General features: G+C 36.4%; 202 protein-coding genes, 2 tRNA genes and 2 riboswitches (1 of these 206 running past the window's edge). Of the genes, 106 read left to right on the forward strand and 98 right to left on the reverse strand.

The genetic code is table 11. The annotated features are described in order from the left end of the window. Positions 1 to 284: 284 nt before the first annotated feature. Together ACNFU2_RS12725 and ACNFU2_RS12730 are read left to right on the forward strand one after the other, a co-directional pair. Positions 285 to 2552: an aconitate hydratase gene (locus ACNFU2_RS12725; RefSeq protein WP_418121947.1), complete on the forward strand. Its 2268-nt coding sequence runs from the start codon at positions 285 to 287 to the stop codon at positions 2550 to 2552. A 150-nt stretch (positions 2553 to 2702) separates the two neighbouring features. Next, the gene (locus ACNFU2_RS12730) at positions 2703 to 3536 is read left to right on the forward strand and encodes a DUF5694 domain-containing protein (protein ID WP_273649988.1); all 834 of its coding nucleotides are present in this window, start codon (positions 2703 to 2705) and stop codon (positions 3534 to 3536) included. 75 nt (positions 3537 to 3611) lie between these two features. Here ACNFU2_RS12730 and ACNFU2_RS12735 read toward each other — a convergent pair whose 3' ends face one another. Continuing rightward, entirely contained in the window at positions 3612 to 6368 is a 2757-nt protein-coding gene (locus ACNFU2_RS12735) for a TonB-dependent receptor plug domain-containing protein (protein ID WP_273649990.1), read from the reverse strand. Between the two features lie 305 nt (positions 6369 to 6673). After that, positions 6674 to 6772: riboswitch (SAM-I-IV-variant riboswitch) on the reverse strand. A gap of 199 nt (positions 6773 to 6971) precedes the next feature. Here ACNFU2_RS12735 and ACNFU2_RS12740 point away from each other — a divergent pair. Then, positions 6972 to 9194 carry an outer membrane beta-barrel family protein gene (locus ACNFU2_RS12740; RefSeq protein WP_273649992.1) on the forward strand — a complete coding sequence of 741 codons (2223 nt, stop codon included), beginning with the start codon at positions 6972 to 6974 and terminating at the stop codon, positions 9192 to 9194. Between the two features lie 99 nt (positions 9195 to 9293). On the opposite strand, the gene ACNFU2_RS12745 is transcribed toward ACNFU2_RS12740, so the two are convergent. The 11 genes from ACNFU2_RS12745 to ACNFU2_RS12795 form a co-directional block, all read right to left on the reverse strand. Then, positions 9294 to 10004 (reverse strand): HesA/MoeB/ThiF family protein, encoded by a 711-nt coding sequence (locus ACNFU2_RS12745; RefSeq protein WP_273649994.1) that lies wholly within the window; start codon positions 10002 to 10004, stop codon positions 9294 to 9296. A gap of 10 nt (positions 10005 to 10014) precedes the next feature. After that, positions 10015 to 11133 carry a 2-iminoacetate synthase ThiH gene (gene thiH / locus ACNFU2_RS12750; RefSeq protein ID WP_172281225.1) on the reverse strand — a complete coding sequence of 373 codons (1119 nt, stop codon included), beginning with the start codon at positions 11131 to 11133 and terminating at the stop codon, positions 10015 to 10017. Between the two features lie 11 nt (positions 11134 to 11144). After that, positions 11145 to 11918, reverse strand: coding sequence for a thiazole synthase (locus tag ACNFU2_RS12755; RefSeq protein ID WP_273649997.1), 774 nt, complete (start codon positions 11916 to 11918; stop codon positions 11145 to 11147). Then, the gene (locus ACNFU2_RS12760; protein WP_273649999.1) at positions 11915 to 12535 is read right to left on the reverse strand and encodes a thiamine phosphate synthase; all 621 of its coding nucleotides are present in this window, start codon (positions 12533 to 12535) and stop codon (positions 11915 to 11917) included. The genes ACNFU2_RS12755 and ACNFU2_RS12760 overlap by 4 nt, the downstream gene beginning before the upstream one ends. 3 nt (positions 12536 to 12538) lie before the next feature. Continuing rightward, positions 12539 to 13144 carry a thiamine phosphate synthase gene (locus ACNFU2_RS12765; protein ID WP_273650001.1) on the reverse strand — a complete coding sequence of 202 codons (606 nt, stop codon included), beginning with the start codon at positions 13142 to 13144 and terminating at the stop codon, positions 12539 to 12541. Continuing rightward, on the reverse strand, positions 13141 to 14952 hold the full coding sequence (gene thiC, locus ACNFU2_RS12770) for a phosphomethylpyrimidine synthase ThiC (protein WP_273650003.1): 1812 nt from the start codon (positions 14950 to 14952) through the stop codon (positions 13141 to 13143). Before thiC ends, ACNFU2_RS12765 begins: the two co-directional genes overlap by 4 nt. A gap of 24 nt (positions 14953 to 14976) precedes the next feature. After that, on the reverse strand, positions 14977 to 15183 hold the full coding sequence (thiS, locus tag ACNFU2_RS12775) for a sulfur carrier protein ThiS (protein ID WP_172281231.1): 207 nt from the start codon (positions 15181 to 15183) through the stop codon (positions 14977 to 14979). A 64-nt stretch (positions 15184 to 15247) separates the two neighbouring features. After that, a riboswitch (TPP riboswitch) is annotated at positions 15248 to 15345 on the reverse strand. A gap of 125 nt (positions 15346 to 15470) precedes the next feature. Beyond that, positions 15471 to 16148 carry an RluA family pseudouridine synthase gene (locus tag ACNFU2_RS12780; protein ID WP_273650005.1) on the reverse strand — a complete coding sequence of 226 codons (678 nt, stop codon included), beginning with the start codon at positions 16146 to 16148 and terminating at the stop codon, positions 15471 to 15473. A 7-nt stretch (positions 16149 to 16155) separates the two neighbouring features. Further along, positions 16156 to 16479 carry a hypothetical protein gene (locus ACNFU2_RS12785; RefSeq protein WP_273650008.1) on the reverse strand — a complete coding sequence of 108 codons (324 nt, stop codon included), beginning with the start codon at positions 16477 to 16479 and terminating at the stop codon, positions 16156 to 16158. Next, positions 16479 to 17294, reverse strand: a complete 816-nt coding sequence (gene panB, locus ACNFU2_RS12790) for a 3-methyl-2-oxobutanoate hydroxymethyltransferase (RefSeq protein WP_172281236.1) — start codon at positions 17292 to 17294, stop codon at positions 16479 to 16481. The genes ACNFU2_RS12785 and panB overlap by 1 nt, the downstream gene beginning before the upstream one ends. Before the next feature lie 62 nt (positions 17295 to 17356). Continuing rightward, entirely contained in the window at positions 17357 to 18070 is a 714-nt protein-coding gene (locus ACNFU2_RS12795) for a Crp/Fnr family transcriptional regulator (RefSeq protein ID WP_172281238.1), read from the reverse strand. Between the two features lie 90 nt (positions 18071 to 18160). Between ACNFU2_RS12795 and ACNFU2_RS12800 the strand changes: the two genes are divergently transcribed. From ACNFU2_RS12800 to ACNFU2_RS12840, 9 genes are all read left to right on the forward strand, one after another. Then, positions 18161 to 20536, forward strand: coding sequence for a heavy metal translocating P-type ATPase (locus tag ACNFU2_RS12800; protein WP_273650011.1), 2376 nt, complete (start codon positions 18161 to 18163; stop codon positions 20534 to 20536). Positions 20537 to 20645: 109 nt separating this feature from the next. Further along, entirely contained in the window at positions 20646 to 20870 is a 225-nt protein-coding gene (gene ccoS / locus ACNFU2_RS12805) for a cbb3-type cytochrome oxidase assembly protein CcoS (protein ID WP_172281242.1), read from the forward strand. 5 nt (positions 20871 to 20875) lie between these two features. Continuing rightward, positions 20876 to 23137 carry a cytochrome-c oxidase, cbb3-type subunit I gene (gene ccoN, locus ACNFU2_RS12810; RefSeq protein ID WP_172281244.1) on the forward strand — a complete coding sequence of 754 codons (2262 nt, stop codon included), beginning with the start codon at positions 20876 to 20878 and terminating at the stop codon, positions 23135 to 23137. A gap of 16 nt (positions 23138 to 23153) precedes the next feature. Next, positions 23154 to 23351, forward strand: a complete 198-nt coding sequence (locus ACNFU2_RS12815) for a cbb3-type cytochrome oxidase subunit 3 (protein WP_089028120.1) — start codon at positions 23154 to 23156, stop codon at positions 23349 to 23351. 9 nt (positions 23352 to 23360) lie between these two features. Beyond that, positions 23361 to 24242, forward strand: a complete 882-nt coding sequence (locus tag ACNFU2_RS12820; RefSeq protein WP_172281246.1) for a cbb3-type cytochrome c oxidase N-terminal domain-containing protein — start codon at positions 23361 to 23363, stop codon at positions 24240 to 24242. Positions 24243 to 24336: 94 nt separating this feature from the next. Next, complete coding sequence (gene ccoG / locus ACNFU2_RS12825) at positions 24337 to 25791, forward strand: cytochrome c oxidase accessory protein CcoG (protein ID WP_172281248.1); 1455 nt, start codon at positions 24337 to 24339, stop codon at positions 25789 to 25791. Positions 25792 to 25892: 101 nt separating this feature from the next. Next, complete coding sequence (locus tag ACNFU2_RS12830) at positions 25893 to 26345, forward strand: FixH family protein (RefSeq protein ID WP_172281250.1); 453 nt, start codon at positions 25893 to 25895, stop codon at positions 26343 to 26345. Continuing rightward, positions 26336 to 27061: a sulfite exporter TauE/SafE family protein gene (locus tag ACNFU2_RS12835; protein WP_172281252.1), complete on the forward strand. Its 726-nt coding sequence runs from the start codon at positions 26336 to 26338 to the stop codon at positions 27059 to 27061. Before ACNFU2_RS12830 ends, ACNFU2_RS12835 begins: the two co-directional genes overlap by 10 nt. Before the next feature lie 17 nt (positions 27062 to 27078). Continuing rightward, positions 27079 to 27816 (forward strand): hypothetical protein, encoded by a 738-nt coding sequence (locus ACNFU2_RS12840; protein ID WP_273650030.1) that lies wholly within the window; start codon positions 27079 to 27081, stop codon positions 27814 to 27816. Between the two features lie 51 nt (positions 27817 to 27867). Here the strand turns inward: ACNFU2_RS12840 and serS are convergent, their stop codons facing one another. The 10 genes from serS to ACNFU2_RS12890 form a co-directional block, all read right to left on the reverse strand. After that, on the reverse strand, positions 27868 to 29136 hold the full coding sequence (gene serS / locus ACNFU2_RS12845) for a serine--tRNA ligase (protein WP_418121957.1): 1269 nt from the start codon (positions 29134 to 29136) through the stop codon (positions 27868 to 27870). Positions 29137 to 29208: 72 nt separating this feature from the next. Beyond that, positions 29209 to 29712 carry a hypothetical protein gene (locus ACNFU2_RS12850; RefSeq protein WP_273650033.1) on the reverse strand — a complete coding sequence of 168 codons (504 nt, stop codon included), beginning with the start codon at positions 29710 to 29712 and terminating at the stop codon, positions 29209 to 29211. Between the two features lie 23 nt (positions 29713 to 29735). Continuing rightward, positions 29736 to 30977, reverse strand: coding sequence for a polysaccharide biosynthesis C-terminal domain-containing protein (locus tag ACNFU2_RS12855; protein WP_273650035.1), 1242 nt, complete (start codon positions 30975 to 30977; stop codon positions 29736 to 29738). Positions 30978 to 30999: 22 nt separating this feature from the next. Further along, positions 31000 to 32133 (reverse strand): glycosyltransferase, encoded by a 1134-nt coding sequence (locus tag ACNFU2_RS12860; RefSeq protein ID WP_273650036.1) that lies wholly within the window; start codon positions 32131 to 32133, stop codon positions 31000 to 31002. A 122-nt stretch (positions 32134 to 32255) separates the two neighbouring features. Next, complete coding sequence (locus tag ACNFU2_RS12865; RefSeq protein ID WP_172281264.1) at positions 32256 to 32744, reverse strand: hypothetical protein; 489 nt, start codon at positions 32742 to 32744, stop codon at positions 32256 to 32258. A 23-nt stretch (positions 32745 to 32767) separates the two neighbouring features. Beyond that, positions 32768 to 33904 carry a hypothetical protein gene (locus tag ACNFU2_RS12870; protein ID WP_273650038.1) on the reverse strand — a complete coding sequence of 379 codons (1137 nt, stop codon included), beginning with the start codon at positions 33902 to 33904 and terminating at the stop codon, positions 32768 to 32770. A 31-nt stretch (positions 33905 to 33935) separates the two neighbouring features. Then, positions 33936 to 34721 (reverse strand): (Fe-S)-binding protein, encoded by a 786-nt coding sequence (locus tag ACNFU2_RS12875; RefSeq protein WP_418121960.1) that lies wholly within the window; start codon positions 34719 to 34721, stop codon positions 33936 to 33938. Between the two features lie 92 nt (positions 34722 to 34813). After that, entirely contained in the window at positions 34814 to 36145 is a 1332-nt protein-coding gene (locus ACNFU2_RS12880) for a (Fe-S)-binding protein (RefSeq protein WP_172281270.1), read from the reverse strand. 12 nt (positions 36146 to 36157) lie between these two features. Beyond that, positions 36158 to 37108 (reverse strand): MlaD family protein, encoded by a 951-nt coding sequence (locus ACNFU2_RS12885; protein WP_172281272.1) that lies wholly within the window; start codon positions 37106 to 37108, stop codon positions 36158 to 36160. Positions 37109 to 37238: 130 nt separating this feature from the next. Further along, positions 37239 to 39389 carry a SurA N-terminal domain-containing protein gene (locus ACNFU2_RS12890; RefSeq protein ID WP_273650042.1) on the reverse strand — a complete coding sequence of 717 codons (2151 nt, stop codon included), beginning with the start codon at positions 39387 to 39389 and terminating at the stop codon, positions 37239 to 37241. 258 nt (positions 39390 to 39647) lie between these two features. Between ACNFU2_RS12890 and lon the strand changes: the two genes are divergently transcribed. The 4 genes from lon to ACNFU2_RS12910 all read left to right on the forward strand — a co-directional run bounded on the left by lon (position 39648) and on the right by ACNFU2_RS12910 (position 44232). After that, positions 39648 to 42053: an endopeptidase La gene (lon, locus tag ACNFU2_RS12895; protein WP_172281276.1), complete on the forward strand. Its 2406-nt coding sequence runs from the start codon at positions 39648 to 39650 to the stop codon at positions 42051 to 42053. Between the two features lie 241 nt (positions 42054 to 42294). Beyond that, positions 42295 to 43407: an AI-2E family transporter gene (locus ACNFU2_RS12900; protein WP_172281278.1), complete on the forward strand. Its 1113-nt coding sequence runs from the start codon at positions 42295 to 42297 to the stop codon at positions 43405 to 43407. Between the two features lie 103 nt (positions 43408 to 43510). Beyond that, a complete protein-coding gene (locus ACNFU2_RS12905) occupies positions 43511 to 43681 on the forward strand; it encodes a hypothetical protein (RefSeq protein WP_273650045.1) in 171 nt (56 codons plus the stop codon). A gap of 173 nt (positions 43682 to 43854) precedes the next feature. Beyond that, positions 43855 to 44232, forward strand: coding sequence for a DoxX family protein (locus ACNFU2_RS12910; protein ID WP_172281280.1), 378 nt, complete (start codon positions 43855 to 43857; stop codon positions 44230 to 44232). A 25-nt stretch (positions 44233 to 44257) separates the two neighbouring features. On the opposite strand, the gene ACNFU2_RS12915 is transcribed toward ACNFU2_RS12910, so the two are convergent. Continuing rightward, on the reverse strand, positions 44258 to 45616 hold the full coding sequence (locus ACNFU2_RS12915; protein ID WP_418121965.1) for an acyl-CoA dehydrogenase family protein: 1359 nt from the start codon (positions 45614 to 45616) through the stop codon (positions 44258 to 44260). 197 nt (positions 45617 to 45813) lie between these two features. Between ACNFU2_RS12915 and ACNFU2_RS12920 the strand changes: the two genes are divergently transcribed. After that, positions 45814 to 46722, forward strand: coding sequence for a DUF4349 domain-containing protein (locus tag ACNFU2_RS12920; RefSeq protein ID WP_273650049.1), 909 nt, complete (start codon positions 45814 to 45816; stop codon positions 46720 to 46722). Between the two features lie 94 nt (positions 46723 to 46816). Here the strand turns inward: ACNFU2_RS12920 and ACNFU2_RS12925 are convergent, their stop codons facing one another. After that, positions 46817 to 48556, reverse strand: coding sequence for a T9SS type A sorting domain-containing protein (locus ACNFU2_RS12925; RefSeq protein WP_273650051.1), 1740 nt, complete (start codon positions 48554 to 48556; stop codon positions 46817 to 46819). 350 nt (positions 48557 to 48906) lie between these two features. Between ACNFU2_RS12925 and pgi the strand changes: the two genes are divergently transcribed. From pgi to ACNFU2_RS12960, 7 genes are read left to right on the forward strand one after another with little or no spacing between them, the layout of a single operon-like run. Beyond that, complete coding sequence (gene pgi / locus ACNFU2_RS12930) at positions 48907 to 50547, forward strand: glucose-6-phosphate isomerase (RefSeq protein WP_172281288.1); 1641 nt, start codon at positions 48907 to 48909, stop codon at positions 50545 to 50547. A gap of 29 nt (positions 50548 to 50576) precedes the next feature. Continuing rightward, positions 50577 to 51461, forward strand: a complete 885-nt coding sequence (locus tag ACNFU2_RS12935) for a bifunctional 5,10-methylenetetrahydrofolate dehydrogenase/5,10-methenyltetrahydrofolate cyclohydrolase (protein ID WP_172281290.1) — start codon at positions 50577 to 50579, stop codon at positions 51459 to 51461. 7 nt (positions 51462 to 51468) lie between these two features. Beyond that, positions 51469 to 52098 (forward strand): 7-carboxy-7-deazaguanine synthase QueE, encoded by a 630-nt coding sequence (locus tag ACNFU2_RS12940; RefSeq protein ID WP_172281292.1) that lies wholly within the window; start codon positions 51469 to 51471, stop codon positions 52096 to 52098. Between the two features lie 43 nt (positions 52099 to 52141). Continuing rightward, positions 52142 to 53512 carry an exopolysaccharide biosynthesis polyprenyl glycosylphosphotransferase gene (locus ACNFU2_RS12945; protein ID WP_273650055.1) on the forward strand — a complete coding sequence of 457 codons (1371 nt, stop codon included), beginning with the start codon at positions 52142 to 52144 and terminating at the stop codon, positions 53510 to 53512. A 34-nt stretch (positions 53513 to 53546) separates the two neighbouring features. Further along, complete coding sequence (locus ACNFU2_RS12950; RefSeq protein ID WP_172281304.1) at positions 53547 to 54299, forward strand: MlaE family ABC transporter permease; 753 nt, start codon at positions 53547 to 53549, stop codon at positions 54297 to 54299. After that, positions 54299 to 55114 (forward strand): ABC transporter ATP-binding protein, encoded by an 816-nt coding sequence (locus ACNFU2_RS12955; RefSeq protein ID WP_172281305.1) that lies wholly within the window; start codon positions 54299 to 54301, stop codon positions 55112 to 55114. The genes ACNFU2_RS12950 and ACNFU2_RS12955 overlap by 1 nt, the downstream gene beginning before the upstream one ends. Further along, positions 55098 to 55715, forward strand: a complete 618-nt coding sequence (locus tag ACNFU2_RS12960; protein WP_172281307.1) for an outer membrane beta-barrel protein — start codon at positions 55098 to 55100, stop codon at positions 55713 to 55715. Before ACNFU2_RS12955 ends, ACNFU2_RS12960 begins: the two co-directional genes overlap by 17 nt. A 38-nt stretch (positions 55716 to 55753) precedes the next feature. Here ACNFU2_RS12960 and ACNFU2_RS12965 read toward each other — a convergent pair whose 3' ends face one another. Together ACNFU2_RS12965 and ACNFU2_RS12970 are read right to left on the reverse strand one after the other, a co-directional pair. Then, the gene (locus tag ACNFU2_RS12965) at positions 55754 to 56065 is read right to left on the reverse strand and encodes a hypothetical protein (RefSeq protein ID WP_172281309.1); all 312 of its coding nucleotides are present in this window, start codon (positions 56063 to 56065) and stop codon (positions 55754 to 55756) included. Positions 56066 to 56130: 65 nt separating this feature from the next. After that, positions 56131 to 56937 carry a M48 family metallopeptidase gene (locus ACNFU2_RS12970; protein ID WP_172281311.1) on the reverse strand — a complete coding sequence of 269 codons (807 nt, stop codon included), beginning with the start codon at positions 56935 to 56937 and terminating at the stop codon, positions 56131 to 56133. Positions 56938 to 57043: 106 nt separating this feature from the next. On the opposite strand from ACNFU2_RS12970, the gene ACNFU2_RS12975 reads away from it, so the two are divergent. After that, entirely contained in the window at positions 57044 to 57583 is a 540-nt protein-coding gene (locus tag ACNFU2_RS12975) for a DUF4251 domain-containing protein (protein ID WP_273650059.1), read from the forward strand. Here ACNFU2_RS12975 and meaB read toward each other — a convergent pair. Next, positions 57580 to 58575: a methylmalonyl Co-A mutase-associated GTPase MeaB gene (meaB, locus tag ACNFU2_RS12980; protein WP_273650061.1), complete on the reverse strand. Its 996-nt coding sequence runs from the start codon at positions 58573 to 58575 to the stop codon at positions 57580 to 57582. The genes ACNFU2_RS12975 and meaB overlap by 4 nt on opposite strands. A 141-nt stretch (positions 58576 to 58716) precedes the next feature. Between meaB and ACNFU2_RS12985 the strand changes: the two genes are divergently transcribed. Together ACNFU2_RS12985 and ACNFU2_RS12990 are read left to right on the forward strand one after the other, a co-directional pair. Continuing rightward, positions 58717 to 59010, forward strand: coding sequence for a c-type cytochrome (locus ACNFU2_RS12985; RefSeq protein ID WP_273650063.1), 294 nt, complete (start codon positions 58717 to 58719; stop codon positions 59008 to 59010). A gap of 20 nt (positions 59011 to 59030) precedes the next feature. Further along, a complete protein-coding gene (locus tag ACNFU2_RS12990) occupies positions 59031 to 59318 on the forward strand; it encodes a cytochrome C (RefSeq protein ID WP_273650065.1) in 288 nt (95 codons plus the stop codon). A 16-nt stretch (positions 59319 to 59334) separates the two neighbouring features. On the opposite strand, the gene ACNFU2_RS12995 is transcribed toward ACNFU2_RS12990, so the two are convergent. From ACNFU2_RS12995 to ACNFU2_RS13050, 12 genes are all read right to left on the reverse strand, one after another. Next, positions 59335 to 60246: an enolase C-terminal domain-like protein gene (locus tag ACNFU2_RS12995; protein ID WP_418121972.1), complete on the reverse strand. Its 912-nt coding sequence runs from the start codon at positions 60244 to 60246 to the stop codon at positions 59335 to 59337. 221 nt (positions 60247 to 60467) lie between these two features. Further along, positions 60468 to 63068, reverse strand: coding sequence for a T9SS-dependent M36 family metallopeptidase (locus tag ACNFU2_RS13000; RefSeq protein ID WP_273650069.1), 2601 nt, complete (start codon positions 63066 to 63068; stop codon positions 60468 to 60470). A gap of 98 nt (positions 63069 to 63166) precedes the next feature. Further along, positions 63167 to 63652 carry a hypothetical protein gene (locus tag ACNFU2_RS13005; protein ID WP_273650071.1) on the reverse strand — a complete coding sequence of 162 codons (486 nt, stop codon included), beginning with the start codon at positions 63650 to 63652 and terminating at the stop codon, positions 63167 to 63169. Next, a complete protein-coding gene (gene prfH, locus ACNFU2_RS13010; RefSeq protein WP_306613029.1) occupies positions 63639 to 64337 on the reverse strand; it encodes a peptide chain release factor H in 699 nt (232 codons plus the stop codon). Before prfH ends, ACNFU2_RS13005 begins: the two co-directional genes overlap by 14 nt. Before the next feature lies 1 nt (position 64338). Beyond that, positions 64339 to 64884, reverse strand: coding sequence for a hypothetical protein (locus tag ACNFU2_RS13015; protein WP_273650075.1), 546 nt, complete (start codon positions 64882 to 64884; stop codon positions 64339 to 64341). An 80-nt stretch (positions 64885 to 64964) separates the two neighbouring features. After that, positions 64965 to 66356 carry an RtcB family protein gene (locus ACNFU2_RS13020; RefSeq protein ID WP_273650077.1) on the reverse strand — a complete coding sequence of 464 codons (1392 nt, stop codon included), beginning with the start codon at positions 66354 to 66356 and terminating at the stop codon, positions 64965 to 64967. A 556-nt stretch (positions 66357 to 66912) separates the two neighbouring features. Next, the gene (locus ACNFU2_RS13025) at positions 66913 to 67419 is read right to left on the reverse strand and encodes a hypothetical protein (RefSeq protein ID WP_273650079.1); all 507 of its coding nucleotides are present in this window, start codon (positions 67417 to 67419) and stop codon (positions 66913 to 66915) included. A 59-nt stretch (positions 67420 to 67478) separates the two neighbouring features. After that, positions 67479 to 69602 carry a methylmalonyl-CoA mutase gene (scpA, locus tag ACNFU2_RS13030; protein WP_273650081.1) on the reverse strand — a complete coding sequence of 708 codons (2124 nt, stop codon included), beginning with the start codon at positions 69600 to 69602 and terminating at the stop codon, positions 67479 to 67481. Positions 69603 to 69736: 134 nt separating this feature from the next. Beyond that, positions 69737 to 72787, reverse strand: a complete 3051-nt coding sequence (locus ACNFU2_RS13035) for a reprolysin-like metallopeptidase (protein ID WP_273650083.1) — start codon at positions 72785 to 72787, stop codon at positions 69737 to 69739. A gap of 253 nt (positions 72788 to 73040) precedes the next feature. Next, entirely contained in the window at positions 73041 to 75143 is a 2103-nt protein-coding gene (locus tag ACNFU2_RS13040) for a prolyl oligopeptidase family serine peptidase (RefSeq protein ID WP_273650085.1), read from the reverse strand. Positions 75144 to 75462: 319 nt separating this feature from the next. Continuing rightward, positions 75463 to 76548, reverse strand: coding sequence for a peptide chain release factor 1 (gene prfA / locus ACNFU2_RS13045; protein WP_172281336.1), 1086 nt, complete (start codon positions 76546 to 76548; stop codon positions 75463 to 75465). Between the two features lie 187 nt (positions 76549 to 76735). Continuing rightward, a complete protein-coding gene (locus ACNFU2_RS13050) occupies positions 76736 to 79573 on the reverse strand; it encodes an alpha-amylase family glycosyl hydrolase (protein WP_306613034.1) in 2838 nt (945 codons plus the stop codon). 228 nt (positions 79574 to 79801) lie between these two features. On the opposite strand from ACNFU2_RS13050, the gene ACNFU2_RS13055 reads away from it, so the two are divergent. After that, positions 79802 to 80827, forward strand: coding sequence for an alpha/beta fold hydrolase (locus ACNFU2_RS13055; protein WP_228457007.1), 1026 nt, complete (start codon positions 79802 to 79804; stop codon positions 80825 to 80827). Between the two features lie 173 nt (positions 80828 to 81000). On the opposite strand, the gene ACNFU2_RS13060 is transcribed toward ACNFU2_RS13055, so the two are convergent. Next, positions 81001 to 83061: a T9SS type A sorting domain-containing protein gene (locus ACNFU2_RS13060; protein WP_306613037.1), complete on the reverse strand. Its 2061-nt coding sequence runs from the start codon at positions 83059 to 83061 to the stop codon at positions 81001 to 81003. Positions 83062 to 83211: 150 nt separating this feature from the next. Here ACNFU2_RS13060 and ACNFU2_RS13065 point away from each other — a divergent pair, with 150 nt between their 5' ends. Further along, positions 83212 to 84078, forward strand: a complete 867-nt coding sequence (locus tag ACNFU2_RS13065; RefSeq protein WP_306613039.1) for an AraC family transcriptional regulator — start codon at positions 83212 to 83214, stop codon at positions 84076 to 84078. A 98-nt stretch (positions 84079 to 84176) separates the two neighbouring features. Here ACNFU2_RS13065 and ACNFU2_RS13070 read toward each other — a convergent pair whose 3' ends face one another. Both ACNFU2_RS13070 and ACNFU2_RS13075 read right to left on the reverse strand, forming a co-directional pair. Beyond that, the gene (locus ACNFU2_RS13070) at positions 84177 to 84455 is read right to left on the reverse strand and encodes a hypothetical protein (RefSeq protein WP_172281344.1); all 279 of its coding nucleotides are present in this window, start codon (positions 84453 to 84455) and stop codon (positions 84177 to 84179) included. Positions 84456 to 84549: 94 nt separating this feature from the next. After that, positions 84550 to 86157, reverse strand: a complete 1608-nt coding sequence (locus ACNFU2_RS13075) for a fumarate hydratase (RefSeq protein ID WP_273650094.1) — start codon at positions 86155 to 86157, stop codon at positions 84550 to 84552. 137 nt (positions 86158 to 86294) lie between these two features. Between ACNFU2_RS13075 and fumC the strand changes: the two genes are divergently transcribed. Together fumC and ACNFU2_RS13085 are read left to right on the forward strand one after the other, a co-directional pair. Beyond that, entirely contained in the window at positions 86295 to 87689 is a 1395-nt protein-coding gene (gene fumC / locus ACNFU2_RS13080; protein WP_273650095.1) for a class II fumarate hydratase, read from the forward strand. Between the two features lie 114 nt (positions 87690 to 87803). Continuing rightward, positions 87804 to 87998, forward strand: a complete 195-nt coding sequence (locus tag ACNFU2_RS13085) for a hypothetical protein (RefSeq protein WP_172281350.1) — start codon at positions 87804 to 87806, stop codon at positions 87996 to 87998. Positions 87999 to 88069: 71 nt separating this feature from the next. Here ACNFU2_RS13085 and ACNFU2_RS13090 read toward each other — a convergent pair whose 3' ends face one another. The 12 genes from ACNFU2_RS13090 to ACNFU2_RS13145 all read right to left on the reverse strand — a co-directional run bounded on the left by ACNFU2_RS13090 (position 88070) and on the right by ACNFU2_RS13145 (position 99672). Then, complete coding sequence (locus ACNFU2_RS13090; RefSeq protein WP_172281352.1) at positions 88070 to 89107, reverse strand: outer membrane beta-barrel protein; 1038 nt, start codon at positions 89105 to 89107, stop codon at positions 88070 to 88072. 30 nt (positions 89108 to 89137) lie between these two features. Continuing rightward, positions 89138 to 89752 (reverse strand): hypothetical protein, encoded by a 615-nt coding sequence (locus ACNFU2_RS13095; protein ID WP_273650098.1) that lies wholly within the window; start codon positions 89750 to 89752, stop codon positions 89138 to 89140. Then, a complete protein-coding gene (locus ACNFU2_RS13100) occupies positions 89739 to 90299 on the reverse strand; it encodes an RNA polymerase sigma factor (protein WP_306613044.1) in 561 nt (186 codons plus the stop codon). Before ACNFU2_RS13100 ends, ACNFU2_RS13095 begins: the two co-directional genes overlap by 14 nt. 104 nt (positions 90300 to 90403) lie before the next feature. After that, the gene (locus ACNFU2_RS13105; RefSeq protein ID WP_306613046.1) at positions 90404 to 91339 is read right to left on the reverse strand and encodes a Dyp-type peroxidase; all 936 of its coding nucleotides are present in this window, start codon (positions 91337 to 91339) and stop codon (positions 90404 to 90406) included. 24 nt (positions 91340 to 91363) lie between these two features. Further along, on the reverse strand, positions 91364 to 92071 hold the full coding sequence (locus ACNFU2_RS13110) for an ABC transporter ATP-binding protein (protein WP_273650103.1): 708 nt from the start codon (positions 92069 to 92071) through the stop codon (positions 91364 to 91366). A gap of 4 nt (positions 92072 to 92075) precedes the next feature. Beyond that, the gene (locus ACNFU2_RS13115; protein ID WP_418121980.1) at positions 92076 to 93542 is read right to left on the reverse strand and encodes a DUF5687 family protein; all 1467 of its coding nucleotides are present in this window, start codon (positions 93540 to 93542) and stop codon (positions 92076 to 92078) included. A gap of 48 nt (positions 93543 to 93590) precedes the next feature. Next, positions 93591 to 95240 (reverse strand): DNA repair protein RecN, encoded by a 1650-nt coding sequence (locus tag ACNFU2_RS13120; protein ID WP_306613049.1) that lies wholly within the window; start codon positions 95238 to 95240, stop codon positions 93591 to 93593. A gap of 73 nt (positions 95241 to 95313) precedes the next feature. After that, entirely contained in the window at positions 95314 to 96219 is a 906-nt protein-coding gene (locus tag ACNFU2_RS13125; RefSeq protein ID WP_172281366.1) for a DUF4835 family protein, read from the reverse strand. Positions 96220 to 96255: 36 nt separating this feature from the next. Beyond that, positions 96256 to 97461, reverse strand: coding sequence for a bifunctional phosphopantothenoylcysteine decarboxylase/phosphopantothenate--cysteine ligase CoaBC (gene coaBC / locus ACNFU2_RS13130; protein ID WP_273650106.1), 1206 nt, complete (start codon positions 97459 to 97461; stop codon positions 96256 to 96258). A gap of 122 nt (positions 97462 to 97583) precedes the next feature. Next, positions 97584 to 97907 (reverse strand): DNA-directed RNA polymerase subunit omega, encoded by a 324-nt coding sequence (locus ACNFU2_RS13135; RefSeq protein WP_034681463.1) that lies wholly within the window; start codon positions 97905 to 97907, stop codon positions 97584 to 97586. 41 nt (positions 97908 to 97948) lie between these two features. Next, entirely contained in the window at positions 97949 to 98944 is a 996-nt protein-coding gene (locus ACNFU2_RS13140; RefSeq protein ID WP_172281372.1) for an outer membrane protein assembly factor BamD, read from the reverse strand. A 98-nt stretch (positions 98945 to 99042) separates the two neighbouring features. Next, the gene (locus tag ACNFU2_RS13145; RefSeq protein ID WP_172281374.1) at positions 99043 to 99672 is read right to left on the reverse strand and encodes a TetR/AcrR family transcriptional regulator; all 630 of its coding nucleotides are present in this window, start codon (positions 99670 to 99672) and stop codon (positions 99043 to 99045) included. 95 nt (positions 99673 to 99767) lie between these two features. Here ACNFU2_RS13145 and ACNFU2_RS13150 point away from each other — a divergent pair, with 95 nt between their 5' ends. From ACNFU2_RS13150 to ACNFU2_RS13165, 4 genes are all read left to right on the forward strand, one after another. Continuing rightward, positions 99768 to 100397 carry a TatD family hydrolase gene (locus ACNFU2_RS13150; protein WP_273650112.1) on the forward strand — a complete coding sequence of 210 codons (630 nt, stop codon included), beginning with the start codon at positions 99768 to 99770 and terminating at the stop codon, positions 100395 to 100397. After that, the gene (locus ACNFU2_RS13155) at positions 100390 to 101115 is read left to right on the forward strand and encodes a tRNA threonylcarbamoyladenosine dehydratase (protein WP_273650114.1); all 726 of its coding nucleotides are present in this window, start codon (positions 100390 to 100392) and stop codon (positions 101113 to 101115) included. The genes ACNFU2_RS13150 and ACNFU2_RS13155 overlap by 8 nt, the downstream gene beginning before the upstream one ends. Next, positions 101115 to 101489: a ribonuclease P protein component gene (gene rnpA / locus ACNFU2_RS13160; RefSeq protein ID WP_273650116.1), complete on the forward strand. Its 375-nt coding sequence runs from the start codon at positions 101115 to 101117 to the stop codon at positions 101487 to 101489. Before ACNFU2_RS13155 ends, rnpA begins: the two co-directional genes overlap by 1 nt. A gap of 83 nt (positions 101490 to 101572) precedes the next feature. Then, positions 101573 to 102181 carry a DUF4126 domain-containing protein gene (locus tag ACNFU2_RS13165; RefSeq protein ID WP_273650117.1) on the forward strand — a complete coding sequence of 203 codons (609 nt, stop codon included), beginning with the start codon at positions 101573 to 101575 and terminating at the stop codon, positions 102179 to 102181. Between the two features lie 24 nt (positions 102182 to 102205). Here ACNFU2_RS13165 and ACNFU2_RS13170 read toward each other — a convergent pair whose 3' ends face one another. From ACNFU2_RS13170 to ACNFU2_RS13230, 13 genes are all read right to left on the reverse strand, one after another. Further along, positions 102206 to 102388, reverse strand: coding sequence for a hypothetical protein (locus ACNFU2_RS13170; protein WP_273650119.1), 183 nt, complete (start codon positions 102386 to 102388; stop codon positions 102206 to 102208). Between the two features lie 9 nt (positions 102389 to 102397). Continuing rightward, the gene (locus tag ACNFU2_RS13175) at positions 102398 to 104344 is read right to left on the reverse strand and encodes a hypothetical protein (protein ID WP_273650121.1); all 1947 of its coding nucleotides are present in this window, start codon (positions 104342 to 104344) and stop codon (positions 102398 to 102400) included. 1 nt (position 104345) lies between these two features. Beyond that, on the reverse strand, positions 104346 to 104897 hold the full coding sequence (locus ACNFU2_RS13180) for an LptE family protein (protein WP_273650123.1): 552 nt from the start codon (positions 104895 to 104897) through the stop codon (positions 104346 to 104348). Further along, entirely contained in the window at positions 104887 to 105585 is a 699-nt protein-coding gene (locus ACNFU2_RS13185) for a hypothetical protein (protein WP_273650125.1), read from the reverse strand. The genes ACNFU2_RS13180 and ACNFU2_RS13185 overlap by 11 nt, the downstream gene beginning before the upstream one ends. A 2-nt stretch (positions 105586 to 105587) precedes the next feature. Then, complete coding sequence (locus ACNFU2_RS13190; RefSeq protein WP_172281392.1) at positions 105588 to 106871, reverse strand: sigma-54 interaction domain-containing protein; 1284 nt, start codon at positions 106869 to 106871, stop codon at positions 105588 to 105590. Between the two features lie 99 nt (positions 106872 to 106970). Next, on the reverse strand, positions 106971 to 107384 hold the full coding sequence (locus ACNFU2_RS13195) for a hypothetical protein (protein WP_273650128.1): 414 nt from the start codon (positions 107382 to 107384) through the stop codon (positions 106971 to 106973). A 62-nt stretch (positions 107385 to 107446) separates the two neighbouring features. After that, positions 107447 to 108886, reverse strand: a complete 1440-nt coding sequence (gene miaB / locus ACNFU2_RS13200) for a tRNA (N6-isopentenyl adenosine(37)-C2)-methylthiotransferase MiaB (protein ID WP_273650130.1) — start codon at positions 108884 to 108886, stop codon at positions 107447 to 107449. A 767-nt stretch (positions 108887 to 109653) separates the two neighbouring features. After that, the gene (locus ACNFU2_RS13205; protein WP_273650131.1) at positions 109654 to 110895 is read right to left on the reverse strand and encodes an MFS transporter; all 1242 of its coding nucleotides are present in this window, start codon (positions 110893 to 110895) and stop codon (positions 109654 to 109656) included. Beyond that, positions 110895 to 112628 carry a thiamine pyrophosphate-dependent enzyme gene (locus tag ACNFU2_RS13210; protein WP_273650133.1) on the reverse strand — a complete coding sequence of 578 codons (1734 nt, stop codon included), beginning with the start codon at positions 112626 to 112628 and terminating at the stop codon, positions 110895 to 110897. The genes ACNFU2_RS13205 and ACNFU2_RS13210 overlap by 1 nt, the downstream gene beginning before the upstream one ends. Before the next feature lie 205 nt (positions 112629 to 112833). Further along, a complete protein-coding gene (lysA, locus tag ACNFU2_RS13215) occupies positions 112834 to 114033 on the reverse strand; it encodes a diaminopimelate decarboxylase (RefSeq protein WP_172281404.1) in 1200 nt (399 codons plus the stop codon). A 237-nt stretch (positions 114034 to 114270) separates the two neighbouring features. After that, positions 114271 to 115494, reverse strand: coding sequence for a PolC-type DNA polymerase III (locus ACNFU2_RS13220; protein WP_273650136.1), 1224 nt, complete (start codon positions 115492 to 115494; stop codon positions 114271 to 114273). Continuing rightward, entirely contained in the window at positions 115495 to 115854 is a 360-nt protein-coding gene (locus ACNFU2_RS13225) for a hypothetical protein (protein WP_273650137.1), read from the reverse strand. Between the two features lie 33 nt (positions 115855 to 115887). Then, positions 115888 to 117414 carry a helicase HerA-like domain-containing protein gene (locus tag ACNFU2_RS13230; protein ID WP_273650139.1) on the reverse strand — a complete coding sequence of 509 codons (1527 nt, stop codon included), beginning with the start codon at positions 117412 to 117414 and terminating at the stop codon, positions 115888 to 115890. Positions 117415 to 117754: 340 nt separating this feature from the next. On the opposite strand from ACNFU2_RS13230, the gene ACNFU2_RS13235 reads away from it, so the two are divergent. From ACNFU2_RS13235 to ACNFU2_RS13245, 3 genes are read left to right on the forward strand one after another with little or no spacing between them, the layout of a single operon-like run. Continuing rightward, positions 117755 to 119164 (forward strand): MBL fold metallo-hydrolase, encoded by a 1410-nt coding sequence (locus ACNFU2_RS13235; protein ID WP_273650141.1) that lies wholly within the window; start codon positions 117755 to 117757, stop codon positions 119162 to 119164. Positions 119165 to 119172: 8 nt separating this feature from the next. After that, positions 119173 to 119550 (forward strand): rhodanese-like domain-containing protein, encoded by a 378-nt coding sequence (locus tag ACNFU2_RS13240; protein ID WP_273650142.1) that lies wholly within the window; start codon positions 119173 to 119175, stop codon positions 119548 to 119550. A 17-nt stretch (positions 119551 to 119567) separates the two neighbouring features. Beyond that, positions 119568 to 119867 (forward strand): thioredoxin family protein, encoded by a 300-nt coding sequence (locus ACNFU2_RS13245; protein WP_172281416.1) that lies wholly within the window; start codon positions 119568 to 119570, stop codon positions 119865 to 119867. A 35-nt stretch (positions 119868 to 119902) separates the two neighbouring features. Here ACNFU2_RS13245 and ACNFU2_RS13250 read toward each other — a convergent pair whose 3' ends face one another. Further along, the gene (locus ACNFU2_RS13250; RefSeq protein WP_273650143.1) at positions 119903 to 120655 is read right to left on the reverse strand and encodes a nitrilase-related carbon-nitrogen hydrolase; all 753 of its coding nucleotides are present in this window, start codon (positions 120653 to 120655) and stop codon (positions 119903 to 119905) included. 103 nt (positions 120656 to 120758) lie between these two features. Between ACNFU2_RS13250 and ACNFU2_RS13255 the strand changes: the two genes are divergently transcribed. The 7 genes from ACNFU2_RS13255 (at position 120759) to ACNFU2_RS13285 (ending at position 129898) form a co-directional block, all read left to right on the forward strand. Beyond that, positions 120759 to 121199 (forward strand): DUF6646 family protein, encoded by a 441-nt coding sequence (locus ACNFU2_RS13255; RefSeq protein ID WP_172281420.1) that lies wholly within the window; start codon positions 120759 to 120761, stop codon positions 121197 to 121199. A 104-nt stretch (positions 121200 to 121303) separates the two neighbouring features. Then, a complete protein-coding gene (gene rseP, locus ACNFU2_RS13260) occupies positions 121304 to 122653 on the forward strand; it encodes an RIP metalloprotease RseP (protein ID WP_273650145.1) in 1350 nt (449 codons plus the stop codon). Between the two features lie 82 nt (positions 122654 to 122735). Continuing rightward, positions 122736 to 122809: transfer RNA gene (locus tag ACNFU2_RS13265), tRNA-Asn, on the forward strand. Between the two features lie 172 nt (positions 122810 to 122981). Continuing rightward, the gene (locus ACNFU2_RS13270; protein WP_418121992.1) at positions 122982 to 126143 is read left to right on the forward strand and encodes a S41 family peptidase; all 3162 of its coding nucleotides are present in this window, start codon (positions 122982 to 122984) and stop codon (positions 126141 to 126143) included. Between the two features lie 74 nt (positions 126144 to 126217). After that, positions 126218 to 126943 (forward strand): AAA family ATPase, encoded by a 726-nt coding sequence (locus tag ACNFU2_RS13275; RefSeq protein ID WP_418121994.1) that lies wholly within the window; start codon positions 126218 to 126220, stop codon positions 126941 to 126943. Between the two features lie 130 nt (positions 126944 to 127073). Next, positions 127074 to 127147: transfer RNA gene (locus ACNFU2_RS13280), tRNA-Asn, on the forward strand. Between the two features lie 225 nt (positions 127148 to 127372). Next, complete coding sequence (locus tag ACNFU2_RS13285; RefSeq protein WP_418121996.1) at positions 127373 to 129898, forward strand: DUF5686 family protein; 2526 nt, start codon at positions 127373 to 127375, stop codon at positions 129896 to 129898. A gap of 313 nt (positions 129899 to 130211) precedes the next feature. Here ACNFU2_RS13285 and rpmA read toward each other — a convergent pair whose 3' ends face one another. Together rpmA and rplU are read right to left on the reverse strand one after the other, a co-directional pair. Beyond that, on the reverse strand, positions 130212 to 130469 hold the full coding sequence (rpmA, locus tag ACNFU2_RS13290) for a 50S ribosomal protein L27 (RefSeq protein ID WP_007842221.1): 258 nt from the start codon (positions 130467 to 130469) through the stop codon (positions 130212 to 130214). 18 nt (positions 130470 to 130487) lie between these two features. Continuing rightward, positions 130488 to 131063, reverse strand: a complete 576-nt coding sequence (rplU, locus tag ACNFU2_RS13295) for a 50S ribosomal protein L21 (RefSeq protein ID WP_273650157.1) — start codon at positions 131061 to 131063, stop codon at positions 130488 to 130490. Positions 131064 to 131246: 183 nt separating this feature from the next. Between rplU and ACNFU2_RS13300 the strand changes: the two genes are divergently transcribed. From ACNFU2_RS13300 to ACNFU2_RS13325, 6 genes are all read left to right on the forward strand, one after another. Continuing rightward, entirely contained in the window at positions 131247 to 132131 is an 885-nt protein-coding gene (locus tag ACNFU2_RS13300) for a metalloprotease (RefSeq protein WP_172281430.1), read from the forward strand. Between the two features lie 111 nt (positions 132132 to 132242). After that, the gene (locus ACNFU2_RS13305) at positions 132243 to 133331 is read left to right on the forward strand and encodes an acyltransferase family protein (RefSeq protein ID WP_418121999.1); all 1089 of its coding nucleotides are present in this window, start codon (positions 132243 to 132245) and stop codon (positions 133329 to 133331) included. Positions 133332 to 133394: 63 nt separating this feature from the next. Then, positions 133395 to 133973: a tRNA-(ms[2]io[6]A)-hydroxylase gene (locus ACNFU2_RS13310; RefSeq protein WP_273650162.1), complete on the forward strand. Its 579-nt coding sequence runs from the start codon at positions 133395 to 133397 to the stop codon at positions 133971 to 133973. A gap of 22 nt (positions 133974 to 133995) precedes the next feature. Beyond that, positions 133996 to 134613 (forward strand): DUF502 domain-containing protein, encoded by a 618-nt coding sequence (locus ACNFU2_RS13315; protein WP_172281435.1) that lies wholly within the window; start codon positions 133996 to 133998, stop codon positions 134611 to 134613. A gap of 87 nt (positions 134614 to 134700) precedes the next feature. After that, complete coding sequence (locus tag ACNFU2_RS13320) at positions 134701 to 136077, forward strand: tryptophanase (RefSeq protein WP_273650164.1); 1377 nt, start codon at positions 134701 to 134703, stop codon at positions 136075 to 136077. Positions 136078 to 136352: 275 nt separating this feature from the next. After that, positions 136353 to 138788, forward strand: a complete 2436-nt coding sequence (locus ACNFU2_RS13325) for a TonB-dependent receptor plug domain-containing protein (protein ID WP_418122002.1) — start codon at positions 136353 to 136355, stop codon at positions 138786 to 138788. 35 nt (positions 138789 to 138823) lie between these two features. On the opposite strand, the gene ACNFU2_RS13330 is transcribed toward ACNFU2_RS13325, so the two are convergent. Further along, positions 138824 to 140041: a PQQ-dependent sugar dehydrogenase gene (locus ACNFU2_RS13330; protein WP_273650168.1), complete on the reverse strand. Its 1218-nt coding sequence runs from the start codon at positions 140039 to 140041 to the stop codon at positions 138824 to 138826. Between the two features lie 107 nt (positions 140042 to 140148). On the opposite strand from ACNFU2_RS13330, the gene ACNFU2_RS13335 reads away from it, so the two are divergent. Genes ACNFU2_RS13335 through ACNFU2_RS13350 form a run of 4 tightly spaced genes read left to right on the forward strand, consistent with a single transcriptional unit; the run spans position 140149 to position 144395 of the window. Continuing rightward, on the forward strand, positions 140149 to 140520 hold the full coding sequence (locus tag ACNFU2_RS13335) for a BlaI/MecI/CopY family transcriptional regulator (protein ID WP_172281443.1): 372 nt from the start codon (positions 140149 to 140151) through the stop codon (positions 140518 to 140520). Positions 140521 to 140522: 2 nt separating this feature from the next. Continuing rightward, positions 140523 to 141965, forward strand: a complete 1443-nt coding sequence (locus tag ACNFU2_RS13340; RefSeq protein WP_306613079.1) for a M56 family metallopeptidase — start codon at positions 140523 to 140525, stop codon at positions 141963 to 141965. 52 nt (positions 141966 to 142017) lie between these two features. Next, positions 142018 to 144009 carry an excinuclease ABC subunit UvrB gene (gene uvrB, locus ACNFU2_RS13345; RefSeq protein ID WP_172281446.1) on the forward strand — a complete coding sequence of 664 codons (1992 nt, stop codon included), beginning with the start codon at positions 142018 to 142020 and terminating at the stop codon, positions 144007 to 144009. Between the two features lie 5 nt (positions 144010 to 144014). After that, entirely contained in the window at positions 144015 to 144395 is a 381-nt protein-coding gene (locus ACNFU2_RS13350; RefSeq protein ID WP_273650170.1) for a hypothetical protein, read from the forward strand. Between the two features lie 30 nt (positions 144396 to 144425). On the opposite strand, the gene ACNFU2_RS13355 is transcribed toward ACNFU2_RS13350, so the two are convergent. The 5 genes from ACNFU2_RS13355 to ACNFU2_RS13375 form a co-directional block, all read right to left on the reverse strand. Then, positions 144426 to 144905 carry a cupin domain-containing protein gene (locus ACNFU2_RS13355; RefSeq protein WP_273650171.1) on the reverse strand — a complete coding sequence of 160 codons (480 nt, stop codon included), beginning with the start codon at positions 144903 to 144905 and terminating at the stop codon, positions 144426 to 144428. A gap of 9 nt (positions 144906 to 144914) precedes the next feature. Continuing rightward, complete coding sequence (locus ACNFU2_RS13360; RefSeq protein ID WP_172282414.1) at positions 144915 to 145160, reverse strand: DUF3820 family protein; 246 nt, start codon at positions 145158 to 145160, stop codon at positions 144915 to 144917. A gap of 19 nt (positions 145161 to 145179) precedes the next feature. After that, on the reverse strand, positions 145180 to 146265 hold the full coding sequence (locus ACNFU2_RS13365) for an AI-2E family transporter (protein WP_172281451.1): 1086 nt from the start codon (positions 146263 to 146265) through the stop codon (positions 145180 to 145182). A gap of 3 nt (positions 146266 to 146268) precedes the next feature. Further along, positions 146269 to 147003: a beta-carotene 15,15'-monooxygenase gene (locus ACNFU2_RS13370; RefSeq protein WP_172281452.1), complete on the reverse strand. Its 735-nt coding sequence runs from the start codon at positions 147001 to 147003 to the stop codon at positions 146269 to 146271. Positions 147004 to 147074: 71 nt separating this feature from the next. Then, a complete protein-coding gene (locus tag ACNFU2_RS13375) occupies positions 147075 to 147797 on the reverse strand; it encodes a hypothetical protein (RefSeq protein WP_273650172.1) in 723 nt (240 codons plus the stop codon). A 48-nt stretch (positions 147798 to 147845) separates the two neighbouring features. Here ACNFU2_RS13375 and ACNFU2_RS13380 point away from each other — a divergent pair, with 48 nt between their 5' ends. Together ACNFU2_RS13380 and ACNFU2_RS13385 are read left to right on the forward strand one after the other, a co-directional pair. Next, the gene (locus tag ACNFU2_RS13380; protein ID WP_273650173.1) at positions 147846 to 148823 is read left to right on the forward strand and encodes an aminodeoxychorismate synthase component I; all 978 of its coding nucleotides are present in this window, start codon (positions 147846 to 147848) and stop codon (positions 148821 to 148823) included. Then, positions 148807 to 149433, forward strand: coding sequence for an aminotransferase class IV (locus tag ACNFU2_RS13385; protein WP_273650174.1), 627 nt, complete (start codon positions 148807 to 148809; stop codon positions 149431 to 149433). Before ACNFU2_RS13380 ends, ACNFU2_RS13385 begins: the two co-directional genes overlap by 17 nt. On the opposite strand, the gene menD is transcribed toward ACNFU2_RS13385, so the two are convergent. Further along, on the reverse strand, positions 149430 to 151106 hold the full coding sequence (gene menD, locus ACNFU2_RS13390; protein ID WP_273651068.1) for a 2-succinyl-5-enolpyruvyl-6-hydroxy-3-cyclohexene-1-carboxylic-acid synthase: 1677 nt from the start codon (positions 151104 to 151106) through the stop codon (positions 149430 to 149432). The two genes, ACNFU2_RS13385 and menD, sit on opposite strands and share 4 nt — an antisense overlap. Positions 151107 to 151192: 86 nt before the next feature. On the opposite strand from menD, the gene ACNFU2_RS13395 reads away from it, so the two are divergent. Both ACNFU2_RS13395 and ACNFU2_RS13400 read left to right on the forward strand, forming a co-directional pair. Then, positions 151193 to 152143, forward strand: a complete 951-nt coding sequence (locus ACNFU2_RS13395) for an isopenicillin N synthase family dioxygenase (protein WP_273650175.1) — start codon at positions 151193 to 151195, stop codon at positions 152141 to 152143. 75 nt (positions 152144 to 152218) lie between these two features. Next, entirely contained in the window at positions 152219 to 152374 is a 156-nt protein-coding gene (locus ACNFU2_RS13400; protein WP_172281461.1) for a hypothetical protein, read from the forward strand. 53 nt (positions 152375 to 152427) lie between these two features. Here the strand turns inward: ACNFU2_RS13400 and ACNFU2_RS13405 are convergent, their stop codons facing one another. Both ACNFU2_RS13405 and ACNFU2_RS13410 read right to left on the reverse strand, forming a co-directional pair. After that, positions 152428 to 153474 carry a PA0069 family radical SAM protein gene (locus tag ACNFU2_RS13405; RefSeq protein ID WP_273650176.1) on the reverse strand — a complete coding sequence of 349 codons (1047 nt, stop codon included), beginning with the start codon at positions 153472 to 153474 and terminating at the stop codon, positions 152428 to 152430. Positions 153475 to 153594: 120 nt separating this feature from the next. Continuing rightward, on the reverse strand, positions 153595 to 153789 hold the full coding sequence (locus ACNFU2_RS13410; protein WP_172281465.1) for a hypothetical protein: 195 nt from the start codon (positions 153787 to 153789) through the stop codon (positions 153595 to 153597). Positions 153790 to 153962: 173 nt separating this feature from the next. On the opposite strand from ACNFU2_RS13410, the gene ACNFU2_RS13415 reads away from it, so the two are divergent. Then, positions 153963 to 154313: a hypothetical protein gene (locus ACNFU2_RS13415; protein ID WP_273650177.1), complete on the forward strand. Its 351-nt coding sequence runs from the start codon at positions 153963 to 153965 to the stop codon at positions 154311 to 154313. A gap of 22 nt (positions 154314 to 154335) precedes the next feature. On the opposite strand, the gene ACNFU2_RS13420 is transcribed toward ACNFU2_RS13415, so the two are convergent. Both ACNFU2_RS13420 and ACNFU2_RS13425 read right to left on the reverse strand, forming a co-directional pair. Beyond that, positions 154336 to 156996: a hypothetical protein gene (locus tag ACNFU2_RS13420; protein WP_273650178.1), complete on the reverse strand. Its 2661-nt coding sequence runs from the start codon at positions 156994 to 156996 to the stop codon at positions 154336 to 154338. A gap of 36 nt (positions 156997 to 157032) precedes the next feature. Further along, positions 157033 to 157830, reverse strand: coding sequence for a DUF2797 domain-containing protein (locus ACNFU2_RS13425; RefSeq protein ID WP_273650179.1), 798 nt, complete (start codon positions 157828 to 157830; stop codon positions 157033 to 157035). Between the two features lie 89 nt (positions 157831 to 157919). On the opposite strand from ACNFU2_RS13425, the gene ACNFU2_RS13430 reads away from it, so the two are divergent. The 10 genes from ACNFU2_RS13430 to msrA all read left to right on the forward strand — a co-directional run bounded on the left by ACNFU2_RS13430 (position 157920) and on the right by msrA (position 173949). After that, the gene (locus ACNFU2_RS13430; protein ID WP_273650180.1) at positions 157920 to 158942 is read left to right on the forward strand and encodes a GDP-mannose 4,6-dehydratase; all 1023 of its coding nucleotides are present in this window, start codon (positions 157920 to 157922) and stop codon (positions 158940 to 158942) included. A gap of 143 nt (positions 158943 to 159085) precedes the next feature. Beyond that, a complete protein-coding gene (locus ACNFU2_RS13435; protein ID WP_027382805.1) occupies positions 159086 to 159307 on the forward strand; it encodes a DUF2795 domain-containing protein in 222 nt (73 codons plus the stop codon). A 117-nt stretch (positions 159308 to 159424) separates the two neighbouring features. Next, positions 159425 to 162496: a preprotein translocase subunit SecA gene (gene secA / locus ACNFU2_RS13440; protein ID WP_172281475.1), complete on the forward strand. Its 3072-nt coding sequence runs from the start codon at positions 159425 to 159427 to the stop codon at positions 162494 to 162496. 238 nt (positions 162497 to 162734) lie between these two features. Continuing rightward, positions 162735 to 164930 (forward strand): TonB-dependent siderophore receptor, encoded by a 2196-nt coding sequence (locus tag ACNFU2_RS13445; protein ID WP_273650181.1) that lies wholly within the window; start codon positions 162735 to 162737, stop codon positions 164928 to 164930. A gap of 335 nt (positions 164931 to 165265) precedes the next feature. After that, positions 165266 to 167476 carry a TonB-dependent siderophore receptor gene (locus tag ACNFU2_RS13450; protein WP_306613111.1) on the forward strand — a complete coding sequence of 737 codons (2211 nt, stop codon included), beginning with the start codon at positions 165266 to 165268 and terminating at the stop codon, positions 167474 to 167476. Between the two features lie 44 nt (positions 167477 to 167520). Beyond that, positions 167521 to 168723, forward strand: coding sequence for a PepSY-associated TM helix domain-containing protein (locus ACNFU2_RS13455; protein ID WP_418122012.1), 1203 nt, complete (start codon positions 167521 to 167523; stop codon positions 168721 to 168723). Next, positions 168723 to 170840, forward strand: a complete 2118-nt coding sequence (locus ACNFU2_RS13460; RefSeq protein WP_306613115.1) for a TonB-dependent receptor — start codon at positions 168723 to 168725, stop codon at positions 170838 to 170840. The genes ACNFU2_RS13455 and ACNFU2_RS13460 overlap by 1 nt, the downstream gene beginning before the upstream one ends. 51 nt (positions 170841 to 170891) lie before the next feature. After that, positions 170892 to 172103: a PepSY-associated TM helix domain-containing protein gene (locus tag ACNFU2_RS13465; RefSeq protein WP_306613117.1), complete on the forward strand. Its 1212-nt coding sequence runs from the start codon at positions 170892 to 170894 to the stop codon at positions 172101 to 172103. An 87-nt stretch (positions 172104 to 172190) separates the two neighbouring features. Continuing rightward, positions 172191 to 173159, forward strand: a complete 969-nt coding sequence (locus ACNFU2_RS13470) for an ROK family protein (RefSeq protein ID WP_172281487.1) — start codon at positions 172191 to 172193, stop codon at positions 173157 to 173159. A 235-nt stretch (positions 173160 to 173394) separates the two neighbouring features. Beyond that, complete coding sequence (gene msrA, locus ACNFU2_RS13475) at positions 173395 to 173949, forward strand: peptide-methionine (S)-S-oxide reductase MsrA (protein ID WP_172281489.1); 555 nt, start codon at positions 173395 to 173397, stop codon at positions 173947 to 173949. Between the two features lie 68 nt (positions 173950 to 174017). Here msrA and ACNFU2_RS13480 read toward each other — a convergent pair whose 3' ends face one another. Next, the gene (locus ACNFU2_RS13480; RefSeq protein WP_418122016.1) at positions 174018 to 175784 is read right to left on the reverse strand and encodes a RagB/SusD family nutrient uptake outer membrane protein; all 1767 of its coding nucleotides are present in this window, start codon (positions 175782 to 175784) and stop codon (positions 174018 to 174020) included. Between the two features lie 17 nt (positions 175785 to 175801). Continuing rightward, positions 175802 to 178846 carry a SusC/RagA family TonB-linked outer membrane protein gene (locus ACNFU2_RS13485; protein WP_418122018.1) on the reverse strand — a complete coding sequence of 1015 codons (3045 nt, stop codon included), beginning with the start codon at positions 178844 to 178846 and terminating at the stop codon, positions 175802 to 175804. Positions 178847 to 179172: 326 nt separating this feature from the next. Here ACNFU2_RS13485 and ACNFU2_RS13490 point away from each other — a divergent pair, with 326 nt between their 5' ends. Beyond that, on the forward strand, positions 179173 to 180240 hold the full coding sequence (locus ACNFU2_RS13490) for a phosphatidylinositol-specific phospholipase C1-like protein (RefSeq protein ID WP_418122020.1): 1068 nt from the start codon (positions 179173 to 179175) through the stop codon (positions 180238 to 180240). Between the two features lie 127 nt (positions 180241 to 180367). Here ACNFU2_RS13490 and ACNFU2_RS13495 read toward each other — a convergent pair whose 3' ends face one another. After that, entirely contained in the window at positions 180368 to 182161 is a 1794-nt protein-coding gene (locus ACNFU2_RS13495) for a metallophosphoesterase (protein WP_418122022.1), read from the reverse strand. A gap of 76 nt (positions 182162 to 182237) precedes the next feature. Next, positions 182238 to 183047 (reverse strand): hypothetical protein, encoded by an 810-nt coding sequence (locus tag ACNFU2_RS13500; protein ID WP_273650191.1) that lies wholly within the window; start codon positions 183045 to 183047, stop codon positions 182238 to 182240. Positions 183048 to 183416: 369 nt separating this feature from the next. On the opposite strand from ACNFU2_RS13500, the gene ACNFU2_RS13505 reads away from it, so the two are divergent. The 12 genes from ACNFU2_RS13505 to ACNFU2_RS13560 all read left to right on the forward strand — a co-directional run bounded on the left by ACNFU2_RS13505 (position 183417) and on the right by ACNFU2_RS13560 (position 192031). Continuing rightward, positions 183417 to 183617, forward strand: coding sequence for a hypothetical protein (locus ACNFU2_RS13505; RefSeq protein ID WP_418122025.1), 201 nt, complete (start codon positions 183417 to 183419; stop codon positions 183615 to 183617). Positions 183618 to 183688: 71 nt separating this feature from the next. Continuing rightward, entirely contained in the window at positions 183689 to 185359 is a 1671-nt protein-coding gene (locus ACNFU2_RS13510) for a tetratricopeptide repeat-containing sensor histidine kinase (protein ID WP_418122027.1), read from the forward strand. Positions 185360 to 185371: 12 nt separating this feature from the next. Then, positions 185372 to 186037 carry a response regulator gene (locus ACNFU2_RS13515; protein WP_418122029.1) on the forward strand — a complete coding sequence of 222 codons (666 nt, stop codon included), beginning with the start codon at positions 185372 to 185374 and terminating at the stop codon, positions 186035 to 186037. Positions 186038 to 186176: 139 nt separating this feature from the next. After that, positions 186177 to 186515: a YegP family protein gene (locus ACNFU2_RS13520; protein WP_172281507.1), complete on the forward strand. Its 339-nt coding sequence runs from the start codon at positions 186177 to 186179 to the stop codon at positions 186513 to 186515. 5 nt (positions 186516 to 186520) lie between these two features. Next, on the forward strand, positions 186521 to 187591 hold the full coding sequence (locus tag ACNFU2_RS13525; RefSeq protein ID WP_418122031.1) for a type I restriction endonuclease: 1071 nt from the start codon (positions 186521 to 186523) through the stop codon (positions 187589 to 187591). Continuing rightward, entirely contained in the window at positions 187591 to 188100 is a 510-nt protein-coding gene (locus tag ACNFU2_RS13530; RefSeq protein ID WP_273650196.1) for an SH3 domain-containing protein, read from the forward strand. The genes ACNFU2_RS13525 and ACNFU2_RS13530 overlap by 1 nt, the downstream gene beginning before the upstream one ends. Before the next feature lie 16 nt (positions 188101 to 188116). Next, positions 188117 to 188749 (forward strand): PH domain-containing protein, encoded by a 633-nt coding sequence (locus ACNFU2_RS13535; protein WP_418122033.1) that lies wholly within the window; start codon positions 188117 to 188119, stop codon positions 188747 to 188749. Between the two features lie 5 nt (positions 188750 to 188754). Then, positions 188755 to 188970, forward strand: a complete 216-nt coding sequence (locus ACNFU2_RS13540; RefSeq protein ID WP_172281515.1) for a TM2 domain-containing protein — start codon at positions 188755 to 188757, stop codon at positions 188968 to 188970. A gap of 11 nt (positions 188971 to 188981) precedes the next feature. Continuing rightward, positions 188982 to 189404 (forward strand): DUF6804 family protein, encoded by a 423-nt coding sequence (locus ACNFU2_RS13545; RefSeq protein ID WP_172281517.1) that lies wholly within the window; start codon positions 188982 to 188984, stop codon positions 189402 to 189404. After that, entirely contained in the window at positions 189382 to 189789 is a 408-nt protein-coding gene (locus tag ACNFU2_RS13550) for a hypothetical protein (RefSeq protein WP_172281519.1), read from the forward strand. The genes ACNFU2_RS13545 and ACNFU2_RS13550 overlap by 23 nt, the downstream gene beginning before the upstream one ends. Before the next feature lie 6 nt (positions 189790 to 189795). Next, on the forward strand, positions 189796 to 191139 hold the full coding sequence (locus ACNFU2_RS13555) for a beta-carotene 15,15'-monooxygenase (RefSeq protein ID WP_418122036.1): 1344 nt from the start codon (positions 189796 to 189798) through the stop codon (positions 191137 to 191139). 10 nt (positions 191140 to 191149) lie between these two features. Then, entirely contained in the window at positions 191150 to 192031 is an 882-nt protein-coding gene (locus ACNFU2_RS13560) for a hypothetical protein (RefSeq protein ID WP_418122037.1), read from the forward strand. Between the two features lie 56 nt (positions 192032 to 192087). On the opposite strand, the gene ACNFU2_RS13565 is transcribed toward ACNFU2_RS13560, so the two are convergent. From ACNFU2_RS13565 to ACNFU2_RS13575, 3 genes are read right to left on the reverse strand one after another with little or no spacing between them, the layout of a single operon-like run. Next, positions 192088 to 192537, reverse strand: a complete 450-nt coding sequence (locus tag ACNFU2_RS13565; protein ID WP_418122039.1) for a GNAT family N-acetyltransferase — start codon at positions 192535 to 192537, stop codon at positions 192088 to 192090. Continuing rightward, a complete protein-coding gene (gene yihA, locus ACNFU2_RS13570; RefSeq protein WP_172281527.1) occupies positions 192530 to 193153 on the reverse strand; it encodes a ribosome biogenesis GTP-binding protein YihA/YsxC in 624 nt (207 codons plus the stop codon). Before yihA ends, ACNFU2_RS13565 begins: the two co-directional genes overlap by 8 nt. A 58-nt stretch (positions 193154 to 193211) precedes the next feature. After that, positions 193212 to 193973 carry an alpha/beta fold hydrolase gene (locus tag ACNFU2_RS13575; RefSeq protein WP_172281529.1) on the reverse strand — a complete coding sequence of 254 codons (762 nt, stop codon included), beginning with the start codon at positions 193971 to 193973 and terminating at the stop codon, positions 193212 to 193214. A gap of 272 nt (positions 193974 to 194245) precedes the next feature. Between ACNFU2_RS13575 and mraZ the strand changes: the two genes are divergently transcribed. From mraZ to ACNFU2_RS13660, 17 genes are all read left to right on the forward strand, one after another. After that, a complete protein-coding gene (gene mraZ, locus ACNFU2_RS13580) occupies positions 194246 to 194704 on the forward strand; it encodes a division/cell wall cluster transcriptional repressor MraZ (RefSeq protein WP_418122042.1) in 459 nt (152 codons plus the stop codon). Positions 194705 to 194741: 37 nt separating this feature from the next. Further along, a complete protein-coding gene (gene rsmH / locus ACNFU2_RS13585) occupies positions 194742 to 195635 on the forward strand; it encodes a 16S rRNA (cytosine(1402)-N(4))-methyltransferase RsmH (protein WP_273650203.1) in 894 nt (297 codons plus the stop codon). Between the two features lie 64 nt (positions 195636 to 195699). After that, entirely contained in the window at positions 195700 to 196065 is a 366-nt protein-coding gene (locus ACNFU2_RS13590) for an FtsL-like putative cell division protein (RefSeq protein ID WP_002981890.1), read from the forward strand. Continuing rightward, a complete protein-coding gene (locus tag ACNFU2_RS13595; RefSeq protein ID WP_172281535.1) occupies positions 196049 to 198040 on the forward strand; it encodes a penicillin-binding transpeptidase domain-containing protein in 1992 nt (663 codons plus the stop codon). The genes ACNFU2_RS13590 and ACNFU2_RS13595 overlap by 17 nt, the downstream gene beginning before the upstream one ends. Positions 198041 to 198057: 17 nt before the next feature. Then, complete coding sequence (locus tag ACNFU2_RS13600) at positions 198058 to 199518, forward strand: UDP-N-acetylmuramoyl-L-alanyl-D-glutamate--2,6-diaminopimelate ligase (RefSeq protein ID WP_306613154.1); 1461 nt, start codon at positions 198058 to 198060, stop codon at positions 199516 to 199518. 81 nt (positions 199519 to 199599) lie between these two features. Continuing rightward, positions 199600 to 200841, forward strand: coding sequence for a phospho-N-acetylmuramoyl-pentapeptide-transferase (mraY, locus tag ACNFU2_RS13605; RefSeq protein ID WP_172281538.1), 1242 nt, complete (start codon positions 199600 to 199602; stop codon positions 200839 to 200841). An 87-nt stretch (positions 200842 to 200928) separates the two neighbouring features. Next, positions 200929 to 202254 carry a UDP-N-acetylmuramoyl-L-alanine--D-glutamate ligase gene (murD, locus tag ACNFU2_RS13610; RefSeq protein ID WP_306613156.1) on the forward strand — a complete coding sequence of 442 codons (1326 nt, stop codon included), beginning with the start codon at positions 200929 to 200931 and terminating at the stop codon, positions 202252 to 202254. Between the two features lie 103 nt (positions 202255 to 202357). After that, entirely contained in the window at positions 202358 to 203596 is a 1239-nt protein-coding gene (locus ACNFU2_RS13615) for an FtsW/RodA/SpoVE family cell cycle protein (protein ID WP_172281542.1), read from the forward strand. Positions 203597 to 203633: 37 nt separating this feature from the next. Next, positions 203634 to 204734 carry an undecaprenyldiphospho-muramoylpentapeptide beta-N-acetylglucosaminyltransferase gene (gene murG / locus ACNFU2_RS13620; RefSeq protein ID WP_172281543.1) on the forward strand — a complete coding sequence of 367 codons (1101 nt, stop codon included), beginning with the start codon at positions 203634 to 203636 and terminating at the stop codon, positions 204732 to 204734. A 15-nt stretch (positions 204735 to 204749) separates the two neighbouring features. Next, positions 204750 to 205226, forward strand: a complete 477-nt coding sequence (locus tag ACNFU2_RS13625; protein WP_172281545.1) for a hypothetical protein — start codon at positions 204750 to 204752, stop codon at positions 205224 to 205226. A gap of 13 nt (positions 205227 to 205239) precedes the next feature. After that, a complete protein-coding gene (gene murC / locus ACNFU2_RS13630; protein WP_418122047.1) occupies positions 205240 to 206604 on the forward strand; it encodes a UDP-N-acetylmuramate--L-alanine ligase in 1365 nt (454 codons plus the stop codon). 75 nt (positions 206605 to 206679) lie between these two features. Further along, entirely contained in the window at positions 206680 to 207636 is a 957-nt protein-coding gene (locus tag ACNFU2_RS13635) for a cell division protein FtsQ/DivIB (protein WP_273650207.1), read from the forward strand. A gap of 22 nt (positions 207637 to 207658) precedes the next feature. Continuing rightward, positions 207659 to 209041, forward strand: a complete 1383-nt coding sequence (gene ftsA, locus ACNFU2_RS13640; RefSeq protein ID WP_418122049.1) for a cell division protein FtsA — start codon at positions 207659 to 207661, stop codon at positions 209039 to 209041. Positions 209042 to 209119: 78 nt separating this feature from the next. Then, complete coding sequence (gene ftsZ / locus ACNFU2_RS13645; RefSeq protein ID WP_418122051.1) at positions 209120 to 211036, forward strand: cell division protein FtsZ; 1917 nt, start codon at positions 209120 to 209122, stop codon at positions 211034 to 211036. Between the two features lie 118 nt (positions 211037 to 211154). After that, complete coding sequence (locus ACNFU2_RS13650; RefSeq protein ID WP_172281554.1) at positions 211155 to 211601, forward strand: GatB/YqeY domain-containing protein; 447 nt, start codon at positions 211155 to 211157, stop codon at positions 211599 to 211601. A 424-nt stretch (positions 211602 to 212025) separates the two neighbouring features. After that, on the forward strand, positions 212026 to 212436 hold the full coding sequence (locus ACNFU2_RS13655) for a BrxA/BrxB family bacilliredoxin (protein WP_172281556.1): 411 nt from the start codon (positions 212026 to 212028) through the stop codon (positions 212434 to 212436). Positions 212437 to 212541: 105 nt separating this feature from the next. Next, positions 212542 to 214059, forward strand: a complete 1518-nt coding sequence (locus tag ACNFU2_RS13660; protein WP_172281558.1) for a GH3 auxin-responsive promoter family protein — start codon at positions 212542 to 212544, stop codon at positions 214057 to 214059. A gap of 33 nt (positions 214060 to 214092) precedes the next feature. Here the strand turns inward: ACNFU2_RS13660 and ACNFU2_RS13665 are convergent, their stop codons facing one another. The 10 genes from ACNFU2_RS13665 to ACNFU2_RS13710 form a co-directional block, all read right to left on the reverse strand. Further along, complete coding sequence (locus tag ACNFU2_RS13665) at positions 214093 to 214476, reverse strand: hypothetical protein (protein WP_172281559.1); 384 nt, start codon at positions 214474 to 214476, stop codon at positions 214093 to 214095. 59 nt (positions 214477 to 214535) lie between these two features. Then, complete coding sequence (locus ACNFU2_RS13670) at positions 214536 to 214883, reverse strand: hypothetical protein (protein ID WP_418122054.1); 348 nt, start codon at positions 214881 to 214883, stop codon at positions 214536 to 214538. Positions 214884 to 214887: 4 nt separating this feature from the next. Continuing rightward, positions 214888 to 215862, reverse strand: coding sequence for an endonuclease/exonuclease/phosphatase family protein (locus tag ACNFU2_RS13675; protein ID WP_172281562.1), 975 nt, complete (start codon positions 215860 to 215862; stop codon positions 214888 to 214890). Between the two features lie 73 nt (positions 215863 to 215935). Continuing rightward, positions 215936 to 216925, reverse strand: coding sequence for an endonuclease/exonuclease/phosphatase family protein (locus ACNFU2_RS13680; protein WP_418122056.1), 990 nt, complete (start codon positions 216923 to 216925; stop codon positions 215936 to 215938). Between the two features lie 9 nt (positions 216926 to 216934). Further along, entirely contained in the window at positions 216935 to 217669 is a 735-nt protein-coding gene (locus tag ACNFU2_RS13685) for a rhomboid family intramembrane serine protease (RefSeq protein WP_273650211.1), read from the reverse strand. A gap of 2 nt (positions 217670 to 217671) precedes the next feature. Beyond that, the gene (gene mutL / locus ACNFU2_RS13690) at positions 217672 to 219453 is read right to left on the reverse strand and encodes a DNA mismatch repair endonuclease MutL (RefSeq protein ID WP_172281568.1); all 1782 of its coding nucleotides are present in this window, start codon (positions 219451 to 219453) and stop codon (positions 217672 to 217674) included. Positions 219454 to 219698: 245 nt separating this feature from the next. After that, a complete protein-coding gene (locus ACNFU2_RS13695) occupies positions 219699 to 220526 on the reverse strand; it encodes a YoaK family protein (RefSeq protein ID WP_172281570.1) in 828 nt (275 codons plus the stop codon). Between the two features lie 36 nt (positions 220527 to 220562). Then, positions 220563 to 221057 carry a hypothetical protein gene (locus tag ACNFU2_RS13700; protein ID WP_273650212.1) on the reverse strand — a complete coding sequence of 165 codons (495 nt, stop codon included), beginning with the start codon at positions 221055 to 221057 and terminating at the stop codon, positions 220563 to 220565. 253 nt (positions 221058 to 221310) lie between these two features. After that, positions 221311 to 222732 (reverse strand): sensor histidine kinase, encoded by a 1422-nt coding sequence (locus ACNFU2_RS13705; RefSeq protein ID WP_172281573.1) that lies wholly within the window; start codon positions 222730 to 222732, stop codon positions 221311 to 221313. A gap of 1 nt (position 222733) precedes the next feature. After that, on the reverse strand, positions 222734 to 223444 hold the full coding sequence (locus ACNFU2_RS13710) for a response regulator transcription factor (protein ID WP_172281575.1): 711 nt from the start codon (positions 223442 to 223444) through the stop codon (positions 222734 to 222736). Between the two features lie 168 nt (positions 223445 to 223612). Between ACNFU2_RS13710 and ACNFU2_RS13715 the strand changes: the two genes are divergently transcribed. From ACNFU2_RS13715 to ACNFU2_RS13740, 6 genes are all read left to right on the forward strand, one after another. After that, positions 223613 to 224185, forward strand: a complete 573-nt coding sequence (locus tag ACNFU2_RS13715) for a helix-turn-helix domain-containing protein (RefSeq protein WP_172281576.1) — start codon at positions 223613 to 223615, stop codon at positions 224183 to 224185. A 346-nt stretch (positions 224186 to 224531) separates the two neighbouring features. Further along, entirely contained in the window at positions 224532 to 227357 is a 2826-nt protein-coding gene (locus tag ACNFU2_RS13720; RefSeq protein ID WP_273650213.1) for a TonB-dependent receptor, read from the forward strand. A 37-nt stretch (positions 227358 to 227394) separates the two neighbouring features. After that, a complete protein-coding gene (locus ACNFU2_RS13725; protein WP_273650214.1) occupies positions 227395 to 228666 on the forward strand; it encodes a DUF5690 family protein in 1272 nt (423 codons plus the stop codon). A gap of 12 nt (positions 228667 to 228678) precedes the next feature. Continuing rightward, entirely contained in the window at positions 228679 to 229833 is a 1155-nt protein-coding gene (locus ACNFU2_RS13730; protein ID WP_273650215.1) for a TIGR03364 family FAD-dependent oxidoreductase, read from the forward strand. A 4-nt stretch (positions 229834 to 229837) separates the two neighbouring features. Beyond that, the gene (locus tag ACNFU2_RS13735; RefSeq protein ID WP_273650216.1) at positions 229838 to 230506 is read left to right on the forward strand and encodes an HAD hydrolase-like protein; all 669 of its coding nucleotides are present in this window, start codon (positions 229838 to 229840) and stop codon (positions 230504 to 230506) included. A 170-nt stretch (positions 230507 to 230676) separates the two neighbouring features. Continuing rightward, on the forward strand, positions 230677 to 230686 hold the beginning of the coding sequence (locus tag ACNFU2_RS13740; protein WP_418122063.1) for an alkaline phosphatase family protein. Its footprint extends 1844 nt past the window's final position; 10 of the gene's 1854 nt are visible here — the first part of the coding sequence; it begins with the start codon at positions 230677 to 230679; its stop codon lies beyond the right edge, outside the window.

The raw sequence follows: 230686 nt of genomic DNA on the forward strand, positions 1-230686 counted from the left end.
TATAATAATTTAAGAAAGGTTTCAATCTATTGGATTGAAACCTTTCTTTTTTATTTAGAATCTTTCCATTTAAGAGTGAATAGAATTATTTTAACCTAGGTCAACAGCTCAAAATTTATTTTTTCCTTAACTTGATAGGTATTAAAAATAGTAATGATTCATCTTATTTATGCCATTTTTGGAAGGTAGGAATAGTATTTGATGATTTGCAATCGAAGAATTTCCGCTTCTTATTTTTAAATTAAATCCGGAAAAAAAATTGAAAAAGAAAAATTAAAATAGATATGACTTTCGACATTGATATGATCAAAAAGGTGTACGAGCGTTACCCTGAAAGAATTGCTGCGGCAAGACAAATCGTTGGAAAACCTCTTACACTTTCTGAAAAAATCTTATACACCCACCTTTGGGAAGGAAATGCAACTACAGCACATGAAAGAGGAAGCTCTTACGTAGATTTTGCTCCAGATAGAGTAGCTATGCAGGATGCAACAGCACAAATGGCACTTTTACAGTTCATGCAAGCCGGCAAAGCCAAAGTTGCCGTTCCCTCTACTGCCCATGCGGATCACCTGATCCAGGCCAGAGTAGGTGCAGAAGCAGATTTACAGGAAGGTATTAATAAAAACTCTGAAGTTTTCAACTTTTTGAGTTCTGTTTGTGATAAATATGGAATCGGTTTCTGGAAACCTGGAGCCGGTATTATCCACCAGGTAGTACTGGAAAATTACGCCTTCCCTGGCGGTATGATGATTGGTACTGATTCGCATACGGTAAATGCAGGAGGACTTGGGATGGTAGCCATCGGAGTAGGTGGTGCTGATGCTGTAGACGTAATGGCAGGAATGGCATGGGAGCTTAAAATGCCTAAGTTAATCGGTGTAAAATTAACCGGTAAAATGAGTGGCTGGACTTCTGCAAAAGATGTGATCTTAAAAGTAGCAGGAATTCTTACTGTAAAAGGAGGAACCGGATGCATCGTGGAATATTTCGGAGAAGGAGCAGAATCTCTTTCTGCAACAGGTAAAGGAACCATCTGTAATATGGGAGCTGAAATTGGAGCTACCACTTCTACTTTCGGGTATGATGACTCCATGAGAAGATATCTGGCTGCTACAGGAAGACAGGATGTTGTGGATGCTGCTGATAAAATTGCTGAACACCTTACTGGTGACGCCGAAGTATATGCAAATCCTGAACAATATTTTGATCAGGTAATTGAAATCAATCTTTCTGAGCTGGCTCCGCACTTAAACGGACCATTTACTCCAGATTTAGCAACTCCTGTTTCTGAGTTCAGAGCAAAGGCAGAAGCTAACGGATGGCCTTTAGAGGTTGAATGGGCACTGATCGGTTCTTGTACCAATTCGTCTTATGAGGATTTGTCAAGAGCTGCTTCTATTGTTGAAGATGCTGTAGCAAAAGGAGTAAAACCTAAAGCTATTTTGGGTATCAATCCGGGATCTGAGCAGGTGAAATTCACTGCAGAAAGAGACGGTTTCTTAAATTCATTCAGAAAATTTGAAAACGCAAGAATCTTTACAAATGCCTGTGGACCTTGTATAGGGCAATGGGACAGAGAGGGAGCTGATAAAGGAGAGAAAAACTCTATTATTCACTCTTTCAACAGGAACTTTGCAAAAAGAGCGGACGGTAACCCGAATACGCATGCTTTCGTAGCTTCACCGGAAATGGTAGCTGCTGTAGCAATTTCAGGAAGACTGGACTTTAATCCTATTACCGATACGCTTACTGCAGAAAATGGAGATCAGGTTAAACTAGACGAACCGAAAGGATCTGAGCTACCGGCAAAAGGGTTTGCTGTAGATGACAATGGGTATCAGGCTCCATCTGAAGATGGTTCTTCAGTGGTAGTAAAAGTAAGCCCTACATCAGACAGACTTCAGTTATTAGAAGAATTCCCTGCATGGGATGGTAAAAATATTACAGGAGCTAAAGTTTTAATCAAGGCTTTTGGAAAATGTACAACCGACCACATTTCTATGGCTGGACCATGGTTAAAATATAGAGGACACCTTGATAATATTTCCAATAACATGTTAATCGGAGCAGTAAATGCTTATAATATGGAAACAAACCATGTTAAAAACGAATTAACGGGTGAATACGGGGAAGTTCCGGCTGTTCAAAGAGCTTATAAAGCGGCAGGTATTCCTACCATCGTTGTGGGTGACCAGAATTATGGTGAAGGATCATCAAGAGAACACGCAGCAATGGAGCCGAGACATCTTGGTGTAAAAGCAGTATTGGTAAAATCATTTGCAAGAATCCACGAAACCAACCTTAAAAAACAAGGGATGCTGGGATTAACTTTCGCTAATGAGGCAGATTATGATAAAATCCAGGAAGACGACAATGTTAACTTCTTAGATTTAGATCAGTTTGCTCCCGGAAAACAATTAACACTGGAATTTGTACATGCTGACGGAACCAAGGATATTATTATGGCTAACCACACCTATAATGATCAACAAATCGACTGGTTCAAAGCTGGTTCAGCATTGAATCTTATTAAACAGCAAGAGGCATAAATTTATTTATGCCCCGATAATAAAAAAACATCCCGGTCGGGATGTTTTTTTATTATCTATATGTATACTTTATATGATAACCTTCAATTTTTATAGGAATATGTAATAAATCTATATAATAAGTTGTTTTAATAATAGTAATAAAATATCATGAAAACACTTCTTTACACTCTTCTATTATTTTCCTGCTTTGTTCAGGCCCAAAAAAAACCATCAGATTTCTTCCCTTCCCCCAAAACAAAAGTATTAGTAGTTGGTTCATTCCATTTTGATTATCCTAATCTGGATGCCCACAAAATCAAAAAACAGGACCAGATCGATGTACTATCTCCTAAAACATCCAAAGAGGTTATCGATCTGGTAAATTATATTAAGAAGTTCAGGCCAACAAAGATTGCTATTGAAGCTTCACCCGAATGGAACGCCAATCAAAAACTCAAAGAGTATAATGAAGGAAAACACCATGATAAAAGAGACGAACGATACCAGCTTGCCATGAGAATTGCCAATGAACTGAAGATCAATGAACTATTCAGTGTAGACGCCTCTTCCGTATTAGAAGACCTTATGGAAAAGTTTGGAAAGACTGACTCACTGTATTTTAAGAAACTTACAGAGGGATATGATTATAAAAGTGACGACCCTATTTCTCAAAACTTTACTGATTTCTATAATCATTCAGAAGCAAAAAACTTTAGCTCACTTATGAACACCTTCCAATATCTTAACAGCAAAGAATATCACGAATATGGATATGGCGCTTATCTGAGTGGAGATTTTAAATTAAGGGATTATGACGGAGCTGATGTACTTGCCATGAACTGGTATAGCAGGAATCTGAGAATATTCCGTAATATACAGAATATTCCGCATCAGAGTGACGACAGAATTCTAGTAATCATAGGAAACGGACATGCAGCAGTCCTCAGACAACTTTTAACCTGCTCTGCAGAATATGAATTCACAGAATTTTCTTCTTTATAAATATAAAGGCAGAGATTTAAGTTGAAATCTCTGCCTTTATTTATATGGCTTTATGCTTCAAAGCTTCCAGAGCATTTAAAACTTAAATTCTACCCTTGCAAACAGAAATCGCCCTCCAATACCGTATTGGGAAACCTGTCTGGAGTATACAAACTGATTATCTGCTGTCAGGGAATTGATTAGTGGATTTTTAGAAGGCATCACATTGAATATATTGTTACTTCCAATGGTTGCAGATATATTTTTACTGAAGTCATAGCCTACTGAAAGATCTGTTACAAAACGATTATTCAATACAAAGTGTTCCTGTTTTCCTACTACACCATCAAAATTAGCATCCAATACATCAGCGTCGGTTACTTTTCCAAAGAAAGAATTCCTCAATAAAATATTAAATCCGGAAACTCTAAGATTATTGGATAGAGTTGCTTTTACACGGGGTACAGCTTCTTCAAAGTAAATCCTGTTAGGCTCAGAAAAGTAACTGTCTATCTGGCTAACTAATTTTGGGGAGGCATGAATATTTCCTATTCTTCTGGTCTGATTCAGATTGAGCCCAAAGTTATTTTCCAGGTTAATTCCTGAACCTAAATTGGATGTCTGGGAAATGGTAAGATCAAGCCCTTTGGTTTGGGAATCCACAGCATTCGCAAAAAAGTTGGCGGCACTAGCTCTTGCAAGGTCAAAAGCATTCTGCAGAATCGCCTGATCCGATCCTTCAGGAAAATCTACACCTCTAGTACCTTTAGGCCTGAAAAACAAATCAGTGAGCACTACTCTATCTTTAATTTTAATATAATAAACATCTGCTGTAACCACAAGATTCAAATTTGGAGCTTTCCAAGTAAGTCCTGTACTGTACGACTGGGAGGTTTCCTGTTTCAGTTTTGGAATCCCAAGCGCCTGTGCAGCCTCGGAATTATTCCTAAAAGTTCCTACCTGGGTAGTATTGCCCTGTTGAATTAAGGTTGATGTTGAGCTATAATAGATCTGGGCTAATGAAGGGGCTCTAAAACCTGTAGAAACAGCACCTCTCCAATTAAAATTATCAGCCAACTTCACATTAGTCGCTAGTTTATAATTAAAGGTAGATCCAAAGTCTGAATAGTTTTCATAGCGCAAAGCACCTTCTACCAGCCACCAATCCGTTGGTTCCAGCTCCACATCTACATATCCGGCCACACTATTTCTATTTCCGGAAACAGCATTATCCGGACTAAATCCCGGAAATACCTGGGAACCGGCAGGTCTTGTTACGCCAAAAAAATCAGTCACAAGCTCATTTTTTGGAGTATTTACGGTCACTACATTTCCATAAATATCATAAGAGGCATAAGAATTCTCGTTACCGGCATTCACCTTATAATTTTCATAACGGTATTCCCCTCCAAATGCAATGTTCAGCCCATGCAATACATCATACTTTTTGGAAAAGTCAAGGTTTAGGGTGTTTTGCAAAAACTCAAGTCCACCTGCATCAAATCTTCTTGGAGAGTTGTTGACCAATGAAGAATTAAAAGTATTAACAACTCCAAACTTGAAAGTATTCTTTCCAAAAGTGTTACTGAGATCTATATTCCAGTCATTCCATTTTCCTTTGATCCCAGCTGCATATGAATAATCATTAATGGTAGACTCAATCTGTGGCAGATATCCGTTGGGTGTTATAAAATTGATATTTCTCTCGGTATTAGGCAAACGGAAAAAACCTCCGGCATTCCCCAGCCTGTAGCTATATCCTCCAAAAGAATACACCTTCCAGTCATCATTAATCGGAATTTCCGAATTATAATATACCTGGGCTGATTGTAGTTTCGACTGTCCTGCCCTGATACTGAAGTCTTTCCGTTGAAGTCCTCTATATGCAAGTTCATCATTGGTAACATCCCCTCCTAATAAACCCTGTAAAGTTGAAATGTTATTGGCGTTTGCAATTTTATTCTGTAAATCAGATGAAAAATAATTTACTTTTGTTGCATATTGTTTAATCGTATTGATAATTTGCTGGCTATTGGAAGTATTATTTATATTCTTATAAAGCCCGTCTATATCTATCCCATCTTGAGCAGCCCTGTAGTTAATAGCATTATAGGCATTGTATATATCGCCATTCCTCACACCAGCTCGGGAATAAGGATCCCGGTATTGTGTTGATGTGGTAATATTGAAGAAACCCTGTTTTCCAAGTTTGAATCCATAATTCAGGTCTAAAGAGATGGTTTCTCCATCCAGTCCACCGGAAAAATTGTTGGTAACCGGTGAAGCATATCCTCCCAAAAATAACTGACCGGATAACCCCAATCTTTTTTTAAGACCTAAATTGACAACTCCTGCAATAGCATCAGATCCGTATTGTGCAGAAGCACCATCCCGAAGCACTTCAATTTTATCCAAAGCAAAAGCAGGAATCGCATTAAGATCTGTTCCCACCGAACCCCTACCTGGTGTAAGGGTTACATTGATGAGTGAAGACTGATGCCTTCTTTTCCCATTAAGTAAAACTAAAACCTGATCGGGACCTAAACCCCTCAATTGTGCAGGATCCACAAAATCCGTCCCGTCATTTACAGTATGCGATGTGGAGGAAAAAGAAGGGACAATATAGTTTAGAGCCTGGCTTATATTATTAACCGGGCTTTGTTTCAATATTTTTGAAATGTTAATAACGTCTACTGGAACCGGAGTATCTGTTAATGATCTACCTGATCCTCTTGAACCGAGAAGAACAACCTCATCGATTTTTTTTGATTTTAGAGTATCAGACTGGGCGAAGTAAAACGTCGAAATTAAAGTGGCCGAAGCAATGATACTTCTATTTTTAAAATGGCGCATGTGTTTTATTTTTAAATTTTTGTTATAATTTTTTTGTTTGCTTAAAATTTTAAGCAAAAAGTATCCTGTAACCTTGAAAACACAAGGCTAAAAGAAAAATGATAAACGGTTTTATTAGTTAATAGAAACCAGAGGCTAAGAACAACAACACATACACATCACGAAATGCCATGAGTGATCACCAGCATACAGAAGCTTTGCTTCGATATCTGCCGGGCAAAAAGTCAAATTCATTGTGCTGTAATTTTCCCTGTTCTTAAACATTGATTTTAAATTTTAAACAAAAATTGTAAGATGGGAATGAATAGAAAAACATTTTTTCCGGAGCTTGCCGGCTTATCTATTTCAGCACCTTGCTTGTTTTGCAGGTTGCTATCCCATCTATGAGATTCTTGATAATTGTGAGGCAAAGATATAACTATTTTACAAATAAAAAAATAATTTGTAAAATTTTTAAATTAATCGCAAAACCAAGCCGTATGATGATGCAATATGATTATATTCTATTGTGAGGTATTTCATGGAATAAAACAACCCTCTAAAAACTTTCCTTGTAACATTTTTTTATTTTAAACGTCTAACTGAGTAGTAGTAAAAACCATTATGAAAAAAATTGTACTCGTTTTATTTTCCTTAAGCATTATTGTCACAAAGGCTCAGGAAAAAACCAACAACCAGGTCAAGGAAAAGCAGATCGAAGGGGTTGTAATTACCAAAACTAAAAAAGCCGTTGAACAAAAAGCAGACCGGACTATTTTTGATTTTTCAGAACAACCCCAGCTGAACAACGGAAATGTTTTAGAGGGTATCAAAAAACTTCCGGGTCTGGTGTCTACTGATATTGCCGGTATGATGTATCAGGGAAAGATCCTTGATGTTTATCTTAACGGACGCCCTTTAAACATTACTTCCAATGAGCTCAATTCATTTTTGGAAGGGATGCCTGCCAATTCTGTAGACCGAATTGAAGTGATCACTCAACCTGGCGCTGAATTCCCGGCAACTTCCGGGGGTGCAATTATGAATATCATTACGAACAAAAATGCCAATAAATATCTTACGGCAACTTATTCAGGAAATTATTCATTTACCAACTACGGTAAGTTGAGAAGCAGAACCAGCAACTCTTTAAATTTAAACGCCCGTAATAAATATTTCGGATGGCAGCTGAACATCGGACAGAACTATCGGGAAAGTATGCTGAATTCGAATCAAAATGATTTATTATTAAGCAATACGGATAGAATCGGCCGTGGTTATTTCGCGAAATCGGGCTTAACATTTGATCTGGGACAGGACAGATTATTATTAAATTACGATATCTATCATAATAAAAACAGCAATTACACAGATAGTAACGGTTTTGCTGACCTACCGTACATTCCTGTTAAAGACAGTATCAGGGAAGGATATTTTCATGCATTTGATGCCGCTTACACGAATAATTTGAGACAGGAAGCGGTAATAACCTATCAGAAACGCTTTAGTGATAAATCTCAAAAACTGGATTTCCAGTTCGGATATACCAAATCAACGAGTAAATTTGATCAGAATAATATTTTCAGAGATATCAGTTACATCAATCCTAACGAAAACTTTCCAAGGTTTTCGGATGGCCTTTTACTGAACAATGAATCTGACATGAGAATTGCTAATTTTAAAGTGGATTATTCGCAACCAATCAAGATCCTTGATGGAGGAAAGGTAAGTTTCGGTGGATTATATGAAAAACAAAACTTCGATACCCAAAGCAGAGGTTTGACCAATCTGGACTATCAACGACAGACCGCTTCCACCTATCTTGAGTTCCAGGCTAAATTGAAAAAATTCGATTTCACATTAGGATCAAGGGCTGAAAATTATGACATCTCTGGAATTACAAGGGTGATTGACAGTACCGGTGCAATAGTTCAGAAAAATCTGATCCCTTTTAATAAGTTTAAATTATTTCCAAATGCAAGCGTTCAGTACAGCTTTATGAATCAGGTTTCTGTTTCAGCAAACTATAACAAGAAGATCAGTCTGCCAAGTATTTCTGCACTTAATCCCAATAACACTACATTTCAGGGACCGAATACCCAGGTTACCGGAAATCCGAATCTGCAGCCTACGATCTTTGACAATTATGAAGTAAAACTTTCTGCCTTTGATTATGCATTCATCGGATATAGTGTAAGCTCAGCTAAAAATCAGGTTGCACAGATCATCAGAAAAAATGGAAAAAACCTGTTTAATGAGCAGATAAACATTTCCAGCATGAGGATCCACAATTTCAATGTAGGGCTTCCTGTCCCTTTCATGATTTTTAGTAAGCCCATGAGCGAAATCATGAAGTTTGATTTTAATCCAGACAAAATCAATTTTATGTATCTGTATGCCGGATATCAGAAACATGATATTGATAATTTAAACAACAAAGGATTCTGGATTTTCAATGTGATGACCCAACTTATTCTGCCTAAACAGATTAAGCTAACAGCAAACTACAGCTACCTGACGCCAAAAGCAGGTTATTTCTACTTCACAGCAGAAAAACCATTCAGCAATTCACTGGATATTACACTGACTAAAAAGTTTTTGGATAACCGTCTTACTGTTTCTGTTTTTGCTAATGATATTTTTAACGGACAGGTAATGCAGGTCCGTTCTAATCCGCCATCCGGAGAAGCGGTTACTTTGAGAACAAAATATGACACAAGAAATTTCGGACTTTCCATTAATTACAAGATCCCAACCAAAAACAAACTGGCTAAAGAGGATCCGAATATCTTAAACAGCAGCAAGAAAGAGGATAACGGAGGGGTAATGCAGCAGGATAGTAAATAATCAGGTTATAGTCTTTTAATACTACATCAACATATCAATTATCATAAAATCGGGCAGTAAGAATATTCTTATTGCCCGATTTATTTAAAAACAATATAATTAAAAATCGATGGTGCGAAATCTCCAGTCCAGAGTATCGACCAAAGTCAGCTGATTGGTATTCACAGGAAGATCTGTAATTATTTTCAGGCTCAGATGTGCCATCATACTTCCTATTATTCCGGGTAATGATCCCAGAACACCTAAACTATCACAATCCGGGGTATCTTCATCCACCGGTGGTTCAGGAAAAAGATCCCTCAGGTTTTTACTCTCTCTGTAATTAAATACTGCCACCTGACCGGAAAAGCCCAGAATACTTCCATAAACCACCGGCTTTTTTAGTCTCACACAAGCATCATTAATTAAATACCGTGTAGAAAAGTTATCTGATCCGTCTACAATCAGGTCATATCTGGAAATTATCCTTTCAACATTTGAAAGATCTATCTTTTCATCAATGGGAATAATAGTAATATGCCTGTTAAGTGCTTCAACAAATTGTACTGCGCTGGACACTTTGGATATCCCTACACTTTTTTCATTATGAATAATCTGCCTGTTCAGATTATGAAGCTCTACTTTATCAAAGTCTGCGATCCCTAAAATGCCAACTCCTGCCGCTGCCAAATATTGAATAACAGGACTCCCCAATCCACCAGCCCCCACAACAAGCACTTTCGCATTAAGTATTTTTCGTTGCCCTGAAGTACCAATCTCATCAATAAAAATTTGACGGCTGTATCTGGAAAACATTTCTTCGCTATTCATGATCATTCTATTAAAAACCACTGTACACAGAATCCCAATCTTTCATAACAGGATCATATCCCGCATTCCTGATCACATTTTTTATATCCTGCATGCTTCTTTCATCACTGGTTTCAAATTGTTCCAACGATTGAGGATCTACAGCATAGCCTCCCGGATTAGTCTTAGATCCGGCACTCATGGAAGTGGCTCCAAGAGATACAATATGATTTCTGAAATTTTCATTCTCCCTGGTAGAAATGGAAATTTCAAGATCTTCATTCCATATCCGGTAAGCACAAATGAGTTGCAAAAGCTCTTTATCTTCCATAATGAAGTTGGGTTCTATGATTCCCTCAGCGGGCCGTAATCTCGGAAATGATACGGAAAATTTACTTTTCCAATATTGCTTTTGCAGGTAATCAATGTGGGCTGCATTGAAGAAGCTATCGACTCTCCAATCTTCCAATCCTAATAAAACACCTAACCCCATTTTATGGATCCCTGCTCTTCCTATTCGGTCAGGTGTTTCCAGACGAAAATTAAAATTTGATTTTTTACCTTTCGGATGATACTGCTTATACACTTCCTGATGATAAGTCTCCTGATACACAAGGATTGAATGAACTCCTTCCTGATGGAGTAATCGGTATTCATCTTCTGACAATGGCTGTACTTCGATAGAAATGTTGGCAAAATGGGATTTTAATAACCGAACAGCATTCAGAAAGTAGGCAATTCCTACGGTCTTATTCGCTTCACCGCTTACCAGCAATATATGATTTACTCCCATCGCCTTCAGAACCGTTGCTTCTATCATAATCTCAGTATCGGAAAGTGTTTTTCTTTTCAGTTTATTGTCTAAGCTAAAACCACAATAGGTACAAATGTTCTGACATTCGTTACTAAGGTATAAAGGTGCATACAGCTGGATTACTTTGCCAAAACGTTTTTGGGTAATCGCTCTCGCCATGCCAGCCATCACTTCTAATTTCGGTGCCGCAGCCATTGAAATAAGATTAAGGAAATCATCTAATGTTTTCTGCTTCTTCTGAAGGCTGTATTCTACATCGGATAAAGTGACATTTTCCAGTTTTTGTTTAATATCATTCCACTCATAGGATGTGAAAACCTCCTCAAAATTTTTCATTCTAATACGATTTATTCAAATAAAAATGAAGTCAAGGGGCTTGATGCCTCAGCATGGGAACTAATCGAGCCCAGTCCGGCTTCATAAGCTCTTCTTCCTGCAATAACCCCTTCCTTAAATGCAATTGCCATACTGATCGGATCCTTTGCCACGGCTATAGCAGTATTCACCAATACGGCATCAGCACCAATTTCCATGGCCTTTGCCGCATCAGATGGGGCTCCTATTCCTGCATCAACTACCACAGGAACTTTGCTCTGGCTAATGATAATTTCCAGGAAATCCAACGTCCGAAGACCTTTGTTCGTTCCGATAGGAGCTCCCAATGGCATAACCACTGCTGTCCCTGCGTCTTCTAACCGTTTGCATAAAACGGGATCAGCATGAATGTAGGGCATTACAATAAACCCAAGCTTCGCAAGTTCTTCCGTTGCATATAATGTTTCTATAGGATCCGGCAGTAAATATTTAGGGTCCGGATGTATTTCCAGTTTCACCCAGTTTGTTTCTAACGCTTCTCTGGCCAATTGCGCAGCTAGTACCGCTTCTTTGGCAGTACGGGCTCCGGAGGTGTTAGGCAGAAGATGGGTATTGGTGGGCTGCAGTGCCGTGAGAATACCATCATCCTCAGATTGAGCATCAATTCTTTTCAGTGCCATTGTCACCATATTGCTTTCTGATGCAATAATGGATTGCGTCATTTCTGCCAGATTTCCGAATTTACCCGTTCCCAGAAATAGCCTTGATTCGAAACTTCTTCCTGCAATTGTTAGTATATGATTCATTTGAAAGATTTTATAAATTCATTAACGACAGACGGCCTGCCTGTAATTTGTCCGGAGACAGCAACTCCATGGATTCCAATTTCCTGTAATAATTCTACATCTTCAAGACGTACACCTCCAATTGCATAGATTGCAGGAATTTTAACCGATCTTTTTTCTAAATCCCGGATCAGTTGCTGATACCCTTTAAAGCCCAGTACCGGACTTAATTTCTCCTTTGTCGGTGTATACCGCAATGGCCCCAAACCGATATAATCACAAGATTCATCAATTCTTTGCAGGACGTCCTCTAATGTATTAGCTGTTCCCCCGACTATTTTTTCAGGACCCAGAATTTGTCTTGCCTGAGTGATTGTATCATCATCTAATCCTAAATGGACACCATCAGCATCTACGAGTTCTGCCAAATGTATGTGATCGTTAATAATACATATTGCCCCGTATTCGGTACATTGTAATTTTGATTTTTCACACAATTCAAAAAGCTCTTTCCCAGGCGCGTTTTTCCAACGAACCTGCACCCACTTTACACCGGCGTCCAGAGCCCTGTAAATATTCAATTCCTGTTCTTCTTTTGTATTTCCCTGGGAAATATATTGTAATTTTTCTTTGACCAATTTCTACCTGTTTTGATAATTATATTCCAACATTCTATTCCTGCACTGATTAAATGCCTTTACAGGTTGCTCATTCATCCAGATCCCTCCCAGCAAGGCAAGACCTTCTGCTCCCGATCTCAGTGCTATCTCCATGTTTTCCTCATAGATTCCTCCTAAAGCAATAAGTTTCACATCATGATTATTCCGAAGTCCTATCCTCTCCAAAACCTTAGAATGTTCTCCATATCCCGGTTTTGAAATGCTTGAGAAAAATGGACTGAAAAAAGCATATTCCCAATTGGGCTCAAGAGCATTAAAACAAATGATATCATGTACCGATGTAGAGATTACCGAACCTTTTGCACGCCATGAATGCAATCCATTAATACGGTCCTCTTCTCTGAAGTGTATTCTTGAAATGCCATATTCTGCTGCCAGGTCAAAATAACCGTGCATTACCAATCGATGACGGAATGATGCATCGATCTGATCCAAGAAAACGATCATTTCTACCTCAGTGATAAAAGGTTTCCTGATATGAAATAATTCCAGCCCATCCTGAAACATCTTATTGACACATTCTGCTTCATTGATTAAAATGTTTTCAGGACTTATGACAATGATCATAAATAAATTTCCTTTCCGTTCTCGATAAACTCCTGTGATTTTATCATCATCCCCATTTCAGCGGATTCCCGTATTTCCTGAGTAATTTTCATGGAACAGAATTTAGGACCACACATGGAACAAAAATGCGCAATCTTTGCTCCCTCTGCCGGTAATGTTTCATCATGATATGCTTTTGCCGTTTCAGGGTCCAGGGAAAGATTAAACTGATCTTCCCATCTGAATTCAAACCTTGCTTTACTCAGAGCATTATCTCTGTACTGAGCACCTGGATGTCCTTTTGCCAAATCCGCAGCATGTGCTGCCAGCTTGTAGGTAATAACCCCGTCTTTCACATCTTTTTTATTGGGTAGTCCTAGATGTTCTTTAGGGGTAACGTAACAAAGCATTGCACATCCAAACCATCCGATCATGGCAGCTCCGATTCCTGAAGTTATATGATCATAGCCCGGTGCAATATCTGTTGTTAACGGCCCTAACGTATAGAAAGGTGCTTCGTGGCACTCTTCCAGCTGCTTATCCATATTTTCTTTGATCATATGCATCGGAACATGACCGGGACCTTCAATCATTACCTGTACATTGTGTTTCCAAGCAATCTTCGTAAGCTCTCCTAAAGTCTCCAGCTCTGCAAATTGTGCAGCGTCATTAGCATCTGCAATAGATCCCGGACGAAGTCCGTCACCTAAAGAAAAAGCTACATCATATTTTTTCATGATTTCACAAATCTCTTCAAAATGCGTGTACAAGAAGTTTTCTTTGTGATGATAAAGACACCATTTAGCCATAATAGAACCTCCGCGCGAAACAATTCCCGTTACTCTATTAACGGTAAGGTGAATATATCTGAGCAGCACTCCTGCATGAATGGTAAAATACGAAACGCCTTGCTCAGCCTGCTCGATCAGGGTATCTCTAAATACTTCCCAGGTAAGATCTTCAGGAACTCCTTTCACTTTTTCAAGTGCCTGATAAATAGGAACAGTTCCGATAGGTACAGGACTATTTCTGATGATCCATTCCCGTGTTTCGTGAATATTTTTTCCTGTGGAAAGATCCATAATAGTATCCGCACCCCATCTGCATGCCCACACTGCTTTTTCGACCTCTTCATCGATACTGGAAGAAACAGCACTGTTACCAATATTGGCATTTATCTTTACTAAAAAATTCCGCCCTATAATCATCGGTTCACTTTCTGGGTGGTTGATGTTATTAGGAATGATTGCCCTTCCGGCAGCAATCTCTTCTCTTACAAATTCAGGAGTAATCTTATTTTTAGGAGTTCTTGCCCCGAAATTGTTCCCGGCATGCTGGGAAGACATTTCTTTGGAAACAAAATCAAGCTGTTCTATTCTTTGGTTTTCACGGATGGCAATGTACTCCATTTCAGGAGTAATGATCCCCTGTTTTGCATAGTATAACTGGGTTACTTCTTTTCCTTCCAGAGCGACTTTTGGCTTATGGTTATAAGAAAAACGTAATTCATCCAGTTTCGGATCTGCCAAACGGGCTTTCCCATATTCGGACGATATTCCGTCGAGAATTTTTACATCTCCCCTTTCCAGTATCCATTGCTCTCTTATTCTTGGAAGTCCTTTCTGGATATCGATCTGCGAATTTTCATCCGTATAAGGTCCTGACGTATCATAAACCGTGACAGGAGGATTATTCTCCAATGTTCCATTGCTGAGCTTTGTAGGGCTCAATAGGATTTCGCGCATAGCAACCTTAATAGGATGAATGCTTCCTTCAACATAAATTTTCTTTGAGTTCGGAAATGGCGAACGCGTAATTGAATGTGCCATAAAATTATTGGGGTTTTACGAAGATTAGCCGCCCTGTGTTGCGGTAATAATTAAAATTGAATCCTGGTCCTGAAGTACAGTATTCTGCCAGGAGGAAATGGGAATAATACGATTGTTTAAGGCAACAGCGATTCCTTTTTTGCGGCCGGGTGCCTCCAGAGCCATCAAAGCCTCCAGGTTTTCCGGTGGAATATCGAAAGTTTTCCGTGTGTGATTGATTATAAGTTCCATTCCAAGATTTTTGTTATAAATCACTTTAGGAATGGCTATAATTGTACAATAGAAATGTACAGCAAAAAGTCATCTCACTTTTCCCTACGCTGGTATGATCCAGATCAGGTTCAAAGGGTAAAGTCTCAGTCTGCTTGTGAACAGACACCCCTAAAGTATGGGACGAAGTTAGTTATTTTTTCAAAACAGGCAAAATGATTTCATTAAAAACAAAAAGACCATCTGCTTTTAGAGGGTCTTTTGTATGTTTAATAGTATAATGTTAAGATTAACTTTTATATTCAGACTTATTCTTCGCATGCTCTCCATATGGCATCATTTTGCGGAACAGGAGCTACAATTCTGATCTCTTCTTTGGTCACGGGATGGATGAATGTAAGCATCCGTGCATGAAGATTGATTCCTCCATCCGGATTGGACCGGGGTGCTCCATATTTCAAATCACCTTTTATTGGAACTCCAATCTTGGAAAGTTGAGCCCGGATCTGATGATGTCTTCCTGTTTCCAGATCAATTTCAAGAAGCATATAATTGTCCAGGGTTTTAATAACATTATAAGTTAAAATTGCCTCTTTCGCTCCATCTGTTGCCTTTGGAAAAACAATGGCTTTATTATTTTTCTCATTTTTCTTTAAATAATGAACCAGCCTCTGGTGATGCGGAATCATTTCTTTAGCAACAACAGCCCAGTATGTTTTTTTAATTTCCCTGTTTTTAACCATCTGGGTAAGACGGGAAAGGGCTTTTGAGGTTTTGGCATAAATAACCAAACCTGATGTCGGACGATCTATACGATGAACCAAACCGAGAAAAACATTTCCCGGTTTAGCATCTCTTTTCTTTATAAAGTTCTTTATTGATTCTAATAACGATTCATCACCGGTCTTGTCACCCTGTACAAGCTGACCGACTTTTTTATTTACAACCAGGAGATGGTTGTCTTCATAAGCAATCTGCTCCTCCATTTTACATTTAATTAATCTGTCGTCTGTTCGACAAAGAAAGAATAATCCCTGCAAGAAGCCCAAGTGTTTTCATTGCAGCCAGCCTTGATTCCAATGGAAGAAAAGCGCCAACAATACAAAGACCTGCGGCAGCATACATTGGATATACAAAATTTCTGTTAGACAGAAAAGGAGCTTGAATGGCAAAACTTATTCCTATGACGATGTAAAATACCCTTTTCGAGAGAATATCATTAGTTTCCGGTGAAAAGAAATTGAACCATCCTACGGCAAGGCAGATCAATGCGATAACGGAAATAACTCCTTGTATAGTCTGTTGATTATCTCTCATTAATAGCTTTCTTTTTCATTAGGAAAGGTAACCTCTTTTACATCTTTTACATATTGTGCAACCGCCCCTGTGATTTCACTGTAAAGATCAAGATATCTTCTCAAAAATTTTGGACTGAACCCCTGGTTCATTCCTACCATATCATGATAAACCAAAACCTGTCCGTCACAGTCAGGGCCTGCTCCGATTCCGATTGTCGGAATCGAGATACTTTCAGATACTTTTTTAGCCAAATCTGCCGGAATTTTTTCTAAAACAACAGAAAAGCACCCTAATTCTTCTAAAAGCTGCGCATCACTGATCAGTTTCTCAGCTTCTGCTTCGTCCTTCGCTCTTACTTTGTAAGTTCCGAATTTATAAATAGACTGAGGGGTTAATCCTAAATGCCCCATCACAGGAATTCCTGCATTAACAATTTTCTTGATTGATTTTGAAATCTCTTTACCGCCTTCAATTTTCACAGCATGGGCACCGCCCTCTTTCATCATTCTCACGGCAGACTCTAATGCTTTTTCAGGATTACTCTGATAAGTTCCAAAAGGAAGGTCAGCAATAACGAGAGCTCTGTCTACTCCACGTACAACGCTTTGAGCATGATAGATCATCTGATCAAGAGTAATAGGCAGCGTAGTTTCAAAACCTGCCATTACATTGGCTGCAGAATCTCCTATCAAAACAGCATCTACTCCTCCTGCATCTACCATCTTTGCTGTAGTGAAATCATAGGCTGTAAGCATTGTTATTTTTTCCTTGTCGAACTTCATTTTACGCAAGGTTTCAGTCGTAACTTTTTTTATTTCAGAATGAACAGACATAATGTATCTATATTTTAAAAGTTAAAAAGTCGGCTTCCGCCGACTTAAATTTTTTTTATGATTTATAAAACTACGTGACCTAGTTTCATTAGTTTGTCGTGGTTGAGGATCTTGATGTTTCTTCCGTCCACTTCTATCAGATCATCCTGTTTGAATTCGGAAATCAGACGGATAGCACTCTCGGTAGCTGTACCGATGATATTGGCAATTTCTTCTCTTGTTAAAGAAATTTTGATAAACCCTTCCGGATCTACTCCTAATTTCTGTTCCAGAAGCAATAAAATTTCAGCCAATCGCTCTCTTACGGTTTTTTGAGCAAGGAAAGTAATCGTGTTTGAAGATTCTCCTAATTCATAAGCTATTTTCTGAAGCATTACGAAAGACAATTGAGAATCCACCTCTAAAAGATACATAAATACATCTGCAGGTAGAAAAGTACACTCAATATCAGTCATTGCTTCAGCTTTAGCCTGAAAATTTTCTCCGCAAAGTAAAGAACGGTAGCCAATAATATCACCTTCTTTGATAAACCTTAAGATCTGATCTTTTCCAAAGGCTCCGGATTTAGAAAGTTTAGCAGCACCATTTTCTAAAAAATATACTCCCTTTGGAGTTTCTCCATCTTCGAAAATAGTATCGTGTTTCTGAAATTTTAATTTCTTTTTTGTGCTAATGTATTTTTCAAAATCTGCGCTTGAAAGTCTTTCCTTAAAAGATTTATCATTAAAAACTCTGGCGAACCTCTCTTCAATTGCAATCTGTTGTTCCTGCGACATTTTAATATGACATTTATCACAAAAATAGAACATTTTAACTCGATAAACAAAAAAATTTGTTATAATTTTGTACCTCAATAATTTATGAAGGTGAGCGAGAACTGTTTCCATTGTGGTCAAGGCATAGAAAAAGAACGAATTCTTTTTGATGAAAAAATTTTTTGTTGCAACGGTTGCAAGTCAGTTTACGAAATTCTGAATACCAACAATCTAAGTAATTTTTATGAACTGAATAAAAGAGCAGGAATTCGTCCGGACGAAAATTCCTCTCAGTTCGATTATTTGGACACCCCGGAAATTTTTGAAAAAGTCACCGATTTTTCAGAAGGCAATACAAGCCTTGTGACTTTTAAAATCCCTGTAATCCACTGCTCATCTTGCATCTGGCTTTTGGAAAGCCTTCATACCCTGAACGACGGCATTAAATATTCACAGGTCAATTTTACCAGAAAGACCCTACAGGTTTCTTTCAACCATAACGATCTAAAACTAAGCGAACTCGCTAAATTTTTAACCAACCTCGGATACAAACCGGTCATTAGCCTGGAAACGGCAGAGAAAAACGTGGATCATCTTGATAAGTCCCTTCTTGTTAAACTTGCCATTGCCGGTTTTGCGTTTGGGAATGGAATGTTCCTTGCTTTTCCTGAGTATATTGGAGGTGAAGATTATTGGATGCAGCACTACAAAGGACTTTTTAGAACATTAATGTTTCTGCTTGCCATTCCTGTAGTTTTCTATTCAGCTTCAGATTATTACAAATCGGCCTGGTATGGTTTAAAGAACAAGATCGTTAATATTGACGTTCCTATTGTTTTGGGTATTTTCGTTCTTTTCGGAAGAAGTATTTATGAGGTAGCAACAGACTACGGACCTGGCTATTTCGATACACTTTGCGGGCTATTATTCTTCATGCTGTTAGGAAAAACCTTCCAGAAAAGAACTTATAGCGCTCTTTCATATGACCGTGATTACAAATCTTTTTATCCAATTGCAGTTACCAAAGTCGATTTTGATGGAAAGCAGGACAATATCTTACTTTCAGAAGTTAAAGTAGGAGACCGGATTCTGGTTAGAAACCAGGAAATCATCCCCGTAGATGCTATTCTTATTAACGGGGAAGGAAATATCGATAACAGTTTCATCACTGGTGAAAGTGAAAGCATAAGTAAACAACCGGGAGATAAAATTTTTGCCGGTGGAAAACAGATAGGTTCTTCTCTTGAACTTGAAGTGATCAAAAATGTGGACCAAAGTTATCTTACTCAACTTTGGAATAAGGAAGCATTTAAGAAATACGAAACAGGACTTGACACTCTCACCAATAACATCAGCAAGTATTTCACATTTATCATCTTAGGCATAGCTTTGATTTCAGGAATTTACTGGTCATTCATTGATCTGGAAAAAATGTTCCAGGTGGTATCTGCCATATTGATCATTGCCTGTCCTTGCGCGCTGGCGCTTTCCGCTCCTTTTACTTTCGGGCACATTATGAGGATTTTAGGACGAAATAAATTCTATGTAAAGGATACCCTGACCATTGAGAAAATTGCAAAAATCGACACACTTGTATTTGATAAAACCGGAACCATTACCCACCGCAAAAAAACAAATATCAAGTATGAAGGTTCCACCATTTCAGAATTCGACTCACTGAATATCAAAACCTTATTAAAAAATTCAAATCACCCGCTTTCAAAATCTTTATACGAATTTATTGATATTAATGATGACTACTTCCCTGTTGATAATTTCGTTGAGACCTCCGGGAAAGGATATGAGGCTACTGTAAGAGGAGCTCATTATAAGATAGGATCTGCAAAATATAATAATCAGGAATCTAAAAATCTTGAAACGGCAGTCTACATCAGTAAAAACAATGAATTTCTAGGTAAATTCATATTCAAAAATGAATATAGAAGTCGCCTTAAAAACTTATTCAAAACGCTCAACCATTATAAAATCTTCATTTTAAGCGGAGATAATTCTTCTGAAGAAAATCAGTTAAAGGAAATTATCCCCAACTATCAGGCGATGGCATTTAATCAAAGCCCGGAGGATAAATTAAATTACATCAAGCAACTCCAGGATAAAAATTACAAAGTTGCCATGTTGGGAGATGGATTAAATGATGCAGGAGCATTGAAACAAAGCAATGTAGGAATAGCCATTGCAGATGACACCAATACCTTTACTCCTTCATCTGATGTCATCATGAATGGTGACAAAGTGGTTACCCTTGACAGGTACCTGAACGTTTGCAAAGGCTCAATTACTATTGTTAAAATGACATTCATAATAAGCTTTTTATACAATATAGTAGGCTTAAGTTACGCTGTCACAGGCCATATGCATCCGCTATTCGCAGCGATAATCATGCCAATAAGCTCAATCACTGTAGTTGCATTCACTACAATTTCAACCTGGATCTTAGGACGGAAATACTTTACCAAAGAGGCGTAGAAGCCCTTATTTAGACTGATTTTAAATTAGCAAGAATCGGTATTTCGTGATGAATGTCATTATTTTTCACTAAATTTGAACCCCGAAAATAGGTTAATTTTGTTGTCTGATGGATATTCTATATTTAATGATCCTATGCAGTGTTTCTTTAGCTGCAATTTTCTTGGTCGTTTTTATAGTTAACGCCCGAAAAGGACAGTTTGAGGATGATGAATCTCCTGCTGTACGAATTCTTTTTGACTCCGGTGAAATAAAGGAGAAAGAGAAAGATGGCAACAAAACAGACGAGAAAGAAAAAGGAGAAAATAATAAAATTGAAGAAAAAAGTGAATAGTTGATATGGAGACACAAAAGTTTAGTTATGACAACAGTATTGTTCGGGCATTTCTTTATGCGACCATAGTTTTTGGGCTTATAGGGTTTTTGTTCGGGCTTACAGCAGCCTTAATGCTTTTCTACCCTGAACTTCCTGAATTTTTATTTGGTACAGATGATACTACCATTCAGAGTTTGAAGAGTGGTAATATCCAAGGGCTAATTAATACTCATGGTGCATTTGGTTTTGGTAGAATCAGAATGTTGCACACCAACACGGTAATCTTTGCATTCGTTTGTAATATCGTTTATACCGGTATTTATTACTCATTACAGAGATTATTAAAAACAAGAATGTATAGCGATACATTATCTTGGTTACATTTCTGGACTTGGCAGTTTATGATTGTTGCTACGTTCATTACATTCTTTATGGGGATCAACACCTCTAAAGAATATGCTGAGCACGAATGGCCAATCGATATATTAATTGCTTTCTCATGGATCATTTTCGGTATCAACATGTTCTTAACTATTGCTAAGAGAAGGGTAAGACACCTTTATGTAGCTATCTGGTTCTACATTGGTACCTGGATCGCAGTAGCAATGCTTCACATCTTTAATAACTTAGAAGTTCCGTTATCTTTCACAGGATGGAAATCATATTCAGCATATGCAGGGGTAAAAGATGCTATCGTACAATGGTGGTATGGTCACAATGCAGTAGCATTCGTATTAACAACTCCGGTTTTAGGTTTGATGTATTACTTCTTGCCAAAAGCGGCAGACAGACCGGTTTTCTCATATAAACTGTCTATTATCCACTTCTGGTCATTAATTTTCGTATATATCTGGGCTGGTCCTCACCACCTTCAGTATACTGCACTTCCTGCATGGGCACAGGCAGTAGGAACAGGGTTCTCTATTATGCTTATCGCTCCATCATGGGGAGGAATGCTTAATGGTCTTCTTACCTTAAGAGGAGCATGGGATAAAGTAAGAGAAAATCCTATCCTTAAATTCTTCGTGGTGGCTGTTACATGTTATGGTATGGCAACTTTTGAAGGACCGCTTTTAGCAACTAAAAATATCAACAAGATCGGTCACTTTACTGACTGGGTAATCGGACACGTACATTTAGGTGCACTGGGATGGAATGGTTTCATGGCATTCGGTGTAATCTATTATCTTGTACCTATCTTGTGGAGAACAAAATTATGGTCTGTAAAACTAGCTAACTGGCATTTCTGGTTAGGGACTTTAGGAATTATTTTCTATGCAGTACCAATGTATATTTCAGGATTTACTCAAGGTTTGATGTGGAAACAGTTCAATCCAGACGGAACCCTATTGTGGAAAAACTGGTTGGATACTGTAACAGCTATTATCCCTTATTTTAAAATGAGATTCTTAGGAGGATTCTTCTACATTTCAGGAGCTATTTTAATGATCGTAAACGTTGTTGCAACGGTAAGAAAAGGATCATTCCAGAAAGAAGTTCCTGCAGAAGCTCCTGCTTTAGCAAACATCAGCAAAAACAGAAAAGAAGGAGAAGGAACTCACCTATGGTTAGAAAGAACTCCTGTATTATTAGGTATTTTATCTTTCATCACTATTTCTATCGGTAGTTCAGTTGAAATTATACCTACTTTATCACTTAAGAAAAGTGTACCTACCATTTCAGCAGTGAAGCCTTATTCTCCGTTGGAACTTGAAGGTAGAGATATTTATATCCGTGAAGGTTGTAACGCTTGTCACTCTCAGATGGTAAGACCATTCCGAGATGAGATCGTAAGATTTAACGGTAAAAACGGACAATATTCAAAAGCGGGTGAGTTTGTTTATGACAGACCATTCTTGTGGGGTTCAAAAAGAACGGGACCGGATTTACATAGAGAAGGAGGGAAAAACCCTAGTTCTTGGCACTATAAGCACATGTATAACCCAAGATCGACATCAGCGGGTTCTATCATGCCTCGTTACCCTTGGTTAATCGCTACGAACTTAGACAGATCTAAAATGGTTGATAAAATGTTACTGATGAAAAATACTTTTGACGTACCATATACAAAGCCTCAGATAGATTCTGCAAACAAGTGGGCAGATAACCAGGCAGCGAAGATTGTAAAAGATATTTTCTCTGAAGCAAATGACCTGAAAGAGGCTTATGCGAAGAGACCTAAAGGTGAACTAGAGAAAAAAGAGGTTGTAGCCCTTATCTCTTATCTTCAAAGATTAGGTACTGATATCAAAACAACAGAAATAAAAACAGCAAGTAATAACTAAAAAATATTAAAGCTCAATGATTCCTCAGAACTTTAAAGATATATTATCCAATACAGAAAACGCTGGTTTTTACCAGACGCTGGCTCTGATTTTCTTTATGCTGTTCTTCGTAGCTTTGGTAATATATGTTTTTAGCAGACCTAAAAAATATTACAAGGAAGAAGAAGAGGCTCCTCTGCAGGATGACGAAGACGACTTTAATTTAAAAAATTAAAAATTTATTATGAAACAAAGAACACCGGTTGTTGTAAACATTTTAATAATAATTGGACTTTTAATAGTTTTTTATTATTTATTTGTACAAAGCTACTCGTTTCTAGCTTCACCATACTTCTGGGGAACTGTTGTGATAAGTGCTATCTTAGCTTATATTCATAGCGCCATTGGAGACCTGATTGAAAATAATAGATTCAAAAAATTGTCTCCTGAAGAAAAAGCGGCTTACCTTGCTGAGAAAAAGATTCCTTTCTTAAGAAGAATGTATGACAGTGCATTCAAAAAGCAATCTGTTACAGAGGAAAAAGACATCCTTATCGACCATGGCTTCGATGGAATTATGGAGCTCGATAATCAATTACCAAAATGGTGGGTAGGTTTATTTTATTTTGGGACTGCTTTTTGTATTGTATATATATGTGCATACTCTTTTACAGACTTCGCTCATCCATTAAGCGAATATGAAAAAGAATATAAAGAGCAAATCGCAAGTATTGCAGAGTACGAAAAATCTCAGCCTCCTGTAACCATTGAAACAGCGAAATATTCGGCTGATAATATTGCAGATGGTAAAGAGCTTTTCAAAACAAACTGTGCATCTTGCCACGGAGAAGACGGAAGAGGAGGTATTGGTCCGAACTTAACGGATAATTACTGGATCAACCAACCAGAGAAGACTTTATTTAAAAATGTTTTCCATATGGACTGGAATGGTTCTCCTACGAACCCTGCCATGAGACCGTTTGGTAAAAATGGTGAGGTTTCAGGTGCCGAAATTGAGAAAATTGCAGCTTTTGTATATCACATCAATCAGGAACAACCACCAATTACACCGGCTCAAGGTGGAGCAGCTCCTCAGGGAACAGAAGCTCATTGGGAAAAAGAATAATTTAAAGAAAATTAAAACATATGAAAAGCATAATTTGTTATTAGAAAAAAAATAGTAACCAATTATGCTTTTCTTTTTTTAAATACACTACAAAATGTCAGACATAGAAGAAATAGAAGTACGCGGCGGACAGGGACAGGTTCTGGACCCTGAGACTTACAGGGATTCTATAGGGACTATGGAGCAATCCGGAAAAAGAAAATGGGTGTTCCCAAGAAAACCTAAAGGTAAATACACCAACTATAGGAACATTGTAAGTTATACTTTATTGGTTATATACTTTGCTGTTCCATTCTTAAAAATTAATGGTAACCCTTTCCTTTTATTCAATGTTATCGATAGGGAGTTCTTTATTTTCGGACAGCCTTTCTATCCTCAGGACTTTTTTATCCTTACTTTGGGTGCTATAGCATCTTTGATATTCATTATTATTTTTACGATTGCATTCGGAAGAATTTTCTGCGGGTGGATATGCCCTCAGACAATTTTTATGGAATCGATATTTCGTAAAATAGAATTCCTTATCGAAGGTGACAGAAACAAGCAGATGAAGCTGGACAGACAGCCATGGGATAGCGAAAAGATCTGGAAAAGAAGTTTAAAGTGGTTTGTATACATTGTAATATCATTGATCATTACCCACTTTATGTTTATGTATATCGTGGGATATAAAGAAGTCTTCAGAATTGTTTCTGAAGGTCCTTTTGCCAATCCAACCAATTTCATCGTAATGATTCTTCTAACAGCAGCATTTTACTTTGTGTTTGCTTGGTTCAGGGAGCAGGTATGTACATTGGTTTGCCCATACGGGAGACTACAAGGTGTATTAATTGATAAAGATACCATCAATGTATTCTACGATTTCAAACGTGGAGAAAACAGGTCAAAATGGAGAAAGGGCGAGGATAGAAAAGCTGCGGGAAAAGGAGATTGTATAGATTGCCATCAATGTGTCGTAGTTTGTCCTACAGGAATTGATATCAGAGATGGGCAACAGTTGGAATGTGTGAACTGTACCGCTTGTATTGATGCCTGTGATGAAGTGATGGAGAAAGTAGGTCTTCCGAAAGGATTGATCCGCTACGCATCTGAAAATGAGATTGAAAATCAAACGCCATTCAAATTTACGGGAAGGATGAAAGGATTTGCCGTTGTTCTCGTACTGCTTGTTGGATTCCTCGGCTACCTTCTGTACAACCGCGGAGAAATGGAGGCTAAATTCATTAAACCTGCAGGAAGTACATTTTTTGTAAGGGATGGTAAGATCACCAATACATATAATTACACTTTCTTAAATAAGACAAACGACAAGAAAATTGTAACCATCAAAGTAATAGAGCCTGCTAAAGGTGAAATTATCTACAGTGCATCGAGTAAAATTACTGTAGAAAGAGATAAGATATCGAAAGGGACAATCAACATAAGTTTCCCTGAAGATGCCATGAAGTTATCTAAGCAAAACATTACAATTGGTGTTTATGATATGAAAGGAAAACTGGTTGATTCTTATAAAACTTATTTCGAAGGACCATTTAAATTAGATTTTTAATTCTCAGAAACCTCCATATTTTCGCATTCATGTAGTCAAATGAAAATGACAGAGGTTTTTTAATGATATACTATAAGACAAATAAAAAAAATCCGGAAGCAATGAAAAACTTTAGTTGGGGACACGGTGTTGTATTGGCATTAGCTGCATTTATTATCTTTATTTTATCTATGTTATTTCTTTTCCCGAACGGGCAGAAAAATTCAGAAATGGTAACTGATAATTATTATGAAGAAGAATTACAATACCAGGATGTGATAGATGCTAAAAGGAGAGCAGATGAACTTAAGGAAAAACCTGCTTACACTCAAGATACAAATGGAATTAAAATAGTATTCCCAAAAGATTATAATAATTCCAATACTACTGTAAAGTTTGTTTTAAACAGAACAGATGACCAGAATTTAGATATCAAAAGATCTGAACAATTGGATGCAAATCAATCGTTTGTTATTCCTTCAAAGGTATTAAAAACCGGAGGTTATACCCTACGATTAATGTGGACAAGAGACAAGGTCAACTACAGAATGGATTATGATGTGATATGGAAATAGCACTTATTTTATCGGCAATTGGATTAGGCTTTGCTTCCGGCTTTCACTGTATCGGAATGTGTGGCCCTATTGCATTATCGATGGGATTAACAAAGAAACAGGCTACTAATTTTTATCTTCAGAATCTCACCTATCAGTTTGGAAGAATATTTACGTATTCTCTTTTGGGTGGTATTCTTGGGATCATTGGGCAAGGATTTGAAATGGCAGGATTTCAGCGGTACTTAACAATTGGTGTTGGAATCCTGTTGATTATTATGGCCATTTTTTCTTTTGGAGGAAAAGATTTTGCGTCCAAAATTCCTTTTTTCTCCAAATTCCTTTTTTCAGTAAAATCAAATTTAGGAAGGCTCCTTCAAAAAGCAGACTATCGTTCAAGATTTACAACGGGTATTTTAAATGGATTTTTACCTTGTGGAATGGTTTATATGGCTCTTACGGCAAGTCTAGCAAGCGGAGGAATATGGCAGGGAGCTTTATATATGGCTTTATTTGGATTAGGAACACTTCCGTTCATGTTTGCGATAGTTCTTGTCGGAAATCTCATGAATCAGGCTTTCAGGATGAAGGTTTTAAAAGCGATCCCTATTATCATGATTATTTTAGGCGGGCTCTTTATCGTTAGAGGACTTGAATTGGGAATTCCTTACATTTCTCCCAAAGCTGAAGCCATGACAATCCAGAAAGGCCATAATCATGATGTAAACTGTCATTAAAATATCTTACTATACCCATGAAAAAAACATTCCTGTTATTCACGATGTGCCTTTTGGCATTGCAATCCTGTACCATCAATTCTGAAATAGTTTATTATAAAGATGCTGCGTCCTCTACGGTTATGGATATCGATGTGCGTGAGTTTATGGCCGAAATGAAAGCCATGACAACGGATTCTTTACAGAAAAAGGAGCTTGGCGAAATGGATAAACTTCCCACAACCTGGACAAGCATGTATGAGTTGGATAAAGAAAAAAACAAAGGTAAAATCAAGGATCAGGATTCCATAAAAATATTAAAGAAGGTTTTTATGAAATCCAATAAAGAAAATAATGAATATGCAGGATTTTCTTTAAAACTAGACCATTTCTCAAAACCTGATTATGATGCACTCCATCGTCTTTCCGTAGGCTATCAGCTCCCTGTTGATCAAAATGTATATAATGACTGGAATGGTAAAACCTTAACGATCAATACAGAAAATCTTAATCTTAAAAATATTGAGGAAGCGCTCAAATCAAAAACACCACAAGAAGAAATCGAGAGTGCTGAAGGTTTGTTACCTATGCTTTTTAAGAAGATCGGAACTACTCTGAAATTTGAAAACAAAATAAAATCCATTACCGGAAAGCATGACTGGGTACAGCAGGTTGATGATCATTCGATTAGGATAGAATACGATATTAAAGCGCTTTATGATAAAGGATTTAAGTTCAAACATGATGATAAAATGATCATTATTACAACAGAATAAAAACAAAAAACCACCGGTATGCCGGTGGTTTTCATATTATATATTTCTGAATTAATTAATCAATTCAAATTTTGCATATTCAGCCACTTTTTTCGGAAGTCTGATTCCTTCTTCGGTCTGATTATTTTCAAGCAATGCAGCCATAATTCGTGGTAAGGCCATAGCAGAACCATTTAGGGTATGAACCAGCTGAGACTTGCCATCTGTTTTATAACGGCATTTTAAACGATTCGCCTGGAATGTTTCAAAATTAGAAACAGAACTTACTTCCAACCATTTTTCCTGAGCAGCACTCCATACTTCGAAATCATATGTCATTGCAGACGCAAAACCTGTATCCCCCCCACATAGTCTTAATACCCTGTAAGGAAGTTCAAGATCCGTAAGAATCTCTTTGATATGTTCAACCATTTCTTCCAAAACGGCATAAGAATTTTCAGGCTTTTCAATTCTTACAATTTCTACTTTTTCAAATTGATGAAGACGGTTCAATCCTCTTACATGAGCTCCATAACTACCGGCCTCCCTTCTGTAACATTGTGAAAATGCCGTATTCTTAATAGGAAGATCTTTTTCTTCCAGTAAAACATCACGATATAAATTTGTTACCGGAACTTCAGCTGTAGGAATCAAATAGAGATCATCCGCACCGATATGATACATTTGCCCCTCTTTGTCCGGTAATTGTCCGGTACCATATCCAGATGCCTCATTAACTACGTGAGGAGGATTTACCTCCATATATCCGGCATCTACATTTTTATCAAGAAAATACTGTACCAATGCTCTTTGCATTCTTGCCCCTTTTCCTAAATAAACAGGAAAACCTGCTCCTGCAATCTTCACCCCTAATTCGAAATCAATAAGGTTATATTTTTTTGCCAGCTCCCAGTGTGGAATTGCTCCTTCTCCAAGACTTTCAACTTCATGAGACTGATAAATGATTTCATTATCATCTGCTGATGCTCCGTTCTTTACAAGCTCATTTGGAATATTCGGAAGTTGATACAGGATATTTAATAAGTCTTTTTCTTTTACATCCAGTTGTGATTGTAATTCTTTACTCGACTCTTTAAATTGTGCTGTTTTAGATTTTGCTGATTCTGCTTCATCTTTTTTACCCTCTTTCATTAAAAGCCCAATTTCTTTGGAGATTTTATTGATTTCGGAAAGTTGAGAATCTAATTCAAACTGGATTTTTTTTCTTTCGTCATCGGTAGCAATAGCTTCGTCTACCAACTCAAGATTTTTGAATTGTCTTTTTTTCAGACCTTCTAAAACGCGCTCTTTGTTATCGCGTAAAAAATTAACTTGTAACATTTTATTTGGATGTTAGTTGATTAGAATGTTAAACCATAGATCATCCAGGCTAACAGTTTTGCAAATTTAAAATTATTTTATAATGGTAACAACATTTGGAGCACCTGGTTGTTTTGTAAACTTCAGCTCATCATTATAAAATACTTTGGAGACTTCGAATACGTAAGGTGTCCAATGATATTGGATTCTGAGAACATCATTTGTCACATCATTGGTGGTTTCTGTAAGCTTTTTTGTAAGTGCTAATGTAATACGGGATTCGTAAGTTCGATCTGCAGGGCTTATTGAATCTACAGTTACTCTTCTGGCTCCCGCAATATACTCAATATAAAGTGTAGAATCTGCCGTAGCCTTTAATGCAAAACTTACCGGAGCATTATCGCTGATCCCATTGATATCATTCATTGAAATTGCGGTAAATGAGCCGCTCTTTTTGGCATTCAATAAATCCTGTCCGGCACTGTTCTTCATATACAGATTAACAATCTGATCTATCCTTTGTATACTATCCTCGTCGCTTCTACAGCTCAGAAGCGCAAAAAAAACTACCAGAATTCCGAATATAACATTTCTCATTTCGAACAAAGATAAAACATATTTTAATTATTTTTTCTTAATACTTTATTCAGCAACAAATTAATTTCAGATTTTGAAATCATAAAATCACGGATATGGAACTCTGTCAGTTCATAAAATTTCCAGAACAATAATCCGGATGAAATACAATAGGAAACAGAGGTTATGATACAGGCTCCTGTAATTCCCCACCTTGGAATGATAAAAAAGGATGAAACGATCGTAAAAATAAGCCCTATTACAGATTTAATATTTAATATTCTCAGCTTATTCACCCCGGCAAAATAATATCCTATTATATTACTTACGGCTATAGCCAGAATGCCGGGAGATAAAAACAGGGTGATCCGTTTGGTTTCGCTAAAATCTTTACCAAAAATCATCACATAGAACTGGGCTGGTAAAAGCAAAATGATGATAATAAAAAGTAAGGTAACCAGAAAACTGATCTTCAAAGATATCTTTGTTTTTTCAATAGCGATGTTATGATTGCTGGTATTAACCACATCTGAATATAAAACCACAGAAAGGCTTTTACTTACAGTCCAGATCGCCTCAGAAAAAGCAATTCCGATAGAAAAAACACCAACACTCGTAATCCCCTTAAAAAATTCTAAAAAGTAAAATGATAACCTGTTATTTAAAAACTGGAGAAAAGCACTTAATTGTGTCTTCCAACCATAATCAAACAGCTTATTACGAATTTTTTTAGAAAATGAAATACGGCCAATTTCACAATAACGTAAGATTTGAAAGCTACTAGTTATGAATAAAACGGCAAAGCAACTTAGCTGGGCTATAAAGTAAGAAACAACTGACGTAATGTTAATAAGGTATACAATAATTATAATAAAAACAATATGAACTACCTGCTGCAAAATAGTATATAGATTGAACATTCTGATATTCTGCTGCCCGACAAACAAGTTAATATTAGCGGCAAGAAGTGAAGACAAAACAGACAGTCCAATGAGATAGGATAAATATTCTACCGGACGAATAATACTAAAAATAAGCGGAACAGCTATCCCTATTAAAACAGACCATAGATAAGCATACAAAAGAATTTGTTCCGTTTTATATTTTGAGGCAAAATATGTGACGCTGCTTCCCACAAAAATGTTACAGAAAAAGCCTACAATGGTAAGGTCGGCAATCACAATGGAAATTGTCCCTTTCCCTTCACTGCCCCACATATTGGTTGTATAAATGACCAGCCCGAAATTTAATATCAATATTAAAAAGCGGGAAATAAACGTTTTCACAATTGTATTTTGCTTCATCATATCAATTATGAAGTGATTGTTTGACGAAGTCTGTAAAACGCTTTTTTATGAGATTCCAGTTGTATTTCTTCTCATACTCTTGTCTGGCATTCAGTGCATGTCTGTTATATACCTCAGGATGATCTATGTAATTGATAATGGCATCTGAAATAGCATCGTCATCTTCAGGATCAACCAAAACCCCAAACTCAGAAACATCTACGTGCTGCCGGGTAGCTTTTAAATCGGTATAAATAACAGGTTTTCCAGATGCAGCGTAATAGAATATTTTAATTGGTAAACAATGATGGTTTTCATAGCTCATTTCCCTAAGGTCAAAACATAAATCAGCTTCAGCATATGCTTCTGTAAAAGTCTCAAAAGAAGCAGGCTTTTTAATGGTTATATTTTCCCACTTGTACTTTGAAAGTAAGTAAGAAAAATATTTTTCATCCTTTTCCTTTCTTGATGACCCTATAATCAGAATTGCAATCTCCAGTTCCGGTCTTTTTTTTCTTAATGTATCAATAGCTTTAAAAAAATTTTCAATCCCTTTCTCTTTGGAAATCTGCCCCGTATAACACAATGTTATTTTATTCGGATCTAATTTCTTAATATTCGGATGAATATAAGCATCATTGGGAAAATAAGGCAAAGTAATATTCCTTTTAAACGGAAAGACATATGCCAGAGGAAATTTTTTGGTGTTCTCCCCAAAAATAAAATGAGTACTTATCCATCCTGCATACAATTGAATCATCAAAAATTTAAAAGCATGAATCCCTTTTAGAAAAAATGAGAAGTTTTCAACCATTCTTTTGGAGGGATACCATTCCGTAATATCATAGATAACACTTATTCCCCGTTCCTTCTTTATCTTTTTTGAAGCTATAACCGCCAGTGGTTCTGAACTTATGATACTGTCCGGCTGGAAACTATCACAAACCCTTTTAAAAATCTTAATCTTACTGCTCGTGCTTTGGTCTAAAACCGGATAAGATTCAATTTCTATCCCGTCAATAATTCCCTTGTATCCGGAGCTCAAACTACAGATTTTCACGTCAAACCCCCTCCCTTTAAGCTCTTTAGCCTGATGATAGAAGATCCTGTCATCATCATATCTATGTGCGGTGGTTAGAAAAAGTATTTTAGGCATGGTTCTGGAAAATGATAGCCGGATAAATAAAATGAGTTAAAAATCCGGTTGGATACAAATATACTTTAAAAAGAAAAAAAGCGGAACAATCCGCTTTTCTTTTCTTTTGACTTTCGATAAATTTATTTAATATCAGCAGCCCAGCTCTTATCAAGAGGTAATAGGAAATGACTCAAAAAATCAAGGTATGTGTTTTTAGAAAAATCAAATACCTGAATATCCCTTGATAATTCTCCGTTTCTAAGCTTTGTCTTAAAATCGATCAATTTTAATGTTTTGATTTCTCCTTCTTCAACGTAACTCGCCTTCATTCTGTCAAATAACCCCAATTCATACTCCGCATCGATTTCTCTCATTACCTTTCCCAAAGCATCGATGCTGCATCCTGAAGCCATTTCTTTTTCTTCATCTACACAGATCACGATAAACTGATTCTTTTCAATTTTAAAAGATGATGAAAGAGGTTTCCCGTGGGCTGCCCACCCTGCCAGAAAGTCGTACAGTTTCTCTGTAATAACTTTAGCTTCTTTTGTGGTGAAAGGCCTTGTCGCAGGATATATGATAACTCTGTAATCGCTTGTTTCTACTATATTGGATTCTTCAATCTTCATTGCTGTAAATTTAAAGTATAAAATTACACAATTTTATTCAGTTTAAAACCATTGTATTTTTTACTTAAGGCATACAACAATATTATAAAAAGGAGTATAATGAATCCAAAAAAGAACCTAAGACCCGAAGAATGTGGAAAAAAAATAAATTTAATATAAATATTGGCGAAAATAAGACATGCAGATAATTTTACCCACTGATCCTTAGAAAGATAAAAAACAGCACCAAGCATACTTAAAGAGATCAGACTTACTTTCTTAAAATAAATAATCTTATTTAAAAGGATATGAAGATACTCCTCAATAGTAAACACCGCAGGTTGAGCTGATATTGTTGGTCTTCTGTAGATAAAAGAGTCATAAAAAAGATTTTTCCATCCGGGATAATTATAAAACTTGATAATAAACATATACAGACACAAAAGTGCCGCTCCCTGGATCAGGATATAGAAATCAATCTTTTTATCCTTATAATATTCAAATACAATAACACTCATCAGATAGCTCAAAGTAAAAGGAATATAATCAGGTCGTGTAAATGTAATGCCTAAAAGAATCAAAAACATGATCCATTTATTCCAGCGTTTTATCCAACCTATTGCAAAAACAAGTAAAAATTGAAATATAAACATATCCGGTGTGGAAACCCTGGACATATAAGTCATCGGAGGTAATAGAGCTATTACAATAGTAAGCCCGGCTGCAATGAGATATTTCTGAGGAAATATAATTGTAACGATATAAAATAACAGTAGTCCGGATATAAAATAAGAAATAAGGCTCGCTACTAAAACTGCCATAGGAGGAGAAAATCCTATTTCGTAAAAAAAGGAAATCGCCAGGTTATATCCGGCCTTTATCTGGAAGTACGGAATTTGTTCGGTAAAAGATTGTGTATCGTTTTTAAAAACCTGTCTTGCCCTGTCTACAGGTTTCAATCCGATGATGTCGTTATACTGATCTGCGGGTGCTTCTTTTTCAATAAAACCGAAAGTAAGATTCCTTACTTTTTCAGGAGAATCCGGAAACCGGGAGGTATATAAACACCCCAGATATCCTGGCATATCCCAATCGTATATTCTGTTTTTATAATTCCAAAACGTAAGGTAAGATAAAATCAGAATTACTAAAAGGAAGGAAACTTTCCATTTTGTCTTCATTAAGAATCAATACATCAGCAATAGATCAATATTATAAATCTTCTGCCTCGGCAAGAAGCTCTACAATATCTTTTACGGCCACTTCATCATTTTTATTGAAATGTTTCACCCCATCCGTCATCATCGTATTACAGAAAGGACAACCAGTAGCAATTACTTTAGGCTCAAAAGACAATGCCTCTTCAGTTCTTTCTATATTAATATCCTTATTTCCTTTTTCAGGTTCTTTAAACATTTGTGCTCCTCCTGCACCACAACATAGTCCGTTGGTTTTGCAACGTTTCATTTCTACCAACTCAGCATTAAGTTTTTCCAAAAGTATTCTTGGCGCTTCGTATTCGTTATTCGCTCTTCCTAAATAACATGGATCATGGAAGGTAATCTTCTTTCCTTTGAAGGCACCACCTTCAATTTTCAATCTGCCTTCCTCCATTAAACTTTTAAGAAATTGAGTATGATGTACTACCTCAAAATGTCCACCTAAGCTTGGATATTCATTTTTAAGCGTATTGAAGCAATGAGGACATGCCGTTACAATTTTCTTCACTTCATAGGCATTGAGGACTTCAATATTCGTTAATGCCATCATTTGGAAAACAAACTCGTTTCCTGCACGTTTTGCAGGATCTCCTGTACAGCTTTCTTCCTGGCCCAAAACCCCAAATTCAACGCCTATTTTATTTAATATTTTGCAAAAAGCTTTCGTAATTTTCTTTGCACGGTCGTCAAAGCTACCAGCGCAACCCACCCAGAATAAAACTTCCGGTGCTTTTCCTTCGGCAGCATATTCTGCCATTGTTTTTATATTGAAATCCATCTTTTCTTACGATTTGAAAAATATGAGGATTTGGAAATTTGAAAATAGGTTGAGTGAAATCAATTTTTCAAATTTTCAAATTGATTAATTATCTAGTTTTCGTTTGCCCAGTTTAAACGGTCTGCCTGATTATACTGCCAAGGAGCAGCATTATTTTCCACATTAGTCATCATCAAATTCAGTTCCTGTGGTGCTGCCGATTGCTCCATTACCAGAAATCTTCTCATTTCAAAAATAATGGAAAGCGGATCCAGTAATATAGGACAAGCTTCTGTACAAGCATTACAAGTAGTACATGCCCAAAGCTCTTCTTTCGTTATATAATCATTCAGTAACTTTTTGCCATCATCTACAAACTTTCCGTTTTTGTCAATATTTCTTCCAACCTCTTCCATACGGTCCCTGGTCTTCATTAGAATTAACCTTGGAGAAAGCTTTTTACCGGTAATATTTGCAGGACATACAGAAGTACATCGTCCGCATTCCGTACATGAATAGGCATTCAGTAATTGAACCTGATTCAGATCAAATATATCTTCAGCACCGAATTTGGAAGGAACATCTGCTTCAGCGCCTTCTGCCGGCGCAGCGTATGGATCAGCATTAGGATCCATCATCAGTTTAATCTCCTTCGTTACAGATTCCAAATTGTTGAATTTCCCCTTTTTCTCCAAATTAGCATACCATGTACTTGGGAATGCCAGGATAATATGAAGGTGCTTAGAATAATAAAGGTAATTCATGAAGAACAAAATTCCCACAAAATGAAACCACCAGGCTGCTTTTTCTGTGAAAAACAAAAAGCCATCACTAAAATTGCTGAAGATAGGTCCCAATAATGTTGAACTAACTGGAAAACTTCCATGCTCGGGAAGAAGCCCTCTTTGCTGAAGTACCCAATCTGCTGTATTCATTTTAAGGAAAGCAATCATAAGTGCAAACTCAATAATAAGAATCCAGTTGGCATCGTGTTTTGGCCATCCAAACAATTCTTTCATTGTTAATCTCTTTACTCCATAAAAATTTCTACGGATAAAAAAGACAACAACTCCAATGATGACCAATAATGCCAATACTTCCAGGGTTGCCGTAAAGAAGCTATAGAAGCTATGCCCAAAAACCGAAGCAAGGAACCTGTGAGTACCGAATATCCCATCGACAATAATCTCGATAAGTTCTATGTTGATAATAATAAAACCAACATAAACAAAAAGGTGTAAAATACCCGCTACAGGTCTCTTTACCATTTTACTCTGCCCCATTGCAACACGTGCCATGGTTTCCCAGCGCTCGGACTTTTTATCACTTCGGTTGATTTCTTTGCCTAACTGAATATTTCTGTAAATTTTCATCAGGCTTTTAGCAAACAACCCAAACCCAGCAATTAATAAAATCAGAAAAATAACGTTATCGATGTACTGCATAAGGTGTAAATATTAGTCTTTATTATTCTTACCAAAAACGGAGAAATTGATATATCTCTTAGGATTGGCTTTCATGTCTTCAATTAACGAATTAAGATTCGTAGATGCAGAGTTCAAATTATTATACAGCTGTTCATCTTTCATCAACTTCCCTAAACTCCCTTGTCCGTTGTCTATTCCTCCGATTACCTGGTTAAGTTTACCAACGGTAGCATCCAGATTAGCAATGGTTGCATTCAGCCTTTTAGTATCGATGCTCTCTGCCAGGTTGCCATATTTATCTAAAGTCACTTTCCCACTTTGCATGGTTAAGCTCGCATCATCTAAAACTTTCTGAAGTTTAGGATCATTGTGTCCAACTAAATTGTTAACGCTTCCTGCAGTTGTTTGTAATGCGCCTACAGTTTTATTAAGATTGGATAGTAAAGCTTTGATCTCTGCCCTGTTTTGTCCATCAACAATCATATTGGCATTGGCCATCAAAGAATCAACACGGTGCAAAACAGATTGCAATTGATCCTTAACCGGTCCTACCTGTGAAGAAAGACTTCCCAAAGTTCCCAATTTGAAAGCTCCTTTTAAAGTGTCCCCATCTTTTGCCGTTGCCCCTCCATATACAAGGTTGACACGCATTTCTTTACCAGACATTAATCCCGGCTCAAAAATTTCAAGAGTAGAGTTCTTTGAAAACTCAAATTTATTATCTACCGTAATTTTTACAACAAAATTGATTTTCCCATCTTTACTTGTCTGAGGAATGATCTTATCAACCTGCCCTACTTTCAAGCCATTGATGGATACCGCTGAGGATTGTGCCAACCCTTCAACATTATCATATTTCGCGTAAAATATATTATCGGTAGTAAAAAGGCTACGACCTTTCATAAATTGAAATAATAACACAAAGCCTACGATAGCTAAAAGTGCAATTACACCAGCTTTTAATTCTTTACTGAACTTCACTTGCTAATTTTTTTCTAATGAGCAAATATAGCACATTTTAAATTAATCTTTCTGTTTATTCCTCTGCGTTAAATACAAAAAAAGCGGCATTTTTTATGCCGCTTTTTGTATCTATAAAATTACTTTTTTATTAATGCTGATTTCCCAGCTTATTCCAGATTTCAATTCTGTAATCATCGATATCAGCATTGTCCTGCAAGCTCTTTAACCAAGCCTGTCCGAACATTCCTGCACTTCTTTGAGTAACAGACTCTGTAAATTGCTTAAGATCTCCAGGTTGTTTATTTACAGTTTCATTCTTTTTGATCAGAACATAAACTCCCGTTCCTCCTTCTACAGGTTTAGAAAGTTGAGATTTCTTAACTCCAAAAGCAGCACCGGCAACTTTAGGCTCCATAGATCCGGCTACTGAAGGATTTAAGAGATTCACCTGAGCACTTTGTTTTGTAGTGGCAAACATTTTTGCAATCTGATCAAGATTTGAAGCTTTAGCTGCCGTAATCTTATCAGCTATCTGTTTTGCAGCCAGCTTATTTTTCACAACCACCTCGATCTGATCTCTTACAGACTCAGGATCTGCCAATCCTTTTTCCTGTTTCCCGTTAAGGTATACTACAATTTTATCACCCGTTCCGTCTACTGTAAAGAATTCTGTATCCCCTTTAGATCTCTTCTTATCAAAAGCCCACGCAAGAATATCACCGTCTTTTTCAGTTCCTAAGCCTTGTAACTGACCATCGAATCTTTTGGCGGCCTTAGGATTTGAGAATTGATAATTTCCTTTCTTAGCAATATTCACGAAATCGTTGAAAGATTTACCCTGAACCTGCTGAATGAATCTTCTTGCTTTTTTATCAACATCTGCTTCCGTAGCATCAGAAGCTTTGATTGCTTTTACAACATTCGCTACTTTATATCCTAATGCACCAGGCTTTTTATCTTCAATGTTGATGATATGATATCCAAACTGCGTTTCTACAACACCTGTTGCTCCTTTTGGATTATTAGCCAAATAAGTAAGGAACTCAGGAACGAAAGGAGTTTCCGGAGTAGTCCATCCTAAACTTCCTCCTTGAGCGGCAGAATTAGGATCGCTGGAAAGCTTTAAGAATTCTGTGAATTTAGCAGGATTTGCTTTTACAATAGCTCCGATAGAGTCCGCTAATTTTTTAGCTTCTTCTTTGGATCTTGTAACACCTTCTCCTGCAGGACTTCCTTTGAATGCTATAAGGATATGTCTTGATAGTGTAGAATCTGAAGTCTTTTTACCTAAAAGCTTAGAAACCACATAGAAATTTTGCTCTTTATAAGGACCAAAAGTCTGTCCGACAGCTGCAGTTGTAATCTGTGACTGTATTGTCTGTGGCAATTGATTAGGCTTCAAATATTGGCTATTGAAAGGCATATCAGAGTTGGCCATTACAAACATAGAGTCATTGGTTGTATTTTGGAAATTTTCTTTCCCACCGCTTGCATCAGTTCCTCCTGAGAATATTTTATTGATTTCTTTTAAGGCTGCTGCATCATCAGCTGCACTCGGTTGAGAAGGAAAGAAAGCAATACCAATATTTCTGCTTGCTTCAGTCTTAAACATCACCGGATGTTGCTTAATATAATCAGCAAGGTCCTCTGTCTTAACTTTAATATTATTTTTCTGAAGGTAAGATGTGTAATCCACTTTCACAAAGTCGATATCAGCCATCTGATCTCTTTGTCTCATCAACTCTTCAGCTTCTTTTTTACCTGTAGTGATCCCTGTAGAAATATTAGCAAAAACCTGTCTTGCCATAATTCTGTATTCAATAGATTTTCTGGTTTTCAACCACTGATTGTATCCTTCAGCACTTGTTGTTTTTAATTCCTCAACTTGTTTCTTAAGCTCTTGAGTCTTAAAATTACCTTTCTCATCAAAGAATTGTTTGTTTTGAGCAAACATCTGATCATACTGAATCTGACTCCAGAAGTAATCATCTGTCATTTCAAACCCCATCTTATCAAACTGCTGCTTGATAAGCTTTGATTGAACCAACAACTGCCAAGCTTGTTCTTCAAGACCATTTTTGGGCTGACCTTGTTGCTCTGCCTGCTGTTGCAATACGAAAAGTTGATCGTTAAACTCTTCACGGGTAATCTTTTCACCATTTACTTTTCCTAAAACATCAGGATTTTTTCCAAAAACCTTATCAATGCTATCAGGATTAACTAAAAACGCTAAAAGCGCCAGTGCAATTACTCCCATCAAAAGCCAAGGTCTATTCCTAATCTGTCCTAAAATTGCCATTTTATAAATTATAGTTTTTTATCAGGTTGCGAAAATACACATTTTTAAGAAATTACAGAAATCCAAGTGCTTTTTTTAATTTTTAAAATTCAAATTTCATAAAAAAGGAAATTTTGACCATATTTTTTAATGAAAAACAAATGGCATAGGTATTGTGCATCTTACATTAACATAATATACTAGGTATTTTCTTAGCATATTATGCTTAATCACTTTAACGATTTAAAACGAGAATGACAATTTGTCATTTGATTTACTATGACAGAATTTGAAGATATTAGTTTGGAGGAAATGATTAGCGATGGATTTGATATTGTGGCGGAAGAGATAAATCTTTCCGACTTTTCGGAAACTGATAAAAATTCCGAACAAAAAATATTTCCTATTCTTCCTGTGAGGAACATGGTTATGTTTCCAAATGTAGTAATACCTATTACCGCGGGAAGAAAGGCATCTATACAGCTTCTTGAAGAGGCTCAGAAAAATGGAGATTTCATTGGGATTGTAAGTCAGAAAAACTCAGAACTAGAACAGCCTACTGAAAAAGACTTATATCAAACAGGAACTCTGGCGAAGATCATAAAGATCATCAAACTTCCTGAAGGAAATATTACTGCTATTACTAAAGGTTTTCACCGCTTTAAGGTCAAAAAATTTATTGAAACCCAACCTTATTTTAAGGCTGAAATTTCTAAATTAAAAGATACCAAAGCCAAAAACCAGGATGAATATGATGCTTTACTGGAAAATATTAAGGATTTAGCTTTAAAAATAATTGAGCTTGATCCAAATATTCCAAACGCAGCTAATTTTGCAATAAAAAACATCAACAATAACGATGATTTATTGAATTTTATTTGCACCAATGCCAGTTTCCCTTCTGTAGAAAAGCAAAAGCTTCTTGAAGAAAAAAGCCTGATGGCAAGAGCCAACAGCTGTTATGAAAAGATGCACGAGGACTACCGAAAACTGGAATTAAGAAACCAGATCCATCAGAAAACATCAAAAGATCTTGACAAGCAGCAGAGAGAATACTTCCTTAACCAACAGATCAGAACGATCCAGGAAGAACTTGGAGGTGGAGCAGAAGGAGATGTAGAAGATCTTATCAACAAGGCAAAGACTAAAAAATGGAGCAAGGAGGTTGAAGAACATTTTCAAAAAGAAATCAACAGACTACAAAGACAAAACCCTAATTCTCCGGACTATAATGTTCAGAGAAATTATCTTGATTTTTTCACGGACCTTCCATGGGAAACTTATACAAAAGATGTTTTCGACATTGTAAAAGCTGAAAAAGTTCTTGAAAAAGCACATTTCGGGCTGGAAGACATAAAGAAAAGAATCCTCGAACACATGGCTGTTTTAAAATTAAAAAACAACATGAAATCTCCGATTTTACTTCTTGTAGGTCCTCCCGGAGTAGGTAAAACTTCTTTAGGAAAATCTGTTGCCGACGCCCTGGGAAGAAAATATGTACGGTTATCTTTAGGTGGTCTTCATGATGAAAGTGAGATTCGCGGACACAGAAAAACCTACATAGGAGCAATGGCAGGAAGAATTCTTCAGTCCATAAAAAAATCAGGAACGTCTAATCCGGTTATTGTATTGGATGAAATTGATAAAGTAGGACAGGGAATCCATGGAGACCCAAGTTCTGCACTTTTAGAGGTTCTGGATCCTGAACAAAACAATGCATTCTATGATAATTTCCTGGAAATGGGTTATGATTTGTCTAAAGTAATGTTCATTGCTACTGCAAATTCTCTCTCTACCATACAAACCCCGCTCCTTGACAGAATGGAAATCATTCAGATCGCAGGGTATACCATGGAGGAAAAAACAGAAATCGCAAAAAGGCATCTTATCAAAAAACAACAGGAAGAAAACGGCTTAACTTCAAAATCTTTCAAGCTTGGAAATCCTGAACTTAAACATATTATAGAGGCTCACACTTCAGAAAGCGGAGTAAGGACATTAGAAAAAAGGATAGCTTCTATTGCAAGATGGGTGGCATTACAAACCGCATTGCTTAAAGATTATGATCCTAAGATAACTGTTGAAAAAATAGATGAAATCCTTGGTGTCCCAAGACCTAAAAGTTTATCCGAGATCACAGGAGTTCCAGGAGTAGTTACAGGATTGGCCTGGACAAGTGTGGGAGGAGATATTTTATTTATCGAAAGTATTCTCAGCAATGGAAAGGGCACACTGACAATGACAGGAAACCTGGGAACGGTAATGAAAGAGTCTGCGACAATAGCATTGGAGTATATCAAAGCAAAACATAAAGAATTAGGAATCGATCAGGAAGATATCGAAAAGAAAAACATTCACGTTCACGTTCCTGAAGGCGCCACTCCAAAAGACGGGCCTTCCGCGGGAATTGCCATGCTAACCTCAATGGTTTCTTCTTTTAAAAACAAGAAAGTTAAACCTCACCTGGCCATGACGGGAGAAATTACCCTCAGAGGAAAAGTGCTTCCTGTAGGAGGTATCAAAGAAAAACTTCTCGCAGCTACAAGGGCAGGTATTAAAGATGTTATTCTTTGCGAAGCTAACAGAAAAGATGTGGAAGAAATCAAAAAAGATTATCTGAAAGACCTTAACGTTCATTACGTTAACAAAATGGAAGATGTTATTGATATTGCCATAGAAAAGTAATATTATCATTTATCATATAGTCAATAAACAAAAAAACACGTCTCAGTTTTGAGATGTGTTTTTTGTTTAAAAGTATGGCATTCAGTTATAAGTCTTCCTAAAAGAATTACTCAGGATTCAGAAGTTAGATACCACATCTTTAATCAAATTAATTTATATTCTGAAAAGAATTCAAGTTAATTGAATAAAAAGCCTTTCAATTCAATGGGTTTTACTAATTTTATAAAACAGATTATGAGTTATGAATTTTTTTAAGCTTCCCTTCCTTCTAAAATTAACCCTTGTTATTATTTCAATTATAGGTATCGGATACCTTATAGAGTTAGGACAAAGCATCCTGGCTCCTTTCTTTCTTGCTTTTTTAATGGCAATGTTATTTTTGCCTTTTTCTACATTCTTAGAAAGAAAATTAAGATTTCCACGCTCTGTTTCCACAATGATATCTGTTCTTTGTATGTTAGTGATCTTAGCAGGATTAATATTTTTCTTTGGATCTCAACTTTCAAGTTTCACCAAGGACCTCCCACACCTAAGAATGCAATTCGACACCGTTTTCAACGGTCTTCAAAAATGGGTATATCATACATTCAATGTTAAGATTCATGAACAACTCGACTACATTGATCAGGCTTTAAATAAACTGTTATCATCCTCAGGAGTTATTCTGGGATTTACTTTTGGAATCTTTTCTACAGGCCTAGGCTTCCTTGTGTTTTTTATATTGTTTTTCATCTTCATTTTAAATTACAGAAGAATCCTTAACAACTTTATTGTTAATGTCTTTAGTGAAAAACATAAAGCAAGTGTACAGGAAGTAGTATCTGAGGTTCGCGTCATGACGAAAAAATACATTATTGGCCTTTGCATACAGATTATTATTGTATCCAGCCTTACGTCAATTATCCTTGCAATTTTAGGCGTTAAATATGCTATTTTATTAGGTGTGTTAACAGGATTGCTCAACGTTATTCCTTATCTGGGAATTTGTATTTCCTTAGTCATTTCTTGTTTTATCGCTTTTGCAACGACTACTCCTTCTACCTGTATATATGTGATTATCGGTTACATAGGAGTACATGTGGTGGATGGGAATATTGTACTTCCTTTTGTGGTAGGTTCGAAAGTAAAGATCAACGCATTATTTTCTTTTATAGGCATTATTGTTGGGGAGCATCTGTGGGGAATATCAGGAATGTTCCTTTGTATTCCTGCAATTGCTATTATTAAAATCATCTTTGAGAGAGTGGATGGATTACAGCCATGGGGAAAATTACTGGGTGAAGATGAAAAGCCTAATAAAAAGAAAAAGAGTTATAAAATTTCGAAGAATATTACGTTAAAAGAAATGGATTAAAATTATAAAATTAGGCCTCCGAAATCGGAGGCTTTTAATTTTATCCTATTGCACATAGAGGACTCATTCCATTTGGGCATGACTGATTACATGGAATATAAGTATGACTATCAGGACAATATCCCATGTCTGTTCCAGAGCCTGGATCACCAGGATTCCCACCACCAAGACATGGATCACCAGGAGGAATCTTACATGGACAACCAACAGGACCTATATCACATGGACCTGTACCTATTCCACCTATAATTTCTTTAAGATCTTTACGATCTAGCTTTTGAAGATTTTTTAACATAAGCTTGTTATTTAATTTGTTCAACAAATATATAAATTCAAATAACAATAAACGAGCAATCCAATCCTTTAAGGTTCATTATATTCATTTTTTAAAACAAATACATAAATTAATAATATTTTTGTTTTACATTTGATGAAAATTCATCAATCATGAAAGTCATAAAATTCATTCTTTGCCTACTATTCGGACTTATGTTTCTGAATGCAGGGCTCGACAAATTTCTGCACTACAATCCGGCACCCAAACTTACCGAAGCACAAATAAAGTTATATACTGCATTTGGTGAAATCGGCTGGCTGCTGCCTTTAGTGGGGGTAGTAGAAATTATTGGGGGATTACTTTTTATCTTTCCAAAAACAAGAGCTTTAGGAGCAATTGTAATTTTACCCGTCATGGTGGGTATTGTATTGCATAATACATACAGAGACCCATCTTCAACAGGGATTGCGATTTCCCTGGTCCTTTTCCTAATTAACATCTGGATAATCGCAGATAACAGCAAAAAATACAAAGCTTTAGTAAGCTAAAAAAGACTGCAATTGCAGTCTTTTTTTATACAAATGCACTAAAGCCTGTTATAGACCTACCGACAATTAGTGAATTGATTTCTTTAGTTCCTTCATAAGAATATATTGCCTCGGCATCTGCCACAAATCTTGCAACATCATATTCTAACAGGATCCCATTCCCACCCATTACCTCACGGGCTCTGGATACAATATCCCTTGTACGTAAAGTACAAAAAACCTTTGCCAGTGAAGCATGTTCATCCTTTAAAATCCCTTCGTCCTGCATTTCAGAAAGCCTGAAAACCAACGTCTGCATCGCAGTAAGATTAGACAGCATTTCTACCAAATGCCCCTGAATCATCTGAAAAGAAGCAATGGGTCTTCCAAACTGTTCTCTTTTCGTGGTATAGTCTAATGCACTTTCATAAGCACCTCTTGCGCAACCTGTCGCCATCCAGGCCACTCCGGCCCTTGTCATTCTCAATACTTTACCTGTATCTTTAAAAGAATTAGCATTTTGAAGTCTGTTTTCTTCAGTTACAAGACAATCTTTTAAAGTGATTAATCCGTTTTGTACGATACGAAGAGCCATTTTTCCCTTAATTTTTTCAACAGAGAACCCCGGATTATCTTTTTCTACAATAAATCCTTTCACCTCTCCGCTATCGACATCTCTTGCCCAGATAATCACCAAGTCAGCGAACGTAGCATTTCCAATCCATTTTTTCTCTCCGTTAAGAATCCATCCTTCAGGCGTTTTCTTGCATGTAGAAGTTAATCCTCCTGCTGCGCCGGATCCTACTTCAGGTTCCGTTAATCCGAAAGCTCCTATTTTTTCAAACTTTTGCATCTGAGGAAGCCATTTTTGCTTTTGCTCTTCAGAACCACATATATAAATGGATCCCATTGCCAATCCTGACTGCACCCCAAAAAAAGTAGCTATTGAAGCATCAATTCTCGCCATCTCCATTGCAATAACCCCCTCCATTAGGAAAGGCATTCCGGGGCAACCATATCCTTCATAGGTGACCCCACAAATATTCAGTTTCTGGAATTTAGGTATCAATTCAAAAGGAAATTCATCTCTTAACCAATAATGATTAACCAAAGGCTTAACTTCCTTTTCCATAAATGCCCTGACCTTTAGCTGTATTTCTCTTTGTTCAGGCGTAAGCGTATGATAAATATCGTAAAAGTCACCGTCAATGGGCGGTAGCTCTTTCTTCTTTTTATCGGAATCCAGCATTTTCATTAAACCTCCTAATTGTTTGTCATCTAATTTTGAGAAATTATGCATCAGCTTCGGAAGATCTACTTTTCTGGATATTGCACTTAACTGATCAAAATCTATTGATCTGAATAATTCTATAGCATTTCTGATTTTGGAAAAAGTATTCGACATATTTACAGTTGTGATTTAATTTGTAAAAGATATACAAAAATCACTCCGAAATTTAATTCTTACAACCATCTTTATTTTACAAATACATGACTTACAATGAATTAAATATCATTTTCTATTTACAAAGTTTTTACTTGTGATTTTCAAACTTTACAAACCATTCCATCTGAACTTTGGTATCAACAAAAATAAATATTATGAAAACTACTTACATTAAATTATCTATGGCTGCTGTTCTTTTATTAGGTATTTACTCGTGTAAAAAAGGAGAAGCGGTAGCAGCAGATTACGAAACGGCAAATGCTACAGACTCTGCTTCGTTCATGGTATCCGATAGTGTATCTTCTGCTGCAACAATGAAGATAAAAGACAAACAGTTCATTAAAACTGCAGATGTCAATATGGAGGTAAAAGACGTTTATGATGCAACCGTTTCAATTGAAAAATCAGTGCAGGATCTGGGAGGATTTGTTACACATAGTAACTTACGAAGCAATATAATTTCAGAGGACACTTATAATACTTCCAATGAAGACGCCATACTTGTAAAAAAATACCAGACTGAAAATGCTATGCAGGTACGTGTTCCTACGCCAAAATTAGGAGAATTCTTAACCTTGATTAACAACAAAAAGCTATTCCTAAACTTTCGATCAATCAATGCAGAAGATGTAACATCGAGCATAAAATACGCAGAACTAGAAGGAAGAAGGATCAAAAAAACAGGTGAAAATATCACTCAGCTGAAGAATAACAAGGACAAGGTAAAACTGGACGACGACAATATGTCCGAAGGCAATCTTCAGCAACTCGCTAATCTTGAAGTTACTGACAATCTGAAATATAGTACAATTGACATTTACATTAAAGAACCTAAGTACCGGATTGCGGAAATTGCCATAACGAATACTAAAAATATTGATAATAAATACAAATTCAATTTTATCTATGATGCTAAGAATGCCTTTGTAGAAGGGTTTTATCTTATTCAAAAAATTGCAGTAGGACTGATCACCATTTGGCCGGTTTTATTAATCGCAGCAGTGATCATCTATTGTATCAGAAGACGAAAACCTATTCAAAAGACGAACCCACCCATTTCATAATAACACAATGCTATCCTAACCTTTGGGTTATCACTATAATTTTAGATTTTAAAAACCTCCGAATAAAATCGGAGGTTTTCTTCTATTTATATGGTTATTTTTTTATTATAATTTTTTTAGAAGACACTCCATTCTTATTTTGCATTTTAACAAAGTAAGTCCCCTCCGTAAGCCCCGATAAGTCTATGGAAAACCGGTTCGTTAAAAAGTTATATTTTTTTAATTCTTGTCCACCCATATTATATACAGTTATAAAATACGGCTTTTTATCTGCATCTAATTCAAAATTAAAAATACCACTTGATGGGTTAGGGGAAATCGTTCCAAAATTTAAAATTTCATTGGTTGTAGTACCTAATGTAGCACTGTACTCACTTGCCCCTATATCGATAATTGTATTTGAAATTCTCCCAGCTCCATAAAAATCCAATTCGCCTGAAGTAATAGCAGTAGTTGGTTTTCCCTTATTTATACAAACACTTGCTGCATTTAATTTTACAATAGGTGTTGTACTTGAAATGGATACCAAACTTGGATTAGCATAAAGAGAATTGGCGTCCTGGCCAGTTGCAGATCTATACGCTGCAAATGTATCATAGGTTGTTCCTCTCCAATCTACTGCGATATCATTTTGATCATTATTTGGAGTATACCAACAATTATAATTAAAAGTATTGTTCGATTGTGGACTCTTGTTATCTATAAACATCAATAAATTTTCCGGGCCAGTGTAAAAAATATTGTTCTCAAAAGTACAATTAGAAGCTTTGCTCATCGAAATTTCTCCAGATCCTTTATTCGCAGTGTCGTTTTGTAAAAATGTATTGTTTCGGATAACACTATTAATAACCTGACCTGTGGTATTATCATCAAACCCTCCTATCGAAAGCCCTGCTTCTTTATTTTTATATATTAAATTGTTTTTTACAGTAATTTGCTGAACAATCCCATCTCGCTCAGCTCCGACCTCAATTCCATATCCATTTTGATAACTTTTATTTCTTTCTATAGTAATATTCCTCGCGCCATCAACATAAATCCCTGCGGAAGTTGCATACTTTGCAACATTATTATAACACTCATTATTAATCACTACTCCATTTCTGGCTTCATCTAATGACGTATTTGATGCTGTACCCTCATGTCCTAGGATATCAATTCCGATATTTGTATTATCGTATACCTTGCAATTTTTGACTATAAATCCATCTATATTTCCATTTACAGCCAATGCTTCACTATAACCCAAAATATTATTAAACACCTTGCATTCGTCTATCGTAAGATTGGTAATTCCGCCATTACGACCATACACAATAAAGCCCTGCGCATTATTATTAGGATTAACCGGTATATCTTTATTTGCATTCCAATTAATTTTTGTAACCTTTATGTTTTTGAACGTGAGATCTGTAGATGAACCGATTCCCGTTGTTTGAACAAGCACTCCCTGCGCATCATTTACTGTTTTGTTTTGGATGGTCAGGTTTTCAAATTTCAAAAAACTTTTATTCGTCACCGTCAACAGAGTACTTCCCGGGGTATTTGTTCCGTCAATGATTACATTATCATTGGCATAATTTTTAAAAGTAATATAGTTTCCACTAGTTCCACTTACGTTGATAACAACATTTTCGTAATAAGTACCTGCCTTAATATTCACAATACTGTTTGGAGTAGCCTTAGTGGCTGCTTTTTGTATTGTTTTCCATGGAGCGGTGCTGCTTCCGTTATTGTTATCGCTTCCGTTTGCTTTATCTACATAATAATTGGTCTGGCCGAATCCCAGGTTATACACCAGTAATAATACTGTGATTTTAATAATTTTTTTCATTTAACGATATATTTAAGTGATATGTATTCACGGTTTCACCTCTTTTAAAAGGCTTTGTGGTTAATGCGAGAGATGCATTATTCAGAATTACGTAACGGCGTATAAATATACAAAGGTTCCCGTAAAAAACTAATTATCAATTTATAATATATTGAAAATTAACAAATATTAATCTCACTTCCTGGCACAACAATCATGAAAAGGATACAACATCCGGATGATCACCATAATTTTACATTTTACCATGGCCAATTTTTCCCGGAGGTTTTATTTTTCCTTAAATTTGCATTTTAATCTCAAGATTCCAATAAAATTATTGATTCTCAACCTAGAATTTTAACTTTGAACATATGCTATCAAAAATAAATCCCATACACACCAACAGCTGGAAAGCCCTTGATGAACACTTTGCAGGAAATGATTTCGACTTAAGAACCCTTTTCGCATACAATGAAAATCGTTTTGAAGAGTTCTCAATAAAAAAAGAAAATTTTCTTTTTGATTACTCTAAAAACCTGATGGATTCAAGGACTAAAGAATTGTTGTTGAATTTAGCTGAAGAATGCCAGCTAAAAGACGCCATTTCTAAAATGTTTAGTGGTGACAAAATCAATGAAACAGAAGGGAGAGCAGTTCTTCATACAGCTTTAAGGGATTTTTCGGATAAGGAAATTTTGGTAGATGGAGAAAATGTAAAGCCTCACATCAGAAGAGTCCTTGACCATATGAAATCTTTTTCCGAGAAAATAATTTCCGGAGAGCACAAAGGATTCAGCGGAAAAGAAATCACGGATGTAGTTAATATCGGAATCGGAGGCTCTGACCTTGGTCCTGTGATGGTATGCTCTGCGCTAAAACACTTCAAAACAAGGCTGGACGTTCATTTCGTATCTAATGTGGACGGAAACCATATTGCAGAAGTCGTTAAAAATTTAAATCCTGAAACAACTCTGTTTATCGTTGCTTCCAAAACTTTTACAACCCAGGAAACAATGACTAATGCCAACTCTGCAAAAGATTGGTTTTTACAAGCTGGAAAGCAGGATGACGTTGCCAAACATTTCGTAGCTTTATCCACTAATATCGAAGCAGTTAAAAGCTTCGGAATCGCAGAAGATAACATATTTGAATTCTGGGACTGGGTTGGCGGAAGATATTCTCTTTGGAGTGCTATCGGATTAAGTATTGTTCTGGCAGTAGGTTATGAAAACTTCGAAGAATTGTTAAAAGGAGCTTTTGATACCGATCAACACTTCCAGAACACGGACTTTTCAGAAAATATTCCGGTTTTAATGGGTCTCATTGGCATCTGGTACCGTAATTTTTATGCTGCAACTACTTATGCTATTTTGCCTTACTCCCAGTATCTTGACAGATTTGCTGCGTACTTACAACAGGGAGATATGGAAAGCAACGGAAAATGCGTAGACAGAAATGGTGAATTTGTGGAATATGAAACAGGTCCTATTATCTGGGGAGAGCCAGGAACAAATGGACAGCATGCATTCTATCAGCTGATCCACCAGGGTACGGAATTAATTCCTGCTGATTTTATAGCCTATGCAAAAAGTAGTAATAAGGTTTCTGATCACCAGGACAAACTACTGGCTAACTTTTTCGCTCAGACGGAAGCGCTTGCTTTTGGAAAAAATGAAGAAGAAGTAGAGGAAGAATTAAGAAATTCAGGAAAATCGGATGAGGAAATAGAAAGGCTGTTAAACTTCAAGGTCTTCCACGGAAACACACCAACTAACTCCATATTATTCAAAGAATTAACTCCTTTTTCATTAGGCCAGTTAATAGCAATGTATGAGCATAAAATCTTTGTTCAGGGAGTGATCTGGAATATCTTCAGTTTTGATCAATTCGGAGTAGAGCTTGGAAAGGTATTAGCCAACAAAATTCTACCTGAACTGGAGAATGATGCAACTATTGGGTCACACGATAGTTCGACTAACGGGCTGATCAATTATTATAAGGACAATAAATAAAGAAAGTAAATATCTAATAAAAAAGTAAAATGGCAGAAATTCTTGACGGACTAAAAGTATCCAAAGAAATAAAAGCAGAAATCAAGACAGAAGTTGAAAAGATTCTTGAAAGCAAAAGAAGAGCACCTCATTTGGTGGCCATCCTTGTTGGAAACAACGGAGCAAGCAAGGCTTATGTAAATGCTAAAGTAAAGGATTGCGAGGAAGTAGGTTTTCAATCCAGCCTTATTAAATTCCCGAGTACGGTTTCCGAATCTGAATTACTGGAAAAAATAGATGAGCTGAATAAATCTAAAGCTGTGGATGGATTCATCGTTCAGTTACCTTTACCGGATCAGATTGATCAGGAGAAAATCATTAATGCTATTGATCCAAGAAAAGATGTTGATGGATTCCATCCTGAAAATTTCGGGAAAATGGCATTGGAAATGGATACCTTCTTACCTGCTACCCCTTTTGGAATTTTAACATTGTTAGAAAGATATAATATTGAAACTAAAGGTAAAGACTGTGTAATTATCGGAAGAAGTAAAATCGTAGGGAGACCCATGAGTATTTTGATGGGAAGAAAAGACTTCCCTGGAAATTCTACTGTTACCCTTACACACTCTTATACCAAGGACATTGAAGAATATACTAAAAAAGCAGACATTGTCATTACGGCTTTGGGAGATCCTCATTTCTTAAAGGGAGAAATGATTAAAGACGGTGCTGTAATCGTAGATGTAGGAATTACCAGAGTGGATGATGACTCTCCCAAAGGATATTATCTGGCAGGTGATGTAGATTTTGACAGCTGTGCTGCAAAAGCGAGCTGGATTACACCTGTTCCCGGAGGAGTTGGTCCCATGACAAGAGCTATGTTGATGAAAAACACCATCATTGCTTATAAAACTTCAGTCTATAACGACTAATTTAAAAATGAATAAAGAAGAAGATATTTTATTAAATGAAGGTAAAATGCTCCCTGTGATGGAGCATTTTTACACTTTACAAGGTGAAGGAGCACACACAGGAAAAGCCGCTTATTTTATAAGATTGGGTGGCTGCGATGTGGGTTGCCATTGGTGTGACGTAAAGGAAAGTTGGAATCCTGATCTTCACCCATTGATGAATGCTGAAGAAATTGCAGAAACAGCAGCAAAACATTGTAAAACCATCGTTTTAACCGGTGGCGAACCTTTGATGTGGAATCTGGATATTTTAACCTCCAAGCTAAAGGGCTTGGGATGTACCATACACATTGAAACTTCGGGGGCTTATCCTGTAAGTGGACAACTGGACTGGATCACCCTTTCTCCAAAGAAAACAGGTCTTCCAAAAGAAGATGTATATGAGAAAGCCAGTGAACTGAAGGTAATTATTTTCAATAATCACGATTTTGCATTTGCACAGGAGCAAGCTGCTAAGGTTTCAAAAGATTGTAAGCTGTATCTTCAAAGTGAATGGAGTAAACGTGATGAAATGTATCCGAAAATTACTGATTTCATTTTAGCAAATCCGGAATGGCAGGCCTCAGTTCAGACGCATAAATATCTTAATATCCCGTAAAAATTACATATCTTAGCTCCTGACATCCCTTATATAGCGATAGATGCAGAGAATTCGATACTCTAGATATTTAAAATCGATTATCCTTTTGCTTGACCTTTTGGTTATTGCATCTGTTTTTATTTTCTTTTTTTTAAGCAGAAACCGGGATCTTATACACGACAAGGATATTTGGTACGAAAATTCGTTCCCATTGCTTTTGTTGATCTCTTTTTGGATTCTGCTGAGTGGAAGAACCAAAATTTACAATATAAGAAGAAACCTTACCTACACTACTTTTATAGAACGTATTGTTACTCATTTTATATTGTTTGTAATTGGTCTTGTATTAATAAGAAAGGTAAGTAATAATAAATTTTTCAGTTCAGAGCTTTCTTGGTTGTCGCTGTACCTGTTTTCTTTTATATTGATTACAAAATCCATTATTTATTTTGGAATAAAATATCTGAGATCTATAGGAATTAACAATAGGAATGTGATGTTTCTAAGTGAGAACAGCTCTACGAATGTTTTGAAAAACATATTGAATGAAAGGAAAGACTTCGGATACAGAATTTTTGAATACCCTACTGAAATAATTCAGACCCAAGAGCTTCAGTCCTTCTGGAAGAGCAATGGAATACATACATTATTTCTGCCACTGGAAAATACATTTACCTCTCAGATGGAGGATGAAATTTTCAGATTAGCTGAAGCAAGCAAGGTGCATATTTCGCTGATCCCTAATATATCTCAGACTGATCTTTTTGCTTACGACCTGGGATATGTAGAGACTCAGCCGGTTCTCAATCAGGCAAAGTATCCTTTGGATTATTATTCCAATTACCTTTTAAAAAGATTGTTTGATATCGTTTTTTCACTTGTGGTTATGATAGGTATCTGCTTGTGGCTATTTCCGATAATTGCAATTTTTATCAAGCTGACGTCAAAAGGGCCTGTTTTTTTCATACAGAAAAGATATGGTTTTCATGAAGAAGTATTTAGCTGTATAAAATTCAGAACAATGGTGGTGAATGATGAGTCAACAACGAGAACAACATCGGAAAATGACGCAAGGATCACAGGGATTGGTAAGTTTCTCAGAAAAACAAGCTTGGATGAGATGCCACAGTTTATTAATGTATTAAGGGGAGAGATGTCAATTGTAGGACCTCGTCCTCATATGCTGGCAGTAGATAATTATTATAAACCCAAAATAGGAAGATATAGTCTTAGAAGTACTGTAAATCCAGGGATTACAGGTCTTGCACAGGTAAACGGGCTCAGGGGTGATTCCGGGGATGTGGAGGTTGAAATGAAAAAGCGGATACTGGCTGATGCCTTCTATGTAAGAAACTGGAGCTTCATCCTGGATCTTATCATCATTTTGAAAACTATTTTACTGGTTTTAGGTGGAGATAAAAACGCAAAATAAAGAATGCTTAATAAAAAAAGTCTAATTTAGCAGAATGTTAAAAAAGTTTTTCACAGCCGTAGGGGAATACATTATTCTTCTTGGTAAATCTATGCAAAAACCTCAGAAAATGAGGGTTTTCTGGAAGCTGTTCATGAGAGAAATCAATGATTTAGGAGTCAACTCATTCGGGTTGGTTATCTTTACATCTATATTCGTGGGAGCGGTAGTTGCCATCCAAATGTTCAACAACTTTGATGCTTCTTCATTTCCCATTCCTACTTCGTTCGTGGGATACGCTACAAAAGCAGTACTTGTACTGGAATTTTCACCCACCATTATCAGTTTGATTCTGGCGGGAAAAGTAGGCTCATATATTGCATCCAGTATAGGTACAATGAGGGTTTCAGAACAAATCGATGCATTGGATATCATGGGAGTTAACTCACCCAATTTTCTGATACTCCCTAAAATAATTGCGTGTATCATTTTTAACCCGCTTCTTATTGCAATCAGTATTGTGTTTGGTATAGGCGGTGGATATATTGCCGGAATTTTAACAGGAAACTGGACGGAATCCGATTATATTACGGGGATACAGATGTATATGCCTAATTTATTCGTTTACTATGCATTTATAAAAACGATCGTTTTCGCTTTTGTTATTGCAACAGTTCCTTCATACTTCGGTTACTTCGTAAAAGGTGGTTCACTGGAAGTAGGTAGAGCGAGTACACAAGCCGTGGTTTGGACAATGGTATTTATTATCATTTCCGAATTAATATTAACCCAATTAATATTAAGCTAATGATTGAGGTAAAAAATCTTAAAAAAAGTTTTGATGATGTTGAAGTACTTAAAGGAATTTCAACTTCTTTTGATAAAGGGAAAGTAAATCTGATTATCGGGCAAAGTGGATCGGGAAAAACAGTATTTCTTAAGAGTTTATTAAATGTATATCAGCCTTCCTCAGGTGAAATTCTTTTTGATGGTAAAGACATCAATACAATGACCCGTGAAGAAAAGCAGCACCTGCGATCGGAAATCGGAACGGTATTCCAGGGAAGCGCTTTGTTTGACTCTCTTACAGTGGAGGAAAACATTATGTTTCCTCTTGATATGTTTACCAATTTAAGTTTCAGGGAAAAGAAAAAAAGAGTTTTTGAAGTTATTGGAAGAGTACATCTCGATAAAGCCAACAAAAAATTTCCATCCGAAATTTCCGGAGGAATGCAAAAACGGGTGGCCATTGCAAGAGCCATTGTGAACAATCCTAAATACTTGTTTTGTGATGAGCCAAATTCAGGACTGGATCCCTATACATCCAATGTAATAGATGATCTATTGCTCGAAATAACAAAAGAATATAACACTACAACGATCATTAATACACACGATATGAACTCCGTAATGACGATAGGTGAAAAGATTGTCTATCTGAGATTAGGAATTAAAGAGTGGGAAGGAAATAAAGACATTCTGATTACAGCAGGCAATAAAAATCTTATTGACTTCGTTTATTCTTCAGAGCTATTTAAAGAATTGAGGGTGTATTTACTTGAAAATAATAAAACTATTGATAATACGATCACAAAACTAGACGAAAATGAAACAAATATTTAGTATAGCGCTATTAAGCCTTTCGATGTTTGCTTCTGCACAGATTTCTCTTGCAGGTAAGGCAAACTTAATTTTTCCAACGGGATCTCCATCGTGGAAAAATATCTCCAATACGGCAAGTGCGGCAATAGACAATAAGGGAAAGAATAATGTAGGATTTAATATTGGACTTTCATTAAAAGCTAACCTTCCGATGGCATTTTTCCTGATGCCGGAATTGTATTACACCACCTTTAAAAATGAATTCACAGATCCTGTTTCTAATACTACATTCGATGTTAAAAACAACCGTATCGATTTACCGGTACTTGTAGGTCATAAAGTATTAGGAGATATGCTGGGTGTATTCATTGGGCCTGTTGCCAGCTATAACCTGGCTAAGGAGGATACATTTAATGATTTTAAAGAAAATGCGAGAGATAATTTTACTGTAGGATACCAGTTCGGAGCTCAGCTTGAAATTAAAAAACTTCTTATCAACGCAAGATATGAAGGTGCATTTAGTAAAGATCAAAGAAATTTTGTAAACAGAGTATCTGGTGAAGAAATCAGATATGATAATCGCCCTAATCTCTTTATGGTAGGTTTGGGTTATAAATTTTAACCGAAAGAAAATAACAACTATTAAAAAATCCTCAGGTATTATACCTGAGGATTTTTATTTTGGTTTTCTAATTCTGTTTGTCGTTTTGCAATTTCCACAGCGTGTTTTTCCAACTCTTCTTTCTCTTTCTGTAGCTGCTTAAATTCCCTTCTTCTTTGCTCTTCTTTAATAGCAGATCCTTTACTCAGATAGCCTACCATTCCACCTATGATAAGCCCAATCCCGATTCCTCCCATAATTCCCATAATATGAGAAAGCTTGATCTGTTCAACAGCAAAGTCTGTTGTTAAATAAAAAAGTAAAGCTGATACTGCTAAAAGTATAAGGCCTGTAATTGATATACTTTTCATAATGTTGTGTTTTTGGTGATTTAGTCTTTACTAATGTAGTGAAATTTTAGCAAAGCTGAATTTGATTAAATTTTCCCACCTGCATTTTTGTAATATTCCAATGCTTTTGGTAAATCTTTTTGAATATCTGATATTCTGGTTCCCGGGCTTGGGTGAGTAGAAAGAAACTCCGGCTGTCTGCTTCCAGAAGATGCAGCTTCCATTCTGTTCCAGAAAGGAATTGCCTCCCTTGGATCATATCCGGCCATAGACATCAGATACAATCCCATCTGATCAGCTTCCGACTCTTGATTTCTTCCATATTTTAACAAAGCTACCTGCGAACCAATCGGATATACTTTCTGAAAAATATTAGCCCATTGGGAATTAGAAATAGTTCCGCCTAATATAGTCCCGCCGTATTGCGCTACCATTGCCTGGGAAATTCTTTCATTTCCATGTCCTGCCAAAGCATGAGAAACCTCATGGCCTAAAACTACTGCCAGTCCGTTATCATTTTTAGTTACCGGTAATATTCCTGTATATACAGCTACCTTTCCACCAGGCATACACCAGGCGTTTAATTCATTACTCTGAAGAAGGTTAAACTCCCAGCTATAATTTGCCAGATCTGCAGATCTTCCAATACTTTGATAGTATCTTTCAGCAGCTCCTTTTATTCTTGTTCCTACATTTACCACTCTTTTAGCATCTGCCGTCCCTGATATAATCTTTGATTTGGACAATGTTGTTCTATACTCCTGAGATGACATCGTTAATATTTCAGAATTATTTGCCAACTGCAACGAAGATCTACCCGTAATAGGGTTCGTGGTACAAGCTACAACTGATAAAGCAATTGCTCCTATTCCTAATAGATAAGTTAATTTCATAGTTTAAGTGTTAATAATTCAACTTTAACAATTATTATTCCAAAAAGTTTTACAACCTATATATTTGCATACATTTTGCTATTTAAATTTAATAATTATTAAGGTCATGAAAAAATATATTTCACTTATATATATTTTGGGATTTATCTTCTTTTTTCAAAGTTGTTCTTCACAAAATACCGGCGATTCTAAAACTACGGATTTGCTGATTAATTCGCAGGAATTTACGTTCCACGCAGAACGCGCAAACCCTACCAACTATGATGTCATCAACATTATGAATTCTATGCCCAACTCAACATCGACAAGAATTCTTCAGCTTAACGGCAACTACACGGTAGAACTGAGAAAAAACAAGTTAGAAGTTACCCTTCCTTATTTCGGAAGACTATTTAATCCTACTTATGGTAATACCAGCGGCAACAGCTACAGGTTCACTTCGAAAGATTATACGGTCAATAAATCACAGAATAAAAAAGGAAACTGGATTGTAAGAGTTAAGCCTAATGATGTAAACAATGTAGACGAGATCATTATTGAGGTTTATAAAAACGGAAAAGCATTTACTGCTGTACGAAGTAATGACAGGCAGCCTATATCATATGATGGATTTGTTTCTAAGAACGACCCTGAATCTGCTCCTTAATTTTCACGAGTCCCGTTAGATAAAAATCTTTCTACAAACAATTTAGCTTCAGTACTTGGGTTGGAAACCATTGCTGAAGCATTTTTTTTATGATACAAATAAGCTTCTTCTACGGAATCACTCTTCTTCATCATGGATAAAATATATTCCTGAACCCAATATTCAAACCGCTTTTCTGCCTGTTGAATTCTGATTTCATCAAATGTTCCGGACTTCTTTTTAAGATCAATAAATTCAGCTATTGTACCGTAGATTTCATCCAGGCCTGCATTATGAAGTGCAGAACCCAATAAAATAGGAACTTTCCAGCCTTTTTCTTTTGGGGGAATAAAATCAAGCGCCCTTTTTAATTCAAGTTTGGTAGTTTTTGCTTTTTGTAAATTACTTTCGTCAACTTTGTTAATAAAAATAATATCTACCATCTCCATGATCCCTCTTTTGATCCCCTGAAGCTCATCTCCTCCTCCAATAATCTTAAGAAACAGGAATACGTCTGTAATATCGGCAACCAGAACTTCAGATTGTCCTACCCCTACAGTTTCAATAAGGATATAATCATATCCTGCAGCTTCACAGATCATCATGGTTTCAAAGGTTGTATTGGCAACACCTCCTAAAAATCCGGAACTCGGGGAAGGCCTGATAAAAGCGTTTTCTTCTTTTGCCAGCTCTTCCATCCTTGTTTTATCTCCAAGAATGCTTCCTTTGTTAATTGCCGAGCTCGGGTCAATAGCAAGAACTGCCACTTTTTTATCATGAGCAATAGCCAGTCGTCCAAAATTTTCAATGAAAGTAGATTTTCCTGCCCCCGGAACTCCAGTAATTCCGATCCGTATGGAATTTCCCGTAAATGGCATGATTGCCTTCAGTAATTCGTCTGCCTGGAGGCGATGTTCGGCTTTTTTGCTTTCAACTAAAGTAATAGCTTTTGCGATCAGACGTTTATTTCCTGATCGTATTCCTTCCACCAAGTCTTCTGTTGAAAATTTCATTAGGTCAAAAATATAAAAATAAGCATCAAACTACCTCATAAAGCTCTTTTAATTTTATTTCTTCTAAATTAAAACTACACCTGATTTTATCAATAGCATAAGGAATTTGCTACATTTGTTATCAATCAAATATAAGAAACAATGAAAAAAATAATCGCTATAGCATTTTTTACTGCTGTTCTGGTATCATCATGCACCTCAAAATCATCAACAGCAACTTCAGCTATAGGCCCTGCAGTATCTACTGCTGAACAAATCGCTCAGGGAAAGACCATTTTTGAAAGCTCTTGTACGAGATGTCATAAACTACCGGATCCCACATCACATAATCCGGTTCAATGGGTAGGAATTATGAACTCTATGGCTCCAAAAGCAAAACTCACTGACGAGCAGCATCAATGGGTATATGATTATATTGTTTCTGTAAAAAAATAATCACATCTAAAAATATTACAATGAAAAAGTTAGTTTTAAGTATTATTTTAGGATCTGCATTTATGATTTCGTGCGGACCGAAAAGTGTAGCGGTAACAGGACCGAAATATACAGCTTCTGAACAACTGACTCAGGGAAAAACCATTTTTGAAAATTCCTGCAACAAATGCCATCAATTACCGGATCCTGCAAAACACGACGACCAGGGATGGATCAAAACGTTAAGCAGAATGGCTCCAAAAGCTAAACTGACTGATGATCAGCATCAAATGGTGTATGATTATCTGATTTCTGTAAATAAAAAATAAGCTTTCAAATGAAAGCTTATTTTTTTAACTCTATTCCCAATCCAGGTTTCTCCGATAAAATTATGATACCCTTTTCTACAAAGTTCCCAGTAGCATAATCATTGGAGATCAGATTTGCCCCGTCGAGATCAACGTAATCGACAAGTCCGGTTAAAACACACCCTGCAGAAATCCCAACTGTAGATTCTGTCATGCATCCTATCATTACTTTGTAACCTGAACTTCTGGCTTTTCTTATCATTTCTAAAGCAGGGGTCAAACCTCCGCATTTCATTAATTTGATATTGACACTTCTATAATAAGGTATTAAATTTTCTAAAGAACCCATCTCCTGACAGTCCTCGTCTGCCATCCAGTTAGCATAAGCATTTTTTTCTAAAACCTGATAATGACCGATAGGTCTTGGCTGCTCAAGGTATGTGAATTTTCGCACATCGGAATTTCCCTGAAGCCATAAACAATCATCATCCGTAAAGCTGGCATTTGAATCCAGAGCGATATTCCTGTCCAATTGTAAAAGTCTGGTTACACCATCCTTTTGTAAACCACTGCATTTCACCTTAAACTTATTCCAGCTGCTTTTTTCGATTTTTTCGATTTGCTCACCGATAGTTCCTATAGATATAGTAATGGAACTATCCACTAAATTTGTTGAAGAAAGATCATTGAGCTCCATAAAACTTTTATTTTCAAGTTTTCCGAAAAGGTCCCAATAGGCGCAATCTAAGGCAGATTTTAAAAAGGGGTGTAAATCTGAAAAAGAAAGAAACTGATAAAATTCTTTTGGGTGTTCAATTTTTCGTGCTTCAATTCCGGAACGGATTTCATTTAATTTTGAAACCAACATGGTCAGATTAATCTTATAATAATCGATGGCAACACACTCTCCATATCCTTTACAATTATGGTGAGATAATTCGATAACCAAACTTTCTCTGGTGTTATAATTACCATAAGCTATTGAGAAAGTTTATTTTAATCGAAGGGATTTGATTTCAAAACGCAGTTCCATACATTAAAGCTACAAAAAAAGCTGTCTCAAAAGATCAACAATACTCTCCAATCTCCAGAATGACAAAGCCATCAGACAGAATTTCGAAAGTAAAAGTGCTCTTGAAACAACCTTATTCTAATCTTAACAATTGTTTTTTACTTTACAATTAACTTTTCAATTTGACTTTTAAGTCCTTGTTTAATATGAACCATATATACTCCTTTAGGAAAACTTTTTGTAGAAATGGCTTTTTTAGATTCTGGCATTCTTGAATCAGTAATCACCACTTTTCCCGACATATCAAATACCCTTATTTCCACTTCATCTTTTGATTTATTTATATTTCCAACAAAGAACTCATCATAAGTAGGATTAGGGAATATAATAAATTGATTATCGGCAAGATTACTTTCCTTGGTTGCAAGCACACTATCACAGTCCGATGGAATAGTAAAATCTTCTACTTGATCAGTTCCCACCGTTTTACTTCCCGCAGAAGCATTTACTCCTAATCCTCTTTTGGCAAATGCTTTCCAAATCATACATTTATCTTCTCCTCCATTTCCTATAGCATCAGCTTGAAGAATAGCATCTCTACCATCAATAAAGGTTGGACTACATGGTTGCAGCTTAAGCCCATCAACCACTATCTGTAATGCTTTTGCATTACCGGATGTTGGGTTTGCCAATACATCACTATTATATCCATACTTTTCAACATACTTCCAGGTAAGATCCCAGAGCATGGTAGCCCAAATAAATCCTACACCATGAGGAACGACAGCAGTATTGGTACTATTATATGTATACCCGTTTACAGAAAAATCCGGAGAATACTTAGCCGGTCTGATCCCAACTCCTGTAACTGGCTGCCCTTTCGGATAAGTTCCTACACCTCTTGCTAAGGATGATGTGTCACCTGGTCTTGTAGTCAGCATCAAGGCAAAGTAGTCTGACCATCCTTCCCCCATTTGTTCAATGGTATTAGTTGTCGATAGACAACTGTATCCCTGACCGGTTAATCTATTTGAAATACCATGACCGTATTCATGAGCAATAATTCCGTTATCAAAACTCGAATGCTTAAATCCATCATAATCAAAGTCCAATGTGGCATTAATAGCATTGCCATTGTTAAGCTCTCCAACCAGAAAAAGCCCCTCTGTTTTCCCAATGTTTATAGAAGGAATATTGACTTGAGATCCATAGGATCCAGCACCCATGCTTGTGGGAGTGTCATTAGAAGGTCTATAGACTATTACACCAACAGCACCTGCATTCTGAGCATTCAATACTTTGAGACCATACTCACAACTTGTACTTGTTACAATTGCAATTTTGTTTGTAAGACTACCCGGCGCTGGCGCTGTACATGCATCTGTAGGTGATGAAACAATGAGGTCTCCTGTCACTGGCGGGCCAAAAACCGGTCCAAATCCTGCTCCACCTGTTAATACTTTTGGCCTGCTAGTAATTGATGCAGGACTGTTGTATTGATACCTTATGATAGGATCATCAGGAGTCTGTGTTCTATCATAAAGATACATCTGCATTCTAGGCGCTAAAACCTGGGGCTGCCCTCCAACAACTCTTTCATAACCTGAACTAAAATTAGCATTGTTAAGTCCACTTCCATCAAAAGCCTCTGCTCTCACGGCATCATTCCCTATTCCACCATTATTAAAGTTATTCGTCTGAAAGTTTCTCGCCGTTTCTGTGAATCCGAATTTATAAAATATATCATGCATTTTATTGTTCATATAAAACAAATTGGTGATAGCAGCGTCTTTGTAGGCAAAAGGATCATCATACCTTCCATCTGCAAAAGGAAAATCGAAATTAAGCGTACTTCCTCCATCTGGTGAATATCCTGGAACATTGGCATTATTTTGATCTGAATAGGCATAAACATTGTTTCCTCTCGTGTTTGTGTAATTATTTGTCCCATCCGAATGCCATCCCTCGGGAGAGGCTTGTACATCCCATGGATTATTAATAGTTGAACGAGAACCAAATGTGGGAGCTTCCAGAGGTAAAGGAAAAATATTATAGGAAGCATTGGAAGGAGGAAACAAGCTATTAACCAACTTTGTATTTGGGATTTTATTAGCCACTCCTTGAAGCATTTGTGCATTATTCATCTTTTCAGTTGCCTCCAATCCGTTAGAGGCTTCGTGCGGATGGATATTCCGTTCAAAACTACAATCAAGTGTCAGGTTATCCTTACTAAGTATTTCTCCACTACTCGCATTGGCAATTACATGCCAAACATCTGACGTATTTTTATCTGAAACAAATAACTCTTTAGATAAAATATATAATCCATTTTTCTCAAAATACACATCTGTCAAATAATCTATGTTTGCGATTTCGCGTAATCCCAATTGCTGCTTGAGAAACTCCTTTGAAAGGCTTTTCAAAACTTTTGGCTGATTAGCAATAACAATATTTCTACTAAAGGTATTTTTTTCGGAAATGATCTTATCATTTTTTATAATGACTTTGCCTAAAGCATTATAAACCCTAAGTCCATTGTAAGTTTGTTGAACATCCAAAATATTAGCGTTCAAACTTTTGGAAGAATCATTATTTAAAATCTCAATCCCAACCTGGCTATTATTACCGCTCTTTAAATTTAGCTGTCCATTTCTTTTGTAAAAATCATGAATGATATTTTCAGAATTCTGAGCGTTCATTTTATCAAAACAAAAAAGCATCACCACAGACACAGGCAATAAAAATAATTTTTTACTCATAAATATAATTTTTAAGCAATAAATATACAATTTTTACAGAATATCCTTAATGAAAACTACTGCTTTTAATCAAAAAAATACTCTTATGTTCAAATTCTTTATTTTTTCGGCATTTTTGATTTAATAAATTTAACCCGTTCTTCAAGAATATCAATCATTTCCTTATTATAGCTGTATTTTCTGGCTTCTTTTAATGGTTTCAAAGCTTTCCTATATTCCAATCTGATCTCAAACAATAAAGATTTATGAATTAATATTCTGGACTTATCAATCCCTTTGATCTTTAAAGCGTACTCAATCAATTTTTCTGCCTCATCAAGATCTTCATTATCTAAAAGACATTTAATATAATATTGGGGAGTATTAAGATTTGAAACATTATGAAACATTGCCTCCGCAAAATATAATTTTGCTTTTTCATAATCTGTTAACATTTCACTGTATATTCTCCCCATCAGGCAAAGGCTGTCGGCGTCTTCCGGATCGTAGGATAAAGCATAGTTCAGAGCTTCCAGACAAGAAGGAAGATTATATGGATAGTTATCCAATGCTTCAAAATAATATTTATTTTTAGTTAAGGTCATCTTTTAAATTTTTAAGTTCATTCTTAAGACTGCTCCTTGTTTTTTTAAAGGATTTATCTTTATAATTATGTTTAAAATCCGTCCCTGAAAAAGTACGGATAGGATTTCCCCTTTGTACCTGCAGATGATGGGTCCAGGTTTCCTGCATCCTATTGGCCATTTGTTGAATATTTAATTCCATTACTTTTTCCTTTAATCTCATAACAGAAAGTTTTTTATTCTCCAACTGCGACCTTGAATCCTGTGCAAAAACACTTATTCCTGTCGGAAGATGGGTCGCCCTTACCGCAGTATTTACCTTATTGACATTTTGCCCTCCGCTTCCTTGGCTTCTTGTCGTTTGGAACTGAATATCCTTTTCGCTAAAACCCACTTCGTGAGTATTTTCAATTTCAAAGATTCCAATAAACCAGTTGCTCCGTTTATGCAGTTTTCTAAAGGTACTTCTTCCGCTCCAACAGATACTTCCCAACCAGTTTTTTAAAAATCCGGATGTATCCTTTCCTTTTAAAAGAAGGGTAACCGATTTTAGGGTCAGATTTTCATCCCCGTTTTCTCTGTGGATGATTTCGTATTGTATTTTTTCCTGTTTTATTTCTTCAAGGAATACTTTCAAAACTTTAGCAACTACCCATTGGCATTCTAAAGGTCCTCTTCCCGAAGTGATTTGTATAAGTTTGTCCATTTTATTTTGGTATTTCACTTAATCTGGGGTGCCCCACTGGATCAATTCCTTTTTCCAACAAATCCCTGGCGGTTATCACTGCCCAGCATTTGTCACTGGAATGAATATTTCTGTAAAAAGTAAGCAACACTTCAGGCTTTACAACCGTAAATCCATTGGCTAATATGGTTTCCAGGTCATCCCTTTCAAAAAAATCGATGGTAATTCTATGGAACTTCCCGCTTTCCAATTCTATTGTTTTTTCATATCTCCTAAAATTTTCCTCACTTGGCAGATGGTCATATCGCGTCCATACCTTCTGAAAGCTTTCTTTCACAAGCAGCATTACCACATCCGCAACATCTTCTTTCTTTACAAAAACATCAATATCCTTATGATCATGGGCGTGTTTATACTCTGTATGTCCTTTTTCAGACATAAAGTGCCAGGCCCAGCCTCCCGATAAAATGATTTTATTTTTTAATTTTTCTAAAATTTCAAGTCCGTATTGAATTCTAAATTCCGGCCAGACTTCGCCGTATCTTTTTATATTATGTGGTGCTCCCATTTCTCTTTTTTTAATTAAAAATTGATGGTTAATAGTTGCCAGCTAAATTTCTTACCTGACAACTAAAAACTATCATTTGATTATTTATCCATTCTCACGATCCGTGGTTGAAATGTTCCCAGAATATCCACCAATCCACTTTGTGCGTTCATGACCTCATTGATGTCTTTATATGCCATAGGAGCTTCTTCTGCATTTCCACCCATAAGCACAACATTCTTTAGCTTGAGCTCTTTTTTAATATCATTCTGGGTGAACATATTCCTGCACTCTCCTCTGGAATACGCTCTTCCTGCACCATGAGAAGCAGAATTGAGCGCATCAGGGTTTCCTTTTCCACGAACAATAAATCCCTTTGCTGTCATAGATCCGGGAATCATCCCCAGCTCATTTTCATTGGCAGGAGTAGCCCCTTTTCTGTGGACAATTACCTCTTTTCCATTATGAATTTCCTTCCATGCAAAATTATGGTGGTTCTCAATTCTTGCTTTCACTCTTCCTCCTACGGCTTTTACAAGCCTCCTATGAATATCATCATGGCATGCTGAAGCATAATCCCCTGCAAGGTTCATTGCTGTCCAGTATTCAAGTCCCATATGGGTATTCAGATCCAGCCATGCAAAATTTTGAGCTTCTTTAGGTAAAGGACATTGCTCTATCGCAACCCTTGAATAGTACTGTGCTATCTCCGCTCCCAATCCACGCGAACCGCTGTGTGAAAGAATACCCAGATATCTTCCTTTCGGCAGACCTATCTGTGCTTCTTCCTCTGTAATTTCAACCTCCCCAAATTCTACAAAATGATTTCCCCCGCCAGAAGATCCCATTTGCTTGATTGCTTTTCCTTTTAATCTCCTTAAAATAGGAATTAAATCAAATGTATCACGATCAAAGATCTCATGTTCAATATGTGATTTATGGGTTTCATACATCCCGAATTTGGTATGTTCAGCCAACGCTTTTTCATATTTATCTTTAGCGCCGTCCAGATATGAAATAGGTGTATCCAAAATACTAAGGCTCATTCTACAGCCAATATCCATTCCCACTCCATAAGGAATCACTGCGTTTTCAACGGCAAGCACTCCTCCTATGGGAAGTCCGTAACCAATATGTGCATCAGGCATCAGGGCTCCCTGAGTTGCTATTGGTAATTTTAAAGCAGTATATAACTGATTCTTTGCTTCTTCAGAAATATGGTTACCAAATATCTGAAATGATGCTCTTTGTGTATTCAGCATTCTCTTTTCTGTCTTTTTTGAAGAAAGTAAGGCCTCTGCAATTTGTCCGAAGGTCAAATCTTTCTCAAAGTTCTCCGGATGAAGCATAATTTCTTTTAAAAGTGCTTTAACATAATGGATATTCTTTGTTGCAAAATTTCTTTTCATGACTTCCAAAGCTATATTGACACTTTGATTATTTGGATAGCCTAATTTTAATATATCTTTTCCTTTAAGTTTTAAATTTCCCATTGTTTTAAATTTAGATATGAGATGTCAGATGCTGAATCATAGACCTCTAAGCATACAGACACCATTCAACTATTATTTTAGTTGATTTGTAATAACATCATAACAGGCAGAGATTTTTCTTCCGTCTGAATGATCCTATTGTAGCCTTTCCAGTAAAACGGATTGAATAAAAATTTCTATGTATTAATGAAATTTCATTTCTCCTGAATTATTTGGAAGACAAAAAAATGATTAAAAGATTTCGGGGAAACTTAGGTTTGAAATATTGCGCAATAAAAAACCCGAAATCTACACGACTCCGGGTTCTGATATTTCAATATACTATTGTTCTATGAATGTACCAAACCACGAAGCCTTACCACCATAAGGGGCAATCCAACTGTAGAATTCTTTTGAAATTTGAACATTTGCTTCGTTGTTTTTAAATTGGTTAAACTTTATTTTCAGGTGCAAATATATACAATTTTCTGAAAAGTAATCATTTAATTATAAATTTTTGAAAAATAAAAAGCTTCAACAGGAAACCTGTTGAAGCTTTTTATCTGCATGTATTACTTTAATCTTTAGAGCCGAAAGTATCCATTCTTGCATCCATGCCCCTACTGTTAGGACGGTATACTCTTTCCGGGTCCAGAAAATAAACGTTGTGTTTTGCTTTAGCAATGATCCCTTTATAAACGTCTTCCGGTAAACCTGCAGTATCTTTATCTGTTGATTGATCCGTATTCTGTGCTTCTTTTTTAACTTCTATAGCACCACTTTCATTTAAAATGACCTTTGCTTTTCTGGCATCCTCTATATTTTCCGTATAGACGATTATATTAATTTTACCTATACTTCCTTCTCTATAAGCTGTAAGCAGCTCTATTTCATTTACAAAAATATGGTCCCAAAAACTTTTTGTCTTCTCATCTTCTTCGTAATCATCTGCCGATGTTCCGTTTTCTAATTTTGATTTTGAAACAATGATATCCGCTTCTTTAAATCCTTGATTCTGTAGTTCTTTTTTTATTCCTTCTACATCTGCATTAGCAGGGAATATTGAAATTACTGTATAAGCCATATCTAAATTTTTCACTTAAAAGTGCAAAAACCATACAACAATGGCCAATATTAAAATATTTAACTTTTGTTTAGAAACTTATCCAGGATCTCTACAGCGCATTTAGGAAGATTGGTTCCGGGGCCGAAAATAAAGTCTGCACCGTTTGCGTAAAGAAATTCATAATCCTGCTGAGGAATAACCCCACCTACTACAATCGTTACATCATCTGCCCCTAATTTTTTTAATTCTTCCACGACCTGTGGAACGAGGGTTTTATGGCCTGCTGCGAGAGAAGACACTCCTAAAATATGAATATCATTCTCTACAGCTTGTTTCGCTACTTCTTCCGGAGTCTGAAATAAAGGAGCTACATCCACATCAAATCCCATATCTGCAAATGCTGTTGCCACTACCTTAGCACCACGGTCGTGTCCGTCTTGCCCCATTTTGGCAACCATTAATCTTGGGCGACGTCCTTCTTCTTCCTCAAATTTTTGAGTGAGATGAAGGGCTTTTTCGAAATATTCATTTTTACTCGCATTCATTGCATATACTCCTGAAATTGTTCTGATATTGGCTTTGTATCTTCCAAAGCTCTCTTCCATCGCATCACTCATTTCACCAAGTGTCACTCTTCTTCTTGCCGCTTCAATACATAAAGCTAAAAGGTTTCCTTTACCTGTTTTTGCACTCTCTCTGATCTCATTTAAGATCTCTTCAACAGCTTCTCCATTTCTTGTTTGCTTAATGGAATCCAGTCTTTCTATCTGTTTTCTGCGAACTTCCGTATTATCGATATCAAGGATCTCAATAGGCTCTTGTTTCAGAGCCGATTTAAATGAATTGACACCAATGATAAATTCCTCACCGCTATCTATTTTTGCCTGCTTTCTGGCTGCCGCTTCCTCAATTCTCATTTTAGGAATTCCTGCTTCAATTGCTTTCGTCATTCCTCCTTCCTGTTCCACCTCATCGATATACCTCATTGCCTCCTCAATCATCTGCTGGGTAAGACTTTCCACCAGATTGCTTCCCCCCATCGGATCCACCACATCACAAATTCCACTTTCCTGCTGTAAAATAATTTGGGTATTTCTGGCAATTTTTGCTGAATAATCTGTAGGTAAAGCAATCGCTTCATCCAATGCGTTGGTATGTAAGGATTGTGTTCCTCCTAATGCTGAAGATAATGCTTCAATAGCAGTCCGGGTAATATTATTAAAAGGTTCCTGCTCTGTAAGTGACCATCCTGATGTTTGAGAATGGGTTCTCAGCGCTAAAGATTTTGGATTCTGAGGGTTGAACTGTTTCAAAAGATTAGCCCAGATGTATCTTGCAGCACGCATTTTAGCTATTTCCATAAAATGGTTCATGCCTATTGCCCAGAAAAAAGAAAGTCTTGGGGCAAAATCATCCACATTCATTCCCGCTTTAATTCCTGTCCTTACATATTCCAAACCATCTGCCAATGTATATGCCATTTCAAGAACAGGGGTTGCTCCCGCTTCCTGCATATGATAACCAGAAATCGAAATAGAATTGAATTTGGGAATGTATTTAGATGTATATTCAAAGATATCCGCAATGATCTTCATGGAAGGGGTAGGCGGATAAATATACGTATTTCTTACCATGAACTCTTTCAGAATATCATTCTGAATGGTTCCTGAGAGCTGATCCTGTTGAACACCTTGTTCTTCTGCGGCAACAATATAGAACGATAAGATTGGTAAGACCGCACCGTTCATCGTCATGGAAACCGAAATCTGATCCAGAGGGATTTCATTGAATAAAATCTTCATATCCTCAACGGAATCAATGGCAACCCCGGCTTTCCCAACATCTCCCACAACTCTTGCATGATTGGAATCATATCCTCTGTGGGTGGCAAGATCGAATGCTACAGACAATCCTTTTTGCCCTGCTGCCAGGTTTCTTCTATAGAATGCGTTAGACTCTTCAGCGGTAGAAAATCCGGCATACTGACGTATTGTCCAAGGTTTTTGAACATACATCGTTGAATACGGCCCTCTTAAATAAGGTGAAATTCCGGGAGATGTCTCTGTAAGAGCTTTATCTTTAACATCTTCATGGGTGTAGGATGATTTTAATTCTAACCCATCCTTTTCGAAATTATAAATCTCACCTTCTTTAGGCAAAATATCCAGATTCAGTTTTCTTACAGAAATTGTCTTTCGCATTTCAATAATTTTATCCCCGTAAAGTTAATTTTTTTGAATGAAACATGAAACTACAGTTAAACACCTGTTATTAAAACCAATAGCTAAATAAAAAGCCGGACAATTGTCCGGCTCCGATCTAATTTTTAACTTTATTATTTCTTAATCAGCTTTGTACTGTATGTTTTAGTTTCACCGGTAATGGTAATAACATACATTCCTTTAATAAGTGAAGCTACATTAATTCTTTGACCTTCCAGTTTACCGCTTTGTACTAGTCTTCCTTCAGCGCTGTAGATCTTATAATCTGCTTTTCCTTTAAGATTTTTAACTTCAACAAAGGTATCGGCAGGGTTTGGATAAATCTCAATTTCAGATTTTGTTCCTTTTACTTCATCCACAGCAAGTGCTCCTGTAATTTTTACAGAAAAGTCTCTAAAAGAACCCGTTGAAATTACTCCACCGCCACCTACCGGAATAGAGGAAGTACCACATGGCCCAGTAGCAGGATTAAAGAAAGTACTTGCCACTCTCATTCTTAATGTTTTGTCACCTGAGTAGGCAGTTGCTGGTACCGTAAATACAATCGTCCCATCATGGAAATTAAGATCATTTGCAGCATTATAAACAGGAACGGCACCACTAGATCCTATCTTTTCTGAGGCTTCAAAAGTACCATTTCTATTATAATCAATCCATATTTCTAACCAGTCATTATAAGTTCCAAGACCATGACCTAAATTTCTAAATGAAATAGTATATTGAGTACCTTTTGTTAAGTTGATTAATTTACTGGCATCTTCACTAAAATCCAAATAGGTTCTAGCTGCAGTATTCAAGTTACCTGAGAAATAATTAACATTAGCCAGATTTAATTGAATAAGCCCGCTGTAGTAGGGTGCAAGAAGATTATTCCCCCCCGTAGTCATCAAACAGTAGTCAACTCCTGTTCTTAAACCTTTCGTTTTGAAAGTATAATTCGTAGAGAATGCTCCAGGTACATTGTTTACTACAGCTGCAACTTGGGTTTCATAACTGGTTTCGTCTTCAAGACCTGTTAAAGAAACAGAATTAGTATTACTTACCGCATTAGCCCAATTTACTTCACCAACTTTTCTATAGTTAATAGAATAAGTATTAGCTCCGGGAACACTGTTCCAAGAAACTCTTGCCGTGGTCTTTAAAATTTCAGAAGGCAGTACGAAAACTCCTGTAGGAGCATTAGTCGTTGATGTAGGGGCTGTTCCAATAGTAACCTGAGGAGACACCGCATAAAATATATTTCCAATTGCTGATATTCTAAACTTAACAGCACCTGTTAAATTACTTGGCATTTGTGCGGAATAATTGCCTGTATTGGGAGTAGTAGCTACCAGATCAGTCCATGTATTTCCGTTATCGGTTGTATAATCTATTTTCACATTGGTAACATTATAAGGAGCTGCATTGGTATTAGCCACCTCCCATTGGATCGTGTTTGAAGCATTATTATATAATACCGAGGAAGCAGTTAATCCGTTAAATTTAAATGGTCCATCATTACCAACTGTTACAGTAGTCTCAGAAGAAGATAACATTGGTCTTACAGTATTCTCATCTCTTACTGTCACTGCATAGTGTAAAGTTCTAGGCACATAAGGAACTGTTTCCCATGTCGCTTTATTGGTAAGAGTACCATTCATTACTAAAGGCAGACTTGGAAAATATCTTCTTCCACTTGCTGTTCCAAAGAAAGATCTTGCTAAGGATCCCTGAGTATTGTATCCCCATCCACTATCTCCTGAAATTGAAGCGAAGTCATCAACACTGTCATATTGTTCCCATGTATATTTCAATGGGTCATTTTGAGCATCTGTTGCTACTGCATCTAAATAATATGCTGTTCCTTTTGGAATGCTATAAGATGTAAGAGGAGAAATTACAGGTGGAGTATTCGTTGTAATATCTTGAGATATACCACAAGCAGCCGGCTTACCTTCAAGATTTGTTAGTATTTGATTGATTGAAGCATAGTGGAAATAAGCATCGGAATTCATTTGTACATTGTCCTGTGTAATTCCTGCATAACTCATAATCGTTGTTCCACCCCCAGGTTCTACATTCACTCCTGAACCTTCAGTGCTTTTTGAGAAAGTATGGTTTCCCCCTAACTGATGCCCCATTTCATGGGCAACATAGTCGATATCAAAAGTATCACCACTTGGATTTCCATTTGAAGGAGAAGTAAATCCGGAACCTTTACCTTCTGGCTCTGCAGTCGACGGATCTACACAAATACACCCAACACATCCTGCATTTCCCCCTCCTCCATCAGCTCCGAATAAGTGTCCAATATCATAATTAGCATTTCCTACATTGGCTGTTAAAGTATTTTGTAATTCTAAGTTCCAAGCTCCTGCCGATCCAGCAGCAGCATCAGAATATGGATCTGTAGCAGGGTTACTATAAACAATTGTTGGCAAATCCTGAACAATTAATTTAACTCCAAAATCTTTTTCAAATACTCCGTTTACACGAGTCATCGTCGTATTCATCTGTGCAACAGCACCAGGTACTCCGCCAAAATGCTGGGTATATTCACCTGTAACAGACAGTGCAAGCTTATATGTTCTATACTTTGTACTGGAAGGTCTACTTGTAATTCCTACACTAGAAAGCTTTTTTTTTCCGTTACCCTCCAGCGTCTTTATATCTTTAAAGCTCTTTTCCTCACTTGTACATTCAAACCCATGATCTCCTTCAGTCCTCTTCGTCTTGTAAAAGACTCCATATGTCTGCTTATCTGTAGAAATAGGTTCTATAAATTGAAATACGCCATCCTTAATAATCATAGATTGCATTTCAGTCGGCGAGGTACTGAATCTTACATATTTGGAAGGATCATCAATACCTACCCCAACATATGAACCTAACTGATATCTATCTGCCAGAGATTTCTCCATAACAGGATTACTGTACACAGCAAACTTTTCAATTTTTCCCTCTACCGTAGGTAAATTAATAACAACAGGTTTGGCATTGTTTCCTGTTTCAACAGCATCTTTTAATAAATTTCTGAGCGAAGTTAAATCTACTTTATAAGCATATTTAACCTCTACTTCTTTTCGTAACTGGGAAGTCTTTTGAGATACGGATTCCCATCTTTGAGCATAACTACTGGTAAGTCCAGCAGCTAGTGCACAAATAAGTAGAACTTTCTTTTTCATAAATTACATTTATTTTAATAAAAACGTTAAGCATTTCAACAAAAATAAAAACAAAAAATACTAATAACACATCAAAAAAGTTAATAATCAACTAAAGCATCAATTTAACCCCTCCTTATACATTTGATATTAAAAAAATAAACCATAAATGCAAAAAAAAATTAAATAATTACACATTTTTTCGTGCAAAAAAACCGAAAGATTGATCTTTCGGTTTAACAATTTGTATATTTTATTAAAAAAAATTAATCAATTACAATCTAATTCCCATTTCAAACAAAGCAAAAGAAATTAAATCCGCATTTTCACCAATAACCTGTTCGGTCGATCTTCCGGCTCCATGTCCTGCATTTTTTTCAATTCTTAACAGGATTGGATTTTTACAGGCTTGTTTCTCCTGAAGTTCAGCACCGAATTTGAATGAATGCGCTGGAACAACCCTGTCATCATGATCACTTGTAATAATCATAGTCGACGGATAACAAGTTCCGGCCTTTACATTATGTACCGGTGAATAAGATTTTAGATAATCAAACATCTCTTTGTTGTCTTCTGCTGTTCCATAGTCATAAGACCATCCGGCACCTGCCGTAAATTTATTATACCTCAACATGTCCAGAACACCTACTCCTGGAAATGCTACTCTAGCGAGATCAGGTCGCATGGTCATCGTAGCTCCAACCAGCAATCCTCCGTTTGACCTTCCAGAAAGCGCCATATACTCTTTCGAAGTATATTTTTTATTTTGCAGGTATTCTCCGGCAGCAATGAAATCCTCAAATACATTTTTCTTTTGCATTTTTGTTCCCGCATCATGCCATTTCTTACCATACTCCCCACCTCCACGGATATTCGGAACTGCATAAATTCCTCCATTCTCCATCCAGATCGCATTGACAACAGAGAATGATGGCTGTAAGCTGATATTAAAACCTCCGTAAGAATAAAGAATAGTAGGATTTTTACCGTCCAGCTTTACCCCTTTCTTGTAGTTAATCATCATAGGAATTTTCGTTCCATCTTTTGATGTATAAAATACCTGCTCAGATATGTAATCCTCAGGATTGAATTTTACCTTTGGTTTCTGGTAAACCTCTGATTTACCAGTATCAGCGTTAAACTTATAAGTTGTTCCCGGTGTAATATAGTTGGTAAAAGAAAAGTAAAGTTCTTTTTCATCTTTCTTTCCTCCGAAACCTGAAATATTTCCTTTTCCCGGAAGAACTATATCTCTTACAAGTTTACCCGTTTTATCATATTGCTTTACCTGATCAATGGCATCTACCATATATGTTGCAAAGAAATATCCTCCACCGGTAGAAATTCCCAATACATTTTCTGTCTGAGGAATGACATCGATCCAGTTTTCAAGAGAAGGGTTTTTAATGCTGGTTTTTACAAGACGCATATTTGGAGCGTCTTTATCCGTGAAAATAAACAAGTTATCTCCTTCCGTATCTACAATACCCGCACTAATGTCAAATCCTTTATTAATTTGTATGAAATCACCTCCATTTTTAAGATCCTTGATATATAATTCGTTCCCGCTTGTAGTATTAGCAGCTGATATGATAAGATATCTCTGATCTTCAGAAACATTTGCTCCGATATATCTCCTTGGTGTTTTATCTCCTCCGAAAATCAGTTGATCAGAAGATTGTTTTGTTCCTAATTTGTGAAAGTATACTTTATGCTTATCGGTCATCCCTGAAAGCACAGTTCCCTCTTTAGGTTTATCGTAGCTGGAATAATAAAATCCTTCATCTCCTTGCCAGGAAATACCACTGAATTTAACATCCGTCAATGTATCATCGATTTGCTTCTTTGTAATAGCATCAATAATGATAATTTTATTCCAGTCACTTCCACCTTCAGAAATAGAATAAGCCGCTAAATTCCCTTTTTTATTAAATGAAAGCTGAGAAAGAGAAGTGGTTCCTTTTTCAGAAAACTTATTGGGGTCAAGGAATACTTCTGTAGTCTTCGTTTTATTATTTGTTCTGTATATCACGGATTGTGCCTGCAGCCCGTCATTTTTATTATAATAAGTAAAATCTCCTTCATTTGAAGGTGCAGAAATCTTTTCATAATTCCAGATATCCCTCAATTGATTTTTTATTTTTTCTCTAAAGGGTATTTTTGAAAGGTAATTCTGGCTGAAAGCAACTTCTTCATCCACCCATTTTTTAGTGGGCTGGGAGTCATTTTCCAAATCTCTGAAAGGATCCGCCACAGCAGTTCCGAAATAGGTATCAGTCTGATTACCTTTTAGGGCCTTAGGATAAGTCATTTTTTGTGAATAAAAAGATGCTGAAAATAAAACTCCAGCTGTTAATAAGATCGGTTTAAAATTCATTTCAAAGGATTTTATCAAAAATACATAATATCATCAAATAAAAAAAACCTGTTATACAGGCTCAATTTGATTAATATTTTACATTAAAACTTTCAAAATAAAATCGGTAAGGTTAGGGACAATCCGATCCGGGCTGTTTGTCAATTAAGACATCTCCCATTTGTTTCAAACCATACAATCTAATCGTTTGGAAAATACCGTTTTATAAAAATAATAGCTCTGTAAGCTTTCATAATATAGATTGGTGTTACGAATGAGACATTTAAAATAAAATAGCCTCTGAAAACAGAGGCTATTTTATTTATTTAATTTAAAAAATTTAATAATTATCTTCTTCTCCCTTCATTTTTTCTGCATTCTCAGCCATGATTACAGCATCAATCATTTCAGAGATATCCCCATTCATATAGGCATCCAGATTATACATCGATTTATTGATTCTATGATCTGTTACCCTACCCTGAGGATAATTATAGGTTTTAATTTTTGCTGAACGGTCTCCTGTAGATACCATCGTTTTTCTTTGTGCAGCGATATCTCCCTGAACTTCCTGCAGTTTGATGTCGTATAATTTTGCACGAAGCATTTCCATTGCTAATTCACGGTTAGCCAGCTGAGAACGTGCCTGTTGACATACCACCACAAGACCTGAAGGTTTGTGAGTCAACTGAACTTTTGTTTCAACCTTGTTTACGTTCTGACCCCCAGCTCCTCCGGAACGCGAAGTCTGCATTTCAATATCTGCAGGATTGATCTCCACATCTACTTCTTCAGCTTCAGGTAATACAGCAATAGTAATGGCAGAAGTATGTACTCTTCCCTGGGATTCAGTTTCAGGTACACGTTGTACACGGTGAACTCCGGATTCAAACTTCATGATTCCGTACACTCCTTCACCTTCCACTTTCATGATCAATTCCTTATAGCCTTTTGCAGCTTCATTAGAGTCTGTTACTTCATGTCTCCAACCTTTAGTTTTGAAATACATGGTATACATTCTGTAAATATCTTCCACAAAAATAGCTGCTTCATCACCCCCTGTTCCTGCACGCAATTCCACAATGATATTTTTATCATCTGCAGGATCCTTAGGAATCAGCAATACTTTCAATTCCTCTTCAAAAGCAGGAAGTTTTGCCTGAGCTTCTAATTTTTCTTCTTTAGCAAGATCTACCAGGTCTCTGTCTGAACCATCAGCAATAATTTCATCAGATTCTTCAATTGTATCTAATGCCGCTTTATATTGGTCGTACACTTTAACGATTTTTCCCAGATCGCTATATTCTTTGTTCAGAGAAGAATATCTTTTCTGATCAGAAATAACATCAGGCTGGATAATAAGGTCGGCAACCTCATTATATCGTTGTTTTATAGCTTCCAGTTTTGGAATTAATGACTTGGACATTATAGAAATTTTGTGGCTGCAAAGATATGAATTATTAATTCAATTTGAAACTCCTTTAGTTTCTGATTTATACCGTCTTTGGCCCCCTTATACATATTAACTTCTTTAAAGTACTAATTTGCACGATCAACAAAGTAAAAAAACTAAATAGTATACAATTGTACAAAAGAATCATTTAACATTCAAACTATTTAATGATGATCTTTTGTATCGCAATTCCCGACTCAGAATTCAGATGAACAAGATAAGTTCCTGCAGCATAATCCATTTTAAACTCATAAGTTCCACTCTCATTTTTGAGCGCGAATGATTCCAGCTTTTTACCTGTCATATCATACAATGCAATTACTCCATTCTTAGCCTTGTAATATTTTAGTTTTACTACTTTATTATGCACCGGATTCTCCATTACCTGAAGAGATAGTCTATTAGGTGCATTTTCATCCACAGTAGATAAATTGCCTGTATAATTCCCAAAAATCCTGAATTCTCCGGGTTGTAATACAATAGGAGCGGTAGTCGAGGTAATATTTGAAATAGTTTGATCCATTAAGTTCTGCCATTGACCTGTATATGGAAAATAAGGAATAACATTCTTCGTTGTTGTATTGTAATTCGCCAGAACTACTACATTTTTCATCCCGTTATTAAGAAGATTGTCATAAACAAATATCCTGGTTATCAATCCATCCGGATCATTAGAAAGGTTATTGGATTCTACTGTATAGGTTTTTGATTTAAACACGGGATATGTATTTCGAATGGTAATAATTTGCGCCCATGTATCATAGACCGCTTTTCTGTTTGGGTTGTTATCGTAACCTAATGTAAAGGCAATTGGCTTTTCGTCGGTTCTGCAACCATTATTAATGGTTCCGTCGGCACATCGGTTAATACTGAATTCATAACCAAGTTCTCCAAATTGCCAGATCATTTTCGGTCCCGGTATGGTAAAGAAGGTCGCTCCAAAAGCTTTCATCCTTTCAAGAGCCGTATCAAGATTTTTTACACTATAAGCACCGTTTATCGCGCCATATTCTAAATTTTTAAACATAAGTCTTTCTTCATCATGGCTTTCTCCATATCCTACAGCATTCATTTTGGTGAATCCGTGAAGCTGATGATTCATCCGGTCAAAATTGCTGTTTTCCTTATATCCCATTGTATTCTGGTTATAAGGCTCTGTTTGCTTATTCCAAAGCAGCACTCCTTTTCCTTCAGCAACTCTGTAGTTGGCCCATTGCTGTTCTTCTGCATCTGTTCCTAAATGTTCAAAAATCATATATGAATTAGGGTCAATTGCCCACTGTTTATCCGCATAGTACTTTAAAATATCTACCCTGTCCTGTTGATAAGCATTCGTGCAGTTCTCATCATTTTCGGAACAATTTTGGGTAAATCCTTTGGTGAGATCCCAACGGAAACCATCAATTTTATATTCCGTCAGCCATTGCTGCAAGGTCCGTTCAACATAATATCTCGTGGCTGAACTTGTGTGATTGAAGTCATTGAAAACATTGTAAGAATGTTTGGGAACCTGATTAAAATAAGGATTATTAGCTGCTACATCCCCATATCCATCCCCGTCAGGATCAATATTCCATAATCTTACCAATGGAGACCTTCCCGTAGCATGATTAAATGCCACATCTAAAATCACAGCAATCCCGTTTTGGTGGCACAGATCTACAAATTCTTTAAATTTCTCCGGTGTCCCATAGGCTTTATCTAATGCATAATGAAAAGAGGTATTATATCCCCATGAAAGGTTTCCTTCAAATTCCATAATAGGAAGAAGCTCAATCGCATTAATTTTTAAATTCTTTAAATAGGTAATCTTATTGATAAGAGATTGCCAGTTTTTTTCCTGTGTAAAATCTCTTAATAGCAACTCGTATACAATCAGATCTTCTTTATCTGGTCTCTGGAAATTGGTAACCTGCCAATTATAATTTGGCTGCCCTGTTTTAAACATAGAAGCTTCAAAATTCTGTCCCGCAGGAAAGGGTGGCAAATTGGGATATGTGGATGACGGAATCCATTGGTCGTCGTAAGAAGACAAAATCTGCGGAGAAAAAGGATCTGCTACTTTTTTCAGGTCATTCGTTCGGTATTGAAAAGTATACAGCTGCTGCGGAGTAATCCCATCTAACTCAATCCAATATAAATCAGTGTTTGTAGTATCCCTTTTCATCAGGTAATTATCATTTACTGTCCAACTATTAAAACTTCCGATGACATGCACAAAGTTTTTATGGGGAGCATACAATGCTAAACCAACCTTTGTATTGTCGGTAGGATGATAATTAATGCCTTGACGTATCCATGAAGGAATAGCCTGAGATATTACATTTCTTGGAATCTGTATTATGAATTTCGCATTTTTAGTCCCGGAATTATCTGTAGCAATGAGTTCCATATCAGCATCTGCAGATACCATATAGGTGTAAGAGTACGAAACAGAAGGAGTAGATGTTGAATTTACAACAACTCCATTAGCTTTTAATTGAAAATTAGCGGCGACGTTTGTTGTTGCTGATATAGAAACAGAACCTCCTGAAGGTACAGATGTCAAGCTATTTGGCAGCGGATTTGTCAGGGTGAGATTTAATACACCTACATTTACAAAAATATCCGGAGAAGTTTGATGGGTTCCCGCCTTGTCTTTTAATAGAAAACCAAATCTTCCGATTCCTGTTCTTCCAAAAAAAGTTGTTGGTGTAAAAGTCAGTGAATACGTATCTGTCGTTGAATTATAATTCAGTTTATTCTGATCATCAGAATTGTTCCAGTTCCCATTTGTAGGACAATTCTGACTATTCATGTAGTTGGTATCCAGTGACCATGCCCAAATATAAATCGCGTGGTTACTAACGTTCCAGGCCGATTCATCAATCTGATCACCAGGAACTGTCAGTGTGATCTGATCTGTTTCGTTAAACTGTCCGGGAGTAATGGTATAGTTGATTTGTCCGAACACAAAAAAATTGATCAACAGCAATATAAAAAAGTAAAATTTCTTCATAAGGGTCGTTTTTCTATTTATATACTAAAATAGTTTAATTTCTTAAAAGCAATTTATTTTAAACAAAATAATACACAAAAATTACTAATTAATCATTCACAATTTAAAATGACCGCTTCACGATTAATAATGCCCGGTTGAAATAAGTAACAATGGTAAGGCTTTACGAATCGTCCTACTTTTGAATCATAAATAAAAATCACTCCAAAAAATCAAAAACCTAAAGCTATGTTACAAAGATTCAAAATTCAAAATGTAATGGAAAAGCTGATTCTAAATGCCGTTTTTCTCATTCTTATTACAACGGGCTCGCTCCACGCACAGCAAACATCCGCTCATCCTCAGGATCAGGAAAGTTCGCTCGGAGTTTTAAAGCAGATTGATGCAGGTGTACTCAATATCGGGTATACTGAAGCCGGACCAGCCAATGGAACTCCTGTTATTCTTCTTCACGGATGGCCATATGATATCCATAGTTACAATGAAGTAGTTCCGATTTTGTCACAAAAAGGATACAGAGTAATTACTCCTTATCTGAGAGGATTTGGAACGACCCGTTTTATCTCTCCAAATACAATGAGAAATGCCCAGCAATCTGCTGTTGCCCTGGATATCATTGCCTTGATGGATGCCCTTAAAATAAACAAAGCAGTAGTTGGAGGGTTCGACTGGGGAGCCCGGACAGCAGACATTATGGCTGCGTTATGGCCGGAACGAGTAAAAGCTCTTGTTTCTGTAAGCGGATATTTAGTCACAAATTTAGAAGCTAATAAAAATCCATTAACTCCGGAAGCTGAATATGGCTGGTGGTACCAATATTATTTTTCTACCGACAGAGGTGAAAAAGGATATGCTAAAAATGCATATGAATTCAATAAACTGATCTGGAAATCTGCTTCACCAAAATGGAATTTTGACACGGCAACCTTTGATCAGACAGCCGAATCCTTTAAAAATCCCGATCATACGGCAATTGTTATTCATAACTATCGTTGGAGGTTATCCCTGGCCAAAGGAGAGCCCAAATATGACAATCTTGAAAAACGTTTGGACAAACGCCCCGTTATTAATGTACCCACCATTACTATAGCAAGTGATTTTGATGGTCCCGCTGCAGATGGAAAAGCTTATGCCAAACAATTTACCGGTAAATATGTACATAAAATCCTCAATGGAATAGGCCATAATGTTCCGCAGGAAGCTCCGAAAGCTTTTGCTGAAGCTATTATTGAAGCAGATTCTATGGCAAATTAAATCCATCAAAAATTTAACCTAAAACAAAACCCGCAATGTACAATATAGTATACACTGCGGGTTTATTTAACTAAAAAATGAACTATCTTTTAAAATGTCATATATTGAATATGAATAAGTTTTGAAAACAAAGGTCTTTACCGATTACCTTCTAAATAATCAATAGTAAAGTATTAGTTTTTAATGATTTTTTTTGAAAAAGTTTGCCCGCTCTTTAACTTTACCTGAACCATATAAACTCCTTTAGCAATTCCTTGCATATTAATCTTGTTATTGAAAAACGGAATTTTGACAATTTGCCCTACTGCATTCATTACCTGCACATTTTCTATTGCTGAATCCACATCAATGTTAACAATTCCATTCGTTGGATTTGGATATACACTTATTGTATTAAGTCTGATTTCGGAAGTACTTAGCGCAGATACATCCTTGACACATCTTACCGATTGTCCTTGGCCTCTTGGTCCGCCTGCATTTGGATTTCCAATAGTATTCCCGATATAAAAGTATTTGGCTCCGAAGGCTGACGGGGTGGAACTCCAGTAATAGCCTCTTTGCCCAACAAAAGTAAAGTCAGCTGTTGAAGCTCCTCTGTATCCTCCCGCAGACAATTTTAAAGTACTGCTGTATGCGGTTGCAGGATTATTGATTACTTCAGCACTTTGCAATGCAGCCCAATCTGCCTGGCTCGGCATTTTCCAATCCAGGCTTATTGCTTTACAAGGATCATATCCGTTTCCTGAGTTTACCGCATTCATATTGTTTGCTGACCAGTGATCTGTTAATGAATTGGCATTCCACCAGGATCCGGTTACAAAAGAAGTAATTCCGGTTAACCCATCTGGAGAATTCGGCGTAGGAATGCCTACTGTTTGAGAATTTCTTTTCTGATGTCCATCATCCCATCTCCCCCACTGAAATAAGTCTCCGTAAGAATCTTCATCTGTCATTGAGGTAGCTACCTGAATGCTTCCCAGATTCTGCTGAAGCCATATTTTCCCATCCTTACCTCTAACAGTAGAATAAGAAACCTGACTTCCGTTATAGGTAAAAGAAACACATCCTGTATCTCCGGGATTATTTCCCGGATCTGCATTGGTACAGGTTTGAGATGAACCGGCAATTGAAATTCTTTTTACGCGTGTTCCATCCTGAGAATAAGCCAAAACCAGATATTTGTTCAATGTATCGATCGCGAGATCATTAAATGTAGCTCCTCCATCGGAAATAAAATCCCCTCCAAAAGCACCCCATAACTGAGTTACATTGTCCAATTTGTAAACCGTATTTCTTAAATGATTATCATTTTCCCATCGACTAACCGCTACATAAGGTTCACCGGAAGGTGTTACTGCAATTGCGGTATACTGAACAGCTCCTGATGAAAAATAAGCATTTCCAACCTGAACCCAGGAAGTTCCGTTAAACTTCTTAACATTTACTTTCCTTCCATTCGCAGCATTGGAAACATAAGCAACATACAAATTATTATTGCTATCAATTGCAATATCTGAATAATACTGTTCTCCTGATGAAGAAGCATCAACAACACTTCCACCAACCAATGTCCAATTATCGGAAGCTGTTGCCCCCGTTGAATTTTGATATACATTAACTCCGTTCGCTACACTACAAGTATATACCTTATTATCTGATCCTATTACCATTTCAGCAAATGCTGCTCCATTAGAAAAACCACTATTTCCAACCTGTTCCCAGGATCCGTTTACATAACGTTTAACAGTTCCGGATTCATCGTTACTATATGTAAATAAAACATTGGAGGATGATACTGCCGAAGCATGATAATTTACTGAATTCGATGTAACATTGGGTAATTGTGCCCATGCAAGACCAGTATACTGACGTACTTCCAGACCGGAACCCGGGTAACCGATCTGATTGGTATAATAGGGATTTCCTGAACTGTCAAGTGTCAGTGAATTGTAAAGGGCTGATCCGTTTGTTATCCCTGCACTTCCGCCTACGTAAGACCAACCGGTTCCGTCAAATTTCTGAACCGAGCCTTTCCCAACAGACACATCATAATATGATAAATAATAGTTCCCTGAATGATCTATAGCCAGATTATTATTACTACTCCCTCCCGTAGAAACAATTGTGCTCAAACCTACATTTTCCCACTGCTGAGCATATAGGATACTTCCACCAATGAACAACCCCAGTCCCAGCACCAATTTTCGCATTGTAAAATATAAAATTTTCAACATAATGAATATTATTTTTAATTATTCTAAATTTAAATTTAACTTTGCGCAAAAGTACTCTACTCAGGTAATCTGAAGTTATCATTTTCAAACTTTTTGTTATCGGGTGTTTAACTAAATATCAATCGTACCATATCGTAAGGAGATTGCCACATGAAGCAACAATCTAAAAAAGGATTATTATTCAGATCCGCAGACTTTAAAATAATACAGGAAGAAGTTTGCCCCGAACAATCCTCGAAATCAATTATGACTGAGGGTCAAAATACCTTCAATCTTCTCTTTTTACTTAGTCAAGGCATCTATCTGGAGGCCCAGGATTGTAGAACAAGGTTTTTATTCAAAAAAAATCAATATATATTACATTATTCCTCCCAGGAAAATACCTCATTACTCTGGACAGAAAATCCCGAAAAACTAAAATATCTCCAAATTCAGGTTACTTATCAGTATATGGAAAAACTGATTCAACCTGAATCTGACCACGAAAGCGCAGATATCTTAAAAAAAATGGTGAATAATAATTATATATTTCTTCATAAGGAAACTCCACCACTTATGACAGTGGAAATGCATATGATCGTCAAGGAAATATTAAGCAATCCCAAAAAAGGAATTACGCAAAAATTACTGATCGAAGCTAAAATAATCAAACTCCTGATTTTAATGATTGAACAGTTTGTTGAAAAAAAAACAAATGAAATCTCTCCTAAAACCGCATCAGCCATTAAAAGATTTGTGGATGAAAACTTCCATAAAAATATCAGGGTAGAAGAAATCGGCAAGATTATAGGAATTAATCAGAATAGCATTCGAAAAGCCTTCAAGTCCCAGTATAATATGACCATAACAGATTATATCTCAGACCTCAGAATGCTTAAGGCAAAAAAAATGATCATCAACAAGGAGATCATGATCAAGGAAATATCTATAGAATGTGGATATGAATATGTACAGAACTTTACAAGGGCCTTCAAAAAGAAATTCGGACTTTCTCCGGAGAAATTGAGAAACCAGTAAATAAAAAAACCACCTAATCAGATTAAGTGGTTTTGTATATGTTGTTTTGCTTTGATATCACTTTCCCGGAATTAAGGCGGAAAAGCAATGACAATCAATTAATGATGTCCGTGACTATCGTGTAAGAAAGGGCCGTTACCTTTAGGCTCGCTGAAGATTACCTCTACTCCTTCCTGCTCATATACTTTTTTTCTTCTGATATCTTCCGGATCGAAAGGCTTTACTTTACCGAAGTATTCCATCAAACCTTCGCTTAACCACATTGGGATTACTAATCCAAAAAACATAAAGATACACCAGAATCCTACCAGGAACATTGTTACAAAATAGATGGTCCAAAGGAACTGATAAAACGGCCAAAATGCTGATAACATCATTTTTCTTATATATTTTAGGCAAAAATAGAACTTTTTTCCTTTTTACACAAAAGATACAGGCTCTATTTTATTATTTATTTTGATTTTAAACTAATTAATGCGCAAGATCTGCAAAGAAATCATTCCCTTTATCATCTGTAATGATAAACGCCGGGAAGTCTTTGATCTCTATTTTTCTTACCGCTTCCATTCCTAATTCCGGGAAATCAACTACGTCTACGGAAAGAATATTGTCTTTGGCAAGGATAGCCGCAGGACCTCCGATAGAACCGAGATAGAAACCTCCGTACTTTTTACAAGCATCTGTTACATCCTTGCTGCGGTTTCCTTTGGCCAGCATAATCATGCTTCCTCCGTTTTTTTGGAATTCATCTACATATACATCCATTCTTCCGGCTGTTGTTGGGCCAAAACTTCCGGAAGGCATCCCTTCTGGGGTCTTTGCCGGTCCTGCATAATATATAGGATGATTTTTAAAATATTCAGGCATCGGTTTTCCACTGTCGATCAATTCTTTAATTTTCGCATGGGCAATATCTCTTGCCACAATTAAAGTTCCGTTTAGCTTTAATCTGGTTTTGATCGGGTATTTGGAAAGCTCAGCCAGAATTTCCGGCATTGGCTTATTCAGATCGATCTCAACGGCCTCTTCCAGGTGGGGCGCTGTTTCAGGCAAAAATCTTTTAGGATTTTCTTCCAGTTGTTCAAGGAAGATACCCTCTTTGGTAATTTTACCTTTAATGTTTCTGTCTGCTGAACATGAAACTCCCATTCCTACAGGACAAGAAGCTGCGTGACGAGGAAGTCTGATCACCCTTACATCATGTGTTAGGTATTTTCCTCCAAACTGAGCCCCAATTGCACTTTCCTGACAAATCTTCTGAACCTTAGCTTCCCATTCAAGATCTCTGAATGCCTGTCCGCCTTCATTTCCGGAAGTAGGAAGATCATCGTAATATTTAGCTGAAGCTTTTTTCACTGCTGCCAGGTTAGCTTCCGCAGATGTTCCTCCAATGACCAAAGCAAGGTGGTAAGGTGGACATGCAGCGGTTCCAAGATCTGAAATTCTCTCCTTAATAAACTCTTCAAGAGATTTTTCATTAAGTAAAGATTTGGTCTTTTGATATAAGAAGGTCTTATTTGCTGAACCACCTCCTTTTGTTAAAAATAAAAACTCATAAGAGTTTCCCTTTTTGGTATATAAATCGATTTGAGCAGGTAAATTTGACCCCGAATTCTTCTCGTCAAACATATTCAAAGGAATGATTTGTGAATATCTCAGATTTCTCTTCTGATATGTATTATATATTCCTTTACTTAAATACTCCCCGTCATCTACTCCTGTATACACATTTTCTCCTTTTTTCCCCATTACAATAGCAGTTCCGGTATCCTGGCAGGAAGGAAGGGCTCCTTCTACGGCAACGGCAGCATTCTGTAATAAGTTGTACGCTACAAAACGATCGTTATCAGTAGCTTCAGGATCATCAATAATTCTTCTAAGGCTTTCAAGATGAGAAGAACGAAGCATAAAAGAAACATCAGCCATTGCCTCTTCAGCCAATAACTCCAATCCTTTAGGATCTACTGTTAAAATCTCTCTTTCTCCAAGTTGTTCTACTTTCACATAGTCTGATGTAAGCTTCTTGTAAACCGTATCATCTTTCTGAATCGGATACGGATCCTGATATCTAAATTCCATTCAATTTTTTCTTTATGCAAAAATAAAACATACTTAAAAAAACATGAGTAAAATCACCAATAACCTTTCATATTTATAACCATTATAAATTGTGAATTTTATAGTTTATCTTTAACTTTATAAAAATTTCAACCACAATGAATTACAGAATAGAAAAAGACACCATGGGCGAAGTGCAGGTACCTGCTGATAAATTCTGGGGAGCGCAGACCGAACGATCCAGAAACAATTTCAAGATCGGACCGGAAGGTTCAATGCCTCATGAAATTATTGAAGCTTTTGCTTATCTGAAAAAGGCAGCCGCTTATGCCAACACCGATCTGGGAGTTCTTGCTGCTGAAAAGAGAGATATGATCGCGAAGGTTTGTGATGAGATTCTGGAAGGAAAGCTCAATGATCAGTTTCCATTGGTTATCTGGCAAACAGGCTCCGGAACACAATCGAATATGAATATCAATGAAGTAGTATCAAATAGGGCTCATGTTAATAATGGCGGAACACTTGGTGATAAATCTGAAATTCACCCGAATGATGATGTGAACAAGTCTCAATCTTCCAATGATACCTATCCTACCGCAATGCATATTGCTGCCTATAAAAAAGTAATTGAAGTAACCATTCCTGCGGTTGAAAAACTAAAAAATACGTTAGCCGAAAAAGCTAATGCTTTTAAAAATGTCGTAAAAATCGGAAGGACCCATTTAATGGACGCTACTCCTCTTACTCTTGGACAGGAATTCTCAGGCTATGTAGCTCAACTGGAATTCGGTCTCAGAGCATTACGAAATACTCTTCCGCATCTTTCTGAATTAGCTTTAGGAGGAACTGCAGTAGGAACAGGCCTTAACACTCCAAAAGGTTATGATGTAGCTGTAGCGGGATATATTGCAAAGTTTACCAATCATCCTTTTATAACTGCGGAAAACAAATTCGAGGCACTTGCTGCCCATGATGCCATAGTGGAATCCCATGGAGCCTTAAAACAATTGGCCGTATCACTATTTAAGATCGCCCAGGATGTAAGATTATTAGCTTCGGGACCCCGTTCCGGGATTGGGGAAATTCATATTCCTGAAAACGAACCGGGATCATCTATCATGCCCGGAAAGGTAAATCCTACTCAAAATGAAGCTTTAACTATGGTTTGTGCGCAGGTTTTAGGAAATGACACTACCATCTCCTTCGCCGGGACCCAGGGAAATTACGAACTAAACGTTTTCAAGCCTGTTATGGCGTATAATTTTCTTCAGTCAGCTCAGTTAATTGCTGATGCATGCATTTCATTTAACGACCACTGCGCTGTTGGAATTGAACCTAATTATGAGAGAATTAAAGAGCTTGTTGATAAATCTTTAATGTTGGTAACTGCTTTAAATACCCATATTGGTTATGAAAATGCAGCTAAAATTGCAAAAACAGCCCATAAAAACGGAACAACATTAAAAGAAGAAGCCGTTAATCTAGGACTTTTAACCGCTGAACAATTTGATGAGTGGGTAAAACCGGAAGACATGGTCGGAAGCTTAAAGTAACAAACAGAAAGGCCTTGGAGAAATCTAAGGCTTTTGTTTTAAGCATTTAAGCACTGATCTTCTGATTATTTTTTTTCATAAATTAGTGATACATAAATATTTAAACTAATAACTATGAAAAATCTTGCAAAGCTTAACAGAGAAAATTTAAAGAAAATAGTGGGTGGACATACTTGTCCGAGTGGAACCCGTCACATCATTTACAACGGATATCATGGCTGCTGCTTATCCGCACCTTCAGGAAATCCATGTACTTCTGGAATGTGCTTTGTAGAAGCAGACATGTGTTCGGAAGAACCGCCAATGTAATTTCATAAACAAGGCCGGAAAATCATTTTCCGGCCTTTGTTCAATAGATTTATATAAATATATGTGTTTTCTTACCACCAAAGGGCTACTCCAAAAATCAGTGCTTTATCATTTTTAAAAGTATCATCTTTAAAGAAATTGCTGAAATCCTTCTTTACAAAAATACTGAAATCGTTATAGGAAAGTGTAACCTGACCACCATATACGAAAGGATTGACCTGGTAATTCGCACGGTCTCTCGAGTCGAATCCGTCTCCTTTGAAGATATTATTACTCGACATTTTTATCCCTCCATACACATTAGCTCCAACCTTGAATCCCTTATTATAGTCTCTGTACTGAATATCCATTCCTGCACTTTTAAGTTTTGAAAAATTATACTGCAAACCCAGAGGAATCATGATATAGCCCGTTCTCAACTTACTTTTATCTATACTTCCCTGATATTTCTGCAAATGGACATTCGAATTGGCATCCTTTGCAAAAATCATATTATCATCCAAACGCAGTGTTCTCCAGGAAAATCCAACACCGGAAATAAGACCCCATGGACTGGTTCTGCTAAATTGATAGTTAAATTTAAAGCCGAATTCCAGATTATTGGAATATCCCATATGCTTATCGAGGTCATTATCGGACAAATTATTTGTAAGCGTCATTACTCCATAAGAGAAATAACCATCCAAACTTCTTGTCGGCCTGAACTTCTTCAAAAGCTTCGCCCTTAGTTCTTCCTTGGAAGTAACATCAGTATTGAGAAGTGAATACCTCACCTGTTTCTGAATCACCATATCGAGGTCAAAACCCAAATCCCGTATCCTTTGGTCAATTTTTTCTGAAAAGCGATCTGCAATGTCTGCTTTCTGCTTATTAAACTCATTCTTTTCGAGTCCTTTGCTCTGAAGATCTAAAAGCTCAGCTTCCATAAGTTTTTTCTCCTCCTGAATAATTGTATTAATCTCTGTAGCATATTCTTCTACTTTTTCCTTGACCATAGGACTCACATCGGATTCTTCTTTTGAAGGAAGATTAAACGTAGGCTTTTTCTGTGCATATGCTGTGGCAGAAAAAAGGCACACGAATCCTATCAGGATAAATTTCTTGATCATAGTATTATTATTTTTTTATCGTTAAAATTATTATTTGCCGTTCAGATCGATAGTCGCAACATTACTTTTGCCTTTGGTCTTTTCAATGGCATCTTTATGTTCAACCGAAAAAAGCAATGTTGAGGGGTCAACATATCTTTTCCTGCCAGCCGGTACCTTTGCAGAATCCGTCTGTGCAATAATTTTGGCAGGAGGTGTTTCTATAATAACAGGTACTAACTCAGAAGTGTTTTCTTTAATGACCGGTAATTTTTTGTTATCTCTGGATACAACTGCCTCAGGGGCCCCTAAATTCTCAGATGGTTCAGTATTCTTTGTCTCGTCCTTCTTTTTTACATCCTGTAGCACCATTGCCGGAGATTCTTTTACCACTTCTCTTATCACTTTCTTTGCACCGGAAGGTATTTTTCTTTCTGTAATCTGAACTTCTGAAGGCTTTTGTTTATTGTAAAATACCAGAACAGAGCCTAAACTGAAAAGCAGGATAAGACACGCTGCAACCAATAACCAGTTAAGTTTTGATTTTGGACGATTATTCTGTGTGTGATTCTGAATTTCAGACCACAAATCTCTGGAAGGATTTATTTCCCTTTCTTCAATTTGTTTTCTGATCTGATTTTCAAAATTATTTTTAATAGTGTTCATTTTTTAGTGTTTTTTGTTGTTGAAAGTAAATTTTTCTTAATCTCTCTTTTGCTCTGAATAATTGCGTCTTGCTCATGGCTACGGAGATCTGTAGTGTATCGGCAATCTCCTGATGAGAGTATCCTTCCAAAACATAAAGGTTAAAAACCATTTTATATGCATCCGGCAACTGATCCAAGAGCTCCTGGGCATTAAAATCAAATACTAGCTCCTCTTCATTGCTTTCATCCATGAAAGATTGGTTGATTTCATCGAGGTAAAAAACGGTTTTACGGCTTTTGATAAAGTTTAAACATTCATTAACAACAATTCTTCTTGCCCATCCCTCAAGGTTACCATCTCCTCTGAAACTTTCAATATGTTGAAAAATCTTGCAAAATGCTCTGATAAGGCAATCTTCTGCCTGATACAGATCACTGACGTAGCTTTTGCTTACACTTAGAAATTTTTTTACATTTTGATCATAAAAGAATTTCTGGGCAGCCGCATCCTGTTTTTTCAGGCGGCTAAGCAAATCCTCTTTTTTATTTCCAAACAAAAGTTTCATTTAAGATTAGTTTCTACTTTAAAGACAACAGGATTTCAAAAAGGTTACACCAAAAAATATTTTTTTATTTTAATTGATAAATATAATAACAGTTGATCCGTATTTTATCCCGAAAAAGCGTCCAGCATATCTCGGGTTGGAGCAAAGAATAATGTCCCTGTTTTAGCAGTGCTAAAATCTAAAATCCTGTCATAATTCCCTGCCGGATCGCCAATAAACATGTTGGTAAGCATTTTTTTCACTGTTGTAAAGGTGCTTGCATATGCGATAAAATAAGTTCCGAATTCATTGGTTGATGGATTCCCAAATGGCATGTTATCTCTAACGATTTTTAATTCTTCACCATTTTCACCTTCAATATTGGCTAAAGCAATGTGGGAATTAGATGGTTTTACGGAATCAGACATCTCAATGTCATTTTCCTTTGACCTTCCGATCACTTTTTCCTGTTCGTCAGTCGAAAGTCCTTTCCATGCATCCATATTGTGAAGGTACTTCTGAACAAAAAGATAGCTTCCCCCTTTATAGGCTAAATCTTCGTCTCCTACTTTTGCAAAATAATCACGGTCTTCTCCGTGCGGATTTTCGGTTCCATCTACAAACCCTAAAATTGACCTGGCATCCCAATATTTAAATCCATGAATTTCCAATATACTTTCAGCAACGGAGCTTAATAATTTTGATATCTCAATGGCCATATCAAAGCAAATACTTTTATTGTTTGCCCTTAAGTGAAAATGCAGGTCGCCGGGAGTAGCAACAGCAGTATGTTTTACCCCTTTTATTTCTTCGAAATTGGCTAATTCTTTAGGAAGTGGTGTTGGGAGATCCAGTTTTTTCCATGCTTCATATCCAATCGCCATAATACAGCTTGCTCTGCTATCCGGAAATCTGTTGAAAACAGAATTGTTAAGATTTAAAACCAAAGCGCATAGTTGCTGAAATATTTTTTTCAATTGAGGGCCCTCTTGTAGCTTCCACACCATAAAAATAGTGTTACTGTTAGGATAATCAGTAACGTTCTGTGACTCTTGATTCATTTGTATTTTGTTTTAAAATTAAAATTATAGGGAAACCTGATCCGCAAAGTACTGCTCAAGATCACGCAGCGTCTCCGGATTAGTCTGAATGTCTTTAACCATCTTTCCTTTATTAACCACCACAATCCTGTTGCACACTTCGGTTGTATGCGATAAATCGTGACTGGATATCAAAAAAGTAACTCCTTCTTGCTTGGAGAGTTCTTTGATCAGGTTTTTAAGCTTTATTTGGGTTGAAGGATCCAGGTTGGCAAATGGTTCATCCAAAATAATGATCTCCGGACTTCCGATAATCGCTCCCACAATTCCCACTTTTTTCTGATTACCCTTTGACAGATCCCGGACATATTTACCGGAGTTAAGGATTTCTCCATTAAACAAATCATAAAACGGTTTTAAAAACTCATCTACAGAGGCTTTGTTTTGCCCGCGCAGTTCACCGATAAAATAGAAGTACTCTTCGGGTGTTAGATAGCCTATTAAAAACGTATCATCTACAAACGCAGAAACTTTACTTTTCCATGCTTCAGATTCGTTTACTTTGATACCATCAATGCTCACAAAGCCTGTTGTCGGCTGAATAAGATCCAGCATCAGACTGAAGAGTGTCGTTTTTCCTGCACCATTATTTCCAACCAGCCCAAAAGTTTCTCCCTGAGGGATTTCAAGGTTTTCAATGTTTAGAACAGTAGCTGTACCGTATGTTTTGGATAAATTATGTATTGTGATCATTCTGTTAATCTTTATTTTTAAATGCCTCTAGTGTACTGTATTTTTCTCTTTTATAGTGCCTCACAATGATATCAAAGATCTTTTCTCTGAACAAGAAGCCAATCACGCCTAAAACTGCAATGCTGATTACGCCTCCTGTGATCCCGAAAGAATATTTAGAGATAGCAAAAACAGCCATGGGCAACAACATTTTAGGTATCAGCAATAACATTGCTTTTAAATTAAAACTATTTTTTTGGCCGATTCTTTTTTCCTTTGAATTAAGATCGATCTGCGTTTTATTAAACGCTCCTGACCATAATGTAAATTGTGAGTTAACTCCCATATTATATAGGCCTGCCGCTAAAAAGGTGATATATATTTCCCATCCGAAATACACATAAAATGCTGCAAGCACCATTGACAGAGAGGTTATAATATTCATGAGCCACCATTTGGCTTTAAGATATTCTTTATAGGGCACATTTAAGGTCATCATCAACGGATAATAAGAACTGTCGAATGCAGGAACTCTCTGTCCAAATAAAAACTGAAAGCCGCCTGTTACAAACAATCCCATGAACATCATCATAGCCGGAGTCTTATATACCGGAGAGACCAGCATCAGAAGACCATAAAAAACAAAAAAGAAACTTCCCAATAAAATACCTTTTGTTACCTTATTTCTTCTGAGCATTTTTACGTCATTATTGATAAAAGTTCCTAATGCGCCATACTTATTCAAAAAGGCGATATTTTCTGTTTTACCAATCGTTTTTTTAGCTTCAAGTCCCTGATCAAGATAAAATTCCCTACGGATATGATTAAAGCATAACCACCACAATACTAGAAACAAAACAAAGGCGATTACTGCATAATCCGGTTTTTCATAAAAGCTATAAAACACCGTTTCTGAATAAGATAAAACAGGAATAATCTGGTAATAGTTCAACAAAGCAAAAGCTCCAAAAACAATCGCTACTGCAATGGCAATCTTTTCTTTATCATTGAAAAATATATTAATAAAATTATTTAGGTAAAAAAGAGAAGAGACCCCTATGAACCACCCAAAAATTTCTAAAAACCCGTATCCATTGAATAAGGCGATCAAAGAAAAGGTAATCAGGAAAAGAGAATTAAACCAGCTGAATGCAGACAGAAATGTCTTTACCAGCATATAATTAACCAATGTTTTCTTTGAAATATTCAGGGTAAGAAAGGGCTTGATGTTCTGAGTAGGCATTTCCTGCCAGATGTATTTGGCAGCAAGGTCGATAATCCATCCTATAATTAAAAATCTTGAAACTATTTTTAAGGGATCCTGATGAAGCTCTTCCTGTACATAAAAGAAAGCTGCGAATGCTCCACCTGCTAAACATGCCATAAAATAAAGAATCCCCATAAAACGAAGGATCTTCATTGCCATGTTAATCCCAACGGAAGTACCACGAAAAAAACTCTTGATTTCTAACCTGAGGAATTTTAAAAACATAACCTTTTTTTTACATTAGTAAATATAATGTAAAAAATGTTACAAAACTCAGCCTATAAGCTCTTTGGCCTGTGCTAAAGCCGCTTCGGTAATCTTACTTCCAGAAAGCAATTGGGCAATTTCATTTAGCTTTTCATCTTCATTTAACGGGATAATTGTAGATTGTGTCCTTCCTGCAACATCCTGCTTTACCACTTTGTAATTATTATTTCCTTTGGCCGCTACTTGTGCCAAATGAGAAATCACAATGAGCTGCATGTCTTTTGACATTTCTCGCATCAGATTTCCTATCTCTTCAGCAACTTTTCCAGAAACTCCGGTATCGATCTCATCTAGGATAAGCGTAGGAAGATCATCACTTTCGGCAATAATCTTTTTTACAGCAAGCATTACTCTTGATCTTTCTCCTCCGGAAATAGCCGTCTGAATAGGACGTAAAGGAAATCCTGAATTAGCCTGAAATAAAAGCTGGATATTTTCTTTACCAAAAGCATTAAAATCCGGTACTGTCTCTAGCTCTATATCTACTTTTGCTTTTTCAAGTCCTAATTTCTTTAAAAGCTCTTCTGCTTTTTTGATAAATACAGGAATACTTTTTTTCCTGTTCTTGGAAAGTTTTTCAGAAAGGGATAGAAGCGATTTTTCTTTCTTTAATATATCTTCCTTAATTTCACTGATCAGGCCTTCCAGTTCGGACGCTCCTTTTTGTTCACCTGCAAGCTGATCCCTGATTTCTTTCAATTCGCTGACATCTGCAACATTGTGCTTTAAAAGCAATGCATTCAGCTTGTTATTAAGTTCAGAAAGCAATGCCAGATTTTCAGGATTGATTTCAATTTTTTCAGATTCATTTTCAAGCTCCGAGATGATATCTTTTATTTCCACGAATGATTCATCAAGCCTTCTATCGAGTTCAGAAAAGCTATGCGAAATATCTGCAATTTTTGAAAGCTTATTTTTAGCTTCATTAAAAAAGGATAAAATCCCTATTTCTTCCTGATGAAATCTTGATAAAATCTGAACAAGATTATCAGAAATCATTTCCGCATTTTCCTGAATCGAAAGCTGGCTTTGTAATTCTTCATAATCAATATCATCCAGTTTCAGATCTTCCAGCTCATTCAGTAAAAATAATTTGTAATCACTTTCTTTGTTGTTTTCAGAAAGCTGAATTTGCAGTTTTTTAAGTTGCGCTTTTAAGCTTTGAAATTCTAAAAACTCGTATTGATAATCTGAAATCAGCTGTTTGTTTTCAGAAAGTCCGTCTATGATTTTAAACTGATATTCCGAGGTAAATAGATTGGAAGTTTCAAATTGGGAATGAATATCAATCAGCTGGGAAGAAAGTTCTTTTAAAACATCCAAAGTCACAGGAACATCATTAATGAAAGCCCTCGACTTTCCGGATGGCAGGATTTCTCTTCTGATAATGGTCTGATGCTCATAATCCAGATCGTTCTCTATAAAGAATTTTTTAAACTGGTTATCCAGAGAAAATTCGGTTTCTACAATACTTTTTTCTTCTGTTTTAGAAATAGATTTCAGATCTGCTCTTTCTCCTAAAATAAGCCTCAAAGCACCCAGTATGATCGATTTCCCAGCACCCGTTTCACCGGTAATCACCTGCAATCCGTTGTGCAAAGAAACTTCAAGAGTATCGATTAAAGCAAAGTTTTTAATAAAGATTTTCGAAAGCATAAATTTCCAGCAGATTAGTACTGCAAATATAAATTTTAGAATTAAGAATTCAAGATATTTATGTTCTTAAAATTTATTTCCACTTATTCCATTTATCATTAAACTTAGGTGCAAAAACCATCATCATCTGCTTAAGATCATTTAAAACTATTCCTCCGTTGTTGTTAGAGTTGAAAATATTAAAAATTTCATCATTCTTTACTTCAAGGAAAAGATTCAATGCATAATTCTGCTGGAAACTATTTTCATACGTTTTCAATTGCATCAGTGCATCGTATATAATTTTCTTAGGCTGTGTCTGATCCTGGTTGTATAAGTTATCTAATCCGGCTCTGTGGTAAGTATAGTATATGGAGCGCAACTGACTTAAGTTAGGACCTGTTAGCTGACTGATCAGGACACCTCTGGTTCTTGGCCCCTCACTTCCGATCTGTGCCCAGCCTTTGTATCCTCTGTTTTGTGCATTCTGTGCGATTTGCTGTGCTTTTGCAAACCATTGTGTCCCTCCCATTGATTGAAAGCTATCAGCATCATAACCTAAAACAAGGTATACATAGAAGCTTATGACGTCAATAAGATTTTTACCCGAGAATTGCCTTTCGTTGAATATCAGGTTTTCATTTTCAACATATTCAAATTCGAAATTGGTATCCTGCAAGTTGATGAGCGGAGATTCATAATTCGAATTATAAACGGGACGAACTGCCTGAACAACAATATTTCCCCCATATTTGTTTCCATCTTTGGAAGTTAATACAATCGCAAAATTGGATTTTATTTTTTCAAAATTCTGAAGCTTTTTTCCCGTCCAGCTGGTATTATTAATAAAATCTTTAAGACTTTTTTCCAACGTTTTAAACGCCTGCTGATTACTTCCTCCCAACTGTTGAGAATTTACCTGCACGGTAGACAGTAATTCCTGAGAAAAGCTGACGTTATATATGAAGAGCAGTAAAAATAAACCTATTAGTTTTTTCATTATCTATTAAAAATTGAGAACGGAAATTTATTAAAATTATTTTAAAAGTTGATCCTCAACGAAATTCAGAATATCTTTAGCTACACCCTCTTTTGATTTCAAATCAAATTCTTTCCTCTCTGTTTTGGTAAATATCCTTATTTTATTGGTATCATTTTTAAATCCTGCTCCTGGATCACGAAGTGAATTGAGCACAATCATGTCAAGATTCTTCTTCTCCAGTTTTCCTTTAGCATTTTCCTCTTCATTCTGAGTTTCCAGAGCAAACCCAACCAAAAACTGACGAGTTTTCTTCTCTCCCATCGTTTTAAGGATATCCGGATTTTTCACCAATTCTATTGTAAGATTTTCATCGTTCTTTTTGATTTTCTCCCTGGCGACCTCTTTCGGGGCATAATCCGCTACAGCAGCACTTGCTATTGTAATGTCTGCATTTTCATAAAATTCAAATACTTTATCAAGCATTTCTTTCGCGGAAACCACTTTATGCAGCTCTATATTAGGAGAGTGGATAACCTGAGAACTTGGACCGGATACAAGAATCACTTTAGCACCTCTCTTCGCGGCTTCTTCAGCCAATGAAAACCCCATTTTACCGGAAGAATGATTTCCTATAAACCGGACAGGATCAATAGCTTCATAGGTAGGACCTGCCGTGATCAAAACTGTTTTTCCTTTGAAAATTGTATTGTCACCGGCTGCAGCAAAAAAGTTATCAACGGTTTTGAAAATAGTGTCAGGTTCCGCCATTCTTCCCTGGCCCACTAGACCACTTGCAAGCTCTCCGCTTTCTGCCGGAATAACAAAGTGTCCGAAATCCTCAGCTAGTTCCAAGTTTTGTTTTGTAGTTGGGTGGTCGTACATATCAAGATCCATTGCAGGGGCAATAAAAACTGGGCATTTCGCAGACATATATGTAGCCAGCACCAGATTATCACACATCCCATGGGTCATTTTGGCCAACGTATTTGCAGTGCAGGGAGCAACGATCATTACATCCGCCCACAATCCCAATTCAACATGGCTGTTCCAACTCCCATTTTCATTATAAAAATCAGTAAATACAGGCTTCCTGGATAATGTAGAAAGGCTTAGTTTAGTAACAAAATGTTCGGCATCAGGAGTCATAATAACCTGCACTTCCGCACCATTTTTTATAAAGTCTCTTATCAAAAAGTGAATTTTGTAAGCAGCAATTCCTCCAGAAACGGCAATAAGAATCTTTTTTCCGGAAACACTCATTTAGTTTTAATTTTTTAAAACACTAAATTACTTATTTTTTCCCACAACAGGTTTACAAACGACAAAGGTCATAAAGAAATTATTCCCTTATGACCTTCATTTATAAAAAATACAAATGATTTTTATTTTCTTTCTTCAGTTTTTCTGAAGTACACGTCTTCGTTCAACCATTCTTCAATTGCAATAGAAGTTGGTTTTGGAAGTTTTTCGTAATGTTTGGAGATCTCAATCTGCTCTCTGTTTTCGAAAACCTCTTCCAATGTAGAATTGTGAACAGCAAATTCATCTAATTTATTATGCAATTCAGTACGAATTTCTGCATTAATCTGCTCTGCTCTCTTTCCCATGATAACAATAGCTTCATAGATTGAACCTACTTTATCTTCAATCTTGTCTTTATCGTAAGTAATTGTATTTACTTCTGCTTTTGTATCTTTTACACTCATTTTGAGAAAATTATTTATTTATAAGGTGGCAAATTTACGAATTATCTTTTGATTTTGAAAGTGGCAGCCGGAGGAGGTGTTTGTAACGCAGCACTATCCCTCTGAATCTGCAATGCTTTCTTTTCTGTAGCGACTTGATCTTTGATCTGCTGATCGGTCTTTGTTCGTGCTTCCAGCTTCTCAGCTTCTTTCTTTTGCCTTGCTGTTAATGTTGCCAATCTGGCTTCTGTCTGCTTCTTAACAACTGCAAAGTTTTGCTTTTCTTTATCCAGCTTCTCTCTAAGATCTACTGCTGTTTTAGAATATTCTGTGTTCGGAAGCTCTTTTTCTACCTGCCTTGTGAATGCTATTGCACTTTCAATACGTTCTTCTTTAAGTCCGTATACCGAATTTTGTGCAAGCAAATAACGGGACTTCATCATATAATCATAGATTTTCGGACGAAGCTTTGTACTTGGAAAATCTTCCAATACGTTTTCCAAGGCAACAGTGGCTGATTTATAATCACCCATTTTATAGTATTGTCTTGCGTTTTCGTAGGATTTAAATTCCAGTTTATAAGTCAGCTCATCAATAAGCTGGTTGATATTTTTAGATCTTTCAGAATTTGGATAGTTGTTAAGGAAGTCTTGCAATTCATTGACTGCCAACTCAGTACTTGACTGATCCAGGTTATAATCCATAGATCCTTCATAGTAACATAGTGCAGACATATACGCTGCTTCCTCAGCTCTCGGGTCTTTTGGAAAACTTACTGCAAAGTTTTTGAACTGGTGTCCTGCCAACTTATAGTTCTTATCATAGTAGTTTGCATAAGCCGTATTAAATCCAACATTCGGAAAGTCATCAGTCCCTGCAACTAGGTTAGCAAGCCTGTCATAAAGAGCCAAAGCGTTTTTCCATTTCTTTTTAGCAAAATTTTCATTAGCTGCTTTTAAGATGAAGGCTTTATCAGCACTTTTCAATGCTTTTTCCTGCTGACTCGCGCATGATGAAATTACAGCTATGGCAAAAAGACCTAAAATATATTTTTTCATAAAAAATTCAACCGTTATTGGATTATTCCAATCTATTAATTTGCAAAAATATAACTTTTTTATCAATAGATTTTTTTTTATGATTATTTAACGTAATTTTAGTCTGCAGCGTATCCTAATATTGCAAAAACACTCAATAAAAGGTTCATTCTGATTTTTTTCTCCGCTTCCTTAGCATAAGCTTCCTCATTTTTACTCGGTACATATAGTTCATAGAAATTCTTATTTCTAATGACAAATAATGTGGATCCCAGAATCGTTGTAAGGATATCTTCTGGCTTTGGAGTAAATGTAAAAACTCCGGACGCAACTCCTTTTTTGATCACCTCATCCAGTTTTTTTACAAAAAGCTGATAAAAATCCAGCAATTCAACTTTCAGGTTATCCGTATGTCGAAGCTCCTGAGTAACAAAGCCATGAAAATAATTATATTTAAATAATTGTGATACAATATATTTTATAATTTCTTTCATCTGCATCTCTGGTTTACCGTCTTTAATGGTATCAGCAAATTCCGAAAAATTTTCTCTGGTCTTTAGCACTCTGTACTGATAGAGGTAAGACATCATTTTTTCCTTGGACCCAAAATAATAAGAGATCATGGCTACATTAATGTTTGCTTTAGAGCAAATGTCTCTTACCGATGTTCCTTCATACCCTTTTTTCGCAATAAGCTCCTCCGCAATATCCAAAATATGGATCTGTTTTTCGGTAAATTTTTTTTTCATAAAGTGTCGCTTTTGAGTAAAGTTAAGAAATTTTTAACATATTTATAAACGTTTGTTTAAGAATTTTAAATTAATTCCAAATTATAGTATTTTTGATGATGGAATTTTTTGATTTTCACCATCATAAAAAAAATGTCTGCGACGGTATCTATAATCTGGATATCGGAGATAATATACCCAGTACATTTTATTCTGCGGGTATTCATCCAAAAGATATTGATCCGGACAAGATTGAAGAGCAGTTCAACTGGCTGGATTCCGTAATTCATAACAATTGCCTTACTATAGGAGAATGTGGCCTTGACAGCTTTGTTCCGGTTGATATGAAAATCCAGGAAAGCGTATTTTTAAGACAGATCAAATTGGCGAATGAATTAAAAAAGCCGATGGTTATTCATTGTGTCCGAAAATTCTACGAAGTCATTTCATTAAAAAAAAAGGCAGAACAGCCTATGATTATTCATGGTTTTAATAAAAAACAAAGCATCGCTGAAGATCTCCTAAAGAATAATTTCTATTTGAGTTTTGGAAAAGCTGTTTTGTATAATTTATCTTTGCAAAATATTTTGAAAATTACTGCTTTAGATAAAATCTTTTTAGAAACCGATAACGATGATTTTAATATTGATTTATTGTACAGCAAAGTTTCGGAAATAAAAGGTATTTCTCAGGAAAACTTAAACAAACAAATTTTAGAAAATTTAGAGACGATAAAAAATGGATAAGTATTGGTTGGAAAGAACAGAGCTTCTTATTAAGGAGGAAGGACTCGAAAAGTTGAATAAAGCGACTGTTCTTGTAGTAGGATTAGGTGGAGTAGGCTCGTTTGCCGCTGAATTTTTAGCAAGATCCGGGGTCGGAAATATGACGATTGTAGATGGCGATACGGTAGATATCACAAACATTAACAGACAATTACCGGCATTACATTCTACTATCGGAAAGCACAAGGTTGAAATCGTTGCTGAAAGACTCTTAGATATTAACCCAAAACTTAATTTAATAACTATCAATGAGTTTTTAAATCCTGAAAGAATGGATCAGATCCTTGATGAAAACAAATTTGATTATATTCTCGATTGTATTGATAGCGTAACTCCAAAGCTTACATTGTTAATTGCTGCAAGAAGAAGAAAAATTAAGATCGTAAGCTCTATGGGAGCGGGTGGAAAAACAGATCCAAGCAAAGTAATGGTGAGAGACATCAGCAAAACCCACAACTGTTATCTGGCCAAGCAGGTTAGAAAAAGGCTTAAAAAGGAAAAAATAAATAAAGGCATCCGTTGTGTTTTCTCTAATGAACTTCAAAATGAAGAAAGTTTGAAAATGACAGATGGAACAAATTACAAAAGGTCTTTTTATGGGACTATCAGCTATATACCAGCCATTTTTGGATTGTATGCAGCGGCGGAAGTTATTAATCATTTAGTAAAAAAAGGCTAATGCAGAATTTCAGATACCCAAAGGAGGAAAAACTCAAAAAGACCAATGACATCACCTTGCTTTTCGAAAAAGGTAAATGGAGAACCCATGGGAATCTGAGAATTATTTTACTTAAGGACAAACCTAATTTACCTGTTGAAGTTTCTAAATTCGGGGTTTCCGTATCTAAAAGGTATTTTAAAAAAGCAGTTCACAGAAACCGCATCAAAAGATTATTGAGAGAATGCTATCGCTTACATAAAGATCTTTTTAAAGAATCTTTTGGAGAAAAGACGATGGCCATGCTTTTTTGGATCTCCCCTGAACTTCCGCAAAAGTTCCAGGATGTAGAAGCCCAGTTCATCAAACTATGCCAGGCTCAGAAAAAACAGTAAACTCCTCATATTGTCTGTAATTTTCAGATAAGCTTACAATAGTTTTTGTAACTTTAGGGAACACAACCAATTTGAAAATTAATATGTTAGACAATATTCCCTATCTCCCTTATGTATTAAGTGCATTCATTGGCATTGGCCTGTCCGCAGCAACAGGCTTCAGGGTATTCCTTCCTCTGTTTGCCGTAAGCCTGGCATCCTACTTACACTGGATCCCTATGAATGATCAATTTGAATGGCTTGCCGGGCTCCCAACACTTATTACAACAGGCATTGCTACGATCGCGGAAATTTTAGCCTATTATATTCCATTTATTGATCATCTGCTGGATACACTGTCTGTTCCATTGGCAACTATTGCAGGATCCATCCTTTTTGCAAGCCAGTTTGCCGATTTTGGAACATTTCCGCAATGGGCATTGGCTATAATTGCCGGAGGCGGAACTGCCGCAACAATCAGTTCCGGATTTGCAGGAATCAGAGCTGCCTCCACAGCCACCACAGGAGGCTTAGGCAATTCTATTGTAGGGACCACTGAAACAGCAGGAGCAGGAATTATGTCCGTTCTGGCCATGGCCGTTCCTGTTATTGCGGCTATACTGGCTGTTATTTTAGTAATTATGGTAATTGTTATGGGACGTAAGGCCTGGCGAAAATTAAAACGCAGTAAACAGACTATTGATAAAGTATAAAAATACAGAAGGCTGAATATGAATTCAGCCTTCTGTATTTTTATTCGAACGAACTGTTTTATAAATGGCGTAAGCAAAAGGGAAAAAAACCGATGTATAAGACATTTTCAGTCCTTTATAAAACTCTTTTGGAGGATAAAATAAAAATGAAAGTAAGAATCCTAAAACAAGAAATCCAACAATCAGTACTATTACTCTCTTATTCATTTTTAAATTTTAACTTTTCCCTCTTATATCTTTTACTTCCTGTATTTTATCTTCAAAATACGATTTCTTTTCAGGATGTTTACCTGCTAATATTTCAAAAGCTTTTATTGCCTTGGTATATAGTTTTTGTTCAATATATAATCGTGCAAGTGTTTCCGTCATTAAATGTGAGATATCATCGTTTTTTTCTTTTACAACGAAGTTGCTCTCATCTTTTAACTGGCTTATTTTAGGATTATTCTCAATGAATGATTCAATCACTTTATTTTTAAGCTCAGCTTTATCCTTTTCAGGATCTTTCTCGGTACGATCTATCTTTAACCAACTCTGCCATGTATTGATAAATCCCGGAACATTGCTGTCAGCAGGATCCGCAGTGGCCTCTTCCACATGAGGTTTCTCAGATGCAAGATCTTCCGTATTGTTATCCTTTTCTTCATCATTCTTAGTAGCCATCGTCCAGCTTGAAATATCTGAGCTGAAGAAAGAAACATTCATCACAGGGGCTTCTTCTTTATTTTCTTCTACAGAAGCTGCCTGAGATATTTCTGATTCTTCCTGAACGGGTTCCTGCTCTTCTATATCCTCTTTAACAATCTGGTGCGTTGTCTCTTCTTTTGGTGCTTGTTCTTCTTCAGGAAGTTCTGCCGGTACAATTTCTTCTTTTGGTTGAGAAACAGGTGCCGGTTTATTGATAAGTGAATCGGGAGTATGGGATTCGAAACTCATAGGCTTCCATTCTGATTTCACTTCTGTGGCAATTCGAGGTTCTGATTCTTCCTGGTAAGCTTCAGCTTTGATCTCTTCTGAAGGATTAGTCACTTCGTGCACCGGTTCAGCTTTCTGTATCTCTTCCGCTTCAATTCCTTTTTCAACTTCAGGATGAAAACTCTGCGTTTCTGAAAAATTAATATCACGACTCAGAATTTCTGGTTCCGGATCTCGTTTTTCCTCAGTGACAGCCTTAGTTGCCTTCATTTTCTTTTCTACCTCCTCAATAAGCCTTCTCATTTCTTCTTCGTGCTTATTGAGTCCCTGTTGTGCAACTTCAGCAACAGCAAGCTCATCGTTGCTGCCAGATTCAATCTTCACTTCCGGCATAAAGGAATCAGTACCATGGAAACTCAATTCCGAATCATCGGTTACTCCTTCTTTTTCAACAGGAGATGTAATCTGATCCTCATTGATTATTTCTTCCGGGGTGTAAGTTTGTGACTCAGGTTCAGTAAAATCCTGATTTTCATCCGAAGTAAGCTCTGTCTCTTCTGTATCCCTAACTTCAATAATTTCAGCTTCAGAAGAAGTCGCCGTTTCTATTTCCTCTGCATTTATTTCTGGGGACTCTTCTACTTTATCCTCTTTAGCCGGTAATTGCTCAGTAATTTCTTTTTCTAAAGGTAAATTTTCAGGGAGTATTTGCTTTTGTGTAACTATCGTTCCTGATTCCAGCGTAGATTCTAAGTCAATTGTTTCGATATTGTTATCATCAAGGAAGTTTTCCTCTCCTTCAAACAAAATTCTGTTTCGTTCACCGTTTACATAAATATGTTTAATTTCCGGAAGTGGTGCCGGCAGCTTGTTAGTTGCTTCTTCTTTAGTCTGTATCTTCTCAGGTAGCTCTTCCCTTTTGATCGGGAAGCTTTTACTTTTAGGAAAATACCTTGAAGCATTCTCTTTATTCGTTACCACTTTATTTTCAGGAGCTGCAGGTTTCGTTTTTTCCTGAATTTTACCATTTATAAGCTGATAAAGGATCTTTTTATCAGTAGTATAAGCCGCAGTTGTAGACAATTCCTTCTGATAGTTTTCCTGATCATAAAGATGAATACCATATAAATGTAAAGCTCTTATATTTTGAATGTAGGGAAAAGAATTAATTTCTTCTTTCAAAAGATGAAGATCTTCCGATTGAATATTTTTGGGGTTCTTTAATAATTCTAAAACTCTGCTATTCATCTTACCAGTTCGCTACAATATCGTTAAATATCTTATTAATGATTCTTTCGTTTACAATTTTAACCTGCGAGGTTTCTATCGCACTTTGAGACAAGCTGCTGTTGAATACAGCTTCATCTGAATATGTACGGTCAAAACTCAGGTCAGGATGAAGTTTATTCTCATAATGCACTTTTACAGTAATCGTTAGCTTATTTTGAGATTCTTGTATAACTCCTCCTGTAGCTGTTGTCTGAGTATTGGAGCTAATAGTAGTAGGAGTAATAGAATAGTCTGTAATTTCTCCTTCCACCAAGATGTCCGCATTCTCTTTTGTTCCTTTTAGCGTCGTTCTTTGTAGAAAACGATTTTGAATATCGGTAGAAAACTGCTGAGATAAAGTAGGATTTACTAAAGCCGCATTATTGGGAAATTCATTAATCTGAATCGTTTTCTCGTCTTTTAAAGACGATCCGGTAAAACTATAACATGAGTTTAGGGTACTTAAGCAAAGTAACAAAAACCCAACAATTTTCAGGCGCATTATATTGATATTCTTAATGTTAAAATTCATTTTTCGTTCCGATTTCTTTTATTTCATCATATTCTATCTGCTGGATTGCATCCTCAAACGCAAAGTAATGGGTTGTATAAAAATAAGGCATTGTGATAAGAATACCAATACCACAAAGAAGTATTCCTATCTGGGAAAGAAACCCAACAATAATCGCAAATAAAAAGATAGTCAAGAGATTATTCCTAGTCATAATCCTCGACATGATCCATGCTGTTTTTATATCATTAACCTTTTTAAGAGATATGAGCCCCGGAATATAAAACCCAAGTAAAGCTACAATAAAAACAGCAATTACAATGAGGAATATATAAAGGACCATAAATAATCCGAATGCGGGCGGAACAGCATCTCCATCCACTACAGAAGTAAAAGGAATAAAAATAAACATTGGAATATAAAGAGCGAAAACTCCACCTATAATGATCAGCTGTACGATAAAATAAGGTAAAAAATCATCGAAATTAAAAATTTCACCTACACTTGCTTGTTCTCCTTTATTGACTTTCCGGCAATATTTGTAAAAATTACCCATTGCCAGTAGTCCACAAAAAGGTATAATAGACATTACCATACACAAAATGTAAGCTACTATAAAATTCCCAAAATCTTTCTTTAAAAGTTCCAGGCCTTTGCTCAGGTATTCGTTTAGTTTAAATTCGACAGGCTTTGCCTTATTATTCATCATACTTAGTCTTCTAGATTATATTGTTTTATCTTTCTGTATAGTGTTCTTTGTGAAATGCCCAACTCATCAGCTGCTTTATTCCTACGTCCCTTATGCTTCTCTAATGCTTTAATAATCAAATCTTTTTCATTATTTTGAAGCGAAAGCGATTCCGGCTTATTTTCTTCAATCTCTATATCCTGAATATCTTCATAACTATCATCGGGAGTCGAAATAATAGTTGGAGTCTGGACTACAGGATGATTATCTTCAAAATAAAGTAGGGAATTAGCATTAGTATTTTGCTGTGAATCCGAAGTGTAAAGTCTGTTGATCAAAGTTTTTTCCTGGGAACTTAGATCGCCTGCTCCTCTGTTTTTTATTAATTCAGAAGTCAGAGATCTCAGATCATTGATATCATTCCTCATATCAAACAGGATTTTATACATAATCTCTCTTTCGTTTCCGAAGTCACTCTGTTTCTGAGCATTAGGCGTATTAACAACCATTGGCAAATGGCTTTCGGTCGGTATGTACTCCGCCAGTTTTTCAACGCTTATATTTCTTTCTCTTTCCACCACGGTCATCTGCTCAACTAAGTTTCTTAACTGACGTACATTCCCGGGAAAGCTATAATTTTCTATATAATGAACTGCACTTGGCTCTAAAACCAACTCAGGCATTCTGTATTTTTCAGCAAAATCGATTGCAAACTTTCTGAAAAGCAGATGAATATCTCCTTTTCTATCTCTCAAAGGCGGCATATCGATCTGCACGGTATTCAAACGATAAAATAAATCTTCGCGGAACCGTCCGTCCTGGATCGCCTTCATCATATTTACATTGGTTGCAGCAACAATCCTCACATTGGTCTTTTGTACCTGAGAAGATCCAACCTTCATAAATTCTCCACTTTCTAAAACCCTTAAAAGGCGGACTTGTGTTTGCAAAGGAAGTTCACCCACCTCATCCAGGAATATTGTTCCGCCATCTGCCACTTCAAAATAACCTTTTCTAGTTGCTGTAGCTCCGGTAAATGCTCCTTTTTCATGTCCAAATAATTCGGAATCAATTGTTCCTTCCGGAATAGCACCGCAATTGACAACGATGTAAGGCTGATGTTTTCTTCTGGATTCTGAATGAATAATCTTAGGGATAAATTCTTTTCCTACACCACTTTCCCCAATGACCAGAACGGAAATGTCTGTTGGTGCCACCTGAATAGATTTTTCCAAGGCACGGTTTAATGCAGGAAAATTACCAATTATTCCAAAACGGTTTTTTATATTTTGTAAGTCGTTACTCATAAGTAAATTAGATTATTGATCTTAAATTTCGCCTACCTTCAATTTTGTTTTAGTAAGCATCATTAATTTGTTTAAATAAAAAAAGTTTAAATTTTAATTTTAACTTATTATATCCAAATAATCTTTGTTTCTGATTTTGGAAACTTTACTTTTAAAGTTGAAAGCTTTAGCAGATGCATATCCGACCGCTTTTTTCTCAAAATTCCTTAGAATCTCATCATATTTTCCAGCTTCACCTCTACCTCCATGCTCATTAAAACCCGGATTATGATCTCTATTTGAACTTAGATCTCCGGCGTTTTGCTTTTGGCTGATAGCGGTGTAGTGAATTTTATGCTTTCTCTCGGAAAGATGAGATCCTTCACAATCTTGAGAATTTAAAAACTGATGATAGACATCATAAAGCCTATGAATGGTGGTATTTTCAGCAGAACAGGTTGTGTTTTGTGCTGAAATATTACTGCAGATTATTACCAATAAAACACTCAGGCAATATTTATGAAGCTTTTCCATTGTCTATTTTATGGTTATTGATAATAATTTATAGTTTATAATTTACTCCTGTAAAAAGTAGATTAGTTTTTAACTGTTTCCCCTAAAAGCGTCCCTTGTGTATTGTCAAATACAAAAACATCTACAATGTCACCTATCTTTTGACCTTCCAGCATATCGAATACACAAACAGCATTCTGGGAATTTCTTCCCTTCCATTGATTTTTATTCTTTTTGGAAACTCCTTCAATGAGAATCTGATGCACTCTTCCTACATAGGATTTCATCCGTTTTTTAGAAAGCTCTCCCTGTAAAGCGATAACCTCCGCCAAACGTCTCTGTTTAACATCTGCAGGAATATTATCTTCCATCTTTTTATGGGCCGGAGTGCCAGGCCTTTCAGAGTAAGCAAACATATATCCATAGTCATACTCTACCTCTCTCATCAGGCTTAGGGTATCCTGGTGATCCTCTTCAGTTTCATTACAAAAACCGATGATCATATCCTGGGAAAAAGAGATATCAGGAACAATTTCCTTAGCTTTTCTGATAAGCTCCAGATATTCTTCTCTGGTGTGCTGTCTGTTCATTGCAGCCAGCATATTATTACTTCCACTTTGTACCGGAAGATGCACATATTTACAAATGTTCTCATGCTTAGCCATGACCCTGAATACATCAAGACTCATATCCTGAGGGTTGGAAGTAGAGAATCTTATTCTCATTTCCGGAACCGCTTGAGCGACTAAACCAAGCAGCTGAGCAAAATCAACGGCCGTAGCTTTCTGCATTTCAGAAGCTTTTGCAAAATCTTTTTTCGGGCCCCCTCCATACCAAAGGTAAGAATCTACATTCTGCCCCAAAAGGGTAATTTCTTTATATCCGCTATTCCAAAGATCTTTACATTCTTCAAGAATTGAATGTGGATCACGGCTTCTTTCTCTTCCTCTTGTAAAAGGAACAACACAGAAGGTACACATGTTATCACACCCCCTTGTAATAGTTACAAACGCGGTTACTCCATTTCCACCCAGACGGACAGGATTTATATCTGCATAGGTTTCTTCTTTGGACAAAATAACATTGATCGCATCCCTGCCATCTTCTGTTTCCTTTAATAAATTAGGCAGATCCCTGTAGGCATCAGGCCCCACAACAAGATCAACAAGCTGTTCTTCTTCGAGAAACTTAGTTTTTAATCTCTCCGCCATACATCCAAGAACCCCCACCGTCATATTAGGTCGTTCTTTCTTGAGGTTTTTAAACTGAGAAAGACGCATCCTTACGGTCTGTTCAGCCTTCTCACGTATAGAACAAGTATTTAAAAGAATGAGGTCTGCTTCTTCTACTTTAAGGGTGGTATTATATCCTTGTTCATTAAGAATAGAAGCAACAATCTCAGAATCAGAGAAATTCATCTGACAGCCGTAGCTTTCTAAAAATAATTTTTTAGAATTCCCTACTTTTTCAGCAATAGCAAAAGCTTCTCCCTGTTTCGTTTCGTCTATATATTTTTCCTGCACAATAATCAATTTAAGTTTTAAATCACAAAGTTAAAGCACTCCCTTCAACTTTAGAATGCTAAACTTTTATAATCAATTTGCAAAGATACAAAATATTGTGACAGAATGGCAGGATTATCTTTTCTAAAAAGAAGGGCTTCAAGATACAGCCAATCAATTGGATTATATAAATATTTCAATTGTCCTTAAACAATAGATACACAATGATTCTGCACAAAAATAACCTTTATAAAGGGACTATAAATCTGTAGCCATAGATGATAAATTCATTTTTATCTTTATCTGAGAAATTATTGGTCTATTATTACAGGTAGCAGGTATCCAGTTCTTTTTGATTCTCCTTACAATATATTTCATATCATCAAAAAATATTTCGCTGTTCGCAACCTTTGGAGAACCATCTATCCCTACAACCTTGCCAGTTTCATTGATAGTTATGGTAAAATTGAAATCCCCGTTCAGTACATAAAAGTCAGAATTAAGATAATTGTACATATACTTTCGCAGCGTTTCTTTGTAAACTGATGCCCCTCCTTCATAGGCTGCCGGTTTAAAGTCTGTACAGTTTTTAATGCAATCTGTAATAAGGGTTCCTTAATATCAATTTTTAAAATATTTTTATTGGTTTCCGTAATAAAAGAATCATCCCGATCTTCAACATCCTGTTGCCCAAATAAAAAAACAGATATTAAAAGCGATAAAAATAAAACCAAATCCTTCATATGACCAGATTTATAAATCTAAATAAAATTAACACAAACGTTTTATTATTGCATCACAAGATTTTCTTTAGCCTTACTTCCGGTTTCTTTAAGCAATACTGAAATAAAAATTGCCAGAACAATTCCACCTATCCAAAACAACACAGAATTATGAAAATGTTCTTCTCCCGGTGCTATACCTAAATTCTTCCCAAACCATCGGCTAAATAGGGGACTTAATAAGGTAGTTACTCCAAACGTAATAAAATTAATAGCTCCCGTAGCACTTCCTTTAACATAATCAGGATTAGCCTCTTTAATGACAGAATAAGGAATCATTGCCGCTCCTGAACCTAATCCAAAAATAAACATACTCACTTTTGCCGAGTACAGGTCCGGTAAGTAAATTAATTGAAGCAAACTTAAGATCATCAAAGCGGCTCCGCCAACAAGTACAGGCTTTCTTTTTCCTAGCCTATCGGTTATAAATCCCAAAAGAGGACATCCAAAAACCCATCCAAAGGCAACCATAGCACTTGTGATAGCGGCTTCATGAAAAATAAACCCTTTATCTTTTTGGAAAAATGCTACTGCCCAGGTCATGGCAAATATGGTTGTCGGTGCAAATAGCAATCCTGAAATCACTCCACATAACCAGGATTGGGGATTTGTAAACACGATTTTATACGGTTCTAAATAACCTACCGGCTTTGACACTCCCGATGATTGTTCAGATCTTTTTTCTTTAGGAATAACAAAGAATAATCCTAATGCTGTAATCACTGTTATAATTCCCGACCATAACCAAAAGCTATCAATATTCACTCCTTCTTCCACCCAGGGCCCTACCACAAACTGTCCGGCAGTTCCACCCAACATTCCTACGCATTGGGTAACTCCGATTGCCGTTGCCAATGATTTTGACGAAAACCCCTTACTTGCAAGATAAACACATCCAGGAAAGGCAAAAGCACAACCTGCTCCCTGCAGTAATCTTCCTGAAATTCCGGCAATTTGAGAAGACAACAGGAACAATAAACATCCTATCCCTAATATCAACGCTCCGGTAAAAAGGGATTTTTTTCCTCCGAATTTATCTAGAGCGATTCCGGCAATCAGACTACAGGTGGAATAAGTATAGTAATAGGTGCCTACCATGCTGATCAGCTTCAATTCCGTTGTATTGAAATTATTGATCAGCTGTGGAATCATTACTGCCGGAGCAGATCTGATCACATAGTCTAAAAAATAAAATATAAGTCCAAATATCCAAGCAACAACATACAGTTTCTTTAAAGAATTATCCATTACAATAATCCTTTAATGTGCTTATAATTACTCTTTACGGTTTCAAGAACTTCTTCCATTTTACCACCCAACATCAGCTGAGCCATAGACTTGGTCATTCCTACAACCTGATCAAAATCTATTTTTGGCGGCAATGCCAGGGCATTAGGATTCGTAAAGATATTTAAAAGATAAGGTCCGTTATAGTTCAGACATTCTTCAATAGCACTCTCAACTTCTTCCGGTTTATGAACATTTTTTCCAGGATAGCCCATTGCCTGCGCAACCATTGCAAAATCAGGATTGATCATATCCGTTTCGTTATCCGGCATCCCTCCTACTTCCATTTCCAGCTTTACCATGCCCAAAGCCCTGTTATTAAAAACGATCAGCTTAACCGGAAGCTTATATTGGAAAATTGTAGCCATATCTCCCAGTAACATCGACAGTCCGCCATCTCCGCACATGGCAATCACCTGTCTGCCCGGGTATGCTAATGATGCTCCGATAGCCATCGGCATCGCATTTGCCATGGATCCATGGTTAAAAGAGCCCAGCATTTTACGCTCTCCTGTACCCGTTATAAATCTTGCTCCCCAAACACAGCACATCCCGGTATCCACCGTAAAAATTGCATCATTTTTCGCAATCCTGTCTAAAGTATGCGCAACGTATTCCGGTTGTATGGCATCTTCTTTTCCTGAATCTTTTACATAAGTAAGTTGATTTTCTTTTACTTTTTCATAAAACTCAAGTTGCTGATTCAGAAAATGAACATCTGTTTTTTCTTTTAAAAGGGGCATTAATGCTTTAATAGTCTCTTTTACATCTCCTGCAAGACCCAATTCCAGTTTAGCTCTTCGCCCTAATCTTTCAGGGCTTTCATCGACTTGGACAATCTTATTTTTGACAGGCATAAACTTCTCATAAGGAAAATCTGTTCCCAAAAGAAGAACCAGATCCGCATCATGCATCGCATGATAAGCAGAAGGAAAACCAAGCAGCCCCGTGAGTCCTACTTCATTAGGATTATTAGGCTGAATCGCCATTTTTCCTCTGAAAGAATAGCCTACAGGAGCTTTTAAATATTGTGATAATCCTATAACTTCAGCATTCGCCTTTTCAGCTCCAATCCCACAATAGATGGTCACCTTTTCGCTTTCGTTAATAAGTTTAGCCAGGTTATTTAATTCCTCGTCCGATGGACGAATAACCGGATTCGTTCTAAATATCTGAGCGGAAGTTGTCGCCTCTTCTGCATCCAGTTCAGAAACATCTCCCGGAAGGCCGATTACGGCAACTCCTTTTTTGGAAATAGCATGCTGAATCGCGGTCTGCACTGTTCTTTGAACCTGTTCAGGTCTGGTAATCATCTGATTGTAATAACTGCAATCGTCAAATAACTTTATCGTATTCGTTTCCTGAAAATAATCCATCCCCATTTCCTCACTCGGAATCGTAGATGCAATTACCAACATAGGTACATGGGACCGGTGCGCCTCGTAAACACCATTAATAAGATGTACATGTCCGGGGCCACAGCTTCCGGCACAAACGGCAAAACCATCAAGTTCCGCTTCTGCGGCGGCGGCATATGCTCCAACTTCTTCATGTCTCACATGAATCCATTCAATGCTGCTCTTTTTAACCGCTATATTTAAATGATTAAGACTATCACCTGTTACTGCATAAATTCTTTTCACATTTGCGTTCTCAAGCATTTCAACAATTTGTTCTGCTATATTTTTTGCCATAATTAATATTTTTTGGTACTTATTATTTTTGGAAATAAAGAAAAAGGGAAATAGATGATTGAGATTTTTCGGGTTTGAAAATCTATATCCCTATCAAATTTAATGATTTATTTTAGGAACCCCATCGGTATAGTCTGTTAATTTACCTTAATTAACATCTAAAAAAAAGCTCCGCAATTTCTTGCGGAGCTTATCATATTTTAATTTAAATTACTTCAATCTGATTTCTCAAAAGATCTTCAAACTCGTCTCTCTTACGAATAAGATGAGCCTTTCCATCTAAGAAAAGTACTTCTGCTGGCTTCAGTCTGGAGTTGAAGTTCGAACTCATTTCAAAACCATAGGCTCCTGCAGTATGGAAGGCCAGAATATCTCCTTCTTTTACTTCATTTAATTTTCTATCCCAGGCAAATGTGTCCGTTTCACAGATATTTCCAACCACAGTATAAATCCTTTCAGGACCTTTTTGGTTCGATAAATTCTCAATAGTATGGTAAGAATCATAAAACATAGGACGGATCAGGTGATTGAATCCTGAATTAACCCCCACAAAAACCGTCGCTGTAGTTTGCTTGATAACATTAGCTTTTACCAAAAGATACCCACTTTTCCCAACAAGGAATTTTCCGGGCTCAAACCATAATTCAAATTTTTTACCTGTATTTTTAGAAAAATCGGCAATTACTTTCTCAACTTTTTTACCCAGTGTTTTCACGTCTGTCTCCATCTCACTTTCCTGATAAGGAATTTTGAAACCGCTTCCCATATCAAGGTATTTCAAATTAGGAAAATGCTCAGAAAGCTCTAACATAATATCCAATGCCTGTAAAAAAACATCCGGATCTTTGATCTCACTTCCTGTATGCATGTGAAGACCTTCAACATTAAGGTTGGTACTCTTCATTACCCTTTCGATATGACGAACCTGGTGAATAGAAATACCGAACTTGCTATCGATATGACCTGTGGATATTTTATAATTTCCTCCAGCAAAAATATGAGGATTGATTCTTACGAGAATCGGATAAGTATCTCCGTATTTATTTCCAAATTGCTCAAGAATAGAGATATTATCAATATTAATGTGCACTCCATATTGCATAGCTTCTTCAATTTCAGCAAGATCCACACAATTTGGGGTAAACAATATTTTTTCTTTAGTAAATCCTGCCTTTAAACCAAGCTTTACTTCGTTAATAGAAACACAATCCAAAGAAGCACCCAGGTTCTTGACATACTTTAGAATGTTGATGTTAGTCAATGCCTTTGCGGCATAAAAGAACTTTGTGTGTTTTAAAAAAGAAGATGTAAGTTTTTCATATTGAGTTTTGATAGATTCAGCATCATAAACATACACCGGGGTGCCAAACTCATTGGCAATCTTTAATAATTCTTTTGAATTCATAATTTCATTTTAACATAAAAAAAAGCAGATTCTTTCCTCAAGAGTCCGCCACATTAACTATTTTTTATGCAAGACAACTCTTTTAAATATTCCAAACCTTAGAGAACTTTATAGCTCCCTTTTTTCCAGTTTTAATTTGCTTAAAATATTGCATTGCTTATTTTTATTTTTGCAAAAATACTATTTATTTTTTTATTCTATTCAAATTGATTTGAAAAGCCTCCACCTTCCTTTTTATCATTTAGGCAACGGGAGTGTCTCAAAATCACCGCGAAGCAGTGCTAACTGTAAATCATTAATCAGGTCAGAAGCAGGTAAAGGCAGGTCGATTTTCAGCTTGGAGAGCCTGCTCAGAGTCTGAATCTGTGTAAACAGTTCATAAAAACCGTATGAAACAACTTTACCATTTTCAATAATTAAAAATAATTTCTCACCCAATTTCCTTCCCGAGCCAAGCCATAGCTCATTACGGTTTTTAAAATCAATCTTTCTTTTAAAAATACTGATATCATCATATTCTCTCTGGCCGCCAATAAACTGGATTGCTTTTGATCCTTGTGTAAAAGACCTGAACTTCAGAATAGGTTTATCTTCTTTGTTCAGTTTATTTTTCTCAACAATATATTTATCGTTTCTGTGATAAAGGCCAAAAGGTAAAATTTCTCTCCTCTTGATATTTTTTGAATTGAGTATCAATCTGGCAATAATATCATTTCCAGTAAGTTCGAAACTAATCTGTTCTACCTCATTCTGTATCGTTTCCCATTTTTTGGATTTCGAATTAAATACTTTTTTTGAAAACTTATTGATATCCTGAACATACTCTGAAAGAATGATTTTTCCAGCTGCATTCTGAAAATACACAAACCCTCTTTCATTAGGTAAATCCTGCGTTAACAGCTTGATTTTGTTGATATAAGTCTTGGCATTGGATTCATCGTGATGTTTTTGTATAATCTCATTCTCAGTATCCTTTGAAACCAGCAGCCTGAACAACTCCAAAGTAGCCCTCGCGTCTCCGTCTGCCCTGTGATGATTGGTTAAAGGAATTCCAAGAGATTTTACGAGCTTACCCAGCGAATAGCTTGCTTCATCAGGAATGAGCTTTTTAGCTAACGGAATAGTATCTAAAGTATTGATTTTAAAATCGTAACCAAGACTTTTAAAAGATTGCCGAAGCATTCTGTAATCAAAATCAATATTGTGCCCGACCAAAGTAGTATTTTGGGTAATTTCAATGACTCTTTTTGCAATTTCATGAAATTTCGGAGCCGTTTTAACCATTTTAGGAGTAATCCCTGTCAGCTTTTGTACAAACGGAGTAATATCACTTTCCGGATTCACCAAAGAAATGAACTGGTCAACAATTTTCTGCCCGTCATACCGATAAATGGCAATATCTATAATGCATTCATGTCTATAACCTGCACCATTACTTTCTATATCTATAATTGAATACATTTAACCTGATGTTATAATATTTCTTCTGTTGCGGATTTTAATAATTTTTGTCATTAAAAGTCCGAAAATTAGCGTTAAAAAACTAAGCACATAACCCATGCCATACGTCCAAAGAGGCTGCATCATCGCATTTTGACCGTCTTTAACCATGGACACAAAAATGGCAAAAATAATATATAAACTGATAAGGCCCATAGTGCCTCCAAACAATTCATACATCCATTTTTTATTGAGCAGTAAAGGCAATCCCGCTAAAATAACAAAAATTATATCAAATATTCCAAAGTGGTTATGAATGGTATCCATTACGAGATTAACCGAAGCTAATCCGATACAATAAAAAGATGATACATTTTTCATGGTTATTAGATAAGAATTGCACTAATGTTTTTATTATCTCCTTCTTCCTCCCAGACCAAACATTCCCAAAACTGCTTTTGCCCCTTCACGCATCAATGTGGTGGTAAAAGTTCTTCCTGCTTTGCTCTGTAATACCTGTTCAAACATCCCTGGCTCTTCCTTTACCGGCTTTGCTCTTTGTGTAGGAGCCGGATTCTGTGCCGCCTGCTCCATTCTTGCCGTTAATATCTCATAAGCCGATTCTTTATCTATCGCTTCTTCATATTTAGCAACCAAAGCAGAATTTCCTGTTAATTCCGAAACCTCAGCATCATTCAAGACATCCATTCTCGATTCCGGAGAAATCAGGTAAGTCTGAACCAGAGGAGTAGGAATTCCTTTTTCATCCAACGCCGTTACAAAAGCTTCTCCAATTCCAAGATTCTGAATCAGATTAGAAGCATTATAAAATTCTGTTGTAGGATAGTTTTCCACTGCTTTTGAAATCTCTTTTTTATCTTTTGCAGTAAATCCTCTCAAAGCATGTTGAATTTTTAATCCTAACTGAGAAAGAACATTCTCAGGAACATCTCCGGGAATCTGTGTAATAAAATAAATACCTACCCCTTTTGAACGGATTAATTTAACCATTGTTTCAATTTGTGAAAGCAATGCCTTAGAAGCTTCATTAAAAATTAAATGCGCTTCATCAATAAATAAAACTAATTTAGGTTTTCCGCTATCTCCTTCTTCAGGAAATGTCATATAAATTTCCGCAAAGAGAGAAAGCATAAATGTTGAAAACAGCTGTGGTTTATTTTGTATATCGGCAACCCTTAAGATATTTACAACTCCTTTTCCATCCCTTGTCTCAAGTAAATCCTGAACATCAAAGCTCAGCTCACCGAAGAAATCAGTTGCTCCCTGTTGTTCTAAAGCGACTATTGATCTTAGAATAGTTCCCAAAGAAGCAGATGCTATTGATCCGTAATTGGAAGATAATTCTGCTTTACCTTCTGCATTATCAGTCACATATTGCAGGACTTTTTTCAGGTCATTTAGGTCGATTAAAGGAAGTCCTTTATCATCACAATATTTAAAAACAATTGACATAATACTCTGCTGGGTATCATTCAACTGTAAAATCTTGCTCAATAAAACCGGACCGAATTCTGTGACAGTAGCTCTCAATTTCACACCCTTACCACCGGAAATACTCATTAATTCAACAGGAAAGGCTTGTGGATTGTATGGAAGCTGGGTTTTTGCATATCTTTCTTCTATAATGGGATTCATTTCACCTGCTTCTGCAATTCCTGAGAAATCTCCTTTAATATCTAAAACTAAAGATGGAATCCCAGCATGTGATAACTGTTCCGCAAATACCTGAAGAGTTTTGGTTTTTCCTGTTCCGGTGGCTCCCGCAATAAGACCATGCCTGTTGATTGTTTTTAATGGAATGGTTACATTCACTTCGGTAACTACCTCCCCATCAAGCATACCTTTTCCTAATATAATATGATCTCCTTTCGGAGTATATCTAGCACTTAATTCATCAATAAATTGTTTTTTATCTGCCATTTGATTTTTTTTAACTTATAAATATAAAATTTTTTACAAAATATTAAGTCAACAAACTTGTATTCTTGCGAAGTTCTCTGATTAATTATTTCGTATTTCTTTTAAACAGACCCATTTCCTGTACGTAATTATTTTTGTTTTTTAAGCATGACAAAAAACAGTCTACCAATTTAGTATTTTAATAATCTGCCCTTTCTTGTTGAAAATAAATAACTTTCGATTCCTAAAACCGGGCAAAACCATTTAAATTGAAAGAAACTATCATTCAGATTTAACATTTCGTTTACAATTCATCTAATACTTTGTATCTTTAACTGAAATTTAATTTAAAACTAAGCAAATGAAAGTTGAACAAATATATACGGGCTGTCTAGCTCAGGGAGCCTATTATATTGTCTCAGAAAACGAAGCTGCAATTATAGATCCTCTAAGAGAGGTAAAACCATATCTGGACCGTCTTGAGAAAGACCATGTAACTTTAAAATATATTTTTGAAACACATTTCCATGCCGATTTTGTTTCCGGACACCTGGATTTAAGTAAAAAGACTGGTGCTCCTATTATTTACGGACCTACTGCTAAGCCGGAATTTGAAGCAACAATTGCTGAAGATTATCAAATCTTTGAAATTGGAAAAGTAAAAATAAAGGTTCTGCATACTCCGGGCCATACCATGGAAAGCACCACCTATCTTTTAATAGATGAAAATGATGTTGAAACAGCAATTTTCACGGGTGATACTTTATTTTTAGGAGATGTTGGCCGTCCGGATCTCGCTCAAAAAGCAACTAATCTCACGCAGGAGGACCTTGCGGGAATATTATATGAGAGTCTTCATAGCAAGATTATACCTTTAGCAGATACCATCACTGTTTATCCTGCACATGGAGCAGGTTCTGCCTGTGGAAAAAACATGCAGAAAGAAACAGTTGACACCCTTGGGAACCAAAAACGAACCAACTACGCTTTAAACCAACCCGATAAAGAATCTTTTATAAAAGAAGTTTTGGACGGCCTTACTGCCCCACCGAAATATTTCGGAATGAATGTAGCTTTGAATAAAGGGGGTTATGAAAGCATAGATACCGTAATGGATAAAGGTCTTAATCCAATTTCTGTAGAAGATTTTGAGATCATCGCTGAAGACTCCGGAGCACTTATTTTAGATACCAGAAGCGCTGCCGATTTCCATAAAGGCTTTATTCCTAATTCTATTAATATCGGACTGAAAGGAGATTTTGCTCCTTGGGTAGGAACATTGATCGTAGACGTAAAACATCCACTGTTATTGGTTTCAGATAAAGGAACCGAAGAAGAAGTGATTACCCGGTTAAGCAGAGTTGGATTTGATAACGTTTTAGGGTATTTGAATGGAGGTTTTCAATCATGGCAGAATGCCAATAAAGAAACTGATGAGATTAAAAGGATTTCTCCTTCAGAATTTGTAGAAGAATTCAATGATCAGTCTACGGTTATTGATGTCAGAAAACTGACTGAGTATGCAGCTGAACATATTGATAACGCATTTAATAAGCCATTAGACTCCATCAGCGACTGGATCAGTTCAATTGATGACTCGGAACATTTCTTCCTTCATTGCGCAGGAGGATATAGAAGCATGATTGCCGCAAGCATTCTTAACTCACACGGGATCAGAAATTTCACTGAAATCGAAGGAGGTTTTAACGGAATTAAAAAAACGGAAAAACTACCCACTTCGGATTTTGTCTGCCAGTCGAAAACATTGTAAATTAACGAATGAGAAATAAGGTTTGCGGATTTATTTTTGCTGTATCTGTAACGTTAAGTGCATGTAAAAATTCAAGTGTATCGAAGAATAATGCCCCAGCTGATATTAAACAAATAGTAAACAGTAGTGATGTTACTTTGGTAGACGTTAGAATTCCGGAGCAGTATAAGGAAGGAACAGCAAAAGATGCAATCAACATCCCGCTTGCTGAGATTCAAAATAATATTGAGTCCTTAAAAGGCAAAAAAGTAGTGGTTTTTTGCAACAAAGGAATCCAGGCGGACCAGGCAGTAGAGATTTTAAAGAAAAACGGAGTGGAAGCCTATGACGGGACAAGCTGGAAAAATGTAAAGGCAATCCAGAAAGAGGCTGATAGCCCCAAATAATAAAAACACCAAAAATCATGTCAGAAAAATTTAAAGAATTAATTAATTCCGAAAGACCTGTTTTAATTGACTTTTTTGCGACCTGGTGCCAACCGTGTAAGGTTCAGTCGTCAGTACTCACAACAGTTAAAGAAAATGTAGGTGAAGGAGCAAGAATTATTAAAGTAGACGTAGACCAGTATCCGGCTATTGCTTCACAATATGGAGTTCGTGGTGTCCCTACTTTGGCTATATTTAAACACGGAGAACTTTTGTGGAAAGAAAGTGGCGTACATGACGTCAATACTTTAACCCAATTGCTGAAACAATATGAATAAAGCTGTGAAATTTCACAGCTTTTTTATTTCGATAATTACATCTGAATTGAAAATTGATCCCGGTCATTCAAAAACTGGAAATGCTTTCTGAAATCCAAAAGCTCATTCATATTCAATTCTGCAGACACAATATTCTTTTCTTTTTGGGCAATGTCTCTTCCATCAGCAAAAAAACAATGTGAGCTTTCCTGATAGAATAAATTATTTCCATCGGTTCCTATCCTGTTCAATCCAAAAACGTATGATAAATTTTCAATAGCCCTGGCTTTCAGCAAGTGCTCCCAGGCTCCCACTCGCTTCTCCGGCCAATTGGCTACATAAAAGATTGCATCATAATCATCATTATTTCTTGCAAAAACAGGAAAACGAAGATCGTAGCAAACCTGAAGCAAAATGCGGAATCCTTTATATTCAACAATAACCCTTTCTTTTCCTGGGGTATACACCTTATCCTCTCCAGAGAAAGAGAACAAATGTCTTTTATCATAAAAAACAACTGACGAATCAGGCTTTACGAAATACAACCTGTTGTAAAATTTCCCATCTTGTTCTACAGGAGCACTTCCACAAAAAGCGGATCCTTTCTCTTTTGACATCTTGTGTAAGAAACTTAAAGCTTCCTCATTACGGTCTGAAACCTCAGAAGCATCCATACAAAAACCTGTTGAGAACATTTCGGGTAAAAGAAAAATATCAGCATCCTGATTATTTAATTCCTCTTCTATTAAACGAAAGTTACTTTCCTTATCTTTCCAGATAATATCTAAATTTAATCCTTTAATTTTCATAAAAGTCGTTCAAAATCTTGTATAAAAATAGGATTTTTAATCGGTTTCGGTTCTATTTTTGTAGCTGATTATTCTTAATTAATAGAACTAAAGTGTAATATTTATGAAGAAATTGGTTTTTATTTTAGCGGTCTTCTTCTTTGGAACTGCCGTAAATGCCCAGGCATGGACAGGAAAGGGTGATCAGAAAGTGCAATTGGGATTCAGTGCATGGGGATATGGAACAGGAATTACAGGGACTTATGATTACGGGCTCAATAAACTTATATCAGTTGGTGCCGGGCTGAACGGCTACTTTAGCGGATATAAAAATAATGACAATGACAACAAGGTCTTCATCTTTGGAAGGCTTAATTTTCATTTAAAAGAAGCATTACAGCTCCCTGAAAAGCTGGACATTTATCCCGGAGTTGATCTTGGGGTTCTCGGAAAAGATTTTGGAATCGGCGCCCATATCGGTGCCCGTTACTTTTTCACTGAGAGAATCGGTGTATTTGCAGAAGTTGGAAACAATGGCAGCCTGGGGGTTTCCCTTAATTTGTAAAAACAGTCTTAATATATGACAAAGCTTCTCTATATGAGGAGCTTTTTTATTTGGCATAGTTTTGATAATTGTTACCTTTGCAAATTAAAATCTAAAATTTATTAATGGAATTAGCAATTAAAATTTTTCAATTCATATTAAGCATTTCTATCTTAGTCGTTCTTCATGAACTGGGGCATTTTTTGCCCGCCAAATGGTTCAAAACCAAAGTAGAAAAGTTTTATTTATTTTTCGATCCTTGGTTTTCTATCGCAAAGAAAAAAATCGGTGAAACAGAATACGGTATCGGATGGCTTCCTTTTGGAGGCTACGTGAAAATCGCCGGAATGGTGGATGAAAGCATGGATACCGAACAATTAAAACAACCGGCACAACCATGGGAATTCCGTGCAAAACCGGCTTGGCAGAGACTTATCATTATGTTGGGAGGAGTTACGGTAAACTTTTTCCTTGCGTGGTTAATTTATAGCTGTCTTTCTCTTTTTAATGGAGAAATGTATACAGATCTTACAAAATTTGACAATGGTATCGGCGTAACAGATGCCGGTAAAAAAATGGGATTCCAAAATGGTGATAAAATTGTCTCTATCGATGGAAAACCAGCAGAAAGATTGGAAAATTCAGCTATTAATATACTTTTTAGTGATCATGTTACTGTTCTTAGAGGGGGTAAGGAAATTACATTCAAAGTGAATGAAGATGGTGTAGCTGATGTTATCAGACAAAGAGAAGCAAAGCTTTATATCACTCCCAGAATTCCCATGATCATTGATTCTTTAGCGACTCCTTCTTCAAAAGCATCAGGGTTGGCGAAAGGCGATAGAATTGTAGCCATCAATGGTAAACCAACTCCTTTCTTCGACGAGGTAAGTTCTACATTAGCTGAAAATAAAGGAAAAACAGTAAGCATTGAGGTTAATCGTGGTACTGAAAAGCAAACTATCTCCGCACCAGTAGATAAAAATGGTAAATTAGGAATTGCTGTTGACCAAAAAAGTCTTGCAAGTGTAGTTACTGACAAAAAATACTCTTTCGGAGAATCTATTCCAAGAGGTTTTGAAAGAACCATTGAAGCTTTAACCATGCAGGTAAAGCAGTTCAAAATTATGTTCAACTCTAAAATTCAAGGATACAAAAATGTAGGTGGACCTATTGCAATTGTAAAATCTATGCCCGTAAATAAGGCAGCAGATGGTAGCTTTGCGATTAACTGGCCTGCATTCTGGAGCTTTACAGCAATGTTTTCGATCTGGCTGGCTTTCCTGAATCTTATTCCTATTCCAGGATTAGATGGGGGACACGTTTTATTTACATTGTATGAAATTATTTTCGGAAAACCAGTTCCTCAAAAAGTATTGGAAAATGCACAAATGATTGGTGTTATCTTTCTGTTAGGCTTAATGTTACTGATTTTCGGAAGCGATATCTTTAAAATATTCACAGGAAAATTATAATATTTTTTAAATTTTCAAAAGAAAAATTTGCCTGGTATAAATATTCGTCCTATATTTGCACCACTTAAAAACAAAGGGACATTCCTCCTTAGCTCAGTTGGTTAGAGCATCTGACTGTTAATCAGAGGGTCGCTGGTTCGAGCCCAGCAGGAGGAGCAAAAAGACTTACATTTCTGTAAGTCTTTTTTTTGCATATCACATTTAATAATGCAAAAGATCCTGATATTCTTAAAAAATTAGATATTTGCAACTTATTAAATAATTATAAGAGGAAATATTTTGCAGAGCAAAGTATGACAACATATCCCCAGGAATATCTAATTATCTCATGAAAAGAATCTTTATTTCGTTATTAGCAGCCTTTGCTAGCATTCAAGTTTCAGCACAGGAAAAATCTTATTTTTTATCAAATCCTTCATTAAGCCCGGATGGGAAAACCGCTTATTTTGCTTATGATGGAGACATCTGGAAAGTGGACTCCAATGGCGGAAACGCTTCCAGAATCACAGCCCTGGAGGGAGAGGAAATTAATCCACGCATTTCTCCAGACGGAAAATGGCTTGCATTCAGTTCCAATCAATACGGAAATTATGACGTGTATGTGATGCCTGCTGAAGGAGGAAGCATTAAACAGTTAACATTTCACACAGGAAAAGATGAAATAGAAAACTGGGGATGGGACAGTAAAACTATTTATTTTACCTCAAACAGGAATAATAACTTTGGAAGTTTTAAAACTACTATTGAAGGCAAAACACCACAAAAGCTTTTCAACAATTACTTTAATAATACAAACGGCCTGGCAGAAACTCCTGCGGGTGAATATCTTTTCACAAGTTCATCAGAAAGCGCCAATCAGGTACATCGCAAACACTATAAAGGAGAAAACAATCCTGATATTTTAGGTTATAATCCCAAGAACAATTCCTTTAAACAATATACGAACTATGCAGGAAAAGATTTTAATCCGAGCGTAGATAAAAATGGGACTATTTATTTTATTTCTGATGAAAATAACAATGAATATAATCTTTATGAACTTAAAAATGGCAAAAAGGCACCTTTAACACAATTTGAAACCTCTATTAAAAAGCCATTTGTTTCAGCTAACGGATCCAAAGTAATATTTGAAAAAGATTATCAGCTTTACACCTATGACGTAGCTACAAAAGATATAAAAGCTCTTAATATAAGCCTTAACACAAATAAAACACTGGAGAAAGAACAAAATTTTAATATAGAAAATAATATTTCTTATTATGATATTTCATCAGATGGTAAGAAAATAGCTTTTGTGAGCCGTGGTGTTCTTTTTGTTTCTGATATTGAAGGAAAGTTTACACAACAGATATCTGACGGAAAGGAACGTGTAATAGAAGTAAAATGGCTGAAGGACAATCGCACATTACTTTTTAACCAGACTTACCAGGGATATCAAAACTGGTTTAGTATTGCTGCAGACGGAAAAGGCCAGGTAAAACAATTAACTGCTGATTTGCGTAACAACCGCAATATAACCCTGAATAACGACCTTTCAAAAGCAGTGTATTTAAGTGGTCGTGATGAAGTAAGATTAATGGACTTAAAGAGTTTACACTCTACAACTATCGTAAAAGATGAAATCTGGGCTTTTCAAAATTCAAAACCTTCTTTTTCTCCCAATAACGAATATGTACTGTTCTCTGCAAAAAGAAATTTTGAACTGGACATCTTTGTTTATCATATCGGAAAAGGCAAAATCATAAATCTTACCAACACCGGCGTTTCAGAGGAAGATCCTTTTTGGTCACCCAATGGTAAGTATATTTATTTTACAAGTGACCGAACGAACCCTTCTTATCCGCTAGGTATGCAGAAATCTAATATTTACAGAATGGCGCTGGATTGGTTTGATGAGCCTTACAAATCTGAAAGATTCGATAAGCTATTTACTGAGGAGGTAAAGAAACCTGAAACGACAAAGGAAAACAAGGATAAAAAAGAAGAAGACAAAGAAAAAAAGGAAGAAAAAGAAATTGTTGTAAAAGAATTGAAAATTAATCCTGAAAACACTTTGGAAAGGATTGAGCTGGTTACAGACAGGTATGGATACCAGGAAGATCCTACCGTTTTCATGGACGACAAAAAGGAAATTTTATTCTTTAATTCCAATCAGGATAATGGAAAGAAACAACTTTTCAAAAAGGTTTTCACGGATTTTGAAACCGCTAAATCAGAAAAGGTTTTCGATAAAGAAGCCAGCTATATCATCAAAAATGACAAGTCTTTTTTTACATTAATAGAGGGTAACATTTATAAAATGGCCATAGCAACATTAAAGCCAGAAAAGATAAATATCCAGTATACTTTTAACAAAAATCTCGCTTCTGAATTTACCCAGATGTATGATGAAACATGGACTGGGGTTGAAGAAAATTTCTATGATGAAAAATTCCATGGCATCAACTGGAAAGCAAAAAAGGAGCAGTATGCTAAATATCTTCCGTATATCAATAACAGAAATGATCTGCGAATTTTATTGAATGACCTGTTGGGAGAACTCAATTCTTCACATACGGGATTTTCTTCAACAGGAAAGGAAGAAACCAGATATCTGAATTATTTTACCAATGAAACAGGGATTATCTTTAAAAAGGACCAGCCTTATAGTGTAGAAGGTATTGTAAGAAAATCACCCGCTTTCCGTTCCGGGGTTGACATTAAACCAGGAGATCAATTGATTGCTGTAAATGGAAAAAATATTGACGTACACGAAAATCGTGAATCTTATTTTACAAGTCCTAAAAAGCAGGAAGAAATTATTCTTACTTTCACACGCAATGGCAAGGAAATAACCACCAAGGTACATCCAATTTCAAATACAGAATTAAAAGGACTTTTGTATGACGACTGGATATTCAATAATCGGCAACGCGTAAATCAGATGAGCAACAGCCGCATTGCCTATTCATATATGAAAAATATGACTACTGATGAACTGGACCGCTTCCTTCTGGATATGGTGGAGCAGGAAATTCAAAAAGAAGCTGTTATTCTCGATTTACGCTATAATACGGGCGGAAACGTTCATGATAAAGTATTAAATTTCCTTTCTCAAAAACCTTATTTACAATGGAAATACCGGGAAGGAAAAATGACCACACAGCCCAATTTCGCACCTTCCGGAAAGCCTATTGTTCTTTTGATCAACGAAGCTTCGCTGAGTGATGCCGAAATGACCGCTGCCGGTTTCAAGGCTCTGAAATTAGGAAAAATCATTGGCCAGGACACCTATCGATGGATTATCTTCACTTCCGGAAAAAGTCTTGTAGATGGCTCTTATTATAGGCTTCCTGCATGGGGAACGTATACTCTGGATGGCCAGAACCTGGAAAAAACAGGTGTAAAACCGGACATCTATATTAAAAACACATTCATAGACCGACAGCAAGATCATGACCCGCAACTGGAAAGAGCGGTACAGGAAATCCTTAAAGATTTAAAGAAATAAAAAAACAAGACTTACAGAAATGTAGGTCTTGTTTTTTGCATGTATTTTGCTTAATATCAACTAAAAACAGACAAATGCCTTATTTATTCAGGATTTATTTAAACGAAGACCATCCGAAGGATTTTCCCTTCAACCTTCCTTTTTTGAGTAGTGGATTAAATCTTAGACTTCGAAGCAATGTCACTTTCTTTGTTGGTGAAAATGGGATTGGAAAATCAACTTTGCTAGAAGCTATTGCCGAAAAATGCGATTTCAATGTTTCGGGAGGAAATAGAAATCATAATTATAATTTTCATAAAACGGAATCCGAACTGGCAGAACACCTTAAACTTTCATGGGATACCAAAACAGCACAAGGCTTTTTTATGAGGGCAGAAAGCTTTTTTAATTTCGCAACATATATTGATGAAGTAGCCGAAGAAGACAGAAGTGTTTTAGATGCTTACGGGGGAAAATCTCTTCATCAGCAATCCCATGGCGAAGCTTTTTTATCATTATTTCATAACCATTTTCAGAAAGGCATTTATATCCTTGATGAGCCGGAAGCCGCTCTTTCTCCGCAAAGACAACTTTCCCTATTGTCAATTATTCACAAGCTGGAAAAAGCTGGAAAAGCCCAATTCATTATTTCCAGCCATTCACCTATTTTGATGAGCTATCCGGAAGCTGAAGTCTATTTACTGGATGATAAAATTAAACAGATTGATTATAAAGAAACGGAGCATTATCAGTTAACAAAAAGTTTTTTAGAATCCCCGGAATTGTATTTCCGTTATTTATTTGAGGATTACTCCATTTAATAAGATGACAAGCAAAATATTTCTTATTGAAATTCAACCTATTTACTTTAAAATCATTGATAATTGAACGTAAAACTTGCCTGATATAAATATTCATATTATATTTGCACCACTTAAAACAAAGGAAAATTCCTCCTTAGCTCAGTTGGTTAGAGCATCTGACTGTTAATCAGAGGGTCGCTGGTTCGAGCCCAGCAGGAGGAGCAAAAAAGACTTACAGAAATGTAAGTCTTTTTTATTTTTCATTCGGAATAAATTCTGTCCTATCCTATTGTCTTTTAAAATCATAGGTCATAATTAATCAAATTGGTCCTGTTATTTTTGTTACATTTGCATTTTTGTAAATACACACGAAATTTTTTTAAATCTTATCCGTTTTAAATAAACAGCATACTTTTTGTTTATGCTAAATGCTTGAAGAAATACCTAATGTTAATTAATAACTCTAAATACCACTATCTCTACCTTTTTCTTTTATTTTCCGGTATTGTATGCGCACAAAATGCTGCAAGTGGCAAAATTGTTGATGCCAAAACCAATAAAGAAGTTACCGGGGTGGATGTATTTATCAATGATAGTAATCAACCTTTTTTAACAACAACTACGGGAGCCTTCAGCGTTCAATCAGACAGTATTATTTACAAATTAAAATTCTTAAGAAAAAGCTATGCCTTACAAAGTATAGATGTTACCCCAGATAATGCCAATAATATCTTCGTAAAGCTTTCCAAAGAAAAGGTGGAAAACATTGAAGAAGTTGTGATCCATAACGAGAAAACAAAATATAAAAACAAGAAGGAAAATCCCGCTTATGCCATTATGCAGGAAGTATGGAAAAGAAAAAGAAATAATGGTCTAAGTAAATTCGATACCTACACTTATAAGGAATACGAAAAAATACAGTTTGACGCTAATAATCTGGACAGCGCCTTTATGAAGAGAAAGATCTTCAACAAGCTGGATTTCATCTTTGATTATGCCGACTCAACGGCAAGTGGAAAAATGGCTCTGCCCATCTTCCTGAATGAATCAATTTATGAAAATTACGGAGAAAATAAGCCCGGCAAGAAAACCAAAAAGCTTTTAATAGCTCAAAAAACATCTGGTTTTCAGGATAATCAAATTGTAACTTTAACGGCAAAAAATCTCTACAGGGACATCAATATCTATGACAATACCCTGAATTATTTTGATATTGGTTTTCCAAGTCCTGTAGGAACTGATGGTTTTAGTACGTATGACTATAATCTGATCGATACGATTGCTATACATGGTGAGAATGCTTATAAAATCAGGTATCAGCCTAAAAGAACAGAAATTTTAGCATTTCAGGGCTATCTTTATATTGATACCGACACTTATGCAGTTTTAGGAGCGACGTTAAAATCAACACAAAAAATGAATGTAAATTTCGTCAATGGGATTTCCACAGAGCTGGAATACGACAACCCCGACGAAAATACTTTCCTGCCTAGAAAATTTGTAACCGTAGTAGAGCTGACCCCTTTCTCAAAAAAGAAAACATCTAAAAGTATCATCGCTAAAAGAACTGTAGACTATTCGGAATATGAATTTAACAAGCCACTTGCTCCATCGGTTTTCACCCGAAAGGAGGAAGAGTATGACAATAAATTTGTAGATAAGGATGATGCTTACTGGGCTAAAGCGAGACCTGATACGCTATCCAAATCTGAACAGGGAGTCTATGATATGCTTGATAAGCTTCAGAAGGTCCCGAAATTCAACCGGATTGTAAAGTTATATGAAACCCTTGGATCAGGATACTACAACATAACAAAGGGAATAGATTTGGGTCCCATTTTTTCAGTTTATGGAGTAAACGAAGTAGAGGGAGACAGAATAAGACTGGGAGCGAGAAGTTATTTTTCCATGAACGATCCTTGGAGAATCCAGTTTTATACAGCATATGGATTTAAAGATCAGCAGTTCAAATATGGTGTTGAAGCAAAATATATGTTTAATAAAGTCAACCGGTTTATGATCGGAACTGGCACCAGAAGAGATGTTATGCAGCTCGGTGTTCAGCTAACAACTGATGACGGAATCATGTCTCGTACATTTGCCTCGTCTACAGTCTTCGCAAGGGGAGATAATGCCTCTTTAAGCTCCCTGAATCAAACTAATGTATTTGCTTCTATTGAGCCATGGAAGAACTTTCAAATACGGGTAGATGGAACTATGCAAAGCATCAAATCAGCAAATCCTGACGGCTTCAACCTTATGTATTACAGAAACGGAGAATTAAGAAAAACCGTTAATGATTCCCATGTAACCCTTAGCTTAATAGCAAGACCTGGTGCTAAATTTTCACAAACCGGAGTTGACAGACACGAACATGGAACCTTGGCTCCTACTATTGTTTTAAAGTACACAAGAGGACTGGAAGGCCTGTTTAATGCTGATTTCAATTATAATAAACTACAATTCTTGTTTTACAAACCGGTATTAATCGGAAGCTGGGGAAAAACACTAATCAATTTTGAAGCAGGAAAAAACTTCAATACAGTTCCGCTAGCCTTACAAAATATAATTCCCGGAAACCAATCTTATAGTTTGGTAGGAAATACATTTGCACAACTTAATTATTATGAGTTCGTTGCAGATACATATACGACGCTGCATCTGGAACATCATTTCAATGGTAAAATCCTTTCCTATATTCCACTAATCAAGAAACTCAAATTAAGAGAAATAGCTTTTATCAGAAGTGCATACGGAACACTGAGCGATGCATCTAAAAAGATTAACGTTGAAGGTTTTAAGTATTCTGCTCCTAGTGATCATATTTATTATGAATACGGTTTCGGAATTGAAAATATTGGATTTGGAAACCTGAGGATCTTCAGGGTAGATTTCAACTGGAGAGGCAACTACCTCAACAGGCCTGACATTTCTACATTTGGCGTAAAAGCAGGATTCCAGGTAGGCTTTTAAAATACTTTAGAAAGACAAATAATTTCCATCTGATAAGCAAGTAAAAACATTCAAGAGTATCGAGCATTATTCCGTTATCAAAATAGATTAAAGGCAAAATATAGGCTACTACAGCTAAGCCGGTTTAGAACAGCCAGAAACACTAGAAGAGATCATTACAGCTCAAGATCAGCAACATCATTTTTTTAAGATCCTTTTATGTAGGCTTTCCCGGATTTTCAAGACAAAATTAGGATATTGAAAAAATTCCATACCATTTAAACATAAAAAAGCCTCAACAATGTTGAGGCTTTTATTTTATAGAACGCTTAAATTAAGCGTTTGGTTCTACAGATACAAAAGATCTGTTATTTGCTTTCTTTCTGAAAACTACTTTACCGTCTACTAATGCAAACAAAGTATGGTCTTTACCCATTCCCACGTTTTCACCTGGGTGGTGTTGAGTACCTCTCTGTCTGATAATAATATTACCGGCAATAGCTTCTTGTCCACCGAAAATCTTTACACCTAATCTTTTAGAGTGAGATTCTCTACCGTTTTTGGAACTACCGACTCCTTTCTTGTGTGCCATTTTATTTGTAGATTATTATTATTTATTAAGAGCTTTAAATTGATCAATGTTCTTAACGATAGCAGCATCTACTTCTTCGTGAGTAAGAACTTTTTTCTCTAATTCAACTTTAACAGCTTTTCCTAAAGTAATTAAAGTTTCTCTGTTTTCTTTAGACTGAGACAAATTGTGTTTCTTTAAGTGATAGTTCAACTCATGATCTTCACCAAAGTTAACAGTTGCGTTGTCTGAAAGAACTTCAGCCTTTACTGTTTCTTTTTTAGCTGCTTTCTTTGCACCTCCTTCAAATCCAGTGATTCCTGTAATTTGAATTTGAGTTAAAGATTGTCTGTGACCGTTTTTCACTTCATAACCTTTTCTTCTTTTCTTTTTGAAAACGATTACTTTATCAGCTTTAACATGGTCTAAGATCTCTGCTTCTACAGTGATCCCGCTTACAGCTGGGGCGCCTACAGTGATTGTACCGTTTACAGTAAGAAGAACTTTATCGAAAGAAACTTTTCCTCCTTTATCTCCTTTTAAACGGTGTACAAACAACTTCTGGTCTTGCTCAACTTTGTATTGAAGCCCTGCTATTTCTACAATTGCAAACATTGTTTATAAATTTTTAGTTATTTCGAGGTGCAAATATACAAATTATTTTATAAACTGCTTACAATCAAAACAATATTTTTCACTATAAACACTTTTTCACCAACGAAGGAATAATTTTAACTATTTATATATTAATTATCTAAAAAATAATTTATACCTTCGTTTTCACCAAAAAAATATTTTATGAAAAGAAACTTTAAATTCTGCTTTTTAGCAGGAGCTATTGCTGTATTATCTTTATCAGCATGTAACGACGACAAAATGGAAGACAACGTCTTACCAAATTCATCCACTGAAAATGCTAAAATTGAACAACCCGGAGACCTTCAGAGAAGCTGCTCTTATGTTGATCAAAACTGGAGTTCTACAGCAGTACTTTTAACCGGCTTACAAACGAGCGCCGACACCAACTTCATGAACGGGCAAATGACAAAAATTGCCAGTATGTGGGGAAGAAGTAACCCAACATTGCGATTTGTAAACGATCCTTCCAATTTCAACTCCACCTATAATGCTATTTCCTACTCTACAGGAAAAATCTATTATGGTTATGCGATCTACGCTGATGCAAAAAATAAAGGCGGAGATATCGTGAATGCTATGATCCTGGCACATGAATATGGCCACCAACTACAATATGCGTTTAACCTGCCTTCTGTAAATGAATCTACAGCAAGACCTAATGAGCTTGAAGCCGATGGTTTTGCAGGGTATTATTTAAGAAGACCGAACGGGTATAACAAAACTCAATTCTCTGAAATTGCAGCAGCCTATGAATTTGCACAAAGCATCGGAGATTATCAGACCTCAAGTTATAACCATCACGGAACTCCTCCTCAAAGAAGATCTGCTGTTCGTTTAGGCTTCCTGCTTGGACAGTACAGTTTATCTGCGGCTGATTTCGACTATAACTTCTTTTATTACTATCAAGGAGTCCTTAATGGAACCTATAAAATGGGGAAAAATTCAAGAAATCCTGAAATTGACGCTTATATGAGCCAATATATGGACGAGTTAAGAAAAATCCAAACCGGAGAAATTTCTGCTGAAGAGTTTAGAAAACTTTAAACATTCATTATTAACATATTTAGGAAAGGAGGTAAAGTTCGCTTTACCTCTTTTTTATTTTTAAAATTATTTCCAAACTTTATCTATTTTTGAACTTTATCAATTACCATAATGAACAGGGATCTCTACATTGATTTTGCAAAAGGATTAGCAACGCTTTCCATTATATTCATCCACACAGCATTCTGGTCAGGACAGTTTTATATCCCGGCGGAAGTCAGGGTCTTTTCTTTAGTATTTGATGTAGCTTTGTTTTATGCATTAAGTGGAATTACATCCGGAGCCAATATTGAGAAAACGTTCTACCGCCTGCTTAAACTACAGATCACCTACATGATTTTTGTAACATTCCTGTTTTTCCTGGATTACTTTTTTAAAGTTTTCGGGTTAAGCTTTTTTTCTATAGAATGGTTGCAAAACTTTTACTCTACATTCGGCTCCAAATACGCGACAACAAATATATCTACGGAACCTCAATGGCAAAATTTAGGAAACTGGTACCTCCATCAATACACCAATGCCGATACATTTCCCGTAGTAATGGGAAGCTTCTGGTATTTAAAAGTATACTTTATATTAGCTGTTTTCGGTGTATTGATTTTAAGATTCTTCCCTAAGCATATTAATTGGTTTATAGGACTGTGTATTGCTTTGACACTAATATTTAATTTATTTCCGTGGTTTTATCCAACAGGCCAGGTGGGATATGTTGCTTTTTATCTTGCGGTTTTCTTAATTGCCAATAGAATGAGGGGAAAGAAAATCCCTTCCCGTACTATCCCCGCACTTTATGCAGTGGTCGGAATTCTGCTAATCTGGATGTTCTGGTATTATGGAAGCGAAATATTTTACAAGATCAATAAAAATAAGTTCCCTCCTAAAACTCCCTATATCATATGGACCCTGTTTTCACTGGTTACGTTATTTGTTTTTTATAACAGATTAAAGATCACAAAAGAAAATTTTATTACTTATATCGGAAAGAATGCAATATTCTTTTATTTTGCACAGGGAATAAGTTCTTCCCTTGTTTATTTTTTAGTCGTTCATTTCAAGCAAGATGTACCGTGGTGGATATTAATGATTTTAATCTATATCACGAATATTATCCTCGCAACAACGATTGCAGGATTTTTAATGAAAGTAGATCGTTTAGGGTGGAATATTTTAGAATTTTTACGAAGAAAGACCGCTTCTTAAATAACTGGAATAAAACAAGATTTGTTATTGTAATTTACTTTAAATTTACAGAAATTTTAAAACATGTTTAAGTTGAAACTTCCCACGGATCCAAGGTGGGCAAATATTGCGGAAGGAAACATTGAAGAAATTTTAACCGATCATGCCTGGTGCGAACAAAAAGCAGCTACAAACGCTATCGGATTGATTACGATGCTTCCGGAACACCCTGAAATTGTAACCGAACTTCTTGCTATTGCACAGGAAGAATTGGATCATTTCAATCAGGTTCATGAGATCATCAAGAGCAGGGGATACAAGTTCGGAAGAGCAAGGAAAGATGATTATGTAAATGAATTGATGAAGTTCATTATCCAGGGCAGCAGAGAAGATCTTATCGTTGATAAAATGTTATTTGCCGCTATGATAGAAGCAAGAAGCTGCGAAAGATTTAAAGTCCTTACAGAAAATATCAAAGATGAAGAGCTTAAAAATTTTTACAGGGACTTAATGATTTCGGAGGCTAACCATTATACAACTTTCATTAGTTTTGCAAGACAGCTTGGAGATCCCGAAAAAGTAAACAAACGCTGGGAGGAGTGGCTGGAATATGAAGCTAAAATTATTAAGTCATACGGCAATAAGGAAAGCATACATGGCTAAACAAAATTAGTAACTGAATACGTTGAAAAAACTGACTTTCGAAAATATCGCCAATTTTTTCCTGAAAAATTTCTTTCAGGGACTTGTTATTATCGGACCTATCGGGCTAACGATATTTGTCATATGGTATGTTGTCACGTCTATTGATAATATAATTCCATCTGTGGCAAAAGAAATACCGGGTTTGGTTTTTGTATCAACTATTTTAATCACCGCACTTTTGGGCTACCTGGGTAATAAATTCGTTGTGGGAAGATTTTTTTTCGACACAATGGACAGCCTGTTGGAAAGAACACCGGGGGTAAAACATATTTATACGCCAACTAAAGATGTAATGTCATCATTTGTTGGTGACAAGAAAAAATTTAATGATCCTGTATGGGTAAAAACCAATGAGCATCCTGAGATCTGGAGAATTGGTTTTTTAACCCAGAAAGAAATGGCAGATGTGGATAAACATAATTATGTTGCTGTTTATCTTCCTCACTCCTATGCTATTTCCGGATGGGTAATTGTTACGGAAGAAAAAAACATCAAACCTGTAGTGGGAATGTCTGCTGCTTCTGCAATGAAATTTGCAGTGAGTGGTGGTGTAGCCGGTTTCCACTCCGATGAAAATATATTTAAAGCGCCTGAGTAGTATTCTCCTGCTCCTTTAAATATATACTGATGAATTGAAATTATTTTCAAACAAATTTTCTTTACAAAACAATAAAATACTTAACTCATGAATTTACCGTACGCGGAACCTTTCCGCATTAAAATGATTGAAGAAATCCGTCAATCAACAAGAGAAGAAAGAGAGCAGTGGCTTAAAGAAGCCAATTACAACTTATTCAACTTAAAATCATCACAGGTTTTTATCGATTTACTAACAGATTCCGGAACCGGAGCCATGTCGGACAGACAGTGGGGAGCATTAATGACCGGTGACGAAAGCTATGCCGGTTCCCGTTCTTTCGACCAACTTCACAATACTGTAAAAAATATAACCGGATTTCAATATCTTTTGCCCACTCACCAGGGAAGAGCAGCTGAAAACGTGCTGTTTTCTGTTCTGGTAAAAGAAGGAGATATAGTTCCCGGAAATTCCCATTTCGATACTACAAAAGGACATATTGAGTTTCGCAAAGCACATGCAGTAGACTGCACAATTGATGAAGCATTTGATATTAATGATCTACATCCGTTTAAGGGAAATATTAATCTTGAAAAGCTGGAAGAGATTTACAAAAGCTATCCAAAAGAAAAAATCCCTTTTTGTTTAATTACCATCACCTGTAATTCTTCAGGAGGTCAGCCAGTTTCTCTGGAAAATATGAAAGCAGTAAGAGAACTTTCCAATCAATACGGAATTCCTGTTTTTTTCGACTCTGCAAGATTTGCTGAAAACGCTTATTTCATTAAAAAAAGAGAAAAAAGCCAGGAAAACAGAAGCATTAAAGAAATCTGCAAAGAGATCTTCTCATATGGTGATGGAATGACCATGAGCTCCAAAAAAGATGGATTGGTAAACATCGGTGGTTTCATCGCATTGAATAACGAGGAGGTTTTCAGAAAGGCTTCCAATTTTACAATTATCTATGAAGGCTTCATAACCTACGGAGGTATGGCCGGAAGAGATATGGCAGCATTAGCCGTTGGACTGGATGAAGCTACGGAATTTGCTTATCTGGAAAGCAGGATCTCCCAGGTTGAATATCTTGGAAATAAGCTGATTGAATACGGAATTCCTGTGCAAAAGCCTATCGGAGGACATGCCGTTTTTATTGATTCTTTAAATTTCCTTCCAAAAGTATCAAGGGAAGAATATCCGGCACAGACTTTAGGTCTTGAAATCTACAAAGAAGCTGGCATCAGAACGGTTGAAATCGGCACCTTGCTAGCAGACAGAGATCCAGAGACAAGACAAAACCGTTATCCGAAATTGGAGCTGGTTCGATTAGCAATTCCTAGGAGAACCTATACGAATAATCATATGGATTATATTGCTGCAGCGATCAAAAACGTTTATGAACGCCGTGATGAAATCGCAAAAGGATATAAGATAACATGGGAGCCAGATCTTTTAAGACATTTTACTGTTCAATTAGAAAAAGCATAAAAATTAAAACCGGAGTAATTCCGGTTTTTTCATTTTATATACATATACGAGAATAAATTGTTAAAAAAAATCGTAATAAGGAAAAATACACAACATATCATTTATGTATTTTACGATTTTAACTAATTTTTACTATTTGATTGAAAATTTTCATATAATTATGCATCGCATCCATTTTTCATAACACTTTTCAAATAATAGTGATTTTTTCTGATGATTTAAAAACAAAAATCAATACTTTTGATTGAATTACCAATCTCAGAAACTCAATATATATGAAAATTAAATATCTAAGCGCTTTATTTCTGGGCAGCACTGCGGCTTTATATTCGCAGCAAATCAATGACACCATTTCTAAAGAAGCAAAAATTGAAGAAGTAGCTATTACGGGGAGCCGAAACAAAAAAAGAACAGTAATAGACACTCCTGTTCCCATCGATGTTATTGACATCAAACAGGTAAGTCAATCTACAGGACAAGTTGAAGTGAACCAGCTCCTGCAGTTTTCGGCACCTTCATTTAATTCCAATAAACAATCGGGGTCAGATGGTGCAGATGCTGTCGATCCAGCCACTCTCAGAGGATTGGGACCAGACCAGACTTTACTTTTATTAAACGGCAAAAGATACCATCAGTCTTCACTGATCAATCTTTTCGGAACTAAGGGAAGAGGAAACACCGGATATGACATGAACACCATTCCGATCGGAGCTATTAAAAGGATTGAAGTCCTTCGCGATGGAGCTTCCGCTCAATACGGTTCCGATGCTATTGCAGGCGTTATCAACGTCATCTTAAATGACCGAGATAAAGGCTTTGAAGGAAATGCATTTTACGGGATGAACCTTTTTAAAAGTCCCGGAGATAAAGATGTTGTATCAGATCATAAAATTGACGGGCTTACTTTTGATTTTAACGGGAATCTCGGAACAAAAATAGGAACAAAAGGAGGTTTTGGAAATTTTACCGCAGAATTCATCAATAAAGAATATGCAATCAGAAATGCTAATCCTACGGTTTATGATGCCCCAAGACAACGTTTTGGAGATGCAAAATCACAAAATGTATATTTCTTTGGAAATATTGAAGTTCCATTATCAGATAATATAAAATTTTATTCTCATCCCGGGTTTTCCCATAGAAATACAGATGCTAATGCATGGACCAGAAAAGCAGATGCAGATGGAAACATACCGCAGGTTTATCCAAATGGATTTAACCCTATTCAGGATACAAGCATCACAGATTTTACATTTGATAATGGTTTAAAGTTTAAAGTTGCAGGTTGGGATGCCGATGTTTATAATGCCTTTGGCAATAACAGATTTACGTACCAGATAGACAATACAATTAATGCTACATTAGGTATAAAATCTCCTACAAGTTTTAACGCAGGAGGGCACTCGTTACTTCAAAATACAACAGGATTTAATGCAACGAAACAATTTGGAGTGTTAGAAGGACTAAATATCGCTTTCGGATCTGAGTTTAGGTACGAAAAATTTAATGTTATAAGGGGGCAAGAAGCATCTTATGCAATGTATGATGTCAACGGGAACATTGTAACTTCAAATACAGATCCTAGTCTTTTAGTAATAAATCCTTTAACAGGCAACATCAGACCTGGAGGCTCCCAGGGCTTTCCCGGATATTCTCAGGAAGTTAATAAAAGTAGAAATAATTTTGCAGCCTATATCGATACCGAGCTTGATATTACCAAAAAATGGATGGTTAGTGCAGCAGGTAGATTTGAAAACTACAGTGATTTTGGAAGTACCATTAATGGGAAATTTGCAACAAGATATGCGATAACTCCTCAATTTGCACTTCGAGGTTCAGTTTCAACAGGGTTCAGAGCTCCTTCGTTAGCTCAAAAATATTATGCGCTTCAATTCACGAATTTTCAGGGAGGTAATCTTGTAACGATCCAATTAGCATCAAATGACAGTGATTTAGCTGTAAAATCCGGGATATCTCAATTAAAACAAGAAACATCTCTTAACGGGAGTGTAGGGTTTACATTCAACACGGGAAAGTTTACTGCAACTGTTGATGGGTACTACATTAATGTAAAAAACCGAATTGTATTGACAGGTAACTTTGCCAGAACAGACCTTCCACCTGATGTTCAGGCAGATTATCCTTATATTGATCAGGCACAATTTTTTTCCAATGCCATAGACACAAGAACAAAGGGTGTAGATGTTATATTAAGCTACAATGAAACACTTGGAAACGGAAGATTAACCACAACTTTAGCAGGAAACTACAACGAAATGGAGATCACATCTGTAAACGTTTCAGAAAAATTAAAAGGAAAAGAAGATATATATTTAAGTGCGCGTGAACGTGCTTTTATCCTCGCCTCAGCTCCGAAGACTAAAATTAATTTAAATGTTAACTATAAAATTAACAAGTTCAATGCTAATATACAGTTGGTTAGATTTGATAAACTCACATTAATTGGCTACAATGGCCCTGATGATTATCAGACCTACAACGCTAAAGTAACCACTGATCTATCTTTCGGGTATGATTTTTCAAAAAATATTAGTTTAACTATTGGAAGTAAGAATTTATTCAACAGATATCCCACTTTACAAAGAGAGGCTGTTTCTGCAGGAAATACAGAATCCGGTGGTATTTTCGATCCTGTTCAGATGGGCTTTTCCGGAAGACAGGCTTTTGCAAGATTTAATTTCAGATTTTAAATAAAAAAGGCTCCGGATTTATCGGAGCCTTTTTTTTATTTCTTAGAAATTTTATATAATTTCCCACTGTCGGTAACAGCATAGATGTTTCCGTCTATTCCATCCAACACATCCCTGAATCTTTCTTTCTGATCAGCAAGCAAACGTTCTTCTCCAACCACTTTATTATCTTTCATCACAATCCGGTTGATGTGTTCACCACTTAAGCAGCCAATAAACAAATTACCTTTCCACTCATCTATATTTCCTGTATAAAAAGTAACACCACTTGGAGAGATTACCGGATCCCAGTAATAAACAGGTTGCTCCGTACCCTCTCTCTGGGTAATTCCCTCTCCCACTTTCGCTCCGGAGTATTCAATACCATAGGTTACGTCACCCCATCCATAATTTTTACCCGCTTGAATTAAGTTAATTTCATCACCTCCCCTTGGACCCATTTCCACATCCCATAAGGACCCGTTGGGATCTATTGCCAAACCTTGCGGATTTCTTATACCATAGGCATAAATCTCATGTTTAAATCCGGCCTTTCCGATGAATGGATTTCCCGGAGCGGGTTTTCCTTCTTTTGTTATTTTAAGGATTTTACCTAAATAATTATCCGTTTTCTGGGCATACACCCTGGTTTCTTTATCTGATCTTTCTCCGGTACTTACAAACAAATTCCCATCTTTATCAAAGGCCAATCGGCTTCCGTAATGTTTATCTCCGTCATATGATGGTTCAGCACGGAAAATGACTTTTACATCTGATATCATTTTTAAATCTCCTGAAAGTTTACCTTTTGCTACAGAGGTCAGATTACCCTTCCCAAAGGGTTCAGAAAAACTAAAGTAAATAATACTGTTATTTTTAAAATCTGGATCCAGTGCAACATCCAGCATTCCTCCCTGTCCTTTTGCATCGACTTTAGGAAATCCTGATATCTTAGAAATCTGCTTCCCATCTTTAGAAACAACATTCATAAACCCGGATTTTTCAGTGATCAAAAATCTCCCGTCTGGTAAATTAATAATTCCCCAAGGTCTGCCCAGATCTTTATTTAAAACCTCAACATTGTAGGGTGTAGATGTCTTTACAGCCTTAATTCTGGTTTGTCCTGCAAAGGCAGGTTTATAGTCTGAATTAGGCTTTTCTGTTTCCACACTTCCATCACTGCTGACCTTTTGAGCATTGACGTTATTTTTCTTGCATGAAGATAAAACTAAAAAAAGACTAATGATTGGTACATAAAACTTATTGAATTTCATAGCGTTGTGATTATTGGTTAAAAAAACAATGGAAAAATAGTGCCATAAAATTTGTTGATTTAAAATTTTATTCTACATTTGTAGAACAACATTTCAAATTGTAGAATATGAAAGAAATAAAATTAACAGATTCGGAAAAAGTTCTCATGGAGATCATCTGGGATAAACAGAAAGTATTCATGAAAGATATTCTGGATCTTTACCCGGAACCCAAACCTGCATCCACTACAGTAGCTACATTGCTTAAAAGAATGCAGAATAAAGATCTGATAGGATACACATTATATGGAAATTCCCGTGAATACTACCCAAAAGTAGCTAAAGGAGAATATTTCAGGGAAGAAATGACTTCCATGATTGACCGCTTTTTCAACAGCTCCGTGACCCAGTTTGCTTCATTTTTTACATCCAACACAAAACTAACCCAGAAGCAATTGATTGAACTGCGCGAAATAATTGATCAGAAAATAAAAGAATAAAGATGCTTTACATTTTTTTTAAAATTGTTTTGTGTTCTTCACTTTTTATTGGAGTGTACCATTTGTTATTGGAAAAAGAAAAAACGCACCACTTTAACAGGTTCTTTCTGCTTTTTTCCCTCGCATTTGCCTATACGGTTCCTTTTATCTCAATCACAGCAAAAGGTCCCGTTACAACAGAAAGTCCACAACTAATTTTTGAAGAAACCACTCAACAGATATTAAGCCTTCCGGCTAAGGAAGAAGCTTTTGAATGGACCAATATTCTTTGGATTATATATGGAGCTATTACTTTAATGCTTTTAGTAAAGGCATTGCTCTCAATTTTAAAAATCCGGAATATAAAAGGAAAAGTAAGATATCAGGAAGGGTATAAAATAATCATCTCTGAGAATAACCTCTCCCCATTCACCTTTGGAAAAACTATTTACCTGGGGAAAAATTATCTTATTAACGACCAAATTGATCCAAGGATATTCTTACATGAAAAAAGCCATCTGGATCAAAAGCATAGCTGGGATCTATTCCTGATCGAGTTTTTAAAGGTAATAACATGGTTTAATCCTGCCCTCTTTTTCTACAGAAGAGCAATGATCACCAATCATGAATTCTTAGCTGATGACCGCGTATTGAAAAACAATTTCAATATCAAAGATTATCAAAATCTGATACTCGATGAAATAATTGATTCTCAAAAATTTGATTTCACACACTCATTTAATTTCAACAACACCAAAAAACGATTTATTATGATGAACACTAAAAAAACCAAATTCGCAGGCTTAAAAAAAGCCATTACCATCCCTATACTCATAACAGCCTTTGCCTTATTTGTCCAAAAGACCTATGCCAGCAATTACGTTTCAGGTAACGGTACACCCATGGAAGAATATGCAGTAGAATCCTTCAGTACTTTACAAGAAATATCTTCTAAGCAGAGTAGGAAAGATCACCAAAGTATTACGGACACCATTCGCCCCACAAAAAAGGCGAATGTAAAAAAGGCAAAAATCAATAAAAATAGCGCACCTCCTCCTCCATCTCCTCCTCGTGTAGAAAAAAATGGATCTAAGAAAGCAAACATGAGTGGAGATCAGAACATCCCACCACCTCCGCCTCCGGCGAGCACTTCTTTTATCCAGGCAGAATTCCCTCAGGGAATTAATGAATTCCGAAACAAGGTGGCAAAAAATTTTAACGGTAGTGTATTTAAAGGAGATGAAGGCCGGCTCCAATCTAATGTATTCATTTCAATAAATGCCGAAGGGACAGTAGAAAAAGTAGTGGCAGATGGAAAAAACAAACTTTTTAATGACGAGAGCGTAAGAGCCATTAAAGCCTCTACAGAAAATATCAACTGGAAACCCGCACTGGCAGATGGTAAACCCGCACCAACGGTTTTTAAGCTGCCATTAGCTATGATATTTGAAAATAAGAAAAAATGATAATAATTATGAGAGTCCTGAAAAGGACTCTTTTTTTTTATAAATTTGATGTATGAATTTTAATCTTCATTCAGAATATAAACCTACCGGCGATCAGCCTCAGGCCATTGAAAAGCTTACCGAAGGCATTGAAATCGGCGAGAAATATCAAACCTTATTAGGGGTTACAGGATCCGGAAAAACATTTACCATTGCTAATGTCGTGAATAATGTTCAGCGGCCAACTTTAGTTTTAGCTCATAATAAAACTTTAGCAGCTCAGTTATTCATGGAATTTAAAGAGTTTTTTCCTGAAAATGCGGTAGAATATTTTGTGAGTTATTACGACTATTATCAGCCCGAAGCTTATATTGCCACTACCGGAACTTATATAGAAAAGGACCTCAGCATTAATGAGGAAGTAGAAAAACTACGTCTTTCCGCAACGGCAAGCTTATTATCCGGAAGAAGAGACGTTCTCATTGTAGCTTCAGTTTCGTGCATTTACGGTATCGGGAATCCAACTGAATTTCATAAATCACTGATCTCTATCGGAATCGGCGAGAAAGTGACCCGAACAGCTCTTCTTCATTCTTTGGTAAGTGCTCTTTACGCAAGAACCCTGAACGAATTCCAAAGAGGGACCTTTAGGGTAAAAGGAGATGTAATAGATGTTTTTCCTGCTTATGCCGATGATGCGATAAGAATCCAGTTTTTTGGAGACGAGATTGAAAAAATCCAAAGTTTTGATCCTGTTACCGGAAATGTAACTTCCAATTTTGAACAAATTCAGATTTATCCGGCCAACCTATTTGTAACTTCAAAGGAGACCTTAAACGGAGCGATAAGAAACATTCAGGATGATATGGTCAAACAGGTAGACTTCTTCAACTCAATTGAAAAACCTCTGGAGGCAAAAAGGCTACAGGAAAGAACAGAACTTGATCTTGAAATGATCAAGGAACTTGGCTACTGCTCAGGAATAGAAAACTATTCAAGATACCTGGATGGTAGATTACCCGGCTCCCGGCCTTTCTGCCTGATTGATTATTTTCCAAAGGATTTTCTGATGGTCATTGATGAAAGTCACGTTACTGTTCCTCAGGTTCACGCGATGTATGGCGGAGACAGAAGCAGAAAAGAAGCCCTGGTAGAATATGGCTTCAGACTGCCGGCAGCAATGGATAACAGGCCCTTGAAATTCGAAGAATTTGAAAGCATGCAGAATCAGGTGATCTATGTGTCTGCTACGCCTGCAGATTACGAACTTGAAAAAACGGGAGGAGCTTATATTGAACAAATTATCCGTCCTACCGGGCTTTTAGATCCTGTAATAGAAGTTAGACCTTCGCTTAACCAGATCGATGACCTGATGGAAGAAATTCATAAGCGCGCTGCAGCAGACGAAAGAGTACTGGTGACTACATTAACCAAAAAAATGGCTGAAGAGCTGACCAAGTATTTTACAAAATTTGGAATCAGAACACGATATATCCACTCAGACGTTGAAACATTGGAGCGTATCCAGATTATGCAGGACCTTCGATTGGGAGTTTTCGATGTTTTAATTGGTGTTAACCTTTTAAGGGAAGGACTGGATTTACCTGAAGTTTCACTCGTAGCCATATTGGATGCAGATAAAGAAGGAATGCTAAGAAGCAGAAGATCAATGATCCAGACGGTCGGAAGAGCCGCAAGGAATGTCAATGGTAAAGCAATTATGTATGCCGATAAAATCACGAAATCTATGCAGGCTACTTTAGATGAAACGGAATATCGCCGATCAAAGCAGATGAAGCACAACGAAGAAAATGGCCTGGTTCCGACTGCTTTAAATAAAAAAATCTCTGAAAATCTAGTAGGACGAAGCAAGGACTTCCCGGATGAAAAATATACCCACAAGGAAATTTTACAGAAAGTTGCTGAAACCAAAGCAAATTATGCAAGCGGAGATATTGAGAAAATAATTGAGCAAAAGCAGAAGGAAATGGAAGCTGCAGCAAAAAATCTTGATTTCATAAAAGCGGCAAAACTTCGTGATGAGATTGCAGGTTTGAAAAACTAACAACAATGGAAACAATCATCATTATTTGTGGAATTTATTCTTTATTACTTGGTGGGTTTCATTTATTTTTCTGGACGTTTTTTAATTGGAAAAAGGATTTGTCAAAACTTTCTCAGATTAACAAAGGAATAATGCAAATCTTAAATATCCAGATGATTTTTGTTTTCTTTGCCACAGGGTTAATATGTCTTTATTTTAATAAAGATATCTTAGAAACAAACTTTGGTAAATATTTTTTATTCGTGAATTCAGGATTTTGGGCTCTAAGAATAGTCAATCAGTTTCTTTTCTTAAGAATAAATGATTACAGGATTCATTTATTAACTTTTGCTTTTTTTATTGGTTGTGTTCTCTTTCTAATTCCTGTAATTTATCAAACCAACTAAATAGTTAATGAGAATTTGCCTACACGATCATTAATGTGTAAACTCTTCAATAACTTCTTTTAAATCAGGATATTGTTGAAATAATACACTTCTTTCTGCTAGTTCAAAATCTAAAAAATCAAATCCCGGAGCAACAGTGCAGCTTACTAATGAGTAACCTTTTCCGCTTGATATTTTTGCCGCAAACCATGTATCTGCATCAATTTTTGCTTGTGGTACCTCGCCGTTTTCAATTGAATTCCCCAGGATAATGGTCTGTAAATTTCCGTCCTTAATAAAAACAATTTCCAAAGGTTCACCCTGGTGGAAAAACCAAAGTTCATCAGACTTGATCCGGTGAAATGAAGATTTATTTTCATTTTCCAGCATGTAATAAATAGCTGTACTTACGTTTCTTACACTCCCCTCTTTTAAGGTTAATGTTTGTTCACTCCTATATGTTTCTTTATAATATCCTCCTTCCGGATGTGGCTCCAACTTTAATGTTTCCACCAGTTTTTTAGAATCCATACGTATAGTTTAAAATTTATAGGTCTTATTTTTAGGCGATCCGTACAACTGCCTGATCGGAGTGAGCAAATCCATCAGCCCATTCAGTTTTATTTCATAAATGGTTGAGAGCTGCATTCCCAATTTTCCTTTGGGCATCCCCTGCCTGTTAAACCACTCCAGGTAACTTACCGGTAAATCTGCAAGTATTGTCCCTTCATATTTTCCAAAAGGCATTTTTACAATACAAATTTCCTTTAGTATTTCCGAATTTATTCCTTCCACAATTATAATATTATAGTATTAAGTCCACATTGTCCACATCATCATCTTTATCCGGTAATTGCAGGTCGGGATGTGTTTCGTTATCTGAAAATTCATTCCTGTATACCTGAATAAGTAGAAGGGTAAGAGAAATCAGGATAGGCCCAAAAATAAGACCCATAAAGCCAAAAAGATTCATCCCCATAATAATTCCGAATACGGTATTCAGCGGATGGATATCTTCCAGTTTTTTCAATAAAGTAAAACGAAGTAAATTATCTGTTAGGCCTACCACAACAAGACAGTACGCTGCCAATCCAAGGCCCGGTCCTGTATCCCCCACGGCTATCATATAAATACAAACAGGAATATACACAATTGCAGCCCCTACAACAGGAATCATAGATCCCGCAGCAGTTAATGCAAAAAGAAGAACAGGGCTTGGTGCTCCGAATACGAAATAACCAATCAATGCAACCACCCCCTGGCCTATAGCTACAACAGGAATTCCTATTGCATTAGCTATGATGAGTTTTCTCATTTTCTCTCCTATCAAAGAGACATTAGCTCTTTTTAAAGGAGCCGATGAAGTAAGTATCTTTTCAAATAATCTGGGCTTTTCCAGAAGGAAATAAAGAATAAAATACATGGACATAATTACCGTAAGCGTATTAAATGTTCCGCTTAAGGCAATGGTAGAAACCTTTCCAACAGAGCCTTTTACTTTATCCATATTCTCCTTGCTCAGGATATCAAATCCAAATTTCTTATCAATGTAAGTATGTATTTTCTCAAGAAACACATTGAATTTCGCCATATAAGCCTGTGCATTCCCGAGCTTATCTATTAAAAGATCCGCAATAAAATAAATGGGTAAAATCAGAATAATGAGGCTTGCCAGCATCAGTACAAATGAAGCCAGCCAGGGTTTCCATTTTTTTACTTCCTGGAGGTAAAAATTATATTTTCTGCAAACGACATAAATTGTAATGGCTCCTAATACGGAAGGAATAAATAGTGCAAGATTAAAACAAATCAGCCCTGTCAATACCAAAATTATAGCCAACAGGAAAACCTGTTTTATTGCAACCCCGCTTATTTGTTTTTCTTTATTCATATATTATTTGAACATTATTTGCCTTGGTTTCCCCAGAAAAGCACAATAGGCTGAGTACATTACCACCATGATGAACGGAGCGGTAATAATAACTCCTATAAAGCAAAGTACAATACCTGCAAATGATATTAAAAACCCTACAATAGTAGTGCCAAGGAAAGTTCCGTAGTTTTCTTTTGCGATATTGAATGATTTCCCCAGAGCTTCTGTAGCTGAAGCATTTTCAAATAATAAAATAGGATACCCTAGCAACAGTAAAGGATAAACAAAGAAGAACGGGAAAAAGCATATAGAAATCGCTATACTGGATATAACGCCCGATATAAGACTGTATATCAATATATTCACGAAATTCTGGCGATATCCGATAAATAGATCCGAGAATTCTATTGCATTTTTTGTGTTGTATTTATTTACAATATAGATCAATCCCACATATAACGGAGCCAGAAGAATTCCCAGCAATCCTGATAAAGTAAGATATAAGGGAAATCCGGGTGCATTCCAATAACTAAAAGCGGAAATATCATCCCCTGCATTTTTCATCTCTTCCACCATGGAAGCAGAATTGAAGCCTGTTACAGACTGAATAATAAATCCCCCGATAAGATATACTATCATAGCAACTATAGCATAAAGAAATACCCCTTTATACATTTCAAAGGCATGAGAAATAATTGATCCGGTATCCCTGTTGGGAACAGAACCTTGCTGATCAAATTCGTCGAATCCAGACATGGCTTAATTTTTTTAATGTTTTACCAAATTTAATTTTTTTTGATAAAAAAAGCATTAAGCAATGCTAAAATTTAATTTTTTTCTGAAAAAACAGTCTTGTATAGTGAATATATAATTGCATTCCAAAAAGGAAATGTAAAAAGTCCTCCCACCAGAAACAGAGCAAATCCGGCATATTTAAAAATAAATGCTACGATAATACATACTGCAATTTCTACAAAGTACATTTTCAAAGCTTTAAAGTTCAATGTAATTGCTTCAAAAATTCTTTTATCAGCAAAAAACATAAGCGGAGCAACAAAAATGGTTACAAATACCCACGCAACACCAAGGATAATAGTTTGTGCAGTTAAAAGATAAATGAAAAACCAGAATAAAAAGTAACTGATATATTTAAAGAAATTTAGTCCGTTATATCCCGCAAACAGATCCCCCAACACTATTTTTTCATTAAGGTCCATTTTTCTGAAAATCTGGAAAAATCCAAGGTTCAGAGGATAAAGAAAAACAATGATCCCCAGTATTCCATAACTGAATTTCTGATAGTTCTCGGTTGCACTCATCGCGGCCGCTTTTTCCATATAGACTTTGGTACCCAAACGAAGTGCTTCAGACAACTCCTGGCTCTGCTCCCATATTCCAAACCGGGAAGCGAAGAAAAACATTCCCGTAAAAAATATAGCAAAGTAAATAATGGAAAACATCAGTTGAAAAATCAGAGTTTTATTCCAATAGAAAAATGCCTGCTTCAGTATAAAATCAATTCCCGGTTTCTGCGGATATTTGTTCTGCATGTAAAAATATTTTGTGCAAAAGTAAACATCAATAAGTACTTTTGTCGAATGTTTTCAATGAATCATCAAAAATTTATAGAAATGGATGAGCTTTCTATCCGGAAGACTCCTTATTTCTTCATCATCGACTTCTTGTGTGAAAATGTGGAAATCTACTTAGAAAACGAACTTGATAAATCGGGTTTACAGATTGATTTTCAATCATTTTCAACGCTAAAAAAGAGCAAGACCCTTGACAAAAAAATTGAATGGAAGTCCTATCCGGAAACATTAGAGAGCTTTAAAGCAGGATTTGATAAAGTTCAGAAAAATATTCGTCTAGGAAACTCTTATCTAATTAATTATACAAGAAAAACTCAAATTGAAACAAATTTATCCCTAGAAGAAATATTTCTTCACTCCGATGCGAAATATAAAGTTTTTTATAAAGATTTTTTCGTATTTTTTTCTCCGGAAACTTTTGTAAAGATCATTGACGGTAAAATTTTCACATATCCAATGAAAGGAACCATCGATGCCTCTCTTGAAAATGCAAAAGAAATCCTTAAGAATGATAAAAAAGAAAAAGCCGAACATTATACGGTTGTAGATTTGCTAAGAAATGATCTAAGCATGGTGTCAGACGAAGTAGAAGTAACTCATTTTCAGAATATTGACCTGATTAAAACGCAACAAAAGAACCTATATGCCATGAGTTCTGAAATTGTAGGAAATATAAAACCTGAATTTGAAGGCAAAATTGGAAGTATCATGAAAACTCTGCTTCCTGCAGGTTCTATCTTAGGTGCTCCAAAACCAAAGACACTGGAAATCATTCTAGATGCCGAAGGCTATGGAAGAGGATATTATACGGGCGTATGCGGCTGGTTTGATGGTAAAAATGTAGACAGTTGTGTAATGATCCGTTTTATTGAAAAGGAAAACGACACTTTATATTTTAAAAGTGGTGGCGGAATAACGCATATGAGCAAATTAGAAGATGAATATCAGGAAATGAAAAACAAAATTTATGTTCCAATTTATTGAAAGTATTAAAGTTGAAGATCAGGAAGTTTTTTTGTTAGATCTTCACCAAAAAAGGGTGAATGAAACCTTTGCACACTTTGGGAAAGAAGGATCAATAGATCTTTCCAAATTGTTCAAAAGCCTCAACCATGATGAAGACGGCCTTTTCAAATTAAGAATTGCTTATGATCTGGACAAGAAAGTCAGAACACAAATGATTCCTTATGCCATTCCGGAAATATTAGACTTTCAATTGGTAGAAAATAATACTTTTGACTATTCATTTAAATTTGAAGACCGTAAGGAACTTGAAAAAATGAAGATGAAATCTAAAGCCGAGGAAATTATCATTGTCAAAAACAACCATATCACCGACACTTCGTTCTCCAATATTTTATTTATGAAGGGTAAAGAATGGTTTACTCCTTCCACTTACCTTTTGAACGGTGTCCAAAGACAGAACCTGTTAAAGAAAAAGAAAATAAAGGAAACGGAAATCACCTTACAAAACATTAAAGAGTTTTCCCATTTCCAATTGATCAATGCTTTGAATGACTTCGATGATATGTTTATCTATCCGATTGCCAGGATTAACAATTTACCCGGCAACGAAGAGTATCTGGATCTTTAGCTTTCTTTCATAAATTCAAAATACCCCTTAAGGACATCTGCACTGTTGGTTCCATGGGTATTGATTTCCAGAATCTTAGGCAAAGTATCGGGTTTGAAAAAATTGTCTAAAACCCGGTCTAACGTTCTGTCATCTTCCACTTTGGTGTAAGAAAACCCAAAATGCTTCGCAAGATGTTCAGCATTTTTATGGTGTTTTGTTGCTATAAACTCATCGAGCGTATTAGGATTGGCATTGCCAGGTCCCGGAATAATTTTAAAAATATTTCCTTCTCCGTTATTAAAGATGATAATCCTTACAAAAGGCGGGATATATTGATTCCACAAGCCATTAATATCGTAGAAGAAACTCAAATCTCCTGTAATTAATAAAGTAGGATTGGAGTTTTTAATGGCAAACCCCATTGCAGTTGAAGTAGAACCATCAATTCCGCTTGTTCCTCTGTTACAATACATTTTTCTCCTGCCAAAATCAAATAATTGAGCATATCTGATACCTGAACTATTGCTGAAGTGGATATTATAGTTCTCCGGTACGGTTTGTGAAGCCTTGTTAAAGAAATAAAAATCCGAAAACTCAACAAGGTTTAAGAACTTCTCGTGTTTAGCATCTTTCTTATCTCTAAGAACATCCCAAAGGTTATAATATGGCCTTGGCTCAAGATTAATAAACTTCAATAACTTAGAAAAGAATACTTCCGGTTTTACCTCTATTTTCTCTGTTAAAGAAAAATAAGTATCCGGCTGCCAGACTTCATCAAGATGCCAATGCTGCTTTGGGCGGGCTTTTCTTAAAAATTGTTTCACTTTTTTGGAAACTACGTTCTGCCCTACCGTGATCAATAAATCCGGTGCATATTTTTTATAATCTTCTTCAGTAAAATTAAAGATATAACGGTCTATAAATCTAAAGAATTTTTCATGGTATACATTTGAATTCGCCTCACTCAAAACAACCGCTGTGTGGTTTTTAACCAATTGTGACAGCTGATTTTCAAGCTCAGGAATATAATCCTTTGTCCCCACCAGGATCATGATACGTTGTGAAGTATTCCAATCCGCTACAAGATTCGAAGGAATTTCATATTCTTTCTTTTTAATCGTTTTTTCCACGGTTGGAAAAGTAGGAAGTTCAGAAACCAATTCATATAAAGGTTCTTCAAGAGGAATATTGATGTGCACAGGACCTTGTTTTTCAAAACAAAGCTCAATCGCCTTTTTAATCATTTCAAAATTGATATCCTCTGCATTTTCTTCTTTATCCTCTAAAAGCTGGAAGTCTCCATAGGAATGCTGATGAAAAATATTATTCTGACGGATCGTCTGTCCATCAAAAATATCTACGAAATCCACTGGTCTGTCAGCAGTTAACACCAACAGGGGGACATTCTGATAAAACGCTTCCGTTACAGCAGGATAATAATTAACTGTTGCAGAACCACTGGTACAGGTAATGGCCACCGGCTTTTTTTCGCTTTTAGCCATCCCAAGTGCAACAAAGGCAGCACTTCTTTCATCTACAATGCTAAAACAGTTAAAATGATCAATCTCTGAAAAATGAATTGCAAGGGGTGCATTTCTCGATCCGGGAGAAATAACAACATCTGAAATCCCGTACTGCTGGAGAAGATTTGCCAATATCTGAATGCTTCTCTTAGAAGAATATTTTTTCATATCACAAATGTAGTTCATAAATACTTAATTGTAAAATCATTTAATTTAAAAAAGACGTAATTTAGCGCCACGTTAAATTTCTAAAAATGGATAAAATACCTAGTGTAGACCTGCGTGATTTCCTTTCGGACAACCCGGAACGCAAACAGAAATTTGTAAATGAAATCGGAAAAGCTTACGAAGAAATTGGTTTTGTTGCTCTAAAAGGGCACTTCCTTGATGACCAGTTGGTAGGCAATCTTTATGGAGAGGTAAAAAACTTTTTTGATCTTCCTACGGAAACAAAACAGAAGTATGAAATTCCTGGTATCGGAGGACAAAGAGGTTATGTAGGATTTGGTAAAGAAACCGCGAAAGGTTTCAAAAAAGGAGACTTAAAAGAATTTTGGCATTTCGGGCAATATGTGTCTGATGATTCCAAATACAAAACGGAGTATCCGGACAATGTTATCGTTGAAGAACTTCCGGAATTCAACAAAGTAGGTAAAGAAACATACCAGATGCTTGAAAAAACAGGAAAATATGTTCTGAGAGCTTTGGCATTATATCTTGGTCTGGATGAATTTTATTTTGATGATAAAATAGCAGAAGGAAACTCTATTTTACGACCTATCCACTATCCACCAATTACCCAGGAACCGGATGATGCTGTAAGAGCTGCTGCTCATGGTGACATCAACCTGATCACCCTTCTGATGGGTTCTCAGGGGAAGGGACTTCAGGTACAAAACCACGATGGCGATTGGATTGATGCCATTGCGGAACCGGATGAACTGATGATCAATGTAGGAGATATGCTTTCAAGGCATACAAACAACAAATTAAAATCTACTATTCACAGAGTGGTAAATCCACCAAGAGAATTGTGGGGAACTTCAAGATACTCAATTCCTTTTTTTATGCATCCGGTAAGTGGGATGTCTTTGAATTGTCTTGAAAATTGTATAGATGAAAACAATCCGAAATTGTACGAAGATACGACTGCCGGAGAATTCTTACATGAAAGACTGATCGAGCTCGGATTAATTAAAAAATAATCTATATTTTTAATTTTTTCATTTCAAATTTTAATTATATATTTACTTTAGTGTCAAATTTTTAATTAAAACAATATGAAAAACTTAAAAAAACTAAACAACAGCCAATTAAAAGCAATTTCAGGAGCCGGGATCAAACCTGTAGAAGAATTCTGCATGTATTACTGTAACGGAGTTGTTATCTGTGCAACCTGCAGTGATGATTTCAAGTGTCCTGTTGATTCAATGTAATTGAAATTAAAAGTCATAAAAAACCGCTCCATTTACGGAGCGGTTTTGTTTTTCTATTCAAATAGCCTCAGTTGCTGCTCTTTTGTTCCGGTGAAGTTTTTTGTAGATAGTTTAGGAAATTCTTTTCCATCAAAATACTTTTTCCTGCCAATTTTAAAAGTATTATGGATCATCTCAGCGATATTCCCCTCTCCTTTTTGCCTTTCAAAATACCTTTTATCTCCCAATTTTCCGCCCCTCATGGAACGTATAAGATTAAGGACCTTTTGTGCCCTGTCAGGAAAACTGGCTTCTATCCATCTCACAAAAACAGGCTCTACCGTATCATTCAGCCTTACCAGGGTATAACCAAAGCTTTGCGCCCCTGCTTCAGAAATTGTTTTTAAAATATGTAATGGTTCGTCACTATTGAGTCCCGGAATAATTGGGGCCACCATCACATTAACAGGGATCTTATGCTGCGACAGAACTTCTATTGCCTTTAATTTATTATTCGCGGAACTGGTCCTCGGTTCCATCTTTCGCCGCAATTCTTCATTAATGGTTGGAATACTCAGAGAGACAGAAACCAGGTTTTGTTCTGCCATAGGTTGCAAGAGATCGAGATCACGTAACACCAATGCATTTTTTGTTAAAACATTGACAGGATGTCTGTAATCGAGACAAACTTTCAGAAGCTGTCTTGTAATCTCAAATTGTCTTTCAGCAGGTTGATAACAGTCAGTATTGCCCGAAAGTAAAATCGGAGCTGCCTGATATCCTCTTTTTTGGAAAAATTTTTCCAGCAATTGTGGAGCATTTTTCTTTACCATGATCTTCCGTTCAAAATCAATTCCTGCGCTATATCCCCAATATTCATGAGTGGGCCGCGCAAAGCAATACGCACATCCATGCTCACATCCCTGATAAGGATTCATTGAATATTCCATTGGAAGATCTTCACTTTTCACCTGATTAACAATTGTCTTGGGAAAAACTTCAGTGAAAGATGTTTTTATTGTTTCGAAATCTTCATCCTCAGGCTCAAAGGTATACCTGTCGAAACGATTGATTACATTTCGCTGAGCTCCCTGACCTTTTATGATATTTTCGTTCTGCATCCTGATGTAAAATTAGATGGCTTTGATCAAAAAGTAATGAGTTTTAACACTAAAGTTTTCCACAAAAAAACCGACCCCTTTACAGGCGCCGGTTTTAACATAATTAGATATATTGTTTTACTACTTCATTGCATAAAATTCGACACCATGATATTCATCTTCATGATCCTTTCCATCAAAGTGTCTGTGATAATCTGAATAATAATCACTGTATTTTTTATCTTTTTTATTTAAAATCTTTTTTATTCCTAAGAAACTTAATACTGCCAAAAGTCCTACACCTCCTGCCAATAAAACTCCAATTTCCTTTTTCATATTCTATTCGATTTAATACTTTCACTACAACAAAAAATGTACCTTTTCCATTTTATTCAATTATAAATTTTGTTAACATTAAAAAATCATTTCAGACGAAGAATATTTTATCCAGGCTACAAAATGATTGAATTAATGGTTTAATTATTGTACTAACGTTTAAAAGTATAATTATGGATAATTCAGAAAACATCGACAGAATGACCACATTAAGCCAGGTAATGAAGACCTTGTCAGAAAGAGGTATACAAAGGGAATTCAGAATGAACGAATCGAGCGAGATGAAGTTTGAAAATTCAGAAAAAAAATACCAGCCGTCTGATCTCACCATCTTAAAAACTTACCGTTTTGAAGGAGATAGTGCTCCTGATGACAATGCAGTTTTATATGTAGTTAAAGATACAGCAGGAAATATCGGAATGATCATAGATTCTTATGGTGCCGACAGCAATTATCCCGGAGAAAAATTTGATGAATTCTTAAGAGACATTCCGGTTCAGGAAAGTGACGAATTCAACTTCTAAAATAAATTGATCAAGCCCGGAATTATTCTTTTTCGGGCTTTTCCTTTTTCTTAAAAACATTTTTCAGAAATCCTTTTTTCTTTTCTTCTTCAGCCTGAGGAGAATCTTCTTTTTTTAGTTCTTCCTTATGATCACTTGATACGGTTTGTTTTATATCCTTAATACTTGTTTTAACATCATTCACTGCCGCAACTGTCTTTTTAACTGCTTTTTTAGCTTTATCCGTATTAACTCCTATCAGCGTTTTCTTCAGCCCTTCCTGAATCCCTTTCCAGAATAAATTAAAAAAGGATTTGGTAGGATCCCGTTCTACTTTTTCCACTGTTACAGATTCCGGAAACTGCCCAGAATTTGATTTGATAAACAAATTCGCTACCGCAGTTAAAAACCCTTTCTTTTCCTTATTCTCTTTATTTAAGATGGCAATTTTCAGATCTTTATGCTTCAGGTTAAAAGTTCCGCCAAGTCCTGCAGGATTTCCTTTAAAATTGAAAAGCATCTCCTGTATGGTTCCTGTAGCTGTTATATGAAGATATGGCCGGATAAAAGGATTGATTCCCTGCGCAGGAAGATTAACAGCCTTTCCTGAAATTGTAAAATCATCATGCTGATTGGCGACATCAAAATTCCAGTTAACTCCCAAAGGAGCAAGGTTCATGAATGAGCAGTCTATTTTAATATGCACCTGGGTAGGTTTTCCTTTCAACTTTGCTGAATTAAGGTTTTTGACATTCATATTAAAGTTACTGAATGTCAGTTTTCCAGGTCCTGAACTTTCAGGCGTATCTTCTTCATACACCAAAACAGAATTCTTTAAGTCCAGATTATTAATATACATTGGTATTTTTATAGACCGAAGCATCCTTGAATACAAAGGTTTTTCTTTTGGATCGTCTGCAGGAATCTTGCTCCTGAAAATATTGGCATCAGCAGATTGAATGACAACATGGGAAGCATTAATAAATTTATTGCCGGAAAATAAATCCCAATTCCCTTCCGCGGTAATCTGACCCGCTTTCAGATCATACAAATCTCTTTCAACAGGAATCATTTTAATAAATTGCGCTCTTGATACAAGAGGCTTCATGACAAAATTACTGATCTGAACTTTGTTTTTACTGACATTCAAAGAAGCAACACTCATGTTATAAAACTTCGTCCTGTAAGCAAAGTTCTTTGTTGTAAGCCCATAATCTTTTACCGTTAATCCAATGCCTTCATTATTTGCTTTAGGCTTAAGTTCTATTCCATTTATTGTAGCATTCAGATCATTAAAACTTAACGGCTGATTTCCTTTCTCATAAATGATATTTGAGTTTTTTACAATTACCTTTCTTACGATGACAGGAAACTGAATTCCCTTTATTTCAGATTTCTGCTTTTGAGCGACTTCACGGGTTTTTATTGTACCATGCACTCCATTCACCAGGATATCTTTAATATCGAGATTAAGTTTTTTATCGATAAATTCCCATTTGTTGATATTAAAAGCAACATGGTTCGCCTTAAGATCCATTGATGTTTTTGAATCTGTTGGTAATGCAGTAATATCTCTTATCTCTCCACTCTTTGGGTTTAGTGCAATGCTGCTAACCTTAATATTCTGCTTGCCCGCATAATAAATATTTCTGCCGGAAAAGTTAAAATTTTTATACCCTACAGGAATAATATTCTCAGCAGACTCTTTATTAAATACAAACTTATTGATATTAAGGTTCAAACTTTGAGCAGACAAAAGTTTATTACCATCCGGTTTAATAATCCGTACTTCACCGTTTCTCAATACAACATCTTCGAGGTTCACTTCAAAACTGAAAGGTTTACCTTTTTTTGGGGCCGGAGCTCCGGTATCATATACTAGCAATATCGGATCAAGGAGGCTTGCATTAGCAAGAGAAATATTATTTTTCTTTAAAACAACATCCTTAAATTCCATTCTCTGAATGTTGAACTGGAATAATTTATTTTTCTGGGGATAAAATCTTTTGAACTGATTGATAGTCAATAACGGCAACAGCTTAAAATCTTCTACCCGCATTTGCCCGTTTGTGGTTGTTATTTTGTTGATTTTTATGGCATAAATATTATCCGGGCGAAAGAAAAAATCTTTTCCTTTGATATCATACCGATCAAACACCACGGGTAATTTGTCTTCTACAGACTCCTCAGTCATCTGAAGGTTTTCGACAAATAAATTAAACTCCTTAACTCCTACAAACTTTTGTTTTGTGTGTCTGAATACGTTAATGTTCCCGTTGTTGATCCGTATATTCTCAAACAACACCGGGTTACGCTTCTTTCCTGTCTTTTTATCTATGGGCTTAGCAAGCGTAATATTCAGATTGGGTTTCACCAACGAAAGATCCTTTGAACTGATCTTCTTATTAAATAAGGCATCATAAATCCCGAATCTACTGATCTTCAAGGTATCTATTGTCCCTTGCAGACCTATCACATCCGTATTTTGTGGGTTTTTACTATTAACTGTTATTCCTTGGGCCAGGATATTTCCACTTCCCAAATCCACATCGAGCTTCTTGTAGGAAACCTTATAATCTGTATTGTTCTTGATATATTTAGGAAGCTGGGTTTTAAGCCAGATATTTAATCCGAGGTTAGCCAGCAAAAAAATGACAGCTAATACTCCCAGGCTAATCAATAGCTTTTTAACCCATTTTTTCATATTTGCGATTTCAGGTAATTATATCTAAATATAACATTAATTTTTTACACTCAACTCTATTACATACCCTTCATGTCCTCTTACATTTATAAAATCTCCTCCCTGGAATCCTAAGTACTGTCCTTTTATCCCGGTTAACTTTCCCGTAAATTCAGGCTTTTTATCCAGCGTAAATGAGCTGACTTTTTCCGGCTTGTCAAAAGGGTAATCAAATTTCCAAAGTTCTTCTCCTTCACTGTAAAATTTCTGAAAGTCATCAGGAAAATACTGTTTTATTTTCTGCTGAAAATCCGCCAGATCCAGCTCTCCTTCAAAATCATCCTGAAGCATTTTCTTCCAGTTGGTTTTATCCGGTAAATGATTTTTTAATGCAACTTCTATCATTCCCGCTTCATAGCGGTTTTCTGTCCTGGCAATAGGTAAAGCAAAAGTTGCGCCCTGATCGATCCATCTTGTTGGGATCTGGGTATTTCGTGTCACTCCTACTTTCACATCTCCTGTATAGGCTAAATATACGGTATGCGGTTGCAGCTGGATTTCTTTTTCTATTTCCAGGTCACGCTCTGCTACTCCCAAATGAGCGGTTGAAAGTTCGGGACGGATAATAGTGTCACTTGCATATGGGCTTTCAAAAAAGCAGCTTTTACAGAAACCCATTCTGTATATGGGTTTATTTTCTCCACAGTTTACACACTGAAACCCTGTATGTCTTATGGTCAGCTCTTTTCCGAACAATTCATTCATGTGAATGAGGTCCCCGGAAAGATTAAGATAGTACTGAATCGGCTGATCATCATAGCTCGTCATTTTTAAAATTTGCCCTTGAAACTGCATATTAACTTTATATTACTTTTTTAAGTAAATTTAATGATTATATTTTCAAGTAGTAAATTTTATATTTTTGTGCTAATAAAAAAACACGAATGAGGTATCTTATAACTGGAGGAAGTGGATTTATCGGTTCTCATTTGATAGAATCCCTGTTGAAAAATGGACATTCTGTCATAAACGTAGACAACTTTGATAATTTTTATAATTATCAGATAAAAATTAAAAATACATTAGAATCTGTAGGTAAAACTTTGGATTTTGATTTTTCAGATAAGGAAAGTGATATTAAAAATTTAATTATCACCACTCAGTCAGATAATTACACGTTATATTTCCAGGATATCAGGCATAAAAATAAACTTGAAGAAATATTCCGCAATCATGAGATTGATATGGTTATTCACCTGGCTGCACTTGCCGGCGTGCGTCCTTCTATCGAAAAACCTCTTGAATATGAAGAAGTGAATGTAAAAGGAACAATGAATCTTTGGGAGCTGTGTAATGAGTTCAACATTAAAAAGTTCATTTGCGCCTCTTCTTCAAGTGTTTACGGAAACAACACTAAGATTCCTTTTTCCGAAACAGATAACGTAGACAATCCTATTTCCCCTTATGCTGCTACCAAAAAGTGCTGTGAGATCCTCGGACATGTTTACCATCATCTTTATGATATCGATATGATACAACTTCGGTTTTTTACGGTGTATGGTCCCAGACAAAGACCCGATTTGGCGATACATAAGTTCACCCGATTAATTTCTGAAAACCAGGAAATTCCCTATTATGGAGATGGAAATACAGCGAGAGACTATACATATATCGATGATATTATCGATGGTATTATTAAATCGATCGATTATCTGGAAAAAAACACCAAAATATACGAGATCATCAACCTGGGAGAAAGTGAAGTCATCTGTTTATCGGATATGCTTTCCGCCATAGAAAAAGCACTTGGTAAAACGGCGTCAAAGAAAATGCTGCCGATGCAACCGGGAGATGTCATAAAAACCAATGCAGATATCACAAAAGCCCGGACATTAATTGGCTACAAACCAGCCACAGACTTCCAAAATGGCATAAAAAAATTTATGGAATGGTTTTTGAGAAAATGACAACAAGTAAGTTGCAGGCATCCTTATATTAAGGGAATAACGCCTGTAGTGAACAAAAGTTAATAAAAAGAATTGAAAATCAGGTATAAAAAAGTTTATTATATAACCTATTTTTATACTTTTGCAAAAAAAATAGAAAAATTATGTACTGGACATTAGAATTAGCTTCGTATTTAAGTGACGCACCTTGGCCAATGACAAAAGCAGAGCTTATTGATTATGCAATCAGAACTGGTGCCCCAATGGAAGTAGTGGAAAACCTTCAGGCTATTGAAGATGAAGGAGAAATTTATGACGCCATTGATGAGATCTGGAGTGATTATCCTACTGATGAGGATTACCTTTGGAATGAAGACGAATATTAAACTGTAAAAGGCTTTAAGCTCTGTGTTTAAAGCTTTTTTAGATATATCATAAGCACCCGCTAAGGTGTAATAATTAAAATGCTCAAGGCTTAAGTTTTGAGCCTAAATCAAAATTTTATGAGTTTTTTAAATAAAGTTCTTAAGGGGTTTTTGGGAGACAAGAAAGCGCAGGACCTAAAAGAAGTAAAAAAAGTTGTAACAAAAATCAAAGCTGTTGAACCTACCATTCAGCAATTGAGTGATGATGGTTTAAGAGAAAAAACTGCTGAGTTTAAAGATAAGATCAAATCAGCAACAAGTACCATTACAGCGCAAATAGAACAAATAAAAGAGCAGATAAAAAACTCAACGAATGTTGATGAAAAAGAAGCTCTTTTCTCAAAAATTGAATCTCTTAAAAAAGAATCATACGAAATTGAAGAAAAAGTTCTTAGCCAGATTCTTCCTGAAGCTTTTGCATTGATAAAAGAGACAGCAAGAAGATGGGCAGAGAACGGAGAGATCCGCGTAACAGCAACTGCGACAGACAGAGAACTTGCAGCAACTAAAGATTTCGTAGAAATTCAGGGAGATACAGCCGTTTGGAAAAACTCTTGGGATGCAGCCGGAACTCCTGTAGTTTGGGATATGGTCCATTATGATGTTCAGTTTATCGGAGGGGTTATTCTTCACAGCGGTAAAATTGCCGAAATGGCAACCGGTGAAGGTAAAACCCTGGTAGGAACATTACCTATTTATTTAAATGCTCTTCCGGAAAGAGGAGTTCACGTAGTTACCGTAAACGACTACCTTGCTAAAAGGGACTCCGCATGGATGGGACCTCTTTATCAGTTCCATGGAATGTCCATCGACTGTATCGATAACCACCAGCCGAATTCAGACGGAAGAAGAAAAGCCTATAACTCGGATATCACTTACGGAACCAATAACGAATTCGGTTTTGATTACCTGAGAGATAACATGGTGACTTCACCTTCAGAACTGGTACAAAGAGAATTGAACTTTGCCATCGTGGATGAGGTAGATTCCGTATTGGTAGATGACGCAAGAACACCTTTGATTATTTCAGGTCCTGTACCTCAGGGAGACAGACAGGAATTTGATGTATTAAAACCTTCTATCGACAGAATTGTAGAGGTACAGAAAAAAACTGTTTCAACAATTTTCAATGAAGCAAAAAAATTAATTGCTGCAGGAAATACGAAAGAAGGAGGTTTTAAATTGCTTCAGGCCTACAGAGGTCTTCCGAAAAACAGACAATTGATTAAATTTTTATCGGAAAGCGGTAACCGGGCGTTGCTTCAAAAAGTTGAGGGGCAATACATGCAGGATAACAACCGTGATATGCCGATCGTAGATAAAGATCTGTATTTTGTAATTGAAGAAAAAAACAATCAGGTAGATCTTACAGATAAAGGGGTAGAGTATATGTCACAAGGAAACTCAGATCCTAACTTCTTTGTTCTTCCTGATATCGGAACTGAAATTGCAGAACTGGAGGCTAAAAATTTATCTAAAGAAGAAGAATTTGAGGCTAAAGAAAAATTATTCTCTGATTTCGCTGAAAAATCCGAGCGTGTTCACACGATGAGCCAATTATTAAAAGCATACACATTGTTCGAAAAAGATGATGAATATGTAGTAATTGATGGTGAAGTTAAAATCGTTGATGAGCAAACAGGACGTATCATGGAAGGACGTCGTTATTCAGATGGTCTTCACCAGGCAATCGAAGCGAAAGAAAATGTAAAAATTGAGGCTGCTACCCAAACTTTTGCGACGATAACGCTTCAGAACTATTTCCGTATGTACAATAAGCTTGCGGGGATGACCGGTACAGCAGAAACGGAAGCGGGTGAGCTTTGGGAAATCTACAAATTAGATGTTGTGGTTATCCCTACCAACCGTCCTATCTTAAGACATGACAGACAGGATCTGGTATATAAAACCAACAGAGAAAAATACAACGCAGTTATTGAAGAAGTGGAAAGCCTAACAGCAGCAGGAAGACCTGTTCTGGTTGGTACAACTTCTGTTGAAATATCTCAATTACTTTCCAAAGCACTTCAGCTAAGAAAGATCCCACACCAGGTATTGAACGCAAAACTTCACAAGAAGGAAGCGGAAATTGTAGCTGGAGCAGGACAGCCGGGAGTGGTAACCATTGCAACCAACATGGCAGGTCGTGGTACGGATATTAAACTTTCCAAAGAAGTAAAAGAAGCAGGAGGTTTAGCAATTATCGGTACCGAAAGACACGATTCAAGACGTGTTGACAGACAGCTAAGAGGTAGAGCAGGACGTCAGGGTGACCCTGGTAGCTCCCAGTTCTATGTATCTCTTGAAGATAATCTGATGCGTTTGTTCGGATCTGAAAGAATTGCCAAGATGATGGACAGAATGGGTCATAAAGAAGGAGAAGTGATTCAGCATTCTATGATCAGCAAGTCTATTGAAAGAGCTCAGAAAAAAGTAGAGGAAAATAACTTCGGAATCAGAAAGAGACTTCTTGAGTATGATGATGTAATGAATAAGCAGCGTGACGTAATCTATAAAAGAAGAAAGAACGCATTATTCGGAGATCACCTGAAGTATGACATTACCAATATGATCTTTGACGTTGCCAATTCTATTGCAGCCAAAGGTAAAGCTAATGGCAGTTTCAAAGATTTTGAATTTGAAGTCATCAAACATTTCACAATGGGTTCTCCTGTTTCTGAAAGTGATTTCGGTAACAAATCTGTTCAGGATCTTACGAATATCCTTTTCAAAGCAGCACAGGAAGATTATCAGATGAAGTTGAATCTGTTGAAGGAGAAATCATTCCCTATCATTGAAAATGTATACCAAAATCAGGGTTCAATGTTCAAAATGATTCAGGTTCCTTTCTCAGATGGACATAAGACGCTTACAATTGTTACGGATCTTAAAGATGCTTTTGAAAGCCAGTGTGATACGCTGATCAACGATTTCGAGAAAAATATTACGTTATCAATCATCGATGAAAACTGGAAACTTCACTTACGTGAAATGGATGACTTAAGAAGATCTTCACAAGGAGCTGTTTATGAACAAAAAGATCCGCTTGTAATTTATAAACAAGAATCTTTCCACCTGTTCAGTGAAATGGTAGACAAAATGAATAAAGAAATTATTTCTTTCTTGTACAAAGGAGAAATCCCAGCATAAGAAATAATTAATACATACGAAAAACCGCAACAAGTAAACTTGTTGCGGTTTTTTTTGCTCAAAATAAATAATTCATACAATTAAAAGCTACTATCTGGGAAAAACATCGTCCCATCCGAACTAAAAAGTTAAAAAGGCTTTTTTATTATCTTCTAAATAAGATTTACGTGATAAATATCAATATTATGATTTATTTAGAATAATTAAAAACAATATATTTGCAAAAAAAATTGCTTTCATGAAAAATGTACTGATTGGTGTTTCAATGCTGGGCTCAATGTTAACTTTTGCACAAAAAAAAGACACGGCAGATACCAAAACCAAAAGTATTGATGAAGTCATCATTAGTACTTATATCAAAAAAGACAGTGACTATTCTAATAAAATGCCGTTAAAAGCTATAGAAGATCCACAGGTATATTCTTCAATTGATAAAGGTGTTCTGGAAAATCAATTATTATTTACCGTGGATGATGCATTCAGAAATGTCGCAGGTGCCCAAAAAATGTGGAGTGCTACCAACAGAGCCGGTGATGGCGGAATCTATCTTAACTTAAGGGGCTTTGTAGCCGGAAACTCTATCAGAAATGGAATGGTCGCTCCGATCACCACATCTATGGATGCTATTAATGTAGAAAGAATAGAGGTATTAAAAGGACCTTCTGCTACCCTCTTCGGGAGTAATGTAACTTCATATGGGGGAGTAGTAAACAGAATTACAAAAAAGCCTTTTGAAGAATTTGCAGGAGCAGTTTCTCTGGCTGGCGGAAGTTATAACTACTACCGGGTACAAGCCGATGTAAATACACCACTTACCAACGATAAAAAACTGCTATTCAGATTAAATACAGCTTATACCAATCAGGGAACTTTTCAAAGACCAAATGCAAAAAACTCCTTTTATGCATTTACTCCTTCCCTTACCTATCGCCCTACAGACAAACTAGAGATCAATGCAGAATTGGAAATGTTTGAGACTAATGCGTATCCTGAAACCGCTTTCTTTTTTTATTTTCCAAGTTCACAACTGGGAGCTGACAGCATGGATAAAATGGAAAAGCTAGGATATGATTACAAGCAAACATACACAGGGAACGATCTTAAAACAACAGCAAAAGCCAGAAATTTTTTCGGGCAGGTAAATTATAAGATCAATGATTTTATCAAATCCTCTACCAATGTAAGTACTTCCTATTCTTATTCTGACGGGTTCAATCCTTATTTCTACTTTGCTCCCAACCCCAATAATGGTTCAGAAATAGGAATTACTAGAGCCGATCAGTCTACCAAAGACAGTAAAAGAACATATTTCCAACTTCAGCAGAATTTCAATGCTGATTTTAAAATCGGAAGCGTAAGAAACAGAACCGTAGCCGGTTTTGATTATATGAGGATAAATGATAACCAATTCTTTATGTTCACAAATTTTGATTGGGTCCCATTTGGAGGAAATTATTCCAACATGAATGGTCAAACACTGAGCGAAATATATGCAAACCTTCAAAGTACGCAAGATTTTGAAAAAAACAATACCTATAAAAGTGCCGGTAAAAAAGATATCTACAGCGGCTATATTTCTAATGTAATTACTCCATTGCCCGGGTTAAACATCTTAACTTCATTAAGATATGAAAGTGTTGCTTATAAAGGTGGTATTATAGGACCAAACATTGCTTCTTCCTACAATCAGGGAGCATGGTCTCCAAAATTCGGAGTTGTCTATCAGATACTTCCGGACAAGTTCTCCGTTTTTGGAAACTATCAAAATAGTTTTTCAAGTAATGGTTATTATACCTCAGATAAAGCAGGAAACATCAACCTAGCTACTCCTGAAAGAGCCAATCAATTTGAAGGAGGAATCAAAACGAATCTTATAAAAGGAAGAGTTACTACTACTTTAAGTTATTATAATATCAAAGTAAAGAACACCCTTCTTAATACAGGTGAAATGACAGGAACCGGGCAGGCTGTACAAAACCAGGCCGGATCATTAACAAGTCAGGGTGTCGAATTAGAAGCCAATGCTTACCTGATCAAAGGTTTCTCTGTAATCGCCGGAGTAAGCTACAATGATATGAAATACACTGAAGCAGACAATACGGTTATAGGAAGAAGGCCGTCAACGGCATCATCTCCATGGTTGGTTAATTTTAATGCAAGCTATCAGTTCTTAGATGGAGGTTTAAAAGGACTGGGCTTTGGTGTAGGAGGTAATTACGCGAGTGATAATAAAATCGTAAACTCTACTACTATGGGAACATTTATACTTCCGAAATATCTGGTATTAAATGCCAATGCATTTTACGATACAAAGAAATTCAGAATAGGAGTTAAGGTAGACAATTTTACAAATGAGCATTACTGGAATGGATATACGACTGCAAACGCCCAGCCTATAGCAAATATTCTGGGAAGTATTACTTATAAATTTTAATATCACTTTTACCTCAAAAGAAGCAAATTCTTCTATTTAAATTATAATTAGCATTACAATAAAAGCCATTTCATTTAGTATGAAATGGCTTTTATTATTCTTCAAATAACATTTTTATGATAAATATCAATACTCTAATTTATTTAGAATAATTAAAAACAATATATTTGCAAAAATTTTTAGTTAACAAATTATAATCTACAGTTAGATCATAATCAATCAAGGCGCTGAAATATCAAGCCGGTATGTTCAAAAAGAACAACGGTGTTATCATCAATCGTCTGACTTATAAATTTTAACAAAATAATTCAACACACATAAGGATCTTATAAACAATGAAAAGAGTAATAATAGGAGCTGCTTTATTATCAACTGTGATGGTATTTGCTCAGGAAAAAAAAGATACGATTAAATCAAACGATATTGAAGAGGTTGTAGTAAGCGGTAAGTACTATAAAAAATATGTAGAAAAAGAAGGTTCTTCTTCAATGCGTTTAGATGAAGCGCTTATCAAAATTCCTCAAAACATTTCTATTATTACGAACAGGGCTTTAGAAGATCAGCAGGTAACCACATTAAGCGATGGTGTATTACGAAATGTTGCCGGAGCACAAAGGTTAGAACACTGGGGAGATATGTATACCAGAGTTAACATGAGGGGTTCAAGAGCAGCTGCCTTTATGAATGGGGTAAATGTCACTTCAAACTGGGGACCTTTGAGTGAGGACATGAGCTTTGTAGATCATATTGAGTTCATCAAAGGCCCTTCCGGTTTCCTGATGTCAAATGGTGAACCAAGCGGTATTTATAATATCGTTACCAAAAAGCCTACCGGACAATCATTGAACGGGAGTGCCAGAGTAACACTTGGAAGCTTTAATATGTACAGAGGAGAGACCGATATTGATACGAAAATTACCGATAAAGTAGCGTTCCGATTGAATTTAATGGCTCAGAATAAGAACAGTTTCAGAGACTATGAATTTAATGACAGGTACATTATTAATCCCTCATTAAAAGTTAATCTTTCTGATAAAACTACATTAACAGCAGAATATATTTATCAGAAGGCTAAAATGTCTGAAGTTGGTTCCGCTTATGTTTTCTCTTTTGAAGGTTATAGAGCGAAGCCAGTTGGATATACCGTGACTGATCCAAGCATTGACCCTACAAAAGTAGATAACAATACCGTAAATATTAACTTACAGCATAAGTTCAATAATAACTGGAAATTAACTTCTCAGCTAACTTATGTAAACGAATATACTATGGGTAGTGACATTTGGCCAAGTAATTTCGAAAATGGATACATGATCCGTCGTGTAAACTATTGGGAAGCTGATAACACAATGAAATTCGGACAGGTGTTTTTAAACGGTTACGTTAAAACAGGATCTGTTTCTCACAAAATTTTAGCAGGTCTTGACTTAGGAAGTAAAAAATATATAGCAGACTGGTCTCAGGGATATAATCTGGATAAGTACAATGCTAACGGAGATTTTGATCCTGATAAAAATTCAGTCGCTGATCACAATTATTGGTACAATACCAATACTGGTAATTATGATATCAATGGAATAAATACATATTCCGGACCCAATAATACCGAGAATTATAAACCATTTGATAAAAGTAGGCCCCTTTCAACCAGAGCAGGTGCAGGAAGTACTATAGATCAAAATTATACTGGTTTGTATTTACAGGATGAATTAGGTTTTTTTAATGATGCTTTAAGATTAACTCTTGCTGCCCGTTATACTACTGTAAAAGAAATCAATTACGGAACAAAGTCTGAAGCTAATAGAATTACCCCTCGTATTGGATTGAGTTATTCTATTAATGAAGGCATGTCTGCATATGCTTTATATGATCAAACTTTTGTTCCCCAAGCCGGATTATTCAGAGATGGTACAACAGCTACTCCTCTAACAGGAAGCAATATGGAAGTAGGAGTAAAAAAAGATTGGTTTGCAGGAAAATGGAACACTACTTTATCATTATACAATATCAATAAAAATAATGAAATCACAGGAGATCCTGATCAAACCGACAATCCAAATGGAAGATATTCCATCCTTCTTGGAAAGACGAGAGTACAGGGAGTTGAATTTGACCTTAAAGGAGAGATTGTAAGAGGATTCAATGCTATTTTCAACTATGCATTCACTGAAAATAAATTTACAGAAACCACGGCCAAAGCAAATAAAGGAGATAAAGTACCGGGGTTTGCAAAACACACAGCTAACGGATGGCTAAATTATACATTTACAGATGGTATCCTGGAAGGCTTCGGGCTAAGCTTTGGGGGTACTTATCTTGCGGGAAGAAGCAGCTGGAATTGGGGAAGTTCAAACACCTTACAGATGGGAGATTATGTAAAATTTGATGCTGGGGCTTCTTGGGAAAACACGAAGTTCAGAGTAGGTCTAAATGTATTCAATGTATTTAACAGATACCTTTATTCTGGTTCACCATATGCAAATTATTACTATTATCAGGCAGATGCTCCGAGAAATTTCAGACTTTCAATAGGGTATAAATTTTAAAATAAATAAAAGTTAATCGGTTTTTTTCCGGTTAACTTTTTTCTATGCGTAAAAAACATCATCATAAGAAGAAACCATCCGCTACAAAAAAGTGGTCTGCCCAGCTGCATTTGTGGTTCGGCTTATCTGTGGGTTTGATCGTATTCATTGTTTCCCTTTCCGGAACCTTATATGTGTTTAAGGATGAAATCCAGAATATAATCCGAAAAGATGCTATAGAACTCAAAAGAGAAACCATCCGGGAACAACCTTTACCAATTGGTCTTCTCCGTGAAAAAGTAACATTGGAACTTAATGAAAAATATCCTTTGAGTTCTGTTGAGATCCCAATTGATAAAGGAAAATCTTATGGATTTTTATACTATAAAAAAGGGAAAAAGGGATGGAATTATTTTCAGGAAGTATTGATCAATAAGCAGGTTTTTGTTAACCAATATACCGGTGAAATCCTGGCTGTTTATGATGAAAAATATGATGTCTTTACCATTTTAAAATATATTCACTGGAGTCTTCTTCTGAAATCGGATTGGGGAAAATATGTGGTGGGAATTCCGGTGGTTCTTTTTATTGTAATGCTGATCACAGGAATTGTATTATGGTGGCCTCAAAATAAAAAAGCAAGAAAAGGGCGCTTCTGGTTTAACTGGAAAAATGTAAAAACCTGGAAACGGAAAAACTATGACCTCCACAATGTTCTGGGGTTTTATTCCTCGTTTATTGCTTTACTTATGGCGATTACCGGTATTTACTTTACCTACCCCTACGTTAAAAATGCCTTCAATTTCACTTTATCCGGATCATTTGAACTTCCAAAAGAAAAGCAACCCACGTCTCCGGATTCGCTACTGGCAAAAAACAATAGAGTTTTTGATCTGGCAGCCAATGAAACGAGAAAAATATATGCGTCTTCTTCAAGTTTCAGAATTCCTCTGAACGGAAAGAATAAAAAAGGAAAAGAACTGAAGAACATTCCTGTAACCATTTATCAGCAGGACGGAAGGTACAGCGAAAGAAATGTTCTGATATTCGATAAGTACTCCGGAAAACTATTGGCAAACCGACCTCATCAGAATTTATCTGCTGCAGAGAAATATTCCAATGCCAACTATGACATCCATACAGGTTCTTATTTCGGCCTGGCGGGAAAGATCATTTGGTTTATTGCAGGGCTTATCTGCACATCATTACCTGTCACCGGATTTCTGGTATGGTGGGGAAAAAGAAAGAAACAAGGGAAAAAAATATAATGAAAAAAGCTTTTTTATCAGTAGCATGTCTGGGAACAGTGACTGCTTTTGCACAAGTTAAAGATACACTACAAACCAGGAATGTTGAAGAAGTTGTACTTACGGCTTCAAGAAAAAAAGAAAATATCAAGGAAGTTCCTAGCTCTATTACCATTGTCGGGGAAAAGCAGGTACAATCTCAATTGACGGTTAATTCGGATATTACCAGTATCCTTCAATATACTGTTCCGAGTTTGGGACCAAGTTCGGGACAAACTTCCAATTCAGGACAAACCCTCCGGGGCCGCCAGGTATTGGTACTTATTGACGGGGTTCCCCAGTCCACTCCACTTAGAAACGGAGCAAGGGATATAAGATCTATTGATCCGTCGGTTATTGAAAGGATCGAGGTTATTAAAGGTGCTTCGTCCATATATGGAAACGGAGCAGACGGAGGTATCATTAATTATATTACCAAAAGAAGCAGAGCGGATCAAAAGATTTCAGGTCTATCACAGATCGGACTTACAGGTCAGCCTTATGGTGGGACGTTAGGATTCAGGGCAAGCCAGCTTTTATCCGGAAAGATCACGGACAAATTTGATTATGTGGCCTCATTGGCCTACGAAAGAACGGGATACCTGAAGGATGCTGACGGTGTAAACCTCAGCCCTACCTACAGTACGGCAAAAATGGACAATTACAACGGAATGCTGAAACTGGGATATAACCTTACCCCTAATCAAAGAATTGAGGCTTCATATTTAGGATATGCTTCGAAATCAGATCTGGATTTAGGATTAAAAACCGGAAAATACGGAGTTACTCCAACAATCGGTGAAGGAAGGGGGAAAAATCTTGAAACTACTCCACAGGGGACACCAAGAAACCATAACTATAAATTAAGCTACGATAATAAAAACCTGTTTGATGGGACATCATTGAATGTAAACCTTTATTATCAGGACTTCAGAACAGTGTACGGATACAGTGATACATTCCTGAACGGTGGGCAATCCAATGTTATTTCCAAGAAAAAAGGTGCCCGTATTAATCTTGATACTCAATTGTGGAATACGAAAAACTCCCAGGCAGAAGTTATTTACGGAGTCGATATACTTAATGATCAAACCGTACAGAAGCTTGAAGATGGCCGTTACTGGACTCCGGACATGGACATGACCAACATTGCTCCTTTTGCACTTATTAAAATAGATCTCTTAAAAAAGCTTACCATTAAAGGAGGTGTCCGTTATGAGAATATAAAAGTTAAGGTAGGTGATTTCAATACTCTCTCATCCATTAAAAACGACGGCACATTCACAAAAAGTATTTTTGTTACCGGCGGAGACTTAAAGTACAACGCCTTTGTAGGGAACATTGGGGTGCGTTATAATATTGAAGATTATATCAATTTATTCGGAAGCTTTTCACAAGCCTATTCCATTAATGAACTGGGCAGGATCCTCAGGACATCTACGGAAGGAACTATACAAAACCTCGAAACCAAACCTATTATTGTTAACAATTATGAATTGGGAGCCACAGGTCAGATTTCCAAATGGATCAATTACGAAATTACATCTTATGTAAGTACTTCAAAATTAGGAGCTTCATTTGTTCAGAGCCCGGACCGTGCTTTAACCATTCAAAGGTCTCCCGAAGTGGTATATGGAGTAGAAGGATTTTTACATTTCACGCCTACCCGATGGATTAATTTCGGTGGAAGCTACAGCTGGATGGAAGGCATTACTTCTATAAAAAATGACGGGGATTATTCTGCAAAAATCAACAACAGCAGAATTTCTGCTCCGAAGGTCCTGGCTTATGTTCAGGTAAGGCCTGTGAAGGCATTATCTTTAGGACTTGATATGCTTCACGCCTTTAAACAGGACAGGTTCGAGCCTAATACAAAAACAGGATTATATGCTTACGGTGAAGGTCGGGTTCCGGATTACACTGTTTTCAATTTTAAGTCCAGCTATGAAGTCAATAATAACTGGAAAGTTTCTTTAGGAATAGAAAACCTTTTCAATAAACTCTACCAACCTTCTATCGCATGGTGGTCTGCAAGAGATAGTGACTTCATCAATTCTTTAGGAATGAGAGGAACTTTCATGATCGAATATAAATTTTAATTAATCTAAATAAAAGTTAAGTGTTATCTTTGCACGACTTTCTGTTACGATATGAAGAAGAAACATCACCATAAAAAAAAGCCCGGATTTTTTAAAAAGTGGTCTGCTAAACTGCATTTGTGGTTTGGGCTGGGAATCGGTTTTTTAATTTTCATTATTTCCATCACCGGAGCATTATATGTTTTTAAGGATGAGATTGAAAACGTTACCCGAAAAGATGTTATCTATCATAACGAGCAAAATATAGATCAAAAACAGATCCTGCCGATCAGGGTGCTGGAAAAATCAGTTACTGAACAGGTAAAAGAGAAATATCCGGTTCACTGGGTTAACATTCCTGTTGATAAGAAGATGTCATACATTTTCTATTGGTACGAACACAACACCGATGCCTGGAATTACTTTGACGAATATCCTGTCTATAAAGCGGCCTACGTAAATCCTTACACCGGAAAAGTTTTAAGAACGTATGACGAAAAAAACGGATTCTTCCAGATCGTAAAAATGATCCACTGGAGCTTTTTACTGAAACAGGACTGGGGAAAATACCTTGTTGGGATTCCCGTTATTATATTCGTCATCATGCTGATTACAGGGATCGTACTGTGGTGGCCTAAAAATAAAGCGGCGAGGAAACAACGTTTTTCTTTCAAATGGAAAAATATCAAAAGCTGGAAGAGAAAGAATTATGATCTTCACAATGTATTAGGTTTTTACGCCTCCGTTTTCGCTTTAATATTCTCTATTACAGGTTTATTTTATGCCTTCTTTTTTGTTCAGGCAGCAATCTATGTGATCTTTTCAGGAGGAAGTACTGTTTATCCTGATTTTTCCCATATCAAAACAAAGGCCCCGATTGAGCAGAGAACAGAAACCACACTCGATAAAATAAGCAATACTGTTAAAGAGAAATATCCGGATTCCTTTGGTTTTTCTATAGATCTCGGTCACGAACATATGGATGATCACGAGCATCCTAATTTTGAAGTATACGTAAAGCACCTATCCTATTCTTATCATAAAAGCAGCAGCTTAATTTTTGATGAAAACTCAGGTGAACTTCTTCACACTCACGATCCTAAAGACAAAAATTTCGGAGAAAAAGTAGTGGGAGCAAATTATGATATCCACGTCGGATCCATATTGGGGCTTCCTACAAAAATCATTGCCTTTGTTGTAAGTCTCATATGTGCCTCATTACCAGTGACTGGCTTCCTGGTATGGTGGGGAAGAAGAAAAAAGAAAACACCCAAAACGGCCTGAAAACTTTTTTTAATAAATTCTTCGTTAATAATCCATTAATACAATCTTTTTTATAATTTTAACCCTTTAGAATTATTAGAATAGAAAATGTCATTAATAGATTTATCAAAACATGTTGCCATAGGAATTGATATTGGTGGCACCAATACAAAGTTTGGAGTGGTAAACCACAGAGGAGAGGTCCTTGAAAAAGGGCACCTGAGAACGGATGAATATGAAAAGGTTGAAGATTTTATCGAAGCCCTGCATGAAAAGGTTCACCCTCTGATTGAAAAGTACGGCAATGAAAAAAATTTCGATGGCATTGGTGTAGGTGCTCCTAATGGGAACTATTACACCGGAACCATAGAGCAGGCTCCCAATCTTCCCTGGAAGGGAGTTGTTCCTTTTGCTGAATTAATGACAGCCAAATTCAATCTACCTTGTACCATTACCAATGATGCTAATGCTGCAGCTTATGGTGAAATGCTTTTCGGAGCAGCAAGAGGAATGAAAGATTTTATCATGATCACTTTAGGAACAGGCGTAGGAAGCGGTATCGTGGCCAGTGGAAAGCTGATCTACGGACATGATGGTTTTGCCGGTGAACTCGGACATACCATTGTGAAACCGGGAGGAAGAAAGCATTGGAGTACTGGTTCTGAAGGAAGTCTTGAGGCGTATGCCTCCGCTACAGGAATTGCAATCACGGCTAAAAAAATGAGGGCTGAATTTCCTGAATCCCTGTTGAACCAGTATCCTGAAGAGGCGATCAATTCTAAAACGGTTCATGAATGTGCATTAAAAGGAGATCCTATTGCTATCGAAGTATTCAGATACACGGGACAGAAATTAGGGGAGGCATTGGCTAATTTTGTTATGTTCTCATCTCCTGAGGCGATTCTTTTATTTGGTGGAGTTATTAAAGCCGGAGATTTTATCCTGAAACCTGCAAAACTTCATATGGAAAGAAACCTTCTTTCGATTTTCAGAAATAAAGTTAAATTGGTTTTCAGCGAACTTGATGAAGCGGATGCTGCTATTTTGGGGGCAAGTGCCTTGGTTTGGGAAAAATAATCTGACGCTATTTAAAGATATAATCAAGCATCCTTTAAGGGTGCTTTTTATTTTGTCCTATATTATCCGGAATATTTGATTTTCGGCTCGCTGCAAATCACGAGCAATATGTACAAATTCTCATGACAGTTCCCGTAAAAAATGAAAAAGTTTTTCATATTTTTGATTAGCTTTTTGATATCCTTTATAGTATAGGATAGATAAAGAAACCGGTAATTCAAACAATCAACCTACAATGGATAACAATAATTTAGAACAGATTACTTTCGGCGGTGGATGCTTCTGGTGTGTAGAAAGCTGTTTCAACATGCTAAAGGGTGTAAAATCTGCAATTTCAGGCTATTCAGGAGGACATAAAGAGAATCCGACCTACGAAGAAGTATGTACAGGAAATACAGGTCATGCAGAAGTAGTACAGATCACTTATGATCCTAAGATCATTTCATACGAACAATTGATGGATGTATTCTTTTTCCTTCATGATCCTACACAGCTTAACAGGCAGGGAAATGACATCGGAACACAATACCGTTCTGTTATTTACTATAAAGATGATGCGGAAAAGCAAAAAGCAGAAGAAGCCATCAGGGTATCTGAAGCATCAGGGAGATGGTCCGGAGAATATGTTACCGAATTAACGAAATTCGATAAGTTCTGGCCTGCTGAGCAATACCACCAGGGGTATTATAATGAAAATCCTACACAACCTTATTGCAGTGCTGTGGTAGGCCCTAAAATTCAAAAATTCAAAAAACATTTCGGAGAACTGAACATGTTGAATGCTGAATAAAAAAATAAAGCGAAGAGAATAATCTCTTCGCTTTTCTTTGCAGAAAATAATCATTTATATGAGAAAAACTAGTAGCCCGGATTCTGTGTAAAATCATTTGATGCATCAAGTGTTGCCTGAGGAATCGGGAAAATTCTTCTGTAAGGTTGGGACGCTGACTTAGCCGTTCCTGGAAGATCGAATTTCCCAAATCTTATCATCGCTTTTCTTCTGTACATCTCCCAATACAGTTCATAGCCGGACTCTTTAAATAAAGTATTTGCGTCAAGAGAAGCAATCGCAACTCCCGGAGCATTATTGTATAAAGATTCACGGGTCCTGCTGGTTCTTAATTTATTAACATCGGCTAACGCTGCTGCTATATTTCCATTTCTGAAATAGGCTTCTGCACGCATCATATAGATTGTTCCCAATCTGTATAATGGGACGTCCATTCCGCTTGTTCCGTTGTTTCCATAGCCCGGATCAAATTCAAATTTGAAATTTCTTACTCCTCTGTTGATCTGCGCCTGCGTAAATACTGCCTCAGAAGGGTTATCAAAATTTAGTTCAGGCGTGAAATCTGCAGCAAGCGTTGTGTTTTTTTCTGTAAACAACTTAAATACTTTAATTCTTCCATCTGCGGTCATATCGAAATTTCCATTTTGAAGAATTTTAGGCCCATATTGCTGACCCACCTGCAGTCCTCTGTTAAAATGAAACCAGGGTTTTCCTGTTCCTTCCACTTTACTTGTTGAAGGCACGCTCACATCAGTTCCGTCATTTCTGAACCATGTTCCGTCTTCATATTGATAGGTTCTTTGAAAACGGGGGTCATCATGATTCCCGTTCCATGAGTAATAGAATTCAGGAGTGACACATGATGCATTTGTTCCTCTGTTATCCGGTGAAGGCTTCTGGCTCCTTTCCATTGACATATACGCTAAATCGTTATCCGAACCCTTGTCTGAACTGGCTATTTTTTTCTGAACAATAGTAAAGATCATCTCCTTGCTCGTATCGTTATTGATATCAAAATTGTGAAAATAATTAGACTCTAAGCTAAAGTTGGGATTATTAATCAACAAGTTACAATATTCAATCACTTTATCCATATCATTTCCTCCCCCACTTACAGCCTGTTCCGTAAAATTGAAAGTACCTGCCGTTTTGTTTTTTAAAACTGCCCTGTTCAGGTACATATCTGCCAAAAGTGCATAGGCGGCTTGCTTTGTAAACCTTCCTGCATGGGTATTCTGAGTTTTAATATCTGCTAAATTGGGAATAAGCCCTGCTACTTCAGTGATTAAAGCATCAATTGTAGTATCTGCCTTTCTGATCACAATCGGGGCATTGATATTATCCGGATCCCTGTAAGGAGCTTGTCCAAATAAATCGATGGTTGTATAAGTATAATATGCCAATAATCCTTTTGCTTCTGCTAAAAATAATGCTTTATTGGCTCCTGTACTTTTGTTAGCGCTCGATATTGCCGTTAAAGATTTGGTAATCCCGAAGTTCAGCTGGTTCCATGTCGTTTTAACCACGTCACTGTTGGCATCCCAAGTAAATTCGTGCATAGCTCTCCACTTTCCTCCGTCTCCCCAGTCACTTCCTCTCGTAGGAAGAATGGCTTCATCCGTAGAATATTCCTGCAAAGCAAAAACACTTCCATGGTCCACAAAAGTTCCTTCGCCAAGCTGGCTGTAAGCAGCAGCCAAAGCAGCCTCTGGATCTGCAACTTCAGAACCAAGAACCTCATCGATTACTTTTTCATCCAGATTTGTACATCCCATTAAGGCCAATGCAGCAATGGATAAAATAATTTTATTAATATTTAAAAAATTAGATCTCATGATTTCTTTAACTCAAATTAAAATTTAACAGTTGCCCCCAAAATGAATGTTTTGGCAGACGGATATGTTGTATAGTCGATTCCCAGAGACTGGTTCCCTCCTACTTGTTTGTTCGTATCAACAAGAGGATCATATCCCGAATAACTGGTGATGGTAAATAAATTTTGTGCGCTTACGTAGAGATTAATGCTCTTTAAAAATTTCAGTTGTCCCATGTCGAAAGTATATCCTAGCCTTACGTTGTTCAAACGAAGGAAATCGGATTTTTCAAGATACAAAGAGGACAGTTGGGGCTGATTGGTGAAACTTGCTCCCGAATCGTAGAAATTTTTCAAAACATTCCTGTCTGAGGCTAGGTTATTGATATTCAGGTCAAGCGCCGTATTATTAACGAGATAGCCTCCGGTTTGTCCGATGAAAGAGAATGCAAAATCAAATCGCTTGTATTTCATATAAGAATTGATCCCGAAGGTAAAATTGGGTATAGCTCCTTCGAAAATTTTTCTGTCATTCTGATCGATTCTTCCGTCTCCGTTAATATCTTCATAGATATATTTTCCGTTGGCATCAACACCGAGATAATTCAACATATAGAAAGAACCCGCCTCATACCCGTTTTTGTAAATATTCGCCGTTACCCCGGAAAGCCCCGGTCCCGAAACTTCACCGGAGTAAATCGCTGATACCGGAAGATTTTTTACAACATTGTTCACTGTTGCTCCGTTCACATCAAGGTTCCATGTAAAATTTTCATTTTTGATGATCTCTGAACCTAAGCTGAATTCAAAACCTTTATTGACAATCTGCGCATCAACATTCTTCCAAACAGTGCTTGTTGGGCTCAAAGGTCTTGAAGGAATATTTAAAATAGGATCTTTCGTCGTCTTATGATAATATTCCAATGATCCGTACAATTTATTTTTCCATAAACTAAAATCTGTCCCAATATTGGTTTGCTCCACAACTTCCCATTTCAGGTCAGGATTTACCGTTCTGTTGATGGCCACTCCGTTGATCAGATTTAAGTTATCATACAGATAATATCCCGCAGCTTGTGTTAATGAAGAACTCGCTTGTGTAATTTTGTTCGGGACTTCCTGGTTACCGGTTTGTCCCCAGCTTCCTCTTAATTTTAATTCATTGATGGTCTGAGAGTCCTTTAAGAAATTTTCATTGGAAACCGTCCACCCCACCGCAAATGAAGGGAAATATCCGTATTTATTATTTTTACCAAAACGAGTGGAACCGTCTGCTCGTAATGAAGCTGTTAGTAAATACTTTTTATCAAAATTATAATTTACCCTTCCGAAATAGGACTGCAATTCATTTTCCTGCGCATATCCCGCTCCGGGAATAAATGCCGTTCCTGAATATCCCGGATTAATTTCCGGTGCAATTCCCGCTCCCTGAGCAGCAATATCCTTTACTCCGAAATAAGTTCCTGTAGATTTGAATTTCTGATATGAAAAACCTCCCAGCAAACTGAAATTATGCTTATTTAAACTAAGATCATAGGTTAAGTAATGTTCCAACAGAATATTATAAGAATCAAGATTGGCCTGAACATACATTCCTTTGGGAGTTCTGTCGGTAATATTCGGATACATAGTGGTGTTTCTCTCCGACATTGTTTTATCGATCCCTAAATTGAATTTATAATTCAATCCCGGCAAGATCCTTAAAGTTGCCTCTGTATTTCCCAAAACCCTGAAGGTATTGGTCTTGTCATTATAAACACTTAACAGATATAATGGATTATAATGAGCGTTCATATTAAAATTAGTGAAGTTCCCGTTTTGATCATAAACAGAACGGGTTGGGTTCGCCATCAGGGCATGAATAATGACTTGACCATCCGATCCTGCATTACCTCCATTCGGGATTCCTGTTTCCCTGATGTCACTTGCCGTAAGGTTTACTTTAACCTTTAGCCTTTTATTGTCAAAAAAAGACTCTTCTGCATTCAGACGGGCAGTTGTTCTTTTAAAACCACTGTTGAGAACAATACCGTCCTGATCCATGTGAGAAATGGAAGCAAAATAATTTCCTGTTTCCGTAGCTTTTGAAAATGATACCGAGTGATTCTGAGACACCGCGTTTCTATAGATCTCATCCTGCCAATCCGTATTTCCTCCGTGATCATAAAGCTTATCAACTCCGGCAGCTCTGTACTGATCTGCCGTTAGCAGATCCAGCTTCTTAATAACAGAAGAAAAACCAAGATAGGTATCATAGGTAAACATAGGTTCCCCTCTCTTTCCTCTTTTCGTGGTGACCAAAACAACTCCGTTCGATCCCCGGGCTCCATAAATGGCAGCAGCCGAAGCATCTTTTAAGACGGTGATTGATTCGATATCACTGGTATTCAGAAAGTTTAACGGATTTTTTGCCTGTGCATTTCCTAAACCTACATTCGGGCTTGTTGCACTCACCGCATCATTACTTAAAGGAACACCATCTACAACAAATAAAGGAGTACTACCACTCCTTATTGAACCGATCCCACGAATAGATACGTTCACTCCGGCCCCCGGTTCACCGCTTGACTGAACTATACGAACACCGGCAATCTTTCCCTGCATCAGGTTATCCACAGAAATGTTCATTCCTTCTTTGAAGTTTTCAGCCTTCAACTGGCTGACAGCTCCTGTTAAATCAGATTTTTTCTGGGATCCATAACCTACTAAAGTTACCTCTTCGATAGAAGTTGCTGCTTTTTTGGATTTTAACCGTACAGAAACAGAAGTTCCGTCGATCTTTATCTTCTGAACTTCATATCCATCATAAGAGATTGATAATGTTTGTCCGATAGTAGCAGAAATACTAAAATTTCCTGAAGCATCTGAGATGGCTGTAGCTCCCGTTTCTGCAACCATAATTTTTGCCCCCTCAACCGGTGATCCCTCCTGATCCAGAACAACTCCGGAAATCGTCTCATTTACCTGCGAGTAAACAGGGCTAATGGTCGTAAAACCCTCTGCATTGGCCTGATTGGCCACCAGAAAGATTAACGCTATTGGAATTAGCTTTTTAAATTTAAAAAAATTAATTTTGTGGTACATATCATTAAGTAAATTGTAATAAACATTTGCTTAGTAAAAAGCCGCTGTTGTTCCCGCAACAGTGGTTTTTTTTAACTCTTTTCACAGCTTATTTTCGGCATACAAAGTAAATTCATTTCCCCAAAAACTATTTTAACATAATATTATCTTAAGATCAACAAAATATAAATATCCCAAAATGAGAAAATAATATCGTTTTAACTTTCAGAGTTTTACAAACAGTATCTTTTACCTTATTTACATAATCTTAAAAATTTATTAACATAATATATAAATTATCTAAGGACAAGAGTCGCTAATTTCGCCATGACAAAATTTGAGTTATTATGAAAAAGGCTGCCGTTTTTCTATTATCCTTATCGCCCTATTTTTTGCTATGGGCACAGGGACAGAATCTGGATGATGTAAAGATGAATGAAATCCAGGTGATCGGCTCCCATAACAGCTATAAGAAAGCAATCCTTCCTGAGGTTTATGATTTTCTGGCAAAAAAAGATTCATTACATTCCCTGCCTAAAATTCAATACGAGCATATCGCGATCCCGGAACAGCTGGATTTAGGATTACGGAACCTCGAACTTGATGTGTATGCAGACAGCAAAGGCGGAAAATATGCCCACCCGAAAATTTTAGATCTTGTCAAAACAAAACAACCTTTTGATCCGGAAGGGAAAATGAAAAAGCCGGGATACAAAATGATCCATATTACGGATATTGATTACCAGACCTGGTATTTTACACTTGAAGAGTGTTTAAGAGATCTTAAAAAATGGTCCGACGCACACCCTGATCACGACCCTATATTCATTACCCTGGAACCTAAAGATGGTGGAGCCAACACATTCGGAACCGAACCGGAGCACTTTACAAGCCAATTATTCGATGACCTTGATAACGAGCTAAAAAACTACCTCGGTAAAAACAAGATCATCACCCCGGATGATATTCGCGGATCCTATACCACATTGAACGAAGCAGTCCTTCACAAGAACTGGCCGACCGTAAAAAATGCCAAAGGAAAGTTTCTTTTTGTGCTGGATAACAACGGAGAAAACAGAGATCTCTATATCAAGGGACACGCTTCTTTATCGGGAAGGATGATATTCACTAATTCAGTACCCGGAACCCCGGAAGCTGCAGTATTGTTCAGGAATGATCCCGGTCCTGAAATCCGGGAACTCGTACTAAAAGGATACATTATACGCACCAGGGCAGATGCAGATACTATGGAAGCGAGAGCCGGGGATTATTCAAGGTTTGAAAAAGCCAAAGCAAGCGGGGCACAAATAATTTCAACAGATTATTACTTACCCAGCAGGCTTTTTAAATCAGATTATAAGGTAAGTTTTGAAAACAATACTTATGAAAGAAAAAATCCGGTAAACGGACAATAATTACACACGTTCACATTCATATCAAAGAAAAGCAGTCTTAGCATAAGGTTGCTTTCTTTTTATTTTAAAAGATCTTTTAATAACGAAGGTTTGAGAGCAGGATTCAGCCATTCAACATAAGATTCCTCTACAGTTTTTTTACTGATTGCTTTTTCAAATCAATTTCAAAATGGTCAGCCGGATCTCCGTTTGAAAGCAGGGATAAGATCCTGAAGACAGATTTTAGCTTTAATATAAAAGGATCCTTCGATTGATTTTGCTCAAAAGATTTTATCAGAACCTGATATTGCATCCCCCTTTCCTTCGAAATATCCTCTTGTGCAAGTTCATCAGCAGACTGGAATTTATACAGGTCGAACAACAGATCTTCAAGATTCCATTTTTTGAACGAATTTATATTGATATTTTTTGGCAATGTATATTTTGAACCCTCAGAAAGCAAAAGCAACTCTTTCCCTGATAAGGATTTCCCTTTTTCAATAAAATCCTTTGGCCAGTCATCCGGGATCATCCGAAGGCGAACCAATTCCCTAAGATGAAATAACATGAAATCATGGTAGGATTTTGTTTTCAGGATTTCTTTATTCCACAGGAGCTTCCCCGGAATTTTTTGCAATGCTTTGTATTCCTTTTCGTATAAAGGAAACAACTCATCAAAACGGGGAACTTCATGTAAAACTTCTGTCCTTACTTCCATTACATCCTGTGAATGAATAGTAAGTACTTTATAACCTGGTAAATAGGCTGCAAGAGAAGGAACCTGTATATTCACCAACATCTTATCCCCTATTTTCCGTATCCCCGTATCATTGATATGCATATGTCCTGCAAAATGAATCTGCAACCCGGCATCTGCAAAGTCTTTGGCTACTTCTTCTTCTGGAACCCTTTCCAGCTGCCATTTCTTCTCTCCTAAAAGATTTTTGATCTCATCTGTGGCCCCGTCATTAAAATCGATCATCGGGTAATGGGTAAAAGCAATCAGAGTTTTGCCATTTCTTTCAGCTTCTTCTGCTATCTTCTTTACCCATTGGATCAAATGCTTTTTATGCGTCAGAACATTATTATATCCTATACTCGCTCCGTTATAATTTCCGGGATCATCCGAGCCCTTATTGAGGTTCTTGGGAATATAAGTGTTGCCATCAATAGCCATCATCCAAACCCCGTTTACAGGTTCTACCACATAGCTTAAGTCAGGGACTGAAAATCCTTTGTAGACTTCATACATCCTGTTCGGGTAATTGGCACATTTCATTGCATGATCATAAGAGTAGCCGGAATAAGAATAGCTGTCAAAAGGAGTACTCCAATACAGATTCCCTTTTTGCGGGTAAAAACCGAAATCTTTAAGTTCATTCAAAATCTCGAGATACCCCGATTCCGCAATGTCCTTCGTAATAATATTCCGTTTATTTTTTGACAGGGTTTTATTACTGTAAACCCCCAATGCATTTCCATCGCTTCCTAAAAAATCATCTTTCCCTCCATCCTGATAAAATGGACCGACAGGATCATGATTTCCCGTTGTTATGTAAAAATTAATCCCATACTTTTCATGATACGTCCTCAGAATCCGTTGCAACCCGCGTATATTGTACGCTTGCCCGTCATCCGAAAAATCACCGGGCATGGCAACAATCTTAATTCCTTTCGTAGCAATATCATCCAGCGCTTTCAGGAAAGCAAAATAATTTTCATTAAAAACTCGTGTGGAATGCAATTGAGCATCCATTGTCCTCAAAATGGTTGCTTTTCCTGTTTTGGGATTAACAATTCCTTTAAAATCATGATCCGAAAAACTCCCATACAAATCCTGAAAATGAACATCTGAAAGAAAAGCAATTTTGATAGGCTTTTGTTGGGCAGATAAGCAAGTAAAAGCAGTAAGTAAAGTGAAGAAAATTCCTTTTTTTAGCATGGTAAAAATAACCCGAAAATTAGAAGATTATTTTTGGAATTGATTTAAGGGAATTTTAAATAATTGTGAAAAAAATTCATTCTTCCAATTTAGCATTTTGACCTGCATAATTCTCTAATATTCCTTCAGAAACATCTTTTAAAGCTTTTTCATTTTTAGGATGTTTCCCATAACTTGTAAAAAATTCTACATGATTTTTACTTTTATCATACCATACTTTACCTAAGCTATTATCAACATTAAGTGTATCAGGTCTATTAATCCGCTTAAAATATCTAAAATCATGTGGATTCATTGCAACCACTTTCAATTGAGGACCAAGATCACTGCTATCTGTGGCAATATATCTATCTCCATCCCAATACATATAATTCTTTTCCACATCAAGCTTACCTCCAGACATAATCCCTAAAGAATGTCTCATTCCATCATCGTATTTCTTATTATTTGAAAAAATAACCCCTCCTGTAACCAAAAAAATAACAAACGCCATTTCTACAAGCCCAAGCCCATTTTTCTTAATAAAATCTGGCATTGCAAGAATTGGCTTATTAATAATATTAATTACGATTCTAGAGACCGTTTGATTAATTGTGTATTCTATTGTTTTCCAGTCTAAACAATAATTTTTGAAATTATCATATCCTAAATAATTGCTTAAATCATCAAGGATTACAGGCTTAATATTATAATCTTTCTCACTTTCAACAATAGTTTTATAATAAGTCTCAAAGGTTTTATAGCTCAGGTTGACTTTAAAATCATCTAACAAACTTCTTTCTAGTGATTTTAGAATCCCACTAGGAGATTTCTCAGTTGTCTCATTTGATGCCTTTTCAAATACATCTTCCAGTAGCTTTTTTTTCTGGGATAAAAATTTTGACATATAGCAATAGTTTTTATTCGGAAAATTAAAGGGTTTATCAATAAAATCATTACGGTTTCCCGTACAAAAGTTTCCAAGAACTTTCCAAAAACTTTCTAACACACACTTTCTCCATTGTTGGATATTTGCTCCAGAAATCAATGACAGACAAAACGTTACAATAACAAATTTACAAAACTGATTTCTAAATCACCAGATAAAACGGAAGAAAACTCCGGGTTGGGAAGCAGATGTTTCTCTTCCGTTTTTGAAGGTTCTACTTCCCAAAAAATTTAAGAAGCGCTTCAAATTTTTTAACCGTGTAAAACTATCTGCGATCTGTTTCGCAGGGAAGAACACGAATGCTTTAACATTAAATTTTTTGACAAAATGATCGAGTTTATATTAATGCTATTAGGCTTAGCATTCCCAAATAATAACGCAAATACAGCAACATTTCCACATAATAATGGAACGCAAATTACAATACAAACAAGTAGTAGTCCGGCAGAAGGATTAGATCCGGGAGGCCCAGGAGGAGGTACCACAGGCGATACAGGTCAGACACCACCACCATTTACAAACCCTTAATAATCAGAAAGGACAGATTGCATAAATCTGTCCTTTTTATTACTTTGCACTATAAACTAATATTATGAAATATGAAGAGTCTGTTACTATTAATTATATCAGTGATTTTATTTTCTTGTGCAAAAAAGAAAACTTTATCAGATAATTCCAAAAAAGAAAATCTATTCCATGTAAAAGCAAGAGAATTCAGAAATGCGAAAATCAGTGACTCAGCATTTTATTATTATACCTTGGCAAAAGACGAATACATAAAAAATAATGATTCATTAAGAGCAGGACAGTCTTTGATTAACATGGCAATTATTGAAACTGCAAAAGGTGATTTCTATGGTTCGATAGAAACCTCTCTCGAAGCAAATAAGTTTCTTACCAATATCAAAGATTCTATAGTGAGAAGAGACCTAGCTTCCAGTTTTAATAATATGGGGATAGCATCTGGCTACATGTATAATTACAATGATGCTATTGATTTTTACAAAAATGCTATACAATATGCAACCAATGACGAAACAAAATTTACCTACTATAATAATATTGGGGTAGCATTTTTAAAGAAAAATGAAGCCAAACAAGCTATTAGATACTTTAAAAATTCTATCTTATCTAAGAATAAAGTGGAATATGCACGGGCATTAAACAATTTCGCTAGAGCTAAATTCATGGAAGACAAAAATTACAATCCTCTTCCTGAGTTTTATAAAGCATTAGAAATAAGGAAAAAAAGCAATGACATAGATGGTTTAAATTCTAGTTACTATACATTATCTGAATACTTTAAAACATTTGATAAAAGTAAGGCTCTTTTTTATACTGAAAAAATGCTTGAAACAGCAATTGCGGTAAAAAATCCTGAAGATAAACTGCAGGCATTAATTAAACTTATTGATCTCAACACAAATAATATTTCAATATATTTTAAAGATTATCAAAAACTCAATGACAGTCTTCTTATTGCGAGGAGTAAAGCAAAAAATCAGTTCGCATTAATAAGGTATGAAACAGAAAAAAATAAAGCTGACTTTCTAAGATCTGAAGCACAAAATGCACAAAAAGAAATTCAATTATTAAGACAATATTTAATTTCAAGTGGTTTAGTAGCTACATTGATTATCATTATAATATTATATAGCAAAAGACAGAAAAAACTAAAACAAGAAAAAGAACTGGAAATAAAAAACACTCAACTTAAACTCTCCAAAAAAGTACACGATGTAGTAGCAAACGGTATCTATCAGGTGATGACCAAGATTGAAAACCAGGAAAGCTTTAGCAAAGATGAGGCGCTTGATGAATTGGAATTTGTTTATGAAAAATCAAGGGATATCTCCTATGAAAAAACCGATCTTACTAATAACGAGAAGAATTTCAATGAAAAAATATCGGAACTTATAGGCTCCTTTAATAATGATACTGTAAAAACCTATCTTGCCGGAAACGATGCAAGCATATGGAAGGGATTACAAGAATCAACCCTGACAGAAGTATACCAGATTGTACGTGAATTACTCGTAAATATGAAAAAACATAGCCGGGCAGACCGGGTGGTTTTCAGATTTGAAAGGGAAAATGAATTTATCAAAATTTACTATACCGATAATGGAATTGGCATTCCCGGAGATATTATATATAAAAATGGGCTGTCGTCTACGGTTTCCCGTATAGAAACAATCAAAGGAGAAATTATTTTTGACACCAAAACCGAAAGAGGATTGAAGATCAACATTTCATTTCCTGTTTCCTAAAAACTAAAAAGAATGTTCAAAAAAATTTTAATCGCTGAAGACCATGAAAGTATTAATCTTTCGGTACAAAAAACACTGGAAGACCTCAACATTCCGAATGTTGATTATGTATATTACTGTGATGATGCATTGGCAAAGGTTCATAAATCCATTCGGGAAAATGAACCTTACGACCTGTTGATCACTGATTTGTATTATGAAGAAGATCACCGGCAGCAAAACATTAAAGACGGAAGAGATCTTATCCAACAAATAAAGGCACTTCAGTCTTCCCTTAAAGTCATTGTCTTTTCCGCCGAACACAAATCCGGAATCATCGATTCTCTTTTCAAAGACTATAATATCAATGGATATGTTCGTAAAGCAAGAAACGATTCCAAAGAGCTGAAAAAATCAATTGCATCTGTTTACATTAATGAAAATTATCTGTCTCTTGATTTAAAGCAGGAAATAAAAAAACTAAATAGTTATGAGTTTTCTGCGTATGAAATTACACTCGTTTCCCTTCTTTCAAAAGGAGTTCTGCAAAAAAACATTCCTGATCTCCTACAGGAAAAAAACATAAAACCTAACAGCTTAAGCAGTGTTGAAAAAAAATTGAACAGCTTAAAAGAAGATCTTGAGGTAACCAGCAACGAACAACTGGTTGCATTTTGCAAAGACATCGGAATTATTTAAAAAACAAATTTTCCATCCCGATTTAATATAGCCTTTCATTTTTTTGAAAGGTTTTTTTGTTTTTTGCCCGTTTTACGGATTCCCGTAAGGATTGGTTTTGAAAGGGTTATACTTTTGGAATGTTAAATAAAAAACAATCATGGGAAAATTTGTAATTACTCAGAGAATAAACAATGAGTATCAATTCAATCTTAAGGCTGGAAACGGAGAAATTATCCTGACCAGCGAAGGCTATGTTCAGAAAGCCTCCTGTCATAAAGGAATAGAGTCTGTAAGAATCAATTCAAAGGAGGATTCCAGATATGACAGAAGAGAGGCTGTAAATGGTAAAGATTATTTCGTGCTAAAAGCCAGAAATGGGGAGATCATTGGAAAAAGCCAGCTCTACAGCTCAAAGACAGCAATGGAAAATGGAATTCACTCTGTAAAATCCAATGCGCCAACCGCAGAAATTATTGATGAAACCCTTAAAAACTAAAAGCAATGGATCTTAAAATAAAACTAGAGCAGCTGCATCAGAAAGTAGTAGGATTGAAAGACCAAATCAATACGGAAGAAGCGACCAAAAATGCTTTTGTAATGCCATTCATACAGATTTTAGGTTATGATATATTTAATCCTACAGAAGTGGTTCCTGAGCATATTTGTGATATCGGAACCAAAAAAGGAGAAAAAGTAGACTATGTGATAAGACACAACGACAATCCTATTTTTATCATTGAATGTAAGCATTGGAAAGAAAGTGCAGATGCGCACAATTCACAGCTCCACAGATACTATCATGTTTCAAAGACCCGGTTTGGAGTGCTAACCAATGGGATTGTATATAATTTTTACACCGATCTGGAGAAGCCTAATATTATGGATGAAAAGCCTTTTTTTACCATCAACATTGAAGATCTCAAAGACAGTTCGATTAAAATTCTCGAAAGCTTTACCAAAAAAGACTACAATCTGGAAAGCATTTTAGATTCTGCTGAAGCATTAAAGTATATCAAAGCGATCCGGAGAGAATTTGAGAAAGAAATTGAAAACCCCTCTGATGAGTTGGTTAGGCTGTTAGTCAATCGCTTTTTCGAAAAACCTTTAACCGCGAATAGAATGATTTCTTTCAAAGAGTACACAAAGAAAGCTTTGACAACATCAATCAATGAATCCATAAGTTTCAGGCTCAAATCTGCATTGAGCATTAACGAACAGATTGAAAAAAGGGATCAGGCTGTAAAAACACCACAATCTATTGATGAAAACAATGACTCTAAAATTGTAACAACCGAAGAAGAACTGGAAGGGTTTCAAATTGTAAAGGCTATCCTGCGAGAAAAAGTCGAATCATCAAGAATTGCTTATCGGGATACTCTATCCTATTTTGGAATTTTATTCGATGACAACAATAGGAAACCTCTTTGCAGACTACATTTTAATACCTCAAATAAATACCTGGAGCTATTTCATAACGGGAAAGATTCCGGAGAAAAGATTTTATTAGGTACCCTCGATGAAATCTACAATTTCAGAAATGAACTTCACAAAACACTTGAAAATTATAACTGATGAAAAAGCTGTTTTTACTTATTATAATCCCAATCATCATTTTTCTTTTACATTCTTGTTTTAAGGCAAACGATAATATTGGGCACGATGGAAGATGTACGGGGTCTGCCTATTGTACAGCTTGTTCAAATTGTTCCGGTTGTGGACATTGTGCAGGAGGTGGTGGAACCTGTGGTGTTTGTAAAGGAGAATCCTCCGGAAAAAAATCTTCTTCAAAGAAAGACAAACATAAAAGACCGGGAGATAATGATTCTTATTCTTCAAAAAGAGGTAAATCTACCAAAGCTCCTTCAGTTTTTGTGAATGAAATCAATATCAATTCTGGCAGATACATAGCAGGAACTGCAATTACCTACATATATGAAAAACCTTCTATTCAATCCAAAATAATAGAAACTGTTCCTAAAAACGAAAAGCTGATTCAGCTTTCAAAACAGGATTCTTGGTATAAAGTGAAAGTACAGAAATCAGGAAAAATAGGATATGTATATTATAAAAATGTAAAATAACTAAAAACAAATATCTATGAATTTAAAACAATTTTTAAACGAAGAACAGGATCCTAAAGCTGTTGAAAAGCTCCTTGAAAAAATTAACAGCCTTCTTACTTCACAAGAGTTTGTTGAATATATTGCCGTTCAAAAAAAGCCGGCTTTTAATTTATCTCCGGACTGTATTGCTCTTACCAATAGGAGAGTTATTTTTTGTAGACCCAAAAATTTCGGTTTATCAATGGATTTTCAGGATTACAGTTGGGTAGATGTTGCAGACTGTCATATTAAAGAAGGTATTCTTGGGGCTACTTTCATTATGAAAACTGTAGGAAACCTAATCAATATGATGGACTATTTACCAAAAGCACAAGCAAGAAAACTCTATCAATACGCTCAGGAAATTGAAGAACAAATGAGAGGTGTGAGAAGAGAAAAAGATTTAGAAACAAGAAGAGCTTCTGCTGGAGGAGGAGTAACTGTAAATAACACGACACCTATTATTGCCCAGCCACATCAATTCCAACAACAACAACAACAACCTTTGTTGATAGAAAATGAAGATCCTTTTGCCATTTTACAAAAATTAAAAGGCTTAGTAGAAACCGGAATTATTTCCCCGGAAGAGTTTGAAGAAAAAAAGAATGAAATCTTATCAAGAGTTTAGAAATTATGAAATCAAAATTTACCACAGCCATGCTCGCTCTCTTTTTAGGGGGATTGGGCATTCATAGATTTTACTTAGGCCAAAATACATTAGGAATATTCTATCTTTTATTCTGCTGGACTTTTATCCCGGCACTCATTGCCTTTATTGACTTCATCGTTTTCATTTTCATGTCTGAAAATAGTTTCAATTACAAGTACAACCTTACTACAGGATTCTAAAAACTAAAAAAATGAAACCATTTCTCACCTTCTGTGCAATATGTTGTTTTGTAGGTGTTTTTAGACTCCCTATTGAATATTACACCTTTCTCCGGGTTTTAGTCTCTGTTGGAGCACTGATTATCATCTATAGTTTTTTGAACAATAAGCAATACAACTGGGGAGCAATATTCATAGTAATACTGATCATTTTTAATCCGGTTTTTCCCATTTATCTATATAGAAAAAGTATATGGATCCCTATTGATACCATTACAGGAATCCTTTTTCTCCTTATAACGTTTGCTGAAAAACTGGATTTTAAAAAGGAAGAAGAAACTACCGAAGAAATTCCAGAACATAATAGACAAGTAAGATCTCCTTCACGAGATATCATTATTAATCCCAAAAAGACCAAAGAAGAACCAACCAATGGAAAACAATCAAATAACTGAAAATCTCAAAGCTCACTTCTTAAGGCTTTATCAAATGGCTATTTGTGATGATGATTTCAGTGCTCTTGAGCTGAAAATGCTTTACAAGTGTGCTGAAGAAAGAGGAATATCTTCAAAAAATCTGGATGATATTCTGCTGAATCCTATCAATTTTAAATCTCTGGTCCCACAAACCATTGAGGAGAAAGTTGATTACCTATATGATCTCACTGTGATGATATGGGCAGACGGCGTCGTCTCTCCAAACGAGTATTCCGCTATGGAAAAGTATGTACTTATGTTCGGTTTTCTGGAAGAGAATGTAACAGATATTGTTGATTACCTTATCGAAGCAGTAAAAATCGGAAAGAATAAAAGTGACATTTTATACGAATTAAAAAACTAAAACACTATGGACACCATCAGCATAAAAAATTTATTCAAACTGAAATCAGTTCCAATTGAAACACCCAAACAGGAAGTTCTCAAAGACACCGACTCTAAAGTAGAAACAGAATCTCCTGAAGAAAGCAGAAAAAGAACTTATCACGAAGCCGGCTACAGGGACAGCTCCAGAACAAATGGAAATCATTCCACACTATCAATTTGCCTTGATGCCGTATACTCAAAGTTTCAAAATGAGGAAAAAGAGATGGTTGAAAAACAGCAAAAGCTTAAGGAGTCTTATATCAATGAGCAAAAAAACAGAGAAACTGAGATCAAAGCTCTGACTGTTTCCCAGGAAACTAAAGAAGAACAACTAAAAAATAAAAACAAGGAGGTCGAAAATCATCAAAACACAATTGAGGCCCTAAAAGCTGAAATACTGGATTTACCTAGAAACCCCGAAAAACACAATGTAAAGGCAACAAAAGGAGCTTCCACTAAATTCTGGATTGGCGCATTCCTTCTCATTCCTATAAGCCTTTACTTGATCACATTCTATATTTCAACTTCTTACTCCGCTTTCTTTAAAAGTTTTGATGCTAAAAGTACGGTGATACAAAGTGTTTTGGACGCACAAGCATTCAGTAAAGCATGGAACGCAGGAGCTATTGAAGGAGCTTTTGTCACTTTAATTCCATTTGTATTTCTTGGACTAGGCTTTCTCATTCACATGTTCAGCGAGAATAAAACAACAGCGAATTATATTAAACTTGGACTATTATTCGTAGTTACATTTGTTTTCGACTCCATTTTAGCATATGAGATTGAATCAAAACTGTATGAATTAAATAAAACATTTAATTCCCCTGATTTTAATCTTAAAATCGCTGTTACTAAAATACAGTTTTGGGGAATTATTTTCGCAGGATTCATTGTCTACATTATCTGGGGGTTGGTATTTGATTTCGTTATGAAGGAGCATAAAGAAAAAGATAAAATCAAAAATGAACAAGAAATCAGACAAAAAAACGTGCTTTTTCTTTTAGAAAAAATCAATGTACTGAAAAAAGAAATTGAAGAAATTCTGGGAAATATAGGTACCACAAAAGAATTAATAATTAAAACCCGTGGGAGAATTGAAGAACTTCAGAATATTATTGATGGAGTCATCATTCCAACCAAAGATTACAAGTTATATGCCTCAGAGTATGTCCAGGGTTGGATTACTTTTATTGGAGAAAAGATAGCTGTTTCCAAAACAGAGAAACAAACGATGATCGAAAGCTGTATTGAAACCTATAATATCAATCTGGAAACCGTAGGAGCTAATTCTGATAATCAAAATTTAGTATACTTGTCTTCTTTATAAATCGAAAGCCATGAAAAAAATAATATACTTATTAATAATCATCTCTTTTGTTTCTTGTTGCAAAACTGAAAGTGGTTCTTCCGATGAAAGAAAAGATAGTATTCAAACTGATCTGAATAACTTAAATGTTAGCATTTTAATTGATTTATCGGACCGAATCGACCCCAAAACCAACCCAACCCCATCAATGGAATATGCTCAGAGAGATGTGGAATATATCAAAACCATTGAAAAAGGATTTCTCAACCATATTAAATCCAAAAGAATAATCACTTATGATGATCAGATGCAGATCTTCTTTAATCCTGAACCTTCCGATCCAAAAATGAACGAACTGACCAAAGAACTAAAGGTATCTTTTGATAAAAATACAAGCAAAGATTATTTTAGTTCTGTCGAAAAAAAATATTCTGAATTGCCTTCTAATATTTATCAATCAGCCATTAAAGATGATAAATACGTTGGTTCTGACATTTGGGAGTTCTTTAGAAATAAAGTAAAGGATTATTGTATCAAAGATGATCGAAGAAATATTCTTTTTATTCTGACTGACGGCTACATGTATCATGAAGATTCCAAGTTTTCACAAGAAAAGAAGACCTCTTATCTGACATCAAAATTAATAAAATCATTTCATCTTACCACAACAGATTATAAAGCAGAAATTGAGAAAAATCATTTGGGCTTTGTAAAGGCCAATGATAATCTGAATAATCTGGAAATAATTGTTTTGGGAATTAACCCTGAAAAAGGCAATCCATTCGAAGAAGCAGTCATCAAAGAATACTGGGAAAACTGGTTCAAAGAAATGAAAGTCAAAAATTACCAGATTAAATTAGCAGACCTTCCTTCTAATCTGGAACCGATTATTTTAAAAGCCATTAAAGGATAAAAACTAAAAACACTCAACATATAACCACAAAAAAAGCGAAGATTAGTCTTCGCTTTTTATTTTCTGATCATTTCCGTATGCGGAATATCATCCTCCAGATATTTTTTCCCGGTATCAATAAAACCAAACTCAGAATAGAAACGCAACAGGTAATCCTGTGCAGAGATTTTGATCTCCGATGTATGAAACCTGTTTTCAATGGTTTCAACCGCATATCTTATCAATTGTTTTCCTAAGCTTTTTCCTCTTGCTTTCTCAGTAGTCAGTACTCTTCCGAATGAAGTTTCATCATATTTAATACCCTTATCAAAAACCCTGCAGTAGGCAAGGATCTCACCTTCTTCCTCCGCCCAGATATGAATACCCTTCTGATCATAATTATCCAGATCAGGATAAGGGCAGTTTTGCTCAATCACAAAAACATCAATACGCGCCTTTAAAACTTTATAAAGCTCAGGAACGGTGAACTCATCAAAAGTTTTTATTTTCCAGATTATATTACTCATCAAAGTTTACGCTATTATTTTTTAAAAATTCATTGGTGGTCTGGATGAAATCCAGAATTTTGTCGCCTCCTTCCTTCTTTTCTGCTGAAGTAATGTACAGTTCCGGCAGGTCTTCCCAGGTTTTGTGAAGTTCAGCTTTATAATCCTCCACATTTTTTATAACAACATTAGGCTTCAGTTTATCTGCTTTGGTAAAAACAATTGAAAAAGGAACTCCGCTCTCTCCACACCATTGGATAAACTCTAAATCGATTTTCTGAGGAGTGTGTCTTGAATCCACCAAAACAAAAAGGTTAACCAGATTCCTTCTGTTCAGGATATAATTGGTGATCAGTTTTTCAAAATCTTTTCTCTGAACCTTTGAAACTTTAGCATATCCGTATCCCGGCAAATCGGTAAGATACCAGCTTTCATTGACTAAAAAATGGTTGATCAGCTGTGTTTTTCCCGGAGTTTGTGAAGTTTTTGCCAGATCTTTATGATTCATCATCGCATTGATCAATGATGATTTACCCACATTTGATCTTCCTATAAAAGCATATTCGGGAATATTGGGCTCCGGGCATTCCTGCCATTTCCCGCTACTTTTGACAAATTCTGCTGTTTTAATTACCATTTTTGAATTATTTTAAGAAAAACAAACCATTAAGAGCTATCTTAATGGTTTAAGTTATTTATACTTTATCTTTTAACCAGCTGTAAAGAATTTCATTGAATTCATCTGGTTTTTCCATCATTGCTGCGTGGCCGCATTTATCTATCCAGTACAGATCAGAATTAGGAATAAACTTATGCATATCTTCTGCCACCTCAGGAGGTGTTACATTATCCTGCTTTCCCCAGATCAGGCACGTAGGTGTCAGAATTTTAGGGAGATCATTCAGCATGTTGTGTTTGATAGCACTTCTGGCAAGCATTACCGTTTTTATTCCTTTCATTCTGTCATTAACAACACCGAAAACCTCGTCCACGAGATCCTCTGTAGCGACTGCAGGGTCATAGAAAACTTCCTCCGTTTTCTTCCTTATATATTGTCTGTCACTTTTTCTCGGAAAGCTGTCCCCGAATGTTCTTTCGTATAATCCGGAACTTCCCGTTAAAACAAGATTTTTTACAAGATCAGGCCTTGCCAAAGCTAAGATAAGCCCGACATGACCGCCCATCGAATTCCCGACAATAGTTACCGGTTCCGAAATATGGCTCTCTATAAACTTGATAATATATTTTGCGATAGTAGTAAGATTGGTATTGAGTACCGGCAAATCATAGATTGGCAATTGAGGCACATATACCTTAAATCCTTTCTCCGAAAAAAAATTCACCATCTTATCGAAATTACTCAAACCACCCATTAACCCGTGCAACAGCACCAATGGATGTCCTTCTCCCGCTTCTACAAAAGTATATTTCTTTTCTTTTTTTGTACTAAATATCATAAAACGCCTTAATAAAGCCCTGCAAAAATACAAATTAAACCTCAAAAATATTTTGATATTCCTAATTTAAGATAAAAATAATATAATAAAGGCTTTTTGCCGATCTTTTTTAACATCCTTTTTGTTATGGGCAAAATAAGACCAATTCCAATATCCAAAATATCAACCACTTACCCCTGCGGTCTTCAATCTTTGATAAAACTTATTAACATTGAGTCAAAAAGTGGGAAAAAGTGGGAAGTTTTGGAAATAATTATATAAATTTGTCCCAAATGAAGAATTTCATTGGAACATATGAGTGTAAAATAGACGACAAAGGTCGCTTAAAAGTCCCTGCATCGCTGATCAAGCAGATGGAGAACTTTGACGATAAAGCCTTTGTAGTCAAACGCTCCGTGTTTCAACCCTGCCTGGAAGTTTATCCTATGAATGCTTGGGATCAGCTGATGGGCAAAATTAATAAACTAAACAGATTCATTAAAAAGAATGCTGATTTCATAAGAATGTTTACAGCAGGAGTAAAAACTGTAGAGTTGGATAACGCCGGAAGATTACAGATTTCCAAAGACCTTACCCACTTCGCAAATCTTCATAAAGATATTGTGATCACAAGTGCCGGGGAATTATTTGAAATCTGGGATAAAGAAGCTTACGAGAAAGTGATCTCTACCAACGAAACCGATTTTACAAGCCTTGCTGAAGATGTGATGGGCTCTTTCGATGAAGAATAACTACGCTGCTAAAAAGGCGCAAAACACAAATTAAAACATGTATCATAATCCCGTTTTGTTGAAGCAAAGTGTTGATGATTTGGTTACGAATCCAGACGGAACATACGTGGACTGTACTTTTGGTGGCGGAGGTCATTCAAGAGAAATACTGAGCAGGCTCTCGGAAAAAGGAAGGCTATTCAGTTTTGATCAGGACTTAGACGCTCTTAAAAATAATATTGATGATCCGAGGTTTACCTTGATTAATCAGAATTTCAGGTTCCTGGAAAATTCTTTACTGATGTACGGAGTTTCTCAGGTAGATGGAATATTGGCGGATCTGGGAGTATCATCGCATCAGTTTGATGAAGCGGAAAGAGGGTTTTCTACCAGAAGTGATGCCCCACTGGATATGAGGATGAATGTAATGCAGAGCCTGGATGCCAAAAGGGTGATCAATGAATATGAAGAAGAGCAGCTGGCAGATATATTTTACTACTACGGTGAATTGAGAGAAGCACGTAAACTGGCGAGGGATATTGTTCATCACAGAAAAAGTAAAATCATCAATACAACGGAAGACCTGAAAAAACTATTCAGCTATCTTCCCCCGCATAAGGTTAATAAATTTTATGCACAGCTTTTCCAGGCAATAAGAATCGAAGTAAACCAGGAGCTTGAGGTTTTAAAAGAAATGCTCGTTCAGGCTTATCAGATCTTAAAAACGGAAGGAAGACTGGTAGTTATTTCATACCACTCCCTGGAAGATCGTCTTGTAAAAAGATTCCTTAAAAACGGAATGTTTGAAGGTGAACCGACGAGGGATATTTATGGAAATTATAAAAAGGCATTCGAACTGCTGAAGAGTAAGGCAATCATTCCTGATGATAAGGAGATTGAGGAAAACTCAAGAGCAAGAAGTGCAAAAATGAGAACAGGAATAAAAGTATAAATGGTTAGAAATAAGGATTAACACCCTTATTATCAATTATTAATCATCATTTATCAATAATAAATTGGCTAAAAGAACGACAAATCGCCCACAAAAGAGATTAACTTTTATAGACATTATAAAAGGGAATTTCCTCAACCGTGATGAGATAAAAATACATTACAAGTATTTCTTATTGCTTTTTGTACTGATGATGGCCATGATCTATACCAATCACCTGGTGAACAAAAAGATCAAAATTGTAAATGCTTTAAAAGAAGAAACAGAAGAATATAAATCCCGAAACGCTTATGCCCAAAGTAAGCTGATTAAGGTAAAAATGGAATCAGAGCTCGGAAAAGAAGTAGCACGGGATTCTTTAATGACACTGGAAAACCATCCTCATAAACTGCTAATAAAATTGGATAGTACAGATGCAAAAGCAAAATGAATACGATAACAAACGTAAAAAAACGTTAAGGTGGGGCTACCTCTTCGCAGTGGTAGCTTTGTGCGTGTTTGTACTTTTTTTAACAAGAATCGTTATTCTCCAAAACACTAATGTTCAGGAAATTAAAGACGACTACATCAATAAAAACTATCGTGAAGCCACTTTAAAGGCTGCCAGAGGGAATTTATTTGCATCAGATGGCTCTATTCTCGCAACTACCGTTATGCGTTATGATATCTATCTTGATTTCAAAACAATAAAGGATACGGTTTACAGTAACAATATCGGTGCATTAACGGATTCACTAAGCAAGATGTTTGGAAAACCAAGAAGTGAATTCAGACAGAAATTTGACGAACAGAAAAGAAAGAAAAATCAATATTATACACTTGCCAGAGGCTTGGATTTTGATGAATACGACAGGATCAGAAACTTCCCGATCTTTAAGAAAGGAAAGAATAAAGGAGGATTTATCGTAGACAGAAATTACAAAAGAGAGCTCGCAACTTCTGAAATTGGTGCAGGTACCATCGGAATGGATAACAGTGAGTACAAATCCGGTCTGGAAGGAGCCTTTTCAAAATACCTGACAGGCACCGACGGGAAAAGATTGGAACAAAGAATCAATTCTTCGCAGTGGAAGCCTATTGATTTCTGGAAGGTTCAGGAACCCGTAGATGGAGAAGATGTATATACGACCTTAGACCTTAGAATTCAAGACATTGCACACTCAGCTCTTGAGAAGCAGCTCGTAAATTTTGAAGCAAAACACGGTACTGTAATTGTCATGGAAGTAGGAACCGGAAAGGTTCGTGCCATGGTAAACCTTCGAAGAACAGATTCAGGAGAGTACGAAGATGCTTATAATTATGCTTTAAAAGATAATATCGAACCCGGCTCAACTTTCAAAACCATTTCACTTTTGGCAGCAATGGATGACGGATTCATCGATGATAACACAACGGTAAATGTAGGAAACGGAGTATGGACCTACGCGAAGCAAAGAATTTCAGATGGCCACGGAGGAGGAACATACGACATCAGTGACGTTCTTGCGAAATCCAGCAACGTAGGAACCGCCAAACTGATTACGAAATACTATGCCGATAAGCCACAGATATTCCTTGATCACCTTAAGCGCTGGAAATTATTTGATAAAATGGATATCGAACTTCCGGGCATTACAAAACCTAAGATCGTAACTCCACAAAATAAAAGATGGAACGCAGCAACACTTGCTTCGATATCTTTTGGATATTCTTCGAACATTAACTTATTACAATTAGCAACTTTCTACAACGGGGTTGCTAATAATGGTAAAATGCTTAAGCCTTTATTCATCGATAAGATCATGAAGGATGGTAAAATAATGTATCAGGCCAAGCCGGAGGTAATGGTCAGCAAAATGGCTTCTGAGAAAGCAATTAAAATGATGACCAATGCTTTGACAAAAGCCGTGGAAAAAGGAACCGGACGAAGTATTTTCACCCCGAATCTGAAAATGGCAGGAAAAACAGGGACCGCCAGATTTGAGTACTGGCTTCCGGGCCCGATGAAATACCGTGCCTCTTTTGCAGGGTTCTATCCAGCTGATAATCCGAAGTATACCTGTTATGTAATGATCAGTGAGCCGAATACGGCAAAAGGATTTTACGGAGCGACTGTTTCAGCCCCGGTTTTTAAAGAAATTGCAGGAAAAACATTCCTGAAGACGCCTCAGAATATTGAAAAAGAAATGCTTGTTGACAAAAAGGTAAACCTCAATAAAATGGTGGAGCCTAATGTGAAAGTAGCAGTAAATGATAAACAAATGCCTAACGTGGTAGGATTAATAGGTAAGAATGTGATTCCACAACTGGAAAACCTTGGATACCGTGTAGACTACAAAGGAGTAGGAAGAATAAAAGAACAGTTTCCTTTGGAGGGAACTACGATCAGTAAGAACCAGAGAATTTATTTATCTCTTCAGAATTAAAAATAAGCATCAGAGAAATGCAATTAATTGAATTATTAAACAGAATCCCAACTTTAGAAATTCACGGCGACAATACCCGTGAAGTTTCGGAGCTGGTATTCGACAGCAGAAAGGTTACAGAAAATTCTCTTTACATCGCAGTAAAGGGAACGGTTGCAGATGGGCATTCATATATTGCATCTTCTATTGAAAAAGGGGCAAAAACGATCGTTTGTGAAGTATTGCCCGATCAGCTGAATGAGGATGTTACGTATGTAAAAGTAAAAGATTCTTCGAAAACCCTGGGACATCTGGCCTCAAACTTTTATGGAAATCCTTCTCAAAACCTGAAACTCATCGGCGTTACTGGAACCAACGGAAAAACATCTGTTTCCACATTGCTTTTTGATGTTTTCAAAAATCTGGGCTATGAATCTGCATTGCTTTCAACTGTTGAAATCAGAATAGGCAGCGAAATAATTCCGGCCACACATACTACCCCGGATATTATTACGATCAATCAGGTTTTAGCTAGGGCCGTAGAAGCAGGTTGCGAATTTGCTTTCATGGAAGTAAGTTCTCATGGAATTTCTCAAAACAGAATTGAAGGACTCCATTTCAAAGTTGCAGGATTTACAAACCTTACTCATGATCATCTGGATTATCACAAAACATTTGAGGAATATCTGAAAACGAAAAAAAGGTTCTTTGATGAGCTTTCTGATACCGCAATTGCCATTACCAATATCGATGACAAAAATGGGAATGTAATGCTCCAGAACACCAAAGCTGCCAAAAGATCATATGCATTGAAAACAATGGCAGATTACCATGGAAAAGCTTTGGAAATTGATTTTAACGGAATGCTCCTGAACTTCAACGGGAAGGAATTCTGGACTACCTTAACGGGAAGATTCAATGTCTATAATCTTCTATTGGTATTTGGAATTGCATCTGAACTCGGCTTTGAATCCAATGAAATCCTTCAGGCCATCAGCACCCTGAAAAGAGTCTCAGGAAGATTTGAAACCTTCAAATCCGATGGTGGCATTTTTTTCATCGTCGATTATGCCCACACTCCGGATGCATTGGAAAATATTCTGGACAGCATTAATGATATCAGAACAAAAAATGAAAGACTGATTACCGTCTTCGGTTGCGGGGGAGACAGAGACCACTCCAAAAGACCTGAAATGGGAAACATTGCAACGAAAAAATCCACGTTGGCAGTTATCACTTCAGATAACCCGAGAACAGAAGATCCGGCAGCAATTATAAAAGAAATTGAAGCAGGTGTTGAACCTCAGAACTTCAGCAAATACACTTCAATACCCGATAGAAAAGAAGCCATAAAAATGGCGATTAAATTTGCAGAGCCCAAAGATATTGTTTTAGTAGCCGGAAAAGGTCACGAAAACTATCAGGAGATTAATGGCGTAAAACACCATTTTGATGACAAAGAAGTAATTACAGAACTGTGGAAGTTAATGAGCAAGTAATTTATAATCGATAAATGATCAATTATTATTGATCTTATCATTCATCAAACATCACTTATCATTTATTAACAATAGGAAAACATGTTATACTACTTATACGAATATCTAACCCACCATGGAATCCATATCCCCGGACTTGGAATGTTAAAGTACATCTCATTCCGTGCAGGGATGGCGGTCTTATTATCCCTGATTATTGCTCTTGTGTATGGTAAAAGAATCATCAATTACCTGAGAGCAAAGCAAATGGGCGAATTGGTCCGCGACCTTGGCCTTGACGGGCAAAAGCAGAAAGAAGGAACTCCGACAATGGGAGGGCTCATTATTATCCTTGCCACCATGATTCCGGTTCTTCTCCTGACAAGAATTACCAATGTATACATCGTCCTTCTGATAATATCAGTTTTATGGATGGGTGCTATCGGATTTGTAGATGACTATTTAAAGAAAGTAAAGAAAAATAAAGACGGGCTTAGCGGTAAATTCAAGATCGTAGGTCAGGTGGGACTGGGGCTAATTGTCGGAGTAACAATGTATTTCCATCCTGATATTACGGTAAAGAGAAAATATGCAGATGCAAAAGTAGTTAACAGAAATAATGTGGAGCAGAATTTTATGCCTACAGAAAAAATTACGGTTTCTACCGTGCCATTTGCGAAAAATAATGAATTTGACTACAGTGGAATATTATTCTGGATGAGTGATAAAGATGCTCATGAGTGGGCATGGATTGTTTTCATTCCAATTGTCATCTTTATTGTAACAGCGGTTTCCAACGGAGCCAATATCACGGATGGAATAGACGGTCTGGCTGCAGGGACGAGTACGGTAATACTCCTTACCCTTGCATTCTTTGCCTACATTTCAGGGAATATTATTTTTGCGGATTACCTCAATATCATGTTCCTGCCCAATATGGGTGAAACCACCATTTTTGTAGTTGCCATGGTAGGTGCTGTGATCGGATTCTTCTGGTATAATACCTATCCGGCACAGGTTTTTATGGGAGATACCGGGAGTTTGATGCTGGGAGGAGTAATTGCTGTATTGGCTATTATTTTAAGAAAGGAATTAATGATTCCTGTTTTATGCGGAATATTCCTGGTAGAAAACATATCTGTAATGCTGCAGGTGGTTGTTTTTAAATACAGAAAGAAAAAATACGGACTGGAATACGCCCAGAATAACAGATTATTTAAAATGTCTCCATTACACCATCATTATCAGAAAGACGGTTTCCATGAAAGTAAAATCGTTAACAGGATGATTATCATAGGAGTAATGTTGGCTATAGTATGTCTGATTACATTAAAAATGAGATAAAACTCTATAAAAGTAAATGTATTAACGTATTCATGATTTTAAAAACATAAATAAAGTACGCCAATACATAAATACAAAAAAGGTAATATGAAAATAGTTGTTTTAGGAGGTGGAGAGAGTGGCTGTGGTGCTGCTTATTTAGCTAAAAAGAAGGGTCTGGAGGTATTTCTTTCAGACAAAGGAACTATTAAAGATAACTATAAAGCGTTTCTTACTGAAAACAATATTGAGTTTGAAGAAGGAAATCATGACGAGGGAAGGATTTTAAATGCAGACTGGATTGTAAAAAGCCCAGGAATTCCTAAAAAAGCGGATATTATTTATAAAATCCATCTGAAAGGAATCCGCCTTTCTTCCGAGATAGAATTCGCTTCAGAATTCACCAATGCTAAAATCATTGCGATCACAGGAAGCAACGGAAAAACCACCACCACTTCATTGATCTATTATATCCTGAAGAATGACGGACTGAAAGTAGGTCTAGGAGGAAACATCGGCTACAGTTTTGCAAAGCAGGTAGCAGATGAAAACCATGAATATTATGTACTGGAGGTAAGTTCATTCCAGCTGGATGACATTCAGAACTTCAGGCCATATATTTCATTATTGCTTAATTTATCACAGGATCATCTGGACCAGTATAATTACAACTATGAAGAATATGCGATGGCAAAATTCAGAATAGCTGAAAATCAGGAAAACGATAATTTCTTTATCTATAACAAAGATGATGAAATGAGCAAAACCATTCTTGAAAAGCTGGAAATAAAGGCAAAAATGATCCCTTTTTCAACAAAAGAAAAATTGACCGAGGGAGGTTTTATAGATAACGACAGTATTGTGGTAAAACTAAAAGATACATTTTCAATGAAAATTGACGAGCTTTCTTTATTGGGAAATCATAATGTAGCGAACAGTCTGGCAGCATCTATAGCAAGTAAAATACTGAATGTCAACAATGAAAGCATCAGAAATTCATTAATGACTTTTCAGGCAGTGGAACACAGGCTGGAGTTTGTTTCTGAAATTGATGGCGTAAAATACATCAACGACAGTAAAGCAACGAATGTAAATGCGACCTATTATGCTTTGGAAAGCATGAAAACACCTACGATTTGGATTGTGGGAGGTCAGGATAAAGGAAATGATTATACGGAGATTGAGGACCTTGTCAAAAGAAAAGTAAAAGCAATTGTCTGCTTGGGAATTGATAATCAGAAAATTATTAATTTTTTTAAAGACAAAAAGGAGTTTATATACGATACTTCAAGCATGGAAGAGGCCGTAAAAATATCAAAATCAATTGCTAAAAGCGGAGAAACGGTTTTACTTTCTCCTTGCTGTGCAAGTTTTGACCTTTTCAAAAGCTATGAAGACAGAGGAAGACAGTTTAAAGAACAAGTATTAAAATAAATGTACTGATGTATTGATGTAAATGGTATTCATGTATTTGACAACTAAGAATCATTAATACTTTAATCCATTTTACATAATACAGTTAAAGATACAATAGAGTATGAACGAACAGGACACAGAAAGCAGATTTGAATTTCTAAAGGGAGATAAAGTACTTTGGATGGTCATTCTCGTGATCTCCATTTTCTCTATTTTCCCTGTATATTCTGCAAGTTCGAATCTGGAATATATTGTAAATAACGGGACCACAACAGGCCATGTTATCAAGCATATGTTCTTTGTAGTCCTTGGTTTGGGAATCATGAGACTGGTAGGAACCGTAAAATATGAATACATTGGAAAACTCAGCAGTATACTTCTGGGGTTAATGATTATATTACTGGTTGTCACCATGTTTACCGGCCAAACGATCGATGGGGCAAGTGCCTCCAGATGGCTAAAGATTCCGGGAACACCGATTTCTTTTCAGCCTTCATCATTTGCCTTTCTTATGCTGGTTATTTACCTGTGCAGGTATTTAACCAAGAAGATAACCCGGGAAAGACTTCCGATAGAAAACATTATGTACATCTTTGGTCCTATTCTCCTTGTTTTTGTTTTAGTAGCAAAAGATAACGGATCTACGGCTCTAATGATCCTGATGGTATCTGTTATTGTATTGGTTATCGGGCAGCTTCACTGGAAATATATTGCAGGTTTTATTTCGGCTTCATTTATTGCGATCGTATTGTTCTTACTGATTGCTTTAAATACCAATCTGATTGGTGGAAATCGTGTTCATACATGGATGAGCCGTGTAGAAACCTTCACTTCCAGTAAAGCAAAATCAGCCGATGTGGATGATGAAAGCGTAAAAGCCAAGAATTACCAGGTAATGCAGGCTAAAGCAGCAATAGTACATGGAGGAATTACAGGAATGGGACCTGGAAAAAGTGCATTAAAGCAAATGCTTCCGCAATCTGCTTCCGACTTTATATTTGCAGTAATTGTAGAGGAATACGGACTGATAGGAGCAGCTTTCCTTATCTGTATGTATCTGATCATGGTGATACGGATTGTAATGATAGCCAGTAAAATGCCTGCATTTTTCGGGTCTTTGCTCGTTCTCAGCCTCGGTGTCATGATCTTTATACAGCTATCGGTAAATATAGCCGTAGCCATCAATCTGATTCCGGTGACCGGACAACCCCTGCCCTTAATAAGTTATGGGGGAACATCCATGTTGGTGACCTATTTACAGTTGGGAATTATTTTAAATATAAGCTCAAGGATACAGATTTATGACGAAGAAGGAATGGGTAAAAAACAGAGTATTGCAGAAATAAATGATATTGCTTAAATCATATTAATGGTCAGGCTATTTCAAAATTAAAAAAATGAACAAGAAACTAAAAGTATTATTATCCGGTGGTGGAACAGGAGGACATATCTTCCCGGCAATCGCTATTGCAGACGAAATCAGGAAAAGATTTCCGGATACAGAATTCTTGTTTATCGGAGCCAACGGAAAAATGGAAATGGAAAAAGTTCCTCAGGCAGGTTACCCTATTGAAGGAATCGACATCGCCGGAATTGACCGTGGTAACATGTTATCTAATCTGGGATTACCATTCAAGATCTTGAAAAGCTTATCCAGATCAAAAAAGATCATTAAGCGTTTTGCTCCTGATTTTGCGATCGGTACAGGAGGCTTTGCCAGCGGACCGGCTCTGTATGAAGCAAGCAAGCTGGGGATCCCTATTTTTATTCAGGAACAAAATGCACATGCAGGGGTAACCAATAAAATTTTAAGTAAGAAAGCAAAAGCTGTTTTTACTGCTTACCCCAAAGTAGAAGGGTTTCCCGATGATAAGATCAAATTTTTAGGTAATCCTATTCGCGAGAATATCATTCTGGGAATGGAAGAATCTTCTCAGGCAAAAGAAAAAATGGGATTAAATAAGGAAAAGCTGACAATCCTTTCTGTTGGTGGATCACTGGGTTCCAGAACTTTAAATAATGCATGGAGATCACATTTTGATGAACTCATCAACAAAGATTATCAGCTGATCTGGCAGACAGGAAAGCTCGATTATAAAGATATTATAGAAGAAACAAAAGATAAGAAAAGCCAGAATATTCAGATTCTTGAATTTATAAAAGATATGGAGAAAGCATACTCGGCAGCAGATATCATTGTTTCAAGAGCAGGGGCTATTGCCATTTCAGAACTGGCTGTTGCACAAAAACCGGTTTTATTGATTCCTTTCCCGTTTGCGGCAGAGGATCATCAGACCAAAAATGCACTGAATCTGGTTGAAAAGAATGCGGCAAAAATGGTCAAAGATTCCGAAATGGAAGAAAAATTCTGGAACACACTTATGGAGGTTTGCGACAGCGCAGCGATGAGAAAAGAGATGTCTGAAAACCTGGAATATTTTGCCAAACCCAATGCTGCAAAGGAAATTGTTGATGAAATTTTTATAAAGCTACAATAACCAACACTATAAAGTATGAAAACTAAATTACTAACAGTATTGCTCATTTGCTTCTTTACCCACTGGGTAACGGCACAAACCCTGATAAAACCCGCTGACTTTAAAATTGCAGCAGTGGGCAACTATTTGAAAGGTAAAGGATATGATATCCTGGAGCAGGAGGAAACTTTTATTAAAATAGGAAATAAAGACAAAGCCACACTCTTTATGGATGTGGATGCAGGGAAAAAATACATTAACCTTAATGTAAATATCCTACTGAATAAAGGGGTAAGCAAAGACAAAATTGATACCCTGCTGAACGAGATCAATAAGCTTGCAATGATAAAAGCAGAATATCTGCCAAGTCAGAATTCAATCGGTTTTAAATATTATTTCTGGATTACCAACGGATTTACATATGAGACCCTTGAAGATGCAGTAATGGAATTCTTTTTGTATCAGGGAGATTCGTATGGACTGGATAAAGAAAAGATATTCAATTATCAATAACTAAAAATAGAAGATGAAATTATTAGAAACATATCAGACTTTTTACTTTGTGGGGATCGGCGGGATTGGCATGAGTGCCCTTGCACGTTATTTTAAAGCTTCAGGTAAAAAAGTTTCAGGTTATGATAAAACCAACACCAAACTTACTCAACAATTGATGAGTGAAGGAATTGATATTGTTTTTGAAGATCTCATCGATGAACAAATAACCACACTTCAAAAGGATAACACCTTAGTAATTTATACTCCGGCTATTAAGAAGCTTGGAATTCTTGATTACTTCAATGAACATGGTTTTGAGATTTTAAAGCGTGCAAAAGTGTTAGGATTAATTACGGAAAATACAGATTGTATTGCCGTAGCCGGAACACATGGTAAAACAACAACGTCTACCTTGGTTTCCCATTTATGTAAAGAAGCGGACCTGCCATTTTCATGCTTTTTAGGAGGTATTTCAGAAAATTTCAAATCCAATTTTTTATATAACGGTTCAGAATACTCAGTGGTAGAAGCTGATGAATACGACAGAAGCTTTCTCAATCTTTCTCCGGACTGGGCAGTGATTACTTCTACCGACGCAGATCACCTGGACATTTACGGAGACAAAAGTCATATTGAAGAAGGGTTCCGCCAATTTGCAGCTCTGGTTCCGGAAGATAAAAAACTTTTTGTAAGAAAAGGTATTGAGATCGGAAGAGACCATCAGACTTATGCTGTAAACGAAAAAGCGGATTATTACTCCGATAATCTGCGTATGGATCACGATAAAATCTATTTTGATTTTCATACTCCCGGTGAGTCTGTAAAAGATTTTGTCTGGGAAATTCCGGGGATCCATAATGTGGAAAACGCAACCGTTGCATTAGCCATCCTGCATAATTTAGGAGTGGATTTTGACATCCTGAAAAAGGCTATTGCCAGCTTCAAAGGAATTAAAAGAAGATATACAAAACATATTTATAAGAACGGTAAAATATATATTGATGATTATGCCCACCACCCGACAGAGATCAATGCTGTTGTAGGTTCCATCAAGACCTTTTACCCTGATAAAAAATTACTGGTTGCATTTCAGCCGCATTTATTCAGCAGAACAAGAGATTTCGCTGATGGCTTTGCAGAAAGTTTAAGCAATGCAGATGAACTCATTTTACTGGATATTTATCCGGCAAGAGAGCTTCAGGAAAACTTTGAGGGGATTACCTCAACATGGTTACTGGAAAAGGTAACCCTGGATAAAAAAGAAGGGTCCACTTTAACGGAAGCCTTTGAAAAGATAAAAGAAAAAGATTTTGACATTCTGCTCACCGTAGGTGCAGGAAATATAGACACCCTATATGACCCGATTTGTGAATGGTTAAGTTTAAAAGATAAATAGTAGTAGTGTATGTAAGTAATGTAATCCACGATAATCATGAATACATTTTACTTTAATACATGAATACAATAGAATATGAAAAATAAATACAGAATATTAAAAATTGCTATCACAGTAATCCTGCTTGGTTTCCTGCTGAGTTTCTCTTTGAAGAAATTCAGTGGCCAGAAGATTACCGATAATAAGATTTCTGTAAAATTAAGCGAAAAGACTCCGGTATATTTCGTTGATGAAAAAGACATCAGGGATATTGTAAAAAAAGAAAACCCTTCAGGAAAAGTAGGTGATCTGAATATTCCATCCCTCGAAAAAAAGATCAATGCCCTTCCGGCTGTGGATAGTGCAAATGTTTATTTAAATCTAAACGGAAAGCTCAATCTGGATATTAAACAAAGGGTTCCGGTATTCAGGCTGAATAAAGACGGCAGGGATTTTTACGTGGATGAAAAAGGAGTTGAATTTCCCATCTCAAAAACCTATTCGCATCCTTGTATGCTGGTAACAGGAAATGTAAAACCTGACGAATATGAAAAGCTTGCTGAACTGGTTGAAAAGATTGATAAGGATGACTTCAGCAAAAGATACTTTATAGGAATCTCAAAAGTAAAGGATGATTATAATCTTTTGACAAGTGAAGGAAACTATAAAGTAGAAATCGGAGACTTGGATAATATTGAATTCAAAGTAAAAGGTTTTAAAGCGTTTGTTGAGAAATATCTTGTGTATCAGGATCCTCAGAAGTACAATATGATCTCTGTAAAATATCAGAACCAGATTGTAACCACTTTAAATCCTGCTTTTAAAGAAAATGACAGTATTTTAACTGCAGGACGTAAAGAACTGGCAAAAGCTCCTGCTCCGGCAACGATAAAGAAACCGGAAACTAAAAAACCAGCGGAGATAAAAAAGCAAAATTCTGTATCTCAGCCAAAGGAAAATAAAAAGCCAAAAACGACAACCAAACCAAAGGAGACAAAGAAAACAACTGAGAAAAAGGCTACAAAGCCAAAAGCAAAAGTTAAAATAGAATAAAAAATCAAATCGATATAAACAAATGGAAAATCAAGAGTATTCAGTAGGTCTGGACATCGGGACAACAAAGATAGTTGCGATTGTCGGAAGGAGGAATGCACACGGGAAAATAGAAGTTCTCGGTGTAGGAAAGGCCAAAAGTCTTGGGGTTCATAAAGGTATTGTGAATAACATCTCACAAACCATTAATTCAATCAAGGCGGCTGTGTCTGAAGCACAATCCAGTGCAGGAGTTCCTATCCGCAAAGTCACGGTTGGTATTGCAGGAAAACATATCCGTTCTCTGCAACATTCCGATTATATTATGCGAGAGCATCCAGACAAGTTTATTACAGACGACGACATCGAAGCATTGAAAGATCAGGTAAAAAAACTGGTCATGCTACCCGGTGAAGAAATTATTCATGTACTTCCTCAAGAATATAAAGTGGATTCTGAAGGTGAGATACAGGAACCTGTCGGTATGCACGGAAAACGTTTAGAGGCTAATTTCCATGTTGTCGTAGGACAAATGGGTAGTATCAGAAACATTGCAAGATGTGTAAGAGAAGCCGGACTGGAAATGGAAGCCCTTACTTTAGAACCACTGGCATCTTCTGAAGCTGTTCTTACAAAAGAAGAAAAAGAAGCAGGAGTCGCAATCGTAGATATAGGTGGTGGTACTACGGATATTGCTATTTTCAAAGACAATATCATTCGCCATACTTGTGTAATTCCTTACGGTGGCGGAATCATTACAGAAGATATTAAAGAAGGTTGCTCGATTATAGAAAAACATGCAGAACAACTGAAGGTAAAATTCGGATCTGCAGTTCCTGAGCTTGAAAAAGACAGCACTTTTGTAACCATTCCTGGCTTACATGGAAGACCGGACAAAGAAATTTCTCTTAAAACTCTGGCACAGATCATCAACGCGAGAGTTGAAGAAATCCTTGAAATGGTGAACACCGAGCTTAAAGCCTATGGTGCATTCGAACAGAAGAAAAAGCTGATTGCGGGAATCGTTCTTACAGGAGGTGGTTCCAATTTGAAGCACTTACGCCAGCTTGCTAATTATACTACAGGTTTCGACAGCAGAATTGGTTTTGCTAACGAATATATCGCCAATGACAAAAACCAATACCTGAAAGGTCCTGAATTTGCAACATCTATCGGGTTACTGATGGAAAGTTTGAAAATCCGTGACAAAAAGCAGACGATCGTAGAAGAAGAAACCGTTCAGGAGAAGCAACAACCGGAAGTAGTATCCAATACAGCTGAAACCCCAAATGCCACACAGCAGGCGACTCCTGTTCAGGAGCAGGAAGTGGTAAGAGAGCAACAGGAAAATAAAAAAGCGGCAAGGCTCACATTCGGACAGTCGCTAATGGAAAAAGTAAAAAAATTCTTTGAAGAAGTAGAATAATTATAAAATGATGAATGATAAGCGATACACGGCTATTCCTTATCACTTATCATGAGTCAATTTTAAAAAATATAAGTTATGGAAAATATAGGTACACAAGGGTTTTCATTTGATTTACCAAAAGGAAATTCATCAATCATCAAAGTAATTGGTGTTGGTGGCGGTGGAAACAACGCCCTTAAACACATGTACGAGAAAGGGATTCACGGTGTTGATTTCGTGATCTGTAATACGGATGCTCAGACTTTAGATAATAACCCCGTCTCCAATAAAGTTCAGTTGGGTACTTCCATCACCGAAGGACTTGGAGCAGGTGCTGATCCTGAGGTTGGAGAAAAGTCAGCTATTGAAAGTATTGAAGAGATCAAGGCTGCAATGGGACAAAATACCAAGATGGTATTCATTACTGCCGGGATGGGAGGTGGGACCGGAACGGGTGCCGCTCCTGTTATTGCCAAAGTAGCTAAAGATATGGGAATTTTAACGGTAGGTATCGTTACTGTTCCATTCAGCTTCGAGGGGAAGAGAAGGCTTGAGCAGGCAGAAAACGGACTTGATAAATTGAGAAATAATGTTGACTCACTGATTGTCATCAACAACGATAAATTAAGACAGCAATTTGGTAACCTTGGATTCAAGCAAGGATTCTCAAAGGCCGATGAAGTGTTAACCAATGCTGCAAAAGGTATGGCAGAGGTTATTACCGGTTACTTCGATGTAAACATTGACTTTAGAGATGCTAAATCTGTGCTTCAGAACTCGGGTACTGCATTGATGTCTACTGGTACTGCTTCCGGAGAAAATAAAGCAGAAGAGGCCGTAAGAAAGGCTCTGGATTCCCCATTATTGAATGACAATAAGATTACAGGTGCTAAAAATGTATTACTATTGATCAGAAGTGGTGTAGAAGAAGTTACCATGGATGAAATAGGTATCATCATGGACCACATTCAGAAAGAAGCAGGAAACACCGCGGATATTATTTTCGGGGTTGGAGCGGATGAAGAGCTGGGAGATGCAGTAAGCGTTCTTGTAATTGCTACAGGTTTCTCCAATGAGGATAAAAAATTTGCAGGGCCAACTGAAAAAATAAGAATCGGTTTAAATGACAAACTGGATTCTCACAAAACTTCTCCTTTTAAAACGAGAGAAGAAAGAGAAATGAGCCCTGAAGAAGGCTATACTTTCGGAGGAAAGAACCTTTTCAGACTTGATGATGAAGACCAGGATAATCCTCAGTTTAAGACATCTACTGAAAAAAAAATGATTATTGAGGATGAAGAGGTAAAAACAGAAATAAAGTTCTCTGATAGAGAGCAAGATACGGTAGACAGCCCAATTCAGGACTGGAGAAACGAAGAAGAGGATCAGGATGCTTATAACTTATTTTCTTTCGATGAAGATAACGACCCGAATGACCTGGAAATACAGTCTTTTTCTTTTGAAACAGAAGACAGGAAAGAAGAACCGACTAAAAACTCTTCTGTTCCTTCTTTTTCCGAAGAAAAACCGATTGAATTCAGCTTCTTTGTCAATGAGCCTGTTAATGAGCCAAAAACGGATTATGGACAGCCAAAAGCAGAGTTTACCACTTCAGCCAATACGGTAAGCCAGATTACAGAAGAACCTCTTCAGAAAATGGAAAGTTTCTTCCAACCGGTGAAAGAAGTTCCGGCCAATGAAAGCAAACCGGTTGTTGAAAATAAAACGGAAACCGAAGCTACAAAGCCATCAGACAGTGAGTTCACTTTTGTGAACAAAACTATTGACCAGGAGAGAGTGGTTGAAAGAAGAAATAAATTAAAAGAATTCAATTCACGTTATCAGAGTTTTGATAATGTTAATGAGTTCGAATCTGTGCCTGCATTCAAAAGAAAGAATATTTCTATTGACGGGACCAACGCATCAGATCAGAATATAAATACATATTTATCTGATAATAATGGTTCTATGCAAATCAGAGAAAACAGATTTTTAAATAAAGACGTAGACTAAATTTAATTTGAAAATGAAATAATTTGTGAATTTGAAAATTGATCCACTGGAAATTATACATCCATTGCCTTTTACTATTTTCAAATTGTTTCATTCTCAAATTTTCAAATCATAATATATGAGTTTAGAAAATACAATCAGCGAAGCGATAAAAACCGCTATGAGGGAGAAAGACAAAGTGGCTCTGGACTCTCTCCGTGCAGTAAAGTCCCAGATACTGCTTTTGAAAACAGAAGCCAGAGGAGCAGAAGTTTCAGCAGAACAGGAGATCGCTATTTTACAAAGAATGATTAAACAACGTAAGGATTCTTACGACCAGTTTGCTGCTCAGGGAAGAACGGATCTCGCAGACGTCGAAGAAGCCCAGATGAAGGTCATCGAAAAATTCTTACCTCAACAGCTTACTGCTGAAGAGCTGGAAACAGAAATTAAAAATATCATTTCACAGACCGGCGCTGAATCTATAAAGGATTTAGGAAAGGTAATGGGAATGGCATCAAAAGCGTTAGCCGGTAAATCTGACGGAAAAAGCATTTCCGAGATGGCTAAAAAGCTGCTTTCTTAAAGGGTATTTGGTCTTCAATCCGGACACAGATCCAGAGTAAGATCATTGAACCCGTTTACTAAGGATATTCAACCTTTGCATATCGATTTGATTAATGAAGCCCGAAATTAATTTCGGGCTTCATTTTATGCATTAAGATGCTTGAGGTGTCTGTGAATTACAGACTTAACTAATTGCATCTTTTAAGTCGAGGGAATGACGTAAAAAATGCCTTTTCATGGTTGGTTGTTTTTAGAATCATTTCAAATTTAATAATTATTTTTCATTATTCATTGCTTTTATTTACATTTCTTCAAATATTGTTGAAATATTTACATATCACCATGTTACATATCATGCACTTTTCCTAATGCGTCAATAGTTTTTATAAGTTGATGAAACATAAATAATTTTTTACCTTTGTACAGATTTAAAAAAACAAAAAATGTATCCAACAGATTTAGTAATGCCTATGAAGGCTGAACTTACAGATAAAGGCTTTGAAGACTTGACAACAACTTCTCAGGTACAAGAAGCATTAAAGCAATCAGGAACTACCCTATTAGTGATCAATTCAGTATGTGGGTGTGCTGCAGGAGCTGCAAGACCGGGAGTTGTTTACTCTTTGACCGGAGATAAAAAACCCGATCACTTGACAACCGTATTTGCAGGATATGATACTGAAGCTGTTTCAGAAGCGAGAAAACATTTAGCTCCGTTTCCTCCAAGCTCACCTTGCGTAGCTCTTTTCAAAGATGGAGAATTGGTTCACATGCTGGAAAGACACCACATTGAAGGAAATCCTGCAGGAGCAATTGCGGCAAACCTTCAGGCAGCTTACGACGAATATTGCTAGAAAACAATATATCCAGATAATCAACCGTTACAATATTTGTAACGGTTTTTTATTTTAAGCCATAAAAAATTCTCTGAAAAATCAAATATCATTATATTTGTTGAAATGGCAACGAAAGCACTTTTCAATACTGTGGTGAATTGGTTTATCCGTCAAAGGATAGACCAGATCCAGAATTTCATGAATCATCCGATTGAAACACAGAAAGGGATACTATTTTCCCAGTTGTTTCATGCCGAGGATACAGAATATGGGAAGAAGTATGGTTTTAATTCTATTTCGAGTTATCAGGATTTTAAAAATAAAGTTCCCATTGTTACCTATGAAGATTTCGAACCTTATATCGAGAGAGCACGACAAGGTTATAAAGATGTAAGCTGGCCTGGCTATATCAAACATTTTGCAAAGTCCTCAGGAACCACGAACGCTAAAAGCAAATTTATTCCCATCTCTGCCGAGAGCCTGGAATATTGCCATATGAAAGCCGGAAAAGACATGGTATCAATTTATGCCAATAACCATCCGGAAAATCAGCTTTTTACGAATAAAAATTTACGTCTGGGAGGCAGCTCCGAACTCTATGCCGATTTTAACACAAAATTCGGGGACCTTTCTGCTATCCTTATTGACAATCTTCCTTTTTGGGTAGAGATTACAACAACCCCCAGCAAAAAGGTATCACTCATGTCCGAGTGGGAGAGTAAACTGAGAGCCATTATATCTGAGGTTAAAAATGAAGATGTCGGAAGTTTACTGGGGGTTCCAAGCTGGATGCTTGTTTTACTCCAGAGGGTTCTGAAAGAAACGGATGTTCAGAATATCTCTGAGCTCTGGCCTAATCTGGAAGTCTTTTTTCACGGCGGAATAAGTTTTAAGCCCTACAGGGAGCAATACAGCCAGATCATCGGAAAAAACATCAATTACTACGAAATTTACAATGCCTCAGAAGGCTTCTTTGGTATTCAGGACAGATCAAATAGTGACGAAATGCTTTTGATGCTGGATTATGGTATTTTCTACGAATTCATTCCTATGGATAAATTCCATTTCTCGAATCCACCGGTTGTAAGCCTTGAGGATGTTGAAGTCGGAAAAAATTACGCCATGGTCATTACCACCAATGGAGGATTATGGAGGTATCTCATCGGTGATACGGTTGTCTTTACATCCGTTAATCCGTTCAGGGTAAAAATTTCAGGAAGAACCAAACATTATATTAATGCTTTTGGAGAAGAATTAATGATCACCAATGTGGAGCTTGCACTTACAAAAGCCTGTGAACAGACAAATGCAGCTATTACAGATTTTACAGGAGCTCCTGTTTTCATGAAAGAAAATGAAAGCGGTGCTCATGAATGGATTTTTGAATTCAGTAAAAAGCCGGACGATCTCGACTGTTTTATCAATGCTTTCGATGAGTGCCTGAAGGCAATTAATTCGGATTATGAAGCGAAGAGGTACAATAATATTACATTAAAAAAACCCATTGTTCATATAGCCAAACCCAATTTGTTCTATTCCTGGCTGGAGTCCAAAGGAAAGCTCGGGGGACAAAACAAGGTACCAAGACTCAGCAATGACCGGGAATATATAGACCCTTTATTAGAACTCAATAAGAATTAATAAAAAAACCGCAGTTTTTACTGCGGTTCTTTTTTATTTGCTTTTCAGATCTTCTTTTAATTTTTTAGCTCCCTCTTCTACTTTTCCGGCGCCTTTAGCTGCAGCATCCTTTACATCCTGTCCAAGCTCCTTCGCCCCTGCCTTAATATCTTTTCCAGCTTCATTAAGGTCTGCTTTTGCCTTATGCGCTGCATTATCTATTTTATCTCCGGTAGCATCCACTTTAGCTTTAACGTCTTCTTTTGCCTTGTTAATTTTAGTAGTATCTACAATATCTGCCGGGCTTTGCGTCACTGTAGTGCTGGTTGTTGTAATAGATCCGTCCGGATTTTCAACCTGCTCAGTTTTTGTTGTCGATTTGGTGCAGGACACGACCAATCCGGCTACCATAAGTGCTGTTACAATTTGTTTTTTCATATTGATATTTTTTAAGAATGTATTCAAATTTATGAAAACTTCCGTATAGTTTTCATTGTTCAGGGAGAAGTTTTTCCTGCTTCCTCTTTCGCCTTTCCTTCTTTTTCCTTATTCTGTTTCTCCTCTTCCTGTTTCTTTTTGTTTTCTTTTTCCAGCTCCTGTTTAATACGCTGCTCTTCATTTTGGATTCTCAGAGCCTCTTTTAAAGAATCCTGATATTTCTGGGAAGACATTCTGATCTTTCTTGCAATATCTACGGATATGGCACCATTAGAAAAGGAATCAATGGCAGTTGTATCATAATCCACTTTCGTCACCTGATCCGTCTCTACACGAACAGGTTCTCTTTTAGAACAGGAAGTAATCAGAATAGAAAAAACCGCTGCTAAAAAAAATACATTTTTCATGGAACTAATTTAACAGAAATTCCGCAATTACAGGATAGTGATCTGATAATTTTACGGACTGATCTATTTTATAGCTTATGGGTCTTATGTCTTTAGAGGTGAAAATATAATCGATTCTCAAAGGAACTTTATAATCATGAAAACTGGTAGAAATACCATTCCCGACTGTTAAAAAAGCGTCATCCAGATTTTTCCCAAGATTATAATATTCATAAGAATTAGGCACGGAATTAAAGTCGCCCGCCAGTATAACCGGATAAGGAGAAAAGTCGATTGCTTTTCTGATCTTTTTTATCTGATCTTCATGAGCCCTGAATGTGGGTGTCATGTGAGAAAGAAGAAGATGGAGTTTATTAGATCCTTTTCCAAGACTATTAAAATCAAACATCGATTTGTTCAGACGGAATGGTTCAAGATATACATTTACTATTCGTATGATTTTTCCATTAATATCAATATCCGCATAAAAAGAATTTCCTCTTGATTTATCCTCAATTAACTCTTCCTGTCTTACAATTTTATGTTTTGTCTTCAGGCTCACTACCGGATACTTAATCATATCTTTTCGTATTGCCCGGTTTGTATCTTTTTCCTGAACAAGAATAATATCAGCATTCTGATCCTTGATATATTTTGAAACTTTATCCCAGCCAAACTCACCATACTTCACATTGAATGTCAATATTTTAACATCCCGTATTGATTTATAGTTTTCAGTTTTAGGAGAAAAGTTCACCCATCGTCTTATGGGATTATAAAAAACAAAAGTGCTTAACAGAAAAACAATGGCGATTTTATTTCTTTTAACGATCCAGACCAGCGTTAATAAAATATGTAATAAAATTAAATAGGGAAACCCTAATGAAAGAAGATTCAAGCCCCCAATAATGTTAGGCGGTATCCATGCATTCCCTAAGGTGCACAGTAATAATACGATAATTGCAATATGCAAAAACAACAATATCTGGTTCGGCTTCATGAAAAAAACGGTCTAGTCTTTTTTTAATCAAAAATCCTACCAATATGAAAAGCTTTAACGTATTTTATGAATATTATTTTTTTAATTTGAAAGTTGCAACCACCGGATAATGATCTGAAATTCTGACAGAACGGTCAACTTTATAACTTAGAGGTTGTATGGATTCCGATGTAAAAACGTAGTCGATTCGTATCGGGAATTTGTAGTCATGAAAGCTGGTAGCACTTCCTCTACCTGCTTCTACAAAGGCATCTTTTAACCCTTTTCCAAGATGGTAATACTCGTAAGAGTTAGGCACAGAATTGAAGTCACCTACTAATATTACCGGATAAGGAGAGTCATCAATCCCTTTTCTTACCGCAGCAACCTGATCCTGGTGCATTTTGAAAGTCGGGATCAGCCTTTTAACGATATCTTTCAGCTTTTGTTCATCTTCATCACTATTTCCCTTAAGCTTTACCATGCTTTTTTCAAATTTAAAAGGCTGAAGGTATACATTGATAAAACGATACGTATTTCCTTTAATCTCAATATCCGTCTGATTGGCGTAGGCGTTATTGGTCTCTGAATTACTCTCAATAAGTTCTTTCTGATCAATGATCTTATATTTTGAAGAGATTGAGACAATAACATCTCCTCTTCCTTTTCCCATTCCTTTAAAATTGTAATCCCGAACATGTTCTTGTAACAGAACCACATCCGCATTTTGAGAATCTACATAATCTTCAATATTTTTAATCCCCATCGTTCCTCCTTTTGCATTTAATGAGATGATTTTCAGATCAGATGTCTCCTTTTTTTCAGCAGAATAGTTGACCCATCTCTTAACAGGGTTCAAAAAAAGCAGTCCCAATGCAGCAAATACTATAGCCCTTTTTTTCCAGGCGAAAACCCAGAAAACAGTTAGAAATACATAAGCAGTGATTAAAACAGGAAAACCTAATGATAAAAGATTAAACCATGGATATATTCTAGGAGGTACATAAGCATTCATTAATGTTCCCAACAAAAGAAACAAGATTCCCAGATGTACAATTAAAAATATTAGGCGAACAACTTTCACAGGATAGTATTAACGGAATCTATACAAATGCTTTTTCCATAGTAAAGCCAGGAGAAAGCCTACAATAGCCCCTCCCACGTGCGCAAAATGGGCAATACCTCCTACATTTCCTGAAACCCCTAAGTAAATTGAAATAACAAGTAGTATGGGTAAAAGGTATTTAACTTTAACAGGAACCGGAATAAACATAATCCCGATCTTTGAATCCGGATAAAGGGTAGCAAAAGCAGCAATAACTCCAAATATGGCTCCCGAAGCACCGACCATAGGAGTCCTTAGTGCATTATAAAGACTTTGGGAAAGCTCCTTTCCTTCTTCTGTCGTAGCACTTATATTCATGTCTCCTGTATATCCTATTGCCGCTTTCTTATAAATTTCAGCCGCATTTAAGCCTAAGCTTTCCAGGCTGGAGGTAATCTGCTGAATTTCTATAAAATTCCAAAGATTGAATAAGAAAAATGCACCCAAACCACTTACAAAATAGAGGATCAGATACTTTCTTTCACCTAAAGACTGTTCCAATATAGGCCCAAAACTCCACAAAGTCAGCATATTAAATAAAATATGCATCAATCCTCCGTGCATAAACATATGGGTTATGATCTGCCAGGACCTAAAGTTGGGAGAAAAAGGATAATACGCAGAAAGTGTATTATACAGTTGTGGAAAAATATAGGATATAATAAATACAACAATATTTATTATAATTATATTTCTTGTAATCGGTGGTATATTGTTAAACATTTTTAAAATTTGTTTTTAAAATCATTGAAAGGAACTTCATAAAAGCATCGTTTCCCGTTAGGTAAAAACTCAGGAAAACCTAATGCCGTAAAGTCCTTGATCAATTGTTCAGCATCCTTTTTATAAATAAAGTCAAATCTGGATTTAGACTGCATCTTCGTCCATTGATTCTGATAATACTGGTTGAATTCCTCATCTGTTTTATAATCCAGGATCTCAAACAGGTCTTCAAGAAACTTCATAACCTGAGTCTCTTTTAACCCCTCAGGCACCGCATCTATCCTCAATACACTTTCGTGGGCCACTTTCATGTCGAATCCCAGCTCAGGAAGATATTTTTTGATTGATTTATATTTTGTTTTCTCAATCTCGTTCATATGATACTCCAAAGAGAAAAGAAGTGCATGACTGTTTATGGTTCCTTTTTTTGTCGGCTTATTATTTTCTGAAACAAAAAGCCTGTGCATTCTTCCCAGATCAAGCATCAGGGTTCTGTCCCCTTTATTGAACAGCCAATACCCGTTGGGAAGCCTCATCAGATCTTCATCAAAATCTTCATCCTCAAAAAGGTTTATTTTGGAAGGTTCCGCAGATATATTCTGATGGTACATTTCTGCAAGATTCTGAATTTCAGCCTGCCTTACACCTCTTTCTTCCAAAAACGGATTATAATCCTTATCGACCACAATTTCCGGCATCTTTATAACCCCTCCGCTATTTGTCTTTCCCGGGAAGGTTTTTTGCATCAGCTCATCAAGCTGTGGGTCTTTCTCAAAATCAAGACTTGGAGCCACATTGTAAATTCCGAGAGATCTTTTTATTGTAGAACGGATCAGTGCAAAAATAAGATGCTCATCCTCAAATTTCACTTCTGTCTTTTGCGGATGAATATTAACGTCTATTTTTTCGGGATCCAGCTCTAAAAAGAGAAAGAAGGTAGGAATATAGCCAGGCAAAAGCAGTCCTTCGAATGCTTCCTGAACCGCTTTATTAAAATAAGGGCTCTTAAAGAATCTTCCGTTAACAAAAATAAATTGTTCCCCTCTTGTCTTTTTTGCCCCTTCAGGCTTGGCAACAAAACCATGCAGTTTACACCATATAATATCTTCCTTGATCGGAATAAGCTGTGGTTGCAACTTTCGTCCGAAGATATCTACGATCCTCTGCATCTGGCTTCCTTTTCTTAAGCGGAAAACCGGTTCATCATCATGGAATAATGAAAATTCCAAATTTTCATGGGCCAAAGCAACCCTTTGGAATTCATCAATAACATGTCTGAATTCAATATTATTATTTTTAAGGAATTTTCTTCTTGCAGGAACATTAAAGAAAAGATTTTTCACCAAAAAATTAGAGCCTTCTGAAGTTTGCACAGGATCCTGAAACTGGAAAACTCCACCTTCAATGTAAATATTGGTTCCTATTTTGGCATCTTTTTGTTTGGTTCTGAGTTCTACTTGGGAGACAGCTGCAATAGAAGCTAATGCTTCTCCACGAAATCCCTTTGTCGCAATTCTGAAAATATCTTCCGTCCCTCTGATTTTTGAAGTAGCATGTCTTTCAAACGCCATTCTGGCATCCGTTTCGGACATTCCTTTTCCATCATCAACAACTTGTATCAGATTTTTTCCGGCGTCCCTTACGATCAGTTCAATTTTAGAAGCCTCTGCATCGATAGCATTCTCCAATAATTCTTTCACAATGGACGCAGGTCTCTGCACCACTTCTCCCGCCGCAATTTGGTTGGCTACATGATCCGGTAAAAGCTGAATAATATCTGACATAAAAAACGTTAAATCAACTTACAAAAATAGTCAATGAAAATGGGAATAAAAACAATAAAAACGCGAATTAAAATTTTATTATCAATATGCAAAAATTCTGCCTTTTATGATTTATATAATAATCCCTTTATTTTTCATCCTTCTAAAAAATACAATCCCCTAAATGTACGACACAAATAGAGGATTGATTCACAGCTTGTTTACACAAAATTAATACTGATAGTTTCTTTATTTATTCTTGTATTTTAATCATCAAATACAAGTCTTCTTTTTTCTTTGGTTTTAGATTTTCCATGGATCTTATCATACAGGTTGGCCAGAAGGCTGGGCTTTTTATAGATCTTACTGTATCTGTACCGCGTGTTAAAGTGGCGGACATGGATCGTATAGAAATCATACCCAATAACTACTAATAAACATATACTGATTACATAAAACACTCTGAATTCCAGATAATAATAGGTTAATCCTGAGAACACAGCTCCTAATACATAAGCCAGCATGATACTCGAAAGCAGTTTTGCCCTTGCAATCAGTTCCGGATTTCTCCTGTACTTTTTTTGGGTAAACATAGACGCCAGGATTCCAAGGTCGGTAGTGGTACCGGTAAGGTGTGTTGTTTTTACCGAGAAATTGGAAATACTTGCCGTTAACCCATTCTGTAAACCGGTTGCAAAAAGCATAAGGGCAACCAGATACTCTGTTTCTTCTACTGTTTTCCTGTAGAAAACCTGTCCGTAGATCCCTACAAAAAGCAAACACATAATTTCCAGCACAATAGGCATCGCATGGGCAAAGTATTTACTTTTTTTATTAAAATTAATAACGAAGAAGTTCGCTACAAAACTTCCGAAAAAGAAAAGGAATATCCATGCACCAACCACTGCCACCTGCGTCCAGTTTCCTTTACTGATCTCTGCAGCAAAAATGGCATAGTGTCCTGTTACGTTTGAGGTAAAAGAGAGAAAAATTAAGAGAGATGCTATATTTATAGTTCCCGCCGTAAAGGCCGTCAGCGTCCCCAACCTGATGTTGTCTCCCAATGTCCTGCTGTTACTATAATTTCTTAACATTTTTATTAATTTAAATAATTGAATTGTGTGTTTTTTTTAGACCTCGACAAAAATCTCAGCAAGTCTTCCTCTTTCCGGAAGGCTCTCAGAAATCTCAAGAGTAATCTCATGCGATTCAAGATCTTTGCATTTTTTGATGTACGGAATGATGTCGAACTTCCCCTTCCCTTTACTTTTAATCGATGGCGAATAATAAGCCTCGTCAATTTTTTCTGTTATTATGTAATTATTAAATGTTCTTTGAAAACTTCCTGTGAAAATATCGCAGTTCATTTTATTAATCAGGTGAGGATATTTGTTTTTTATGATGCTGAATGCGTCACAAAATTCATGGGATCTTATTTTACCGAATATGGTACTCTTCGTCGTGAATAAAAGATCTCTGATAGAATCTCCCATGTCATATCCTGATACGAATATGATGTTATATTTTGTTTCGTCATGTTTCCCGTCTTTTTCCTTCAGTACTTTTTTTAATATATTTAATGACTCAAGGGAGTAATCGGTGGCAATTAAAATTGTTTTGGTCATATCTTCGATTTTAGTGTTTTATCTGATTTTGATAATACAAAACTATAGTGACCAAATTAGAGGATCTTTGGAATGGAATTAAAATGTCATTAAAGAGATTAAAATGAGATTAGAAAATTGTTAAGAGAATTTAATATGGAGAGGTGAATGGGTAAAAAAGATTGAATAATAGAATTTCAACCTATTCATTTACAGAACAAAATATATTAAGCCATCCCCCTCGACTCCAAAAGAATCTTACGATCTTTCAAGTTTAAGATTTCGCCCCCAATCCCTGGTTTTCTGCCTGCATCACATAGAAATTAGGAAAACGAAGCTGGACGGTAGTCCCCTGATTTTCATGGGAGCTTACAATCAGTTCTCCGTGATGCATTCTTACAATATTTCTTGCCAGTGGTAAGCCGATTCCATAGCCCTCATAGTTTTTCGTGTTAGAGGCTCTGAAGAACGGGTCGTAGATTTTATTCATTTCTTCCTGAGGAATTCCGATACCATTATCCTTTATAATAATATAAACATCTGTATCCGTGGCGCCTAAAGAAACCTTTACCTGCTGGAAATTGGAATATTTACACCCGTTATTGATGATATTGGCTACAGCAAGATGCAACAATTGCTCATTACCCTGAACTTTCAGCTTCTTTGGATTTTCCGGCAACATGCTGATATCCAAATAAATATTATTCCTCGTATCAATCCTTCTAAGGGTTTCAATAACATCCCAAAGGAGCTGATCGATCCTTACTTTATCTATCTTTTGGATCTTACCATCAAATCCGGTTTGAGCAATCATAAGCAAGGCTTTGATTTTCTTATCCAGTTTTTCGGCTTCATCGAGAATGATCTCCAGTGTTTCTTTATATTCTTCGGCGGTTCTGTTGATTGAGAGAGCAACATCTGCTTCTCCCATAATAGAAGTAAGCGGAGTTCTCAATTCATGTGAAACATTTCCGATCAGATGATTCTGGGTTTCAAATGAAGTTTCAATCCGGTTGAGCATATCATTGAAAGTATCTGCCAGTTCATTCAATTCTTTATTATCGGGATGGGACTCCAATCTTAAGTGAAGATTCTCCGAACTGATCTCTTTTACTTTCCCCGTAATTTTTAAAATAGGTTTGAATAAATTTTTGGATAAATAAAAAGAAAAGATCATGCTGAAGAACAAAGAAAGGATAATACAGGTAACCAATGTCCTCTTAAGGAATCCCAGATAATAAATCAGGTAATGGTTTTTCGCAGAAGCTATTGCTATATAATCTTTATCATGAAATCTGAATGACTGTCCTATATAATAAAACTCTTTATCATTATAATTATCCTCCCCTTTTTTCATGATGTTCTTGAAAAAGGTATCCGGAATATGAACTTCCTGGGATATCTTCCTGAAATTGGAATCTGCAGGAACCATAAATACATAGTCCTTTTCCATGGGAAGCTCTTCGTCATTCAGGCTGTTCAGGATGTAGTTTTCCGGAAGGTCCAGATGTTCTTTTCCTTTTTCGATTTGTACTATCGTTGTTGTCCGGATTTTAAGCAATTCATAAAACCTCTGATGTGAAAAATTGACAATAGAGAAGTACACCAGCCCTCCAAACAGTAATATAATGGTAGTAAAAACCACCATTAAAAGTATCATTGTTTTGGTTTGGGTAGTAACAACTTTATTAAACATCCTAAGGTTTTTTTAAAACATATCCCATCCCGATTACCGTGTGAATCAGCTTTTGATCATCCTGGTTGTCGAGCTTTTTCCTAAGATAATTAACGTATACATCTACCACATTAGTCCCCAGCTCATAGTTCACGCCCCACACGGCGTCCAGAATTTCTGCCCGGGAAATTACTTTTTCTGTATTATTCAGAAAATACATCAACAGCTTATATTCTGTGGAAGTAAGGGAAACTTCTTCTCCTGCACGGGTTACCTTTTTAGTATAATCATTCACGATCAGATCGGAAACCTGATAAATATATTCACTATCCGCATCCGGTTCTACCGCTTCTTGGGTCGCGGTATTATTAACGCTTCTTCTCAGCAGGGATTTTACCCGGGCAACGAGTTCTATAAATTTAAAAGGTTTTACCAGATAATCATCTCCGCCACTCTCCAGGCCAAGGACAATATTCTCGGAGGTTCCCAAGGCAGTCAGAAAAAGAATAGGAACATGCTGATTGGTCTTTCTTATTTCCTTACAGACATCAAGCCCATTCATTTCGGGCAGCATAATATCCAAAATTACCAGATCAAAATCATTGGCTTCTACCAGCTGTACTCCTGTACGTCCGTCAAAAGCTACAGAAATCTCATAGCCTTTTTCCTGAAGTCCCTTTTTTATAAAAGATACTACACTGGTTTCGTCTTCGATCAGAATAATTTTTTTCATAAGTAACGAATTTCACAAAAATAGCAAAAAGATAGGAAACGGAAGGAATGCATGAATCATGAGTTTTTCAATGAAATAATGGTAAAGTTGGTGAAAACTATAGAGAATAATATTACATTTGCTGTGATAAGCAACTAATGAAAAAAGTTTAGGTTAAATTTTTAAAGTATGAATGATTTTTTAATAGGAATAGGCAAAAGATTAAAAGATATTAGAAAGAAAAATAATTTAACCATCAACGAGCTGGCCTTTAAAGCCAATGTAAGCAATGGACTTGTGTCCAGGATTGAAAATGGGAGAACAATTCCTTCTCTTCCGGTTTTGTTGGACCTCATCCAGTCTTTGGAAATCGATGCCAGTTTTTTCTTCGAAGGCGTTGAAAAAAAATCAAATGCCAAATTCATCTATCTTCCTAAAGACAGTCAGCAACTTATAGAAAAAGAAGTAGAAGCGGAAGGCTTTAAATATGTGCATATTTTCAGTAAAAGTCTTCATTCTCTGGGCTTTGAAGCGGTTTTATTAACCCTTGAACCTAATTCCAAAAGGGAAAAAGTAATTACGGATGCCTGGGAATTCAAGTATATCCTGAAAGGAGAAGTAAAATACCTCATCGATAATGAAGAAGTCATTCTACATGAAGGTGATTCTCTATATTTTAACGGGAAGTTACCTCACGTTCCTGTAAGTATAAGCAATGAAAGCTGTATTATGCTGGTCCTTTATTTTTACTCAGATAAGTAAACCACTTATTTTTCCGGCTCATATCCGGAGTTAATTATAATCCGTTTTTCCATTAAAAAGTTTACAAATATTCAACTTTTACTTTTTACGGCTCCAATAAAATGAATACAAAATGAACTTATTTTCCTTTCATGTGTATTCACATTTTGAGATACTTTCTTTAAAAAAACAACCAAACCCTCTGTTTTACAGCACTAATTATCAATTAATCTTATTTTTTAACGACAATCTTACGTAATACACCCTTAACAATATGGCATTATTTGTTAATCATTACTTAATACCAAATATTTACATATATTAAAATTATTAGCTTGTTTTGCATAAAAATTTAATATTTGTAAAAATGAAAACAAGATTGAAGAAATTACTCCCCCTTATGTTTCTTTGTTTCATTGGATGGGCATCCGCCCAAAAACAAACGATTACGGGAGTTGTATCTGACGAGAATCAACCTCTTCCCGGAGCTACGATCAAAATAAAAGGATTATCTAAGAATATGGTTACCGATATTGATGGTAAATTCACCATTAATGATCTTAAGGCAGGTGAATATAATTTGCAGATAAGCTATATAGGATATGAAAGCACTACTCTTCCTGTAAGCATTCAATCCGAAGAAAATACTGATCTGGGCATAATCCGATTACAACAAAAACATAAAAATATTGACGAAGTAATTGTTACCGCCACATTAAAAAACAGCGAAGCAAGAGCTTTAAATCTTCAAAAGAATGCAATCAACATGACCAATGTAATTGCTTCGGATGGTATCGGAAAACTTCCGGACAGAAATGCCGCAGAAACCGTTCAGCGGGTCCAAGGTGTTTCTATTGAAAGAGACCAGGGAGAAGGACGATTTGTATCTATACGGGGACTTCCTCCGTTCTGGGCTTCAACAACGATTAATGGAAACAGGCTTCCAACGGCAGAGGAAGAAACCACTTCAAGAGCAACGGCTTTTGACTTCTTCCCAACAGAACTTATTTCCTACGTGCATGTCAATAAATCTTTCACTCCGGATATGGAAGCTGATGGAATTGGAGGCGGTGTGAATTTCATTACCAAAACCCCTCCTATGAAACAAGAGCTAAAGATCACGGTTGGAAGCGGTTACAATGCAAAATCCGACAAGGGAGTTTATAATCTGGGCTTATTGTACGGAGGAAGAACAAAGGATAAAAAGCTGGGATACCTTTTCAATATTGCCCACTTTACGAGAAACTGGTCTACAGATAATTTTGAGGCGAGAAGAAGTGGTGACCAGGGAGTCTTCAGATTGGAGTTGCGGGATTACAATGGGGTAAGAAAGACCACGGGGATCAATACAGCTTTTGAATACGTGTTGTCTCCAAAGAGCACTCTTTATTTAAAAGGAATGTACGGAACGTTAGCAGATGATGAAACCCACTACAAGCACAGAATAAGATTCGATAAATTCAGTTCTACCAACAATACGGCAAGAGTGGAATTACAGAATATCCATAATCTTCTGATTACGCAGCTAACCTCTGTGTCTCTGGGAGGGATCCATCAATTGAATAAAGGAAAAATAGATTGGGACTTGTCCTACTATGATAACCGGTTCAAATATGGAAACATTCCGGACAAACAAAACAATTCTTATTATGTGATCAAATACACTCAGTCCGGAGTTGGCATTGATCCTAATTATATTGCAGATCGCGGAAATGGGCCTAGAGCGTATTGGAAAGCCGATGGCGGAAAATTGGATTATAAAGATCCTGATGCATTATTTGGGTTCTACAGTGACCCTAATTTCAAAATGGATGCTTCTCAAATGAGATTCACAGATCTTGAATTCTACAAAGTTTTTGTTGAAGAAAAAGACAAAATTGTAGCGGCCTTCAACCATGAGATTTACGCCTCGGATAAACTGACCTTCAAGTATGGTTTTAAATACAGGGATAAAGAGCGTAATGCAAAATTTTCAGATATTTTCTATAGCTGGAACAACGGAACAGCTCCCCTCCTTTCTGATTACGGGCAGTACATTACTACGCAGCCTAACGGTCCAAAATATTTAAGTGAAATGAATGCCCATATTGGCAACAGTTTCGGTCCTGTTTTATCGACTACCGGAATGGACCAGTTCTGGTTCCAGAATCAGGGAAATTTAAAAATAAATCCCGCAGATTCGGAATCTTTGGAATACAATAAAGCATTGGGTAGAAACTTCGATGTATTTGAAAAACATGCCGACGCATATGGAATGGGAACATATAAACTAAATGATAAAATTACAATATTGGGAGGAATCAGGCTATCTAATACCAATACGAAGGTAAAAGGTTATAACGTAATTGATGATAAACTGGTTCCGGTAGAAAATACTAAAAAATACCTGGCCGTTTTACCCATGCTACACATCAAGTATGCATTAAACGACAAAACAAATTTTCGTTTTGCAGCAACAAGAACTTTTTCAAGACCCAATTTCGGGGATCTTACACCTGGAGGAACTTATATTGAGGCCGACAACGAGTTTAAAGGAGGAAATCCTAATCTTAATCCGACGTATTCGTTAAACATTGATCTGATGGGAGAATACTATTTCTCCAATGTAGGTATTTTAAGCGGAGGGATCTTTTACAAATCCATCACAGACCCCATTTTCCAGGATTCTTTTGTAGGTTCTTATAATGAAAATCCAGGAGTTCAGTTTACAGCACCCAATAATGGAAAAACAGCATCATTGGGAGGTCTTGAGCTTGGCCTGAACAGAAGATTCGACTTCCTTCCGGGATTCCTGCAATATTTCGGAACACAGCTAAACGCTACTTTCATGACTTCAAAAATGGAGAAACCCAGTGGTAGAAAGGTAGCCCTTCCTTATCAGGCAAAAGAACTATACAACATACAGTTATTCTTCGAAAAAAAGGGATTCAATGCAAGACTGGCTTATAACTATAAAGGAAAATACGCCGTGGAATACGCTGAAGATGATATCAATGACACGTACTATGGAAAGTACAGCAGCTTAGATTTTGGAGGATCTTATCAGTTTACAAAATTTCTGACGCTGTATGCAGATGTAAATAACATCCTGAATAAGCCTTTGATCTATCATTTCGGTAAAAATGAAAATCGCCCTGAACAGGTGGAATATTATGGTGTAAGGTTCAATATGGGAATTAAACTTAACTTCTAGCAGGGTCAAAATGGAAGGCAACACCAATAAAAATAGAATGGTAACACTGAAGGCAGCATTTTCTGCTTTCGGTGTTTACTTCTGCATGTACGGATTCCGAAAGCCTTTTACGGTAGCTTCATTCGAAGGCCTTGCATACTTCGGAGTGGATTATAAGGTCCTGATAATCATTGCCCAGGTTATGGGATATTTTATTTCAAAATTCGTTGGAATCCGATTTATTTCTGAACTAAAACCCGCGAAAAGAATCTTCTACCTGTTAAGCTTTATTGCTATTGCAGAGCTTGCATTACTGGGTTTTGCAATCTGCCCGGCACCTTACAACATTATTTTTATGTTCATTAACGGTTTTCCGCTAGGATTGATCTGGGGAATTGTTTTCTCCTATATTGAAGGAAGAAAAACGACGGAGATCATAGGCTTGTTTTTATGCTCAAGCTTTGTCGTTTCGTCCGGGTTTACCAAATCTGTCGGAAAATTTATAATGGATACGTTTGGTGTTTCAGAATTCTGGATGCCTTTTACAGCGGGATTGGTTTTTATTATTCCTTTGGTCATTTTCGGCATCATGTTAAATAAAATTCCCAAGCCATCAGCAGAGGACATTTTATTAAAGAATAAAAGACAACCATTAGACAAGCCTGCAAGAAGGGCATTAATCCGCCGTTTCTTCATTCCTATGATGTGCATTACTATTGTGTATATCAGTTTAACCATTCTCCGGGATTTCAGAGACAATTTCAACCGTGAGATATGGGATGCCCTTAGCTTTACAACAGACAGCTCTGTTTTTACCCTGACGGAAATTCCGATCGCCATTGTAGTGCTTTTAATTTTAAGCCTTATGGTAAGGGTAAAAAACAATAAAAAAGCTTTTGCCTATTATCATTACATTCTTTTTGCGGGAATACTAACGGTAGGATTTTCAACGTATTTCTTTCAGCATCATATGATGTCTCCGTTTCTATGGATGATGGTCTCCGGAATGGGAATGTATCTTTGCTATATTCCATTCAACGGAATTTATTTTGACAGGATGATTGCGGCCTTTGAAATCAAAGGAAATGTAGGGTTTCTGATTTATTTTGTAGATTCATTTGGTTATTTGGGCAGCGTTCTGATCTTACTTTATAAGAATTTCGGATCTTCCAAAACAACATGGCTGAATTTTTATATTCAACTCAACTATTTCATCGTAATTACGGTTTTGATTTCTTCAGTGATTGCTTTCCTAGCTTTCAAAAAAAAATCCAAACCTAAACTAAATAAAAATCAATACTTCCATTTCGATGCTTCGAAAATGGTTTAAAACAAAAGTAAAATGACAACAAAATTTGATCTTATTGTTGTGGGTGGCGGAATTCTGGGAACATTTCACGCTTATCATGCACTAAAAAGAAACCTTAAAGTAGCTTTGGTAGAGAAAAATGCACAGCCTCAGGGAGCTACGGTAAGAAATTTTGGGCAGGTGGTTCCATCGGGAATGGATCTTAAATGGCAAAATTTCGGAAGAGAGAGTCTGGCCATATATAATGAGCTGCAATTCCAAACAGATCTAACAATACGAAAAAACGGTTCTGTTTACCTTGCTTCCAATGAAGAAGAACTTAAGCTTATCAATGAACTTTATGACATCAACCGGAAAAATGGTTACGAGTCTGTTCTTCTCTCAAAAAACGATTGTATGAAGAAATTTGATGGACTTCGTTCAGATTATTGTAAAGGCGGATTATTCTTTCCGGAGGAACTTTCTATAGATTCGGGGGAAATGATCGTCAAACTTCATAAACTTTTACAGGAAAAACTGGATTTAAAGATCTATAATAATACGACCGTAATTGAAACGTATGAAGATAATAATCAATGCGTTGCCCAGACATCAGACGGACAGCAGTTACAGGCTGCAAAAATAATCATCTGCGGAGGTCATGAGTTTAAAACCTTATATCCTAACGTATTCAATGAAAGCGATTTAGTGGTCACGAAACTGCAGATGCTACAAACCAAAGCTCAGGGTATTTATTCCTTACAGGGAAATATCCTTACCGGGTTATCCATCAGAAGATACGAGTCCTTTCAGGAATGTCCTTCCTTTCAGGAAATCAAGGCGTTAGAAACCCCTGATTCTTTCGAAAAGAGATATGGGGTCCATATTCTATTTAAGCAGGCTCTTGATGGATCTATCATTTTGGGAGATTCCCATGAATATGCAAGTGCAAAGGATTCGGATGCCCTGGGATATGACCTGAATATGGAAATCGATGAGTTTATGATCAGCGAGGCCAAAAAGATCATTGATCTTCCAACCTATGAAATTCAGAGAAGATGGTTTGGGATCTATTCTCAATGTAAAACAAAAGATATTTTCGAACATAATCCTTCTCCCAATATTCATATCATCACAGGTATCGGCGGCAAGGGTATGACCGCAAGCGGTGGATTCTCAAAATTTAATATAGATAAAATATACGCATAAAATAATGAAGAACATAGAATTATTGGTTCTGGATATGGCCGGAACAACAATTAATGAAGACAATGTAGTTTATAAAACTTTAATGCACGCAGTAAATGATTACGGTTATAATGTTACTCTGGAAAAGGTATTATCGAGCTGTGCAGGAAAGGAAAAATTAGAAGCCATCAGTGGTTTACTTATTGAAATAGGTGGCGACGCAAATGATTCCCTTCCCATTTTTGAAAATTTCTCTGATCAGCTAAAAGTAGCGTATCAGAACCTTGATGTAAAGCCGATCGAGGGTATTGAAAATTTTCTGCTAAAAATGAGGTCCAAGGACAAAAAAATTATTCTTAATACGGGATATACCTATGATATTGCGCAGCAGCTTCTGGATAAGCTGGGATGGAAGGAGAATGTATATTATGATGCCCTTATTACGGCTAATGATGTATCCGAAAGCCGCCCAAGTCCTGAAATGATTCATCTGGCCATGCAAAAATTCAACATCCTTGATCCTCAAAAAGTGCTGAAAGCAGGAGATTCGGTGGTTGATATTGAAGAAGGAAAAAATGCAGGGTGTGGATTAACGATTGCCGTTCTTTCTGGGGCTCAAAAAAGATCCGAACTTGAAAAATCCAATCCTGATTATATATTCAATACCCTATCTGAGGCTGAAGAAGTTATCTAGCATATTCTTTCATCTTACTACTGATCATTCAGCCTCAGTTTCTTATCGTTTTTTTATCCTTTAATTAACTTTAAGTTCACACATGTTTACAAATAGTAAATTAATTTTACAAATAATAAAATATTAATTACTATTTGTAAACATTTTCATTTCAAAAAACAAAAATTTCTATGAAAACAA

The organism is Chryseobacterium sp. PTM-20240506, assembly GCF_048296755.1.
GTDB lineage: Bacteria > Bacteroidota > Bacteroidia > Flavobacteriales > Weeksellaceae > Chryseobacterium > Chryseobacterium proteolyticum.

What these genes read in the sequence shown, in the direction of transcription:
- ACNFU2_RS13300 (WP_172281430.1), top strand. Translation starts at nt 131,247, where the DNA reads ATGAAAAGAAACTTTAAATTCTGCTTTTTAGCAGGAGCTATTGCTGTA.
- ACNFU2_RS12905 (WP_273650045.1), top strand. Translation starts at nt 43,511, where the DNA reads ATGACTATCAGGACAATATCCCATGTCTGTTCCAGAGCCTGGATCACC.
- ACNFU2_RS13725 (WP_273650214.1), top strand. Translation starts at nt 227,395, where the DNA reads ATGGTAACACTGAAGGCAGCATTTTCTGCTTTCGGTGTTTACTTCTGC.
- ACNFU2_RS13510 (WP_418122027.1), top strand. Translation starts at nt 183,689, where the DNA reads ATGAAGAGTCTGTTACTATTAATTATATCAGTGATTTTATTTTCTTGT.
- ACNFU2_RS12990 (WP_273650065.1), top strand. Translation starts at nt 59,031, where the DNA reads ATGAAAAAGTTAGTTTTAAGTATTATTTTAGGATCTGCATTTATGATT.
- ACNFU2_RS13565 (WP_418122039.1), bottom strand. Translation starts at nt 192,537, where the DNA reads ATGAGTAATATAATCTGGAAAATAAAAACTTTTGATGAGTTCACCGTT.
- thiS (WP_172281231.1), bottom strand. Translation starts at nt 15,183, where the DNA reads ATGGAACTTATAATCAATCACACACGGAAAACTTTCGATATTCCACCG.
- ACNFU2_RS13325 (WP_418122002.1), top strand. Translation starts at nt 136,353, where the DNA reads ATGAAAATTAAATATCTAAGCGCTTTATTTCTGGGCAGCACTGCGGCT.
- yihA (WP_172281527.1), bottom strand. Translation starts at nt 193,153, where the DNA reads ATGGTAATTAAAACAGCAGAATTTGTCAAAAGTAGCGGGAAATGGCAG.
- ACNFU2_RS13540 (WP_172281515.1), top strand. Translation starts at nt 188,755, where the DNA reads ATGAAATCAAAATTTACCACAGCCATGCTCGCTCTCTTTTTAGGGGGA.
- prfH (WP_306613029.1), bottom strand. Translation starts at nt 64,337, where the DNA reads ATGGACAAACTTATACAAATCACTTCGGGAAGAGGACCTTTAGAATGC.
- ACNFU2_RS12975 (WP_273650059.1), top strand. Translation starts at nt 57,044, where the DNA reads ATGAAAAAATATATTTCACTTATATATATTTTGGGATTTATCTTCTTT.
- ACNFU2_RS13095 (WP_273650098.1), bottom strand. Translation starts at nt 89,752, where the DNA reads ATGAACACTATTAAAAATAATTTTGAAAATCAGATCAGAAAACAAATT.
- ACNFU2_RS13515 (WP_418122029.1), top strand. Translation starts at nt 185,372, where the DNA reads ATGTTCAAAAAAATTTTAATCGCTGAAGACCATGAAAGTATTAATCTT.
- ACNFU2_RS13230 (WP_273650139.1), bottom strand. Translation starts at nt 117,414, where the DNA reads ATGGCAGATAAAAAACAATTTATTGATGAATTAAGTGCTAGATATACT.
- ACNFU2_RS13505 (WP_418122025.1), top strand. Translation starts at nt 183,417, where the DNA reads ATGATCGAGTTTATATTAATGCTATTAGGCTTAGCATTCCCAAATAAT.
- ACNFU2_RS12725 (WP_418121947.1), top strand. Translation starts at nt 285, where the DNA reads ATGACTTTCGACATTGATATGATCAAAAAGGTGTACGAGCGTTACCCT.
- ACNFU2_RS13180 (WP_273650123.1), bottom strand. Translation starts at nt 104,897, where the DNA reads ATGAATTTTAACATTAAGAATATCAATATAATGCGCCTGAAAATTGTT.
- ACNFU2_RS13110 (WP_273650103.1), bottom strand. Translation starts at nt 92,071, where the DNA reads ATGATCACAATACATAATTTATCCAAAACATACGGTACAGCTACTGTT.
- uvrB (WP_172281446.1), top strand. Translation starts at nt 142,018, where the DNA reads ATGAATTTTAATCTTCATTCAGAATATAAACCTACCGGCGATCAGCCT.
- ACNFU2_RS12955 (WP_172281305.1), top strand. Translation starts at nt 54,299, where the DNA reads ATGATTGAGGTAAAAAATCTTAAAAAAAGTTTTGATGATGTTGAAGTA.
- ACNFU2_RS12870 (WP_273650038.1), bottom strand. Translation starts at nt 33,904, where the DNA reads ATGAAGACAAAATGGAAAGTTTCCTTCCTTTTAGTAATTCTGATTTTA.
- ACNFU2_RS13025 (WP_273650079.1), bottom strand. Translation starts at nt 67,419, where the DNA reads ATGGCTTATACAGTAATTTCAATATTCCCTGCTAATGCAGATGTAGAA.
- ACNFU2_RS13350 (WP_273650170.1), top strand. Translation starts at nt 144,015, where the DNA reads ATGGAAACAATCATCATTATTTGTGGAATTTATTCTTTATTACTTGGT.
- ACNFU2_RS12815 (WP_089028120.1), top strand. Translation starts at nt 23,154, where the DNA reads ATGATTCCTCAGAACTTTAAAGATATATTATCCAATACAGAAAACGCT.
- ACNFU2_RS13465 (WP_306613117.1), top strand. Translation starts at nt 170,892, where the DNA reads ATGAAGAAGAAACATCACCATAAAAAAAAGCCCGGATTTTTTAAAAAG.
- ACNFU2_RS13420 (WP_273650178.1), bottom strand. Translation starts at nt 156,996, where the DNA reads ATGAAAAAATGGGTTAAAAAGCTATTGATTAGCCTGGGAGTATTAGCT.
- ACNFU2_RS13655 (WP_172281556.1), top strand. Translation starts at nt 212,026, where the DNA reads ATGTATCCAACAGATTTAGTAATGCCTATGAAGGCTGAACTTACAGAT.
- mraY (WP_172281538.1), top strand. Translation starts at nt 199,600, where the DNA reads ATGTTATACTACTTATACGAATATCTAACCCACCATGGAATCCATATC.
- thiH (WP_172281225.1), bottom strand. Translation starts at nt 11,133, where the DNA reads ATGAAAAATTTTGAGGAGGTTTTCACATCCTATGAGTGGAATGATATT.
- rseP (WP_273650145.1), top strand. Translation starts at nt 121,304, where the DNA reads ATGGAATTAGCAATTAAAATTTTTCAATTCATATTAAGCATTTCTATC.
- ACNFU2_RS13720 (WP_273650213.1), top strand. Translation starts at nt 224,532, where the DNA reads ATGAAAACAAGATTGAAGAAATTACTCCCCCTTATGTTTCTTTGTTTC.
- ACNFU2_RS12910 (WP_172281280.1), top strand. Translation starts at nt 43,855, where the DNA reads ATGAAAGTCATAAAATTCATTCTTTGCCTACTATTCGGACTTATGTTT.
- ACNFU2_RS13480 (WP_418122016.1), bottom strand. Translation starts at nt 175,784, where the DNA reads ATGAGATCTAATTTTTTAAATATTAATAAAATTATTTTATCCATTGCT.
- murD (WP_306613156.1), top strand. Translation starts at nt 200,929, where the DNA reads ATGAAAATAGTTGTTTTAGGAGGTGGAGAGAGTGGCTGTGGTGCTGCT.
- ACNFU2_RS13380 (WP_273650173.1), top strand. Translation starts at nt 147,846, where the DNA reads ATGTTTTCAATGAATCATCAAAAATTTATAGAAATGGATGAGCTTTCT.
- ACNFU2_RS13245 (WP_172281416.1), top strand. Translation starts at nt 119,568, where the DNA reads ATGTCAGAAAAATTTAAAGAATTAATTAATTCCGAAAGACCTGTTTTA.
- murG (WP_172281543.1), top strand. Translation starts at nt 203,634, where the DNA reads ATGAACAAGAAACTAAAAGTATTATTATCCGGTGGTGGAACAGGAGGA.
- ccoG (WP_172281248.1), top strand. Translation starts at nt 24,337, where the DNA reads ATGTCAGACATAGAAGAAATAGAAGTACGCGGCGGACAGGGACAGGTT.
- ACNFU2_RS13545 (WP_172281517.1), top strand. Translation starts at nt 188,982, where the DNA reads ATGAAACCATTTCTCACCTTCTGTGCAATATGTTGTTTTGTAGGTGTT.
- ACNFU2_RS13155 (WP_273650114.1), top strand. Translation starts at nt 100,390, where the DNA reads ATGGATAAGTATTGGTTGGAAAGAACAGAGCTTCTTATTAAGGAGGAA.
- ACNFU2_RS13550 (WP_172281519.1), top strand. Translation starts at nt 189,382, where the DNA reads ATGGAAAACAATCAAATAACTGAAAATCTCAAAGCTCACTTCTTAAGG.
- ACNFU2_RS12730 (WP_273649988.1), top strand. Translation starts at nt 2,703, where the DNA reads ATGAAAACACTTCTTTACACTCTTCTATTATTTTCCTGCTTTGTTCAG.
- ACNFU2_RS12935 (WP_172281290.1), top strand. Translation starts at nt 50,577, where the DNA reads ATGGCAGAAATTCTTGACGGACTAAAAGTATCCAAAGAAATAAAAGCA.
- lon (WP_172281276.1), top strand. Translation starts at nt 39,648, where the DNA reads ATGACAGAATTTGAAGATATTAGTTTGGAGGAAATGATTAGCGATGGA.
- ACNFU2_RS13185 (WP_273650125.1), bottom strand. Translation starts at nt 105,585, where the DNA reads ATGATGAATAATAAGGCAAAGCCTGTCGAATTTAAACTAAACGAATAC.
- rpmA (WP_007842221.1), bottom strand. Translation starts at nt 130,469, where the DNA reads ATGGCACACAAGAAAGGAGTCGGTAGTTCCAAAAACGGTAGAGAATCT.
- ACNFU2_RS13385 (WP_273650174.1), top strand. Translation starts at nt 148,807, where the DNA reads ATGTTCCAATTTATTGAAAGTATTAAAGTTGAAGATCAGGAAGTTTTT.
- ACNFU2_RS12860 (WP_273650036.1), bottom strand. Translation starts at nt 32,133, where the DNA reads ATGCCTAAAATACTTTTTCTAACCACCGCACATAGATATGATGATGAC.
- ACNFU2_RS13050 (WP_306613034.1), bottom strand. Translation starts at nt 79,573, where the DNA reads ATGAAGAAATTTTACTTTTTTATATTGCTGTTGATCAATTTTTTTGTG.
- ACNFU2_RS12890 (WP_273650042.1), bottom strand. Translation starts at nt 39,389, where the DNA reads ATGGCAATTTTAGGACAGATTAGGAATAGACCTTGGCTTTTGATGGGA.
- ACNFU2_RS13210 (WP_273650133.1), bottom strand. Translation starts at nt 112,628, where the DNA reads ATGGCAAAAAATATAGCAGAACAAATTGTTGAAATGCTTGAGAACGCA.
- ACNFU2_RS13225 (WP_273650137.1), bottom strand. Translation starts at nt 115,854, where the DNA reads ATGAAAAATGTATCATCTTTTTATTGTATCGGATTAGCTTCGGTTAAT.
- rsmH (WP_273650203.1), top strand. Translation starts at nt 194,742, where the DNA reads ATGTATCATAATCCCGTTTTGTTGAAGCAAAGTGTTGATGATTTGGTT.
- ACNFU2_RS13250 (WP_273650143.1), bottom strand. Translation starts at nt 120,655, where the DNA reads ATGAAAATTAAAGGATTAAATTTAGATATTATCTGGAAAGATAAGGAA.
- ACNFU2_RS12865 (WP_172281264.1), bottom strand. Translation starts at nt 32,744, where the DNA reads ATGAAGATTGAAGAATCCAATATAGTAGAAACAAGCGATTACAGAGTT.
- ACNFU2_RS13305 (WP_418121999.1), top strand. Translation starts at nt 132,243, where the DNA reads ATGAACAGGGATCTCTACATTGATTTTGCAAAAGGATTAGCAACGCTT.
- ACNFU2_RS13140 (WP_172281372.1), bottom strand. Translation starts at nt 98,944, where the DNA reads ATGAAAAAATATATTTTAGGTCTTTTTGCCATAGCTGTAATTTCATCA.
- ACNFU2_RS13125 (WP_172281366.1), bottom strand. Translation starts at nt 96,219, where the DNA reads ATGAAAAAACTAATAGGTTTATTTTTACTGCTCTTCATATATAACGTC.
- prfA (WP_172281336.1), bottom strand. Translation starts at nt 76,548, where the DNA reads ATGTCCAAGTCATTAATTCCAAAACTGGAAGCTATAAAACAACGATAT.
- ACNFU2_RS12875 (WP_418121960.1), bottom strand. Translation starts at nt 34,721, where the DNA reads ATGGATTTCAATATAAAAACAATGGCAGAATATGCTGCCGAAGGAAAA.
- ACNFU2_RS13020 (WP_273650077.1), bottom strand. Translation starts at nt 66,356, where the DNA reads ATGGGAAATTTAAAACTTAAAGGAAAAGATATATTAAAATTAGGCTAT.
- ACNFU2_RS13730 (WP_273650215.1), top strand. Translation starts at nt 228,679, where the DNA reads ATGACAACAAAATTTGATCTTATTGTTGTGGGTGGCGGAATTCTGGGA.
- ACNFU2_RS13275 (WP_418121994.1), top strand. Translation starts at nt 126,218, where the DNA reads ATGCCTTATTTATTCAGGATTTATTTAAACGAAGACCATCCGAAGGAT.
- ACNFU2_RS13575 (WP_172281529.1), bottom strand. Translation starts at nt 193,973, where the DNA reads ATGATATTTAGTACAAAAAAAGAAAAGAAATATACTTTTGTAGAAGCG.
- ACNFU2_RS13035 (WP_273650083.1), bottom strand. Translation starts at nt 72,787, where the DNA reads ATGAAAAAGAAAGTTCTACTTATTTGTGCACTAGCTGCTGGACTTACC.
- ACNFU2_RS13445 (WP_273650181.1), top strand. Translation starts at nt 162,735, where the DNA reads ATGAAAAATGTACTGATTGGTGTTTCAATGCTGGGCTCAATGTTAACT.
- rplU (WP_273650157.1), bottom strand. Translation starts at nt 131,063, where the DNA reads ATGTTTGCAATTGTAGAAATAGCAGGGCTTCAATACAAAGTTGAGCAA.
- ACNFU2_RS13310 (WP_273650162.1), top strand. Translation starts at nt 133,395, where the DNA reads ATGTTTAAGTTGAAACTTCCCACGGATCCAAGGTGGGCAAATATTGCG.
- ACNFU2_RS12920 (WP_273650049.1), top strand. Translation starts at nt 45,814, where the DNA reads ATGAAAACTACTTACATTAAATTATCTATGGCTGCTGTTCTTTTATTA.
- ACNFU2_RS13675 (WP_172281562.1), bottom strand. Translation starts at nt 215,862, where the DNA reads ATGAAGCCGAACCAGATATTGTTGTTTTTGCATATTGCAATTATCGTA.
- ACNFU2_RS12945 (WP_273650055.1), top strand. Translation starts at nt 52,142, where the DNA reads ATGCAGAGAATTCGATACTCTAGATATTTAAAATCGATTATCCTTTTG.
- ACNFU2_RS13410 (WP_172281465.1), bottom strand. Translation starts at nt 153,789, where the DNA reads ATGAAAAAGGAAATTGGAGTTTTATTGGCAGGAGGTGTAGGACTTTTG.
- ACNFU2_RS12900 (WP_172281278.1), top strand. Translation starts at nt 42,295, where the DNA reads ATGAATTTTTTTAAGCTTCCCTTCCTTCTAAAATTAACCCTTGTTATT.
- ACNFU2_RS13460 (WP_306613115.1), top strand. Translation starts at nt 168,723, where the DNA reads ATGAAAAAAGCTTTTTTATCAGTAGCATGTCTGGGAACAGTGACTGCT.
- ACNFU2_RS12850 (WP_273650033.1), bottom strand. Translation starts at nt 29,712, where the DNA reads ATGAGAAATGTTATATTCGGAATTCTGGTAGTTTTTTTTGCGCTTCTG.
- ACNFU2_RS12965 (WP_172281309.1), bottom strand. Translation starts at nt 56,065, where the DNA reads ATGAAAAGTATATCAATTACAGGCCTTATACTTTTAGCAGTATCAGCT.
- ACNFU2_RS13205 (WP_273650131.1), bottom strand. Translation starts at nt 110,895, where the DNA reads ATGGATAATTCTTTAAAGAAACTGTATGTTGTTGCTTGGATATTTGGA.
- ACNFU2_RS13450 (WP_306613111.1), top strand. Translation starts at nt 165,266, where the DNA reads ATGAAAAGAGTAATAATAGGAGCTGCTTTATTATCAACTGTGATGGTA.
- ACNFU2_RS12915 (WP_418121965.1), bottom strand. Translation starts at nt 45,616, where the DNA reads ATGTCGAATACTTTTTCCAAAATCAGAAATGCTATAGAATTATTCAGA.
- ACNFU2_RS13330 (WP_273650168.1), bottom strand. Translation starts at nt 140,041, where the DNA reads ATGAAATTCAATAAGTTTTATGTACCAATCATTAGTCTTTTTTTAGTT.
- ACNFU2_RS13615 (WP_172281542.1), top strand. Translation starts at nt 202,358, where the DNA reads ATGAACGAACAGGACACAGAAAGCAGATTTGAATTTCTAAAGGGAGAT.
- lysA (WP_172281404.1), bottom strand. Translation starts at nt 114,033, where the DNA reads ATGAATTCAAAAGAATTATTAAAGATTGCCAATGAGTTTGGCACCCCG.
- ACNFU2_RS13005 (WP_273650071.1), bottom strand. Translation starts at nt 63,652, where the DNA reads ATGACCTTAACTAAAAATAAATATTATTTTGAAGCATTGGATAACTAT.
- coaBC (WP_273650106.1), bottom strand. Translation starts at nt 97,461, where the DNA reads ATGAGTGTTTCCGGAAAAAAGATTCTTATTGCCGTTTCTGGAGGAATT.
- ACNFU2_RS13670 (WP_418122054.1), bottom strand. Translation starts at nt 214,883, where the DNA reads ATGAAAAATGTATTTTTTTTAGCAGCGGTTTTTTCTATTCTGATTACT.
- scpA (WP_273650081.1), bottom strand. Translation starts at nt 69,602, where the DNA reads ATGCGAAAGACAATTTCTGTAAGAAAACTGAATCTGGATATTTTGCCT.
- ACNFU2_RS13710 (WP_172281575.1), bottom strand. Translation starts at nt 223,444, where the DNA reads ATGAAAAAAATTATTCTGATCGAAGACGAAACCAGTGTAGTATCTTTT.
- ACNFU2_RS12950 (WP_172281304.1), top strand. Translation starts at nt 53,547, where the DNA reads ATGTTAAAAAAGTTTTTCACAGCCGTAGGGGAATACATTATTCTTCTT.
- ACNFU2_RS12985 (WP_273650063.1), top strand. Translation starts at nt 58,717, where the DNA reads ATGAAAAAAATAATCGCTATAGCATTTTTTACTGCTGTTCTGGTATCA.
- thiC (WP_273650003.1), bottom strand. Translation starts at nt 14,952, where the DNA reads ATGGCACATTCAATTACGCGTTCGCCATTTCCGAACTCAAAGAAAATT.
- ACNFU2_RS13015 (WP_273650075.1), bottom strand. Translation starts at nt 64,884, where the DNA reads ATGGGAGCACCACATAATATAAAAAGATACGGCGAAGTCTGGCCGGAA.
- mraZ (WP_418122042.1), top strand. Translation starts at nt 194,246, where the DNA reads ATGAAGAATTTCATTGGAACATATGAGTGTAAAATAGACGACAAAGGT.
- ftsA (WP_418122049.1), top strand. Translation starts at nt 207,659, where the DNA reads ATGGAAAATCAAGAGTATTCAGTAGGTCTGGACATCGGGACAACAAAG.
- ACNFU2_RS12820 (WP_172281246.1), top strand. Translation starts at nt 23,361, where the DNA reads ATGAAACAAAGAACACCGGTTGTTGTAAACATTTTAATAATAATTGGA.
- ACNFU2_RS13085 (WP_172281350.1), top strand. Translation starts at nt 87,804, where the DNA reads ATGAAAAATCTTGCAAAGCTTAACAGAGAAAATTTAAAGAAAATAGTG.
- ACNFU2_RS13040 (WP_273650085.1), bottom strand. Translation starts at nt 75,143, where the DNA reads ATGAATTTTAAACCGATCTTATTAACAGCTGGAGTTTTATTTTCAGCA.
- mutL (WP_172281568.1), bottom strand. Translation starts at nt 219,453, where the DNA reads ATGTCAGATATTATTCAGCTTTTACCGGATCATGTAGCCAACCAAATT.
- ACNFU2_RS13270 (WP_418121992.1), top strand. Translation starts at nt 122,982, where the DNA reads ATGAAAAGAATCTTTATTTCGTTATTAGCAGCCTTTGCTAGCATTCAA.
- murC (WP_418122047.1), top strand. Translation starts at nt 205,240, where the DNA reads ATGAAATTATTAGAAACATATCAGACTTTTTACTTTGTGGGGATCGGC.
- ACNFU2_RS13415 (WP_273650177.1), top strand. Translation starts at nt 153,963, where the DNA reads ATGGATAATTCAGAAAACATCGACAGAATGACCACATTAAGCCAGGTA.
- serS (WP_418121957.1), bottom strand. Translation starts at nt 29,136, where the DNA reads ATGTTACAAGTTAATTTTTTACGCGATAACAAAGAGCGCGTTTTAGAA.
- ACNFU2_RS13535 (WP_418122033.1), top strand. Translation starts at nt 188,117, where the DNA reads ATGAATTTAAAACAATTTTTAAACGAAGAACAGGATCCTAAAGCTGTT.
- ACNFU2_RS13165 (WP_273650117.1), top strand. Translation starts at nt 101,573, where the DNA reads ATGTTAGACAATATTCCCTATCTCCCTTATGTATTAAGTGCATTCATT.
- ACNFU2_RS13220 (WP_273650136.1), bottom strand. Translation starts at nt 115,494, where the DNA reads ATGTATTCAATTATAGATATAGAAAGTAATGGTGCAGGTTATAGACAT.
- menD (WP_273651068.1), bottom strand. Translation starts at nt 151,106, where the DNA reads ATGAAAAAATATTCTTCTAAGAGAAGCATTCAGATATTGGCAAATCTT.
- ACNFU2_RS13075 (WP_273650094.1), bottom strand. Translation starts at nt 86,157, where the DNA reads ATGGAATTTAGATATCAGGATCCGTATCCGATTCAGAAAGATGATACG.
- ACNFU2_RS13375 (WP_273650172.1), bottom strand. Translation starts at nt 147,797, where the DNA reads ATGCAGAACAAATATCCGCAGAAACCGGGAATTGATTTTATACTGAAG.
- ACNFU2_RS13665 (WP_172281559.1), bottom strand. Translation starts at nt 214,476, where the DNA reads ATGAAAAAACAAATTGTAACAGCACTTATGGTAGCCGGATTGGTCGTG.
- ACNFU2_RS13335 (WP_172281443.1), top strand. Translation starts at nt 140,149, where the DNA reads ATGAAAGAAATAAAATTAACAGATTCGGAAAAAGTTCTCATGGAGATC.
- ACNFU2_RS12970 (WP_172281311.1), bottom strand. Translation starts at nt 56,937, where the DNA reads ATGAAATTAACTTATCTATTAGGAATAGGAGCAATTGCTTTATCAGTT.
- ACNFU2_RS13495 (WP_418122022.1), bottom strand. Translation starts at nt 182,161, where the DNA reads ATGCTAAAAAAAGGAATTTTCTTCACTTTACTTACTGCTTTTACTTGC.
- ACNFU2_RS12840 (WP_273650030.1), top strand. Translation starts at nt 27,079, where the DNA reads ATGAAAAAAACATTCCTGTTATTCACGATGTGCCTTTTGGCATTGCAA.
- ACNFU2_RS13320 (WP_273650164.1), top strand. Translation starts at nt 134,701, where the DNA reads ATGAATTTACCGTACGCGGAACCTTTCCGCATTAAAATGATTGAAGAA.
- ACNFU2_RS12785 (WP_273650008.1), bottom strand. Translation starts at nt 16,479, where the DNA reads ATGAGAGATAATCAACAGACTATACAAGGAGTTATTTCCGTTATCGCA.
- ACNFU2_RS13055 (WP_228457007.1), top strand. Translation starts at nt 79,802, where the DNA reads ATGTTACAAAGATTCAAAATTCAAAATGTAATGGAAAAGCTGATTCTA.
- ACNFU2_RS13560 (WP_418122037.1), top strand. Translation starts at nt 191,150, where the DNA reads ATGAAAAAAATAATATACTTATTAATAATCATCTCTTTTGTTTCTTGT.
- ACNFU2_RS13170 (WP_273650119.1), bottom strand. Translation starts at nt 102,388, where the DNA reads ATGAATAAGAGAGTAATAGTACTGATTGTTGGATTTCTTGTTTTAGGA.
- ACNFU2_RS13530 (WP_273650196.1), top strand. Translation starts at nt 187,591, where the DNA reads ATGAAAAAGCTGTTTTTACTTATTATAATCCCAATCATCATTTTTCTT.
- ACNFU2_RS13490 (WP_418122020.1), top strand. Translation starts at nt 179,173, where the DNA reads ATGAAAAAGGCTGCCGTTTTTCTATTATCCTTATCGCCCTATTTTTTG.
- ACNFU2_RS13635 (WP_273650207.1), top strand. Translation starts at nt 206,680, where the DNA reads ATGAAAAATAAATACAGAATATTAAAAATTGCTATCACAGTAATCCTG.
- ACNFU2_RS13370 (WP_172281452.1), bottom strand. Translation starts at nt 147,003, where the DNA reads ATGTCTGGATTCGACGAATTTGATCAGCAAGGTTCTGTTCCCAACAGG.
- ACNFU2_RS13650 (WP_172281554.1), top strand. Translation starts at nt 211,155, where the DNA reads ATGAGTTTAGAAAATACAATCAGCGAAGCGATAAAAACCGCTATGAGG.
- ACNFU2_RS13660 (WP_172281558.1), top strand. Translation starts at nt 212,542, where the DNA reads ATGGCAACGAAAGCACTTTTCAATACTGTGGTGAATTGGTTTATCCGT.
- ACNFU2_RS13365 (WP_172281451.1), bottom strand. Translation starts at nt 146,265, where the DNA reads ATGAATAAAGAAAAACAAATAAGCGGGGTTGCAATAAAACAGGTTTTC.
- ACNFU2_RS12830 (WP_172281250.1), top strand. Translation starts at nt 25,893, where the DNA reads ATGAAAAACTTTAGTTGGGGACACGGTGTTGTATTGGCATTAGCTGCA.
- ACNFU2_RS13455 (WP_418122012.1), top strand. Translation starts at nt 167,521, where the DNA reads ATGCGTAAAAAACATCATCATAAGAAGAAACCATCCGCTACAAAAAAG.
- ACNFU2_RS13060 (WP_306613037.1), bottom strand. Translation starts at nt 83,061, where the DNA reads ATGTTGAAAATTTTATATTTTACAATGCGAAAATTGGTGCTGGGACTG.
- ACNFU2_RS12925 (WP_273650051.1), bottom strand. Translation starts at nt 48,556, where the DNA reads ATGAAAAAAATTATTAAAATCACAGTATTATTACTGGTGTATAACCTG.
- ACNFU2_RS12880 (WP_172281270.1), bottom strand. Translation starts at nt 36,145, where the DNA reads ATGCAGTACATCGATAACGTTATTTTTCTGATTTTATTAATTGCTGGG.
- ACNFU2_RS13190 (WP_172281392.1), bottom strand. Translation starts at nt 106,871, where the DNA reads ATGAGTAACGACTTACAAAATATAAAAAACCGTTTTGGAATAATTGGT.
- ACNFU2_RS13425 (WP_273650179.1), bottom strand. Translation starts at nt 157,830, where the DNA reads ATGCAGTTTCAAGGGCAAATTTTAAAAATGACGAGCTATGATGATCAG.
- ACNFU2_RS12735 (WP_273649990.1), bottom strand. Translation starts at nt 6,368, where the DNA reads ATGCGCCATTTTAAAAATAGAAGTATCATTGCTTCGGCCACTTTAATT.
- ccoN (WP_172281244.1), top strand. Translation starts at nt 20,876, where the DNA reads ATGGAGACACAAAAGTTTAGTTATGACAACAGTATTGTTCGGGCATTT.
- ACNFU2_RS13555 (WP_418122036.1), top strand. Translation starts at nt 189,796, where the DNA reads ATGGACACCATCAGCATAAAAAATTTATTCAAACTGAAATCAGTTCCA.
- ACNFU2_RS13525 (WP_418122031.1), top strand. Translation starts at nt 186,521, where the DNA reads ATGGATCTTAAAATAAAACTAGAGCAGCTGCATCAGAAAGTAGTAGGA.
- ACNFU2_RS13435 (WP_027382805.1), top strand. Translation starts at nt 159,086, where the DNA reads ATGTACTGGACATTAGAATTAGCTTCGTATTTAAGTGACGCACCTTGG.
- ACNFU2_RS12940 (WP_172281292.1), top strand. Translation starts at nt 51,469, where the DNA reads ATGAATAAAGAAGAAGATATTTTATTAAATGAAGGTAAAATGCTCCCT.
- meaB (WP_273650061.1), bottom strand. Translation starts at nt 58,575, where the DNA reads ATGAAATTTTCAACAGAAGACTTGGTGGAAGGAATACGATCAGGAAAT.
- ACNFU2_RS13595 (WP_172281535.1), top strand. Translation starts at nt 196,049, where the DNA reads ATGCAAAAGCAAAATGAATACGATAACAAACGTAAAAAAACGTTAAGG.
- ACNFU2_RS13400 (WP_172281461.1), top strand. Translation starts at nt 152,219, where the DNA reads ATGAAAAACTTAAAAAAACTAAACAACAGCCAATTAAAAGCAATTTCA.
- ACNFU2_RS13395 (WP_273650175.1), top strand. Translation starts at nt 151,193, where the DNA reads ATGGATAAAATACCTAGTGTAGACCTGCGTGATTTCCTTTCGGACAAC.
- secA (WP_172281475.1), top strand. Translation starts at nt 159,425, where the DNA reads ATGAGTTTTTTAAATAAAGTTCTTAAGGGGTTTTTGGGAGACAAGAAA.
- ACNFU2_RS13430 (WP_273650180.1), top strand. Translation starts at nt 157,920, where the DNA reads ATGAGGTATCTTATAACTGGAGGAAGTGGATTTATCGGTTCTCATTTG.
- ACNFU2_RS13145 (WP_172281374.1), bottom strand. Translation starts at nt 99,672, where the DNA reads ATGAAAAAAAAATTTACCGAAAAACAGATCCATATTTTGGATATTGCG.
- ACNFU2_RS13485 (WP_418122018.1), bottom strand. Translation starts at nt 178,846, where the DNA reads ATGTACCACAAAATTAATTTTTTTAAATTTAAAAAGCTAATTCCAATA.
- ACNFU2_RS13105 (WP_306613046.1), bottom strand. Translation starts at nt 91,339, where the DNA reads ATGAATCAAGAGTCACAGAACGTTACTGATTATCCTAACAGTAACACT.
- ACNFU2_RS13120 (WP_306613049.1), bottom strand. Translation starts at nt 95,240, where the DNA reads ATGCTTTCGAAAATCTTTATTAAAAACTTTGCTTTAATCGATACTCTT.
- msrA (WP_172281489.1), top strand. Translation starts at nt 173,395, where the DNA reads ATGGATAACAATAATTTAGAACAGATTACTTTCGGCGGTGGATGCTTC.
- ACNFU2_RS13175 (WP_273650121.1), bottom strand. Translation starts at nt 104,344, where the DNA reads ATGAATAGCAGAGTTTTAGAATTATTAAAGAACCCCAAAAATATTCAA.
- ACNFU2_RS12835 (WP_172281252.1), top strand. Translation starts at nt 26,336, where the DNA reads ATGGAAATAGCACTTATTTTATCGGCAATTGGATTAGGCTTTGCTTCC.
- ACNFU2_RS13715 (WP_172281576.1), top strand. Translation starts at nt 223,613, where the DNA reads ATGAATGATTTTTTAATAGGAATAGGCAAAAGATTAAAAGATATTAGA.
- ACNFU2_RS13685 (WP_273650211.1), bottom strand. Translation starts at nt 217,669, where the DNA reads ATGTTTAACAATATACCACCGATTACAAGAAATATAATTATAATAAAT.
- ACNFU2_RS13705 (WP_172281573.1), bottom strand. Translation starts at nt 222,732, where the DNA reads ATGTTTAATAAAGTTGTTACTACCCAAACCAAAACAATGATACTTTTA.
- ACNFU2_RS12740 (WP_273649992.1), top strand. Translation starts at nt 6,972, where the DNA reads ATGAAAAAAATTGTACTCGTTTTATTTTCCTTAAGCATTATTGTCACA.
- ACNFU2_RS13735 (WP_273650216.1), top strand. Translation starts at nt 229,838, where the DNA reads ATGAAGAACATAGAATTATTGGTTCTGGATATGGCCGGAACAACAATT.
- ACNFU2_RS13600 (WP_306613154.1), top strand. Translation starts at nt 198,058, where the DNA reads ATGCAATTAATTGAATTATTAAACAGAATCCCAACTTTAGAAATTCAC.
- pgi (WP_172281288.1), top strand. Translation starts at nt 48,907, where the DNA reads ATGCTATCAAAAATAAATCCCATACACACCAACAGCTGGAAAGCCCTT.
- ACNFU2_RS13065 (WP_306613039.1), top strand. Translation starts at nt 83,212, where the DNA reads ATGAAGCAACAATCTAAAAAAGGATTATTATTCAGATCCGCAGACTTT.
- ACNFU2_RS13695 (WP_172281570.1), bottom strand. Translation starts at nt 220,526, where the DNA reads ATGTTAAGAAATTATAGTAACAGCAGGACATTGGGAGACAACATCAGG.
- ACNFU2_RS13255 (WP_172281420.1), top strand. Translation starts at nt 120,759, where the DNA reads ATGAAGAAATTGGTTTTTATTTTAGCGGTCTTCTTCTTTGGAACTGCC.
- ACNFU2_RS13520 (WP_172281507.1), top strand. Translation starts at nt 186,177, where the DNA reads ATGGGAAAATTTGTAATTACTCAGAGAATAAACAATGAGTATCAATTC.
- ACNFU2_RS13090 (WP_172281352.1), bottom strand. Translation starts at nt 89,107, where the DNA reads ATGATCAAGAAATTTATCCTGATAGGATTCGTGTGCCTTTTTTCTGCC.
- fumC (WP_273650095.1), top strand. Translation starts at nt 86,295, where the DNA reads ATGAATTACAGAATAGAAAAAGACACCATGGGCGAAGTGCAGGTACCT.
- ftsZ (WP_418122051.1), top strand. Translation starts at nt 209,120, where the DNA reads ATGGAAAATATAGGTACACAAGGGTTTTCATTTGATTTACCAAAAGGA.
- ACNFU2_RS13240 (WP_273650142.1), top strand. Translation starts at nt 119,173, where the DNA reads ATGAGAAATAAGGTTTGCGGATTTATTTTTGCTGTATCTGTAACGTTA.
- ACNFU2_RS13355 (WP_273650171.1), bottom strand. Translation starts at nt 144,905, where the DNA reads ATGGATTCTAAAAAACTGGTGGAAACATTAAAGTTGGAGCCACATCCG.
- panB (WP_172281236.1), bottom strand. Translation starts at nt 17,294, where the DNA reads ATGTCTGTTCATTCTGAAATAAAAAAAGTTACGACTGAAACCTTGCGT.
- ACNFU2_RS13700 (WP_273650212.1), bottom strand. Translation starts at nt 221,057, where the DNA reads ATGACCAAAACAATTTTAATTGCCACCGATTACTCCCTTGAGTCATTA.
- ACNFU2_RS13195 (WP_273650128.1), bottom strand. Translation starts at nt 107,384, where the DNA reads ATGGAAAAGCTTCATAAATATTGCCTGAGTGTTTTATTGGTAATAATC.
- ACNFU2_RS12745 (WP_273649994.1), bottom strand. Translation starts at nt 10,004, where the DNA reads ATGAATAGCGAAGAAATGTTTTCCAGATACAGCCGTCAAATTTTTATT.
- ACNFU2_RS13235 (WP_273650141.1), top strand. Translation starts at nt 117,755, where the DNA reads ATGAAAGTTGAACAAATATATACGGGCTGTCTAGCTCAGGGAGCCTAT.
- ACNFU2_RS13150 (WP_273650112.1), top strand. Translation starts at nt 99,768, where the DNA reads ATGATGGAATTTTTTGATTTTCACCATCATAAAAAAAATGTCTGCGAC.
- ACNFU2_RS13285 (WP_418121996.1), top strand. Translation starts at nt 127,373, where the DNA reads ATGTTAATTAATAACTCTAAATACCACTATCTCTACCTTTTTCTTTTA.
- ACNFU2_RS13135 (WP_034681463.1), bottom strand. Translation starts at nt 97,907, where the DNA reads ATGAGTGTAAAAGATACAAAAGCAGAAGTAAATACAATTACTTACGAT.
- ACNFU2_RS12765 (WP_273650001.1), bottom strand. Translation starts at nt 13,144, where the DNA reads ATGATCATTGTCATAAGTCCTGAAAACATTTTAATCAATGAAGCAGAA.
- ACNFU2_RS13000 (WP_273650069.1), bottom strand. Translation starts at nt 63,068, where the DNA reads ATGAGTAAAAAATTATTTTTATTGCCTGTGTCTGTGGTGATGCTTTTT.
- ACNFU2_RS13070 (WP_172281344.1), bottom strand. Translation starts at nt 84,455, where the DNA reads ATGATGTTATCAGCATTTTGGCCGTTTTATCAGTTCCTTTGGACCATC.
- ACNFU2_RS13625 (WP_172281545.1), top strand. Translation starts at nt 204,750, where the DNA reads ATGAAAACTAAATTACTAACAGTATTGCTCATTTGCTTCTTTACCCAC.
- ACNFU2_RS12755 (WP_273649997.1), bottom strand. Translation starts at nt 11,918, where the DNA reads ATGAATCATATACTAACAATTGCAGGAAGAAGTTTCGAATCAAGGCTA.
- ccoS (WP_172281242.1), top strand. Translation starts at nt 20,646, where the DNA reads ATGGATATTCTATATTTAATGATCCTATGCAGTGTTTCTTTAGCTGCA.
- ACNFU2_RS13100 (WP_306613044.1), bottom strand. Translation starts at nt 90,299, where the DNA reads ATGAAACTTTTGTTTGGAAATAAAAAAGAGGATTTGCTTAGCCGCCTG.
- ACNFU2_RS12780 (WP_273650005.1), bottom strand. Translation starts at nt 16,148, where the DNA reads ATGGAGGAGCAGATTGCTTATGAAGACAACCATCTCCTGGTTGTAAAT.
- ACNFU2_RS12795 (WP_172281238.1), bottom strand. Translation starts at nt 18,070, where the DNA reads ATGTCGCAGGAACAACAGATTGCAATTGAAGAGAGGTTCGCCAGAGTT.
- ACNFU2_RS13470 (WP_172281487.1), top strand. Translation starts at nt 172,191, where the DNA reads ATGTCATTAATAGATTTATCAAAACATGTTGCCATAGGAATTGATATT.
- ACNFU2_RS13115 (WP_418121980.1), bottom strand. Translation starts at nt 93,542, where the DNA reads ATGTTTTTAAAATTCCTCAGGTTAGAAATCAAGAGTTTTTTTCGTGGT.
- ACNFU2_RS13500 (WP_273650191.1), bottom strand. Translation starts at nt 183,047, where the DNA reads ATGTCAAAATTTTTATCCCAGAAAAAAAAGCTACTGGAAGATGTATTT.
- ACNFU2_RS13340 (WP_306613079.1), top strand. Translation starts at nt 140,523, where the DNA reads ATGCTTTACATTTTTTTTAAAATTGTTTTGTGTTCTTCACTTTTTATT.
- ACNFU2_RS13405 (WP_273650176.1), bottom strand. Translation starts at nt 153,474, where the DNA reads ATGCAGAACGAAAATATCATAAAAGGTCAGGGAGCTCAGCGAAATGTA.
- ACNFU2_RS12960 (WP_172281307.1), top strand. Translation starts at nt 55,098, where the DNA reads ATGAAACAAATATTTAGTATAGCGCTATTAAGCCTTTCGATGTTTGCT.
- rnpA (WP_273650116.1), top strand. Translation starts at nt 101,115, where the DNA reads ATGCAGAATTTCAGATACCCAAAGGAGGAAAAACTCAAAAAGACCAAT.